212 protein-coding genes, 2 tRNA genes, 2 pseudogenes and 1 riboswitch (1 of these 217 only partly in view) are annotated in these 226,449 nt (G+C 60.9%); of the genes and pseudogenes, 127 read left to right on the top strand and 89 right to left on the bottom strand.

Features of this window, described 5'->3' with window-relative positions; translation table 11 throughout:
- The 4 genes and pseudogenes from HBR93_RS12615 to HBR93_RS12600 all read right to left on the bottom strand — a co-directional run.
- Nucleotides 1-276, bottom strand: the beginning of a protein-coding gene (locus HBR93_RS12615; protein ID WP_057439767.1) for a FecR domain-containing protein. 693 nt of this gene lie to the left of the window's left edge; 276 of the gene's 969 nt are visible here — the first part of the coding sequence; it begins with the start codon at nt 274-276; the stop codon falls past the left edge of the window.
- Nucleotides 273-811: pseudogene (locus HBR93_RS12610) on the bottom strand (RNA polymerase sigma factor). The gene HBR93_RS12615 and the pseudogene HBR93_RS12610 overlap by 4 nt, the downstream one beginning before the upstream one ends.
- 180 nt (nt 812-991) lie before the next feature.
- A complete protein-coding gene (locus HBR93_RS12605; protein ID WP_057958764.1) occupies nt 992-1,879 on the bottom strand; it encodes a dihydrodipicolinate synthase family protein in 888 nt (295 codons plus the stop codon).
- A gap of 25 nt (nt 1,880-1,904) precedes the next feature.
- On the bottom strand, nt 1,905-2,687 hold the full coding sequence (locus HBR93_RS12600) for an aldolase (protein WP_169960418.1): 783 nt from the start codon (nt 2,685-2,687) through the stop codon (nt 1,905-1,907).
- Between the two features lie 157 nt (nt 2,688-2,844).
- Here HBR93_RS12600 and HBR93_RS12595 point away from each other — a divergent pair, with 157 nt between their 5' ends.
- Complete coding sequence (locus HBR93_RS12595; RefSeq protein WP_057439764.1) at nt 2,845-3,372, top strand: XRE family transcriptional regulator; 528 nt, start codon at nt 2,845-2,847, stop codon at nt 3,370-3,372.
- Between the two features lie 122 nt (nt 3,373-3,494).
- On the opposite strand, the gene HBR93_RS12590 is transcribed toward HBR93_RS12595, so the two are convergent.
- Nucleotides 3,495-4,511 carry a DUF4917 family protein gene (locus tag HBR93_RS12590; RefSeq protein ID WP_169960417.1) on the bottom strand — a complete coding sequence of 339 codons (1,017 nt, stop codon included), beginning with the start codon at nt 4,509-4,511 and terminating at the stop codon, nt 3,495-3,497.
- Nucleotides 4,512-4,637: 126 nt separating this feature from the next.
- On the opposite strand from HBR93_RS12590, the gene yiaY reads away from it, so the two are divergent.
- Entirely contained in the window at nt 4,638-5,786 is a 1,149-nt protein-coding gene (gene yiaY, locus HBR93_RS12585; RefSeq protein ID WP_057439762.1) for an L-threonine dehydrogenase, read from the top strand.
- Here yiaY and HBR93_RS12580 read toward each other — a convergent pair.
- Complete coding sequence (locus HBR93_RS12580) at nt 5,783-6,940, bottom strand: MFS transporter (protein ID WP_169960416.1); 1,158 nt, start codon at nt 6,938-6,940, stop codon at nt 5,783-5,785. The two genes, yiaY and HBR93_RS12580, sit on opposite strands and share 4 nt — an antisense overlap.
- Before the next feature lie 99 nt (nt 6,941-7,039).
- Here HBR93_RS12580 and HBR93_RS12575 point away from each other — a divergent pair, with 99 nt between their 5' ends.
- Together HBR93_RS12575 and HBR93_RS12570 are read left to right on the top strand one after the other, a co-directional pair.
- Nucleotides 7,040-7,714: an NAD(P)H-binding protein gene (locus tag HBR93_RS12575; RefSeq protein WP_169960415.1), complete on the top strand. Its 675-nt coding sequence runs from the start codon at nt 7,040-7,042 to the stop codon at nt 7,712-7,714.
- A 21-nt stretch (nt 7,715-7,735) separates the two neighbouring features.
- Nucleotides 7,736-8,211: pseudogene (locus tag HBR93_RS12570) on the top strand (MFS transporter); the annotation flags it as partial.
- Between the two features lie 4 nt (nt 8,212-8,215).
- Here the strand turns inward: HBR93_RS12570 and HBR93_RS12565 are convergent.
- Complete coding sequence (locus HBR93_RS12565; protein ID WP_057958768.1) at nt 8,216-8,704, bottom strand: DMT family transporter; 489 nt, start codon at nt 8,702-8,704, stop codon at nt 8,216-8,218.
- A 68-nt stretch (nt 8,705-8,772) separates the two neighbouring features.
- On the opposite strand from HBR93_RS12565, the gene HBR93_RS12560 reads away from it, so the two are divergent.
- The 4 genes from HBR93_RS12560 (at nt 8,773) to HBR93_RS12545 (ending at nt 11,582) form a co-directional block, all read left to right on the top strand.
- Nucleotides 8,773-9,699, top strand: a complete 927-nt coding sequence (locus HBR93_RS12560) for a LysR family transcriptional regulator (protein WP_057439758.1) — start codon at nt 8,773-8,775, stop codon at nt 9,697-9,699.
- 63 nt (nt 9,700-9,762) lie between these two features.
- The gene (locus HBR93_RS12555) at nt 9,763-10,404 is read left to right on the top strand and encodes a LysE family translocator (RefSeq protein WP_128593594.1); all 642 of its coding nucleotides are present in this window, start codon (nt 9,763-9,765) and stop codon (nt 10,402-10,404) included.
- Between the two features lie 118 nt (nt 10,405-10,522).
- On the top strand, nt 10,523-11,050 hold the full coding sequence (locus tag HBR93_RS12550) for a DUF4142 domain-containing protein (protein ID WP_057439756.1): 528 nt from the start codon (nt 10,523-10,525) through the stop codon (nt 11,048-11,050).
- Nucleotides 11,051-11,435: 385 nt separating this feature from the next.
- Nucleotides 11,436-11,582: a hypothetical protein gene (locus tag HBR93_RS12545; RefSeq protein ID WP_162947704.1), complete on the top strand. Its 147-nt coding sequence runs from the start codon at nt 11,436-11,438 to the stop codon at nt 11,580-11,582.
- A gap of 13 nt (nt 11,583-11,595) precedes the next feature.
- On the opposite strand, the gene HBR93_RS12540 is transcribed toward HBR93_RS12545, so the two are convergent.
- The 7 genes from HBR93_RS12540 to HBR93_RS12510 all read right to left on the bottom strand — a co-directional run bounded on the left by HBR93_RS12540 (nt 11,596) and on the right by HBR93_RS12510 (nt 15,348).
- Complete coding sequence (locus tag HBR93_RS12540; protein ID WP_169960414.1) at nt 11,596-12,096, bottom strand: methylated-DNA--[protein]-cysteine S-methyltransferase; 501 nt, start codon at nt 12,094-12,096, stop codon at nt 11,596-11,598.
- Nucleotides 12,097-12,192: 96 nt separating this feature from the next.
- Complete coding sequence (locus tag HBR93_RS12535) at nt 12,193-12,603, bottom strand: type II toxin-antitoxin system HicB family antitoxin (RefSeq protein ID WP_169960413.1); 411 nt, start codon at nt 12,601-12,603, stop codon at nt 12,193-12,195.
- A gap of 22 nt (nt 12,604-12,625) precedes the next feature.
- Nucleotides 12,626-12,808, bottom strand: a complete 183-nt coding sequence (locus HBR93_RS12530) for a type II toxin-antitoxin system HicA family toxin (RefSeq protein WP_115127579.1) — start codon at nt 12,806-12,808, stop codon at nt 12,626-12,628.
- 240 nt (nt 12,809-13,048) lie between these two features.
- Nucleotides 13,049-13,122 (bottom strand) — tRNA-Gly (locus HBR93_RS12525).
- A 141-nt stretch (nt 13,123-13,263) separates the two neighbouring features.
- Complete coding sequence (locus HBR93_RS12520) at nt 13,264-14,148, bottom strand: alpha/beta hydrolase (protein ID WP_115127580.1); 885 nt, start codon at nt 14,146-14,148, stop codon at nt 13,264-13,266.
- Between the two features lie 295 nt (nt 14,149-14,443).
- Nucleotides 14,444-15,136, bottom strand: coding sequence for a pseudouridine synthase (locus HBR93_RS12515; RefSeq protein ID WP_120732098.1), 693 nt, complete (start codon nt 15,134-15,136; stop codon nt 14,444-14,446).
- Nucleotides 15,136-15,348 (bottom strand): cysteine-rich CWC family protein, encoded by a 213-nt coding sequence (locus HBR93_RS12510; protein ID WP_057439751.1) that lies wholly within the window; start codon nt 15,346-15,348, stop codon nt 15,136-15,138. Before HBR93_RS12510 ends, HBR93_RS12515 begins: the two co-directional genes overlap by 1 nt.
- A gap of 217 nt (nt 15,349-15,565) precedes the next feature.
- Between HBR93_RS12510 and HBR93_RS12505 the strand changes: the two genes are divergently transcribed.
- Both HBR93_RS12505 and HBR93_RS12500 read left to right on the top strand, forming a co-directional pair.
- Entirely contained in the window at nt 15,566-15,925 is a 360-nt protein-coding gene (locus HBR93_RS12505; RefSeq protein ID WP_169960412.1) for a hypothetical protein, read from the top strand.
- Nucleotides 15,926-16,071: 146 nt separating this feature from the next.
- Nucleotides 16,072-16,500, top strand: coding sequence for a DUF3757 domain-containing protein (locus tag HBR93_RS12500; protein ID WP_169960411.1), 429 nt, complete (start codon nt 16,072-16,074; stop codon nt 16,498-16,500).
- 22 nt (nt 16,501-16,522) lie between these two features.
- Here the strand turns inward: HBR93_RS12500 and HBR93_RS12495 are convergent, their stop codons facing one another.
- Entirely contained in the window at nt 16,523-17,635 is a 1,113-nt protein-coding gene (locus HBR93_RS12495; RefSeq protein WP_057439749.1) for an enoyl-CoA hydratase/isomerase family protein, read from the bottom strand.
- Between the two features lie 131 nt (nt 17,636-17,766).
- On the opposite strand from HBR93_RS12495, the gene ung reads away from it, so the two are divergent.
- The gene (gene ung, locus HBR93_RS12490; protein WP_162947784.1) at nt 17,767-18,462 is read left to right on the top strand and encodes a uracil-DNA glycosylase; all 696 of its coding nucleotides are present in this window, start codon (nt 17,767-17,769) and stop codon (nt 18,460-18,462) included.
- 98 nt (nt 18,463-18,560) lie between these two features.
- On the opposite strand, the gene HBR93_RS12485 is transcribed toward ung, so the two are convergent.
- From HBR93_RS12485 to HBR93_RS12465, 5 genes are read right to left on the bottom strand one after another with little or no spacing between them, the layout of a single operon-like run.
- Nucleotides 18,561-19,598 carry an AbrB family transcriptional regulator gene (locus HBR93_RS12485; RefSeq protein ID WP_169960410.1) on the bottom strand — a complete coding sequence of 346 codons (1,038 nt, stop codon included), beginning with the start codon at nt 19,596-19,598 and terminating at the stop codon, nt 18,561-18,563.
- Nucleotides 19,591-21,105 (bottom strand): tripartite tricarboxylate transporter permease, encoded by a 1,515-nt coding sequence (locus HBR93_RS12480; RefSeq protein WP_057439746.1) that lies wholly within the window; start codon nt 21,103-21,105, stop codon nt 19,591-19,593. Before HBR93_RS12480 ends, HBR93_RS12485 begins: the two co-directional genes overlap by 8 nt.
- Before the next feature lies 1 nt (nt 21,106).
- Nucleotides 21,107-21,565: a tripartite tricarboxylate transporter TctB family protein gene (locus HBR93_RS12475; protein ID WP_115127583.1), complete on the bottom strand. Its 459-nt coding sequence runs from the start codon at nt 21,563-21,565 to the stop codon at nt 21,107-21,109.
- A 60-nt stretch (nt 21,566-21,625) separates the two neighbouring features.
- Nucleotides 21,626-22,609 (bottom strand): tripartite tricarboxylate transporter substrate binding protein, encoded by a 984-nt coding sequence (locus HBR93_RS12470; RefSeq protein WP_057439744.1) that lies wholly within the window; start codon nt 22,607-22,609, stop codon nt 21,626-21,628.
- A 44-nt stretch (nt 22,610-22,653) separates the two neighbouring features.
- The gene (locus tag HBR93_RS12465; protein ID WP_115127584.1) at nt 22,654-23,946 is read right to left on the bottom strand and encodes an OprD family porin; all 1,293 of its coding nucleotides are present in this window, start codon (nt 23,944-23,946) and stop codon (nt 22,654-22,656) included.
- Between the two features lie 247 nt (nt 23,947-24,193).
- Here HBR93_RS12465 and HBR93_RS12460 point away from each other — a divergent pair, with 247 nt between their 5' ends.
- Both HBR93_RS12460 and HBR93_RS12455 read left to right on the top strand, forming a co-directional pair.
- On the top strand, nt 24,194-24,865 hold the full coding sequence (locus HBR93_RS12460; protein WP_057439742.1) for a response regulator: 672 nt from the start codon (nt 24,194-24,196) through the stop codon (nt 24,863-24,865).
- Entirely contained in the window at nt 24,858-26,243 is a 1,386-nt protein-coding gene (locus tag HBR93_RS12455) for a sensor histidine kinase (RefSeq protein WP_057439741.1), read from the top strand. The genes HBR93_RS12460 and HBR93_RS12455 overlap by 8 nt, the downstream gene beginning before the upstream one ends.
- A 24-nt stretch (nt 26,244-26,267) precedes the next feature.
- On the opposite strand, the gene HBR93_RS12450 is transcribed toward HBR93_RS12455, so the two are convergent.
- Together HBR93_RS12450 and HBR93_RS12445 are read right to left on the bottom strand one after the other, a co-directional pair.
- Entirely contained in the window at nt 26,268-27,089 is an 822-nt protein-coding gene (locus HBR93_RS12450) for an HDOD domain-containing protein (RefSeq protein ID WP_115127585.1), read from the bottom strand.
- Nucleotides 27,090-27,125: 36 nt separating this feature from the next.
- On the bottom strand, nt 27,126-28,067 hold the full coding sequence (locus HBR93_RS12445) for a folate-binding protein YgfZ (protein WP_169960409.1): 942 nt from the start codon (nt 28,065-28,067) through the stop codon (nt 27,126-27,128).
- 137 nt (nt 28,068-28,204) lie between these two features.
- Here HBR93_RS12445 and HBR93_RS12440 point away from each other — a divergent pair, with 137 nt between their 5' ends.
- Nucleotides 28,205-28,459 carry a succinate dehydrogenase assembly factor 2 gene (locus tag HBR93_RS12440; RefSeq protein ID WP_017736358.1) on the top strand — a complete coding sequence of 85 codons (255 nt, stop codon included), beginning with the start codon at nt 28,205-28,207 and terminating at the stop codon, nt 28,457-28,459.
- Nucleotides 28,443-28,895: a hypothetical protein gene (locus HBR93_RS12435; protein ID WP_057958784.1), complete on the top strand. Its 453-nt coding sequence runs from the start codon at nt 28,443-28,445 to the stop codon at nt 28,893-28,895. Before HBR93_RS12440 ends, HBR93_RS12435 begins: the two co-directional genes overlap by 17 nt.
- Here the strand turns inward: HBR93_RS12435 and nadB are convergent.
- Complete coding sequence (gene nadB, locus HBR93_RS12430; RefSeq protein WP_057958785.1) at nt 28,864-30,480, bottom strand: L-aspartate oxidase; 1,617 nt, start codon at nt 30,478-30,480, stop codon at nt 28,864-28,866. The two genes, HBR93_RS12435 and nadB, sit on opposite strands and share 32 nt — an antisense overlap.
- A gap of 468 nt (nt 30,481-30,948) precedes the next feature.
- Here nadB and rpoE point away from each other — a divergent pair, with 468 nt between their 5' ends.
- The 4 genes from rpoE to HBR93_RS12410 all read left to right on the top strand — a co-directional run bounded on the left by rpoE (nt 30,949) and on the right by HBR93_RS12410 (nt 34,800).
- Complete coding sequence (gene rpoE, locus HBR93_RS12425; protein ID WP_003172477.1) at nt 30,949-31,530, top strand: RNA polymerase sigma factor RpoE; 582 nt, start codon at nt 30,949-30,951, stop codon at nt 31,528-31,530.
- Between the two features lie 32 nt (nt 31,531-31,562).
- A complete protein-coding gene (locus HBR93_RS12420) occupies nt 31,563-32,150 on the top strand; it encodes an RseA family anti-sigma factor (protein WP_057958786.1) in 588 nt (195 codons plus the stop codon).
- A gap of 16 nt (nt 32,151-32,166) precedes the next feature.
- A complete protein-coding gene (locus HBR93_RS12415) occupies nt 32,167-33,123 on the top strand; it encodes a MucB/RseB C-terminal domain-containing protein (protein ID WP_057444333.1) in 957 nt (318 codons plus the stop codon).
- Between the two features lie 240 nt (nt 33,124-33,363).
- On the top strand, nt 33,364-34,800 hold the full coding sequence (locus HBR93_RS12410) for a DegQ family serine endoprotease (protein WP_169960408.1): 1,437 nt from the start codon (nt 33,364-33,366) through the stop codon (nt 34,798-34,800).
- Nucleotides 34,801-34,873: 73 nt separating this feature from the next.
- Here the strand turns inward: HBR93_RS12410 and HBR93_RS12405 are convergent, their stop codons facing one another.
- On the bottom strand, nt 34,874-36,307 hold the full coding sequence (locus tag HBR93_RS12405; RefSeq protein WP_029299078.1) for a M48 family metalloprotease: 1,434 nt from the start codon (nt 36,305-36,307) through the stop codon (nt 34,874-34,876).
- 95 nt (nt 36,308-36,402) lie between these two features.
- On the opposite strand from HBR93_RS12405, the gene HBR93_RS12400 reads away from it, so the two are divergent.
- Nucleotides 36,403-36,642, top strand: a complete 240-nt coding sequence (locus HBR93_RS12400) for a sulfurtransferase TusA family protein (protein WP_169960407.1) — start codon at nt 36,403-36,405, stop codon at nt 36,640-36,642.
- A 115-nt stretch (nt 36,643-36,757) separates the two neighbouring features.
- Here the strand turns inward: HBR93_RS12400 and HBR93_RS12395 are convergent, their stop codons facing one another.
- The gene (locus tag HBR93_RS12395; RefSeq protein ID WP_057441332.1) at nt 36,758-37,231 is read right to left on the bottom strand and encodes a peroxiredoxin; all 474 of its coding nucleotides are present in this window, start codon (nt 37,229-37,231) and stop codon (nt 36,758-36,760) included.
- A gap of 11 nt (nt 37,232-37,242) precedes the next feature.
- The gene (locus tag HBR93_RS12390; protein WP_029299075.1) at nt 37,243-37,803 is read right to left on the bottom strand and encodes a glycine cleavage system protein R; all 561 of its coding nucleotides are present in this window, start codon (nt 37,801-37,803) and stop codon (nt 37,243-37,245) included.
- 260 nt (nt 37,804-38,063) lie between these two features.
- Here HBR93_RS12390 and dapA point away from each other — a divergent pair, with 260 nt between their 5' ends.
- The 7 genes from dapA to HBR93_RS12355 all read left to right on the top strand — a co-directional run bounded on the left by dapA (nt 38,064) and on the right by HBR93_RS12355 (nt 42,574).
- Nucleotides 38,064-38,942 carry a 4-hydroxy-tetrahydrodipicolinate synthase gene (dapA, locus tag HBR93_RS12385; protein WP_057444335.1) on the top strand — a complete coding sequence of 293 codons (879 nt, stop codon included), beginning with the start codon at nt 38,064-38,066 and terminating at the stop codon, nt 38,940-38,942.
- A gap of 17 nt (nt 38,943-38,959) precedes the next feature.
- Entirely contained in the window at nt 38,960-40,075 is a 1,116-nt protein-coding gene (gene bamC / locus HBR93_RS12380; protein WP_057441316.1) for an outer membrane protein assembly factor BamC, read from the top strand.
- Between the two features lie 4 nt (nt 40,076-40,079).
- The gene (locus HBR93_RS12375) at nt 40,080-40,838 is read left to right on the top strand and encodes an MBL fold metallo-hydrolase (protein ID WP_057958791.1); all 759 of its coding nucleotides are present in this window, start codon (nt 40,080-40,082) and stop codon (nt 40,836-40,838) included.
- Between the two features lie 28 nt (nt 40,839-40,866).
- On the top strand, nt 40,867-41,580 hold the full coding sequence (gene purC / locus HBR93_RS12370; RefSeq protein WP_003211975.1) for a phosphoribosylaminoimidazolesuccinocarboxamide synthase: 714 nt from the start codon (nt 40,867-40,869) through the stop codon (nt 41,578-41,580).
- Nucleotides 41,581-41,663: 83 nt separating this feature from the next.
- Nucleotides 41,664-41,753, top strand: a tRNA-Ser gene (locus tag HBR93_RS12365).
- Nucleotides 41,754-41,985: 232 nt separating this feature from the next.
- Nucleotides 41,986-42,240 (top strand): hypothetical protein, encoded by a 255-nt coding sequence (locus tag HBR93_RS12360; RefSeq protein WP_169960406.1) that lies wholly within the window; start codon nt 41,986-41,988, stop codon nt 42,238-42,240.
- A 187-nt stretch (nt 42,241-42,427) separates the two neighbouring features.
- Nucleotides 42,428-42,574 carry a hypothetical protein gene (locus HBR93_RS12355; RefSeq protein ID WP_164844854.1) on the top strand — a complete coding sequence of 49 codons (147 nt, stop codon included), beginning with the start codon at nt 42,428-42,430 and terminating at the stop codon, nt 42,572-42,574.
- 30 nt (nt 42,575-42,604) lie between these two features.
- On the opposite strand, the gene HBR93_RS12350 is transcribed toward HBR93_RS12355, so the two are convergent.
- Both HBR93_RS12350 and HBR93_RS12345 read right to left on the bottom strand, forming a co-directional pair.
- Nucleotides 42,605-42,997 carry a VOC family protein gene (locus tag HBR93_RS12350; protein WP_057441310.1) on the bottom strand — a complete coding sequence of 131 codons (393 nt, stop codon included), beginning with the start codon at nt 42,995-42,997 and terminating at the stop codon, nt 42,605-42,607.
- 67 nt (nt 42,998-43,064) lie between these two features.
- The gene (locus tag HBR93_RS12345) at nt 43,065-43,262 is read right to left on the bottom strand and encodes a hypothetical protein (protein ID WP_169960365.1); all 198 of its coding nucleotides are present in this window, start codon (nt 43,260-43,262) and stop codon (nt 43,065-43,067) included.
- 108 nt (nt 43,263-43,370) lie between these two features.
- On the opposite strand from HBR93_RS12345, the gene HBR93_RS12340 reads away from it, so the two are divergent.
- Nucleotides 43,371-44,273 (top strand): LysR family transcriptional regulator, encoded by a 903-nt coding sequence (locus HBR93_RS12340; protein WP_057958792.1) that lies wholly within the window; start codon nt 43,371-43,373, stop codon nt 44,271-44,273.
- 17 nt (nt 44,274-44,290) lie between these two features.
- Here the strand turns inward: HBR93_RS12340 and HBR93_RS12335 are convergent, their stop codons facing one another.
- The 4 genes from HBR93_RS12335 to HBR93_RS12320 all read right to left on the bottom strand — a co-directional run bounded on the left by HBR93_RS12335 (nt 44,291) and on the right by HBR93_RS12320 (nt 48,248).
- Entirely contained in the window at nt 44,291-45,247 is a 957-nt protein-coding gene (locus HBR93_RS12335; RefSeq protein ID WP_169960405.1) for a LysR family transcriptional regulator, read from the bottom strand.
- A gap of 137 nt (nt 45,248-45,384) precedes the next feature.
- A complete protein-coding gene (locus HBR93_RS12330) occupies nt 45,385-46,572 on the bottom strand; it encodes a cyanate transporter (protein ID WP_169960404.1) in 1,188 nt (395 codons plus the stop codon).
- 161 nt (nt 46,573-46,733) lie between these two features.
- On the bottom strand, nt 46,734-47,348 hold the full coding sequence (locus HBR93_RS12325) for an NAD(P)-dependent oxidoreductase (protein WP_120732140.1): 615 nt from the start codon (nt 47,346-47,348) through the stop codon (nt 46,734-46,736).
- A gap of 33 nt (nt 47,349-47,381) precedes the next feature.
- Entirely contained in the window at nt 47,382-48,248 is an 867-nt protein-coding gene (locus tag HBR93_RS12320) for an MBL fold metallo-hydrolase (RefSeq protein WP_120732142.1), read from the bottom strand.
- Nucleotides 48,249-48,361: 113 nt separating this feature from the next.
- Between HBR93_RS12320 and HBR93_RS12315 the strand changes: the two genes are divergently transcribed.
- On the top strand, nt 48,362-49,276 hold the full coding sequence (locus HBR93_RS12315) for a LysR family transcriptional regulator (RefSeq protein ID WP_057441299.1): 915 nt from the start codon (nt 48,362-48,364) through the stop codon (nt 49,274-49,276).
- Between the two features lie 90 nt (nt 49,277-49,366).
- Nucleotides 49,367-49,540 (top strand): hypothetical protein, encoded by a 174-nt coding sequence (locus tag HBR93_RS12310; protein WP_162947714.1) that lies wholly within the window; start codon nt 49,367-49,369, stop codon nt 49,538-49,540.
- A gap of 215 nt (nt 49,541-49,755) precedes the next feature.
- Here HBR93_RS12310 and HBR93_RS12305 read toward each other — a convergent pair whose 3' ends face one another.
- Nucleotides 49,756-50,631: a helix-turn-helix domain-containing protein gene (locus tag HBR93_RS12305; protein ID WP_115127604.1), complete on the bottom strand. Its 876-nt coding sequence runs from the start codon at nt 50,629-50,631 to the stop codon at nt 49,756-49,758.
- 189 nt (nt 50,632-50,820) lie between these two features.
- Here HBR93_RS12305 and pobA point away from each other — a divergent pair, with 189 nt between their 5' ends.
- Nucleotides 50,821-52,005, top strand: a complete 1,185-nt coding sequence (gene pobA / locus HBR93_RS12300; RefSeq protein WP_169960425.1) for a 4-hydroxybenzoate 3-monooxygenase — start codon at nt 50,821-50,823, stop codon at nt 52,003-52,005.
- A 117-nt stretch (nt 52,006-52,122) separates the two neighbouring features.
- Entirely contained in the window at nt 52,123-53,577 is a 1,455-nt protein-coding gene (locus HBR93_RS12295; RefSeq protein ID WP_057441330.1) for an MDR family MFS transporter, read from the top strand.
- Between the two features lie 55 nt (nt 53,578-53,632).
- Here the strand turns inward: HBR93_RS12295 and HBR93_RS12290 are convergent, their stop codons facing one another.
- Genes HBR93_RS12290 through HBR93_RS12280 form a run of 3 tightly spaced genes read right to left on the bottom strand, consistent with a single transcriptional unit; the run spans nt 53,633 to nt 55,670 of the window.
- The gene (locus HBR93_RS12290; protein ID WP_057441329.1) at nt 53,633-54,475 is read right to left on the bottom strand and encodes a cache domain-containing protein; all 843 of its coding nucleotides are present in this window, start codon (nt 54,473-54,475) and stop codon (nt 53,633-53,635) included.
- 54 nt (nt 54,476-54,529) lie between these two features.
- The gene (cynS, locus tag HBR93_RS12285) at nt 54,530-55,000 is read right to left on the bottom strand and encodes a cyanase (protein WP_057958800.1); all 471 of its coding nucleotides are present in this window, start codon (nt 54,998-55,000) and stop codon (nt 54,530-54,532) included.
- A gap of 28 nt (nt 55,001-55,028) precedes the next feature.
- A complete protein-coding gene (locus HBR93_RS12280) occupies nt 55,029-55,670 on the bottom strand; it encodes a carbonic anhydrase (protein ID WP_057958801.1) in 642 nt (213 codons plus the stop codon).
- A gap of 112 nt (nt 55,671-55,782) precedes the next feature.
- Here HBR93_RS12280 and cynR point away from each other — a divergent pair, with 112 nt between their 5' ends.
- The 7 genes from cynR to HBR93_RS12245 all read left to right on the top strand — a co-directional run bounded on the left by cynR (nt 55,783) and on the right by HBR93_RS12245 (nt 65,234).
- Entirely contained in the window at nt 55,783-56,694 is a 912-nt protein-coding gene (gene cynR / locus HBR93_RS12275; RefSeq protein WP_169960403.1) for a transcriptional regulator CynR, read from the top strand.
- A gap of 286 nt (nt 56,695-56,980) precedes the next feature.
- Nucleotides 56,981-58,354, top strand: a complete 1,374-nt coding sequence (locus HBR93_RS12270; RefSeq protein ID WP_057441291.1) for a glutamine synthetase family protein — start codon at nt 56,981-56,983, stop codon at nt 58,352-58,354.
- A 98-nt stretch (nt 58,355-58,452) separates the two neighbouring features.
- A complete protein-coding gene (locus tag HBR93_RS12265) occupies nt 58,453-59,109 on the top strand; it encodes a class I SAM-dependent methyltransferase (RefSeq protein WP_057441289.1) in 657 nt (218 codons plus the stop codon).
- 122 nt (nt 59,110-59,231) lie between these two features.
- Entirely contained in the window at nt 59,232-60,365 is a 1,134-nt protein-coding gene (gene rnd, locus HBR93_RS12260) for a ribonuclease D (RefSeq protein ID WP_057958805.1), read from the top strand.
- Nucleotides 60,362-60,655: a YcgL domain-containing protein gene (locus tag HBR93_RS12255; protein WP_057441287.1), complete on the top strand. Its 294-nt coding sequence runs from the start codon at nt 60,362-60,364 to the stop codon at nt 60,653-60,655. Before rnd ends, HBR93_RS12255 begins: the two co-directional genes overlap by 4 nt.
- Nucleotides 60,656-60,768: 113 nt before the next feature.
- The gene (locus HBR93_RS12250; RefSeq protein WP_057441285.1) at nt 60,769-61,701 is read left to right on the top strand and encodes a D-2-hydroxyacid dehydrogenase; all 933 of its coding nucleotides are present in this window, start codon (nt 60,769-60,771) and stop codon (nt 61,699-61,701) included.
- 89 nt (nt 61,702-61,790) lie between these two features.
- On the top strand, nt 61,791-65,234 hold the full coding sequence (locus tag HBR93_RS12245; protein WP_169960402.1) for a hypothetical protein: 3,444 nt from the start codon (nt 61,791-61,793) through the stop codon (nt 65,232-65,234).
- Nucleotides 65,235-65,314: 80 nt separating this feature from the next.
- On the opposite strand, the gene HBR93_RS12240 is transcribed toward HBR93_RS12245, so the two are convergent.
- Nucleotides 65,315-65,908 (bottom strand): nitroreductase family protein, encoded by a 594-nt coding sequence (locus HBR93_RS12240; protein WP_169960401.1) that lies wholly within the window; start codon nt 65,906-65,908, stop codon nt 65,315-65,317.
- 153 nt (nt 65,909-66,061) lie between these two features.
- Between HBR93_RS12240 and HBR93_RS12235 the strand changes: the two genes are divergently transcribed.
- Both HBR93_RS12235 and HBR93_RS12230 read left to right on the top strand, forming a co-directional pair.
- Entirely contained in the window at nt 66,062-66,511 is a 450-nt protein-coding gene (locus HBR93_RS12235; protein ID WP_029292333.1) for a YcgN family cysteine cluster protein, read from the top strand.
- 9 nt (nt 66,512-66,520) lie between these two features.
- A complete protein-coding gene (locus HBR93_RS12230) occupies nt 66,521-67,753 on the top strand; it encodes a hypothetical protein (protein ID WP_169960400.1) in 1,233 nt (410 codons plus the stop codon).
- A gap of 555 nt (nt 67,754-68,308) precedes the next feature.
- Here HBR93_RS12230 and HBR93_RS12225 read toward each other — a convergent pair.
- The 3 genes from HBR93_RS12225 to HBR93_RS12215 all read right to left on the bottom strand — a co-directional run bounded on the left by HBR93_RS12225 (nt 68,309) and on the right by HBR93_RS12215 (nt 69,744).
- Nucleotides 68,309-68,650, bottom strand: a complete 342-nt coding sequence (locus tag HBR93_RS12225) for a DUF2892 domain-containing protein (protein ID WP_057958810.1) — start codon at nt 68,648-68,650, stop codon at nt 68,309-68,311.
- 69 nt (nt 68,651-68,719) lie between these two features.
- Nucleotides 68,720-69,187 (bottom strand): RNA methyltransferase, encoded by a 468-nt coding sequence (locus HBR93_RS12220; RefSeq protein ID WP_057441281.1) that lies wholly within the window; start codon nt 69,185-69,187, stop codon nt 68,720-68,722.
- Between the two features lie 182 nt (nt 69,188-69,369).
- Nucleotides 69,370-69,744 carry a YajD family HNH nuclease gene (locus tag HBR93_RS12215; protein WP_038448187.1) on the bottom strand — a complete coding sequence of 125 codons (375 nt, stop codon included), beginning with the start codon at nt 69,742-69,744 and terminating at the stop codon, nt 69,370-69,372.
- Between the two features lie 611 nt (nt 69,745-70,355).
- Between HBR93_RS12215 and rarD the strand changes: the two genes are divergently transcribed.
- Nucleotides 70,356-71,240 carry an EamA family transporter RarD gene (gene rarD, locus HBR93_RS12210; protein ID WP_057441280.1) on the top strand — a complete coding sequence of 295 codons (885 nt, stop codon included), beginning with the start codon at nt 70,356-70,358 and terminating at the stop codon, nt 71,238-71,240.
- Nucleotides 71,241-71,252: 12 nt separating this feature from the next.
- Here the strand turns inward: rarD and HBR93_RS12205 are convergent, their stop codons facing one another.
- The gene (locus HBR93_RS12205; protein ID WP_057441278.1) at nt 71,253-71,939 is read right to left on the bottom strand and encodes a hypothetical protein; all 687 of its coding nucleotides are present in this window, start codon (nt 71,937-71,939) and stop codon (nt 71,253-71,255) included.
- Between the two features lie 81 nt (nt 71,940-72,020).
- Here HBR93_RS12205 and HBR93_RS12200 point away from each other — a divergent pair, with 81 nt between their 5' ends.
- Entirely contained in the window at nt 72,021-72,302 is a 282-nt protein-coding gene (locus HBR93_RS12200; RefSeq protein WP_057441276.1) for a hypothetical protein, read from the top strand.
- Here HBR93_RS12200 and HBR93_RS12195 read toward each other — a convergent pair.
- Nucleotides 72,299-74,353, bottom strand: coding sequence for a S9 family peptidase (locus tag HBR93_RS12195; RefSeq protein WP_115127618.1), 2,055 nt, complete (start codon nt 74,351-74,353; stop codon nt 72,299-72,301). The two genes, HBR93_RS12200 and HBR93_RS12195, sit on opposite strands and share 4 nt — an antisense overlap.
- Before the next feature lie 90 nt (nt 74,354-74,443).
- Between HBR93_RS12195 and HBR93_RS12190 the strand changes: the two genes are divergently transcribed.
- Genes HBR93_RS12190 through HBR93_RS12180 form a run of 3 tightly spaced genes read left to right on the top strand, consistent with a single transcriptional unit; the run spans nt 74,444 to nt 76,269 of the window.
- The gene (locus tag HBR93_RS12190) at nt 74,444-74,908 is read left to right on the top strand and encodes an MFS transporter (protein WP_225923868.1); all 465 of its coding nucleotides are present in this window, start codon (nt 74,444-74,446) and stop codon (nt 74,906-74,908) included.
- 30 nt (nt 74,909-74,938) lie between these two features.
- Nucleotides 74,939-75,715: a class II glutamine amidotransferase gene (locus HBR93_RS12185; protein WP_057441274.1), complete on the top strand. Its 777-nt coding sequence runs from the start codon at nt 74,939-74,941 to the stop codon at nt 75,713-75,715.
- Nucleotides 75,716-75,726: 11 nt separating this feature from the next.
- Entirely contained in the window at nt 75,727-76,269 is a 543-nt protein-coding gene (locus HBR93_RS12180; protein ID WP_057958812.1) for a DUF2937 family protein, read from the top strand.
- Nucleotides 76,270-76,806: 537 nt separating this feature from the next.
- Here the strand turns inward: HBR93_RS12180 and HBR93_RS12175 are convergent.
- Complete coding sequence (locus HBR93_RS12175; RefSeq protein ID WP_169960399.1) at nt 76,807-77,733, bottom strand: LysR family transcriptional regulator; 927 nt, start codon at nt 77,731-77,733, stop codon at nt 76,807-76,809.
- A gap of 178 nt (nt 77,734-77,911) precedes the next feature.
- Between HBR93_RS12175 and HBR93_RS12170 the strand changes: the two genes are divergently transcribed.
- From HBR93_RS12170 to HBR93_RS12160, 3 genes are read left to right on the top strand one after another with little or no spacing between them, the layout of a single operon-like run.
- The gene (locus HBR93_RS12170; RefSeq protein ID WP_057441272.1) at nt 77,912-78,655 is read left to right on the top strand and encodes a 5-oxoprolinase subunit PxpA; all 744 of its coding nucleotides are present in this window, start codon (nt 77,912-77,914) and stop codon (nt 78,653-78,655) included.
- Entirely contained in the window at nt 78,652-79,356 is a 705-nt protein-coding gene (gene pxpB, locus HBR93_RS12165) for a 5-oxoprolinase subunit PxpB (protein WP_169960398.1), read from the top strand. Before HBR93_RS12170 ends, pxpB begins: the two co-directional genes overlap by 4 nt.
- Entirely contained in the window at nt 79,353-80,267 is a 915-nt protein-coding gene (locus HBR93_RS12160) for a biotin-dependent carboxyltransferase family protein (protein ID WP_169960397.1), read from the top strand. Before pxpB ends, HBR93_RS12160 begins: the two co-directional genes overlap by 4 nt.
- A 116-nt stretch (nt 80,268-80,383) precedes the next feature.
- On the opposite strand, the gene HBR93_RS12155 is transcribed toward HBR93_RS12160, so the two are convergent.
- Both HBR93_RS12155 and HBR93_RS12150 read right to left on the bottom strand, forming a co-directional pair.
- A complete protein-coding gene (locus tag HBR93_RS12155; RefSeq protein WP_057441266.1) occupies nt 80,384-81,562 on the bottom strand; it encodes a VWA domain-containing protein in 1,179 nt (392 codons plus the stop codon).
- Nucleotides 81,563-81,573: 11 nt separating this feature from the next.
- Nucleotides 81,574-82,419: a MoxR family ATPase gene (locus tag HBR93_RS12150; protein ID WP_029292347.1), complete on the bottom strand. Its 846-nt coding sequence runs from the start codon at nt 82,417-82,419 to the stop codon at nt 81,574-81,576.
- A gap of 255 nt (nt 82,420-82,674) precedes the next feature.
- On the opposite strand from HBR93_RS12150, the gene HBR93_RS12145 reads away from it, so the two are divergent.
- Entirely contained in the window at nt 82,675-84,135 is a 1,461-nt protein-coding gene (locus HBR93_RS12145; protein ID WP_169960396.1) for a DUF6538 domain-containing protein, read from the top strand.
- Between the two features lie 16 nt (nt 84,136-84,151).
- Here the strand turns inward: HBR93_RS12145 and HBR93_RS12140 are convergent, their stop codons facing one another.
- The 9 genes from HBR93_RS12140 to HBR93_RS12100 form a co-directional block, all read right to left on the bottom strand.
- The gene (locus HBR93_RS12140; RefSeq protein WP_169960395.1) at nt 84,152-85,126 is read right to left on the bottom strand and encodes a hypothetical protein; all 975 of its coding nucleotides are present in this window, start codon (nt 85,124-85,126) and stop codon (nt 84,152-84,154) included.
- Nucleotides 85,127-85,170: 44 nt separating this feature from the next.
- Nucleotides 85,171-85,395, bottom strand: coding sequence for a hypothetical protein (locus tag HBR93_RS12135; RefSeq protein WP_169960394.1), 225 nt, complete (start codon nt 85,393-85,395; stop codon nt 85,171-85,173).
- Nucleotides 85,392-85,730, bottom strand: a complete 339-nt coding sequence (locus HBR93_RS12130; RefSeq protein ID WP_169960393.1) for a hypothetical protein — start codon at nt 85,728-85,730, stop codon at nt 85,392-85,394. The genes HBR93_RS12135 and HBR93_RS12130 overlap by 4 nt, the downstream gene beginning before the upstream one ends.
- 104 nt (nt 85,731-85,834) lie before the next feature.
- Complete coding sequence (locus tag HBR93_RS12125; RefSeq protein WP_169960392.1) at nt 85,835-86,134, bottom strand: hypothetical protein; 300 nt, start codon at nt 86,132-86,134, stop codon at nt 85,835-85,837.
- 85 nt (nt 86,135-86,219) lie between these two features.
- Nucleotides 86,220-87,014, bottom strand: a complete 795-nt coding sequence (locus tag HBR93_RS12120; protein WP_169960391.1) for a helix-turn-helix domain-containing protein — start codon at nt 87,012-87,014, stop codon at nt 86,220-86,222.
- A 51-nt stretch (nt 87,015-87,065) separates the two neighbouring features.
- Entirely contained in the window at nt 87,066-87,461 is a 396-nt protein-coding gene (locus tag HBR93_RS12115) for a hypothetical protein (RefSeq protein WP_153839079.1), read from the bottom strand.
- A 399-nt stretch (nt 87,462-87,860) separates the two neighbouring features.
- Nucleotides 87,861-88,433: a recombinase family protein gene (locus HBR93_RS12110; RefSeq protein ID WP_169960390.1), complete on the bottom strand. Its 573-nt coding sequence runs from the start codon at nt 88,431-88,433 to the stop codon at nt 87,861-87,863.
- Nucleotides 88,434-88,999: 566 nt separating this feature from the next.
- Nucleotides 89,000-89,512: a hypothetical protein gene (locus HBR93_RS12105; protein ID WP_169960389.1), complete on the bottom strand. Its 513-nt coding sequence runs from the start codon at nt 89,510-89,512 to the stop codon at nt 89,000-89,002.
- A 539-nt stretch (nt 89,513-90,051) separates the two neighbouring features.
- Complete coding sequence (locus HBR93_RS12100) at nt 90,052-91,128, bottom strand: DUF748 domain-containing protein (protein ID WP_057958818.1); 1,077 nt, start codon at nt 91,126-91,128, stop codon at nt 90,052-90,054.
- A 125-nt stretch (nt 91,129-91,253) separates the two neighbouring features.
- Here HBR93_RS12100 and cysK point away from each other — a divergent pair, with 125 nt between their 5' ends.
- From cysK to HBR93_RS12085, 3 genes are all read left to right on the top strand, one after another.
- Complete coding sequence (gene cysK / locus HBR93_RS12095) at nt 91,254-92,228, top strand: cysteine synthase A (RefSeq protein ID WP_057958819.1); 975 nt, start codon at nt 91,254-91,256, stop codon at nt 92,226-92,228.
- Between the two features lie 205 nt (nt 92,229-92,433).
- Nucleotides 92,434-93,372 (top strand): aspartyl/asparaginyl beta-hydroxylase domain-containing protein, encoded by a 939-nt coding sequence (locus HBR93_RS12090; protein WP_057441260.1) that lies wholly within the window; start codon nt 92,434-92,436, stop codon nt 93,370-93,372.
- Nucleotides 93,373-94,061: 689 nt separating this feature from the next.
- The gene (locus HBR93_RS12085; protein WP_057958820.1) at nt 94,062-94,922 is read left to right on the top strand and encodes a DMT family transporter; all 861 of its coding nucleotides are present in this window, start codon (nt 94,062-94,064) and stop codon (nt 94,920-94,922) included.
- A gap of 30 nt (nt 94,923-94,952) precedes the next feature.
- Here the strand turns inward: HBR93_RS12085 and HBR93_RS12080 are convergent, their stop codons facing one another.
- On the bottom strand, nt 94,953-95,849 hold the full coding sequence (locus HBR93_RS12080) for a DMT family transporter (protein ID WP_120732165.1): 897 nt from the start codon (nt 95,847-95,849) through the stop codon (nt 94,953-94,955).
- A gap of 226 nt (nt 95,850-96,075) precedes the next feature.
- Between HBR93_RS12080 and aceK the strand changes: the two genes are divergently transcribed.
- The 7 genes from aceK to HBR93_RS12045 all read left to right on the top strand — a co-directional run bounded on the left by aceK (nt 96,076) and on the right by HBR93_RS12045 (nt 107,120).
- Nucleotides 96,076-97,809, top strand: a complete 1,734-nt coding sequence (gene aceK, locus HBR93_RS12075) for a bifunctional isocitrate dehydrogenase kinase/phosphatase (RefSeq protein WP_057441325.1) — start codon at nt 96,076-96,078, stop codon at nt 97,807-97,809.
- A 207-nt stretch (nt 97,810-98,016) separates the two neighbouring features.
- Entirely contained in the window at nt 98,017-101,928 is a 3,912-nt protein-coding gene (hrpA, locus tag HBR93_RS12070) for an ATP-dependent RNA helicase HrpA (RefSeq protein ID WP_057958822.1), read from the top strand.
- 225 nt (nt 101,929-102,153) lie between these two features.
- The gene (locus tag HBR93_RS12065) at nt 102,154-103,275 is read left to right on the top strand and encodes a beta-ketoacyl-ACP synthase III (RefSeq protein ID WP_057958823.1); all 1,122 of its coding nucleotides are present in this window, start codon (nt 102,154-102,156) and stop codon (nt 103,273-103,275) included.
- A gap of 43 nt (nt 103,276-103,318) precedes the next feature.
- Nucleotides 103,319-103,933, top strand: a complete 615-nt coding sequence (locus HBR93_RS12060; RefSeq protein WP_057441254.1) for an RNA polymerase sigma factor — start codon at nt 103,319-103,321, stop codon at nt 103,931-103,933.
- Nucleotides 103,927-104,160 carry a zf-HC2 domain-containing protein gene (locus tag HBR93_RS12055; protein WP_057441249.1) on the top strand — a complete coding sequence of 78 codons (234 nt, stop codon included), beginning with the start codon at nt 103,927-103,929 and terminating at the stop codon, nt 104,158-104,160. Before HBR93_RS12060 ends, HBR93_RS12055 begins: the two co-directional genes overlap by 7 nt.
- A gap of 336 nt (nt 104,161-104,496) precedes the next feature.
- Complete coding sequence (locus HBR93_RS12050) at nt 104,497-105,831, top strand: OprO/OprP family phosphate-selective porin (RefSeq protein WP_057441247.1); 1,335 nt, start codon at nt 104,497-104,499, stop codon at nt 105,829-105,831.
- A 164-nt stretch (nt 105,832-105,995) separates the two neighbouring features.
- Entirely contained in the window at nt 105,996-107,120 is a 1,125-nt protein-coding gene (locus tag HBR93_RS12045; protein ID WP_169960388.1) for a GNAT family N-acetyltransferase, read from the top strand.
- Nucleotides 107,121-107,222: 102 nt separating this feature from the next.
- Here HBR93_RS12045 and aqpZ read toward each other — a convergent pair whose 3' ends face one another.
- From aqpZ to HBR93_RS12020, 5 genes are all read right to left on the bottom strand, one after another.
- Nucleotides 107,223-107,924: an aquaporin Z gene (gene aqpZ, locus HBR93_RS12040; RefSeq protein WP_057441240.1), complete on the bottom strand. Its 702-nt coding sequence runs from the start codon at nt 107,922-107,924 to the stop codon at nt 107,223-107,225.
- A gap of 164 nt (nt 107,925-108,088) precedes the next feature.
- Nucleotides 108,089-109,921, bottom strand: coding sequence for an ABC transporter ATP-binding protein (locus tag HBR93_RS12035; RefSeq protein WP_057441238.1), 1,833 nt, complete (start codon nt 109,919-109,921; stop codon nt 108,089-108,091).
- An 83-nt stretch (nt 109,922-110,004) separates the two neighbouring features.
- Nucleotides 110,005-110,568: a peptidylprolyl isomerase gene (locus tag HBR93_RS12030; RefSeq protein ID WP_057441236.1), complete on the bottom strand. Its 564-nt coding sequence runs from the start codon at nt 110,566-110,568 to the stop codon at nt 110,005-110,007.
- A gap of 3 nt (nt 110,569-110,571) precedes the next feature.
- Nucleotides 110,572-111,375 carry an alpha/beta hydrolase gene (locus tag HBR93_RS12025; protein WP_120732172.1) on the bottom strand — a complete coding sequence of 268 codons (804 nt, stop codon included), beginning with the start codon at nt 111,373-111,375 and terminating at the stop codon, nt 110,572-110,574.
- Nucleotides 111,376-111,389: 14 nt separating this feature from the next.
- Complete coding sequence (locus HBR93_RS12020) at nt 111,390-112,313, bottom strand: LysR family transcriptional regulator (protein ID WP_057441231.1); 924 nt, start codon at nt 112,311-112,313, stop codon at nt 111,390-111,392.
- Between the two features lie 49 nt (nt 112,314-112,362).
- Here HBR93_RS12020 and HBR93_RS12015 point away from each other — a divergent pair, with 49 nt between their 5' ends.
- The 3 genes from HBR93_RS12015 (at nt 112,363) to HBR93_RS12005 (ending at nt 114,495) form a co-directional block, all read left to right on the top strand.
- On the top strand, nt 112,363-112,677 hold the full coding sequence (locus tag HBR93_RS12015) for a hypothetical protein (RefSeq protein WP_057441229.1): 315 nt from the start codon (nt 112,363-112,365) through the stop codon (nt 112,675-112,677).
- A gap of 145 nt (nt 112,678-112,822) precedes the next feature.
- Entirely contained in the window at nt 112,823-113,422 is a 600-nt protein-coding gene (locus HBR93_RS12010; RefSeq protein WP_169960387.1) for an FMN-dependent NADH-azoreductase, read from the top strand.
- Nucleotides 113,423-113,625: 203 nt separating this feature from the next.
- Nucleotides 113,626-114,495: a carboxylate/amino acid/amine transporter gene (locus HBR93_RS12005; protein ID WP_057441227.1), complete on the top strand. Its 870-nt coding sequence runs from the start codon at nt 113,626-113,628 to the stop codon at nt 114,493-114,495.
- A 121-nt stretch (nt 114,496-114,616) separates the two neighbouring features.
- Here HBR93_RS12005 and HBR93_RS12000 read toward each other — a convergent pair whose 3' ends face one another.
- The gene (locus HBR93_RS12000) at nt 114,617-115,915 is read right to left on the bottom strand and encodes a mechanosensitive ion channel family protein (RefSeq protein ID WP_057958828.1); all 1,299 of its coding nucleotides are present in this window, start codon (nt 115,913-115,915) and stop codon (nt 114,617-114,619) included.
- Nucleotides 115,916-116,108: 193 nt separating this feature from the next.
- On the opposite strand from HBR93_RS12000, the gene HBR93_RS11995 reads away from it, so the two are divergent.
- The gene (locus tag HBR93_RS11995) at nt 116,109-117,455 is read left to right on the top strand and encodes a DEAD/DEAH box helicase (protein ID WP_057441220.1); all 1,347 of its coding nucleotides are present in this window, start codon (nt 116,109-116,111) and stop codon (nt 117,453-117,455) included.
- A 48-nt stretch (nt 117,456-117,503) separates the two neighbouring features.
- Here the strand turns inward: HBR93_RS11995 and HBR93_RS11990 are convergent, their stop codons facing one another.
- Nucleotides 117,504-117,779: a hypothetical protein gene (locus HBR93_RS11990; protein ID WP_057441219.1), complete on the bottom strand. Its 276-nt coding sequence runs from the start codon at nt 117,777-117,779 to the stop codon at nt 117,504-117,506.
- A 155-nt stretch (nt 117,780-117,934) separates the two neighbouring features.
- Here HBR93_RS11990 and HBR93_RS11985 point away from each other — a divergent pair, with 155 nt between their 5' ends.
- Complete coding sequence (locus tag HBR93_RS11985) at nt 117,935-118,324, top strand: hypothetical protein (protein WP_057441218.1); 390 nt, start codon at nt 117,935-117,937, stop codon at nt 118,322-118,324.
- A gap of 166 nt (nt 118,325-118,490) precedes the next feature.
- Here the strand turns inward: HBR93_RS11985 and HBR93_RS11980 are convergent, their stop codons facing one another.
- The 3 genes from HBR93_RS11980 to HBR93_RS11970 form a co-directional block, all read right to left on the bottom strand.
- The gene (locus HBR93_RS11980) at nt 118,491-119,357 is read right to left on the bottom strand and encodes a DUF6279 family lipoprotein (RefSeq protein ID WP_169960424.1); all 867 of its coding nucleotides are present in this window, start codon (nt 119,355-119,357) and stop codon (nt 118,491-118,493) included.
- A gap of 66 nt (nt 119,358-119,423) precedes the next feature.
- The gene (locus tag HBR93_RS11975) at nt 119,424-120,146 is read right to left on the bottom strand and encodes a TorF family putative porin (protein WP_057958836.1); all 723 of its coding nucleotides are present in this window, start codon (nt 120,144-120,146) and stop codon (nt 119,424-119,426) included.
- 218 nt (nt 120,147-120,364) lie between these two features.
- Complete coding sequence (locus HBR93_RS11970) at nt 120,365-120,544, bottom strand: hypothetical protein (RefSeq protein ID WP_007946007.1); 180 nt, start codon at nt 120,542-120,544, stop codon at nt 120,365-120,367.
- A 334-nt stretch (nt 120,545-120,878) separates the two neighbouring features.
- Here HBR93_RS11970 and HBR93_RS11965 point away from each other — a divergent pair, with 334 nt between their 5' ends.
- Together HBR93_RS11965 and HBR93_RS11960 are read left to right on the top strand one after the other, a co-directional pair.
- Nucleotides 120,879-121,715: a S1-like domain-containing RNA-binding protein gene (locus HBR93_RS11965; protein WP_029292380.1), complete on the top strand. Its 837-nt coding sequence runs from the start codon at nt 120,879-120,881 to the stop codon at nt 121,713-121,715.
- 66 nt (nt 121,716-121,781) lie between these two features.
- Nucleotides 121,782-122,189, top strand: coding sequence for a DUF2177 family protein (locus HBR93_RS11960; RefSeq protein WP_169960386.1), 408 nt, complete (start codon nt 121,782-121,784; stop codon nt 122,187-122,189).
- On the opposite strand, the gene HBR93_RS11955 is transcribed toward HBR93_RS11960, so the two are convergent.
- Nucleotides 122,179-123,342, bottom strand: coding sequence for a YbfB/YjiJ family MFS transporter (locus tag HBR93_RS11955; protein WP_169960385.1), 1,164 nt, complete (start codon nt 123,340-123,342; stop codon nt 122,179-122,181). The two genes, HBR93_RS11960 and HBR93_RS11955, sit on opposite strands and share 11 nt — an antisense overlap.
- 102 nt (nt 123,343-123,444) lie before the next feature.
- On the opposite strand from HBR93_RS11955, the gene HBR93_RS11950 reads away from it, so the two are divergent.
- Together HBR93_RS11950 and HBR93_RS26965 are read left to right on the top strand one after the other, a co-directional pair.
- Nucleotides 123,445-124,338 (top strand): LysR family transcriptional regulator, encoded by an 894-nt coding sequence (locus HBR93_RS11950; RefSeq protein WP_057441212.1) that lies wholly within the window; start codon nt 123,445-123,447, stop codon nt 124,336-124,338.
- Nucleotides 124,339-124,477: 139 nt separating this feature from the next.
- Nucleotides 124,478-124,600, top strand: a complete 123-nt coding sequence (locus HBR93_RS26965; RefSeq protein ID WP_003210728.1) for a PA1414 family protein — start codon at nt 124,478-124,480, stop codon at nt 124,598-124,600.
- Nucleotides 124,601-124,825: 225 nt separating this feature from the next.
- Here the strand turns inward: HBR93_RS26965 and HBR93_RS11945 are convergent, their stop codons facing one another.
- Together HBR93_RS11945 and speB are read right to left on the bottom strand one after the other, a co-directional pair.
- Nucleotides 124,826-126,208, bottom strand: coding sequence for a sodium:solute symporter (locus HBR93_RS11945; RefSeq protein WP_169960384.1), 1,383 nt, complete (start codon nt 126,206-126,208; stop codon nt 124,826-124,828).
- A gap of 53 nt (nt 126,209-126,261) precedes the next feature.
- Nucleotides 126,262-127,212: an agmatinase gene (gene speB / locus HBR93_RS11940; protein WP_120732183.1), complete on the bottom strand. Its 951-nt coding sequence runs from the start codon at nt 127,210-127,212 to the stop codon at nt 126,262-126,264.
- Between the two features lie 176 nt (nt 127,213-127,388).
- Here speB and HBR93_RS11935 point away from each other — a divergent pair, with 176 nt between their 5' ends.
- Nucleotides 127,389-128,282, top strand: coding sequence for a LysR family transcriptional regulator (locus tag HBR93_RS11935; RefSeq protein WP_057441205.1), 894 nt, complete (start codon nt 127,389-127,391; stop codon nt 128,280-128,282).
- Nucleotides 128,283-128,284: 2 nt separating this feature from the next.
- Entirely contained in the window at nt 128,285-128,881 is a 597-nt protein-coding gene (locus HBR93_RS11930; RefSeq protein ID WP_057958842.1) for a DTW domain-containing protein, read from the top strand.
- 102 nt (nt 128,882-128,983) lie between these two features.
- Here the strand turns inward: HBR93_RS11930 and HBR93_RS11925 are convergent, their stop codons facing one another.
- The 3 genes from HBR93_RS11925 to HBR93_RS11915 are packed head-to-tail and all read right to left on the bottom strand — an operon-like array spanning nt 128,984 to nt 133,891.
- Nucleotides 128,984-130,339 carry an HlyD family type I secretion periplasmic adaptor subunit gene (locus tag HBR93_RS11925; protein WP_057441200.1) on the bottom strand — a complete coding sequence of 452 codons (1,356 nt, stop codon included), beginning with the start codon at nt 130,337-130,339 and terminating at the stop codon, nt 128,984-128,986.
- Between the two features lie 10 nt (nt 130,340-130,349).
- A complete protein-coding gene (locus tag HBR93_RS11920) occupies nt 130,350-132,509 on the bottom strand; it encodes a type I secretion system permease/ATPase (RefSeq protein WP_169960383.1) in 2,160 nt (719 codons plus the stop codon).
- Nucleotides 132,510-132,532: 23 nt separating this feature from the next.
- Nucleotides 132,533-133,891 carry a TolC family outer membrane protein gene (locus HBR93_RS11915; protein WP_115127631.1) on the bottom strand — a complete coding sequence of 453 codons (1,359 nt, stop codon included), beginning with the start codon at nt 133,889-133,891 and terminating at the stop codon, nt 132,533-132,535.
- A gap of 464 nt (nt 133,892-134,355) precedes the next feature.
- Between HBR93_RS11915 and HBR93_RS11910 the strand changes: the two genes are divergently transcribed.
- The 6 genes from HBR93_RS11910 (at nt 134,356) to HBR93_RS11885 (ending at nt 150,843) form a co-directional block, all read left to right on the top strand.
- The gene (locus HBR93_RS11910; RefSeq protein ID WP_169960382.1) at nt 134,356-144,426 is read left to right on the top strand and encodes a retention module-containing protein; all 10,071 of its coding nucleotides are present in this window, start codon (nt 134,356-134,358) and stop codon (nt 144,424-144,426) included.
- A 227-nt stretch (nt 144,427-144,653) separates the two neighbouring features.
- Nucleotides 144,654-145,556: a cysteine synthase CysM gene (gene cysM, locus HBR93_RS11905; protein ID WP_057438752.1), complete on the top strand. Its 903-nt coding sequence runs from the start codon at nt 144,654-144,656 to the stop codon at nt 145,554-145,556.
- Nucleotides 145,556-146,908 (top strand): 23S rRNA (uracil(1939)-C(5))-methyltransferase RlmD, encoded by a 1,353-nt coding sequence (gene rlmD, locus HBR93_RS11900; protein ID WP_057438753.1) that lies wholly within the window; start codon nt 145,556-145,558, stop codon nt 146,906-146,908. Before cysM ends, rlmD begins: the two co-directional genes overlap by 1 nt.
- Nucleotides 146,909-147,028: 120 nt before the next feature.
- On the top strand, nt 147,029-149,272 hold the full coding sequence (gene relA / locus HBR93_RS11895; RefSeq protein WP_038446847.1) for a GTP diphosphokinase: 2,244 nt from the start codon (nt 147,029-147,031) through the stop codon (nt 149,270-149,272).
- 166 nt (nt 149,273-149,438) lie between these two features.
- Nucleotides 149,439-150,272 (top strand): nucleoside triphosphate pyrophosphohydrolase, encoded by an 834-nt coding sequence (gene mazG, locus HBR93_RS11890; protein WP_169960381.1) that lies wholly within the window; start codon nt 149,439-149,441, stop codon nt 150,270-150,272.
- 25 nt (nt 150,273-150,297) lie between these two features.
- Nucleotides 150,298-150,843, top strand: coding sequence for a DUF2058 domain-containing protein (locus tag HBR93_RS11885; protein ID WP_057958846.1), 546 nt, complete (start codon nt 150,298-150,300; stop codon nt 150,841-150,843).
- Between the two features lie 94 nt (nt 150,844-150,937).
- Here HBR93_RS11885 and HBR93_RS11880 read toward each other — a convergent pair whose 3' ends face one another.
- From HBR93_RS11880 to purM, 4 genes are all read right to left on the bottom strand, one after another.
- Nucleotides 150,938-151,126 carry a hypothetical protein gene (locus HBR93_RS11880; protein WP_057438755.1) on the bottom strand — a complete coding sequence of 63 codons (189 nt, stop codon included), beginning with the start codon at nt 151,124-151,126 and terminating at the stop codon, nt 150,938-150,940.
- A gap of 369 nt (nt 151,127-151,495) precedes the next feature.
- Nucleotides 151,496-152,209: a DUF3108 domain-containing protein gene (locus HBR93_RS11875; protein WP_057444555.1), complete on the bottom strand. Its 714-nt coding sequence runs from the start codon at nt 152,207-152,209 to the stop codon at nt 151,496-151,498.
- Nucleotides 152,210-152,217: 8 nt separating this feature from the next.
- Entirely contained in the window at nt 152,218-152,868 is a 651-nt protein-coding gene (purN, locus tag HBR93_RS11870) for a phosphoribosylglycinamide formyltransferase (RefSeq protein ID WP_169960380.1), read from the bottom strand.
- Nucleotides 152,868-153,926: a phosphoribosylformylglycinamidine cyclo-ligase gene (purM, locus tag HBR93_RS11865; RefSeq protein WP_032857036.1), complete on the bottom strand. Its 1,059-nt coding sequence runs from the start codon at nt 153,924-153,926 to the stop codon at nt 152,868-152,870. The genes purN and purM overlap by 1 nt, the downstream gene beginning before the upstream one ends.
- 355 nt (nt 153,927-154,281) lie before the next feature.
- Here purM and HBR93_RS11860 point away from each other — a divergent pair, with 355 nt between their 5' ends.
- The 5 genes from HBR93_RS11860 to HBR93_RS11840 all read left to right on the top strand — a co-directional run bounded on the left by HBR93_RS11860 (nt 154,282) and on the right by HBR93_RS11840 (nt 158,904).
- The gene (locus HBR93_RS11860; RefSeq protein ID WP_169960379.1) at nt 154,282-155,340 is read left to right on the top strand and encodes a DUF2066 domain-containing protein; all 1,059 of its coding nucleotides are present in this window, start codon (nt 154,282-154,284) and stop codon (nt 155,338-155,340) included.
- A gap of 43 nt (nt 155,341-155,383) precedes the next feature.
- Nucleotides 155,384-156,457 (top strand): AI-2E family transporter, encoded by a 1,074-nt coding sequence (locus HBR93_RS11855; RefSeq protein ID WP_115127636.1) that lies wholly within the window; start codon nt 155,384-155,386, stop codon nt 156,455-156,457.
- 215 nt (nt 156,458-156,672) lie between these two features.
- Entirely contained in the window at nt 156,673-157,377 is a 705-nt protein-coding gene (gene hda / locus HBR93_RS11850) for a DnaA regulatory inactivator Hda (protein WP_032857040.1), read from the top strand.
- A 213-nt stretch (nt 157,378-157,590) separates the two neighbouring features.
- Nucleotides 157,591-158,220 (top strand): NlpC/P60 family protein, encoded by a 630-nt coding sequence (locus HBR93_RS11845; RefSeq protein ID WP_029292404.1) that lies wholly within the window; start codon nt 157,591-157,593, stop codon nt 158,218-158,220.
- Between the two features lie 144 nt (nt 158,221-158,364).
- Nucleotides 158,365-158,904, top strand: a complete 540-nt coding sequence (locus tag HBR93_RS11840) for a C40 family peptidase (protein WP_057444557.1) — start codon at nt 158,365-158,367, stop codon at nt 158,902-158,904.
- Nucleotides 158,905-159,037: 133 nt separating this feature from the next.
- Here HBR93_RS11840 and HBR93_RS11835 read toward each other — a convergent pair whose 3' ends face one another.
- Nucleotides 159,038-160,351 carry a sorbosone dehydrogenase family protein gene (locus tag HBR93_RS11835; protein WP_169960378.1) on the bottom strand — a complete coding sequence of 438 codons (1,314 nt, stop codon included), beginning with the start codon at nt 160,349-160,351 and terminating at the stop codon, nt 159,038-159,040.
- 99 nt (nt 160,352-160,450) lie between these two features.
- A riboswitch (cobalamin riboswitch) is annotated at nt 160,451-160,699 on the top strand.
- Nucleotides 160,700-160,778: 79 nt separating this feature from the next.
- Here HBR93_RS11835 and cobO point away from each other — a divergent pair.
- From cobO to HBR93_RS11770, 13 genes are all read left to right on the top strand, one after another.
- A complete protein-coding gene (gene cobO / locus HBR93_RS11830) occupies nt 160,779-161,390 on the top strand; it encodes a cob(I)yrinic acid a,c-diamide adenosyltransferase (protein WP_057438761.1) in 612 nt (203 codons plus the stop codon).
- Nucleotides 161,387-162,751, top strand: a complete 1,365-nt coding sequence (locus HBR93_RS11825; RefSeq protein ID WP_115127640.1) for a cobyrinate a,c-diamide synthase — start codon at nt 161,387-161,389, stop codon at nt 162,749-162,751. Before cobO ends, HBR93_RS11825 begins: the two co-directional genes overlap by 4 nt.
- The gene (gene bluB, locus HBR93_RS11820) at nt 162,748-163,398 is read left to right on the top strand and encodes a 5,6-dimethylbenzimidazole synthase (protein ID WP_057438763.1); all 651 of its coding nucleotides are present in this window, start codon (nt 162,748-162,750) and stop codon (nt 163,396-163,398) included. The genes HBR93_RS11825 and bluB overlap by 4 nt, the downstream gene beginning before the upstream one ends.
- Nucleotides 163,395-164,303, top strand: coding sequence for an adenosylcobinamide-phosphate synthase CbiB (gene cbiB / locus HBR93_RS11815; protein ID WP_057438764.1), 909 nt, complete (start codon nt 163,395-163,397; stop codon nt 164,301-164,303). Before bluB ends, cbiB begins: the two co-directional genes overlap by 4 nt.
- Entirely contained in the window at nt 164,296-165,285 is a 990-nt protein-coding gene (gene cobD, locus HBR93_RS11810; RefSeq protein ID WP_057438765.1) for a threonine-phosphate decarboxylase CobD, read from the top strand. Before cbiB ends, cobD begins: the two co-directional genes overlap by 8 nt.
- Nucleotides 165,282-166,733, top strand: coding sequence for a cobyric acid synthase (locus tag HBR93_RS11805; protein WP_169960377.1), 1,452 nt, complete (start codon nt 165,282-165,284; stop codon nt 166,731-166,733). Before cobD ends, HBR93_RS11805 begins: the two co-directional genes overlap by 4 nt.
- 10 nt (nt 166,734-166,743) lie before the next feature.
- A complete protein-coding gene (gene cobU / locus HBR93_RS11800) occupies nt 166,744-167,265 on the top strand; it encodes a bifunctional adenosylcobinamide kinase/adenosylcobinamide-phosphate guanylyltransferase (protein ID WP_169960376.1) in 522 nt (173 codons plus the stop codon).
- Complete coding sequence (cobT, locus tag HBR93_RS11795; protein ID WP_169960375.1) at nt 167,262-168,317, top strand: nicotinate-nucleotide--dimethylbenzimidazole phosphoribosyltransferase; 1,056 nt, start codon at nt 167,262-167,264, stop codon at nt 168,315-168,317. The genes cobU and cobT overlap by 4 nt, the downstream gene beginning before the upstream one ends.
- On the top strand, nt 168,314-168,889 hold the full coding sequence (cobC, locus tag HBR93_RS11790; protein ID WP_169960374.1) for an alpha-ribazole phosphatase family protein: 576 nt from the start codon (nt 168,314-168,316) through the stop codon (nt 168,887-168,889). Before cobT ends, cobC begins: the two co-directional genes overlap by 4 nt.
- Nucleotides 168,890-169,618, top strand: coding sequence for an adenosylcobinamide-GDP ribazoletransferase (locus HBR93_RS11785; RefSeq protein ID WP_169960373.1), 729 nt, complete (start codon nt 168,890-168,892; stop codon nt 169,616-169,618). It begins immediately after the preceding gene.
- 42 nt (nt 169,619-169,660) lie between these two features.
- Nucleotides 169,661-170,065, top strand: coding sequence for a MarR family transcriptional regulator (locus tag HBR93_RS11780; protein WP_057438770.1), 405 nt, complete (start codon nt 169,661-169,663; stop codon nt 170,063-170,065).
- Between the two features lie 61 nt (nt 170,066-170,126).
- The gene (locus HBR93_RS11775; protein ID WP_162947787.1) at nt 170,127-171,326 is read left to right on the top strand and encodes an MFS transporter; all 1,200 of its coding nucleotides are present in this window, start codon (nt 170,127-170,129) and stop codon (nt 171,324-171,326) included.
- Between the two features lie 150 nt (nt 171,327-171,476).
- Nucleotides 171,477-172,028, top strand: coding sequence for a redoxin domain-containing protein (locus HBR93_RS11770; protein ID WP_057438772.1), 552 nt, complete (start codon nt 171,477-171,479; stop codon nt 172,026-172,028).
- A 65-nt stretch (nt 172,029-172,093) separates the two neighbouring features.
- Here the strand turns inward: HBR93_RS11770 and HBR93_RS11765 are convergent, their stop codons facing one another.
- From HBR93_RS11765 to HBR93_RS11755, 3 genes are all read right to left on the bottom strand, one after another.
- Entirely contained in the window at nt 172,094-173,386 is a 1,293-nt protein-coding gene (locus HBR93_RS11765) for an outer membrane protein transport protein (RefSeq protein WP_057438773.1), read from the bottom strand.
- Nucleotides 173,387-173,532: 146 nt separating this feature from the next.
- Nucleotides 173,533-174,015, bottom strand: a complete 483-nt coding sequence (locus HBR93_RS11760; RefSeq protein ID WP_057438774.1) for a hypothetical protein — start codon at nt 174,013-174,015, stop codon at nt 173,533-173,535.
- 279 nt (nt 174,016-174,294) lie between these two features.
- Nucleotides 174,295-174,519, bottom strand: a complete 225-nt coding sequence (locus HBR93_RS11755) for a hypothetical protein (protein ID WP_007898912.1) — start codon at nt 174,517-174,519, stop codon at nt 174,295-174,297.
- A gap of 879 nt (nt 174,520-175,398) precedes the next feature.
- Here HBR93_RS11755 and HBR93_RS11750 point away from each other — a divergent pair.
- Both HBR93_RS11750 and rmuC read left to right on the top strand, forming a co-directional pair.
- Nucleotides 175,399-175,722 carry a sel1 repeat family protein gene (locus HBR93_RS11750; RefSeq protein ID WP_169960372.1) on the top strand — a complete coding sequence of 108 codons (324 nt, stop codon included), beginning with the start codon at nt 175,399-175,401 and terminating at the stop codon, nt 175,720-175,722.
- Nucleotides 175,723-175,897: 175 nt separating this feature from the next.
- Nucleotides 175,898-177,262 (top strand): DNA recombination protein RmuC, encoded by a 1,365-nt coding sequence (gene rmuC / locus HBR93_RS11745; RefSeq protein WP_169960423.1) that lies wholly within the window; start codon nt 175,898-175,900, stop codon nt 177,260-177,262.
- Nucleotides 177,263-177,709: 447 nt separating this feature from the next.
- Here the strand turns inward: rmuC and HBR93_RS11740 are convergent, their stop codons facing one another.
- The 3 genes from HBR93_RS11740 to HBR93_RS11730 all read right to left on the bottom strand — a co-directional run bounded on the left by HBR93_RS11740 (nt 177,710) and on the right by HBR93_RS11730 (nt 182,282).
- On the bottom strand, nt 177,710-181,180 hold the full coding sequence (locus tag HBR93_RS11740) for a PAS domain-containing hybrid sensor histidine kinase/response regulator (protein WP_115127648.1): 3,471 nt from the start codon (nt 181,178-181,180) through the stop codon (nt 177,710-177,712).
- Between the two features lie 107 nt (nt 181,181-181,287).
- Nucleotides 181,288-181,674, bottom strand: a complete 387-nt coding sequence (locus HBR93_RS11735) for a YbaN family protein (RefSeq protein ID WP_057438777.1) — start codon at nt 181,672-181,674, stop codon at nt 181,288-181,290.
- A gap of 20 nt (nt 181,675-181,694) precedes the next feature.
- Complete coding sequence (locus tag HBR93_RS11730; RefSeq protein WP_057438778.1) at nt 181,695-182,282, bottom strand: YecA family protein; 588 nt, start codon at nt 182,280-182,282, stop codon at nt 181,695-181,697.
- Between the two features lie 274 nt (nt 182,283-182,556).
- Between HBR93_RS11730 and recQ the strand changes: the two genes are divergently transcribed.
- Nucleotides 182,557-184,686: a DNA helicase RecQ gene (recQ, locus tag HBR93_RS11725; protein WP_057438779.1), complete on the top strand. Its 2,130-nt coding sequence runs from the start codon at nt 182,557-182,559 to the stop codon at nt 184,684-184,686.
- A gap of 121 nt (nt 184,687-184,807) precedes the next feature.
- Complete coding sequence (locus HBR93_RS11720; protein ID WP_057438780.1) at nt 184,808-185,242, top strand: MarR family transcriptional regulator; 435 nt, start codon at nt 184,808-184,810, stop codon at nt 185,240-185,242.
- A 145-nt stretch (nt 185,243-185,387) separates the two neighbouring features.
- Here HBR93_RS11720 and HBR93_RS11715 read toward each other — a convergent pair whose 3' ends face one another.
- A complete protein-coding gene (locus HBR93_RS11715; RefSeq protein ID WP_115127649.1) occupies nt 185,388-187,577 on the bottom strand; it encodes a patatin-like phospholipase family protein in 2,190 nt (729 codons plus the stop codon).
- Nucleotides 187,578-187,660: 83 nt separating this feature from the next.
- On the opposite strand from HBR93_RS11715, the gene HBR93_RS11710 reads away from it, so the two are divergent.
- Nucleotides 187,661-187,948 (top strand): SelT/SelW/SelH family protein, encoded by a 288-nt coding sequence (locus tag HBR93_RS11710; protein WP_057438781.1) that lies wholly within the window; start codon nt 187,661-187,663, stop codon nt 187,946-187,948.
- A gap of 38 nt (nt 187,949-187,986) precedes the next feature.
- Here HBR93_RS11710 and HBR93_RS11705 read toward each other — a convergent pair whose 3' ends face one another.
- The 3 genes from HBR93_RS11705 to HBR93_RS11695 form a co-directional block, all read right to left on the bottom strand.
- Nucleotides 187,987-188,268: a hypothetical protein gene (locus tag HBR93_RS11705; protein WP_057958864.1), complete on the bottom strand. Its 282-nt coding sequence runs from the start codon at nt 188,266-188,268 to the stop codon at nt 187,987-187,989.
- 128 nt (nt 188,269-188,396) lie between these two features.
- A complete protein-coding gene (locus HBR93_RS11700) occupies nt 188,397-189,278 on the bottom strand; it encodes an EamA family transporter (protein ID WP_169960371.1) in 882 nt (293 codons plus the stop codon).
- A 93-nt stretch (nt 189,279-189,371) separates the two neighbouring features.
- A complete protein-coding gene (locus HBR93_RS11695) occupies nt 189,372-190,130 on the bottom strand; it encodes an AraC family transcriptional regulator (RefSeq protein ID WP_115127651.1) in 759 nt (252 codons plus the stop codon).
- 134 nt (nt 190,131-190,264) lie between these two features.
- Between HBR93_RS11695 and HBR93_RS11690 the strand changes: the two genes are divergently transcribed.
- A complete protein-coding gene (locus HBR93_RS11690) occupies nt 190,265-191,074 on the top strand; it encodes a UDP-2,3-diacylglucosamine diphosphatase (RefSeq protein WP_057438785.1) in 810 nt (269 codons plus the stop codon).
- A gap of 62 nt (nt 191,075-191,136) precedes the next feature.
- On the opposite strand, the gene HBR93_RS11685 is transcribed toward HBR93_RS11690, so the two are convergent.
- From HBR93_RS11685 to phhA, 3 genes are all read right to left on the bottom strand, one after another.
- Complete coding sequence (locus HBR93_RS11685) at nt 191,137-192,333, bottom strand: amino acid aminotransferase (RefSeq protein WP_115127652.1); 1,197 nt, start codon at nt 192,331-192,333, stop codon at nt 191,137-191,139.
- Nucleotides 192,333-192,689 carry a 4a-hydroxytetrahydrobiopterin dehydratase gene (locus HBR93_RS11680; protein ID WP_115127653.1) on the bottom strand — a complete coding sequence of 119 codons (357 nt, stop codon included), beginning with the start codon at nt 192,687-192,689 and terminating at the stop codon, nt 192,333-192,335. Before HBR93_RS11680 ends, HBR93_RS11685 begins: the two co-directional genes overlap by 1 nt.
- 105 nt (nt 192,690-192,794) lie before the next feature.
- Complete coding sequence (gene phhA, locus HBR93_RS11675; RefSeq protein WP_057444562.1) at nt 192,795-193,586, bottom strand: phenylalanine 4-monooxygenase; 792 nt, start codon at nt 193,584-193,586, stop codon at nt 192,795-192,797.
- Nucleotides 193,587-193,863: 277 nt separating this feature from the next.
- Here phhA and HBR93_RS11670 point away from each other — a divergent pair, with 277 nt between their 5' ends.
- The 26 genes from HBR93_RS11670 to fliJ all read left to right on the top strand — a co-directional run bounded on the left by HBR93_RS11670 (nt 193,864) and on the right by fliJ (nt 226,164).
- Nucleotides 193,864-195,426 (top strand): sigma-54-dependent transcriptional regulator, encoded by a 1,563-nt coding sequence (locus tag HBR93_RS11670; protein ID WP_057438789.1) that lies wholly within the window; start codon nt 193,864-193,866, stop codon nt 195,424-195,426.
- Nucleotides 195,427-195,754: 328 nt separating this feature from the next.
- Nucleotides 195,755-196,495, top strand: a complete 741-nt coding sequence (locus HBR93_RS11665) for a flagellar basal body rod protein FlgF (RefSeq protein ID WP_057438904.1) — start codon at nt 195,755-195,757, stop codon at nt 196,493-196,495.
- Nucleotides 196,496-196,562: 67 nt separating this feature from the next.
- On the top strand, nt 196,563-197,348 hold the full coding sequence (gene flgG, locus HBR93_RS11660; protein ID WP_057958870.1) for a flagellar basal-body rod protein FlgG: 786 nt from the start codon (nt 196,563-196,565) through the stop codon (nt 197,346-197,348).
- A gap of 52 nt (nt 197,349-197,400) precedes the next feature.
- Nucleotides 197,401-198,096 carry a flagellar basal body L-ring protein FlgH gene (gene flgH / locus HBR93_RS11655; RefSeq protein WP_032859002.1) on the top strand — a complete coding sequence of 232 codons (696 nt, stop codon included), beginning with the start codon at nt 197,401-197,403 and terminating at the stop codon, nt 198,094-198,096.
- Nucleotides 198,097-198,123: 27 nt separating this feature from the next.
- Nucleotides 198,124-199,212, top strand: a complete 1,089-nt coding sequence (locus tag HBR93_RS11650) for a flagellar basal body P-ring protein FlgI (RefSeq protein WP_081044199.1) — start codon at nt 198,124-198,126, stop codon at nt 199,210-199,212.
- A 4-nt stretch (nt 199,213-199,216) separates the two neighbouring features.
- A complete protein-coding gene (gene flgJ, locus HBR93_RS11645) occupies nt 199,217-200,473 on the top strand; it encodes a flagellar assembly peptidoglycan hydrolase FlgJ (protein WP_169960370.1) in 1,257 nt (418 codons plus the stop codon).
- A 10-nt stretch (nt 200,474-200,483) separates the two neighbouring features.
- Nucleotides 200,484-202,508 (top strand): flagellar hook-associated protein FlgK, encoded by a 2,025-nt coding sequence (gene flgK, locus HBR93_RS11640; RefSeq protein ID WP_057438793.1) that lies wholly within the window; start codon nt 200,484-200,486, stop codon nt 202,506-202,508.
- 14 nt (nt 202,509-202,522) lie between these two features.
- On the top strand, nt 202,523-204,142 hold the full coding sequence (locus HBR93_RS11635; protein WP_169960369.1) for a flagellar hook-associated protein 3: 1,620 nt from the start codon (nt 202,523-202,525) through the stop codon (nt 204,140-204,142).
- A 268-nt stretch (nt 204,143-204,410) separates the two neighbouring features.
- The gene (locus HBR93_RS11630) at nt 204,411-205,340 is read left to right on the top strand and encodes a ketoacyl-ACP synthase III (protein ID WP_057958874.1); all 930 of its coding nucleotides are present in this window, start codon (nt 204,411-204,413) and stop codon (nt 205,338-205,340) included.
- 183 nt (nt 205,341-205,523) lie between these two features.
- Nucleotides 205,524-207,200, top strand: coding sequence for a flagellin (locus HBR93_RS11625; protein WP_169960368.1), 1,677 nt, complete (start codon nt 205,524-205,526; stop codon nt 207,198-207,200).
- A 224-nt stretch (nt 207,201-207,424) separates the two neighbouring features.
- Complete coding sequence (locus HBR93_RS11620; protein WP_169960367.1) at nt 207,425-209,092, top strand: flagellin; 1,668 nt, start codon at nt 207,425-207,427, stop codon at nt 209,090-209,092.
- Between the two features lie 221 nt (nt 209,093-209,313).
- A complete protein-coding gene (locus HBR93_RS11615) occupies nt 209,314-210,984 on the top strand; it encodes a flagellin (protein WP_169960366.1) in 1,671 nt (556 codons plus the stop codon).
- A 242-nt stretch (nt 210,985-211,226) separates the two neighbouring features.
- A complete protein-coding gene (locus HBR93_RS11610; protein WP_057960250.1) occupies nt 211,227-212,885 on the top strand; it encodes a flagellin in 1,659 nt (552 codons plus the stop codon).
- Nucleotides 212,886-213,216: 331 nt separating this feature from the next.
- Nucleotides 213,217-213,564 (top strand): flagellar protein FlaG, encoded by a 348-nt coding sequence (locus HBR93_RS11605; RefSeq protein WP_057960249.1) that lies wholly within the window; start codon nt 213,217-213,219, stop codon nt 213,562-213,564.
- An 81-nt stretch (nt 213,565-213,645) separates the two neighbouring features.
- Nucleotides 213,646-215,004, top strand: a complete 1,359-nt coding sequence (fliD, locus tag HBR93_RS11600) for a flagellar filament capping protein FliD (RefSeq protein WP_057960248.1) — start codon at nt 213,646-213,648, stop codon at nt 215,002-215,004.
- A 138-nt stretch (nt 215,005-215,142) separates the two neighbouring features.
- Nucleotides 215,143-215,541, top strand: a complete 399-nt coding sequence (fliS, locus tag HBR93_RS11595) for a flagellar export chaperone FliS (protein ID WP_057960247.1) — start codon at nt 215,143-215,145, stop codon at nt 215,539-215,541.
- Nucleotides 215,542-215,566: 25 nt separating this feature from the next.
- Nucleotides 215,567-215,863: a flagellar assembly protein FliT gene (locus tag HBR93_RS11590; protein WP_057438799.1), complete on the top strand. Its 297-nt coding sequence runs from the start codon at nt 215,567-215,569 to the stop codon at nt 215,861-215,863.
- Nucleotides 215,864-216,036: 173 nt separating this feature from the next.
- Nucleotides 216,037-217,512 carry a sigma-54 dependent transcriptional regulator gene (locus HBR93_RS11585; protein WP_057960246.1) on the top strand — a complete coding sequence of 492 codons (1,476 nt, stop codon included), beginning with the start codon at nt 216,037-216,039 and terminating at the stop codon, nt 217,510-217,512.
- A 110-nt stretch (nt 217,513-217,622) separates the two neighbouring features.
- Nucleotides 217,623-218,834 (top strand): ATP-binding protein, encoded by a 1,212-nt coding sequence (locus tag HBR93_RS11580; protein ID WP_178112122.1) that lies wholly within the window; start codon nt 217,623-217,625, stop codon nt 218,832-218,834.
- 106 nt (nt 218,835-218,940) lie between these two features.
- A complete protein-coding gene (locus HBR93_RS11575; protein WP_057438802.1) occupies nt 218,941-220,320 on the top strand; it encodes a sigma-54 dependent transcriptional regulator in 1,380 nt (459 codons plus the stop codon).
- 131 nt (nt 220,321-220,451) lie between these two features.
- Entirely contained in the window at nt 220,452-220,781 is a 330-nt protein-coding gene (gene fliE / locus HBR93_RS11570) for a flagellar hook-basal body complex protein FliE (protein ID WP_057438803.1), read from the top strand.
- A 16-nt stretch (nt 220,782-220,797) separates the two neighbouring features.
- On the top strand, nt 220,798-222,573 hold the full coding sequence (gene fliF / locus HBR93_RS11565; protein ID WP_115127660.1) for a flagellar basal-body MS-ring/collar protein FliF: 1,776 nt from the start codon (nt 220,798-220,800) through the stop codon (nt 222,571-222,573).
- Nucleotides 222,566-223,585: a flagellar motor switch protein FliG gene (fliG, locus tag HBR93_RS11560; protein WP_057438804.1), complete on the top strand. Its 1,020-nt coding sequence runs from the start codon at nt 222,566-222,568 to the stop codon at nt 223,583-223,585. Before fliF ends, fliG begins: the two co-directional genes overlap by 8 nt.
- Nucleotides 223,586-223,595: 10 nt before the next feature.
- Nucleotides 223,596-224,360: a flagellar assembly protein FliH gene (gene fliH / locus HBR93_RS11555; RefSeq protein WP_057438805.1), complete on the top strand. Its 765-nt coding sequence runs from the start codon at nt 223,596-223,598 to the stop codon at nt 224,358-224,360.
- The gene (fliI, locus tag HBR93_RS11550) at nt 224,350-225,708 is read left to right on the top strand and encodes a flagellar protein export ATPase FliI (protein ID WP_057438806.1); all 1,359 of its coding nucleotides are present in this window, start codon (nt 224,350-224,352) and stop codon (nt 225,706-225,708) included. The genes fliH and fliI overlap by 11 nt, the downstream gene beginning before the upstream one ends.
- Nucleotides 225,709-225,714: 6 nt before the next feature.
- On the top strand, nt 225,715-226,164 hold the full coding sequence (gene fliJ, locus HBR93_RS11545) for a flagellar export protein FliJ (protein WP_057444567.1): 450 nt from the start codon (nt 225,715-225,717) through the stop codon (nt 226,162-226,164).
- Nucleotides 226,165-226,449: the final 285 nt, after the last annotated feature.

The following is a 226,449-nucleotide window of genomic DNA, read 5'->3' as shown; positions in this document are numbered from 1 at the left end:
GGCTGCCACCGCCAGGGCGGGGCGCCAGGGCGCGGGTTTGCGGGTGGGCAGGGGCACGGGTTTGTTCAGTTGCTGCAACTCACCGAGGTCGGCCCACAGCTGTTCGAATTCGGCGTAGGCGCGCGCATGGGCCGGCACGGCATGCCAGGCGGCGAAGGCCTTGCGCTCCTGCGTGTTGCCTTCGTTGCGATTGCGCGCAAACCAACTGGCAGCCTGGGCATCGATGCAGTCGTGCTCATCAATGTTGTGGCTGTCGCGGTTACTCAAGCGGGTCATTCTGGCTGCTCCTTGCCCGGTCTTTTTGAAGTCGCTGCTTGCAGTGCAGCAGGGCAAAGGCGATGTGCTTTTCCACCATGCTGATCGAAATACCCATGCGTTCGGCGATCTGCGCCTGGCTCAGGCCTTCGAAGCGGTGCAGCATAAGGGCTTCTCGCCTGCGGGGCGAGAGTTCGGCGAGGACTTCTTTCAACTGTTCCAGGCGTTGGAGGCGTTGGGCGGCAGCCAGGGGATCGTTTTGCTCGTCGCTGACAGGTTCGGCATCCCGTTCGGCCTGCTCGTGATGGACGCCGTGGCGCACCTTCTGTTTGCGCCAATGGTCGCGCAACAGGTTGCGCGCCATCTGAAACAGAAAGGCCCGTGGCTGCTCGACCTTGGCTCGGTCGCGGTAGTCCAGCCATTGGGTAAAGACATCCTGGGTCATGTCCGCCGCGTCGCTGGCGTTGTCCGTGCGTTTACGCAGGTAATGCAGGATATCTGCATAAAACCCGCGAAAGGCATCGGCCGGCAGCGGGTCGGGCTTGAAACGAGGCATGGATATCCTTCTTGACGCAGCACGCTGCAGAAAAGTCGCGAATGATATCGAGAATTATTGCTATTTGTCTCCGTAAATTTAGCGATGCATGCATCCCCCTGTGGGAGCGAGCTTGCCCGCGATGGCGGTGTGTCTGGTCCACCGCTATCGCGGGCAAGCCCGCTCCTACAGGGGGATGTTTTAGCTCAATGAGGTCAGCAGCTTCTGCAACTGCGCCTGACCCGCCATGTCCAGTGGGAACACCGGTAACCGTGGATCACCCACCTCCAGCCCGGTCAGGCGTAAACCGGCCTTGATCGTCGCTGGCAAGCCGCCCTTGAGGATGAAGTCCAGCACCGGCAACTGCCGATAGAACAGCTCCCGTGCCTGGTTCAGGTCATTGGCCAGTATCGCCTGGTACAGGTCCAGGTTGAGTTGCGGGATCAGGTTCGGTGCAGCCGTGCACCAACCCTTGGCACCGGCGGCGAACGCTTCCAGGGCCAGTGGGTTGCAGCCGTTGTAGAACGGCACCTGGCCTTCGCTCTGGCGGTACAGCTGGTGCATGCGCTGGATATCGCCGGTGCTCTCCTTGACCATCGTCACGTTGTCGACGCTGTGGACGATACGCAGGATCAGCTCCACCGACATATCCGTGCCGCTGGTGGCCGGGTTGTTGTAGAGCATGATCGGCACGCCGACGCTGTCGCCGATGGCCGCGTAGTGCGCAAGGATCTGCGCCTCACTGAGCTTCCAGTACGACGTCGGCAGCACCATCACCACATCGGCGCCTTCGGCTTCGGCAAAGCGTGCGCGGCGCACGGCCTTGGCGGTGGTCAGGTCGGATACGCTGACGATGGTCGGCACGCGCTTGGCGACCTTTTGAATGCTGTAGGCGCTGACGTCGTCCCACTCGGCGTCGCTCAGGTAAGCGCCTTCACCGGTGCTGCCCAACGGGGCAATGGCGTGGACGCCGCTGTCGATCAAGCGGTCGATGGATTGGCCCAGGGCGTCGAGGTCAACGGTGCTGCCGTCGGCGCTGAACGGGGTGATGGTGTAGCCGATGATGCCGTGAATAGTAGGGCTGGACATGGAATATCTCCGGTCGAAAAAGGCTTCAGTTCAGGCAATCGGCGTGTTGACGCAGGTTCTGCCGAGCGTAGTAGTTGAACGCGGCGCCGTGGCGCTTGGGCTTGGAGATCCAGTCATGGGCCTCGCGTCCCAACTGCGGCAGGATCGGCTTGATGGTCCCGGCGGCCATGGCCAGCAATTGCAATTTGGCCGCCCGTTCGAACAATTGCGCGATCACGCAGGCCTCTTCGATGGTGCTTCCGGTGGACAGCTGCCCGTGGTGCGACAGCAGGATGGCGCGCTTGTCGCCCAGGGCTTGGGTGATGATTTCGCCTTCTTCGTTACCCACCGGCACACCCGGCCAGGCTTCGAGGAACGCGCAGTCTTCATACAGCGGGCACAGGTCCATGTGCGATACCTGCAGCGGTACTTCGAGCATCGACAGCGCGGCGATGTGGGTGGGGTGGGTGTGGATGATGCAGTTCACATCCGGCCGGCCACGGTACACCCAGCTGTGAAAACGGTTGGCCGGGTTGGGCATGCCGTGGCCTTCCAACACTTCCAGGTCTTCGTTGACCAGCAGCAGGTTGCTGGCGGTAATTTCATCGAAACCCAGGCCCAGTTGCTGGGTGTAGTAGGTGCCAGGCTGTGGGCCACGGGCAGTAATCTGCCCGGCCAGGCCCGAGTCGTGGCCGTTCTCGAACAGAATACGGCAGGTCAGGGCCAGCTTTTGCCGGTCGGTCCACGTATTATCCGCCAGGGTACTTTGCATCTGGGTCAGCGCTTGCTTGACCAGTTGTTCTTTCGGGAGTGCTAATGTCTTGGCCATATCGGTGTCCTTTGGGTGGTTCAATGGACGTCGATTTGCTGGTTCCCGCTGCTCGCAAGGTCGTTGGGTTCTGCAAATGACACTAAAGAGGCTATATGACACTTCGTGTCATTGGCAAGCAATAATCATCGCATTCTGCTTGGATTAATCGCTGCGCATGTCTATCCGTTTGAAACTATTGAGAAAAAAACTCGGCGTCACCCTGGAGGCATTGGCCGAAAAATCCGGGATGACCAAGAGTTACCTGTCCAAGGTCGAGCGCGGCTTGAACACCCCGTCGATTGCCGCCGCGCTGAAACTGGCCAAGGCGTTGAACGTCAAGGTCGAAGAACTGTTCAGCGAAGACAGCGTCAGCCTCGACAGCTACAGCCTGGTGCGCAGCCACGAGCGGCCCGAGACCGCGCCGGGTTACGCAGTACTGGCCCATCAGGTCAGCGAACGCAGCCTGCTGCCGTTCATCATTTATCCGCCGGCAGAATTCAGCGACAAGACCTTCAAGGAGCATTTGGGGGAAGAGTTTCTGTTTGTGCATGAAGGCCGGGTGGAAGTGGACTTCATGACCGAACGGGTACTGTTGGAGCGTGGCGATGCATTGCACTTCAACGCGCAAAAGCCCCATCGGATTCGCTCGGTGGGCGAGGTGCAGGCGCAGTTGCTGGTGGTGGTGCACAGCGCCGAGGAATAACGCCAACGCTGTGTTGGAACTCGGTCAATGTGGGAGCTGGCTTGCCTGCGATAACGGTGTGGCTGATACACCGCCATCGCAGGCAAGCCGGCTCCTACATTTGATCGCCTTCGTTAACCCGATCAGTGTTCGACAGGTACCGCCAGGGCCGGGTTGCCGAGCGCATGGCTGCGTGCCGCAAAGAACCTGAGCTCCACTTCCATCCCCTCAAACAGTGCGGCAAACCGGTGTTTCTGCTGTTGGATAAACCCGTCGCTGCGGCCAAACACCGAGATCGCCAGGGTCTTGATCTTCGACCGGCGAACTGCCTCCACCAAGTGCCCATCCTGTTCGCTCAGGTGATGGCCGAACAGGCACAACGCACCTTCCTGTCCGAGCAATTGCTCATAGCAGAACGACAGGTAATCCGAGCTGCGAATGCTCTTGAGCTTTTCGCTACTGGGGCCTTCGTTGATAAACAGCGGCACATCGTCGAGGGTCTTGATCGTGTTGTTGATCGCAAAGCTGCTCAGCAACGTGCTGTCGGTGGAGGCCAGTTTGCGCGCCGAACCATCCAGGTTGCGTACCAGGTGCAGGCCGCCGTGCAGGTACAGAATGCGCGTCGCGGTGGTTGCGGTATCGCGCAAGTCAAAGCGTGATTCGGCGCCGCGAAACAGGTCGTCGATACCCGGCGTATGCAGGATCGACCAGTAATTGAGCAGGTCGTAATTGCTGGTGAACACCGTCTTGTAGCTCGCCAGTTCCTGATTGATGGTCACCAGGGTCGACGGCTGTACCAGGCGCCACGGGATATGCACGGCGTGGATGGTATTGATCAGCGCTTCCTTGATCGCGTAGTAACGATTGCGCGGCGCGGCGGAGCTGACGGCCAGGGCCTTGTTGACGCGGCTGGTGGTTTTCAGGGCGCCCAGCACCTGCTCGAAGCTGCGGGTCTGCATCGCGTCAAACACGCTCAGTTCGGAAGCGCTCAAGGGCTTTTCTTCCACGGTGCGTGCGTTTTCAAACAGCGAGTCGTAGGCAAAGTCTTCCCAGACTGTGCGACTGGCGCCGTTGCCGATCAGGATGGCGTCGAAGGCGATGCTGTTGCGCAGTGCGTTCCAGTCTTCAAGGGTGGCGTCGATATCCTGGAAATCCTTCATTGCGGCGGGTCTACTCAAAAACGGCTGGGCGGTGACTTTATCACGGGCGGGCGTTGATCTTGGTCAAGATGCCGCAGGCGGGTGAGGTTGATGCTGTAGGAATCAACGCATCCCCGAGGATTCATCATGAGCAGCACGTTCTTCATTCCCGCCGTCAACATCATGGGCATCGACTGCCTCGACGAAGCCATGAACGCGATCCGTAACTATGGTTTTCGCAAGGCCCTGATTGTCACCGACGCCGGCCTGGCCAAGGCGGGCGTGGCCAGGATGATTGCCGAGAAACTGGCAATGCAGGACATCGACTCAGTGATTTACGACGGCGCCAAGCCCAACCCCAATGTGGAGAACGTCGAGAACGGCCTGGCGTTGTTGCAGCAAAGTGCCTGCGATTTCGTGGTGTCGCTGGGCGGCGGCTCGCCCCATGACTGCGCCAAGGGCATTGCCCTGTGTGCCACCAATGGCGGGCATATCGGCGACTACGAAGGTGTCGACCAATCGAGCAAGCCACAGCTGCCCCTGGTGGCGATCAACACCACCGCCGGCACCGCCAGCGAAATGACCCGTTTCTGCATCATCACCGACGAAACCCGCCACGTGAAAATGGCCATCGTCGACCGCAACGTCACACCGCTGCTGTCGGTCAACGATCCTGCGCTGATGGTCGCCATGCCCAAGGGCCTGACCGCCGCCACCGGCATGGACGCGCTGACCCACGCCATCGAAGCCTATGTGTCCACGGCCGCCAACCCGATCACCGACGCGTGCGCGATCAAGGCTATCGAGCTGATCAGCGCCAACCTGCGCCTGGCCGTGCGCGACGGCAGCGATATGGCGGCCCGGGAAAACATGGCCTACGCGCAGTTTCTCGCCGGCATGGCCTTCAACAACGCCTCCCTGGGGTTTGTCCACGCCATGGCCCACCAGTTGGGCGGCCTCTACGACTTGCCCCACGGCGTATGCAACGCGGTGCTGTTGCCCCACGTGCAAAGCTTCAACGCCAGCGTCAGCGCGGCGCGCCTGAGCGACGTCGGCCGCGCCCTTGGGGTGGATAACAAACACGCCAGCCCGGAAGAGGGCGCCCAGGCGGCCATCGCGGCGATCCGCTGCCTGTCCCAGGACGTCGATATCCCGGCCGGCCTGCGTGAGCTGGGCGCCAAGCTGCAGGATATCCCGCTGCTGGCCACCAACGCCCTCAAGGACGCGTGCGGCCTGACCAACCCACGGCGGGCGGACCAGCGTCAGATTGAGGAGATTTTCCGTAGCGCGTTTTAATCCGCCCTGGAACGGGCGACGCACCACAGTGCGCCGCCCGCCAGAGCTACACATAGCGCCGCCAATGGCCACACTTGCTGACTGACCAGCAAGCTGGCCACACCCCCTATCAGCGCCGCCAGCAACTGGTGCAAAAAGCCACTTAGGGCCATGGCGTACGAGCCGCTTATCGGAGAATGATCGTTGGCCAAGGACAGACTGATGGGGTAACTCATCGACTGCCCGAACACCGCCACGCAATATGGCAGCCACAGCAGCCAGGCCCAATCGCTGGCGAACCAGCCTGCGAGCAACATCACCGAGCTGCCGCCCATCACCAATGTCACACCCCATGTCATCATCGGCAGGCGTCCGCTGCGGGCAACCCAGCGATTGACCATCAGTGCGCCCGCCAGATAGGCCGCGCTGATCGGCCAGCCGAGCAGCCCGTACTGCGCGGCAGTCCACTCGAAGCGACCCTGCAGAATCAGCGGAGCGCAGGTGTTGAACGCGATGATCACGCCATACCCCAATCCGCCCGCCAACGCCGCTCGGAGAAACGCCGGGTGTTGCAAAATCATGCGGTAGATACGCCACGCAGAAACCTGTCCATCGGCTTTCATCCGCGCCGGGAACGCCACCCCTTGCAGTACGCCAATCAGCCCGATTGCCGCCAACGCCAGGCCATAGAAGATCGCCTCCCAACCAAACGCCACCTGCAATACCGAGCCAATGAACTGGCCGATGCCCAGGGCGATCACGAAGGTCATGCCCAGCCACGACAGCCCCTTGGCCAACAATGCACCGCTGAAACTGTCGCGCACCAACACCCGAGCCATCACCGAAACGCCACCGGCGCCCAGGCCCTGGGCAAACCGTAGCGACAGAAACGTCTCGATGTTGTGAGCCAAGGGGATGGCCGCACTGGCCACCGCATACAGGGCCAATGCCGCCAGCAATACCGGCTTCCTGCCCAGGCGCTCACCCAGGCTGCCCCATAGCAGCATGGGCAGCGCCATGCCTATCAGATACACCGCCAAGGCGAGCGAAGCTTGAGCCTCCAGGGCCTGCAGCGCTTGGGAAATGGCCGGGACTGCGGGAAGGTAAATGCTGATGCCAACCTGGGACAGGAAGGCGGTGCAGCAGGCAATGGCGAGGGTTGTGGTGCTCTTCAAGGGGGCGAGTTCCTTTCTGAACGCTAAATTTCAGGCGCAAAGCTACAAGCTGTTAGTGTATTTGTCTTTAGCTTGAAACTTGCCACTGAGGCCTCCCTGATGAGAGTTCTGCTATTCGGCGCCACCGGCATGGTCGGCCAGGGCGTGTTGCGTGAGTGTCTGCTGGCCGCTGATGTGCAGGAAGTGGTGGCGGTGGGGCGCACGGCGTTGACCCAGGAGCATGGCAAACTGCACCAGGTGTTGCATGCCGATATGTTCGACTTCCAGCCCCTGGAGCATTTGCTGCAGGGCTTTGATGCCTGTCTGTTTTGCCTGGGGGGGTCGTCGGTGGGCGTGGATGAAGCCACCTACACCCGGCAGACCTACGACCTGACCCTGGTCGCCGCCAGTACCCTGGCGCGGCTCAATCCGCAGATGACGTTTGTGTACGTGTCCGGTGCCGGCACCGACAGTTCCGAGCAGGGCAAGGTGATGTGGGCGCGGGTCAAGGGCAAGACCGAGAACGCCTTGCTGCGCCTGCCGTTCAAGGCGGTGTATCTGTTCCGGCCGGGGATCATTCAGCCGCTGCATGGCGTGCGTTCGAAAACCGCGCTCTACCAGACGATCTACAACCTGATCGGGCCGCTGCTGTCCCTGGTCCGGCGCATGCGGCCAGCCTGGGTGGTGAGTACCGAGACCGTGGGCCGGGCGATGCTCGCGGTGGTCCGGCATGGCGCTCCGCAAGCGGTGATTGAGCCTGCGCAGATCCATCGCCTGGCTGCCGAGCGTTTGTAATGCTCTCGAAAAGCCTGATCCGTCGCCTGGCGCCTGATGCCGTTGATCATGGTGTGTTATCTGTTTGCCTTTTTTGATCGCATCAATATCAGCTTCGCCAAGTTCCAGTTGCAGGCTGACCTGGGTTTGAGCAACACCGCCTACGGTTTGGGCGCGGGGCTGTTTGTGATCGGGTATGTGATCTTCGAAGTGCCGAGCAACATGATGTTGTACAAGGTCGGCGCCCGGCGTTGGATTGCCCGGATCATGGTGTCCTGGGGGCTGGCGACGGCCGCGATGGTGTTTGTGACGGCCGAGTGGCAGTTCTATGCATTGCGCTGATCAATACGTTGGGCCAACTCGGTGGCATCGTCAGCCCGGTAATGGTCGGGCGCATCAAGGACATCACGGGCAGCACGACCCCGGCGCTGTATGTGATTGGCGTGTGTGCATTGATTGCGGCGGCGCTGCTGCTGTGGGGCTTGCAGCATAAGTTGCGCACCTCCGACAAGCGCTGACGACTCAGCTCACGCCAGCCAATGCCTTGGCCGGCGCGCTGCTGAACTGAATCAACACCACCCCGCCAATCAACATCAGCACCCCAAGCAAGCGGGGGGCAGTCAGTTGCCGCTCCACCAGACCAAACAGGCCGAAGTGGTCGAGCAACAATGACGCGAGGATTTGCCCGGCCATGGCCAGGGCGATAAACCCCGAGGCCCCGAGCTTGGGCAGCAGGACCAGGGCCAGGGAGATAAAGCACACGCCGAATGCGCCGCCGGTCCACATCCATAGCGGCGCCTTGGTGATAAAACCGAGGCTTGGCAGCGGCAGCCGTAACGCCAGGATCACCGGCAATAACACCAGAATACTCACCAGCAGCGAGGCCAGGGTCGCCCACAAAGGATGCCCGAGGCCGCGCCCGAGGTTGGCGTTGATTGCGCTTTGAAACGGCACCACCGCCCCGGCAATCACCGCCAGCAGTAACAAGCCCAGCCAATGCAACGTGGTCATGATCAATCTCCAAAAGGTTTTACTGGACTCTACGGTATTCGTCGCGCAGATTTAAATTCCAAGTTCTTATGCCGAACATGCATGCCATGAATGATCTGCGCCGTGTTGACCTTAACCTACTGGTGATCCTCGACGCGTTGCTCAGCGAGCAGCATGTCACCCGCGCTGCCGAGCGCCTGCACCTGAGCCAGCCGGCGGTCAGCCATGCGCTGGGGCGCTTGCGTGATTTGTTGGGCGACCCGTTGCTGGTGCGCCAAGGCGGCGGCCTGGTCGCCACCGCTCGCGCGCTGGAACTGGCGGCGCCGCTGGCTGATGCCTTGGCCCAGGTCCAGTCGTTGCTGGCGCCGAACCGTTTTGATCCGGCGTCGGCCAGGCGCACCTTTCGCCTGGCCATGTCCGATTACGGCGCGGCTCTCTTGTTGCCCGGGCTGGTGCGGGCGCTGCGCGAGCAGGCGCCGGGGATTGACTTGGCCATCACCCACGCCAGTCGCGAAGGCATGCAGGAAGGGGTGCTCAGTGGGGAGATCGACCTGGCCGCCGGCGTGTTTCCCGACCTGCCGGCCGAGTTGCGCAGCACGCCGTTATTCGAAGAGCACTACGCCTGCCTGGTGGACCGCGACAGCTTGCCCGCCGACGGCGGGCTCGACCTGCCGACCTACCTGGCACGGCCCCATGTGCTACTGGAAATGCGCGGCAGCGGCACCCCGGAAATCGAGCGGGCGCTGACCGCGATCCGCGAGCGACGGCACGTGGCGATCAGCCTGCCGCATTGGGGCATCGCGCCGCAGTTGATCCAGGGCACCGACCTGATCCTTACCGTGTCCTCCCAAGGGCTGCTGAACATCGACTCGCGGCACTTGCTGGTGGTACCGCCGCCGTTTCATATCCCATCCTTCGGTTTTGTACTGGCCTGGCATAAACGCCGCGCGGGGGATGGCGCCTTGCAGTGGCTGATCACCCAAGTGCAAGACGTGTTGGCCAAACGTGCGGCCTAGCATTGCAGTGCCCGGTGGATTGTGCACAATCGACGCGCCCCCTCTTTTCTGAGCGTGTTACCCATGACTTCATCATTGCTGTTTGCCGTCATCGCCTCGGGCTTTATCTATGGCATCACGCCGGGCCCCGGGGTGCTGGCGGTATTTGGCATTGGTGCGGCACGCGGCCGTCGGGCCGGCGCGGGTTTTCTGTGTGGGCACCTGCTGGGCGATGTGGTGTGGTGCAGCACCGCGTTGGTGGCGATTGTTGGCGCCCGGGAGATCGGTAGCAGCGCGTTTGATGTGCTGGGTGTGCTCAGTGCCCTTTACCTGTTCTGGCTCGGCATCCGTGCCATTCGCACCCGCAACCGCAGCGGGGACGCGCCTCAGGGGGCGGCGCGCCAACCGTTCTGGCACGGCATTCTGTTTGGCCTGACCAACCCCAAGGCGTATCCGGTGGCCGTGGCCACGTTCACCGCACTCCTGTCGAGCCGGGCCGAGCTGCTGACCTGGAGCATGCTGCCGTGGTTGATTGTCCTGAGCTTTGTAGGCGGCCTGCTGGCTTACGGGATCCTCATCGGCGTCGTGGGCGCGCGGCAGGTGCGTACGGTGTATCAGCGTCATGAAGTGTTGATCACCAAGCTGTGCGGGGTGATGTTTATCGGCTTCGCGATCAATGCCCTGGCCCATGCGTTGCCGGGCTTGCTGGGCAGTAAAACGTCCTGAGTACCGACGACCGTTCGTCGCACCAGCAAGTTTTTTCTAAACCTTTGCCGCCCTGAAAATTCAGATTCAGGGCGGGGCTCGTTCCCCGGCATGTATTTATTACCTGGAGGAACCCATCATGAGCCGCATGGCTATCCGGTTACGCACCGCCACTTTCGCGATGCTGCTGGGCCTCGGCGCCAGCAATGCTTTTGCCCAAGGCCCCGCCGAATTTATCGAGCAAGCGTCGGCCAAGGGCATGGCCGATATCGAAACCAGCCGCATGGCCCACGCCAAGACCTCGTCTCAGGAAATCAAGGACTACACCATCGAGGTCATCAACGAACGCACCCTGGCCAATCAACATTTGGCGGCCATTGCGAAAAAACTCGACTTGCCGGTGGCGCCTCGCGACCAGATCGTCGACAAGGCTGAAACCTTGATGCCTGAGCTGACCGATGGCGACTCCTTTGACGCCGCCTACACGGCTCAGCAGGTCAAGGCCAACGAAGATGCAATCGCGTTGTTCAAGCAGGAAGGTGCTGCTTCGGATATCCCTGAGATAAAGGCATTGGTCGACGAAACCCTGCCCAAGCTGGAAACCCGCCTGGAAAAAGCCCGGGCGCTGGCTTCGTCCTACAGCAAGAGCCGCAACAGCGACGGTTGATCGCGGGCTTTGCCAGGAAACGGCGGTTGGAGCTGATCCAACCGCCGTTTTTTTACGCCTGGTTCAGGTCGGTCTTGCCTGGGGCCGCCGCTGTGCCGTCGCCGCCGAGGCTGACGGTATGGCGCTCGCCCAAGGTACGGTATTCGCTGCGAAGTTTTTCCAGGGCTTTGAAGTCCAGGCCATCGAGGCTTCATGGCGATGCTCCAGGTAAGTGCTGATGAAAGTACTAACCGTGGCGGCACGCTGAAAATTCTTTTTACAATTGTTGAGCTGCGTGAATTCGGTCGGGCCGTGCAACCGTTGGGCAGGTGCGGGGTGCAGGCATCGAACCCTGCTTGTGCAGGCTGGTCACTGTTTCATCACCCCGTTGAATGGAAGCGCGATCATGAGCCTCTCTCGTACTCTCTGCCTGGCCTGCTGCCTGGTGCTGTTGCAAGGCTGTTTCGACAGCTCTGACAATGAAACCCAGGACAACACCGACGGCAGCAAATCCTCGGTGCAAATGAAGGACTCCAAGGCTGATCAGCCCTAGCGTTAGGTGGTTGTCAGAACAACGACCTTGTGGCCTCGCTATCCTCGAGGGTCAGCAAGTACTGTTTGGCTTCAAGCCCGCCGGCAAACCCGGTGAGGCCGCCCGCAGCACCAATCACCCGATGGCAGGGCGCGACGATCGAAATAGGATTGCGCCCGTTCGCCGCCCCCACCGCGCGCACAGCCTTGGGGTTGCCGATCTGTTGGGCGATCTGGCTGTAGCTGCGGGTTTCACCGAAGGGAATAGTCAGCAGCGCACCCCAGACTTTTTTCTGGAACTCGGTGCCGTCAAAGTCCAGTTCCAGCTCGAAGCACTCGCGGGTGCCGGCAAAATACTCGTTCAACTGCCGCTCGGCCTCCAGCAGCACCGCGCTGTGGTTGACTTCCACCAGCTCGCCCAGGCGCACACGGTTGGCGCGCTCGGCCTCCCACAAGATGGCGGCGAGCTTGCCGTTGCGGGCAACCAGGGTCAGTTGGCCGACGGGGGAGGGCATGAGTTTGTATTCACACGGCATGAGCGGGCTCCTCGTTGAGTGGATCGTTTATCGCCTGCACTTTAGCGCTCGTCGCGGGTAGTTGAACTACGTTTCTTGCGCTCAAATTCGGCGATGTTATCGATCCTGTTGCAGCACCTTCAGCGCTGCCGATGCCAGGAACCCCGAACGACTTTTTTCTTCCGGGTGGTGCAGCACGTACTCATCAATGCGGTTGAGCAAGTAGCCAGGCAGCGTGATGTTGAGTTTTTGCGCCTTGCCCAGGTACTTGGTTACATCAATATCCACCACCGCCCAGGTACAGCCGGCGTACAGGGGGTTGGCTGCGTGCAGCGTGACCTTTTGTGCGCTGGGAATGGGCGCGCCCTCTTCGGCCAGCAGCTCAAAATGGCCTTCTATGGCTTCCCGTGCCATGGCCATGGCGTCGTCCAGGTCATCACCGGCAGAGAAGCAGCCAGGGATGTCGGGGACTTCTACGCCCCAGGCGTGGTCATCGTCGCCGGTTGAAATTGCAATCGGATACAGCATGTTCTTGTCCTCCAGGTACGCTTCAAGCGAGCAGAGCTTGTTTCAAGATGCTCTTGGCGGTCTTGTCCAACAGATGCTTCTTGGGGTGGGGAATGGTCACCAGCCCAGGCTTGGCAGGGTGTTTAAAATGATGATGGCTGCCCCTGACGCGCACCAGGTACCAGCCATCAGCCACGATATGGCCTATCAAATATCGGCTATCCACATCACCTCCTTGTGGTGTGTTGGTGGTGACTATAACTACTAAATAAAAATTATCAACACTCTACCCACCAACAAAAGAGGGCAGGCGGTGCAAGAAGTTTATGGGGGCGGGGCGAGGCTGCTGGATGAAGGTATTGCGGGGTTTTACTGATAAATCCCAGGCACAAAAAAACCGGCTTCAGGAGCCGGTTTTTTATTCATCCTCCATCAAGGTCAAGCTGATGGGGGAGGACAATCTGAGTGGAGCGGGTAGAGGGAATCGAACCCTCAACTAAAGCTTGGGAAGCTTTCGTTTTGCCACTAAACTATACCCGCTCAGAGCGGCTGACTTTGTACCAGAAGTGCGCGGCGATTTGAAGTTTTTCTTTGAAAAATGTGCAAGTTGCGAGCGTCAGCGGATGCTTTGAGCCCACCCCAGGCAGAAACGCTGCACCGTCCCTGCCCAGGGCCTTGCTTTCAAATCGCAAACGCATGCAGGGCCTGGCCCTGGTGATGCCGCAGTCGACTCACCGACTGTTCCGGTTTCAAAAAGCCCATCAATGCCTGCCGACTGTCATTGCACGCGGCCTTGTGCTCCATGTCCAGAAAGTGCCCGGTGGCCTGGATGGTGCCGAAGCTGCTGTTCGCTACATGTTGCCCAAACAGCCGGGCATCCTCGGCACTGGTGTATTCGTCCCACTCGCCATTCAAGAACAGAACCGGAATGTCGATCTGCCGTGCGGCCTTGAGGTAGCACTGGCGGTCGCTATTGAGCACCTGGCTGATGTGGTAGTGCATCTGCCCGTACTCGTGCTCGGCCAGGGTGCTGACGTGTCGATAGTTGAAGCGCTTGAACAGTGGCGGCAGGTGTTTGCCGATGGTGCTGTTGACCAGGTTGCCGACGCTGTGGCGGTCGAGGGTGCCGAGGTAGTCGACGCCACGTTCCAGATAGTCGCGCATCGGTGCGTTGATCACTGGGGAGAAGGAGCTGATCACGGCTTTCTCCACGCGCCGGGGACGCTGGGACAGGGCGACGAGCGTGGCGACACCGCCCCAGGAAAACGACAGCACATGCTCGGCGGCGAAGTGTTCGATGAGTTCCAGAAGGATCTGGCCCTCAATGTCCTTCGTCAGCATTTGCTCATGGCGGTTGTGGGCTTTGGAACGACCGGCGTAGGGCTGATCGTACAAAACCACATTGAATTGCGGATGCAGGCTTTTCACGGTCTGGGCGAACGACGCGGTGGTGGCCATGGAGCCGTTGACCAGGATGATGGTCTTTTGAGCAGCGTCCGCGCGATAGAACTCCGTGTAAACCCGATACTGACCCTGTATATCCAGCACAGCGATTTCTGGCCTCATGTCGTAAGACTCCTGGCAAGCGGGTGATGCGCGCAGATCACTCTGCACGAGCTTTGTGACAGGTAGGCATACGCCTGGAAGGGAGGCCCATGTCGGTCCGATGAGGCTGGCCGACGGCTGTTGTTATGGCGGGCAACTTGTCTGGGCCCCTACGTCAAGCGGTACGGGCCGGCAATGTGTTTCTTGGAGGTCGGGTGACTCACCAGTCAGATTGCGGCTGGCGGTTTGATTTAAGCAGGAGGCGGGCCAGGTCGCACGTTTGACCCTGGGCTTTTGCCGATCACCGGCTGAACGGTCATATCTGGCGGATTTCAGCTTCTGTCAGCGGCCGATATTGGCCGGGGGCGAGTTGTTCATCCAGCACTAGCGGGCCCATGCGTTCGCGATGCAGGCGCGTCACCTTGTTGTCGAAGTGCCCGAACATGCGCTTGACCTGGTGATAACGCCCTTCAATGATGCTCAGGCGCGCGCTTTTGGGGCTCAACACTTGCAGGTCGGCCGGTTGGGTGGTCAGGTCTTCGAAGGCGAAGTACAGGCCGGCACTGAACGTTGCGGCGTACTGCGGGCCAATCGCCTGTTCGGTCTCCACGTAGTAGACCTTGGGCAGCTTGGTCCTGGGCTGGGTCAGGCGCCGGGACCACTGGCCATCATTGGTGATCAGCAGCAGGCCGGTGGTGTTGAAGTCCAGGCGGCCGGCGATATGCAGGTCGCCCTTGTCCGGCTCATCCAGCAGGTCGAGGACGGTGGGGTGTTGGGGGTCGACGGTGGCACTGACGCAGCCTGGCGGCTTGTGCAGCATGAAGTAGCGCGCGGGTTTCCCCACCTGCAGGATCTCGCCATCACATTCCACGCGGCTGAACTCGCGCACTTCATGGTGGGGGTCGGCAACCGGCAGCCCATCGACTTGAATCCGTCGCTCCGCCAGCAGTAAGCGCACTTGCTGGCGATTGAAGCGGGGCAGGTTACTGAGGAATCGGTCGATACGCATTACCGGGGCTCGGCTGCGCGCAGTTGTGCGTCGACCTGGGCACAGCGCGGGCACAGGCAGGCCTTGTTGCGCAGCTCCATCGGCAGGGCTTCGAGCACCTTGGGATCGATGGTGACGCTGTAGCACCAGCAGGCACGGTCAGCGGTGCGCGGGTCGGCCAGGGTGCAATCGTTGCGAGCGCCGCAGGCCGGGCAAAGTGTGGGAGTGTTCATCGGTCGGTTCAGGTGTCATGGCGTCGAGGTTCCGGCGAAACCGGTGTATTTGGCACGATACAGACCTGGGCGGTTTATTGCGCCATAGATGTATCAATCTATGTCCAAGTCGCACCAGATTTGCTTTTTGCGGTCTGATCTCTTGTCATTCAGTGAAAGCTGTCTGTCGCCCCCCAGCGTCGCTGGTGTGTGCTCTTCCGCGGTCCAGGAGGCCGCCATGTATCGTCGATTGCTCATCACAGCTGTGCTCGGTTTGACCCTTTCTGCTTGCGTGCCCTATTACGATGGAGGCTCCAGCTACTATCGATCCGAAGTCTATACCGCACCCGCGCCGGTCTATTACTACGGCGGCGGTCCGTCATACCAGTACCGGCGCGGCTATTACGCACCGCCACCACGCTATTACCCGGCGCCGCGTTATTACCAGCCGGCGCCCCGTTACTATCAGGCCGGGCCAAGGGTGGGCTACCGTCCCTATCCCAGTCAGGGATGGGGGGATCATCGGGGCTACAACGGCCATGGTCGCGGCGATGGACGTGGCGGTGATCATGGCCGGGGACGTGGCGGGCATCGGTAGTCAGACTTTTCTTTGAAACGGCGCGAAACGCGCCGTTTTTTTTGTGGGCGACCGTCTGTCTGGGCTGTCATATTTAACAGCTATCTTAAGTGTTCTTCTAGGACTTTACTGGGTGGCAAGACCTCAGTAGCTCAACGGAATGACACATGATCAGCCGGGCACTTATTCTTTTTTTACTCGGTTTTTTTTCCTTCGCTCACGCCAGCGCAGAATTCAGCTGCCCCTATCCCTCGTCGATCAAGCGCAAGGCGGGCCATTTCCAAAGTGACAATGGCCACTGGAGGAGCCCTGCAGGCGGGGCCGACAGTTTTTTGGAAAGATTTGTCGGGGCGGTTTTTATTCCGGCCAATGACCAGGAGCGCAAACAAGGCTACTTGGAGTATTGCAGCTACAAGGCGGCCAACAACCAGTGGGTCAACCTCAGGTTCCAGGCGCCCGAGCCCCTGTCCGGCATGTCGCTGACCGACTCCACCCATTGGATGCCGGCCCGCGGGCCGTTTGACCAGGAAATTTTTGTGTGCACGGACAGCCAGCCCGACAACTGTTCGTTCACCCTAGATCGCCCAAAATACTAGCCCGTCGCTTGACTTGCGTCTGTCATAAATCAGACAGGTCTGCCAGCGGATGGCGGCCTTCCCAGGCCTTGTGAAAGTGCGCCTCGACCACCGCCTCGGGAATGCGCTTGATATCTGGCCAGTGCCAGTGTGGCTGCTGATCCTTGTCGATCAGGCGAGCGCGTACCCCTTCGCTGAACTCCGGATGCCGACAGCAGTTGAGGCTCAAGGTGTATTCCATCTGGAACACCTGCGACAGAGAAAGGTGCCGCGCCCGTCGGATCTGCTCCCAGACCAGGTGCGCGGTCAGCGGGCAGCCCTCGCTCAAGGTCTTGCCGGCCCGGCTGAACAGCGGGTCGGCATGCTCGCGCAGTTGGCTCAAGGCGCGCCAGGCGCAGTGCACATCACCCACATCCAACCATGCGTCGATCTGCTGGCGGCGCGGCAGCCACTGTGGTTCGGGCTGCTGGCTGGCGGCCTCCTGGGCCAGGGCCTTGAACAGGCTGTTGAGCTGCATCGCCGTCTGTTCCTGCCAGTTCAGCTGTAACAGGCCCTCAAGCATTTCGTCCTGTTGCTCATCCAGCAGGAAGCGGTCGGCCAAGCCCAGGTCCAGGGCGTCGCGCCCGTTCATATGGGCGCCGGTGAGGCCCAGGAACAGGCCGAGCTTGCCGGGCAGGCGCGAGAGGAACCAACTGGCGCCGACATCCGGGTACAGGCCGATGCTGATTTCCGGCATGGCCAGCCGGCTGCTCGGGGTGACGATGCGGATGGCGGCGCTTTGCAGCAAGCCCATGCCACCGCCCAGAACATAGCCATGGCCCCAGCAAATCAGGGGCTTGGGGTAGGTGTGCAGGTGGTAGTCCAGACGATATTCGGCAGCAAAAAACTGCGCGGCCAGGGCGGGTACTTCGCCCGGGTGCTCGCGGCAGGCCTGGGCCAGGCTGCGCACTTCACCGCCGGCGCAAAACGCCTTGGCGCCGTTGCCGCGCAGCAGCACGCAGACGATTTGCGGGTCTTTGGCCCAACTCGCCAGGCGCTCGCCCAGGGCCAGGATCATCGGCAGGGAGAGGGCATTGAGGGACTTTTCTGCGTCCAGGCTGGCGATGCCGATACGGGCGCCGTCTGTGCCAGTGAGCTCTTCGAAGTGCAGATTCATCATGACCTCAATCGGTAAATTGAACGTTGAGTATGATCCCTTCGTGGGAAAGTGCCGGTTGCGCGTCAGATCAATTGACAAGTGGGGTGGGCTTTCCTAGGGTTCGCCCATTCTTTTTACATGATGCTTTTCTGATGACTGTCGACGACCGTATCAAACTTGAACCGAGCTGGAAACACGCCCTGCGTGAGGAATTCGAGCAGCCGTACATGAGCCAATTGCGCGAGTTCCTGCGCCAGGAGCATGCGGCGGGCAAGGAAATCTACCCGCCGGGCCCGTTGATCTTCAACGCGCTCAACTCCACGCCGCTGGACAAGGTCAAGGTGGTGATCCTCGGTCAGGACCCGTATCACGGCCCGGGCCAGGCCCACGGCCTGTGCTTCTCGGTGCAACCGGGCGTGCCGGCGCCGCCATCCCTGGTCAATATCTATAAAGAGCTCAAGCGCGACCTCAATATCGACATCCCCAGCCACGGCTGCCTGCAAAGCTGGGCCGACCAGGGTGTGTTGATGCTCAATACCACCATGACCGTGGAGCGCGCCAATGCCAACGCCCATGCGGGCAAGGGCTGGCAGTTCTTCACCGACCGGGTGATCGAGATTGTCAGCGAGCATCAGCCGCACCTGGTGTTCCTGCTGTGGGGCGCCCATGCCCAGGGCAAGCAAAAGCTGATCGACGCGACCAAGCATCTGGTGCTGACCTCGGTGCATCCGTCGCCGTTGTCGGCGTATCGCGGGTTTTTGGGCTGCGGGCATTTCAGCCGGACGAATAAGTTTCTTGAGCAGAATGGCGAGACGCCGATCGAGTGGCGGTTGCCGCCGCTCTGAAGGTCAGCACAAGGTAGAAGCTGCCTGCGATGACTGACAGTCTGCCGATATCTCTGTTGGCAGACACACCGCAATCGCAGGCAAGCCAGCGCCTATATTTAAATGGTGTCCGGCTGGCGGCTCCAATGGCGGAATAACGGCTCCGCCAGGAACAGCACAAACAACAGCCGCATCACCTGCATCGCCGTTACCAACGGCACCGACAGTTGCAGGGTCTCTGCCGTCAAACTCATCTCGGCAATCCCACCGGGCATCATCCCCAGCGTCAGCGAGCGCAGATCCAACTGCGTCAATGCACTCAAACCCATCGCCGCAAAGGTCGCGATCAGCATGCTCAGCAGTGTGCCAACCACCGTGCGGCCCATGAACGACGGTGCCCGTCGGAAGAACTGCCGGTTGAAGTGGCAACCCAGGCCACTGCCGATCAACCATTGGCCGATCTGGCTGCCACCTTCGGGCAGGCCGATGTGCAAATCCCAGGTGATACTGGCGACGGCACTGACCAGTAACGGCCCGAACAACCAGGGGTTGGGTTGGCGCAAGCGTTGCCAGCCCCAGGCCACCAGCGCGCCAATGGGAAACAGCAGGGCCAGCCAGGCCCAATCCACAGGCGCCGGGTGAAACTGTGGTGCGCCGCCGCCCAGTAAATACTTGAAGATTGCCGGCACACACAGCACCACCAGCAACACCCGTAGACTCTGGCCAGCCGCCACGCGACTGAGCACCGCGCCATTGCGTGCGCCCAGGTTGACCATTTCCCCGGAACCGCCCGGCATGCTTGAGAAAAACGCAGTGGCGCGACCTTCACCGCTGCGGCGCATCAACCACACGCCGACAATGCTCGACAGGCTGGTGACCAGTGCGCCGAAGAAGATCAGGCCAAAGTGGCTCATCACCTGTTCGATCACCACCGGGGTGAAGTGCAGGCCGATACCAATGCCCACCACCCACTGCCCGCATTTGCGCCCGCCGGGAATCTCGCCCAACTGCCAGGGCGTCAGGCAGCGCACCAGGATGATCGCCAGCAACGAGCCGACCATATACGGCAAAGGCCAGCCGACCAGGCTGGCCAGGTAACCGCCGGCCAGGCCGACCAGCGGTGTTCCCCACCATTGTCTAAGGGTGACCTCAGACATCGGCTACGGCACGACGCTGCAACGCGCGCTTGCGCCAGATACGCAGCAATGGCACGAGCAGCATGATGGCGGTCAGTACCCAGACGCCCAAAGTGATCGGGCTCGACCACAGAATTTCCAGCGTGCCATTGGAAATCGACAACGCACGCCGCAGGTTCTGCTCCATCAGGCCGCCGAGGATAAAGCCCAGCAGCAGTGGCGACAGTGGGAAGTCCAGCTTGCGCAGGATGTAGCCGAAGATGCCGATGGCGATCATCAGGAACAGATCGAAGGTGGTGGCGTGTACGGCATAGACGCCAATCGCGGTGATGATCGCGATCACCGGCACCAGTGCCCAGTTCGGCACGGCAAGGATGCGGGTGAAGATGCGGATCATCGGGATGTTGAGGACCACCAGCATGATGTTGGCGATAAACAACGAAGCGATCAGGCCCCAGACAATGTCCGGTTGCTGTTGGAACAGCAGCGGGCCAGGTGTGATGTTGTACAGCGACAGGGCGCCGATCATCACCGCCGTGGTGCCCGAGCCCGGAACGCCGAGGGTCAGCATTGGCACCATGGCACCGCAGACTGATGCGCCGATGGCGGTTTCCGGGGCGGCCAGGCCGCGCATGTCGCCTTGGCCGAACTTGCCGCTGGCGCCCGCGATACGTTTTTCGGTCATGTAGGCCACGGCCGAGGCCATGGTTGCGCCAGCACCTGGCAATACGCCGATGATGAAGCCCGATACACCGCAGCGCAGGTTCACGGTCAACACCGACAAGGCTTCCTTGACGTTGAACATCATGCGCCCGGTGGCCTTCACTGCCTCCTGGCCACGGTGGGTTTTTTCCAGGAGCAGGAGGATCTCACTGATGGAGAACAGACCCAGGACCAGGACCACGAACTGGATACCATCGGTCAGATGGATGTTGTCACCGGTAAATCGGTATACACCGCTATTGGCATCGATGCCGACGCAGGCAAGGAACAGGCCGATCAACGCCGAGACAAAGGTCTTCAGCGGCTTGTCACCGGCCATGCCGCCCAGGCAGACAATCGCAAACACCATCAGTACGAAATATTCCGCAGGTCCGAAGGCAATCGCCCATTTGGCCAGCAGCGGGGCGAACAGCACCATGCCGCAGGTGGCGATAAACGCACCGATGAACGAGCTCCAGGCTGAGAGCGACAGCGCCACCCCGGCCATGCCTTTGCGGGCCATTGGGTAGCCGTCGAGGGTGGTCATCACGGTGGAGGCTTCGCCCGGGATGTTCAGCAGGATCGAGCTGATCCGGCCGCCGTATTCGCAGCCCAGGTACACGGCTGCCAACAGGATCAGTGCCGACTCGGGCGGCAGGCCCAAGGCAAATGCGATGGGGATCAACAACGCCACGCCGTTGATCGGGCCCAGGCCCGGCAACAGGCCGACGACGGTGCCGATCAGGGTGCCGCACAGTGCGGTCACCAGGTTATAGGGGCTCAGCGCGACGCCGAAACCCTGGCCCAAATAGCCAAAAGTATCCATATCAGTTCTCCAGAACGTCGAGCAGACCGAGGGGCAGCGGTACGTCCATGGCTTTATCGAAGAGCAGATAAAGACCGACGCTCATCAAGGTGATGATCACCACGCCGGGCAACCAGCGCCCTCCATACAGCCGTGCCATCGGAATACCAATCAGCATGCTGCTGAGAATGAAACCCAGAGATTCGAAAGTGCCGGCAAACACCAGCAGCAAGCTCACGCAGATCCCGATCTTAATCAGGGTCGGGCGGTCCAGCGGCGGTTCATCGTCAGTGTGTTTGGTCGGCTGCGGACGAATCAGCATGTAGGTCAGAGCCAGGCCCATCAGCCCGAGCAACAGCAGTGGGAAGGCCCGAGGCCCTACTGGCTCGTAGGAAAAGGCCGCCTGATAGGGCCAGGCCATCAGCGCCAGGCCGATACACACCAGTAACAGCACTGCGGCGAATATGCGTTGTAAGAGCATGTAGAACTCCTGGGCCACGCCCCCGGTTCAAAAGGGCGTGGCCGCGCGACAGAGGGGCGATTACTGGATCAGGCCGAACTCTTTGGCCAGCACTTTGTAGTCAGCCACCTGTTTCTTCACGTAGGTGTCCAGTTCCGGGCCGGTCAGGGCGAACGGGAACAGTTCGCGCTGGTCACGCAGCTTGGCGAACTCTTCGGAGGCCAGCAGCTTGTCGAACGCAGCCTTCCACCAGGCGTAGTCTTCATCGCTGACTTTTGGCCCGAGGTAGAAGCCCCGTACCACTGGCCAGACGATGTCGTAGCCTTGTTCTTTGGCGGTCGGAATATTCTTCATTTCCGGCTCGTCCAGGCGCTCTTCGGAGAACACTGCCAGCAGGCGCATATCGCCGCTGAGGATGTGTGGCATGGAGTCGGAGATATCGGTACTGCCTACCTGGATGTGACCACCGAGCAGGGCAGTGGCGATTTCACCGCCGCCTTCGAGGGCCACGTAACGCAGGTCACGCGGGTTGATCCCGGCAGCCTTGGCGATCAGTGCGGTCTGCATCCAGTCCTGGCTGCCGACGGTGCCGCCGGAACCAATCACCACTTTGCTCGGATCTTTCTTCAGGGCCTGTACCAGATCGTCGAGGCTCTTGTAGGGCGAATCGGCTTTCACCGCAATCGCACCATAGCTGGTGCCGACGGCGGCCAGCCATTTCACTGCGCTTTCATCAAATCGACCGAATTTGCCTTGGGCCAGGTTCAACAGCGAACCGCTGGACCAGGCCACCAGCGTGCCGGCATCGGCAGGGCGCTGTGCCACCACGGCGTTGTAGGCCACCGCACCCACGCCGCCGGGCATGTAGGTCACGCGCATCGGTTTGCTCAGCAGTTTTTCGTTGATCAGCGCGCTTTGCACCAGCTTGCAGGTCAGGTCAAAACCACCGCCGGGGGAGGCCGGTGCGATGCATTCCGGGCGCTTGGGTTCTTCGGCAGCCAGCAGTTGGCCGGCAAACAGCATGCAGCCGGCGGCCAGGGCAAATTTACGCAGGGATGAGGACATGGGGAACTCCGTCATTGTTGTTATTGGGGATATGACTTGCAGGGTTACCACAGCGCGACGCTGTAACTGACCAGCACGCGCACTTCGTCTGCGTCCCGTGCCGAATAGTTGGAGCGGTAAGTGGCGTTACGCAGGCGTACGGCCACATCCTTGAGGGTGCCGCTTTGCACCACGTATTTGATCTCGGTGTTGCGTTCCCACTCTTTGCCGGTGTCGCCGTTCTTGAGTTGGATATTGTCACCGGACAGGTAGCGGCTCATGAAGCTCAGGCCGGGGATCCCCAGCTTGGCGAAGTCGTAGTCGTAGCGAGCCTGCCAGGAGCGTTCTTCGGCGCCGGCAAAGTCGTTGATCTGCACAAAGTTGACCAGGTACGGGTCGCTGCCATCCACATACGGGAACGCGCTATCGCCGGACATGTGCTGGTAGCCGGCGCTCAGTTTATGGCCGTTGAGGGCGTAGCTGAAAAGGCCGTTGAGGGATTTGTTATCAATGCTGCCGCCGCGCGCGCTGCCGGTGTCATCACTGATGGCCAGGCGCAGGTCGGTACCGAAAGTGCCGGGGCCCATCGGAGTGGAGGCGACCACACCGAGGAAGTGCTGGCGGTACACGTCGTCCAGTTGGGCGAAGTGATAGCTGCCGGTGACCTTCTCGGCAAACTTGTAGTCCACGCCACCAAAGTTGAAGTGCTTGCCGGTGGCTCCGCCGACGAAGCGGCCGTTCTTGTTGTTGAGGGCGATGTCCTCGTAGTTGCTGTCGTCGCGGTCCTTGGCCTTGTCCAGGCGGCCGCCGGTGAACGTCAGGTGCTTGAACTCCTTGGAGGTCAGCAGGCCGCCGTTGAACGTCTGCGGCAGGATGCGTCCGTCGTTGGCCTTGAGGATTGGCAACTCAGGAATCAGCGAGCCGATTTTCAGCTCGGTAGCCGAGATTTTCACTTTGCCGGTCAGCCCCAGTTTTGAGTACTCGTCAGCGGCGCGCCCATCATCGTGGGTGGGCAGCAGGCCGCTGCCGGTGCGGTCCGGGCTGGAGTCGAGCTTGACCCCGAGCATGCCCAGCGCATCCACGCCAAAACCGACGGTACCGTCGGTGTAGCCCGATTGCAGGTTGAGCATGAAGCCCTGGGCCCATTCGTCGCGTTTGGATTGCTGGGCGCTGGTACCGTCGCGAAAGTCGCGGTTGAAGTACATGTTGCGGGTTTCCAGGGTCGCGCTACTGTCTTCGAAGAAGGCAGCCTGGCTAAGCGGCGAAAAACCGGCAAGGGCAGCGGCACTGGCGAGGGCGGTCTGGGTCAGGCGGGAAAAACGAACAGGCGGGCAAGCCTGGGGCTGTGTCGACAGCATCGTAGAGCACTCCGTTTATTGTTCTTATAGGGCGAAAACGCTTCGAGGCGTTTTTCGGGCGCTATGGGTGAAATAGCTCGGAAGGTGTAACCGTCCGTTTCTGGATGCTAATGGGCGAACCTTTCACTAACCTTTCAACGGTCTTTCAATGTTTTCGGGCTTCACAGCACAGGCGGCGGCTGTAAACTGCGCCGCGAGTCGGTAAACAGAGGGCGGCATCGGCTGCCCCTTAACGAGGTACAAATCCATGCGTGTCCTGCTCGTCGAAGACCATTTGCAGCTCGCCGAAAGTGTCGCCCAGGCGCTCAAGAGCACGGGCTTGACGGTGGATGTGCTGCACGATGGCGTGGCTGCGGACCTGGCCTTGAGCAGCGAGGAATACGCGGCAGTGATTCTCGACGTGGGCCTGCCGCGCATGGATGGTTTCGAGGTATTGGCACGCTTGCGGGCCCGTGGGAAAAATCTTCCGGTGCTGATGCTCACTGCCCGCAGTGATGTAAAGGATCGGGTGCATGGCCTTAACCTGGGCGCCGATGACTACCTGGCCAAGCCCTTTGAGCTGACCGAGCTGGAGGCCAGGGTCAAGGCGCTGTTGCGCCGCAGCGTGCTGGGTGGCGAGCGGCAGCAGACCTGTGGCGTGCTGGTGTATGACGTGGAAACCCGGCGCTTCACCCTCGGCGGTGAACTGCTGACCCTGACCTCTCGCGAGCAGGCGGTGCTCGAGGCGCTGATCGCCCGTCCCGGCCGGGTCATGAGCAAGGAGCAATTGGCGTCCCAGGTGTTTGGCCTGGATGAGGAGGCCAGCCCCGACGCCATCGAAATCTATGTGCACCGCTTGCGCAAGAAACTCGATGGCCAGCCGGTCGCCATCGTCACCTTCCGTGGCCTTGGCTACCTGCTGGAAGCCCGCGATGCGTAAGCACAGCAGCCTGCGTTGGCGCCTGCTGTGGAACCTGGCGCTGCTGTTGGTGGTGCTGATGCTGGCCAGCGGCCTGAGCGCCTACTGGAACGGTCGTGAGGCCGCAGACACTGCCTACGACCGCACCCTGCTGGCCTCGGCGCGGACCATCGCCGCCGGGCTGTCCCAGCGTGACGGCACCCTGAGTGCCGATGTGCCCTACGTGGCGCTGGACACTTTCGCCTATGACAGTGCCGGGCGGATTTACTACCAGGTCAATGATATTCACCAGAAGCTGATTTCCGGTTACGAACACCTGCCAGGCCCGCCGCCCGGGACGCCACGCACCGACGATTACCCGGCCCTGGCGCGGTTCTATAACGCCAAGTACCAGGGGCAGAATGTGCGGGTGGTGAGCCTGCTCAAGGCGGTGTCGGAGCCGAACATGAATGGCATGGCAGAAATCCGCGTCGCAGAAACCGACGAAGCCCGGGTCAGCATGGCCCGCAGCCTGATGGCCGATACCCTGCTGCGCCTGGGCATGCTGGGCGTCGGGGCCCTGCTGCTGGTGTGGTTTACCGTGAGTGCGGCGCTGCGCCCGCTGGAGCGTTTGCGCACGGCGGTAGAGGAGCGCCAGCCGGATGATCTGCGGCCGCTGCCGCTGGTTGAAGTGCAGCACGAACTCGGGCCGCTGGTGCGGGCGTTGAACCACTTCACCGAACGCCTGCGCGGGCAGTTCGAGCGCCAGGCACAGTTTATTGCCGACGCGTCCCACGAATTACGCACCCCGCTGGCCGCGCTCAAAGCCCGCCTGGAGCTGGGGCTGCGTGCCGAGGAGCCGGCGATCTGGCGCAGCACCCTGGAAACGGCGGCGCAAGGCACGGATCGCTTGACCCACCTGGCCAACCAGTTGCTGTCCCTGGCACGCATCGAAAACGGGGCGCGGGCGATTGCAGAAGGCGGCGCGCAATTGCTCGACCTCAGCCAATTGGCCCGTGAGTTGGGTATGGCCATGGCGCCTCTGGCACATGCCCGTGGGGTGGCGCTGGCGTTGGAGGCGGATGAGCCGGTGTGGCTGCGGGGCGAGCCGACCTTGTTGAACGAGCTGCTGAGCAACCTGGTGGATAACGCCCTGGCCCACACGCCGTCAGGTGGCAATGTGATCTTGCGGGTGACGGCGCCGGCAGTGCTGGAAGTGGAGGATGATGGCCCTGGGATTCCGCAGGACGAACGGGATCGGGTGTTCGAGCGATTCTATCGACGTAACCAGCAGGGCGCGGGTTCGGGCCTGGGGTTGGCGATTGTCGGGGAGATCTGCCGCGCACACCTGGCCCAGATCAGCCTGCATGATGGCGAGCTGAAAGGGCTTAAGGTGCGGGTGAGTTTTATCGCTGGGTAGGGCCGTGCTTGCCACACCGACCGGTCAATAGAACATTGAGCGCGCTTCGTCCAGCTCGGTGCGCACCGCCTCGTTGAGCGGGTCGATGCGCAGCTTCCTGAATGCCGGCAAGCTCGACAGCGCAGCGTTGGCCAGCGGGTGATCGGTATTCTTGTGGCAGTACAGCACCGCCACTTGCACCAGGTCGACGTAGTCCAGGCTCGCCGAATCGCGCTCGAGGTCCTGGTAGTGTGCGGGCACATTTACCAGCATTTCCGGGAAGTCCCAGCCCCTCAGCAGCTTGTCCCCCAGCAGCGGGTGGATGCTGTCAATCACATGGTTGAGGCTGACCGGGTCGGAGAGCAGTTCATAGTGATCTTCGGCGTAGGTCAGGATCGGCAGCACACCGATCTGGTGCACCAGCCCGCCAAGTGCCGCCTGGTCCGGCTTGAGCTGGCTGTGGTTGCGGCACAAGGCGTAGCAGACGCCTGCGACTTCCAGGCTGCGGCGCCAGACGTCACGCATCTTCTGTTCGACGACTTCTGAGCGGGCATGGAAGATTTGCTCCATCACCAGACCAATCGACAGGTTGCTGCTGTAGTTGGTGCCCAGGCGCGTGATGGCGGTGTGCAGGTCGGTGACCTCCTGGGTGGCGCGCAACAGTGGGCTGTTGACGACCTTGATCAGCCGCGCCGTCAGGGCGGTATCGCGGCTGATGACTTTGCTCAAATGACTGATGCTGACTTCGGGGTCTTCGGCGGCCTGACGAATTTTCAGGGCCACTTCCGGTAACGTGGGCAGAACCAGGTCATCGTTACCGATGGCCATCACCAACGCCTGTTGGACTTTTTCCGCCAGTTTATTCATTCATGCTCTCTAGGGTGCTGCAAAAGGGTACGGCGATTAGCGCTGGATCTCGCGATCACGGTCCAGTTGGTAAGGCAGGTCAAGTAACTTGAGGCCTGGGCCTTCCAGCGTGCCTAAATGCACGTTGCCACTGTCGGCTGCTTCGGCTTGCAGCACCGCCAGAAGTTCAATCCCTTCGTCGGCCCGGGCGGCGATGACTACCTCACCGATGGCGCTGTTATGGCTGGGGGCAAACAGTGGCGTGCCGGGCTCGGGCAGCGCATGGCTGTCGAGGCTCAGGCGATACAGGCGGCGCTTGAGTTTGCCCAGGTATTGCATGCGGGCGACGATTTCCTGGCCGGTGTAGCAGCCTTTCTTGAAGCTTACGCCGCCGACCGCTTGCAGGTTGAGCATCTGCGGGATGAACAGCTCGCGGGTCTGGGCCATGACCTGGCCGATGCCGGCACGAACCTGCCCCAGCAGCCAGGCATTGAGATCGCCTTCGGCAAGTGTGGCGGCCAGTTGGCTGCGCAGGGGCTCGGCTTGCGCGGCGGGCGCCCAGAGTTCGGCGCGGCCCGGGGAGACGCGAATGGCCAGCAGTTCTTCATGGCGCGCCACACTGTCGGTCTCGGCCGGCAAATCCAGGCCCAGGCTGGCGAGGGCCTGATCGGCATTCACCAGACCGAAGCGGGCCCAGGTAGCACTTTCGTCCGTCAGCTTGGACTTGGAAAACACAGCGTATTTCTTCAGGTCCGCCAGTTGCGGTTCCAGCAGTTCGCTGGCCATGGCCAGCAGTACACCGTCACCTTGCAGCACGATCCGGAAGCTCGACTGCATGCGCCCCTTTTGGGTGCAGCGCGCGCCGAGGCTGGCGTGGGTGTCGTCGAGGTAATTGAGGTTGCAGGTCAGTTGCCCCTGGAGGAACTTGGCCGCGTCAGCGCCGCGAACGGCCAGGACACCTTCGTGGGACAGGGAGCAGAAGAAAGCAGAGTCAGCCATGGGTCATCGCAGTTGGAGAGTCATGAGTGCATCATAGAGGGGCGCCCGGCAAATGGGTAGTTTCATAAGCCCGACCAAAGCCGACTGTTCCGAGGGGCGTGGGCCTGTATACTTGCGCCCTATTTGAGGAGCGCTCCATGGTCGAAGATGTAGAAATCAATCGCCTGTACTGGCACAGCCGTCGCGGCATGCTGGAGTTGGATGTGTTGTTGGTGCCGTTCACCAAAGAGGTGTACGCGACCCTCGATAAGGTAGACCGCGACCTCTACGTCAGGTTGCTGACCTGCGAAGACCAGGACATGTTCGGCTGGTTCATGGAACGTGCCGAATCAGAAGATCCGGAGCTGCAGCGCATGGTCCGGATGATCCTGGATCGTGTCCAGCCCAAGTAATAGCTTCGAATGCCGCTGGCAGGCCTGCGGGCTGTTGCTGGCGGCGTATCTCCTCGCACAGGTGCTTGCACTGGGTGCGCTGTGTCTGCTGGCTATACCTTTTTCGATCGCGGCACTGGGTGTGCTCGCGTGCCTGGGCCACGCCCTGTGGACGCTGCCACGCCATATTCGCTTGACCCACCGTTCGTCGGTTCGTGGCCTGCGGCGCAATGCTGACGGCTGGCAACTGTGGAGCGTAGCTCGGGGTTGGCATGCGGTGCAGTTGCGTCCCGACAGCCTGGCGTTGCCGCTGATCGTGGTGCTGCGCTACCGACTGCCGGGAGACTGGCGAGTACGCTCGGTGTGCGTACCGCGCGGTTCGCAGGCCGCCGATGTGCATCGGCGCCTGCGCGTGCGCTTGAAGTTCAGTCGCCGTAGGTGGTTGGCACCAGGATAGTGTCGAGGGCTTCTGGCAGCATCTCGGGATAATCCAGCGTGTAGTGCAGCCCCCGGCTTTCCTTGCGCGCCATGGCCGAGCGGATCATCAGTTCGGCGACCTGGGCCAGGTTGCGCAACTCGATCAGGTCGCGGCTGACCTTGTAGTTACTGTAGAACTCGTCGATTTCATCCAGCAACAACCGCACCCTATGCTGCGCCCGCGCCAAGCGCTTGTTGGTGCGCACGATCCCCACGTAGTCCCACATAAAGCGCCGCAGCTCGTCCCAGTTGTGGGCGATGATCACGTCTTCGTCCGAGTCGGTGACCTGGCTCGCATCCCAGCGGGGCAGGGCGGCCGGCACCGGGATGCGTGGCAGTTGTTCGAGGATATCGGCGGCGGCGGAACGGGCGTAGACGAAGCATTCGAGCAACGAGTTGCTGGCCATGCGGTTGGCGCCGTGCAGGCCGGTGAAACTGGTCTCGCCAATCGCGTACAGGCCGGGGACATCGGTGCGGCCTTGCTGGTCGACCATCACGCCGCCGCAGGTGTAGTGCGCCGCCGGCACCACCGGGATCGGCCCTTGGGTGATATCAATATTGAAGGTCAGGCAACGCTCGTAGACCGTCGGGAAATGGGTCTTGATGAAGTCGGCGGGCTTGTGGCTGATGTCCAGGTAGACGCAGTCGATTCCCAGGCGCTTCATCTCGTGGTCGATGGCGCGAGCCACGATGTCCCGTGGCGCCAGTTCGGCCCGTGGGTCAAAGCGCTGCATGAAGCGTTCGCCATTGGGCAGTTTGAGGTGCGCACCTTCCCCCCTGAGGGCTTCGGTGATGAGGAAGCTCTTGGCCTGGGGGTGATACAGGCAGGTGGGGTGGAACTGGTTGAATTCCAGGTTCGCCACCCGGCAGCCCGAGCGCCAGGCCATGGCGATGCCATCCCCGCAGGCGCCATCGGGGTTGCTGGTGTAGAGGTAGACTTTGGCGGCGCCACCTGAGGCCAGGATGGTGAAGCGCGCACCGTAGGTATCCACTTCGCCGCTGGCGCGGTTGAGCACGTAGGCGCCGAGGCAGCGTTCACCCGCCAGGCCCAGGCGTTTCTCGGTGATCAGGTCGACGGCGACTCGTTGCTCAAGCAGTTCGATATTCGGCCGCTGCCGGGCCTGGGCGAGCAGGGTCTTGAAGATTGCGGCGCCAGTGGCGTCGGCGGCATGGATGATGCGCCGGTGGCTGTGGCCGCCTTCACGGGTCAGGTGAAACTCGAAACCGCCGTCGTCACTGCCGGCATGCTCATCGCGTGTAAAGGGTACGCCCTGGTCGATCAGCCACTGAATGGCTTCGCGACTGTGCTCGACGGTGAAGCGCACCGCGTCTTCATTGCACAGGCCGCCGCCGGCGTTGAGGGTGTCTTCAACGTGGGATTGCACCGTGTCGGTGTCATCCAGCACGGCGGCAACCCCGCCCTGGGCCCAGAACGTCGAACCGTTAGCCAGGTCGCCCTTGCTCAGGACGGCTATGCGCAGATGGCTCGGCAGAGTCAGAGCAAGGCTCAGGCCTGCGGCGCCGCTACCAATCACCAGGACATCGTGTTGAAACTGTTGGCTCATTTATGGGATTCCGCAAAAAGCGATCCGTAGGGGTGGCGCAAACAGGACGCCTGGATCGGCGAATCAAAGGGTCACACGGCCCACTAGTATATAGAGGGGGGGATCGGCACAATAGCCGGGCATTCGTGGCATTGTGAGACTACGGTGAACGAACTGCACGGTTTGATGAGGCGGTCCGGCGTCGAGGTGGGAACTTTTGTATCCACTCCGACTCCATAACAGGATGCCCGAAAGCTGGGAAAACGTTGGTTTTACTGATTGGCCTGGAGCATGGGAGCGTCAGAAAACCGGCGACAAGATTATTCACGCAGCCGGCTATGCCCGCGCTGCGTTTTTCGTGTGTGCCAAAACAGAGCCCACCGGAAACTTGCTTGAAGGGGGAGAACTTTTGCGAAAAGTCCTAGTCTATGTTTGCAAGCCTGATCGTTTAGTTATGCAAGCCTCCTTCAAGTACAACGAGGAGTGTTCATGCTAACCCAGGAAGAGGATCAGCAGCTGGTCGAGCGCGTTCAGCGCGGTGACAAGCGTGCATTTGATCTGCTAGTGCTGAAATACCAGCACAAAATTCTCGGGTTGATCGTGCGGTTTGTGCACGACACCCATGAAGCGCAGGACGTTGCACAGGAAGCCTTTATCAAGGCCTACCGTGCACTCGGTAATTTTCGCGGTGACAGTGCGTTCTACACGTGGCTGTACCGCATCGCCATCAACACGGCGAAGAACTATCTGGTGTCTCGCGGACGCCGCCCACCCGATAGTGATGTGAGTTCGGAAGATGCAGAATTTTACGATGGTGATCACGGCCTCAAGGATCTCGAGTCGCCGGAGCGTGCATTGCTGCGCGACGAGATCGAAGGCACTGTCCATCGCACTATTCAGCAACTGCCAGAAGATTTGCGTACGGCATTAACTTTACGTGAATTCGATGGTCTGAGTTACGAGGACATTGCGAGCGTCATGCAATGTCCGGTGGGGACCGTACGCTCCCGGATTTTCCGGGCTCGGGAAGCCATTGATAAAGCCTTGCAACCGTTGTTGCAGGAAAACTAAAGACAGCGGCGACAGCCAAGAGAGGAACCGCCATGAGTCGTGATGCCCTGCAGGAATCGCTGTCCGCAGTGATGGATAACGAAGCGGATGAACTGGAACTTCGTCGAGTGCTCAATGCATTTGATGATGCCGAAACCCGTGATACCTGGTCTCGTTACCAAGTCGCTCGGGCGGTGATGCACAAAGATCTGTTAATCCCTCGTCTGGATATTGCTGCGGCCGTTTCTGCTGCGCTGGCCGATGAAGCCGTTCCGGCAAAAGCTGCTCGTGGTCCTTGGCGTAGCCTGGGTCGCCTGGCAGTCGCTGCCTCGGTGACGGTGGCCGTACTGGCTGGTGTGCGCCTGTACAACCAGGACGAGATCGCCGGTGCCGAACTGGCCCAGCAAACCCAGCAGCCGGTCATGGCCGGTCCGCAGGTCAAGGGTCCAGCTGTTCTGGCTGGCTACAAGGAAAGCTCCGACGCAACGGGTCCGATGGCCAATGGCGTGCTTCAAGGGCAATCCGGCTGGCAGGATCAGCGTCTGCCAGGCTATCTGCGCCAGCACGCTCAGGAATCGGCTGTAAAAGGCACTGAAAGCGCGCTGCCATACGCTCGCGCTGCAAGCCTGGAAAACCGCTAAACCGTTAAGGAGCCTTATGCGTGCCATACCGCTCCTTGCGCTTTTGCTCAGTGGCTGGTTTACAGTTCCCGCCCATGCCGATGAAGCCCAAGACTGGCTGAAGCGTCTTGGGCGGGCAGAGCAGCAGCAAAGCTACCAAGGTACATTTATCTACGAGCGTAACGGTAGTTTCTCTACCCATGACATCTGGCATCTAGTCCAAAATGGTCAGGTCCGCGAACGGATATTGCAGCTCGATGGATCAGCTCAGGAAGTCGTACGTGTCGATGGGCACACTCAATGTGTCAGCGGCAGCCTGGTAGCGGGTCTTGGTAACTCCCCGGGCGGTTCCGCCCATGTGCTTGATCCGCAAAAACTCAATTCTTTTTACACGCTTGCCACCATTGGCGAATCCCGTGTGGCTGGTCGTAAAGCTGTGATCGTCTCGTTGACGCCGCGCGACCAGCACCGCTACGGCTTTGAGATGCATCTGGATCGTGAAACCGCGCTGCCGCTCAAATCATTGTTGATCAATGACAAGGGGCAGTTGCTGGAGCGTTTCCAGTTCACTCAATTGAGTACCAAAGCCCCGGATGAAAGCGCTTTGCAACCCGGCAGGGACTGCAAGCCATTGTCGGTCGCCAGCAGCAAGGCCGAGGACGTGGTCGCCCCCCAGGCTTGGCATCCGAGCTGGCTGCCGCCTGGCTTCCAGTTGGCCCGTAGCGCTTCGCGTAAGGACTCCCGGACCCATGTGGTGGTAAACAGCTTGATGTACGAGGATGGGTTGGCGCGTTTTTCGGTGTTCCTGGAGCCCGTCAGTGGCGAGGCTGCGACGGAGAGCCGGGTGCAACTGGGGCCAACGGTTGCCGTATCGCGCCGCATGAATACCCCTCAAGGCGAGATCATGGTGACGGTGGTCGGGGAGATCCCCCTCGGCACCGCCGAACGGATCGCGCTGTCGGTGCGCAGTGGCACGGCGCCCGAAAAACCGTGAGCTGTTAATCCTATGCTCATCCAGATTGTTCACAGTAATGCGGGAAGTGCCTGCCCTGCTGCACAGAACATGAAATGTCTGGAGAGTATTTTCACTTGCAAAATTTCCTTATGTTTTTTATAGGTCAGAACTTCTCGGTTCTGGCCTTGTGTTGTTCACGCAATGTTGACGTCGGTAGTAGTAGTCTCCGGCGTTTAAAGAACCTTGTCGCCCAACCCTGCTCGTCGTAACGGGAGCTGTATGTCGATACCACGTTTGAAGTCTTACCTTTCCATAGTCGCCACGGTGCTGGTGCTGGGTCAGGCCGTTACCGCGCAAGCGGCGGAACTGCCTGACTTCACCCAGTTGGTAGAGCAAGCCTCGCCTGCCGTGGTGAACATCAGTACCACGCAGAAGCTGCCGGAGCGTAAAGTCTCGAACCAGCAGATGCCTGACCTTGAAGGCCTGCCGCCGATGCTGCGGGAGTTCTTCGAGCGCGGTATACCTCAGCCGCGTTCACCCCGTGGCGGCGGTGGCGGTCAACGTGAAGCCCAGTCCCTGGGGTCGGGTTTTATCATTTCGCCTGATGGCTACATCCTCACCAATAACCATGTGATCGCCGACGCCGACGAAATCCTCGTGCGCCTGGCAGATCGCAGTGAGCTCAAGGCCAAGCTGGTCGGCACCGATCCACGCTCCGACGTGGCTTTGCTGAAGATCGAAGGCAAGGACCTGCCCGTGCTGAAACTGGGTAAGTCCCAGGATCTGAAAGCCGGGCAATGGGTGGTGGCCATCGGTTCGCCGTTTGGCTTTGACCACACCGTGACCCAGGGCATCGTCAGTGCCATTGGTCGTAGCCTGCCGAACGAGAACTACGTGCCGTTCATCCAGACCGACGTGCCGATCAACCCGGGTAACTCCGGTGGCCCGCTGTTCAACCTGGCGGGCGAAGTGGTGGGGATCAACTCGCAGATCTACACCCGTTCCGGCGGTTTCATGGGCGTCTCCTTCGCCATCCCGATTGATGTGGCCATGGATGTTTCCAACCAGCTCAAAGCCGGTGGCAAGGTCAGCCGTGGCTGGTTGGGCGTAGTGATCCAGGAAGTGAATAAAGACCTGGCCGAGTCCTTTGGCCTGGACAAACCTGCTGGCGCCCTGGTCGCGCAGATTCAGGACGACGGCCCGGCGGCCAAAGGCGGCTTGCAGGTTGGCGATGTGATCCTGACCATGAACGGCCAGCCGATTGTCATGTCGGCCGACCTGCCGCACCTGGTCGGCGCACTCAAGGCTGGCAGCAAGGCCAAGCTGGAAGTGATCCGCGAAGGCAAGCGCCAGAACGTCGAGCTGACCGTGGGCGCGATCCCTGAAGAAGGCCAGGAGCTTGGCGCGCTGGGCGGTAAATCGGGTGCCGAGCGCAGCAGCAATCGCCTGGGCATCGCCGTGGTCGAGTTGACTGACGAGCAGAAGAAGAGCTTCGACCTCAAGAGTGGCGTGGTGATCAAGGAGGTCCAGGACGGCCCGGCCGCCCTGATCGGCCTGCAACCGGGTGATGTGATCACCCACTTGAACAACCAGGCGATCAACTCCACCAAGGAATTCACCGACATCGCCAAGGCGCTGCCGAAGAATCGCTCGGTGTCGATGCGCGTCCTGCGTCAAGGGCGTGCCAGCTTTATCACCTTCAAGCTGGCCGAGTAATCCGCTAGCCGTAGGTCAATAAAAAGCCCCGCTCTCGATAGTCGAGAGCGGGGCTTTTTTGTGGGCGCTGGATTTAGCTCATCATGCCTTTGACGATGCGTTCCTGTTCGATCAACTCACGCTGGCGCGCATCAATGCGTGACGACAGCGGGAAGTTGCTGCCGGCCCGGCGCTTGGCAAAGTCCAATTGCTGGATGGCCTGCTGGAAGTCGCCGACCAGCGCGAAGTACTCGGCGCGGGCTTGATGCAGGCCAATGATATTGCCGGACAGGCCGCGGGTCTCGGCCACCTGGTACCACACGTCCGGATCGTCGGAGCGCGACTTGAGCAGGCCTTCCAGGGCTTTTTCCGCGTCGGCGGTGCGGTTCTGCTTGAGCAGCAGGTCCACGCGCACCTGGTTCAGCGGGTAGTTGCTGGGGTACTGGGCCAGCATGCGGTCGGTGCGTTGCTGCGCATCGGGCATGCGATTGTTGGTGATATCCAGCTCAATCTGCGCCAGGTTGTAGGTGATGTCGTTGGGCGCCTTGGCCAGCAAAGGCTTGAGGGTCTCGCGCGCCTCGTTGAGCTGGGTGCCCTTGATCTGGGCGATGGCCAATCCATAACGTGCTACATCGCTTTTCGGGTTCTCATCCAGTTGCGCACGGAAGCGTTTGGCGGCCAGCCCGGGCGTGTCTTCGTAATACAGCTGAACTCGGGCGCGAATCAGTTGATAGCGCAGGCTGTCTTCGGTGCCGCCGGTCTTGGCCTGTTCGGCGCGGTTGCGCGTATCGGCGATCCGCGATTCGGTGACCGGGTGCGTCAGCAGGAATTCCGGAGGTTTGGCATCGAAGCGGTACTGGCGCATCAAGCGTTCGAACATGGTCGGCATCGAGCGCGGGTCGTAACCGGCCTTGACCATGTTGAGGATGCCGATGCGGTCGGCCTCTTGTTCATTCTGCCGCGAGAAGCGCCGCTGCTCCTGAATCGCTGCAGCCTGGCTGCCGGCAATCGCGGCAATCCCGGCGTCACCGGCACCGGCGGCGGCCGCGATAATCCCGCCGAGCAGCGCGGCCATCATCGGGATCTGCATCCGTTGTTGGGCTTCCACGCCACGGGCGAAGTGGCGCTGGGACAAGTGCGCCAATTCGTGGGCCATCACCGAGGCGTATTCGCCTTCGGTCTGGGCATTGAGAAACAGGCCGCCGTTGACCCCGACAATCCCACCCGGCGCGGCAAACGCGTTGAGTTGCGGGCTGTTGATCAGGATGAACTCCAGGCGCCGGTCATTGACCTGGCTGGTCTCCACCAGCTTGTAGACGCTGGTCTCGACGTAATCCTTGAGCTGCGGGTCATTGAGGACCGAGACCTGGCCGCGCAGGAACGCCAGCCATGCCCGGCCCAGTTGGTGTTCCTGTTGTGGCGAGACAATGGCAGAACTGGCGTCGCCAAGTGACGGCAGGTCGTCGGCGAAGCCTGGAGAGGCAAGCAGGCAAGCCAGCGTCAGCAGGGTAGGGCGCAAAAAAGTCATGCACAAAGCCTTTCGACAAAGACCTTACTGTAGCCGGACACTGAGCCTGGGACCAGATATTCTAAGCATCCCCTGATGCCATCCGGAGCAAAACCATGACCGCTGCTGTAAACCACGACGCTGAGCTCGATGCCAGTGGCCTCAATTGCCCGTTGCCACTGCTCAAGGCCAAGATGGAGCTCAATCGGCTGGCCAGTGGTGCGGTGCTCAAGGTGATTGCCACGGATGCCGGGTCGCAGCGGGACTTCCGCACGTTTGCCAAGCTGGCGGGGCATGTGCTGTTGCACGAAGAGGCCGATAACGGCGTCTATCGCTACTGGTTGCGCAAGTCCTGAACCTGCGGGGAGGGGGCGGATCCGGCCCCCACACTGGCCGGGTTGTCTTGCCTGGCACCGATCCAATGTGGGAGCTGGCTTGCCTGCGATAGCTATCTAACTGCCACTCGCCGCATCAAGCCTTGTGCAGTGCCTGTGCCGCGGCCAACACCGCCTCCACATGCCCCGGCACTTTCACGCCGCGCCATTCCTGGCGCAGCACGCCTTCCTTGTCGATCAGGAAGGTGCTGCGATCAACGCCCAGGTATTCCTTGCCGTATAGCTTCTTCAGCTTGATCACATCAAACAGCTGGCAAACCGCCTCATCCTTGTCGCTGATCAGCTCGAAGGGGAAGGCTTGCTTGGCCTTGAAGTTTTCATGGGACTTCACGCTGTCCCGGGACACCCCAAACACCTCGGTGTTGGCAGCCTGGAAGGCAGCATGCTGGTCGCGGAACCCCTGGCCTTCAGTGGTGCAGCCCGGGGTGCTGTCCTTCGGGTAGAAATACAGGACCACTTGCTTGCCCTTGAGCCCGGCGAGGCTGAACGTCTGCCCGCTGGTCGCCTGGGCTTCGAAATCGGCCACTGGTGTGTCGATGACTACCGCCATGAAAAACCTCCTTACATTGGATTCTGTGGGCGCCACGGTTCGATCAGTGCATCCAGGTTCAGCGCATCGGCGAAATCCAGGAACTGGTCGCGCAGCCAACTGATCTGCACGCCTGCCGGCAAGGTCACGGTAAAGGTGGCGTTGAGCATGGTGCCGCCGGTCTGGGGGGCCTGATAGGTGTCGAAGGTCAGGTTTTCCAGTTCGACGTTATGGTCGATAAAGAACTGGCACAGCTCATTGACGATGTCCGAACGGTAGGCCGAACTGACGTAGGCCACATACGGCAGCGCCTGGGGACGGTTCTCCAAGGCTGCACTGCGTACTACATTGACGGTGAAGTCGTGCTTCTTGGCCAGGGTCGGCAAGCCGGCTTCCAGGCGCGCCAGGGCGTCCCAGCTCCCGGAAATCTGCAGGACCAGCGCGCTGCACTCGCCATGGCGAGTCAGGCGTGAAGTCACAACGGCGCAGCGATTTTCATGGCTGGCGCGGCACAGGACGTTAGTCAGCTCCATGGGGTTGGCGCCAAGGGCACTGATAACAAGGAATTGTTCGCGGACTGTGGGGGTGGACATGCAGCATTCCTAAAGCGATGAGCGGTCGATACGAACGTGCGGTACCGATCAAAGGATCAAGGGTAGCGAAAAGCGCCGCCAAGGGCTAGGACGTGGCGTTTTCATTGCATATTCAGCGGCATCTGGCCGTGCTTTGGCCCAATGATGGCGTTGCTGGCAACTAAGTTGATCCAGAACGCGTCCTCAGAGGGTACTTCGCTTGTGCAAGCATCTTGGCGCCAGTACCATTACGGCTCTCTTTTTCCGGCAGGAGCGGTTGCATGATTGCGGGCAGTATGGTGGCACTGGTCACACCCATGGATGCACAAGGTAATCTCGACTGGGACAGCCTGGGCAAACTGGTGGACTTTCACCTGCAAGAAGGCACCAACGCCATTGTGGCCGTCGGCACCACAGGTGAATCGGCCACGCTTGATGTGGAAGAACACATCAAGGTGATCGAGTTTGTGGTCAAGCGCGTGGCAGGGCGTATCACGGTGATTGCCGGTACGGGCGCCAACTCGACGCGCGAAGCGATCGAACTGACCAAAAACGCCAAGAAGGCCGGCGCGGATGCCTGCCTGCTGGTGACGCCGTACTACAACAAGCCGACCCAGGAAGGCTTGTACCAGCACTTCAAGACCATCGCCGAAGCCGTCGACATCCCGCAGATCCTCTACAACGTGCCAGGTCGCACAGCGTGCGACATGCAGGCCGCGACCGTGATCCGCCTGTCCACCGTGCCGAACATCATCGGTATCAAGGAAGCCACCGGCGACCTGCAGCGCGCCAAGGACATCCTGGCCGGTGTGAGCAGCGACTTCCTGCTGTACTCCGGTGACGACGCCACGGCTGTTGAACTGATGCTGCTGGGTGGCAAGGGCAACATCTCGGTGACCGCCAATGTGGCCCCGCGTGCCATGAGCGAACTGTGTGCCGCTGCAATCGCCGGTGATGCCGTCAAGGCCCGGGCGATTCATGAGCAACTGATGCCGCTCAACAAAACCCTGTTTATCGAATCCAATCCAATCCCCGTGAAATGGGCGCTGCATGAGATGGGCCTGATGCCGGACGGTATCCGTCTGCCGCTCACCCCCCTCAGCCCCGCCTGTCACGAACCGCTGCGACAGGCCCTGCGCCAGTCCGGCGTCCTGGTTTAATTGAGGAAGCACTACGCATGAAGCGATTGGCCGGACTTTCCGCACTTGCCTTGATTATCTCCAGCACCAGTGGCTGCGGTTGGATCTGGGGCCCGGAAGGCTACTTCCGTGACCGCGGCAGCGATTACCTGGAAGCACAACAAACCGCACCGATGCAATTGCCGCCGGACGTCAATGTCGCCAAGCGCCTTGACCCGCTGTTGCCGATCCCGCGCAACGTGGCCGACGACACCGTCAAGGGCGAGTACGAAGTGCCGCGTCCACAGCCGATTTCGGCCATGGCCGATGCCAGCGACTACAGCCTGCAGAAAAGCGGCGACTCGCGCTGGATCATGGCTCAGCGCCCACCTGCCGAAGTCTGGCCGGTGGCGGTGCAGTTCTTCCAGGACAATGGCTTCCGTATCGACGAACAACGTCCGCAGACCGGTGAGTTCACCACCGCGTGGCAGCAGTCGAACGAACTGTCGGCCAATATGGCCAAGCGCCTGCAGGCCGGTGGTGTTGCCGCTGATGGCGAAAGCCGGATCCGCGTGCGCATCGAGCCAGGCGTGCAGCGCAATACCAGTGAAGTCTACGTGGTCAGCGCCGCGCGTCCTGCCGGCAGCACCGCCAACGTCGAGTTCACCAACCGTTCGGTCAACAGTGGTGTTGATGCTGCGCTGGTCGACGAGATGCTTGCCAGCATGAGCCGCATCTCCGAGAAGGGTGGTTCCGTATCCCTGCTCGCTGCCCGTGATTACGACACACCTAGCCGTGTCAGCCTCACCGAAGACGGCAGCGGCAACGTCGTGCTCAACCTGGGTGAAGACCTGGATCGTGCCTGGGCCAGCGTCGGCCGTGCCCTGGAGCAAGGCCCATGGCGCGTCGAAGACATCAACCGCAGCCTGGGCCTGTACTACATCAACGTGGCTGAAAAGGCCGAGAAGAAAGACGAAGAGCGTGGTTTCTTCAGCAAGTTGTTCGGCAGCGAGCCGACCAAGGAAGAGATCGAGACCCGCGCCGAGCGTTATCAAGTGCGCTTGAGCAAGGTTGGCGACAACGTGCAAGTCACCGTCGAGAAGAACATCAACACCGTGGCGCCAGCAGAAACGGCGCGCAAAGTGTTGGGCGTGATTCAGGACAACCTGGGCTGATCTGATGCGTTTTGCTGTTCTCGGCAGCGGTAGCCAAGGGAACGGCACGCTTGTAGCCCACGACGACACGTACGTCCTGGTGGATTGTGGTTTCTCCCTGCGGGAAACCGAGCGACGCCTGCTGCGCCTGGGGGTTCACCCGGCGCAGTTGAGCGCGATTCTAGTGACCCACGAACATGCCGACCACGTGCATGGCGTGGGTTTGCTGTCTCGGCGCTACAATCTTCCGGTGTACCTGAGTCGCGGCACCTTGCGCGGGATGCGCAAACCCGTTGAACCCGCAGGTTTCCTGGCTGGTGGCGAGCAACTGCAGGTGGGTGCCTTGAGCATCGACGTGATTGCCGTGGCCCACGATGCCCATGAGCCTACGCAATATGTATTCAGTGACGGCGAGCGCCGCTTCGGCCTGCTTACCGACCTGGGTTCCTACTGTGCCAAGGTGCTGGAAGGCTATCGGGACCTCGATGCATTGATGATCGAGTCCAATCATTGCCGGGACCTGCTGGCGCGCGGTCACTACCCGTACTTTCTCAAGCAACGGGTTGGCGGCGAGTTGGGACATTTGAACAACCACCAGGCGGCGTACCTGGTGTATGAGCTGGGCTGGCAAGACCTGCAACACCTGGTCCTGGCCCACCTGAGCAGCAAGAACAACCTGCCGCAGCTTGCCCGGCAATGTTTTGTCGACACCCTCGGGTGCGACCCGGACTGGCTGCAACTGGCCGATCAAGATTCAGGGCTCGACTGGCGACATATCGCCTAGCCCACCTACTTACCAAGCGGAGCCCATCATGGAAAAACGTGAAGAACTCTACCGCGGCAAAGCCAAGTCGGTTTACAAGACCGACGACGCCAACCGCTTGATCCTGCTGTTTCGCAACGACACCTCGGCGTTCGACGGCAAGCGCATCGAACAGCTCGACCGCAAGGGCATGGTGAACAACAAGTTCAACGCCTTCATCATGCAGAAGCTCGAAGCGGCCGGCATTCCTACCCAGTTCGACAAACTGCTGGGCGACAACGAATGCCTGGTGAAAAAACTCGACATGATCCCGGTCGAGTGCGTCGTGCGTAACTACGCTGCCGGTAGCCTGGTCAAGCGCCTGGGCGTGGAAGAGGGCCTCAAGCTCAACCCTTACACGTTCGAACTGTTCCTCAAGGACGACGCCAAGGGCGACCCGTTCATCAACGAATCCCACGTCGTGGCATTCGGCTGGGGCACCGCTGAGCAACTGGCGCGCATGAAAGAGTTGTCCCTAAAGGTCAACGACGTCCTGAGCAAACTGTTCGACGACGCCGGCCTGCTGCTGGTGGACTTCAAACTGGAATTCGGCGTATTCCACGACGGCTCCATCGTCCTGGGCGACGAATTCAGCCCGGACGGCTGCCGCCTGTGGGACAAAGACACCCGCAAGAAGATGGACAAAGACCGCTTCCGCCAGGGCCTCGGTGACGTGATCGAAGCCTACGAAGAAGTCGCCAACCGTCTCGGCGTACCGCTGTAATCGACGCAAGCATCTGATAGCACGGAAAAAAATTGCTTCGGCGCTTTGCTTCCACGAAACAGACTGTTATGATGCGCGCCGTTGGAGAGATGCCAGAGTGGCCGAATGGGACGGATTCGAAATCCGTTGTACCTTCACCGGTACCTAGGGTTCGAATCCCTATCTCTCCGCCATTACACAGAAAAAGCCCCGTAGTTGAAAAACTACGGGGCTTTTTCGTTTCCGAAACTTGCTGAAAATACCGCCTCCTACGATTCACTCCCCGTACTACACAACACACCCACCTTTCATGCAGGCTTCCAAAACGTTACGCACAGCGCCTGCGTTGCGCGCCCCTCTGTAAGTCAATATCGTTTGCCGTGTGCGAGATAGTTCTCCCATCCCAACACTGCAAAGGAATGCCTGATGAGTAAAAACACGAAAAAGACCTCCGACAAGATGGCCACGTTAGCAGCCGAAACCCTGAATAATCCAAACGCCTCAGCTATCGCCAGAAGCCTGGCTGCCTCGGCGTTGGCTCAAAGTGGTACGGATAAGCAGACCAGTGCGCAGATGGAGGAAAAAGCTGGAAAGACGCTTCAGAGCGATAAGTACAGCGAGCAGACGAAAGCGCTTGCCGCCTCTGTGCTCTCCCAATCCAATAAAGCGCGAGGAAGCTGAGAGGCGACCGTCTGCATAACGCTGGTGGTTGTTTTCATAGGTTATGGGGGAATGGGCTGCCTTACCTGAGGCTGTCCATTTCTCACAAAAAGGCTTGGCTTGCCACCATCCATCAGAAAAGCTGCCCATGGCTATCTCCAGTTCTATGCTGGGTCATAAGACCAATTCTTATGGATGGGAGGTGGGTATGAATAACGAACCCAAGCCACGCGACGACTCGGCGCAGGAGCGGGCTCGGCGGCTTCAAGAAGAAGAGAAGCCGCAGACTTGGAAGCACCCGGATGATGGGACGGAATTGTCCGAGCGCGACCAGGAGCGCCCGCTTAAGCCCTGACGTCCGACGATGAGAGCGTCCCCAGCGCTTTCATCCGGCTATCGGCGTACACAGCTCTACCAGCGTGCCATCCGGGCAGCGCACGTATGACACTACCTGGCCCCAGGGCTTGCTGCTCGGTGCCGAGAGTTCGCTGGCACCTGCGGCCAGCGCTTTGGCGTGGGCCGCCGGTACGTCTTCGGTTACAAACCCCAGCTCCATGCCCAGCGGTTGCTTCGAGGTATGGGCGGCGACGTGCCCACCCTTGAAGTTCATCTCCCCCAGCTCATGGGCGGCGAAGGACAACGTAGTGCCCCCGGTTTCCAACTCGCCATAGGTCCCTGATTCATGCAGGAAGCGTCGGCTGAAGCCAAAGGCTTTTTCGAAAAACTGCAGTGACGCGGCCACGTCCGGGACGTAGACGATGGTGTAGGCGAATTTCATGGCTAAGCGCTCCTTGCTTGAAGAAAGTGGCTAATTAGAGGGCGAGGCGCCGGGCTCGTCAATCTGCCTATACCAGCAGCGCCGCGGGAAACCCCGACGCCAGGACCAGATACGCAACGATGGCGGCCAGGCACAGCCCGACAAACACCCGCAGCAGTGTCCTGGCGGTTGGGTGGGCGATGAGTCTGATACTCCAGATACACAGCCCGGCCATCAGGATGGCCAGGGCAAGAATGACCAGCACGGGGATGTTCTCGGTTGTCATGGAAGCTGATTTATAGTCTCAAACACGTGGGTTGGATAGTCGACGCATAGACGCAGGCCCCGCAGTGTTCCTAAACTGCCGGCAGTCTTGGGCTGTAGGGCGTTTGCCATGAATCGCAATGAATTACGCAAGGCCGACATCAACCTGATGGTGGTCTTTGAAACGCTGATGCTCGAGCGCAACGTAACGCGTGTGGCAGAGAAGCTGTTTCTCGGCCAACCCACGGTCAGTTCGGCCCTCAACCGCTTGCGCACGTTGTTCAACGACCCGCTGTTTATCCGTGTCGGCCATCGTATGGAGCCCACGGCGCGGGCCGAGGAGCTTATCTTGCATCTGTCGCCGGCCCTGGACTCGCTGTCGGCGGCGTTGAGCCTTACCCATGATTTCGATCCGTCTGTCAGTACCATGACCTTTCGCATCGGCCTGTCCGATGACGTCGAGTTCGGCCTGTTGCCGCCGCTGCTGCGGGCCCTGCGTACCGAAGCGCCGCAGGTGGTGTTTGTGGTGCAGCATGTCGATTACTGGCGGATCCCGGACTTGCTGGCCTCTGGCGATATCACCGTCGGCATCACCCAGACCCGTGGCCTGCCGGCCAATGCCAAGCGCAAGTTGCTGCGCCATATCCGCCCCAGCGTGCTACGCGCCGATGCCTCGGACCAGCCGCTGACCCTCGATGAATATTGCTCACGACCCCATGTGCTGGTGTCCCACACCGCCAACGTCGCAGGGTTTGCCGATGAGTGGCTGGCGGAGATCGGTCGCAAGCGGCATGTGGTGTTATCTGTGCCGCAATACAGCTCCTTGCCGGCACTGCTGGCCGGCACCGATATGATTGCCAGCCTGCCGGATTACACGGCCCAGGCCATGGCCGCAGCGGGCAATCTGTTTTGTGAGCCGTTCCCGTTCGATACGCCGACCCTGGACTTGTCCATGGTCTGGCTCAGCCACGTTGACAGTGACCCCGCCGAACGCTGGATGCGCTCGCGGCTGGAAGCATTTATGGGGGGTTGAGAGGACTAAGCGGCACGTCATCTCTGCGCTTCTTTTGCCGCATCCTGCTTGACGCTTGCCACTGCCTTGACCACCTGCTCGCGAAACCACGCGTTGGCAGTTTCCTGCTCGCTGACGTCGTTCCACTGCATATCCAGAGTGAACCCCGGCAGGCCGTTGGGGGCTTCGCAGTGGCCGAACTGCGGCTCCAGGGCCAGCAGCTGTTGCACACGCCGGGGCAGGGTGACGATAAAGTCGGTGCCGGCAATCATCTTCAGCGCCGCGCTGTAGCTGTTGGCCCGGGCAATAACCTGGCGCTTGTGGGCCTGGCGGGCGAGCCAGCCGTCGATCATGTTGGTGTCCGAGGTCCAGGGTGTCGGGAATACATGGCGGCGGGCCACAAACGACTGCAGGCTGAACGCCGGCTCGCGTGGGGCAGCGCGCTTATCGAAGACGCAGACCAGGTCGTCCTCCAGCAGCATCTGCGTCCTGAGATCCTTGTGCTCACGGTGAAAGTGCGGGCCGAAGCAAATCACCAGGTCCAGGCGCCCGTCGCGCAGGGCCTCGACGGGAATCTCGGTTTCCAGCTTCTGCACATTGACGATCACTGGCAGGTCGGCGTGATCGAAGTGTTTCAGCAACCTGGGCAGGATCAGTTGCTCGAAGTATTCGGGCGCGCAAAGGTTGAAGGTGACGGCTTTTTGCGTGGGGTCGAACGTCTGGGCGCCCGCGTGGCAGAGGTTGATGCTTTCGAGGATTTTCTGCACATGCCCGTACATGCTGCTGGCTTTGTAGGTCGGGCGCATGCCCGCACGGGTGTTGATAAACAGATCGTCTTCGAAGCTGGTGCGCAGTTTCTTCAGGCTGTAACTGACCGTGGACTGGCTGACAAACAGGGTTTCGGACACATCGGTGACGCTGCTTTGCTCATACACAGCGACAAAAACCATCAGGTCCTGCATATCGAGCTTTCTAAGCAAGTTGCTGTTTAGCATTCGTTCCGTCCGTGAGCCTGTTGCGCGACCGCAGCGCAAACAAGGCAAAATGTTAACGGAACGCTCGTGCCAATAGAAAGGTCTGTCGGACCTTTCTATGTCTGTTGTGGGACAGATACTGTTTGGAACACGACGCCCTAGCGAATATGCCGTGCGTAGTGGCGCGGGTCGAAGCGCAGGACCATCAGCAGCATCACCCCCACCACCGCCGTGAGCGACCACCAGGCCCATTCGAAACTGCCCAGTTGGTCGCGAATCACCCCAGCGATCAGTGGCGACACGCCAGCAATCAGGTAGCCGATACCCTGCACGAAGGCTGTCAGGCCACCCGCACGGCGCGGGTTGTCCAGGTGGTCCAGGGACAGGATCAGGCTCATTGGGAACAGCCCGCCAATGCCCAGGCCCAGCAGGCATGGCCACAGGAGCGTGAGGTGCTGTGGGGAGAGGATCAGGCCACAGAAGCCGGCGATGATCAGCACCAGCAACACGGCCACCACCGCGCGCTTGTCCTGGCGCCGGTTGGCGATGGCCGGGGTGATCAGCCCGGAGACCACCTCCATGGCGGTCAGGAAACCCAGTAGCAAACCGGCACTCTGTTCGCTCCAGCCCTGCTCGACGTAGTACGGCGCCAGCCATGCCAGCACGCAGGTGTAGGAAGCGGTCCCGAGGCCGAAGAATATCGCCAGCAACCACGCGCGGCGATTACCCAAAAACGACGCCTGCGCACCGGTAGCGGCGTGGGGCAGGGGAGGCAATGCCGCGCGCTGGGCATACCAGAACAGCAGCGCCAGCACGGCGAGCACCGCCCAGATGGCCAGGCCGATCCGCCAACTGCCGGTCTGCACCTGGATAAGCGGCGAGAATGACGCCGCCAATGCCGCGCCGCCCATGATCGCGGTGACGTACAGGCCCATGAACAGTGAAACATTGTCACGAAAGCGCGACTTGATCAGCGCCGGCATCAACGCCTGGATCAGCGCAATGCCCACGCCGGCGGCGATGGCGCTGAGGATCAACTCGGCGGCGGAGTCGAGAAACAGCCGTGACAGGGTGGCGAGGCCAATCACTACCAGCGACAGCACGATGCTGCGATGTTCGCCAAAGCGTTTGCCCAGGCCCATGCCGAAGAACATCGCCAAGCCCATCGCCATCACCGGCAGCATGGTCAACAACGACGCGGTGCTGAAACTCAGCGGCATATCACCACGGATCGACGATAACAAAGGACCGACTGCTGCCATGGACGGGCGCAGGTTGAGGGCCACCAGTACAACACTGATCATCAGCCAGAGGGCGGTGGTGGGTTTGGCGTGGACGTTTTCCATGGGCGGGCCTTGAATGGACAAGGCTGCTATTAGGCGGCTGCGCAGGGCAGTGGGCAAATCAGAAAGTCGCAGGGACTATTGAAAAAACCGGCACCGGCTTGTGTGGGAACCGGGTAAGACAGTTCCCACACAAGCCAGGGCGATTTCGTCGGCAGGGTGTGTCAGTAACCCACGGTAAAGCGTTGGCGCGAATGCTTCGGTGTTTCCACTTCGTCAATCAGGGCAATGGCGAAGTCGGCAAAGCTGATCCAACTACGGCCTGCGCTGCTCACCAACAGGTCGTCCTGACCCAGGCGGAAGGTGCCGGTGCGCTCGGTCTCGACAAACTCTGCCGAGGGCGAAAGGAAGGTCCAGTCCAGTTCCTTTTCCTGACGCAAGGTGTCGAGGAATGCCGCGCCAGCACTGGCCTCGGCCTTGTATTCGGCAGGGAAACCCTGGCTGTCGATGACCCGCCCGCCGTCCGGCAACAGCAGCGAGCCTGCGCCACCCACCACCAGCAGACGCTTCACGCCCGCCTGTTTTACCGGGCCGATCACCGCAGGGGCCGGCAGGGTGGCGAAGTGCGCAGCACTGATCACCACGTCGCTGCCGCTGATGGCCTGTTGCAGGGCTGCAGCGTCCAGGGCGTCGGCCTGTTTGACGGTCAAGCCCGGGCGCGCGGCGATAGCTCCAGTGTTGCGTGCGATGGCCGTGACCGTATGGCCGCGACGCAGGGCTTCTTCCAGCAGTTGGCTACCGGCACGGCCGGTGGCACCAATGATTGCGATCTTGCTCATGACGTTCTCCAGTGCGGTAAGAGTTGGATCAATTCACCACTGCATTTCGCCCTTGGCGACTTTGGCACTCAGCTCCAGGGAGCTTTCATCGGCCAGCTTCGGGTAGCGTTTTTTCATGGCTGCGATCAGGGCGGCGGAATCCTTGGCCCTGGCGGTTTCTACATCGAAAGCCTTGATGTAGTCGGCCGTGAAGGCGACGGATTTGACCGAAGGCGTGCCCAGGTAGTGGCCCGGCACCACGGTGACCGGCTTGAGTTTTTCGATACGTTGCAGGGTGCCCAGCCAATCGGCATGGGATTGCGCACCCTGGGTGTCGGCCATCCACAAGTGGATATTGTCCGAGACCACCACGCCGCCGACCACTGCCTTGATTGATGGGATCCAGACGAAACTGCGATCCGGCTGCGGGCCGTCCAGGCCGATGACTTCCAGCGGTTGCCCTTCGAGCGTCAGGCTATGGCCTTCGAGGACCTGAGGAATGATGGTCTTGGCGGGTTTGTCGGCACCCATTTTCGGGCCCCAGTAGGCGACTTTTCCGGCAACGGTGGCCTTGATATGGTCGACCACCGGCTGCGGTGCAAGGATCTTGGCCTGTGGGAAAGCGCTGGCCAGGGTGTCGAGGCCGAAGTAGTAATCCGGGTCGCCATGGCTGATGTAGATGGTGGTCAGCTGTTTGCCACTGGCGCGGATTTTCTGCACCAGTTGCTCGGCCTGGCCCTTGCCGAACTGCGCGTCTACCAGGATCGCGTCTTTCTCGCCGCTGACCAGCACCGAGCTGACGGGGAAGATCGCCGATTCACCGGGGTTGTACACGTCGAGAGTAAGGTCGGCGGCAGCTGCGTGAGCGGCAAAGCCGAGTACGGTTGTGGCCAATACAAAGCGCTTGAGGGTGGTGAGCATGTTCAGGTCCAGGTCAGAGGTGCCTTGGCAGGCGATGGACAGAGCTTAGTTGCACTTAACGCAGCAAAAAATGCGATGCTGGAACATAGTTTGTTTCTAAAACCGGGCAAATCATGGATCGTCTTCAAGCAATGCGGGTGTTTGTCACGGTGGTCGACCTGGGCAGCCAGTCTGCGGCCGCCGATCATCTGGACCTGTCTCGCCCAGTCGTGTCGCGCTACCTGGCAGAGCTGGAGGACTGGGTGGGCGCGCGCCTGATGCACCGCACCACGCGCAAGCTCAGCCTGACCGCCGCCGGCAGCGAAACCCTGCCGCGTTGCCGGCAGATGCTGGAATTGTCCTGCGACATGCAGGCCGCCGTCAGCGAACCGGACGACACCCCTCGTGGCCTGGTGCGCCTGAGTGTCAGCACCTCGTTTGGCCAGGCGCAACTGGCGGAGGCGATGGCCGAGTACGTCAAGCGCTACCCGCAGGTGACCATTGATCTGCAAATGCTCGACCGCACGGTGAACCTGGTGGATGAGCGCATCGACCTGGCGATCCGCACCAGCAACGACCTGGACCCCAACCTGATTGCGCGGCACCTGACGGTATGCCGCTCGGTGATCTGCGCGTCGCCGGCCTATCTGCTGGAACATCCGCAACCGCAGCGGGTAGAAGAGCTGGCGGGGCACAATTGCCTGACCCACTCCTACTTCGGCAAAAGCCTGTGGCATTTCGAGGAAGATGGCGAGCCGGTGTCGGTGCCGGTACACGGCAACATCAGCGCCAATGAAGCCAGCACCTTGCTACGCGTGACCCTGGCCGGGGCGGGGGTGGCGATGTTGCCGACCTACCAGGCCGGCGACTACATCCGCAGCGGCCAGTTGATCCGCCTGCTGCCCCATGCCGAGCCACGGCAGATGAACATGTACGCGGTGTATGCCTCGCGCAAGCACATGCCCCAGGCGTTGCGCAGCCTTCTGGATTTCCTGGTGTTGAGGTTCCCGCCGCAGCCGCAATGGGATGCAGGGCTGGACGTGCGATAAGGCGCCTGAATACCCCTCAATACTGGCAACTCGCCCTGGCTGACCTATGCTTACCACAGCACCTTCTTGATCTGTCCGGAGGTCACCGCCATGACGATCAAAACCAGAAAGTACCTGATGATTTTTACCCTCTGCGCCCTGGCCACGGCCCTCTATGGCACCGCCGCCTACCGCGCCGAACAGGCCCGCATGCAACCCGGCATGGCCGCAACCTGCAACCACGGACAATGCACCTACTCGGCGACCCTGAGCGCGTTGCGCTAAGCCGGAGGGCTGTGGAGGCAATGGGGCTCCTGTGGCTTATGGGGCCTCTATGGCTCTTGTGGCGAGGGAGCTTGCTCCCGTTGGACTGCGTAGCAGTCCCATTTCAGGGCCGCTTCGCGCCCCAACGGGGGCAAGCCCCCTCGCCACAACAAGCCCCCTCAGCACAACAAACCTTCTCACCACGGTAAATCGGCCTACAGAAGGTGGGCGGTCGATCACTCTGCATTCAATTGTTCGCGAAACACCTTGGGTGAAAACCCGACGCGGCGGCGAAACAGTCGAGAAAAGTTCGTCGGATCAGAGAACCCCAGTACGTCGGACATTTCATTGATGGTCATGCTGGTGTAGGTCAGCAGGCGCTTGGCCTCCAGCAATTGGCGGTCGTGCATGATCTGCAAGGCCGGCTGCCCGCCCAGTTCGCGGCAGGTGCCGTTGAGGTGCGACACCGAGATCCCCAGCTTGTGCGCCAGGTCTTCGATCTTCGGGTGTTCGCGGTAGTGCTGCTCCACCAACTGGGTGAAGCGCCGAAAATACTCAAGGCTGCGTGGCACCCGGGTATGGCAGCGCTGGATGGCCTGGCGGCTGATCCACACCAACAGCACGCTGACCAGGGCGTGCATCATCATGTCCCGGGCCGGGAAGTTGTCGTTGTATTCATCCTGCAACCGGGCAAACAGGCTATTGAGGTAGTCACTGTCCTGGCCCGCCGGATAACTGCCCAGGGCGCTCAAGCCATCTACCGCCGAGCCCAGTTGGCCTTGCAGATGCGCCACCAGCGGCGCAGCCAGCGTCACCACAAACCCTTGCACATCCTCGGCAAACCGAAACCCATGCACGCATAACGGCGGCAGCACTTGCAGGGTCGATTCCGTCAGCGTCGTGCGCTGGCCCTCGATCTCCAACTGCGCCTGGCCTTTGTACACGTAGAGCAACTGGCACAGGTCCGCATGTCGGTGGGGCTGGATCTCCCACTGGTACTCACGGCTGCGCCGGGAGATGGTTTCACAGTGCAACAAATCCGGGGTCGGCCACTGTTGGCTTTCCCCATAGAGTTTGAACACTGGAACGGCGGGACTGGCATTTTTGGTCATGGTTTCAATCCGATACTCAGGACAGTGGTTCGGTAATCGCCCCAATTGGCGAAAAGCGCAGGCTTTGGCTCAGTTTTCACCTTCTTATGGGGCTCACTCAAGGGAAAAATGCCAGCACCAAAACCAATGACAACGCTTTCACTGAATACGTTCGGGGGAAGCAGGCGGGCCATAAAAATAATGAAAACCCTGAAAACCCAAGTCGCCATTATCGGCGCCGGCCCTTCGGGGCTGCTGCTCGGCCAGTTGCTGCACAATGCGGGAATTGAAACCCTGATTCTTGAGCGCCAGGCCCCCGACTATGTCCTCGGACGTATTCGCGCCGGTGTGCTGGAGCAGGGCATGGTCGACCTGTTGCGCCAGGCCGGGGTCAGCCAGCGAATGGACGCCGAGGGCCTGGTACATGCAGGCTTCGAGCTGGCGCTGAACGGGCGCTTGCAACATATCGACCTGAAATCCCTGACCGGCGGCAAGACCGTGATGATCTACGGCCAGACCGAAGTCACCCGCGACCTGATGGCGGCCCGCGAGCAAGCCGGTGCGATCACCCTGTATGAAGCGCGCAATGTTCAGCCCCACGACCTCAAGGGCGAACGGCCCTGGCTGACCTTCGAGCACCAGGGCCAACACGTGCGCCTGGACTGCGACTACATCGCCGGCTGCGATGGCTTCCACGGCGTGGCACGCCAGTCGATCCCCGCCGATGTGCTCCAGACCTTCGAGCGGGTCTACCCGTTCGGCTGGCTGGGTATCCTCGCCGATACCCCGCCGGTCCACGCCGAACTGGTCTACGCCAAGCACCCACGCGGCTTTGCCCTGTGCAGCATGCGTTCGCCCAGCCGTAGCCGTTATTACCTGCAGGTGCCGGCCGAGGAGTCGCTTGAGGCATGGTCCGACCAGCGCTTCTGGGATGAACTCAAGGCGCGCCTGCCCGATGAGTTGGCCGCGCAATTGGTGACCGGGCCGTCGATCGAAAAGAGCATCGCCCCGCTGCGCAGTTTCGTGGTGGAGCCGATGCAGTACGGGCGCCTGTTCCTGCTGGGGGACGCCGCCCATATCGTGCCACCCACTGGCGCCAAGGGCCTGAACCTGGCGGCCAGTGATGTCAGCACCTTGTTCACTATCTTGCGCAAGGTGTACCGGGAAGGGCGCGTGGAGTTGCTGGAGAAATACTCACAGATCTGCCTGCGGCGTATCTGGAAGGCTGAAAGGTTTTCCTGGTGGATGACCTCGATGCTGCACCAGTTTCCCGAGGCGGATGGCTTCAGCCAACGTATTGCCCAGAGCGAGCTGGAGTACTTTGTCGAGTCGCAGGCGGGGCGCAAAACCATTGCAGAAAATTACGTCGGACTTCCTTACGAGGCTATCGAGTAGCCGGCTATCGAGTAAGCTATCGGGCATTGCCACGGGGCTCTTTTCCCGTGGGCCTTGCCTACAGGTTCTGTCGTGACCCAGCCCACTCCTTCTGTACGCAGTATCCTCGCCGCCCTGATGCTGGCGATTTTCCTCGGCGCGCTGGACCAGACCATCGTCGCCGTGTCGATGCCGGCCATTTCTGCGCAGTTCAACGACGTCAACCTGCTGGCCTGGGTCATCTCCGGCTATATGGTGGCGATGACTGTGGCCGTGCCGATCTACGGCAAGCTCGGCGACCTGTATGGGCGGCGGCCGATGATGCTGATCGGCATGGGCCTGTTTACCGTCGCCTCGCTGTTTTGTGGCATGGCGCAAAGCATGGAACAGCTGGTGCTGGCGCGCATCCTCCAGGGCATTGGCGCAGGCGGGATGATTTCCGTGAGCCAGGCGATCATCGGCGACATTATCCCGCCCCGTGAGCGTGGGCGTTACCAGGGTTACTTCAGCAGCATGTACGCGGTCGCCAGCGTGGCCGGGCCGGTGTTGGGCGGCTATATGACCGAGTACCTGTCGTGGCGCTGGGTGTTTTTGATCAACCTGCCATTGGGCGCGGGCGCCTGGTGGGTGGCCCATCGCACCCTGGTGGGGCTGCCGGTGCCGCAGCGCAAGCCGGTCATTGATTACCTCGGCACGCTGCTGATGATCATTGGCTTGACGGCGTTGCTGCTGGGCATCACCGAAATCGGCCAGGGCCATCATTGGCGTGATGATCAGGTGCTGGGCCTGCTGGCGTGTGCCTTGGTGGCGCTGAGCATATTTGTCTGGCATGAGCGCCGGGCGCGGGAGCCCTTGTTGCCCATGCACCTGTTCGCCAACCGCAGCGCGGTGTTGTGCTGGTGCACGATTTTCTTCACCAGCTTCCAGGCCATCTCGCTGATCGTGCTGATGCCCCTGCGTTACCAGAGCGTCACCGGTGCCGGTGCCGACAGCGCCGCCTTGCATCTGCTGCCGCTGGCCATAGGCTTGCCGATGGGCGCGTTCTTTGCCGGGCGCATGACCTCGGTGACCGGTCGCTATAAACCGATGATCCTTGGCGGGGCGCTGCTCACGCCGATTGCGATCCTCGGCATGGCCTTTAGCGCACCCCAATCGCTGATGCTCAGCAGCCTGTTCATGGTGCTCAGCGGCATTGCCTCGGGCATGCAGTTCCCGACTTCCCTAGTGGGCACGCAAAACTCGGTGGCGCAACACGACATCGGCGTCGCCACTAGCACCACCAACCTGTTCCGCTCACTGGGTGGCGCGGTTGGGGTGGCGTGCATGTCGGCCTTGCTGTTGGCGTTGTTGCAGGATTCGAGTTTTGCCCATCTGGCCAGTGGTTCGATGATGGCCGAAGGCAGCTCCGGCAATGTGCTGCTCGATGGCCTCAACGCGGCGCCTGGCCCGGCGCAGGATGCGTTGCGGGGGGAGTTGCTGAGCACCTTCCGGCATTTACTGATGGTCAGTGCGGCGGTGTCGTTGCTGGGGTTGGCGGCGGCGATTGCGATGCCAAACCACCTGTTGCGGGGGCGCGAAGACAAGGCGCGATAGCGTAGGCGCCGGCAAGCCGGCTCCTACATGGAGTGCAACTGTGCGCGTAGCCCGCTTACGGGCTGTAGTAACCCACCGCCACCAGAAAATGCCCGCTCTTACGCAGATAGGCATGCTTGTTTTCCACCTTGCCGGTCACCGGGTTTTTCCAGCGGTATTGATATTCCCCCTGATCCTGCTCCTTCATCAGTTGCAGGATCGGCTCGCCCACGGGCTTGCCGTCCGGGTCCTTGACCTTGGCGAAGTCGGTGTTGATCAGGCGCAGGTTGGTGCCGTGGGCCACATAGCGCCCGGTATCCAGGTCGACCACAAACACATACAGGTCGTCCTGCAAAAAGCCGCCCTGCAGCGCATTGATGGCCTTCAACGCGCCGGCTTCGTTTTTCTCCAGTTCCCTGACCGCCTTGTCCCGCAGGGCCTTGGCCTGTTCGGGCGTGGCCCGGGGCAGGTAATAGCCGACGGCGAGGATGCGCTGGCCGATGCGCTGATAGAACACATGTTTGCGCTCCACCTTGCCGTCGTTCCAGTTCTGCCAGCGGTACTCGGCCTGCTGGATGCCATTGCCTTCCGGGATCTTCAGCGCTGCCTTGAACGACTGGCGCAGGTCCGGCCCGAGCACTTCGGACACGTCGCGCCCGATCAGCGCCGATGACGGACCGCCACTGGCCAGTAGCACGCCCTTGGTATCGACCACGAACACATAGCGGTCCTTGTCGACAAACTCGCCCTGGCGGCTGAAGGCGGCGAAGGCCTTGTCACCGTTGTCGTGGTAATAAGCCAGGGCCTTCTCCAGCAGCGCCTTGGCGGCCTGGGCGTCCTGTTCATTGGGGGTTGCGGCCTGGGCCTGGCTGAAACACAGCAACAGTAGCAGCCAGGTGGCGCGGAGCATTCCCTTCATTACCCGTCCCTCGTTCTTGTGAATGTCCCAAGAGCGTAGACGGTTGCCCGGGGATTAGAACGGCTGGGTCGGCAGGTATTTTCCGTCCAGGGTAATGACCGCGCGGGAGCCGCCGTCCGGGTCTTCGACCTTTTTGATGTCCAGCTTGAAGTTGATGGCGCTGATGATGCCATCGCCAAACTGCTCGTGGACCAGGGCTTTGAGGGTTGAACCATAGACCTGCAGCATTTCATAGAAACGGTACACGGTCGGGTCCGTCGGAATGCCACCGGGGATGCTGCCGCGCAGAGGCACGCTTTGCAGCAGACGGCTGGCGTCCGCGTCCAGGCCCAGTTTGGCGCACACCACATCGGCTGCGTCCTTGGGCAGCGGGTGTTGCCCGAGCAGGGCCGCGGTGACGAACGCCAGGCTCAGGCCGGTGCCGTCGCTGAGGTCCTGCCAGGACAGGTTTTTGCGGGCCTTGATATCAATCACGGTGTCAGCCAGGGCCAGGCGTGGGGTTTGGGACAATTGGGATTGCAGCATGATGACTTCCTCTTCGGTTAAATAAGGTTCAGGCGGCGTGTGCGCGGGTCTGTGGATTGTCCAGCAGGGATACAAAGCGAGCGGTGCGGCCATCCAGGGCGTTGATGCAGCCGCTTTCGATATCGTAGACCCAGCCATGCAGACTCAGCCGGCCCTGTTCCAGCGCCAGGGCGACGCTGGGATGAGTCTTGAGGTTGGCCAATTGTGCGACCACGTTTTCCCGTACCAGAGCGCTCAGTCGCTCTGCATCCGAGGCATGGGTACGTGCGGCGTTGATCACCTTGGCCGACTCGGCATGGCGCAGCCAGTTGGCCACGGCGGGCAAGTGATCCAGGCATTTGCAGGTGGAAATGGCCGTCATGGCGCCGCAGTCGGAATGGCCGCAAATCACGATATCGCTGACCCCCAGCACGGCCACCGCATATTCGACCGTGGCCGAGACCCCGCCCGGCTCCGGGCCGTAGGACGGCACGATATTGCCGGCATTGCGGATCACAAACAGATCGCCTGGTTCCTGCTGGGTCAACAGCTCCGGGACTACACGGCTGTCGGAGCAGGAAATAAACAGCGTGCTGGGGTGTTGCGTGGTTGCCAGTTGCTTGAACAGGTCACTGCGCTGGCTGAAGGCTTCGCTCTGGAACTTGCGCAAGCCGTCGATGAGATGCTGCATGGTGTTTCTCCTTGCGTCGCTGATGGGGCAAGGATGGAAGTTTTTGGTTATAGCGTCCAAGACCGGCTTATTATGGTTTCCATAAGTCATGCCTATAGTTGGAGTGTTTTGCATGCTGCTACGCCATATCCGCTACCTGCTGGCCGTCGCCGAGCACCGTAACTTCACGCGGGCTGCCGAAGCGTTGCATGTGTCGCAGCCGACATTGTCGCAACAGATCAAGCAACTCGAAGAGAGCCTGGGGGCACCGCTGCTGGATCGTTCCGGGCGCAGTGTCAACCTGACCGACGCGGGCCAGGCCTATGTGCGGTTTGCCCGCCTGGCGCTGCAGGATCTGCAGGCGGGCACCCGGGCCATGCATGACGTGCAGGACCTGAGTCGCGGCAATTTACGCCTGGCCATGACCCCGACGTTCACCGCGTACCTGATCGGGCCGCTGCTGGCCCAGTTTTATCGGCAGTATCCGGGGATCACCGTCAGCGTCGAGGAAATGCCCCAGGACCGTCTTGAGCGCGCGCTGACCGAGGATCAGCTGGATATCGGCATTGGCTTCAGCGGCGAGCACATGCCAGACATCGAATGCCAAGGGGTGTTTGTCGAGGAGTTGAGCTTAGTGGCCAGCGCCAGTCATCCAACCTTGAAGCGCAAACAGTGGCTCAAGCTGGCTGACTTCAAGCAGCAACCCCTGGTGCTGTTGAACAGCGGATTTGCGACGAGACGTTACATTGATGACTATTGCCGGACGCTGGAGATAACGCCGCAGATTGTCATGCAGGCCAATTCGATCAGTGCGGTGATTGAAATTATTCGCCATACCCAACTGGCGACGATCCTGCCCCGCGAGGTGGCCATGGCCCAGCAGGGCTTGCACGCGGTGCAACTGCGCCCGCCGTTGCCGCAGCGCACGGTGGCCCTGCTCAGTCGCAAGGGCGCTTATCGCAGCGCGGCATGCCGGGCGTTTGTCGACGTGGTGAGTGGGTGGCGAATGTTTAGTCATCCTGAAAGTGAACTCCACCAAGACTGAATTTAAGGGCTTAACCCAGCGTGTGAGGCTGGCGCTTATCTCTTCACTGTGATCCCTGCATGGACGGTTCCCCCGACACTCACCCCGAGGCCTCGCCTGGCGCCACCGCGCCCAGCCGCCCGGTGTGTCGGCTGGGCGTTGATGCACTGCCTTCTGAACTGGCTTTTTGGGCACTGTGGCACTGCCGCCATGCCCGCCCGCCGGATACCGCTCCCTTACGCTGATTGCCCCCATCACGGGTGCGCCGTCGCGCGCGCCTGCCTGACGCAAACGTAAGAGAGTTGCCATGAGTACCGTCTTTGCCAGCCTGCACGAAGCCCAATCCTTTCTTGACCAAAACCCCGATATCGAGATGTTCGAGCTATTCATCCTCGACAGCAACGGCGTGCCCCGCGGCAAGTTGCTGCACCGTGATGAACTGCTGGCGGTCTACGCCACCGGCCGGCCGCTGCCCAGTACCATTCTGGGCCTGACCCTCAATGGCGATGACGTGGAAAACTCCGGCCTGGTGTGGGAGGTGGGGGATATCGACTGCCGCGCCTACCCGATCAGCGGCAGTTTGCAGCGCATGCCGTGGCGGTTGATTCCCACGGCGGCGGTGCAGGTCAGCATGCACCCGGAGGAAGGCTTGCCGGCGACCGTGGCCGACCCCCGGCACCTGCTGGCCAAGGTCATCGACGGGCTCAAGGCCGATGGTTATTACCCGGTGATGGCCGCGGAACTGGAGTTCTACCTGCTGGACCAGAAGCCCGACAGTAACGGCCGCCCACAACCGGCGCGGGATATGGACGGCGGTCGCCCGCGCTCGACCCAGGTCTACGGCCTGCGCGAGCTGGAGCAGATCGAGCCGTTTCTGGCCGACCTGTACAGCGCCTGCAAGCTGCAAGGCATTCCCGCGCGCACGGCGATTTCCGAATACGCCCCCGGCCAGGTGGAAATCACCCTCGAGCATCGCAGCGATGCGTTGCAGGCGATGGACGAGGCGGTGCGTTACAAGCGCCTGGTCAAGGGCGTGGCCCACAAACACGGGATGACCGCCTGTTTCATGGCCAAGCCGTTCGACGACCTGGCCGGCACCGGCATGCACATGCACGTCAGCCTGGCGGACGCCGATGGCAACAATCTGTTTGCCAGCGAGGCAGCCGACGGTACGCCGCTGCTGCGCCAGGCGGTCGGCGGGATGCTCAGTACCTTGCTCGATTCCTTGCTGCTGTTCTGTCCCAACGCCAACTCTTACCGGCGTTTCCAGAGCAACAGCTATGCGCCGCTGGCGGCCACCTGGGGTGTCGACAACCGCACCGTCAGCCTGCGGGTGCCGGGTGGGCCGGCGTTTTCGCGGCATATCGAACACCGCATCTGTGGCGCCGATGCCAACCCGTACCTGGCGGCGGCGGCCATCCTTGCGGGGATCCACCGTGGCATTCGCGAGCAGCGCGATCCCGGCGCGCCGGTGACGGGCAACGGTTATGCCCAGGCCAAGGAGCTGCTGCCCACCGACTGGCTCACCACTTTGCGTGCCTTGGAAGGTTCGGCCTGGGCGCGTGAAGCGTTCGGCGAGGAATTTCTCGGCGTGTACCTGGCGGTCAAGCGGGCCGAGTACCGGCAGTTCATGGGCGAGGTGGGCGAGCAGGACTGGCGCTGGTACCTGCACCAGGCGTGATGATGAACCCTGAGTCTTTCGACCTTTTTTTCACGCGGGGGTGATTAAGCTGAAAGTCCAGTGTCCGTAGAGACCGGTTCATCTACATGAGTACCGTGATGTCGTCGCAACCCCCATCGTCCATCGAGGCTGAATTCGCCGCGCGCTGTGATCGTGACCACGCTCGCGTCTGTGGTGACCCACGGCCGCCAGGCTTATTGCGGCGCCTGTGGTTATGGCGCGACGAGCGCCTGGTGCGCCAGGCTCTGAAAGTCGCGGGGGAGCCCGGCCTGTTGCTGGACCTGGCCTGTGGGGCGGGACGCTTCTGGCCGGTGCTGGCCGAGCACAGCAATCGCGTGATCCTGGCCTCGGACTTTTCCCAGACCATGCTTGATCATGCCCAGAGCCACTATGGCGCGGCCTTTCTGCGGCGGATCAAGACGTTCCAGGGTTCGGCATTTTCCATCGGCCTGTCGGCCAACGCGGTGGACTGTATTTTTTGCCTGGAACTGTTTCGCCACGTCTCCAGTGTCGAGGCGCGACTGACGCTGTTGCGCGAGTTTCACCGGGTCAGCCGCGACACGGTGATTGTCGCGGTGGACAGCGACAGCCGCCATCGTCAGCTCCACCCGCCGGGCACAGGGCAACCCTTGTTGTCCCATCGTGTGGAGGTGGAAGCGGAGTTTCGCCAGGCGGGCTTCACGGTGCTGAACCAGCAAGAGTTCATGCCCGGCTCGGCCCTGTGGCGGGTTTATGTGCTGCGCAAAAGAGGATAACCCTCAACTGTCGGGCTATTCTTCGTCTCCTGTCAGAGTTTTCATGATGGCTGGCACACTGCGGGTGCTCGAAAGTCCCGCTGGCGATATATACTGCGCGCCATTCTTCAAGGGAGAGCCGTGTGGCCATCGATATTCACTGGATCTGCGACAACGATAGCCTCGGCCAGCATTGCGCCGAATGGCAGCAGTTGCCATTCGTCGCCCTCGACACCGAATTCATGCGGGTCGACACCTTCTATCCCATCGCCGGGTTGATCCAGATCGGGGATGGTGTACGCGCTTATCTGATCGATCCCCTGACCATTGATAACTGGCAACCCCTGGCCGCCTTGCTGGAAAACCCGGCGGTGATCAAGGTGGTGCATGCCTGCAGTGAAGACCTGGAAGTGCTGCTGCGCCTGACCGGCAGCCTGCCGGTGCCATTGTTCGACACCCAACTGGCAGCCGCCTACTTGAACCTCGGTTTCTCCATGGGCTACTCGCGCCTGGTGCAAGCGGTGCTGGACATCGAGTTGCCCAAGGGCGAGACCCGTTCGGACTGGCTGCAGCGGCCATTGTCCGAGACCCAGGTCAGTTACGCCGCTGAAGACGCGGTGCACCTGGCGGAAGTCTATACACGGCTGCGTCCGCGACTGTCGGACGAAAAATACGCCTGGGTTCTGGAAGACGGCGCCGAGCTGGTGGCCAACCTGCGCCGGGAAATCGACCCTTACGAGGTGTACCGCGACGCCAAGCTGGCCTGGAAACTGTCCCGTGCCCAGCTCGCCGTCCTGCGCGAACTGTGCGCCTGGCGCGAGCAGCAAGCCCGTGCCCGCGACCTGCCACGCAACCGCATCGTCCGCGAACACTCGCTATGGCCCCTGGCCAAGTCGCAGCCGGATAACCTCGCGGCCTTGGGCAAAATCGAAGACATGCACCCGCGTACCGTGCGCCAGGACGGCGAATTCCTGCTGGGCCTGATCAAGCGTGCCGCCAGTGTGCCGATGGACCAATGGCCGCCGGCCGTGCCTGAGCCGTTGCCGGTGGATGCCGCTGTGCTGATCAAGCAACTGCGCGCCCTCGGCCAGACCTTCGCCGAACGCCTGGACATGGCCCCGGAGCTGATGCTGCGCAAGAAAACCCTCGAGGCGCTGGTCAAGAGTGGCTACCCCGATGGGCCTTACCAATTGCCTGACTCGCTGCGTGGCTGGCGCCGCGAGTTGATGGGCCAGGCGCTGCTCGACAGCCTGGCCACTGCCGGAGAACAGCCTTGAAACATATTTGTTCCATCTACCGCAGCCCGAAACGCGCAGGCATGTACCTCTATGTGCTCAAAAGCGATGCCCTGGAACGCGTGCCCGAGGGCCTGCTGACCGTGTTCGGCAAGCCGGTACACGCGTTCAACCTGGTGCTGACGCCGGAACGCAAACTGCAGCAGGAAGATATCGTCGCGGTCCTGGACAACCTGCAAAAGCAGGGCTACCACCTGCAAATGCCACCGCCGGATGACGAGTACATCGAGCACTTGCCCGAAGAACTGCTGCGCCGTAACGACCCGATGTGATCGACCCGTGTCCCGCTCGGGACACGTTTGAATCGAATGACCTGGCGAGCCCCGAGCCCTGCAGTCAGTTTGCTGTCGGTGGCCGCCTGCACTGTTTTTGAAAGGTTTGAACCATGCGCGTTCTGATAGCAGAACAGGACCACCCGCTGTACGCCCGACTGCTGCGCGAAGCGGCGCCGGATCTTGAAGTCCTGACCAGTGGCGACTCGGCCCAATTGTCGCGCCATGCCGCCGATTGCCCGGTATGGCTGGGCCAGCCGGACCTGCTGGCAACCCTGCTGCGCCAGGGCCATCACCCGCAATGGCTGCAATCGACCTGGGCTGGCATCACGCCGCTGCTGGCCGATGGCTTGCCTCGGGATTATCGCCTGACCCGCGCGGTCGGCATTTTTGGCCAGGTGATGGCCGAGTACGTGCTCACCTACATGCTCGGTCACGAGCGTGAGGTGCTGGCGCGCCTGGTCAGCCAGGTCGAGCGCAAGTGGGACAACCGCATGGGCCAGAGCCTGGCGGGGCGCAAGGTGCTGATTGTCGGCACCGGTGATATCGGCCAGAGCGTGGCGCAATTCCTGCTGCCCTTTGGTGTGGAGTTGTACGGCATTGCCAGCCAAGCCCGGGAGCAGGCCCCGTTTATCGAGGTAGCCGGGCCGGATCAACTGGGCCGTCTGGTGGGCGAGGTGGACTATGTGGTCAACCTGCTGCCCAACACCCCCAATACCCACGATCTGTACGATGCGGCGCTGTTTAAGCAGTTCAAGCCCACCGGCCTGTTTATCAACGTCGGCCGGGGTGTGGCGGTAGTGGATGCCGATCTGGTCGAGGCCCTGAAAGAAGGGCACCTGGCCGGCGCGGTCATCGACGTTTGTCGTCAGGAACCACTGCCACAGCGCCATCCGTTCTGGACCGCCTGGGGCTTGTTGCTGACCGGCCACAGCTCGGCGCCGACCTGCCCGCGGCGCATGGTGGCACTGTTTGTCGAAAATCTGCGGGCGTACCAGGCCAAGGATTCGCTGCGTGGCGAGGTGAGTTTCGAGCGGGGATACTGAAACACCCCACATCGCGAGTAGCGCGCATCTGATTTTATCGCTGGCGGCAACGTGGGAGGCTCACTGACCTTAAGAAGGGAGGCCTCTCCATGCTTGAATCGCGCGCTGTTGCTTCGCAACCGTCTCTGGGGGCCATGCTGCCCGTATCGTTGGCTGATCCCGTCAGCCCCCCACCGACGGAATCCAACCTGGCAACTGGCGGCGAAGAGGTCCGGATCAGCCTGGTCGAGGAGAAGCCAGGCCTTGAGGCTGCACTGGGCGACAGGCAGAACCTCAAGGTACTGGGGCAAAAGCTCTACGAAGTCGCCACCCGGCTGGGGGTAAACGCCACACCCCAGGCAGTGCAGGCCGCGTTGGCGCATACCCCCCTGGACATAGACGCCGACTCCTCCTATCCCCTGGCAGACGGCAAGAGCGCCACTTTGGCGAGCGTCATCAGGCACCTGGGCCTGTTCCTGCCCCTCAGTCACTTTCATCTCACCAGCCTCGCCGATGCAGTCACTGCAAGAGCCCTGGAGCATCCGCTTGGGGATTTTGGCGGAGGGTTGTCGTGGCCGGTGCCCATGAGCCCGGATGAGCAACGCAGGCTGGGTGCGCTCGCCCAGAGCCACCTCGCAGAGCAGCCGCAGGGCGCACAAGGCCAGGGGCTGCTGGATTTTCTGAACCAGCGCCAGCCCGTTGCCACACCGGTACCGAGCAACCCCGTCAACGCCCTGGAATCCCTGGTGAGCTCCGCTGAAGGGCAGCGGCTGGGAAAGCATCTGCAAGAGCAAATGGGCGGGATAGCCACCGACCGCAGCGTCAACGACTATCTGCTGGCCGCCATCGCGGTGCAGTTGGATCCGCAGTCCATCGCCGCGCCTCATCGCAACAAGGTGGCGGGTTTCGACCTGGCCAGCGATGCGCACTGGGGTAAACCTGCCTCCTTCGTGGTGGACAGGTTGAGCAGGCACCTGAGCAGCAGTGGCAAGACCAGCCCGCAGATGGCCGGGGTAGGCGCCTATGGGTTGCTGGCCCGCAAGGCGCCTGAATTTCTGGTCAAGGACATCCCGGACCGGGTGACCTATGGCAGCCCGGCCTGGGTCAGCCTGGCAATTGCTGCGGCGACCATCGAGGCCCAGTCGCCGGGGAAAGTGCCGAACATGACCTTCGCCCAGGTCATGCAGCAGGCAGAAAGTGCGGGCACGGCCGATCCTGGTCTCACCCGCGACGCGCAGCGGGCGGCCCTGGTGGACTGGGGTGTGGTCAATGGCCTGCTCGAACGCAAGGAGGATGAGCGCTACACCGACGCAGAGCTGAACCTGCTGCAAACCACCTTCAATACCCGCCAGCGGCAAATGATCACTGCCAGCCAGTCCTTGGATAAGGACATTCCCAGTCGCAAAGCGATGGCCCTGGAGGCGCTCAAGCAACGGTTTGGCGAGCTGGGCGGGCTTGTTGAAGAGCCGTTGATCAACACTACCCATCATCCCCGTGGCGGTCCCGGAACACCGGCAACCACACTGGTCGGCCATCATTCGCTGTTGGATATCGCCATGATGGACCTGCCGTCGCCGGCGGTGTTCTATTCGGCGGACAGTCGCATTCCCCTGGCCGAATTGAATGCCAATCACCGATTTGGCATAACCGAGGCATTCAACCAGCAGTTCAATGACACGATCCGGAGTAAAAAGGCTGCGATCGCTGTCGCCATCAAACACCTGATCGCACAGCTTCCATTGGCGGATCGGAAGAAATTCGAATATGGAAAAATCACCTTCTATCAAAACCTGTCCCACACGCTAGGCCTTGGATTTACGGATAAAACCGATCATCCCAAGGGGCAGGAACTGCTGTTGAAAATTGAAGGGGAGGGTGAGCCTGCAGCATACGAAATCAACTTTGCCCAAGGTGTTATTCGATCGACTGACCTCTGGCGAGCGGATGTACGCAGCTCAAGAAAGGCCAATCTTGTCCGCGAGACCCGAGAGTTCATACCGCGCAATGACGCAGTGCAGCAGAAAAAACAAAGCGTTCCGGTAAGCAACGCGTTACTGGATAGCTTTGCTTCGGATCGCACTCGATACATCGCCGATGCATTTGTTGAACACCTTGATCTCGATGATCCCGACATAAAGGAACACGCGCGGGGGCAGACCACGTTGGACAAACAGCGGGGCAGGGCAGCAGTGGCTGAAGCGTATCTGTTGAGCCTTGTTCCGTTTTATTCGGCGATTGGCAATTTCCAGCAGGGTAATTATGGCGAAGGGGCTACTGACCTTGCGCTGGATATCTTTGGCTTGCTCAGCGCTGGCGCTGCAAACGCAGGGAAATTGGGCCGATTGGGTGGGACTGCGTTATCCGCAGCGGCGAAGGTTTTACAGGGCGCAAAGATCATTGGGGCTGCCACGATCAGTGCATTGAACCCCCTTGGCGGGTGGGGCGAGTTGGCGGTCGGCGGTGCCAGGTTGGTCGGCAAAGGCGTTTCCAAAGGGATTGAGGCGGTTAACCGGCTCAGGGGGGCTTCCGGCAGCTATGACTTGTTGAAGGCGGTCAGTAAGGACTATGGCACCGCGGCCACGGGCACGTTCAGGGTCGCAGGGCAGCGTGTCGAGGGCGGTGCGGTGCTCCAGGGCGGCAAATGGTATGCCTTCGACGCCGACAAGATGCGGCCTTATGGCGGGCCCCTTGAAGGGTTCACCGCAGAAACCAAGGCGATGGGCGGCACGCTCGCCGTGGCGCGTATTGCGCCGGGCAGTGAGCTGAGCAATCGGATGCTGCTCGAGTACAGCGTTGCACCCGCAAGCATTGCCGGGCTTTCGCGCAATAGTCAGGGGGTCTACGTCGCGGCTGATGGCCACCTGTCCCATATCCGCCACACCGACAGCGCTGGTAAGACTGCGGTCTATGAAGTCCGACAAGTCACCCGTACCGAGGATGGGGTGGTGCAGGCTCGGATCTATCACAACGGTCGGCAGACGCCGCTGCTGGTCCAGCATGTACAGGGCGATCAGTGGCAGCGCCTGCGTTTGCCCGGCGCCGCTCCGCAATCGGTGGCAGACGATCTGGGGGAGGTGATTGGACTTGGCGGCGAGGGGGGCATCTACGCAAGTCGCGACGGGAAAAGTGTCTACAAGGATCTTGGCCCTACCTCAATCAAACCTCCCGCTAAATACGTCAGCATGGAGGCGATATCGCTGAATAAATATTATGGTGAGGGGTTTGCAAGTGTGATCATCGAGGACGGTCGTAAATATATAAAGATGGGCAAAGTCGATGGCGTGGATCTCAGTAAGTTTGAGAGAAACAGTTTGCCGCCAGAAGCGCGATCATTAATGGATGATGTATTGGCGCAGATGGAGGCCAAGGATATCTATCACAATGATCTGCAATTAAAGAACTTTATGTATTCGGCCAAAGACCAGAGGATTTATCCGGTGGATATGGATTCGCAGGGTGCGGAGTTTATGGTGCCGGTGGTGATGGCGGCTTATAAGCGACAGAAGGAGGAACTGCGCAGGGCGTTTGCCAGCCTTGTCGCTAAAGCCCCTTGAGCAACTTGCGATGCCCCCTGCCGGTGTTTAACGGCAGGGGGGGGGGGGGCGACTGCCCTGGCCACAGGCGGATCCCGTGCTTAAAGGTTGAAATCCCCTTCAGCCACCAACTCGGTCAAAGGCCGGCGCGGGCTGGGAGCCTCCCGGGCCTGCAGGTAGTCCGCCAGAGTCGATTTGTCACCGAGCTTGCCCACGGCGACGGCCGCGTGCAGCGCATAACCCTCGGGGATCTTCAGTTCCTTGCGGGTCAGCTCCTGATCGAAACCGGCCATGCCGTGGGTGTGCCAGCCGCTGAGGCTGGCCTGCAGCGCCAGGTGGCCCCAGGCCGAGCCGGTGTCAAAGGTGTGCCAGAGTGCCGGGGTTTCTTCAGTGGCGCCGGGCACCGCAAAGTCGGTTTTCGAGATCACGATCACCAATGCCGACGCATGTTGTGCCCAGCCACGGTTGAACTCGTTCAGCAGGCCCAGATACCGTTGCCAATCCGGCGTATCGCGCCGCGCGTACAAAAAGCGCCAGGGCTGCGAGTTATAAGCCGAAGGTGCCCAGCGTGCGGCTTCGAAGAAACTCAGCAGGGTTTCCACCGCAATGCTCTCGCCGGTAAACGCACGCGGCGACCAACGTTCGGTGAACTGCGGATGAATCGGATAATCGGCAACGCGTGGCCCAGTGCTCATAAGCGCATCCTGATGAAAAAAACGGCCTTCAAAGCTACGTCGCCACTGCACGTCTGACAAGTCTCGCCTTACCGGCAGTCGTAAGCGCTTGGCCCCAGGGGGCTTGGGCACTAGACTGGCGACCTTTTCACCTACCGATACTGATGTAGAGCCATGGCCGCTAAAGTCGAACCTTTCTGGATACGCAAAACCCTTGAGCACCTCGACCAGGAGGAGTGGGAGTCGCTGTGCGACGGCTGTGGCCTGTGCTGCCTGCAAAAGCTTGAAGACGAAGACGACAACAGCGTCTATTACACGCGTATCGCCTGCAAACTGCTGGACCTGAAAACCTGCCAGTGCACCGACTACCCTAACCGCCGGGACTCGGTGCCCGATTGCATCCAGCTCACCCCGGGCCAGGCCGACCAGTTCAAGTGGCTGCCGCCGACCTGTGGCTATCGCCTGGTCAGTGAGCGCAAGGATTTGCCGCTCTGGCACCACCTGGTCTGCGGTGACCGCGATGCGGTGCACCACGAACGCATTTCCCAGTCCGGCCGCATGCTCAGCGAAGGCAGCGTGCCCGAGGACGATTGGGAGGATTACCTGATTTTCCGCGCAGGCTGAGGAGAGCGTATGACGGTCCAAGCCAAGCTGGCGGCGAGCCTGCTGTTGCTGGGGTTGAGCGCGTCGGCGTGGTCGGCGAAAAAGGTCGACCTCGATTATCACGTCAAACTGTTGCCCCAGAGCGATCAGGCCGAGGTGCGCCTGAGCCTGTCCCAGGGTTCGGCTGTGCGCAGCCTGAACTTCGACCTGGGTCGCGACGGTGACTACAGCGACTTCAAGGCCGATGGCCAGTGGCAGGTCACGCCCGACGCGGTGGCCAGTCGCGGCCTGTGGCAGCCGGGCGCCGACAAGGCCAGCCTGACCTACCGCGTGCGCCTGAGCCATGCGCGCAAGGCCGGCATCTACGAGTCGCGCATGACCCCCAGTTGGGCGCTGTTTCGCGGCGAGGATCTGGTGCCGGCGGCTCGCCTGGACCAGCAGGACGGCGTGGAGTTGGTGTCCCGGCTGACCTTCGAGCTGCCGCCGGGCTGGAAAAGCGTCGAGACCGCCTGGCCACGGATTGGCAAGCACAAGTTCCGTATCGACAATGTCTCCCGGCTGTTCGACCGGCCCACCGGCTGGATGGTCGCCGGCAGCCTGGGCAGCCGCCGGGTGCGCCTGGGCGAAACCGAAATCACCGTGGCCTCGCCCAAGGGCCAGGCCATGCGCCGCATGGACGTGCTGACCTTGCTGACATTTGTCTGGCCCCAGGTACAAGCGGCGTTTCCCCGGCATCCGGCCAAGCTGCTGCTGGTGGGCGCCAGTGACCCGATGCGCCGCGGCGCGTTCGCCGGGCGCGATTCGGTGTACCTCAATAGCCGTACGCCGCTGGTCAGTGAAAACGGCAGTAGCCCGTTGATCCGCGAAGTGGTGCAGGCCATTGGCCGGTTCAATGACCATCAGGGCAGTGACTGGATCAGTGAGGGCCTTGCGGAGTATTACGCCATCGAACTGCTGCGTCGCGCAGGCGGTATCAGCGATGAGCGTTATGGGGCGATACAGGCGCGCTTGAGCAAGGACGGCAAGGGCGTAACGACGTTACGCGGTGAACACGTCAACGGCGCCACAGTGGCGCGGGCAGTGGTGGTGTTGCAGGAGCTGGATCGTGAAATCCGCCTGAAAACCCACAACAAACGCTCCCTGGACGACCTGACCCAGGCACTGATGCGCCTGGACAGCTTCAGCACCAAGGAGTTTGTGCAGTTGGCCGAAAGCGTGATCGGCCAATCCTCGGTGGTGCTCGACAGCAAATTGCTGCGCTGAAGCTCAACGGTGGAAGCAGGTTTGTGTAGGAGTTGGGTCGCCGCATCGCTGCGATGGCGGTCTACCAGTGGCCAATGTGCTGACTGAGCTACCGTCATCGCAGGCAAGCCAGCTCCCACAGGAGTACGCGCACGTCTCGAAGATCAGGTCGGCTGTCAGGCCGCCTCGCTTTGCTTTTGATCTTAGGCGCCCCGTTAAACCACGCTGGCCGTCATCCGATATTGATTTGGGGGGTAACCCGGCAGGACGCCGGGTTAGCCGCGCTGGGCCATGGATGGCCCATCGCGGCGGCCCCCCAAATCAAAATCGGATGACGGGCACACCGAGCCTAGGCGAGGTGCCGAGTGGTGGGGCAAGAGCCCTTTTGGTTACTTTTGGGGCTCTTTTCCAAAAGTGACCCGCCGTAAGGGCGGAACCAATAGCCGCCGTTACCGCAGCAACGGATATGTACACAACCCCAAGAACCACTAGAGAAACTAGAGAAAAGAGTTGTGTAGATACCTATGCTGCGATGCGGCGCCCCGACTAAGCCAGCCCCCACCTTTGGCTTGTACCTCAGGGCGCGGTTTTTTCGGCAGCCACTTCAGCCCGAGTCTTGAGATTCTTCAGTTCCTCACCCGCGCGCTCGATGCGGGTGCGCACGCTATTCATATCCTGGCGGCTTTTTTCCAGCAGCGACTTGGCCGAACTATGGCCGCTGATCCCGCGCGCCAAGGCCACACCACCAATCGCCACCTGGATCAGGCCGAAAAAGCCACCGCGGCGAATGCCCTTGCCCATCATCACTACGCCACCGGCCAGTGAGCCAATGCGCTCCCAGCCCTGGACGTTCTGGGTCGGCTGGGTCTGGAACGGTGTCGATTCAATCATGGGTTTGAGGGTTTTGCTGTCGCTCATGGTCTGTCTCCAACAAAGGGCCATAGATATGTAACTGACTGCGGGCCAGAGGTGGATGTTCCCGCCAAATCAGTACTTGGGCCCCGAACGGGTGTTATTGCCCTTGGCCAGGCGATCGTAGAGCACCACGTTGACGGTGGCCGCGAGGTTCATGCAGCCGGTGGTCGGGATGTAGACCACATCTTCGCACCACTCGCGGATCTCTTTATCGAGGGAGCCATCTTCGGGGCCGAAGATATACAGCGCGCGATCAGGATGGGTGTATTCCGGCAGCGGCCGGGCACCGTCCACCAACTCCACGGCAACCGGAATGCAGCCCAGAGGCAGGATCTTTTTCAGGTCGTCGATGCCGATCAGCGGGATGTCGTGGTGGACTTTCTTGGTGTCGGTAATAAAGTCCCGGGCCCGCTCATAGCGTTTACCGGTGTAGAACACCGAAGCCACCCCATAGCAGCCAGCAGCGCGCATGACCGAACCGACGTTTTCGGGGGATTTGGGGTTATACAGACCGATGCAGCTGTAGCGTTTATTGCCCACGGGAGAGGGTGCCTTCGAGAAAAACCGCAATTATACGGGGATTGCTCGAGCAGCGGTCGCTATAGACATGGTGTGTTTGGGCGATTGTCATCGCGGGCAAGCCCGGCTCCCACAGGTGAACACATTTCAAATGTGGGAGCCGGGCTTGCCCGCGATGACGTCGCAACGTTCAGCGACGACCGTCAGTCGTCCTTCTTCATCAACCCCGCCAACGCCGCAAACGGGTTGTGCGTGGCCTTGGCGATGGTCGGGCTGCTGGTGGAGCCTTCGCCGAAATACTGTTGGTCGGTATAGCGCGAGTGCTCGTTGTCATGGCAGTACAAGCAGAGTAATTCCCAGTTGGAACCGTCCTGGGGGTTGTCGTCATGGTTGTGGTTACGGTGGTGCACAGTCAGTTCGCTGAGGCGCTTGCCGGCGAATTCACGGGCACAGCGGCCACACACATGGGGGTACATTTTCAGGGCTTTGTCGCGGTAGCCCATTTCCCGGTCGCGCTGGGCATCGGCAAGGATGCGGTCCAGCTTGGCGGTGTGGGAGGGCGGGTTGCTTGAGCTCATCATGGCTCCTGTTTTCTAGTGGATCACGGATGGCGTTGATTCTAGCTGCTCGCGGGGCAATAAGCCCTTGGCTTTTTCAGCCCGGGTGCCGGCTGGCGATGGGGTGCTGTGGAGCGGGGTAATAATGCCCGCCTATCTATTTAAAAACCGTTGGGAAGTTAAAGAGCGCAAAAGTTAGTCTGGGGCGAGAAAGTGTTGGACTAACTTTGCCAAGTTCTTTAATGTGGCGCCTCTTGGCCCACCGCCGCTGTGGTGTCGAGTATTCAATAAGCCTGGTCTTTCCGGGCGACCGTTAGTTTCCCGTGCAATCGGGTTTTCCCATCACGATATCAGCCTCCGCGGCTGGCGTTGTGGCGTTTCAAATCAGAGGCGCTCGTCCAGAGCGTGCTGCTGCCTATCACCGAAGTCGGGTAGGTTGAAGAGTCTGATGATCGTCTTTCCAATAATAAAAACGACGAATTACCCTGTGCTTATAAATTCATGACTCTGGAATTATATTCTGTGTGAGTTGTAAGTTTGTGGTGCGTGTTAATAAGTTTTGATGCTCATTTTGCTTGTATTCAACGGCTCGGTCTTCAATTCAATACATGCAATTTGTTGTAGAGGCTGTTGTGTCTAAAGGTGTTGTTCTGGCGGTTTCCGCTTCTTTCCTGTTTGGTGTGCTGTATTTCTTTACCTCTCTTCTTGAGCCTTTGGATGGCCAGCAGATATTTGCCTGGCGAATCCTTATTTCGTTGCCCTTCATGACGCTGCTGCTCGCCCTGTCCGGGGATTGGCAATGGGTGCCGCTGATCTACAAGCGCTTGCGCGAGAAACCGGCCTTGCTGCCCTGCGTGGTGCTGACCAGCGCGCTGGTGGGCGTGCAGTTATGGATCTTTATGTGGGCGCCGCTCAATGGCCACGGCCTGGACGTTTCCCTGGGTTACTTCCTGTTGCCGCTGACCATGGTCATTACCGGGCGTATCGTTTATGGCGAACGCCTTTCCCATCTGCAAAAGATTGCCGCCGTGTTGGCTGCGGTGGGGGTGGGCAATGAGTTGTACCGCACGGGTGGGTTTTCCTGGACCACCCTGGTGGTCTGCGTCGGTTACCCGCTGTATTTCGTCCTGCGCCGGCGCTGTGGCACCGACAACCTGGGCGGTTTATGGCTGGACATGATGCTGATGATCCCGGTGGCGCTGTGGTTCATCCTCGGCGGCCACCCCATCGGCGAGACGCTGGCGCAGCGCCCGGCGTTGTACTGGCTGGTGCCAGTGATGGGCCTGGTCAGTGCGGCGGCAGGTTATTGCTACATCCTCGCCAGCCGCCTGTTGCCCTTCAGCCTGTTCGGTCTGCTCAGTTACGCTGAGCCGGTGCTGCTGGTGGCGGTGTCGCTGATGCTGGGCGACAGCCTCAAGCCGGGCCAGTGGATGACCTACCTGCCCATCTGGCTGGCGGTGGTGGTGCTGGTGCTGGAAGGTTTGCGGCATCTGAATCGCCTGCGCCGCTCGATCTGACCGGCGCGCCCTTCAGCCCTTGAGTTTCTCGGCAATCCAGATGGTATGCCGGGTGCCCTTGTTGCCATGGGCAAAGACTTGCACTTCCTCGGCCTTGAAGCCGGCCTTGCGCAATTTGTCGCTGAACTGCTTGTCGGCGCTGGCCGACCACACGGCCAGCACGCCCTTGGGGCGCAGGGCCTTGGCGCAGGCGCTTAGGCCGCCGGCGGAGTACAGCCAGCTGTTGGCTTTCTGCGTCAGGCCTTCGGGGCCGTTGTCGACGTCGAGCATGATTGCATCAAAGCCCTGGGGCTCGGCCTGCAGCACCTTGGCCACGTCTTCCAGACGGATCACGGTGCGCGGGTCCTGCAGCGGGTTGCCGGATTTTTCCCCGAGCGGGCCGCGATTCCACTCCACCACGCCCGGCACCAATTCAGCCACCACCACTTCGGCCGTCTTGCCCAGGTGCTTGAGGGCCGAGGCCAGGGTGAAGCCCATGCCCAGGCCGCCAATCAATACCCGTGAGCCGGGGCGTCCGGCGACCTTGCGGCAGGGAATCTCTGCCAGGGCATCTTCGGAACCGTGCATGCGCGTGTTCATCAATTGCCCGCCGTCACCGCCCTGGATCTTGATCACAAAATCCTCGCCGTATTCGAACAGGCACAGGGCGCCGCCGTTATCGGGGATCGGGGTGGTGTCGAGCAGCACGAAACGTTTCATGGAAATCTCATTGGGAAGGGCATTCTTGCGCGGTTGGGAGTAGCCTTGGGACTGGTTAACAGTCAGGCCATGGAGCCATCGATGAAGTGCAGCATTCTAGCGGTCATTGTAGGAAGTGTGCTCACATTGGGTGCCGCACATGCCCAGCAGTTGCAACCGGTGCCGAATACGCCGGCGACCACCACCGGCGCGCCGGGCACTGCAACGCCGACCCCGTATCCGCAAATCACCCCGCCAACCGCACCCAAGCCACAAGGGGCCGGGGTGCCGTTGCCACCGATTGAAATGCCCAAGCCGCCCAAGGACCAGACCTTGCCCGGCCTGCAGCAAAACGACAGCAAGCCGAAGGCGGCGGGTTCTTAAACCAGCCCCAGGGCCTTGAACACAAAGGCGTATTCCAGGGCCACATCACGCAAACCCTGGTAACGGCCGCTCATGCCGCCATGGCCTGCGCCCAGTTCGGTCTTGAGCAGCAGCAGGTTGTCGTCGGTCTTGGTGGCCCGCAGCTTGGCCACCCATTTGGCGGCTTCCCAGTACTGCACGCGGCTGTCGTTATAGCCAGCGATCACCAGCATCGCCGGGTAGGCCTGGGCGCTGACGTTTTCGTAGGGCGCATAGGCCTTGATCCGCTCATACACCTCGGGCTCCTGTGGGTTGCCCCATTCGTCATATTCGGTGACGGTCAGTGGCAGGTCCGGGTCGAGCATGGTGTTGAGTACATCGACAAAAGGCACTTCGGCAATCGCCGCCTGGAACAGCTCCGGGCGCTGGTTGAGCACGGCACCGATCAACAGCCCGCCGGCGCTGCCGCCGCTGATAGCCAGTTGTTTGGAGGTGGTCAGGCCCTCGGCGATCAGGTGTTCGGCGCAGGCAATAAAATCGCTGAACGTGTTTTGCTTGTGCTCCTGCTTGCCGGCGCGGTACCAGGCTTCGCCCAATTCGCCGCCACCGCGCACATGGGCAATGGCAAACGCCACGCCACGGTCCAGCAGGCTCAGGCGCGCATGGGAAAACCACGGGTCGAGGCTCGAACCGTAGGCGCCGTAGCCGTACAGGTACAGCGGCGTTGGCTGGCCCACCTGGTCGCGCTTGACCACCAGGCTGATCGGCACCTGGGTACCATCGGCAGAGGTGGCCCATAGCCGCTGGCTGACATAATCGTCGGCATTGAACACGCCCAATACCGGGGTTTCCTTGAGCACTTGCTGCGCGCCGCTGGCCAGTTCCAACTGGCGGACCTGGGCCGGACGATTGAGTGCTTCATAGCGCAGGCGGATCTTGTCGCTGTCGAATTCCAGGCTGTTTTGCACGTACAGGCTGTAGGCCGCGTCTGGTAATTCCACGCGGTAAGTCGGCAGGTCTTGTGGGTGCACGTCGATTACCGGCAAGCCGCCAATGCGCAGGCTCAGGGTCATGGCCCGGGCGTTGAGGGTCACGCCATCGAGCATCACTGCGTCATCGTGGGCAATCAGGTTGTGCCACTGGTCTTCAGTGGGCACGCGGCCGTTGTCAGCCGCCTGGAACAGCGCAAAGTTGATGCCATCGCGGTTGCTGCGGATAAACCAGGTCCATTGGTCGTCCAGCTTGCCGTGGTCGACATCGTATTCATGACCTTCAACCCGTGGCGCCAGGCAGGCAAATGCCTGTTGCGGCTGCTCGGCGTCCAGGGCCCAGACTTCGCTGGTGGTCTTGCTGCCCAGCGACAGCAGCAATTGGCGCTCGGAACTGGAGCGGTAGCAATGCAGGAAAAAGCGCCCGTCGGGCTCGTGAAACACTTCTTCGGCGGCGGTGCCGTCCAGCCGATAGCGATACAGCTTGTGCGGGCGATGGGTGTCGTCCAGTTCACCGAAGAACAGCGTCAGGCTGTCGTTGGCCCAGGTCATGCTGCCGTCGCAGTCTTCGAAGGCCAGTTCACTGACCTTGCCTGAAGACAATTCCTTCACGTACAGGGTGTAGATCTCTTCGCCGTTGGTATCCAGGCTGTAGGCCAGGCGCTTGTGGTCCGGGCTGATGCTGAAGGCACCGAGGGAGAAAAAACCACCATTGGCCAGCACATTCGGGTCCAGCAGCAATTCTTCGGCGCTTTCGTCGATCTGCTGGCTGTCGTCGGCCGGGCGTGGGCAGCGGTAATGCCGCGCGTATTCGTCACCGGCAGTGGTGCGCGTGTAATACAGGTACGGGCCCCAGGGCGAGGGCAGTGACAGGTCGGTCTCGAGGATACGGCCCTTGATCTCCTGGAACAGGCTTTCGCGCAACGCGCTCTGCTCCTCAAGTTGCGCCTCTTGCCAGGCATTTTCGGCCTTGAGGTAGTCGAGCACCTCGCTGTTGTCGCGCTCCTGCAACCAGGCGTACGGGTCCTGGCCTGAATCCTGGCGGGCAATCGGGGCGGCAGCGGCGTGGGTCGATGAAGGCATGGATCACTCTCTGTCTGGGGGTGGGCCGACGGCGTTGCAGCCGTGGCACTCAAAAGCCGTTATCATACGGGCCTGTTTGCCTACCTTGCCATGGACACCATGACCGAGAACGACTATCTGACCGCTTGGGGCCTCTACGCCTTCGCCGCTTTGGGCTGCCTGCTGGTGTGGTTTCGCCTGACCCGCTGGATCTGGCGCTGGCTGCGCGAACCGCTGCGGTTGCTGATGGCGGTGCTGCTGTTGAGCCCGACCATTGTCGACCCGGTCAAGGAGCAATTCGCCCCGGCCGTGGCCATCACCGCCCTGGATCTGTTGCTCAAAGTGGGCAATAACGCCTGGCGGGCGGTGTCCGACTTGCTGATGTACGCCATGATCGCCTTTGGCCTGTACCTGGTCTTTGTGCTGATCCGCTGGCCCATCGAACGGGCCGCCAAGGCCCGGCGTGAGCAGAAAGCCGCCGCTGCGGCAGCGGTTGCGGCCGAGCCTGAGGACGACGAACCCTATGGCCGTGCGCCGGCCCCCGTCAGTGGTATGCGGGTCGAACCGCGTCTTTAACGTTGTTTGCCCAGCATCGAGAGTCCTGGCATGTGTGAATTATTGGGCATGAGTGCCAACGTACCGACCGACATCGTGTTCAGCTTCACCGGGCTGATGCAGCGCGGTGGGCGCACCGGGCCGCACCGCGATGGCTGGGGCATTGCCTTCTACGAGGGCCGTGGCTTGCGGCTGTTCCAGGACCCGGCGGCCAGCAGCGAGTCGGAAGTGGCGCTGCTGGTGCAGCGTTATCCGATCAAGAGTGAAGTGGTGATTGGCCATATCCGCCAGGCCAACGTCGGCAAGGTGAGCCTGTCCAACACCCATCCGTTCGTCCGCGAGTTGTGGGGGCGCAATTGGTGTTTCGCCCATAACGGCCAACTCGCCGACTTCACGCCCCGGGCCACGTTCTACCGCCCGGTGGGCGATACCGACAGCGAAGCCGCCTTCTGCGACCTGCTCAACCGCATCCGTGAGGCGTTTCCCGAGCCCGTGGATATCGAGCAGGTGCTGCCGGACCTGATCGCCGCCTGCGCCGAATACCGCAGCAAGGGCGTGTTCAACTGCCTGCTCAGTGATGGTGATTGGCTGTTTTGCTACTGCTCGACCAAACTGGCGCAGATCACCCGCCGCGCACCCTTTGGCCCGGCACGCCTCAAAGATGTCGACGTGATCGTCGATTTTCAGGCCGAAACCACGCCAAACGATGTGGTGACGGTGATTGCCACCGAACCCTTGACCGAAAACGAGACCTGGACCCGCTACGAACCGGGCCAGTGGAGCCTGTGGCGGCGCGGCGAATGCGTCAGCCAGGGCACAACTGCATAAGGACGTTGATTATGTTGCTCAGCTATCTGCGCCTGGTGTTGTTTGCCATTGGCTTGTTGGTCGGGGTGCAAGTCCCGGGGTTTATCAACGACTACGCCAAGCGGGTCGAGGCCCATTTGATCGAGGCCCAGACCGGCCTGCGCGGTTTTGAAAGCACTGCGCAGCAGTTCTTCAAAGGCGATTTACAGGCCCTGGTCGCCCATTACCGCGCCAGCGATGACCCGGTATTTCGCAGCGATGCCAACAGCCTCGGCAGTTTGCTCGATCGCCAGGTGGCGTTGGACAAGCAGTTCCAGGCCATGCAGGGACCGTGGTACATCCGCGCCTTGCAGGTGGCGGTGGCCGCCGACCCGGATATCCGCCGGGAAACCTGGAATGGCTACAGCTACCAGATCCTCCTGACCCCCGAGGCCATGGGCTGGGGATTGGGTGGGGCGATGCTGCTGTCGTTCGGCCTGGAGTGCCTGTTCCGTTTGATTGACTGGGTGGTGCTGGGCGGCAAGCGTCTGCGCCAGAGCCGGCCGATTGAAGAGCGGGACCTCAAAGGCCTCTGAATACGCCACAGATCTCAAGGTTGGAGCCAGCTCCCACCGGGAGGAATGCAGCTTCACGCTCTGGCTCTGCTTTTGATCCGGCTTTTGATCTGGCTTTTGATCTGGCTTTTGATCTGGCTTTTGATCTTGATCTTAGGCGCCCCGTTAAACCACGATGGCCGCAGGCAGGTATTGCGCAGTGGGCACCCCGGCATGGATGCCGGGGTAGCCGCGACACGGCCATGGATGGCCGATCGCGGCGGGCCCACGGAGCAATGCCTGACTGCGGGCATGCCGAGCCTAGGCGAGGCACCGAGTGGTGGGGCAAAAGCGCTTTGGTTACTTTCGCGCTCTTCGAAAGTGACCCGCCGTAAGGGCGGAACCAATAGCCGCCGTTACCGCAGCAATGGATATGTACACATACCCAGAGGATAGCTGTGTAGATACCCATGCTGCGATAGCGTCACCGCGATGCAACTGATGTACCGAGGTGCTCGCATCGCAGGCAAGCCAGCTCCCACACAAACCAGCTCCCACACAAGCCCGCGCCTGCTAGGTTTAATCGGGTTTCTTCTGGTTGAGCACCATGCGCTCTTCACCCACCTCCTCGGCATACCGCGCCGCTACGCTTTGGCACAGCGCGACGATTTCCTCCACCAACTCCACCCCCACCCGCCACGACACCACCACCTGCAGGTTCGGCAAGCGCTGCGCCATGGGCAGCAATATCAACTCACCCCGCGCCAACTCTTCGCTGACCAGCACCGGCGGCAACGCGCCGATACCGAAGCCGTCGCGCAGCAGGCGGGTGATGGCCGACACCGAGTTCACGCAGTTCATGCGCGGCGCCGCGACGCCATGGGCTTGCATCAGGCTCAGCACATCCTGGTGCGGATGGGAGTTTTTCGAGTAGGTGATGATCCGTTCCTGGGCCAGTTCGGCCAGGGAGGTGTAATCACGGTTGTAGATCGAATGGCTGGCGACGATCCAGCCCATGGGGTGGCTGGCCAGCTCCAGGCTGCGCACTGATTCCTGGCGCAGCAGGTCGGTTTGCAGGATCAGGTCGAGAAAGCCTTTTTGCAGCTGATCGCAGAGGTTCAGCGCTGTATCGGCGACCAGTTCGATTTCCACCAGGGGGAAATGGTTCATCAACTCGGTCACCAAGGGGCTGAGCCAGGTATGAATCACCGTGTCCATCACGCCGATACGGATGCGTCCGACCTTGCTGCTGGTGGTTTCCAGCGACTGCTTGAGCCCCTGCATGGTGATCATCATCTGCTCGGCATACTCGAGCACCTTCACCCCATCCGGGGTCAGGCTCACGCCACGCGAGTCACGCAGGAACAGTTTCACCCCCAACTCGCTTTCCAGCACCGCAATGCGGCTGGAGATCGAGGCCTGGGTGGTGAACAGCTTCTCTGCCGTGAGCCGGAAGCTCTTGAGTCGGGCCACCCAGACGAAGGTTTCGAGGAACTTCAAATTCATGGGATCAACTTTTTCTTATGCATGGATCGGTTTTTATTAGTTGGACGCAACAGGGGCTGCGCGCCAAAAATCGGGCTGTCTCACGATAAGCGTCGTCGGGGCTCAGGACAACATCGTTGCGAGATCTTGGTAAAAGATCCCACACTACAAAAAAATAAAGCCTACAGGAGTCTTCACCGTGAGCCGCCTGCTATTGAACTGCGACATCGGCGAAAGTTTTGGCGCCTGGACCATGGGTCTGGATGCCGAGGTCATGCCATTCATTGATTGCGCCAATATCGCCTGCGGCTTCCACGCCGGCGACCCGAGCATCATGCGCAAGACCGTCGCCCTGGCGTTGCAGCATGGCGTGCAGATCGGTGCGCACCCGGCGTATCAGGACCTGGCAGGTTTTGGCCGGCGCTCCATGGCCTATACACCTCAGGAAATCCAGGACCTGCTGCATTACCAGATCGGTGCCCTCGATGGTATTTGCCGGGCCCAGGGTGGCCGGGTCAGCTACGTCAAACCCCATGGTGCGATGTACAACGACATGATGGCCAAGCCTGCGCAACTGCGTGCAGTGATCCAGGCCGTGGCGGCGTATGACGCCAGCCTGCCATTGATGCTGATGGCCACCCGTGACAACAGCGCCGCCCAGGCCTTGGGGGATGAGTACGGCGTGACCCTGTGGTTCGAAGCCTTCGCCGACCGCGCCTATGACAACGCCGGGCACCTGGTCTCGCGGCAGTTGCCGGGCGCGGTGCATCACGATGCGCAGGTCATTCTCGAGCAGGCCTTGACCATTGCCCGTGGCGAAACCCTGGTTGCCAGCGATGGCAGCCCCTTGCTGTTGCAGGCCAACACCCTCTGCGTGCATGGCGATAACGCCAGCTCGGTGGCGGCGGTGCAGCGTATTCGCCAGGCGTTGACGCCAGCATGAACCCACGGATTGAAGTGGTAGCCATCGACTGCCTGATGGTGCGCCTGTTTGATGTGATCGCCGAAGACAACATGCCCTGGATGCTCGCTGCCACGCGCCGCCTGCGCGAGGGATTTGGCGCGGCGCTGGTGGACCTGGTGCCTTCCTACACGACCCTGATGGTGCATTACGACCTGCTGGCGCTGAGTCCGGCACAGGCGCGGGAACTGATCAATCAGGCCCTCACGGGCTTGCAGCCGCAGGCCCAGGGCAGCGGGCAGTGTCATATCTTGCCGGTGTGGTACGACCTCAGCGTCGGCCCTGAGCTGACCTTGCTCGCCCAGCGCAGCGGGCTTGCGGTCAACGAGGTGATTCGCCGCCACAGCCAGCATCAATACCAGGTCTTTGCCCTTGGTTTTGCCCCCGGTTTTGCCTTTATGGGGCTGGTGGAAGAGCAACTCGCGGCGCCGCGTCTGGGCACCCCGCGCAAACGGGTGGCGGCGGGCAGCGTCGGTATTGCCGAGCGTCAGACCGCAGCCTATCCGGTGGAATCCCCGGGGGGCTGGAACCTGATCGGGCGCACCCCGGCCAAATTGTTCGACCGCGAACGCGACGGCTACAGCCTGATGCAGCCGGGCGACAGTGTGCGTTTCGAAGCCATCGGGCGTGCTGAATTTATCAACCTGGGTGGCGATGACACGCCCTTGGAGGCCCAGGTATGAGCCGCTTGTTGATCGAGGCCAGCACCGCGCTGTGCTTGTTGCAGGATGCCGGGCGTTTTGGTGTGCGGCATCTGGGCGTGACCCAGGGCGGCGCGCTGGATTGGGTGTCGATGTCCTGGGCCAACTGGCTGCTGGGCAATTCGCTGGATGCGCCGGTGGTGGAAATCACCCTGGGCGGTTTTACCGTGCAGGCCGAGGAGCTTTGCGTGCTGGCCCTGGCCGGCGCGGACCTGGGCGCGTACATCGACGAGCGCGCCATCAGCCCAGGCCGCAGTTTCATTCTGCAAAAAGGCCAGCGCTTGCGCTTCACCCAACCCCACCGCGGTGCACGGGCTTACCTGGCGGCGCCAGGCGGGTTTGACGCGCCCAAGGTGCTGGGCAGTTGTGCCAGTGTCGGGCGCGAAGCCCTCGGCGGGCTGGACGGTTTTGGCCGGGCCCTGGCTGAAGGTGGGTCCCTGGTGTATTCCGGCACCGGCAGTCAGTTGCGTGAGTTGCCGGTTGAGCGGTTGCAATCCACCGCGCCCCTGGACGTGATCCTCGGCGCGCAGATCGGCCAGTTCAGTGGCCAGAGCCTGTTCGATGCCTTCAATACCGAATGGACCCTGGACAGCCGCGCCGACCGCATGGGCATGCGCCTGCTGGGCACGCCGTTGGCGTATCAGGGACCGTCGCTGATCTCCGAAGGCATCCCGTTGGGTGCGATCCAGGTACCGCCGGATGGGCAGCCGATTGTATTGCTCAATGATCGCCAGACCATTGGCGGCTACCCGCGATTGGGGGCTTTGACGCCATTGGCGTTGGCGCGCCTGGCCCAGTGTCTGCCGGGGGAGAAGGTGAGGCTGGCGCCGATGATGCAGGAGACGGCGCATCGCGAGCATCTGAGCTATTTGCAGCGATTTACGAATCGCTAAAGGCATCGCAGGCAAGCCAGCTCCCACATTTGGACTGCATTCACAAAGCAAAATATGTGAATGCATGCTGAATGTGGGAGCTGGCTTGCCTGCGATAGCGGCGGTGAATCCACCCCCTACTTGGAGAGAAACCGCATCCCCTCTTCAAGCCCGCGCAAGGTCAACGGATACATCTGGTCCTCAATCAAATCCCGCACGATATTGGTCGACGAGGTATAGCCCCAGGTGTCTTTCGGGTACGGATTAATCCAGATCAGCTTCTTGTACTTCTCCATGAACCGCTGCATCCACACATACCCCGGCTCTTCGTTCCAGTGCTCCACGCTGCCACCGGCCTGGGTGATTTCGTAGGGGGCCATGGCCGCGTCGCCGATAAAGATCACCTTATAGTCGGCGCCGTACTTGTGCAGCAGGTCCTGGGTCGAGGTGCGCTCGGAAGTGCGGCGCATGTTGTTCTTCCACACCGATTCATAAATGAAGTTGTGGAAGTAGAAGTACTCCAGGTGCTTGAACTCGGTCTTGCAGGCCGAGAACAGCTCTTCGCAAGTCTTGACGTGGGCATCCATCGAACCGCCGATGTCGAACAGCAACAGCAGCTTGACCGTGTTGCGCCGTTCCGGGCGCATCTGGATATTCAGCAGGCCGGCGTCACGGGCGGTGTGGTCGATGGTGCCGTCGATATCCAGCTCTTCGGCTGCACCCTGGCGCGCAAACTTACGCAGGCGGCGCAGGGCCACCTTGATATTGCGCGTGCCCAGCTCCACCGAGTCATCGAGGTTCTTGTACTCGCGCTGGTCCCAGACCTTGACCGCCTTGCCCTGGCGCTTGCCGGCATCGCCCACGCGAATGCCCTCGGGGTTGAAGCCGCCGGAACCGAACGGGCTGGTGCCGCCAGTACCGATCCACTTGTTGCCGCCGGCGTGGCGCTCCTTCTGTTCCTCCAGGCGTTTCTTGAACTCTTCGATCAGCTTGTCCAGGCCGCCTAGGGATTGAATCTGCGCGCGCTCTTCATCGCTCAGCGAACGCTCGAACTCCTTGCGCAACCAGTCTTCGGGAATCAATGCCTGCAAGTGGTCGTCGAGTTTCTCCAGGCCATTGAAGTAGGCGCCGAAAGCCCGATCGAACTTGTCGAAGTGGCGTTCGTCCTTCACCAGGATCGCCCGGGACAAGTAATAGAACTCGTCCATGTCAGCGAAGGTCACCCGTTGTTTCAGGGCGTTGATCAGGTCCAGCAGCTCACGTACCGAGACCGGCACCTTGGCTGCACGCATTTCATTGAACAGGTTGAGCAGCATGGCAAAAGCCCTTATCGAGTGCCGCGACGGCTCATGAACGCCAGGCGCTCAAGCAGTTGCACATCCTGCTCGTTTTTCACCAGGGCGCCGGCCAGGGGCGGGATGGCCTTGGTTGGATCACGCTCGCGCAGCACCGCCTCGCCGATGTTGTCGGCCATCAGCAGCTTGAGCCAGTCCACCAGCTCGGAGGTGGAGGGCTTTTTCTTCAGGCCGGGGACCTTGCGCACGTCGAAGAACACGTCCAGCGCTTCGCTGACCAGGTCTTTCTTGATGTCGGGGTAATGCACGTCGACGATTTTCTGCAGGGTGGTGCGGTCGGGGAAGGCGATGTAATGGAAGAAGCAGCGACGCAGGAAGGCGTCCGGCAGCTCTTTTTCGTTGTTGGAGGTAATGATGATGATCGGGCGCTTCTTGGCCTTGATGGTCTCGTCGATTTCGTAGACGTAGAACTCCATCTTGTCGAGTTCTTGCAGCAGGTCGTTGGGGAACTCGATATCGGCCTTGTCGATCTCGTCGATCAGCAGGATCACCCGCTCCTCGGACTCGAAAGCCTCCCACAGCTTGCCTTTCTTCAGGTAGTTGCGTACGTCATGGACCTTGTCCACGCCCAGTTGCGAGTCGCGCAGGCGGCTGACCGCATCGTATTCATACAGGCCCTGGTGCGCCTTGGTGGTGGACTTGATGTGCCAGGTGATCAACCGCGCGCCAAACGATTCGGCCAGTTGTTCGGCAAGCATGGTCTTGCCGGTGCCCGGCTCGCCCTTGACCAGCAGCGGACGCTCCAACGTGATGGCAGCGTTGACAGCCAGTTTCAGGTCATCGGTGGCAACGTAGGCCTGGGTGCCTTCGAACTTCATTTCTCAATCCTCGAACATGACGCCGGTAGTCAGCATGCCTGCGACTATAGCGCGCAGCCCCGGTGACTGTGAACGCAGACGGGTTATTCAGTCTCTGACTCGTTGGTACACTTTCAAACTGTCGAGTCGTCGGCAGGCCAGGTAGAATAAGGCTTGCAGCGGTTCGGTCGTGTGACACATGGCGGTGTATTCAGCGCTTGTATGTGCCCCGCGACACCACCACATGACCGTACCACGTGCCCCGGAGAATTCTGAATGTCCTATTTGTCCCGCCGTGAGGGGCGTTATCACTACCGCCGCCGCTTCCCGCTACCAGTTGCCGAACTGCTGGGCCGCTCTGAATACCGCAAAGCCCTAGGCACCGCTGACCGCGCAGAAGCCCTGCGCCTTGCCCGTCAGGTGTCAGTAGAGTTTGACCGCATCTGTAGCGAAGCTCTGTCGCCCGTGGCGAACGATCCAGTCGAGCGCAGGGCATCGGTCCCGGTTGATCCCCGCGCCGTCCTCGCAAGCCTACAGGCGGTGGTAGAACGGGTAACGCTCCGTGCCGTTACAGACATGGCGCCAGGGGCGAAGCTGGTGACGCGGAGCTGGCAGACCGAACTGGATTGGCAGAAGCGGGCGTACACGATGGCCGCGCAGGGGATGCCTCCGCCTGGGATGGAAGCCGTTCACCCACTCGAATCCATGGCCGCTGTGCGGGCGTTGGAAGCTCTGGAGCGCGGTGAGCCGCCAACCCTTGGCACTGGCATTCCTGGCTCGGTGGAGGCGCCCGTGGAGCCTGTCAGCCAGCAGGGCGATAGACGTACCGCCCAGCAGTTCGCTGTGGCTTTGGACGGCTATTGCGAGCGTGTCAGCGCAGGCCGTGTGGGTATCATGCGCAAGCTCTGCAATGACGTTCTACGTTGGCCTAGTACCCCGGCGCAGCAGGTGCAACGGATCATGGCCTACGCCGAGGGCAAGCTAGCTGGCGGTGGCAAGGCGTCGTCAGTCCACACCCAGGCGGCAGGGATGATAACGATTCTGCGGGAGGTGCCAGGATGGGAAGGGATAAGCCTGCCGAAGCAGGGCGCGGTAGCCAGGGCCATCCGTGCAGGTGGTGCACTCCAGAAGAACGCCCGCGACCCAATGCCGTTAGCCGTGGTGGCGCAGGTGCAGGCTGCCCTGGATGCCCGTGGTGATGCGGTAGACGCGGCAGCAATGCGTCTGCTTGTCCGATACGGTGTGCGGCCTCTGGAGCTGTTGAGTGAAGGCCCAGCGGCGTTGACTATGCGGGAAGACATCGTGGGTAACAGGGAGCAGGTATTCCAAGCTGGCCTATCTGGTGCCAAGAACGCAGCCAGTCGCAGGGATTTGCCTGTGGCAGCGGAGGACGTTGCTCTGTTCAATCTGGTGCTATCAGGCTTTGGTGCCGGCAGCACAGCGGAGAGAGGACGACAGCGTGTTACGCGGTTGAGTCGTGCTGTTAGTGCGGCCTTGCTCAAGATACCAAACCTCAAGGGACAGCTCAGTCTCTACAGCGCAAGACATACGGCAGCGGATTTGCTCAGGGCAGCAGGGGCGAGTGAGGCAGAGGTGGGCGGTATCCTTGGGCACACGCAGGCCGGGAACAAACACACTGGTGTTTATGGTGGAACGGCTCCACTCACACGACAGCGGGAACTGCTGGCCGGAGTCCGGGAGCGGCTCGACAAGCAAAATACCCCACAAGCCAATTAGGCAAGCGGGGTAGGGTTTAGTACGTGGTCACAGCGGACTTGCCGAAGTCACGTAGACGGCGCTCCGCAACAGTCATACCGCCGTTCTCCACGGTGCCGGTGAAGGCGTGGTCTACGGCACCCAGGCGAACGTCGATCTTCGATTGCAGTGCGGCCAAGGCTTTGCCATCAGCAGCCACAAGGGCAGTGTGCGGCAGCAGACCCGATGCGTTCGATTGGACCGCATCGCGGTAGACCACGACGCCGTCAGCATTGGCACCCAGGACGACGGAGCCGAAGCGCAGCCCAGCTTCCTGCATGGACGCGCCTTCGATAGCGTCCGGGAAGTAGCTATACAGAGCCATCGCGGCAGCCAGCTCAACGTCGCCCAGGTCCAGGGACAAGGCGTCGATATTGGCAGCTTTGAGAACCATCAGACCACGGCCAGCAGCCATAACGGGCACGCCAGCTTGAGCCGATGCGTTCAGCTTCTCGCGAACGTGCAGGTCGATACCCAGCGCCGCCATGGTCTTGTTCGGAGCAGTGGCAGCCTCGGCCATCACGTCAGCGCCAACCACCTTTGCCACACTCAGGACGGCGGTGATGTCAGAGAACCATTCGGCCACCTTGGCCGACAGTGCCTCGGTGTTCGCGTTGGCTGCTCGTGTGTATCGAGTCACGGTGTCGAGGTGCTGGTTACGATCTTGCTCAAAGGTGAACAGGTTGGGGAGGTCACTGAAGGCGAAGCCACGGTTGCTCATGGTGGTCAGCACAGACATGAACTCATGCTCGACATCGTCGCGGCTGGTCTTCTTGGAGTCAGCACGTTCATCAGATGTGAACAGCTCCGTCATCGTGGTGATGCCCTTGCGCAGCTCTTGCAGGTTGTCCGGGGCAGTCGGGTATTTAGTGGTCGGGACTTCGACCAGATTAAAGGGGACGGCAGCCTTAAGCGCATCGAACAATGCGATGGCGTTAGCGGATTTGCGGGCAGCAGCGAATTTACGAGTCATGGAATTTCTCTCTATATAAGAAGGGATTGTTTGGGGCCGGTTGGCTAAGGGACTTTGATGCCGCTGGAAGTGGGGACCACGTCCGTGTCAGTGCGGAAGTTGAGGAAGCCGGAAGCCGGTGTGCTGTCCAGGGACTGCATTGAGGCGCTGGTGGCTAGCGCGGCCAGTCGGTCCAGTCGGGCATCGTCCGTGGCCTTCGCGGCCTTTGCCTGCATGTCGGCATAGATGCGGTCGACGTTGAGCTGTGAGGTGCTGCGGTCGTCGATCACAAGCCGTACTCCGCCAACAGGTCTTCTTTGGTCGGGGCAGCCTTGGGGCGGGCGGCACGCTCAGCGGTCTTGGCATGAAAGCCAGCGACCAGCTCGGCAGTTTCTCTGTCCTTGTCGTCGTCATCGACGTGGCGCATTGTCTCCAGCAGTTTCAGCAATGAGACGTTTGCCGATACCTGGGCGGCATCGACCGGCACGTCATTCTCGGCACACCACTCCAGCTTCTTGCGGGACGCGGCCAGGGTTTCAGCCAGCAGCGCCAGCCCTTCGGCGTGGACATCCAGGGGTTTACGTTTACGGCGGCGGGTAGTTGGTGCGGTAGTTTGTTCAGACATTGGGTCATATTTCCTAAGGGCATGGTTAATCCTCCAGCGATGCCGGAAGTTGTAGAGTGCGTTTAAACGTGTGGCCCAGGATCAGGCCGGGAGTGCAGCGTTAATCAGTCCCGCAAACGGCCACGGGCCTTGCGCCCTGTGAGGTCTTGTGAGGCTCTCTCAGCCACGTTCAATCCACGCCGCTGGCCTAGGGCGGTTGCGTCACGGTAACGGGCGTTAGCGCGCAGGGCGAGCCGCTGGCCTGCCGCCCCACCATCGCCTCCATTGGCCAGGGCAACCGCTGCTTTGTACATGGCCCCAGGCTCAGCATCCAGGGCGCGGCGTGCTTCGTGGTCGTCGGTGTTGTGTTGCTCGGATGGTGGCAGCTCGCAGGCAATCAGCAGCTCGTTTAGTGTCAGTTGCATAGGGCTTCTCATTGTTTGTTATTGACCAAGGCGTGGGGTACGCGTACCCATCTGCGTACCCTTTTGCTAGAGGTATAGATACCTATCAATCTTTCTTTCTAGTCAGGTAGGAGCTGATCGTGGACTTGCTACGGCCCGTCAGTTTGGCGATAGCGCCATAGCCAGCGCCCTCACTGCGCATGCGCTCCGCTACAGCCTTCCAGGTGTCGCCTGCCTCCAGCCTTGCCAGTCGAGCGTCTTGCTGCTGCTGATGCTGTACAACGGCTGCAAGAGCGTCCTCAAGCTGGGCCACACGCTGCGCCAGGGTGAAGGCTTCGCCAATCTTCTTGATGCTGTGGGACATGGTGCCGTTGTGGATGCCAGCAACGTCGGTCCCTGCGCGGGTGATGGTTTGCATAACTGGATGATCCTCTAGTTTGGACAAGGCAGCTTTGTTCCGGGAGTCAGTCTTGCGACCACGGATAGCGGATGCCCACTGTGCGGAGCGCGGCATAAATGCACTGTGCGCATTGATCTGTTGGCTTACCGAAGGGCGGGCGCCTTGTCCGATACGGTCCAGGCTGTCGCTGTAGATGAGTTCAACTACGCGCTGTGGCAACTTGTGCGGCTCTACACCCGCCTCTTTCATTGCGGCTGTTACCGCCTTCTTGATGAGCACTCCGACATTAGTTGCCTGTGCTGGGCTCCAGCCTTCCAGGGTGCCGTGTTTCTTTTTAAATGCTTCGGCCTTATCAAGTACAGGTGTGCTTACAGCTATTCCGACAGCGCGGCACACAACACTAACGGTCATGCCGTCTTGTTGTTCCCATGCGTAGACCTTCGGTGCTGTTGTCATATCCTGCGCAGGCATAGCCCGCAATTGTTCTAACTTGCTGGTCATTGATGTTCATCCATGTAAAACGGGTGCGTTTAAGTTGCGAGTGCAGCGACCTCAGCCCTGGAGTTCCAGGTGCAGGTAATGCAGTCGGCGTTCCGCTTCGGTAGCTGATCGCAGGTCATCGGGTGGCAGCACTACGAGGCGCTGGTGATGGGCAATAGTCCCGAGGCAGTACTGGCGAATGTGTTGCTGGAATGGCTGACCCCGGGTAACAAGGCAGGCTTCGCGCTCCAGCTCCAATAGCACACGATGGACGGATGGCCGGGTCAGCGCGGGGTCTTGCTTGAGGATCATCCCAACCGGGACGAATCCGTGCGTGCTGTTAAGCGTCCTTAACGCCTGCACGACAGCCATCTTGGCCCGTGGCTTGGCACCGTTGTCGCCGTGATAGCGCTTGTATTTCTCCTGGCGATGCCAGGTTGGATCAGTCCCGAAGGTCGGTCTGGTCATTGGTAAATCTCCAAGATGAGATAGCTAATCTCAAGATGCACAGAAACCCCCGCATAGCCTTGTGGGCTGCGGGTTCTACGGGTCATTGAGGTTGCTTGTCGAGAGGATTAAGGCGGCTCAGGCAGCGCCTCACGGGCTCACAGCGTGGTTGCTGGAGCGTGTATCAGGAGTGGGGATTTGCGTCCGGGTGCGCTTGAGTCTGCGCTACGCTTCAATACTTGGAGCCTGGCTCAATGCTGGCTGCCCTGACGAAATAGAACTTCGTCGAACGGTATGCTAGTTCCTGGGTCTCCTACCCCCGAAGTATGTGACAATAAATACATCGTCGAACGTGCTGCTAACGTGCAGCTATCGTGTTTCGCGTCAGGAGGCATTGCACCTCCTACGCCCCGGCATTCGTTATGCTGCGATGTTCCAGTGACGCTTGACGGTAGCCAAGCTGATGCCTAGGTCCGCAGCTACTGCCGACTGACTTAATCCCGAGGCCTTGGCTGCCTGTACGTTCGCTGTGGTGCCGGTAGCAACTGGACGGCCTAAGACTTTGCCTTCTGCTTTAGCGCGCTCCAGGCCCGCTTGGGTGCGTTCGATCAGTAGGTCCCGCTCAAACTCTGCCACTGCCGCCAGTACCTGCATGGTCATCTTGCCCGCTGGACTGGTCAGGTCTACGCCGCCGAGGGCCAAGCAATGCACACGGATACCCTGCGCTGCTAGGTAGTCCACGGTGCTGCGCACGTCCATAGCATTACGGCCAAGGCGGTCCAGCTTAGTGACGATAAGCACATCCCCATCTTCCATCCGCTCCAGCAGCTTGGCGAAGCCCTTGCGATCTTTAGCGCAGGTGCTACCCGATACAGTCTCAGTAATCACACGCTTCGGCTCTACAGTGAAGCCAGCAGCTTGGACTTCCAGCACTTGGTTATCGGTAGTCTGGTCAGTGGTGGACACTCGGGCGTAAAGGAAGATGCGATTCATGGTCAGGACTCAGGTGTCATCAAAGGTGGTGTCATGATGATTTGGTGTCATCAAGTCGTCAAGCACATTTGTTGATACCTCGTACCGTAGGCGATGAGCGGTATCATCATACGGTCGATTGATGAGCCCTGCCTGGATAGCCTGCTGGTTCGCCTTCATCATTCTCTACGCAGGACGCGCATTGAGCGCGCCACTGTATGAAGGCAATCCCCCTGGCGATTGGTGCCACTGGCGTGCTACAGAGGGCCTACGGGGGAAAGGGACGTGATGGGATCAGAGAGACACCCGCATACGAACATGGCAATTTTAGGTTGCGTATGCACTCGTAATCCAGAACCGTAGGCCCGCTGCAATTACTTGCGTACGACCCATTGTCGTAAGGTTGAAAGAAGGCGTGTGATGGCTCGAACCAAGATAGCTAAAGCCCAAATAAGATCTATGAGGTCGGTCATTTTTTTATCTCGTGGGAAGGACACGAGACGAATGTAAAATTTTTTTGAGGTGGTGTATGGGGGGGAATATTAGAGGATAGTGCGTATGGAAATCCCCCCCTCCGTATCTCAACATTACGCAGGAGGAATAAACGTAGCTCCTATCCTCTCGTGCTGGGGCAGGCTTCGCTCCCGATCATACAATTTTGCTAAAATGGCACTTGCTTCATCGGGGTAAAAAACCTCTAAAAATCTCAATAGTGGCGTTTTTTCACCGCTATCGAACATCGCTTTAGTAGGTTTTATATTTGCATTCCAAATTAAATGACTGCACACCCCAGTGACGAAGGACTCAGCGACACTTTCAGAGCGGCGATCAAAATCAATCACATCCAGTTGATCAACAAGCAAGCAACGGATTTCATCTAAAGCACCTAGAGAGTTACGCAGTTGTTCATTTCTATGTGTGGTCCAAGCTGATGGGATTAAACGATCAATAACACTAGCTATGTCGGCAAAGCTTTTCTCAACTTTCTTTCTGGCACGACTTATATTTTTTTTATGTTCTCTATGTATTTCTTTAGCTTCTGCGGAGGTTGAGGGGAAGTGAGTCGAGTAGTCGTATGTTCCTAACGCGTCGGCGATCATTAGGTATACGCCGTCCAGTTCGCCGGAATATCGGCCGAAGTTTATCGTCTCAGTGTTAATTCTGTTTCTAAAGGTCCTGCCCATCGACTCATACGCACGATCTACAAGCTGTAGCGTTTGCTCAACGCTGATCGAAAATATTGGCTTTTCACTATAGGCATCCCTAATTTTAGACAGAGATGAGATTTCTTGCTGGGATAGAGATTTGTAACACTTACTGGATAGTGCCCCTTGTTTCATAAAAGCCTCAGTCCATTTCAATAGGGGTGAACTGCACACAATTTTGTGTAGCAGTATGTCACTTCAATAGCTCTGCGAGTGGGTACCTCAACCTAAAGAGCGCAACTCGATCAGCAGACCGCGTGAGTTGCTGAGCAACTCGTACTACAGAAGTGTTACCACCATAGCCGCAGCGTAGTGGGGCACACGCGCTGTGCGCCCGGTGTGGCCATTTGAACGGATCACCGTTGAAGTGCCTGTATTCATTGGTCCAAAACGAAATCTCTTGTCCAGTCTCTGAATGACCAGTCACGCCAGGGTCACTCCGCACTGGGTTTGGGTTGTTCATAGCGGGCGTTGAACGCCTGGACGAAACCATTGCGCAAAATCTGCAAAAACGCCTGGAACGCGCTGATATCTTGCTGGTGAACGCTGCCGCTGAGTTCCACCCGGGTGGCGAACTGGTTTTTGCTCTGGTTCTTCAGCACGGTTTCGCTGGCACCGACCACGGCTTCCCAGATCGAGCGGAAAATCCCCTTGTCCTGGTTCTCCACGTCCTGTTGCCAGTCAAACACCTCCACATCCCGCAGCAGCGGTTTGATATAGCCGGTCAATTGGGCTTTTTCAGCCTGGGCTTCAATCACCACGTCGCCGGTGCCGGCATTGAAGTCGAACTTGCCGTAGGCCGAGGCGAAGTCGTTCATGCGCTTGAGCTGGATATCACGGGCGCGCAAGCGGAACTCGAAGTCTTCAAAATTGCTCAGCGGGTCGAAGGTCGCGCTGGCTTCCAGCGGCGCATGCCCCAGTAACAGGGCCTTGCCGTCAAAGCGCGCATCGCGCTTGCCTTCGACGTCCACCACGTTGGTCAGGTTGTAGAAGCTGGCATTGACCTGGGTGGCGCCCATATTGACCGGCGGCTTGGAGCTGAAGTTGTGGAAGGCGATCTTGCCGTCGTCGATCCGCACTTCGTTGAGGGTAATGGGCAGCAGCTTGCCCAGTTGGGCGCGCCAATCGGTGCCGCGACCGGTCTGGGACGCCTGTTTGTTGGCGCCGCCGTCGACGAAGTTGAGTTCCGGCTTGACGAATTGCACTTCGGCCACCACCGCGTGGTCGTACCATAAGGAATGCCAACTGACCGACAAGTCGATCACTGGCGCCTTGACGAACGGCACGGGCACCTTGCCATCGACTTTGACGATCTGCAGGCCATTGATCCGGTACGCGCCGCGCCACAGGGCCAGGTCGACATCGGTCACCTGGCCACGGTAGTCGCCCATGTCGGCGAGTTTTTCATTGAGGTAGTTGCGCACTAGGTAGGGCAGGGCGATATCCAGTGCCACCAGCACGACCACCAGCCCGGCGACCGTCCATATCGGCCAACTGTAGCGACGCTTCATAGGTTGTTCCTCCCTGTGTATAGGCGATTGACTACACAGGCAGCGTCAACGTTCCTCGACTGGACGCCTTGGAGTACGAGGCATACCCTTGTTGCCTTCCTGAAAACCGCCTAAAGGACCCCGCCATGAGCCGCATTTTTGCAGACAACGCGCACTCCATCGGTAACACGCCCCTGGTTCAGATCAACCGTATCGCGCCCCGTGGCGTGACCATCCTGGCCAAGATCGAAGGGCGTAACCCTGGGTATTCGGTGAAGTGCCGGATCGGCGCGAACATGATCTGGGACGCGGAAAGCAGCGGCAAACTCAAGCCGGGCATGACCATCGTCGAGCCGACCTCAGGCAACACCGGGATTGGCCTGGCCTTTGTCGCCGCGGCCCGTGGCTACAAATTGTTGCTGACCATGCCCGCGTCCATGAGTATCGAACGGCGCAAGGTGCTCAAGGCCCTGGGGGCCGAACTGGTGCTGACCGAGCCGGCCAAGGGCATGAAAGGCGCCATCGAGAAAGCCAGTGAAATCCTTGCCAGCGACCCGGCGACCTATTTCATGCCGGCCCAGTTCGACAACCCGGCCAACCCGGCCATCCACGAAAAAACCACCGGCCCGGAAATCTGGAACGACACCGATGGCGCGGTGGATGTGCTGGTGGCAGGCGTTGGCACGGGCGGGACCCTCACGGGTGTATCGCGCTACATCAAGAACACTGCAGGCAAGCCGATCCTCTCGGTGGCGGTGGAGCCCATCAGCTCGCCGGTGATTACCCAGGCGCTGGCTGGCGAAGAGATCAAGCCCAGCCCCCACAAGATCCAGGGGATTGGCGCGGGTTTTGTGCCGAAGAACCTTGATCTGTCGATGGTGGACCGGGTGGAGCTGGTCAGTGACGACGAATCCAAGGCCATGGCCCTGCGGTTGATGCAGGAAGAAGGCATCCTGTGCGGGATTTCCTGTGGCGCGGCCATGGCGGTGGCGGTGCGTCTGGCCGAAAAACCGGAAATGCAGGGCAAGACCATCGTGGTGATCCTGCCGGACTCCGGTGAGCGCTACCTGTCGAGCATGCTGTTCAGCGATCTGTTCACCGATCAGGAAAACCAGGCCTGAGGTTGCGGGTGTCGGTGTACCGAAATCGGGTTGATCCATATCAGCCCGGTTTTATGCCTCATATGCATAATTGATTGCTCGCCGCGGGCCCCTTAAAACGGATTGTTGGATAACGCGGGTTTTTCCTCCGGCCCGGAGTGTTTATCATGGCCGGCTGCTATGTCTGGTTTCCCGCTGCCGGGAGGCTATTTCCAGGAGTTGCTGCATGACCTTTTCTTTGGCCGCCAAGCTGTCGGTGCTGTTGCTGTTTATCGGCAGTACGCTGTACGTGCATTTGCGCGGCAAGGCACGTTTGCCGGTGCTGCGCCAGTTCGTCAACCATTCGGCGTTGTTCGCCCCGTATAACGCCTTGATGTACATCTTCTCGGCGGTGCCGTCCAAGCCCTACCTGGACCGCAGCAAGTTCCCCGAGCTGGATGTGCTCAAGGACAACTGGGAAGTGATTCGCGACGAGGCCATGCACCTGTTCGACGAAGGCTATATCCGCGCCGCCGAGAAGAACAACGATGCCGGTTTTGGCTCGTTCTTCAAGAAAGGCTGGAAGCGCTTCTACCTCAAGTGGTACGACAAACCGCTGCCGTCGGCCGAGCTGCTGTGCCCGAAAACCGTGGCCCTGGTCAGCAGCATTCCCAACGTCAAGGGCGCCATGTTTGCGCTGTTGCCCGGTGGCAGCCACCTCAACCCCCATCGCGATCCGTTCGCCGGCTCCCTGCGCTATCACTTGGGGTTGTCGACACCCAATTCCGACGACTGCCGCATTTTCGTCGATGGCCAGATCTACGCCTGGCGTGATGGCGAAGACGTGATGTTCGACGAAACCTACGTGCACTGGGTAAAGAACGAAACCGAGAAGACCCGGGTGATTCTGTTCTGTGATATCGAGCGACCACTGAGCAACCGGCTGATGACCCGCATCAACCGTTGGGTCAGTGCCCAGCTAGGCCGTGCAACCGCGCCACAGAACCTGGATGACGAGCGTGTGGGCGGGATCAACCAGGCCTACGCCTGGAGCAAGAGCTTCAGCGATCGCTTCAGTGGGGTGGTCAAGCAGTGGAAGCGCAAGCATCCCAAAGCCTATCGCATCATGCGGCCGGTGTTGGCGGCGGTGGTGGTTGTGGCGTTGGTGTATTGGTTATTTGGCTGATGGGTTCAAAAAAACCGCTCGTATGAGCGGTTTTTTTATACGTTCTCCCATGCAGCCTCCACAATTGATCATTAATTGAACATGTTTTCGAAGCTATTCTTTCTCTACCGCTATCACAAGCCTGCCCCGTGAATCGAAGTCAAAGCCCAGGTTTTGATAGCGGGGAGATGCGTCGATGCAGTAGCAAGGCGTAAGGCTTTGGATCGGTAGAGCTGGTATCGCAAGGCGTGGCGTGTTTTTGGCATTGGCGGTCATGAGTCGAAAGTCTCCTTAAGTGGAGTGCGTTGGTTTTTCCCAAGGCTAGAGGTGGTTTCTCAACGTGTCCTTACTGGCCTTTTGGCAAAGCCATTGCAAAGCGTGTCGCCGGCTGGTTATAGTCGGCGCCAGGTGTTTCGCAGCACCTTTCATCCCTTCAAAAAAGATCAGCCCATGCCTGCATCCCCACGCATAGCGGTAGTCGATTCAGCGGTCAACGCTGCGGTCGTGCCGTGCGGGAATCAGCAGCCTGTGCAGATCAGTCATTACCCCCCACCTGTCAGTAGCACGCCGGTGTACGCAGTCGTATCACCGCCGGGCGTTGGCGTTTCGGGCTGATCAGCAAACTGCTGTTCCCCGTTGCCCGCCTGTACCGAACCTACTGAATTTCAGCCTTGGCTGAGTTGGCTTTTTGCCTGACTACAGGTGTTCTTATGTCTGTTATTTCGAAACAATCCGTGGCCGCGGCGGCCTCGACGAGCCTGTTTGTCCTGCTGTGGAGCAGCGGGGCGATTTTCTCCAAGTTGGGCCTGGCCCATGCGTCACCCTTTGCCTTCCTGTTGATTCGCTTTGCCATTGCCCTGGCGGGCCTGGTGCTGCTGGTGCCGATCCTCAAGCTGCAGTTGCCGCGCGCGGGCAAACCGCTGTGGTATGCGGCGGCCACCGGGCTGGTGCTACTGGGGGCCTATCAGATTTTTTATCTGCTGGCCCTGGACCTGAAGGTCACCCCCGGCGTGATGGCGACCATCATGGGTGTGCAACCGATCCTCACCGTGGTGCTGATGGAGCGCCAGCGTTCATGGCGCCGGATGTTCGGCCTAGCGTTGGGCCTGGCGGGCCTGATCATGGTGGTGTACCAGGGCATCGGTCTGGCCGGCATGTCCCTGGCCGGCATGCTGTTTGGTTTGCTGGCGCTGGCGAGCATGACCCTGGGCTCGATCATGCAAAAGCGCATCACCGATAACCCATTGGGCACCTTGCCGGTGCAGTACCTGGCGGGCTTGTTGCTGTGCGCAGTGTTCGTGCCGTTCCAGCCCTTTGCTTTCGAGCACAACAGCGGCTTCTACCTGCCGGTGCTGTGGATGGGGCTGGTGGTGTCTGTGTTGGCGACGCTGCTGCTGTACCGCCTGATTGCACGGGGTAACCTGGTGAATGTCACCAGCCTGTTCTACCTGGTGCCGGCAGTCACTGCGGTGATGGACTACCTGATCTTCGGCAATCGGCTGGCAGTGCTGAGCGTGCTGGGGATGGGTTTGATCATCATTGGGTTGGTATTCGTCTTCCGTAAAGCGTGATAACCCTGTGTAGGAGCCGAAAGCCGGCTCCTACACAGCTTTGATCAATTTCCCCGGCCGCAGCACCAGCCACAATGCCCCCGCGATCAACATCCCGCCATACAGGTGCGCCATGGACAATGGCTCATCCAGCAGCAGCGCCCCCCACAACACGCCGAATGGCGGAATCATGAAGGTGACCGTCATCGACTTCACTGGCCCGATGGAGGTCAGCAAACGGAAGTACAAGATGTAGGCGAACGCCGTACACAGCAGCCCCAGGCCCAGCAACGACAACCACACATTCCAGCCGCCCCAGCTGGCCGGCGGATGGCTGATGGCGTTCCAGCCAAACCAGGGTAAGAGAAACAATGTGGCGCCGAGCATGCTGCCCAGTGCTGAAAGGCGGCTGTCCAGGCCACCCTGTTGATCCAGCCAGCGGCGCGCCAGGAAGCCGGCGAAGCCGTAGCAGGTGGTGGCCAGCAGGCAGGCGAGGGCGCCCATCAGCAGTTCCAGGTCAAATGCCACCGGCCCGGCCCGCGTCAGGATGCCTACGCCGAACAGCCCCAGGCACACCCCGGCGATTTTCGAGGGGGTCAGCCGTTCATGGAAAAACAGCCCGCCAATCAACACCCCCATCAACGGCGTCGTCGCATTGAAAATCGCCGAGTAACCCGCCGGCAAGACCTGGGCCGCCACCGAATACATGGTGGCGGGGATCCCCGAGTTGATCACCCCCAGCAACAGCACGGTCTTGAACTTGCCCTGGAAGTCCCAGCGCACCCGCAGTAGGGCCAGGATCACCAGCAGGCCGGCGGCGGCTATCGAAACGCGGAAAAACGCCGTGGGCAGCGTACCGATTTCCGGTGCGATGATTCGCATGAACAAAAAGCTCGCGCCCCAGATGGCGGCCAGTACCAGCAGGTACAGGGTGTCGACAGGTCTCACGGACAACTCCTTCTTAACCAGGGCGAGAGTGTTGCCCAGGGGCCTGCCTGACACAATCTTTTACGTATCCACTGCACAATAAAGCGCGTCACCCTGCCACTGAGGTGCACGGCCAGGGTTTGAAGCCCCTCTATCCGGGACACAGCTCCCAGCAAAAATTGTACTTCTCCTGGCTGCGGACACTGGCTAATCTCAGGTCTTCCGAATGCCCGCAGAGGTCTCCGACATGCCGCAGCAAACGTCTGCCATCGACACCGCGCAGTCCATCGCCCAGATGATCCTCGATGGCTTCGACGATTACCGCGAACACTTTCGCCAGATCACCGACGGCGCCCGTGAGCGTTTTGAAAAGGCCCAGTGGCAAGAGGCGCAAACGGCCTCGGCGGCGCGGATCAACCTGTATGAAGAGAAGGTCGGCGAAGTCACCACGCGTTTGCGGGCTACCTTCGACGAGGGCGCGCTGCTGGATATCCAGTCCTGGCCCCTGGTCAAGAGTGCCTATATCAGCCTGATCGACCTGCGGTTTGACGATGAGCTGTCCGAGACCTGGTACAACTCGATCTTTTGCGGGCTGTTCAGCCACGACCTGATCAGCGACGGCTGCATGTTCATCCATACCACCCGCCCGAGCCTGCGCCGCGCCCGTGCTGCGCAAACCCGTACCTACAAGCCCCAGGGCCAACTGGCGGGCATGCTCGAGCAGATCTTCAGCGACTACCGCTTCAGCGAGCCCTACGCCGACCTGCCCGCCGACCTGCAGCGCCTGGAAGCACAACTGCGCGAGAACCTGCCGGACTGGGTGTGCAAGGATCCGGACCTCAACGTCGAGCTGTTTTCCTCGGTGCTCTATCGCAACAAGGGCGCGTACCTGGTGGGCCGCCTCTACACCCGCGATGAACAGTGGCCGCTGGTGATTCCGCTGCTGCACCGGGAAGGGCAGGGTATCCGCATCGACGCGCTGATCACCGATGAAGCCGATGTGTCGATCATCTTCTCGTTCACCCGCTCCTATTTCATGGTGGATGTGCCGGTGCCGGCGGAATTCATCGGCTTTCTCAAACGCATCCTGCCGGGCAAGCACATCGCCGAGCTGTACACCTCCATCGGCTTCTACAAACACGGCAAGTCGGAGTTCTACCGGGCGCTGATCAACCACCTGGCCAGCACCGATGACCAGTTCATCATGGCCCCGGGCGTGCGCGGGATGGTCATGAGCGTGTTCACCCTGCCGGGTTTCAACACGGTGTTCAAAATCATCAAGGACCGTTTCTCGCCATCGAAAAACGTCAACCGCGCCACGGTGATCGAGAAGTACCGCCTGGTGAAAAGTGTCGACCGGGTCGGGCGCATGGCCGATACCCAGGAGTTTGCCGACTTCCGTTTCCCCTTGAGCAAATTCGAGCCTGAATGCCTGGCCGAATTGCTGGAAGTGGCTGCCGGCACAGTCGAGGTGGAAGGCGACACGGTACTGATTCGCCACTGCTGGACCGAGCGGCGCATGACCCCGCTCAACCTCTACCTGGAGAACGCCAACGAGGCCCAGGTGCGCGAAGCCCTCGAAGACTACGGCCTGGCCATCAAGCAATTGGCGGCGGCGAATATCTTTCCCGGCGACATGCTGCTGAAAAACTTTGGCGTCACCCGTCATGGTCGCGTGGTGTTCTACGACTACGACGAGATCTGCTTCCTCACCGAAGCCAACTTCCGCCATATCCCGGCACCGCGTACCCCGGAAGATGAAATGGCCTCCGAGCCCTGGTACTCCATCGGCCCGCTGGACGTGTTCCCCGAAGAGTTCCCGCCATTTCTGTTTGCCGATGCCGGGCAACGGCGTTTGTTCGATGAGCTGCACGGCGAGTTGTACAACGCCGACTACTGGAAAGGCCTGCAGGAGGCGATTCGGGCGGGGAAGGTGATTGATGTGTTCCCGTATCGGCGCAAGGGCCTGGATAACGAATAGGGGCTAAACCCTGTGGGAGCTGTCGAGCCCCGGCGAGGCTGCGATAGCGCTGGGCCTGGCAGCATTGATGTTGGCCGTGCCGCCGTCATCGCAGCCTCGCCGGGGCTCGACAGCTCCCAGACGTGATTTACGCGGCCTTTAACGTTGTGTGCGCTTTTCTGCCACAATTGCCGGCCGTGCATAAATAGACGACCTTCAAAGTACCTGATGACTGACCAAGCGCCCGCTATCGACCAACTCCTGAAAAACCTCGATCACGCCATGCTCGCCGACCGCCACCGCTTGCGTCGGCAGTTGCTTGAGCTGCGCAAGAAGCCCGATGAGGAGAAGCTGGCGCAGTGGGTGGCGCGCATGCAGGCGTCCTGTGCCCAGGTCACTGCGCGCGCGGCCAGCGTGCCGCAGGTCCGCTATGACGACAGCCTGCCCATCGCCGCCAAGCGCGACGAGATCAAAGCGGCGTTGCTCAAACATCAGGTGCTGATCATCGCGGGCGAGACCGGTTCGGGTAAAACCACGCAGTTGCCGAAGATCTGCCTGGAAATCGGTCGCGGCCAGTACGGCTTGATCGGCCATACCCAGCCCCGGCGGATCGCCGCGCGCAGTGTGGCGAGCCGGGTTGCGGAAGAGTTGGCCACACCGCTGGGGGCGCTGGTGGGCTATCAGGTGCGGTTCGAGGACCAGAGCGACGCCAACACCCTGATCAAGCTGATGACCGACGGCATCCTGCTGGCCGAAACCCAGAACGACCGATACCTCGAGCGCTACGACACAATCATCGTCGACGAAGCCCACGAGCGCAGCCTGAACATCGACTTCCTGCTTGGTTACCTGAAGACCCTGCTGCCACGCCGCCCGGACCTGAAAGTCATCATCACCTCGGCGACCATCGACCTGGAGCGTTTTTCCAAGCACTTCGACGATGCGCCGATTGTCGAGGTCTCCGGGCGCACGTTCCCGGTGGAAACCTGGTATCGCCCGCTGACCCTGGAGCAGGACGAGGAAGGCAACCGCGTCGAAGACGACTTGACCGTGGACCAGGCAATCCTCGCCACCCTCGATGAAATCGCCGCCTTTGAACGCAGCGAGCGCAAGAGCCCAGGCGATGTGCTGGTGTTCCTGCCCGGTGAGCGCGAGATCCGCGATGCCGCCGATATGCTGCGCAAGGCCCAGCTCAAGCACACGGAAATCCTGCCGTTGTACGCGCGCCTGTCGCCGGCCGAGCAGCAGCGTATTTTCCAGTCCCATCCGGGGCGGCGCGTGGTGCTCGCAACCAACGTCGCGGAAACCTCGCTGACCGTGCCGGGCATCCGCTATGTGATCGACAGCGGCACCGCGCGCATCAGCCGCTACAGCTACCGGGCCAAGGTCCAGCGCCTGCCGATCGAGGCGATCTCCCAGGCCAGCGCCAACCAGCGCAAGGGCCGCTGCGGCAGGGTCGAGCCGGGCATTTGTGTGCGCCTGTTCAGCGAAGAAGATTTTATCGGGCGCCCGGAATTTACCGACCCGGAGATCCTGCGCACTAACCTGGCGGCGGTGATCCTGCAGATGCTGCACCTGCGCCTGGGTGAAATCACCGACTTCCCGTTTATCGAGCCGCCGGATGGCAAGGCTATCAGCGATGGCTTCAACCTGCTGCAGGAACTCTCGGCGGTGGACCGTAACAGCCAGCTGACGCCCCTGGGCCGGCAACTGGCGCGCCTGCCGGTGGATCCGCGCATGGGCCGCATGCTATTGGAAGCGGCCAAGCTCGGCAGTTTGCAGGAAGTGCTGATCGTCGCCAGTGCCATGTCGATCCAGGACCCGCGCGAGCGCCCGCCGGAGCGCCAGCAAGCGGCCGACCAGGCCCACGCGCAATGGAAGGATCCCGATTCGGACTTCGCCGGGCTGGTCAATCTGTGGCGCGGCTTTGAAGAGCAGCGCCAGGAACTGACCGCCAGCCCGCTGCGCAACTGGTGCCGCAAGAACTTCCTCAATTACCTGCGCCTGCGTGAGTGGCGCGACTCCCATCGCCAGTTGAGCCTGATCTGCCGTGATATGCAGCTGACGGTCAACAAGGAACCGGCGGACTTCGCGAAACTGCACAAGGCGGTGCTGTCCGGCCTGTTGAGCCAGATCGGCCAGAAAACCGAAGACGGCGACTACCTCGGCGCCCGCCAGCGGCGCTTCTGGATTCATCCGTCATCGGGCATCGGCAAGAAACGCCCGCAATGGTTGATGACCGCCGAACTGGTGGAGACCACCAAGCTGTATGCGCGCATGGTGGCCAAGATTGATGCCGACTGGATCGAGCCATTGGCCGGGCACCTGATCAAGAAAAACCACTTCGAACCCCATTGGGAGAAGAAGCGCGGCCAGGTCGTGGCCTTTGAACAGATCACCCTGTTCGGCCTGATAGTGGTGGGGCGCCGGCCTGTGCATTACGGGCCGGTGGACCCCGTGGTGTCCCGCGAGCTGTTTATCCGCGAAGGCCTGGTGCGTGGCGAGATCCAGTCCCGGGCCAAGTGCCTGACTGCCAATCAACAGCTGCTGGAGCAATTGGACGAACTGGAAGCCAAGGCCCGGCGCCGCGATATCCTGGCTGACGAAGAAACCCTGTACGCCTTCTACGACGCGCGCCTGCCGGCAGAGATCCACCAGACGGCGACCTTCGACAGTTGGTACAAGATCACCAGCCAGAAAGACCCGCAACTGCTGATCATGCGCGAAGAAGACGTGCTGGCCCGCGAAGCCAGTGAAGTCACCGCCGCCCATTACCCTGACACCTTGCACCTGGGCGACCTGGCCCTGGCCTTGAGTTATCACTTTGAACCCAACCACCCGCGCGACGGTGTGACCTTGCGCGTGCCCGCACCGCTGTTGCCGGCCTTGCCCGCCGAGCGCCTGGAGTGGCTGGTGCCCGGGCTGATCGAAGCCAAGTGCATTGCCCTGGTGCGCAACCTGCCCAAGGCCCTGCGCAAGAACTTCGTGCCGGTGCCGGACTTCGTCAAGGCCGCGCTGCAACGGATCGAATTTGCCCAGGGCTCGCTGCCCCAGGCGCTGGGGCGTGAGCTGTTGCGCATGACCGGCGCGCGGGTCAGCGACGAAGCCTGGAGCGAAGCCGCGCAGCAGGTGGAAAACCACCTGAAGATGAACCTGGAAGTGGTCGATGCCCAGGGCAAGTTCCTCGGTGAGGGCCGCGACCTGGCAGCGCTGACTGCGCGGTTTGTCGAAGCCAGCCAGGCCGCCCTGGCAGTGCCGCAAACTGCCAAAAGCCAGCAGCCGGTGGAGGCCAAGGTCTTCGCGGCGGTTGCCGAGACTACCCAGCAGAAGATTGCGGGCCTGTCGATGACGGTGTATCCGGCGCTGGTAGAAGAAAACGGCACGGTCAAGGAAGGACGTTTCTCCACGGCCGCCGAAGCCGAGTTCCAGCATCGCCGCGCCTTGCAGCGCTTGTTGATGCAGCAATTGGCCGAACCGGCAAAATTCCTGCGCGGCAAGCTGCCGGGCCTTACCGAGCTGGGGCTGATGTACCGCGAGCTGGGACGTATCGACGCCCTGGTGGAAGACATTTTGCTGGCCAGCCTCGACACCTGCGTGCTGGAAGGCGAGGCCAGCCTGCCCCGGGATGGCGCGGGCCTGGCAGCCCTGGCCGAGCGCAAGCGTGGTAGCTGGACCGAGCACGCTGAACGCCTGGCGCGCCTGACCCTGGAAGTATTGAAGCTGTGGCATGGCCTGCAAAAACGTTTCAAGGGCAAGATCGACCTAGCCCAGGCCGTGGCACTCAACGATATCAAGCAGCAACTAAGCAACCTGGTGTACCCGGGCTTTGTGCGCGAAACCCCGGCGCAGTGGTTCAAGGAACTGCCGCGCTATCTCAAGGCCATCGAGCTACGCCTGGAAAAACTGCCCAGCCAAGTGCAGAAGGACCGGGTCTGGAGCAGCGAGTTGAGTGGTCTGTGGAGCCAGTACCAGACGCGCCTGAACAAGCACACCCAGGAAGGCAAGCGCGATCCGCAGCTGGCGCTTTACCGCTGGTGGCTGGAGGAATACCGGGTGTCGTTGTTTGCCCAGCAGTTGGGCACCAAGGCACCGATTTCCGATAAGCGCTTGAGCAAACAGTGGAGCCAGGTCGAACCTTGACCTGTAGTGCGGGGGCGGGTGTGCGCGTGACAGGCGCCAAACCCCCCGGTTTATGGCAAACTTCGCCGCTATAAATGCCGGGATCGTCTAGATTGGCTGTATCAGCCTCGACGCGCCGGGACAAAGCGTTTCCCCGTTTGATGTCCGCGCGGCGGACTAGAGCGACTTACGGTTTGGTACGAAGGTACCAATCCCTTCTGCCTGAACAGATTTAGAGGAACGACCGTGCATAACGTCGTCATCAGCGGCACAGGCCTGTACACCCCGGCCAACAGCATCTCCAACGAAGAGCTGGTGCAGTCTTTCAATGCTTACGTTCAACAGTTCAATGCCGACAACGCCGTGGCCATCGAGCAGGGCGACGTTCAGGCGTTGACCGAATCCAGCGCCGCCTTTATCGAAAAGGCTTCGGGTATCAAGAGCCGTTTTGTCATGGACAAGGACGGCATCCTCGACCCCAAACGCATGACCCCCCGCCTGCCGGAGCGCTCCAACGACGAGTGGTCGATCCTCTGCCAGATGGCCGTGGGCGCCGCCGAGCAAGCCCTGCAGCGTGCCGGCAAGACCGCCGCCGATATCGACGGGGTGATCGTCGCCTGCTCCAACCTGCAACGCGCCTATCCAGCCATTGCCATCGAAGTCCAGGAAGCCCTGGGCATCCAGGGTTTTGGTTTTGACATGAACGTGGCGTGTTCTTCGGCGACTTTCGGTATCCAGAACGCCTGCAACAGCATCCAGCTGGGCCAGGCCCGGGCGATCCTGATGGTCAACCCGGAGATCTGCACCGGCCACCTGAACTTCCGTGACCGTGACAGCCACTTTATCTTTGGCGACGCGGCGACTGCGGTGATTCTGGAACGTGCCGACCTGGCGACGTCCGAGCACCAGTTCGACGTGGTGAGCACCAAGTTGCTGACCAAGTTTTCCAACACCATTCGCAACAATTTCGGCTTCCTCAACCGCGCGGCGGAAGAGGGGATTGGTGCACCCGACAAGCTTTTCGTGCAAGAAGGCCGCAAAGTCTTCCGTGATGTCTGCCCGATGGTTGCCGAATTGATCGGCCAGCACCTGACGGAAAACCAGTTGAGCGTTACCGATGTGAAACGCTTCTGGCTGCACCAGGCCAACCTGAGCATGAACCATCTGATCGTCAAGAAGCTGCTGGGCCGTGAAGCCGAGATCGAAGAAGCGCCGGTGATTCTCGATACCTACGCCAACACCAGTTCGGCAGGTTCGGTGATTGCGTTCCACACCTACCAGGACGACCTGCCCAAGGGCGCGCTGGCGGTACTCAGCTCGTTTGGCGCCGGGTATTCGATTGGCAGCGTGATCCTGCGCAAGCGCTAAGAACCAGGCAATTGCGGTCACGTCTTGCACAATGAGGTTTTGAATGGCAGCAGCCGACGACGCGCACCTGCTTGAACGCCTGCTCAAGGGTGAGCAGCAGGCCTACAAGGAGTTGGTCACCACCTACCAGAGCGCGATGCGTGCGGTGGCCTACGCCATCGTTGGCCAGCGCCATGCCGACGAGGTGGTGCAGGACGCCTGGCTCTCGGTGGTGCGCAGCCTTGCCCGGTTTGAGGGGCGTTCCAGCCTCAAGACCTGGCTGCTGACCATCACCGCCAACTCGGCCAAGGGGCGCTACAAGCAGAACCGTCGCGAGGTGTTGCTGGACGACCTGCCGTCGCCCCACGGCACCATCGGCGATGAGCGCTTTGCCGCCGGCGATGAGCATTGGCTGATCGCGCCCTTTGCCTGGCACCAGGACACTCCCGAGGCGCTGCTCACCGAAAACGAGCTGCGTGAGTGTCTGGAGCACACCTTACTGAGCCTTTCCGAGCTGCAAAGCAGCGTGCTGCTGTTGCGCGAGCGCCAGGGGCTGGAGCTGGAGGAGATTTGTAATCTTCTGCAGATCTCGCTCTCCAATGTGCGTGTACTGCTGCACCGGGCGCGGCTTAAAGTCTTCGCTACGGTGGAGCATTTCGAGGAAACCGGCGAATGTTGACCTGCAAAGAACAAGTGGCGCGCTCCAGCGATTTTCTCGATGGGCAACTGACCTTTCGTGAGCGCCTGTTGATGCGCCATCACCTGATGTTTTGTGCCAATTGCCGGCGCTTCATTCGCCAGATGCGCCTGATGCAGGCCACCTTGCGCCTCCTGCCCGAACCGCCGGTGAGCGATGCCGAGGCGTTGGCTGAACGCCTGGCTTCGGAGCGTAAACGCAACTCCTGACCCTAGAGCTGTCTGCGCTTCCCAAGGCCTGCGACGTCATTGTCGTGGGCTTTTTTACGTCGTTGAAAAGCCTTTCGGTGAAAAACATTGCAGGTTTGTAAGTTTTTTTCACCTTTTTTTCACCTGGCATTTCTCGTACTTTTTCTGCTCAAACCCACGCCGGCCGTAGCGTTGCGCTTATTCCCGGTGGTTGTAAGAAAGTTCCCCTGTAATAAAATATTTATCTTGCGGCAACTTGTCTGAAATATCCCCTCGCCAAGATCCCCTCCCAACACCAGCGGGCCAGAACCCGTGTGTTTTCCAACGCAAAAGACCACCAATTAGGGGAATTCTTCGATGATCCGTAAGCACTTCGCCGGTTTCGCGGCCAGCGCCCTGGCCCTGGCCGTTACCGCCCAGGCTTTCGCTGGTACTGTCACTACTGACGGCGCCGATATCGTTGTCAAAACCAAGGGCGGCCTTGAGGTTGCTACCACCGACCAGAACTTCAGCTTCAAGCTGGGTGGTCGCTTGCAAGCCGATTACGGCACATTTGACGGCTTCTACACCAAGAACGGTGACTCGGGCGACGCTGCTTACTTCCGTCGCGCCTTCCTGGAACTGGGTGGCACCGTCTACAAGGATTTCAAATACCAGCTCAACTACGACTTCTCCCACAACTCGGGTAACTCCGACGACGGTTACTTCGACGAAGCGTCCATGTCCTATGTGGGCTTCAAGCCGGTGACCATCCGCGTCGGTCGCTTTGACCCGGATTTCGGTCTGGAAAAAGCCACCAGCTCCAAGTGGATCACCGCCATGGAGCGTAACTCGGCTTACGAGGTTGCAGACTGGGTCAACACCCACGAAAACGGCATGGGCATCCAGGTCAGCGGCACTGCGGCTGATATGTTCTACGGCTCCGCCAGCCTGGCTTCCAAGGACATCAACGACGAAGACGGCAAGGGCGTGAAGCAATTCAACGGCCGTATCGTGTTGGCACCGATGAACAAAGGCGGCAACGTCCTGCACTTCGGCTTGAACTTGGCGGCACGTGACCTGAACGACGCCGCCTTCGACTCGCGGATCCGTCCGCGTCTCGGCGCCCGTGGTGTAGCAACTACCGGTGGTAACGATGCCGGCTCCAACGGCAACCGCGCGACTTTCGGCGGTGGTGTGGGCCTGAACGCCAGCAACCTGACGGCGGTTGGCGCCTACGATACCGATACGGTATTCGGGGGTGAATTTGCCTTCGCCAGCGGTCCATTCTCGGTGCAGGCTGAAGCCCTGAGCCGCAAGATGAAAGCTGACAGCAATGCCTACCAGGACGTGAAAACCAGCGGTTTCTACGGCCAACTGGCCTACACCCTGACCGGCGAATCCCGTGCCTACAAGCTCGACGGCGGCAAGTTCGACGCCATCAAGCCAGAGAACAAGCAGTACGGCGCCTGGGAAGTGTTCTACCGCTACGACAACATCAAGGTTGACGACAAAAACATCGTCGTCAGCAGCGCTACCCGCGAAACCGGCGATGCCAAGGCCAACGTCAACACCCTGGGTGTGAACTGGTACGCCAACGAAGCGGTCAAGCTGTCCCTGAACTACAGCAAGGTCAGCACCGACAAGATCACCAACGCCAATGGCGATGACAGCGGTGATTCCATCGTCGGTCGTGTGCAGTACGTGTTCTAAGCAACGGTCATACCGCTCCAACGCGCTCTTTCTTCATCCGTTAAAGCGCGATCCTCTTTTTTACCCCGCCGATTGGCGGGGTTTTTTTTGCTGCCCGCGCGGGCGGCGGGTTCTGTCAGAATGGCCTGAATATTGTGAGCGAGCGTTTACCGTCGGGGAATGGCATGCCGTTGAAACGTTTGAATAGCCTATCCGAAGTATCGCCTGATGAATGGAACGCGTTGGTCCCCGAGGATCAGCCGTTTCTGCGCCATGCCTTCCTCAGTGCGCTGGAAGACAGTGCCAGCCTTGGCCGGCATTCTGGCTGGCAGCCGGAGCACTTGCTGCATTACGAGGGAGAGCGGCTGGTGGCGGCGCTGCCCAGCTACCGCAAATGGCACTCCTATGGCGAATACGTGTTCGACCATGGCTGGGCTGACGCTTGCGCACGCGCGGGCATCGAGTACTACCCCAAACTGCTGACAGCAGTGCCTTTCAGCCCGGTCAGCGGGCCGCGCTTGCTGGTGGCCAATGGTGCGGACGGCCTGGATTTGCTCCAGAGCCTGCCTGGTTACCTGGAAATCGAAGGGCTTTCCAGTGCCCATATCAACTTCACCGATGCCCTGGCCGATGCCGCCCTGGGCCAGCAACCCGGTTGGCTTGCGCGTCTGGGTTGCCAGTTCCACTGGCAGAACCGCAGTTATCGCGACTTCCAGGACTTCCTCGACGCCCTGAGTTCGCGCAAACGCAAACAGATGCGCAAGGAGCGCGAACAGGTCGCGGGGCAGGGCATCGAGTTCGAGTGGCTGCAAGGCCATGAGCTGAGCGAGGCCCAGTGGGATTTTGTCTACGCCTGCTACGCCAACACCTACGCCGTGCGCCGGCAGTCGCCATACCTGACTCGCGCGTTTTTCAGCCTGCTGGCCGAACGCATGCCGCAGGCGATACGGGTGGTGCTGGCCAAGCAAGGGGCGCGGCCGGTGGCCATGGCGTTCAGCCTGGTCGGAGGCGACAGCCTATATGGCCGCTATTGGGGCTGCCTGGGCGAATTTGACCGGCTGCATTTCGAGACCTGCTTCTATCAAGGCATGGACTACGCGATCGCCAATGGCCTGCAGCGTTTCGACGCCGGGGCCCAGGGCGAGCACAAGTTGATTCGTGGGTTTGAGCCGGTGATTACCCATTCCTGGCACTACTTGCGCCATCCAGGCTTGAAAACCGCCGTGGCGGATTTCCTGGAACGCGAGCGGGTGGGGATTCTGGCGTATGCCGAGGAGGCGCGTTTGGCGTTGCCTTATCGACAGGTGTAGGAGCCAGCTTGCCGGCGATGACGGTGTATCTGCCCATGATGTGCTGGCAGGGAGTCCGTTATCGCCGGCAAGCCAGCGTCTACAAGGTGCATCGCGGTTGGATCAGGCCTTTTCTTCCTTGCCCAACCAACGGTAGGTGATGCCACCGATCACCGCGCCAAGGATCGGCGCCAGCCAGAACAGCCACAGTTGCTGGATTGCCCACCCGCCGACAATCAGCGCAGGGCCGGTGCTGCGGGCCGGGTTGACCGAGGTGTTGGTGACCGGAATGGAGATCAGGTGGATCAGCGTCAGCCCCAGGCCAATGGCGATGGGCGCCAGGCCAGCCGGTGCACGACGGTCGGTGGCGCCGAGGATGATCAGCACGAACATCGCGGTCATCACCAGTTCAGTGACAAACCCCGCCGCCATTGAATAGCCGCCCGGCGAATGTTCACCGTAACCATTGGATGCCAGCCCCGCCGCCAGTTCAAAACCCGGTTTGCCGCTGGCAATGAAGTACAGTAAGGCCGCTGCCACCACGCCGCCAATGACTTGCGCGACGATATACGCAGGCATCTCCTTGGCCGCAAACCTGCCGCCGACCACCAAGCCCACGGTGACTGCCGGGTTGAGGTGACAGCCGCTGATATGGCCAATGGCAAATGCCATGGTCAACACGGTAAGCCCGAAGGCCAGCGATACGCCCAACAGGCCGATTCCGACATCCGGGAAGGCTGCGGCCAGAACGGCACTCCCGCAGCCACCCAACACCAGCCAAAACGTACCCAACCCTTCCGTAACGGAACGTCTGAACAGAGACATGAACGCGTCCTTCTAAATCAACGGGTGTGATGCTTCCCTGCAGTCTGATGTCAGGGCCCTCCTGGACCCTGATTGCAGTACAGCAGGATTGTGATACACGGCCAGCAAGATAGAAAAAACTGTCAGAATTGTTCGGAATTGATAGCGCCGTTAGTAGTCCGAAATCAGTCGATACCTACGAAACCTCCGGTCTGGTGCTGCCACAATCGCGAGTACAGGCCGCCATGTGCCAGCAACTGGGCATGGCTGCCACTCTCGGCGATCTGGCCTTTTTCCAGGACCACCAACCTGTCCATTCGGGCAATCGTGGACAGGCGGTGAGCGATGGCGATCACCGTCTTGCCTTGCATCAGGGTTTCCAGGCTTTCCTGGATGGCCGCTTCCACTTCCGAGTCCAGGGCCGAGGTGGCTTCGTCCATGATCAGGATCGGTGCGTCCTTGAGCAGGACCCGGGCGATAGCGATGCGCTGGCGTTGCCCGCCGGAGAGTTTCACCCCGCGCTCACCGACGTGGGCATCCAGGCCAATCCGCCCCTCGGCGTCCGACAGCAGCGGGATAAATTCGTCGGCGCGGGCCTTGCGGATCGCGTCCCAGAGCTCTTGGTCAGTGGCATCGGGCTTGCCATACAGCAAGTTGTCGCGGATCGAGCGGTGCAGCAGCGAGGTGTCCTGGGTAATCATGCCGATGCGTTCGCGCAGGCTTTCCTGGGCCACTTCGGCGATGTTCTGGCCGTCGATCAGGATGCGTCCGCCTTGCAGGTCGTAGAGGCGCAGCAGCAGGTTGACCAGGGTCGATTTGCCGGCACCGGACGGGCCAATCAGGCCGATCTTCTCCCCTGGCTTGATGACCAGGTTCAGGCCACCGATGATGCCGCTGCTCTTGCCATAGTGGAAGTCGACCTGTTCGAAGCGCACTTCGCCGTGGGGCACGCTCAGGCGCGGGGCGTTTTCGCGGTCGATCACCGCCAGCGGCTGGGCGATGGTTTTCAGGCCGTCCTGGACCATGCCGATGTTCTCGAAAATGCCGTTGACCACCCACATGATCCAGCCGGACATGTTGACGATGCGGATCACCAGGCCGGTGGCCAGGGCAATGGCACCGACCGAGATCAGCGACTGCGTCCACAGCCACAGGGCCAGGCCGGTGGTGGTGACGATCAGCAGGCCGTTCATGGTGGTGATGACCACGTCCATGCTGGTGACCACGCGGCTGGCGAGCTGGGTTTTTTCGGTCTGCTCGATGATCGCTTCCTTGGCGTACTCCTGTTCGGACTGGGTGTGGGCGAACAGCTTCAAGGTGGTGATATTGGTGTAGCCATCAACGATGCGGCCCATCAATTTGGAGCGCGCCTCGGACGAGATGACCGAGCGTTCCTTGACCCGTGGCACGAAGTAGCGCAGCGCCAGGCTGTAGGCGATGATCCAGGTGACCAGCGGGATCATCAGGCGCCAGTCGGCTTCGGCGAACAGCACCAGGGAGCTGATGGCGTAGATTGCTACGTGCCAGATGGCATCGACGGCGGCCACGGCCGAGTCGCGCAGCGAGTTGCCGGTCTGCATGATGCGCTGGGCAATACGCCCGGCGAAATCGTTCTGGAAGAAGTTCAGGCTCTGCTTGAGTACATAGCTGTGATTCTGCCAGCGGATCAGGCTGGTCATGCCGGGGCTGATGGTCTGGTGCACCAGCAAATCGTGCAGGGCACCGAAGATCGGGCGCAGCAGCAAGGCAACCACGGCCATCCAGATCAACTCGGTGGCGTGGATCTGGAAGAAGTTGGCCGGCGGCGTGCCTTGGGCCAGGTCGATGATGCGGCTCAGGTAGCTGAACAGCGCCACTTCAATCAGCGCGCCGATCAGGCCCACCACCAACAGCGCGGCAAAACACGGCCACACCTGGCGCAGGTAATAGAGGTAGAAGGGTAGGACTTTATCCGGAGGTGCCGCGCTGGGAGCGTCGCGGAAGATGTCGATCAGTTGTTCAAAACGACGATAGAGCATTAGGTCTGACGCCCGCCGGGCGGGCTCTCCTTGTTAAAGACGCGCGCAGCTTTGTGGGCGGCGCGCGCAACTCCCTGTGAACCTTAGTCGATGCGCTTGGCCGACTTGATCAGGACAGGGTCGATAGGCACGTTTTGCATGCCTTGTTTGGTAGTGGTTTGCGAGTTGACGATGATATCGACCACGTCCATGCCCTTGACCACTTTGGCGAACACCGCGTAGCCCGCATCGCGGCCTGGGTCGAGGAAGGCGTTGTCGGCCACGTTGATAAAGAACTGGCTGGTGGCCGAGTTCGGATTGCTGGTGCGGGCCATGGACAAGGTGCCGCGCACGTTATGCAAGCCGTTGCTGGCTTCGTTCTTGATCGGCGCTTCAGTAGGCTTTTGCGACATCTGCTGGGTGAACCCGCCACCTTGCACCATAAAACCCGGGATCACCCGATGAAAAATGGTGTTGGTGTAGAAGCCCTTGTCGACGTAGGACAGGAAGTTCTCGGTACTGATCGGCGCCTTGACCGGATCCAGTTCGATTTCGATGTCGCCATTGGTGGTGGAGATCAATACGTGTGGTGCCTTGGCCGGCGTGGCCGCCATCAGGTTGGCAGCAAACAGAACAGAACCGGCAAAAACGGCGATTTTTTTCAGCATGGGTCAGTGATCCTGGGAAGTGGTTTCGACTGTCTTGAGAAAATCGAGCAGGGTTGTGTTGAAGGTTTCGGGTTGGTCCAGCGGTGTCGCGTGACGCGAATCCTCGATCACCACCAACCGCGCATCAGGCAGCAGTTTTACATAGATTTCTTTTTGCGCCACTGGGGTGTAGTCGTGGTCGGCGCTGATGACCAGGGTTGGACAGGCGATTCTGTAAAGTCGTTCCTGTACGCCCCAGCCCACAATGGCATCGAAGCTGGCGAGGTAAGCACGTTTGTCGTTTCTTGCCCAGCGTTCGCGCATTTTGCGCCGCAGGTCGGCCTGTGCGGGTTTGGGGAACAACCGGTCGCCGAGTGCCTTGCCGATGGTATTCAAGCTGAGCACGCGGGCCAGGCCCCAGCGCTTGGCCCATTGCCAATAGTCATTGGCGCTGCGCACCTTGACCTCGGGCGCGCTGTTGACGATACACAGGCTCTTGAGCAACTGCGGTTGGTCGACCGCCAGTTGAAAGGCGATCATCCCGCCCATCGACAGGCCGACCACATGGGCAGCGGGCAGTTGCAGGTGTTCGATCAACGCCACCAGGTCTGCGGTAAAGCCGGCGATGCTGTAGCGCTCCCGGGGTTTGTCAGAGCGTCCGTGACCGCGCACATCCAGCAGCACCAGGCGGTAATGTCGGGACAACACGGGGATTTGCAGTTCCCAATCCTGGCAACTGGAGCCCAGGCCGTGGATCAGGATCAGTGGCACGCCGTGGCCATATTCCTCGTAATGCAGGGTGCAACCTTCATGTTCGAAATAGGCCATGGGTGAACTCCGTGTCAGGCTTGCCGGGGAGCGGCAAAGGGTGCGTCCAGCGGTGCAGTATCGAAGGTGCGCAGCAGCTCGACCAGAATCTGCGTGGCCGGGCCCAGGGGCTTGTCCTTGTTCGAGTACAGGTAGAACGTGGGGTGGCGGCTGCCGCCTTGCTCCAGGGGTAGTTGCTTGAGCAGGCCTTCCTTTAGCTCACGCTCGATCATGTGCCGGGGCAGCCAGGCAAACCCCAGGCCGCTGCCGACGAAGGCGGCGGCGGTGGCCAGGCTGCCCACGGTCCAGCGCTGCTCGGCGCCGAGCCAGCCGACGTCCCGCGGTTGCTGGCGACCGGAGTCGCGGATCACCACCTGCATCTGGCTTTCCAGGTCCTGGAAGCTCAGTTCGCGGTTGAGCCGGTGCAACGGGTGTTCAGGGTGGGCCACGGCGACAAATTCCACGTCGCTCATTTCCGTGCCCAGGTAGCCGGGAATGCTGAAACCGCTGATCGCCAGGTCGGCCACGCCTTCAATCAGCAGCTCCTCGACACCCGACAGCACTTCTTCGCGCAGGCGCACGCGGCAGCCCCGGCTTTGCGGCATAAAGGCGGTGAGGGCGCGCACCAGGCGGGCGTTGGGGTAGGCGGCATCGACCACCAGGCGTACTTCGGCCTCCCAGCCTTGTTCCATATGATGGGCCAGGTCTTCCAACTGGCTGGCGTTTTTGACCAGTTGCCGGGAGCGGCGCAACAGCACCTCGCCGGCCTCGGTGAGCACGGCCTTGCGCCCGTCGATGCGCAACAGAGGCACGCCCAACTGGTCTTGCATGCGGGCCACGGTGTAGCTCACCGAGGATTGCGAGCGGTGCAGCACTTCGGCTGCCTGGGCGAAGCCGCCATGGTCAACCACGGCTTGCAACGTGCGCCATTGATCAAGGGTCACGCGGGGCGCTTTCAAGATGAGCTCCTCTTGTCCTAAGCTGGCGGTCCTTATTGGAGACTGCCGAATGAGAAAATTCTGTTGTGTATTGCTGGCACTGTTGCCGTTGAGCGCGTTCGCCTATCCGATCGACGTGTCAAAGTCGATCAAGGGGGTCAGCATCGACTACAACGCTTCCGATGTTGACGGTGATATCAGCTCCATCCAGCTCAGTAACTACGGCAGCAACGACGCTGCGTGTACGGTCGCGTTTACCAATGGCCCGGAGCCAGCGCGGGTGCGCAAGGTCACGGTCCCTGCCGGGAAAAGCACCAACACTACGGTCAAGTTCAGCCGCGCGATTATCAAGATGCGGATCAAACTGACCTGCGAACCCAAATAATTCGCTGCGGGGCCTTGGCCATGCCCCGCTTATAAACAACTTTATAGATGGGTTATAGCAGTTTTTTGCGCTTTTTTATCGAATTGGCTCTGTTTAACCTTCACTCCATCGACTTACAGCAATTACCGATGGAGCTTACAAAGCCATGTCTAACGTTCTGATCATCGAAAGCAGCGCCCGCCAGCAGGATTCTATTTCCCGCCAACTGACCCAACAGTTCATCAGCCAATGGCAGGCGGCCCATCCGGCCGATCAGATCACCGTGCGCGACCTGGCCGTCAACCCAGTGCCGCACCTGGACGCCAACCTGTTGGGCGGCTGGATGAAGCCGGCCGAGCAGCGCAGCGCCGATGAGCAGGCGTCCCTGGAGCGCTCCAACCACCTGACCGACGAACTGCTGGCCGCTGACGTGCTGGTGATGGCCGCGCCGATGTACAACTTTGCCATCCCCAGTACCCTCAAGGCCTGGCTTGACCATGTGTTGCGGGCCGGGGTGACTTTCAAGTACACCGCCACCGGTCCCCAGGGCCTGTTGACCGGCAAGCGCGCGTTTGTGCTGACCGCCCGTGGTGGCATCCACACCGGCGCGAGCAGCGATCATCAGGAACCGTATCTGCGCCAGGTCATGGGTTTTATCGGGATCCATGATGTGACCTTTATCCACGCCGAAGGGGTGAACCTGGGTGGCGACTTCCAGGAAAAGGGCTTGAACCACGCCAAGGCCCTGCTGGCACAGGTTGCCTGACGCGTTAATCGCCAGATAATCGCACGGTGTTTTTATAGCCCCACGCAACCCTTCAAGTACGCGTATCGAACCTCCCTTTGCACTTGTTGCTCCTGAGTGCTCCTGCCCGACTGCCGCTTTAGCGAGGTCGGGTTTTTTTTGCGCCGAGTTTCGCCCCGCCGTGAAAGACGCTAATGTCGCGCCCATTCGAATATGAGGCACACATGGGCTACTTACTGATTGTCACGCTGATCCAGGCGTTTTCCTTCAGCCTGATCGGCGAATACCTGGCGGGTCATGTCGACAGCTATTTCGCCGTGCTGGTGCGCGTGCTGCTGGCCGGGCTGGTGTTTATCCCCCTGACCCGCTGGCGCTCGGTGGAGCCTGCGTTCATGCGCGGCATGCTGCTGATCGGCGCGTTGCAGTTCGGCGTGACGTACGTGTGTCTGTATTTGAGCTTCCGCGTGTTGACGGTGCCGGAGGTGTTGCTGTTCACCATCCTCACGCCGTTGCATGTGACGTTGATCGAAGACGCGTTGAACCGGCGCTTCAACCCCTGGGCGCTGATTGCCGCGCTGGTGGCGGTGGCGGGGGCGGCGGTGATCCGCTTTGACCAGATCAACCCGGACTTCTTCATGGGCTTTTTGTTGCTGCAACTGGCCAACTTCACCTACGCCGCCGGGCAGGTGCTGTACCGGCGCCTGGTGGCACGACACCCGAGCGACCTGCCGCACTACCGGCGCTTTGGCTATTTCTACCTGGGGGCATTGGCCGTGGTGTTGCCGGCGTTCCTGCTGTTCGGCAAGGCCAACTTCCTGCCTGAAGCACCGTTGCAGTGGGGTGTGTTGCTGTTTCTGGGCCTGGTCAGCACTGCGTTGGGTCTGTACTGGTGGAACAAGGGCGCCTGCCTGGTCAACGGCGGCACCCTGGCGGTGATGAACAACCTGCATGTGCCGGTGGGGCTGCTGCTCAATCTGCTGATCTGGAACCAGCATGAGCCGCTGGGGCGCCTGTTCCTGGGCGGGGCGGTGATTGTGGCGGCGGTGTGGATCAGCCGGTTGGGGATTCGCCCGGCGCCGCTCAGCCGGCAATGATCGTTCCCAAAGGTGGGAGCGGGCTTGCCCGCGATAGCGGACGATCAGTAACAGATGTGTTGACTGACCCACCGCTATCGCGGGCAAGCCCGCTCCCACAGGGGCGCTGCTTCGCGCCTGGTTAGAGCGTAGCCTTCTCCGGCACCGGCAAATGACTGGCACCCAACACCGCCGGCAGTACTCCGGCCCGCAGGTCATTACCACTCGGCTGCTGATACAGGCTCAAACCAAACTCCGGCAGCACCGCCAGTAAGTAGTCAAAAATATCCCCCTGGATCCGCTCGTAATCCGCCCACGCCGTGGTGCGGGTAAAGCAGTAGATTTCCAGGGGCACACCCTGGGAGGTGGTCTGCATCTGGCGCACCATGCAGGTCATGTTCGGTTGGATATCCGGATGGCTCTTCAGATAAGCCAGGGCATAGGCGCGGAAGGTGCCCAGGTTGGTCATGCGCCGGCGGTTGGCCGACAACTGCGCGCTGTGGCCCTGGGCTTCGTTCCAGGCCTTCAATTCTGCCTGTTTGCGGCTGATGTAGTCGGTCAGCAGGTGGACCTGGGTCATCCGCACTTCTTCATCATCACGCAGGAAGCGCACGCCGGCCGCGTCGATAAACAGGCTGCGCTTGATCCGCCGCCCGCCCGAGGCCTGCATGCCGCGCCAGTTCTTGAACGATTCGGACATCAGGCGCCAAGTGGGGATCGAGACGATGGTCTTGTCGAAGTTCTGCACCTTGACCGTATGCAAGGTGATGTCCACCACATCGCCATCGGCGCCGACCTGGGGCATTTCGATCCAGTCGCCGACCCGCAGCATGTCGTTGCTGGTCAATTGCACACTGGCGACAAATGACAGCAGCGTGTCCTTGTACACCAACAGGATCACCGCCGACATCGCACCCAGCCCTGACAGCAGCAACAGCGGCGAGCGGTCGATCAAGGTTGCAACGATGATGATCGCGCCAAACACGAACAGCACCATTTTCGCCAGTTGCACATAGCCCTTGATCGAGCGCGTGCGGGCATGTTCGGTGCGTGCGTAGATATCCAGCAGGGCGTTGAGCAGGGCGCTCATGGCCAATACCTGGAACAGAATGGTGAACGCCAGCGCCACGTTGCCGATAAACAGCGTGCTGGTCTTGCTCAATTCCGGAACCAGGTGCAGGCCGAACTGGATCACCAGCGACGGCGTCATCTGGGCCAGGCGGTGGAAGACTTTGTTATGGCGCAGGTCATTGAGCCAATGCAGGGCAGGTTGGCGGCCGAGCAACTTGACCGCATGCAGGATCAGGTAGCGTGCCACCCGTCCGACCAGCAGGGCCACCACCAGCAGCACCAGCAAAGCCAGGCTTGAATGCAGTAGCGGATGTTGGTCCAGGGCACCCCAGAGGTCTTGGACGTTGAGCCAGAGCTGTTTGATATCCATGGTTTAACGCGATTCTTCTGTAAGACATGACGGGGCGATTAGAGCATTTTAGTGCTGCAAAGTTGTGCAGGCAGACAAATCACCTGACAAAAAACCATCTGTTTGGCCCACTTCGCGTAAAGAAACTCGGCCTGAGCGCCCGAAACCGTTACCCTATGCAGCTGATTTTTTGTATTTCTTCGAGGTAGCACCCGTGTTTTCCCAATTCGCCCTGCACGAACGCCTGCTCAAAGCCGTGGCCGAGCTTAAATTTGTCGAGCCTACGCCTGTGCAAGCAGCGGCCATCCCGCTCGCGCTCGAAGGGCGTGACCTGCGGGTGACGGCTCAAACCGGGAGTGGCAAGACCGCCGCTTTCGTCCTGCCGATCCTCAACCGTCTGATCGGCCCGGCCAAGATCCGCGTCAGCATCAAGACCCTGATCCTGCTGCCTACCCGTGAGCTGGCCCAGCAGACCTTGAAGGAAGTGGAACGCTTCTCGCAGTTCACCTTCATCAAGTCCGGCCTGATCACCGGGGGCGAAGACTTCAAGGTCCAGGCCGCCATGCTGCGCAAGGTCCCGGATATCCTGATCGGTACCCCTGGGCGGATGATCGAGCAACTGAACGCCGGCAACCTGGACCTCAAGGAAGTCGAAGTGCTGGTGCTGGACGAAGCCGACCGCATGCTCGACATGGGCTTTGCCGACGACGTGCAGCGCCTCGTCGAAGAGTGCGTCAACCGCCAGCAGACCATGCTGTTCTCTGCCACCACCGGCGGCTCGACCCTGCGCGAGATGGTCGCCAAGGTCCTGAACAACCCTGAGCACCTGCAGGTCAATAACGTCAGCGACCTGAACTCCACCACCCGTCAGCAGATCGTCACCGCTGACCACAATGTGCATAAAGAGCAGATTCTCAACTGGCTGCTGGCCAACGAGACCTATCAGAAAGCCATCGTGTTCACCAACACCCGTGCCATGGCCGACCGGATCTACGGGCGCCTGGTGGCGCAGGAGTACAAGGCGTTTGTGTTGCACGGTGAGAAGGACCAGAAGGACCGCAAGCTGGCGATCGACCGCCTCAAGCAGGGCGGCGTGAAGATTCTGGTAGCCACCGACGTCGCCGCCCGCGGCCTGGACGTGGAAGGCCTGGACATGGTGATCAACTTCGATATGCCGCGCAGCGGCGACGAATATGTGCACCGTATCGGCCGTACCGGGCGTGCCGGCAACGATGGCCTGGCCATCTCGCTGATCTGCCATGGCGACTGGAACCTGATGTCGAGCATCGAGCGCTACCTCAAGCAGTCGTTCGAGCGTCGCACCATCAAGGAAGTCAAAGGCACCTACACCGGGCCGAAGAAGGTCAAGGCTTCGGGCAAGGCCGTGGGCGTGAAGAAGAAAAAGGTCGACGCCAAGGGCGACAAGAAGAAAACCGGCGCCAAGTCGCCGACCAAGCGCAAGATCGCCAACCGGCCGAAGACCGACAACCTGTCGTTGGTCAGCAAGGACGGCATGGCGCCGCTCAAGCGCCGCAAGCCAGAAGCACCGGCTGCCGAGTAATACGCCAGCGCACTAAAAAACCGGACAATGTCCGGTTTTTTTATGCCCTCAGTTTTTCGCCTTGGCCGCCGCTTCCTTCAACTCCTTGAGTCGCGCCTCGATCAACTGGCACTTGTCGGGAAATTTCGCACTTTCGGTGTCCAGGTCCATCTGCTGCAGCTCGTCGTTGATTTCCTTGGCCTTGGTCGGGTTCTGCTGGGTGAGGGTGCTGACTTCCTTGGCCAGTTGTTCGCGTTTTTCCGTGGCTTCTTCCGGGGTACAGGCCCAGGCGGGCAGGGCGCTCAACAGGGCGGCGGCGACAGCCAGTTGCATCAGGGTTTTCATGGGGTAGACCTCCTTGGCGGTGATACCCGGTTGAGAGGGCTGGCCTGTGAAAAGTTCAGTGCAATCACGCCTGTCTACCCGGCTGAACGCCCGCAGCCCCCACAGGTCACAACTTTTGAAGGCACCCAGTCGGTGTGCCGGCAGGAGGATTCAGGATGAGCACTTACAATTGGGATCTGATCGAACGTCTGTTGCATGAAGTACAGAACGGCGAGGGCAGCTTTGCCCCGCGCAAATATGCCGAACAGGAAGCGGCCGATAAGGCCACGGCCGGCGAGTTCACTGGCGATCTGGATGCGTTGAAAAAGACCGCTGCCGATTACGAGGCGCTGTTGTTCAAGCGCGGTTTTATCGAGTCCCGGCCTGAAGACGAGGGCGGCAACGGCGAGAATTTCATTTTGACGCCCTTGGGCGCGCAGCTGCTGGCATTGATCGACAGCGCCATCCCGGGTAACGATCACCCGCGCCAAGTGCTCGACGAGCAGGCCGACGCGCTGGACCCGGCGACGTTCGAGATGGTGGCGGCCAAGGCGCAAATCGCCTGAACCGGCTGCAACTGTCAAATCGGTAATCTTGTACAGCCCCGGGCAACCGGGTGTGCTGGCGGGCATCTGTCTATCGGCCAGGCCGCAGTCAATATCACCGGTAGAGTGCCACACCGAGCTGACCTTCCTGGGCGTGTGCCTGTGCTTCTGAGGGAGGTGTAGACGTCTAGGCCGGGCTGCCCTTGAGGCACTTGAGTGCCTGGAAATCGCTGCGCACCTTAGCGATTTTCTGCACCAGCTTCTGGCGTTGTTGCACCGTGCTTTCGGCCATCACGTCCACCAGTAGACTGCGGGCTGCGGCTTCGGTCTGGGCATAGGCTTGGCGATAGTCCGCGGTCCACAGGCTTTCACGGTCCACCAGCAACTGCTCCATCTTGCGTGGGAAGTCGCTGCTGGCCCGTTGATTGACTGCGGCGATGAACTGCGCCTGCCAATGGGCGCGGTTGCCGATCCATTGCTGGTTCTGCGCGCCGAGGGCAGTGGACCAGGCCAGCACACGCTCTTGCTGGCTGGCGCTCAGTGGGCCTAGCCAGGCATCCAGGCGCTTGCTCATGCGCTCGCTACGCTCCTTGATCTGTTGCTCCAGGGGCGGCTTGAGGTATTCGTCCTGGCGTTTGCCCAGGTCCTTGGTCAGCGCGGCATCCATCTCGCGCACTTGCTGCTCATCCAGCCCGCGCAGCAACTCGATGGCTGATGGGGTGATTTGCCGGGCGACGTCGGCGATTGCTTGCTTGGCTTCAAGGGCGTGGGCTTGCAGGGCGGCGTCACTGACCTGGTGGCTGTCAACCATCTGCTGCAGGCGGTCGAGCCAGTCCAGGTAGCCAGGTAATTGGGTGGTGCAGTGCCAGGCCAGGTGTTCCTTGAGCGTTTCGTTGAACCAGCTTTTCTGCCCGGCGTTCATGTCCAGGTAGTCGTTGAGGGTCCAGGGGATGATCACGTCGAGATTGCGATAGGCCAGGCCCACGCGGTTGCAGCCGGCAAGCAGGACGCTCAGGACCAGTAAAGCAGCCAGGATTCTTAACCGACGCAGCATGGGCGAGTCCTTGCGCAGACCAGGGATGTTCATCTGAACCCGCCGGGGGCGTGACAGTTCAGCCCATCAATAAAACGACCGCTCGGCCTTTAGGGTCAACAGGCCATCACATTGCGAATTGTGTCCAGAGTAGGCTGAGCAGTCGCTGCCGTTGAGGTTGGAGTCGCTGTAGATCAGGTCCAGGTCCATGCCCATCCACGGTCGGGAGAATTTCACCGACCAGTCGCTGAAACTGCGGATCGAGCCGCCCTCCACCGAGGCCGGGGCGCCCAACTGATGAGTGGTGTACTTCATGCTCACGCCAATGCCAAACGGCTGGGTGCCGCCCAGGTCGGCAAACAGGGTGCTGTCGCGGCGGTCGGGGTCGTTGCCCAGTGACACACCAAACCGATTGCCCAGCAGGTTCAGGCCGCCGTAGAACTCCTGGCTGTCGAGGGGGCTCAGCTTGGGGTAGCTGTAGTGAATCATCCCCAGTTCATAGCCCAGGGTCTGGTCGAACGGGCGCTTGAAGCCCATGTAGGAATCGACTTCCAGTTTGCTCGCGGGCGACAGGCCCATGCTCGGAGAGAACTGGCCGAAGTACAGGCCGCTGGCGTGGCTCAGGTCGAGGCCGCCGTGAAACGAGTTGCTGCCCGGTGTGGTGGGTTTGACCAGGCCCTGGGCCATGCTGCGGCCGGGCGTGGTGCCCAGTTTCAAGTCGAAGTCGCCCAGTTCGCGCTGGAAAACCTGCGCTTCGGCGAGGGGGCTGGCAAGCAGGGCGCTGACCAGAAAAATACAGGGTTTGAGCACGCTTCACTCCATGAAAAGCGAGGAGCAGTAACGGGAGAAATCGGGCAAATACCCGTTCTAGACGTGTGCAAGCATACCGGCGAAAGTCAGGTATTGAGACCCGTTCGTCGATTGGCGTGGTTGAATGTGTGTCGGGGGGATGTTGCTGGCTCTAGTCCTAGCGCCTTGATAGGCAAGGCGCTTAGGGACCAGGTGGGCTGCGTAGGCGGCTTGCGCGCTTACTTCTTACCCAGGGTGATCTGCTTGGACGGGCCGAATGTCTGGCCGCTCACGCCCTTGGCGATCTGCTGGATTTCGCCACCGGACTTGAGGAACGCGGCGATTTGGTTGTTGATCGATTCGCTGGTTTCAACGGCGGGAGCTGGCTTTGCTTTGCTGTTGGATGCTTTTACGCGCATGGCGGCCACTAACCTGTAGAAAATTAACTTGGCCAGGCATCGTACATGAAATGCTTGACAATTGCTTGGTAAATATCTCCCAGGAATAAGCTGCGCTATTATAAAAGCCCGAAGTTGGTCTTTGGTCGAAGGCCCTAACTCGCTGTTTTAAATAGAAACCGTGGGTAAAAATAGCACCTGGCCATTGCTGCACGGCGGCAGCTTGACCTGACGAGCGGGGCAATTGTCGGCAAGTGCCCGGCAAACCCGCGATTTTTCAGGGTTGCGCGCCTGGACACGGGACCGCCGCCTTCAACTCGGGTAGAATGCCGCCCACGCAATGAGGGTATTGGAAATGGCTTTAGTCGGGCGCTACAACAGTTTGCAAGTGGTTAAACACACTAACTTTGGTTTGTATCTGGACGGTGAACAAGAGGGCGAAATCCTCTTGCCCAATCGTTATATTCCCAAAGATATTCCCAGTGAAGATGAAGACTGGCTTAACGTTTTTATTTATCTGGACAGCGATGACAAACTTATCGCGACCACTGAAAAACCAAAAGTGCAGGTGGGCGAGTTCGCCAGCCTGAAAGTGGTTGAAGTCAACAGCATCGGGGTGTTCCTCGACTGGGGCCTGCCCAAGGACCTGCTGCTGCCGTATTCCGAAGAAAAACGCCAGCTGACCGCCGGTGAATACTGTGTGGTGCACGTCTACCTCGACAAACACACCAAGCGCATCACCGCCACCGCGCGCCTGGACCGTTACCTGGACAAGACGCCGGCCAACTACACCGTGGGCCAGGAAGTCGACTTGCTGGTTGCCGAAGCCACTGATATGGGCTTCAAGGCAATCATCAATAACAAGCACTGGGGCCTGATCCACAAGAACGAAGTGTTCAAGTTCCTGCGTCCGGGCAAGGAAGAGAAGGGCTTCATCAAGGAAATCCGCGCCGACGGCAATATCAGCCTGAGCCTGCAGCCGGTCGGCGAGCAAGCGGCGTCCAGCCTGAACTCGAAGATCCTCGCCAAGTTGCGTGAAAACAACGGCAGCCTGCCGGTCAGCGACAAGAGTGACCCGACCGTGATCAGCAACTTGTTTGGCGTGAGCAAGGGCAACTTCAAGAAGGCCATTGGTGCGCTGTACAAGCAGGGGCAGATCGTAATTCACGCTGATCGTATTGAACTAAGCTGATTGCAACCTGCTCTTGTGTAGGCGTCGCTATCGCCGGTCAGCCGGCTCCTGCAGTGGGTCATCGCCATGAGCAAAAAAGTCGTGTTTGCTTACCTCGGTACGTTGTTGGCTTTTTTAGTGCTCGATGGCCTCTGGCTTGGGGTATTGATGGGGCCGACCTACAAGGGCCTGCTCGGGCCGCTGATGCTTGAGCAACCGCGATTGCTCCCGGCGGCGCTGTTCTACGGCCTTTATGTGTTCGGCTGCGTGGCCTTTGTAGTGTTGCCGGCGCTGGCCAGTGGCGGCTGGCAACGGGCTGCCCGCCTGGGTGCCTTGCTTGGGTTGGTCGCCTATGGCACCTACGACCTGAGCAACTGGGCGACCTTGCAAGGCTGGTCTGCGGGGCTGGCAGTGATGGACATGGCGTGGGGCACCTTTCTCACCGCGGCCTGCTGCTCGCTGGGATACTGGGCTGCGCGGCGCGTCAGCGGCTGACCGGCGCCCGGCAATCAACCTTTACCTGGGCGGGGCGTAGCAGTAGCGCTCCGGCCAGTATCAAGCCGCTGCCGGCTAACGTCAGTGCCGGCTGCAAGCCGCCGCTAAAATGGTTGCTCAACGACGCCAGCAGCGGGCCACTTAACTGGCCCAGGGCAAAACATGCCGTCAGCAGGCCGGTGCTCCGTTGTGCGCCGTGGGGCGCAACTTCCCGCGAACGTTGCATCACCAATTGCATGCAGGCCAGAAATGGCAGCCCACAGAGCAAGACACCCAGCACCAATCCCGCGCCATTGCCCCACAGACAGGCGAAGACGCCAATCGCTTGTATCCACAGGGTTGCCATCAACCAGTAGCGTGTGGTGTCGGGGTTGGGCTTGCGCAGACTGACCAGCAACACCCCCAGGGCCGCCGCCAAGCCAAAGCATGGCCAGAACAGGTCTGCCTGCCAGGCGCCCTTGAACTGCGCGCTGGCCATTTGCGACAGGAAGGTGGCCGGAATGATGTAGCCCAGGCCATACAGCAGGTAAATCCAGCCCAGATGCGCGATGCTGCCTTTACGCTCGGCAGGGGCGCTGCTTTGCGGCGCCCCCCTGTCCGGCTTGGGCAGGAACGGCAGGATCACCAGCAACATGCCCAGGGCGACCACGCCGTACACCAGCCACAGCGTTGCCGAATCCTCGCCCAACAGGTTGGAGGCCAGTGCCAACAATCCCGTCAGCAGGATCCCCAGTCCAGGCCCGGCAAACACCAGTGCCCCCAGCCGCGGGCGCCCTGCGGCAATCGCCAGCGGCTGGCTCAGGCCGGTAATCATCACCAGCACCCAGGCGCTGGCCACACCCGTGCCGAAGCGCAGCAACAGGTGCGACCAGAAGCCGTTGGCCCAGAACGACGCCAGGGTCAGCAGCACACACAACCACAACCCGCCGAGCAACCGTCCGCGTATGTGGTGATGACTGCGCGCGAACATCGAGTCCACGGCCCCCACGAAATAGCCCAGGTAGTTGGCCGCGGCAATCAGCCCGGCGGCGGTCAGGTCGATTTGCCCTTCGCTGAGCAAGTGCGGCATCTGCGGGGTGAGAGCAAAGCGGCCAATGCCCATGGCCATCATCAGGGCGATAAAACTGGCGAGTAAACGAATCAGGGGAGACATGGGCCAAATTCCAGGAAGAAGCGATGACCTCAGGCTAAGGTGGATTAGTGTTCAGTAAAAATGAATAATACTGAGTAACTTGTTCAGTTTAGGAGAAAGGTCGTGGAGTTCAGCCAACTGCGTATTTTCCAGGCCGTGGCCGAAGAGGGCTCCATCACCCGTGCTGCAGAGCGTCTGCACCGGGTGCCATCGAACCTCTCGACCCGCCTCAAGCAAATGGAAGAGCAACTGGGCGTCGAGCTGTTCGTGCGCGAGCGCCAGCGCCTGCAACTGTCGCCTGCCGGCAAGGTGCTGCTCGACTACAGCACGCGCCTTTTGGCCCTGCATGATGAAGCGCACGGTGCCGTGCAGGGTGGCCAACCGGCCGGGGATTTTGTGCTGGGCAGCATGTACAGTACCGCCGCGATCCATTTGCCGAAACTGCTGGCGCAATATCACAAGGCTTACCCCATGGTGAACCTGCAAGTGCAGTCGGCGCCCAGTGGTGAACTGCTCGAAGGCCTGATCACCGGGCGCCTGGATGCGGCGCTGGTGGATGGCCCGTTGACCCTGGCGACCCTGGACGGCGTACCGCTGTGTGAGGAGCGCCTGCTGCTGATCTGCGAGGCGGACCACCCACCGGTACGCGGCCCGCAGGATGTGGCCGGGCGCGCGGTGTTCACCTTCCGACGCAGTTGTTCCTATCGGGCGCGCCTGGAGGCGTGGTTTTCCCACGACCGTGTGGCCATGGGTCGCGCCATCGAGATCGAGTCCTATCAAGGCATGCTTGCATGTGTGATTGCCGGTTCCGGGGTTGCGTTGATGTCCGAGTCGATGCTCGACAGCCTGCCCGGCAAGGACAGCGTGTCGATCCACCCCCTGGCCGAGCCATTTGCCCACGCCACCACCTGGCTGATGTGGCGCAAAGGCATGCTCGGGGCTAATCTCAATGCATGGATTGACCTGCAGCAAGAGGGCAAGACGCGGCCTGTACAAGAGTCCCGGGCGATTGCCTGACCGCCCCGTCAGGATTTGTATCAATTCAGTAATGGTTCGTTGCGGTTTCAGGCAAGCATTACGTGGGACTTAGTACTACTATCTGTAGGAAGCAGCCACAGAATTCCAGCTGCTCGGCACTACCCTCAAAGGGGGCACCATGAAAGAAAAACTGCAAAACTGGCTGCACGACCTCGGCGTCGCACTCGGCTTGATCGAGCCACCGCTGCAACCGGTGCCAATCCGCACCGATGACGAACAGCGCCGCCCGCGTCGCAGGTAAGTCCCGAAAAGCGCTCAGACACAGGGTTTGAGCGCGGTTGTAGGACCACGCAACACCGCAGATTCGATGTGGGAGCGGGCTTGCTCGCGATTACGGTAAATCAGTCACTGAAAGTTTGACTGACCTACCGTAATCGCGGGCAAGCCCGCTCCCACTTTTTGTTTGGTGTTTCAGATAAAAAACGGGTGCGACAACCGACATCGCACCCGCTCAAGCCAGCTTCACTCAGGCAGCATCGGCCGCCGCCACCTCTAGCCGACGCGACAGCAGACTCACCAGCACAAAACTCACCACACTCACGCCCAGGCTGTAATAGATCGGCGTGTTTGCCTCCAAGCCATCCTTGACCATAAACACCAGTGACGTGACAAACCCCAATGCCATGGCGCTGATCGCACCCGCCGTCGTAGCGCGTTTCCAGTAAATCGCCCCGATCAATGGGATCAGCATGCCGCCGACCAGCAGGTTATAGGCCAGGGTCAGTGCGCTGATCACGTCGGTGACTATCAAGGCGATACCCAGCACGGCCATCCCAGTCAGCAGGGTGAACAAGCGGTTGATGTTCAGGCTCGACTGCTTGCCGCCGCGCAGGCGCGGCAGCAGGTCTTCGGTCAGCACGGTGGACGCGGCGAGCAGGCCGGCGCTGGCGGTGGACATCATCGCCGCCAGGGCCGCCGCGATCACCAGGCCGCGCAGGCCATCGGGCAACGACAGTTTGACGATGGCGGCGAAGGCGTTGTTGACGTTGTCCAGGTCCGGGATCAGCACATGGGCGGCCATGCCGATCAGGGCGCAGGCCAGGCCGTAGAGGATGCAGTAGAAGCCGGCGAAGGTTCCTGCGTACTGGGCGACTTTTGCGTCACGGGCGGTAAACACCCGTTGCCAGATGTCCTGGCCGATCAGGATGCCGAAAAAGTAGATCATGAAGTAGGTGATGATGGTGTCCCAGCCGATGCTGGTGAAGCTGAAACTGGCCGCCGGCAGTTTGGCCACCAGTTCATCCCAGCCGCCTACGCGGTACAGGCAGATCGGCAGCAGGATAAACATCAGGCCGACGGTCTTGATCACAAACTGCACGATATCGGTTAGCGTCAGCGACCACATGCCGCCAATGGTCGAATACACCAGCACCACGCCACCACCCAGCAGGATGGCGGCCCAGAACGGCAGGTCAAACATCACTTGCAATACGGTGCCGATCCCCAGGGTCGAGGTCACCGCCAGCATCAGCGCATAGGCCAGCATGATCAGCCCGCTGGCCTGGCGGGCCGTGGGGTTGTAGCGCTGCTCCAGGACCTGGGTCACGGTGAAGATTTTCAGCTTGAGCAAGGGTTTTGCGAGAAACAGGTTCAGCGCAATGATCCCCGTGCCCAGCGCCGCGCAGAGCCAGAACCCGGAAATACCATGCACATAACCCAGGCGCACGCTGCCCACTGTGGACGCGCCGCCCAGCACCGTTGCGGCCATGGTGCCCATGTACAGGGTCGGCCCCAGGTTGCGCCCGGCGACTAGATAGTCTTCATGGGTCTTGGCCCGGCGCATGCCGAAATAGCCGAGCACGAGCATGCCGGCGGCGTAGATAAGTACGACGAATAGATCCAGAGCCATGGTGGCGCCTCTCCAGTTATTGTTTTTATGGACTAATCAGGTGACGCGCTACATCAACGGTGCGTGACTCCAGGCAGCACGCAGAGCATTTCGTACAGCAGGTTGGCGCCCAGCAACGAGGTGTTGCCGGTGGTGTCGTAGGGCGGCGAAACCTCCACCAGATCACAACCAATCAGGTCCAGGCCCTGGCAGCCCCGGATGATCTCGATCGCCTGTATGGTGGTCAGCCCGCCGATTTCCGGGGTGCCGGTGCCGGGCGCCCAGGCCGGGTCGATGCCGTCGATGTCGAAACTCAGGTACACCGGGCCGCCGCCGACCTTTTCCCGGACTTCGGCCATCAACGGCGCGAGGGAGTGGTGCCAGCATTCTTCGGCCTGGACCACGCGGAACCCCTGTTTGCGGCTCCAATTGAAGTCTTCGGCGGTATAGCCCTGGGCGCGCAGGCCGATTTGCACCACACGGTCGCAATCGAGCAGGCCCTCTTCGACGGCCCGGCGGAAGGTGGTGCCGTGGGCGATTTTCTCGCCGAACATATGGTCGTTGACGTCGGCGTGGGCATCGATATGCACCAGCCCGACCTTGCCGTGTTTCTTGTGGATCGCCCGCAGGATCGGCAGGGTGATGGTGTGGTCGCCGCCCAGGGTCAGCGGGATTACGTTATGGCCGAGGATCTCATCGTAGGCTTCTTCGATAATGCGCACGGCGTCCAGCAGGTTGAAGGTGTTGATCGCCACGTCGCCGATGTCGGCCACCGACAGCGAGTCGAACGGCGCAGCGCCGGTGGCCATGTTGTAGGGGCGGATCATCACCGACTCAGCGCGGATTTCACGCGGCCCGAAGCGGGTGCCGGCGCGCAGCGAGGTGCCGATATCCAGGGGCACGCCGACAAATGCCGCATCCAGGCCGGCGGCGGTTTGCAGGTGGGGCAGGCGCATCATGGTGGCGATGCCGGCAAAGCGCGGCATTTCGTTGCCGCCCAGTGGTTGGTGAAAGATCTTGTCCACGGCAGTGCCTCATCGTTGTTGTGGTTATCAGAGGCCGATTCTGCGAAATGCCCGGCAACGGAAGAATCGCTGTGGGGAAATACTTAGTTCAGATTTTTCTAAACTAATGCCTGGGGTAGACTCCACCGGTTTGCGAAACCTGTTCCCTGTCCGCCGACTTTTTGCCTGGAGCGTCCATGGCCAATGCCTTGCCCGACCTGAAATTGCTGCGCATCTTCGTCAGCGTCGTGCGCCACCAGGGGTTTGCCAATGCCCAGCATGAGCTCAACCTGTCGACGTCGGCCATCAGCACCTATATGAGCCAACTGGAAGGCGCGTTGGGCCTGGTGCTGTGCCATCGCGGGCGTGGCGGGTTCAGCCTGACCAGCAAGGGCGAGTTGTTTCACCAGGAAACCTTGCGCCTGCTGGGCGAACTGGAGGGCTTCGAGCAATACGCGGCGGCGCTCAAGGGCGAACTGCGCGGCACGCTCAAACTGGGTGTGCTCGACTCCACGGTCAGCGACAAGGCCCTGCCATTTGCCGAAGTCATCGGCGCCTACAGCCTTGAGCACCCGGCGGTGCATCTGCACTTATCGGTGATGAGCCCCTACGAGCTGCAACTGGGGGTGCAGGACAATCGCCTGGACCTGGCCATCGGCGCCTTCTCCAACCGCATGAGCGGCTTGGTCTACATGCCGCTGTACCGCGAACAACACTGGCTCTATTGCAGCTCGCGGCATCCGCTGTTCAGCGAGCGACGCATTCCGGAGCAGGTGATTACCCAGCAACGCATGGTCGGGCGCGGTTACTGGAGCCAGGCGGAACTGGCGCGCCATGGCTTCAAACACAGCGCCGCCACTGTAGAAAGTATGGAGGCGCAGTTGATCCTGGTGTTGTCCGGCGCCTACATCGGCTACTTGCCCGAGCACTACGCCCAGGCCTGGGCCGACAAGGGCGACTTGCGGGTGCTGCTGCCGGCGACCTTTGGCTACCAGGCGCCGTTTTCGCTGATCATGCGCCGTGGGCGCAGCCGCGAACCGTTGATCCAGACCTTCCGCGATTTACTCAAAGCACAGCTCAATCAGGCCTGAACATGTCCAGACCCCAATGCCCCCGCTGCCTGCGGCCGACCACCCACTGCCTGTGCGCGCTGATCCCGAGCCTGCACAGCCGTACCCGGGTGTTGCTGTTGCAGCATCCCAGCGAGGTCAACCATGCGCTCAACACCGCGCGCCTCGCCGCGTTGGGCCTGGTGAATGCGCAGTTGGTAGTGGGCGAAGTATTTGAAGGCTTGCAGACCTTGCTCAATCCTCCGGGGTATCAGGCACGGCTGCTGTTTCCTGGCGAAGAGGCGCAGTCGCTGCAGACCTATGGCCCATCCGATGAGCCGTTGCTGCTGGTGGTGCCCGACGGTACCTGGCGCAAGGCGCGCAAGTTGCTGCACCTCAACCCGCTGCTGGCGGCGTTGCCACGGGTGACGCTGGCGGCGGGCGCAGTGTCCCGCTACCGGTTGCGCAAGGCACCGGGGCCGGGGGCGTTGTCGACGGTAGAGGCGATCGTGCAGGCCTTGCAGGTGCTGGAGGCGCCGCAGTCATTTGATCCGTTGTTGCGGCCGTTTGAGGCGTTGATCGACGGGCAGATTGCAGCGATGGGGGAGGAGGTGTTTCAGCGCAATCATGGGGGTGATTAGCCGGTTCACCCAGGTCCAGCTCCCCCATTGACCGCGCCGCTCAAGACATACGCGGTCGATGTAGGAGCTGGCTTGCCGGCGATGGCGCCTGCCCAAACACCGCTAACGCTCGCGCATCGCCTCCGTGCGTGCCTTCAACACCGGCTTGAGCAAGTAATCCAGCACGCTTTTCTCCCCGGTAATAATGTCCACCGTTGCCACCATCCCCGGGATGATCAGCAACGGTTTTTTATCCCCGCCCAGATGGTTCTTATCGGTGCGCACCTGGATCAGGTAGAAGCTGTTGCCCTTGTCGTCGGTAATCGTATCGGCGCCGATCAGTTCCAGTTTCGCCGCCAGTCCGCCGTAGATCGTGTAGTCATAGGCACTGAACTTGACCATCGCCTTCTGCCCCGGATGCAAGAACGCCACGTCCTGGGGCCGTACTTTGGCCTCGATCAGCAGGTTGTCTTCCAGCGGGACGATTTCCACCATGTCGCTGCCCGGCTGGACGACGCCGCCGATGGTGTTGACCTTCAATTGCTTGATCACCCCATGCACCGGGGAGACCACGGTGGTGCGGCTGACGCGGTCATCGATGGCGATGCTGGTGGCGGTGATTTTTGACAGGTCGGTGCGTTTTTCGTTGAGTTCCTTGGCCGCTTCCGAGCGGAAGGTCTGTACCGATTCGTCGATCTTGCTCTTGATCTCATTGATCGCCGATTCCGCCCGGGGGATTGCCAGGGTGGTGGCGTTCAACGAGCCGCGGATCTCCACGGCGCTGCGTTTGAGGCGCAGGATTTCCACCGGCGATACCGCGCCGGTGCCCACCAGAGGGGCCGACATGTTCATCTCTTGTTGCAGCAGCGCCAGGCTGGAGCTGAATTGGCCCTGTTTGGAGCGAAACTCCGCCAGTTCCTGGGTTTTCTGCCGCAACTGTTCACTCAAGGTCCGTTGCTCGCTGCTCAAGCGCCGCTGGCGTTGTTCAAACAGCGAGCGCTCGTCTTCAGCCACTTGCGGAGCCTTGGCGATCACTTCATCGGACAATTTGAACGGTCGCCCCTCGGCCTCGGCCGACAGGCGCTCGACCTGGGCGGTGAGGGCATACCGGTCGACTTCGCTTTCGCCCTTGTTCGAGCGGAACCGCGTGTCGTCCAGTTGCAGCAGTTTGTCGCCTTTGTCCACCATCTGCCCTTCGCGCACGTAGATCTGGGTGACGATGCCGCCTTCCAGGTTCTGGATCACTTGCACCTTGCTCGACGGGATGGCCTTGCCTTCGCCCATGGTCACTTCATCGAGAACGGCAAAGTTGGCCCACAGCAGGGCGCAGATGATCAGGCCGGCGGTCAGCCACACGATAATCCGTGAACGGCGCGGTGAGTCCTGCAGCGAAGCACCCGCCAGTTCGGGCATGAATTCGCTGTCGGCGGTTTTGCCAAAGCTCTTGAAGTAGCCCGGTGGAGCGGGAGTGGCTGACATGGTGGGGCTCCTAGACGGCGGCCGAGCCGACACGGCCCTTGCGCAGTGCATCAATCACACTTTCTTTGGGGCCGTCGGCAACGATGCGGCCGTTGTCCAGCACGATCAAACGGTCGACCAGGCTGAGCATCGAGGTACGGTGCGTGACCAACAGCAGTGTCTTGCCCTTGACCCACAGCTCCAGGCGCTGGCGCAGGGTTTCTTCGCTGCTGTTGTCCATGGCGCTGGTGGGTTCGTCCAGCAGCAGGATCGGCGGGTCGAGCAGCAACGCGCGGGCCAGCAACACCGCCTGGCGCTGGCCGCCGGACAGCAGTTGCCCGCGCTCGCCCACTGGCCGGTCGAAGCCTTGTGGGTGCTGGCGGGCCAGTTCGCTGACGCCGGTCAGTTCGGCCACTTCGAGCATCCGCGCATCGCTGATATAGCGCGCGCCCAGGGTCAGGTTATCGCGCAGGCTACCGGCCAACAGCGGCAGGTCATGGGCCACATAGCCCACTTGTTGGCGCAGGTCGGCCACATCCAGCTGGCGCAGGTCGAGGCCATCGAGCAGTAACTGGCCTTCTTCTGGCGCGTAGAAGCCCATCACCAGGCGGCCCAGGGTGCTTTTGCCCGAGCCGCTGCGGCCGATAATGCCCACGCGCTCGCCAGCCTTGAGCTGGAAACTGACCTGGCTCAGGGCCGGGGTGTTCTGCCCGGCATAGCGGAAGGTGACCTGGCTGACTTCCAGGGCGCCACTCAGTTGCGTGCGCTCCAGTGGGCGCTGCTGCGGGTCGCGCTCCTGGGGCAGGGCCATCAGCGCGTCGGTGCTGCGCATGGTCAATTGCGCCTGCTGGTAGCGGGTGATCAACCCGGCGATCTGCCCCAGCGGCGCCAATACCCGGCTGCCGAGCATGTAGGTGGCCACCAGCGCGCCGACACTGAGGCTGCCGGCGATGATGCTGTAGACCCCGGCAACAATGGTCGCCATCCCGGAAAACTGCTGGATGAACAGCGTGCCATTGGTGGCCAGCGCCGAGAGGTTGCGCGCATGGCTGTCGAGGCGGGTGAGGGCGCCGTGGGTGCTTTCCCACTGGTGCTGGCGCTCGCTTTCGGCGCTGCAGGCCTTGAGGGTTTCCAGGCCGCTGAGGGTTTCGATCAACAGCGCCTGGCGTTCGGCGCCCAGGCTCAGGCTTTTTTGCACGGTGTCGCGCAGGCGTACCTGGATCAGCATTGCAAAGCCGATGGTCAGCGGGAACGCACACAAAGGGATGATCACCAGCCAGCCGCCGAGCAGGCCGATCACCACCAGCATCAGCACGGCGAAGGGCAGGTCGATCAGGCTGGTAAGGGTCACCGCGGTGAGGAATTCGCGCAGGCCCTGGAAGTCATGGATGCTCTGGGCAAAACCGCCGATGGTGGCGGGGCGCGCCTTCATCGACATGCCGGTGATGCGCTCGAACAGGGTCGCTGACAAAATCACATCGGTCTTCTTGCCGGCGGTGTCCAGCAGATGGGCGCGCACCACCCGCAGCACCAGCTCGAACGCCGTGCCGATCAGCAGACCGATCACCAGTACCCACAAGGTCGAGGTGGCCTGGTTCGGCACCACGCGGTCGTAGGTCTGCATCACGAACAGCGGCACCATCAGGCCCAGCAGGTTGATCAGCAAACTGGCGAGAATTGCATCGCTGTACAGCCAGCGCGACAGCTTCAAGGTGTCGCGAAACCACGCCTCGACTCTTGGCACCAGCGGCGCGCGCAGGTCTTCGATTTCGTGCCGTGGCCGGGCAAACAGGGCCTGGCCGCTGTAGGCCGCGTCGAGCTCTTCGCGGCTGACCCACTGTTCGCCGCCTTCGGCTTCGCTGGGCAGGATCAGCGCCTGGCCATCCTCGCCCCAGCGCCGCAACACCGCGCAGCGGCCTTCGTTGAGCAGCAACAGCACTGGCAGGTTCAGCGCCGAGATGGCCTTCAAGTCCCGGCGCAATACCCGCGCCTGCAAGCTGGCCCGGGCCGCGGCCCGTGGCAGCAAGTCCAGGCTCAGGCGTTGTTGCGCCAAGGGCAGGCCGGCGCTCAGGCTGCTACGGCTGACGCTGCAGCCGTGCAGCTTGCAGAGGATCAGCAGGCCGTCGAGCAACGGGTCATCAAAGCTCTGGCGCGGGTCGACACCCGGGTTCAGCGGTTCCATCTGGCTCACGGCGATCTGCTCCACGTCGTTGGCTACTTCAGGTCAGGCAGGTGGGCTTCGCTTCTGACTTCCGACTGGGCAATGGCTTCGGCCGGCACCACCACGCGCTCCTTGTTCAGCAACTCGCCCATATTGGCCAGCACGCGGTACATGGAGAACTCTTCGGTGTAGCGCACTTCGGTGTAGCGCCGGTTGGCGTTGTACAGCTCGTTTTCACTGTCCAGCAGGTCCAGCAGGGTGCGTTGGCCCAGGCCGAACTGGTCCTGATAGGCCGCGCGCACGCGCTGGGTGGTTTCGGCATATTCGCGGGCGGTGGGGGTCTGGATGCGGGCGTTGTCCATGGCATGCCAGGCCAGGTTGAGGTTCTCGTTGAGCATGCGCAGGGCGTTGTTGCGGATGTCCATGGCCTGGTTGATCTTGTGCGAGTCCGACGCCAGGCGGGCTTTGTCGCTGCCGCCACGGAACAGGTTGTAGTTCATCACCACACCCACCCGCCATTCGTTGTCGTGGCCCAGGTCGCCCTGCACATTGTTATTGGCGCCCACCGCCGCCTCGGCATCGAAGCGTGGATAGAACGGCGACTTCGCCACCTCGTACTGGCTCTCGGCGGCCATCACATCGGACTGGGCCGACTTCAGATAGGGGTTGTTCTCCAGCATGCTGCGCCGGGCGCCGAGTTGGTCGCTGGGCAGCTCGCCCTTGATCGACGCCGGGCTTTCCAGTTCATCCGGCATGCGCCCAACCACGCTATAGAAGTTCGATTCGGCGTCTTGCAGGTCGACCAGTGCGGTCTGGTAGTTGTTGTCTGCCAGGGCCCGGCGGGCGGTGGACTGGTCGCGGTCGGCGGTGCTGCCGATGCCGCGCTCGGTGCGCAGGCCGATCTGGTCGGTGACGCGCAGGTGCGCCTGCAGGTTGTTCTTGGCCAATGTCAGCAGGTCGCGGCGCTTGAGCACTTCCAGGTACACCTCGACGGTGCGCAGGGCCAGGCTCTCGGCGGTGCCACGGGTGTAATAGGCGCGGGAGTTGACCACCGCCCCGGTGCGCTGCACTTCGTTGGAGGTGTTGAAACCGTCGAACAGCATCTGGCGCAGGCGCAGTTCCGACTGGGTGTAGTTGTCGGTCTCGGTGTGGTGATTGCCACCACGGGCGCGGGTGGTGCTGTTGTCGCTGTAGCCACGGCCGTAGGCGGCATTGAGGTCGAGGCTGGGGTAGAAGCCGCCTTTGGCGACTTTTACATCTTCATCGGCCGAAAGCCGGCTGTTACGGCTGGCATTCAGTTCCGGGTGAGTGTCCAGCGTGCTTTGGATCGCTTGGGTCAGCGACATTGCTTGGGTGTTGGTGCAGGCCATGGCGATCAGAATCGCGCTGCAGAGGGGGGTAAAGGCGCGCATGGGTACATCTCCCGGTGTCAGTGTTACTGGTCTGTCGCCATTTATTTGACGAATTTAGAGGGCAAACCGTCTCAGGCTTGTAACAACACAGCTAAGAACATTTGCGGGGGGACCTAAGAAGGATTTCTCATAATGTTTATGTCCAAAAAAACTTATGCGTTCTGCGCGAAGCAAGACATTGTTCAAAGCACAAGCCTTGAGTTATGTGCGCTGTGGCGTGTTTTTCGGCTCGGGGAAAGTTCAATCGCAAGTGCAAGCAGGTGATGGGGTAGCGAAAAAAGGGGCGATTTTTTGTGACGGTTTTCTGTCACTGCCTCTTTTGAAGGGCTCTCTGTAACGGGGTTGAAGCGCGGGTTGGCGGCTGATTTGAATCAGTTTTGTGCCACTTCCGGCCCCCCCGATCCACTGCACTTGTGCACGTAACCGAGGTGCCGACTACTGGGGTCGGACAGGGAGATAAGCGCATGGCCAAGTTAATCGGTGTTGTCAGCAAGGTGGTTGGGGAAGTCTTTGCCGTGGCAGGAGATGGCAGTCGCCGAAGCCTGATCGAAGGCGACCGACTGTTTGCCGGCGAGCAACTGCAGACCGGTGCGGCCGGTGCAGTCGCGGTGCAACTGACCAACGGCCAGGAGCTGACCCTGGGGCGCGACAGCAGCCTGGGCCTTTCCCCGCAATTGCTGGCTGGCCAGGCGCCGCAGATTCACGCCTCGGAAGACCTCGCACCGAGCCAGGCACAGTTGACCGATGTGCAGCAACTGCAAAAAGCCATCGCCGCCGGTGACGACCCGACCCAGACCGCTGAAGCCACGGCCGCCGGCCAAACCGGCAGCACGGCGGCAGGTGAGCTGGGCGGTGGGCACTCCTTTGTGTTGTTGACCGAAGTCGCCGGGCGGGTGGAGCCGGTCATCGGCTTTCCCACGGCAGGGTTTGGCGGGATCCCTGAGTTTCCGTTGTTCCAGGTCGCCGGCCAGCCCGATACCGGCAACGACCAGCCCGTGGTAGTGCCTCCCGACAACCCGGTGAGCCTGGGTGGGCTGGAGGTCGAGGGCGGCGAGTTGACGCTCAACGAGGCCAATCTTGCACAAGGCTCGGCCAGCAATCCGGCGGCGTTGGTGCAGACCGGTACCTTCAACGTCTCGGCGCCCGATGGCCTGCAAAGCCTGACCGTGGGCGGCATCAGCGTGGTCAGCGGCGGGGTGGCCAGCAGCTTCCCGCAAACTATCACCACCGGGCTGGGCAACACCCTGAGCATCACCGGCTACAACGCAGCCACCGGGGTGATCAGCTACAGCTACACCTTGACCGGCAATGAGGCCCATCCGTCGGGCAACGGCAGCAACAGCCTGAGTGAACAATTCGCGGTGGTCGCCACCGATAGCGATAACGACAGCGCCACCGGCTCGCTGGATATCACCCTCATCGACGACGTGCCCAAGGCGCTGGATGACAGCCATGAGGGCCGCGCTTCGGAAAGCCTGCTGACCCTCAGCGGCAACGTCCTGGATAACGACACCCAAGGTGCCGACCGCGTCGCCAGCGGCCCGATCACCGGCGGCACGTTCAGCGGTCAATACGGCACTCTGGTGCTGGCGGCTGACGGCAGCTACACCTACACGCTGAACACCGCCGACCCTGATTTTGTCGCGCTGCAGGGCGGCGGCAATGGCAGCGAAACCTTCACCTACACCCTGACCGACGCCGACGGCGACAGCAGCACCGCCAACCTGGTGCTGCAAGTGCACAACAATGATGACCCGGTGGTGATTGGCGGCATCAGCGTAAATGGCGCCGACCTGACCCTCTATGAAAAAAACCTGGTGGACGGCAGCAGCCCTGACGCTGGCGCGCTGACCCGCGCCGGCAGCCTGACCGTATCGGCCGTGGACGGCTTGCAGAACCTGTCGGTGGGCGGTATCAGCGTGGTGTCCGGCGGTGTCGCCGCCGGCTTCCCGCAATCCATCGCCACCGGCCTGGGCAATACCCTGACCATCACCGGGTTTGACCCGGCCACCGGGGTGATCAGCTACAGCTATACCCTGACGGGCACCGAGGCGCATCCGTCGGCGGGCGGGTTGAATGACCTGACCGAGAGCTTCAGCGTTATCGCCAACGACACCAACAACAGCACCGCCACCGGCACTCTGCACGTGAGTGTGGTGGACGATGTACCGACCGCTGCCGATGACGGCAATGCGCAAGTGGCCTCCGAAAGCCTGCTGACCCTGAGCGGCACGGTGTTGACCAATGACGCGCAAGGCGCCGATCGGGTCGCGTCCGGGCCGATTACGCCGGGCTCCTTCACGGGGCTTTACGGCACGTTGGAGTTGGCGGCGAATGGCACGTATGTGTACACGCTGAATACCGCCGATAGCGATTTTCTGGCATTGAATGGCGGCGGTAATGGGACTGAAACCTTTACCTATACCCTGACGGATGCCGATGGCGACACCAGCACCGCCAACCTGGTGTTGCAGGTGCATAACAATGACGACCCGGTGGTGTTGACGGGGCTTGAGGTGAATGGCGGGGAGGTTACGGTCTACGAGAAGAACCTGCCGTTGGGTAGCGCTAACGATGGGCCTGCGCTGACCCAATCCGGCACTTTCACGGTGACGGCATTGGATGGCCTGAAAAACCTGACTGTGGGCGGCATCAGCGTCGTCACCAACGGCGTCGCCGCGACCTTCCCACAATCGGAACCCACTGGCTTCGGCAACACCCTGACCATCACTGGCTACAACGCCAGCACGGGGGTGATCAGCTACAGCTACACGCTCAACGGTATCGACAGCCACCCAGCCGGCGCGGGCACAAATAGCATTAGCGAGTCGTTCGCGGTGGTTGCCACCGACAGCAACAACAGCAGTGCCAATGGTTCGCTGGACGTCAATGTGGTCGACGATGTGCCTACTGCAGTTGATGACGCCAATGCACAAGTGGCCTCGGAAAGTCTGCTGACTTTGAGCGGCAGTGTTTTGGGTAATGACGTACAAGGTGCTGACCGCATTGCCAGCGGGCCTGTCACGGCAACTACCCTCGTCGGCACCTATGGCACCTTGCAGCTGTTCGCCGATGGCAGTTATGTCTACACCCTCGACAAGACTGACCCGCAGTTCATGGCCCTGAATGGCGGTGGCAGCGGCACTGAAACCTTCACCTATCAGCTTAACGATCTCGACGGCGACACCAGCACTGCCAACCTGGTGTTGCAGGTGCATAACAACGACGACCCAGTGGTGCTGACTGGCCTGAACGTCAATGGTGGCGAAGTCACCGTCTACGAGAAAAACCTGCCGTTGGGCAGCGCTAACGATGGGCCTGCTCTGACCCAATCCGGCACTTTCACGGTGACGGCCTTGGACGGCCTGAAAAACCTGACTGTGGGCGGCATCAGCGTCGTCACCAACGGCGTCGCTGCGACCTTCCCACAATCGGAACCCACCGGCTTCGGCAACACCCTGACCATCACCGGTTACAACGCCAGCACGGGTGTGATCAGTTACAGCTACACCCTCAACGGCACCGATAGCCACCCAGCCGGCGCTGGTACTAACAGCATCAGTGAGTCGTTCGCGGTGGTTGCCACTGACACCAACAACAGCAGCGACAATGGTTCGCTGGACGTCAATGTGGTCGACGATGTGCCAAAAGCCGTCGACGACAATCCCGCAGGTATCGCCTCCGAGAGCCAGCTCATTCTTAGCGGCAGCGTGCTGGGCAATGACGTACAAGGTGCTGACCGCATAGCGACCGGGCCGGTTACGCCAACTACCATCGTGGGTACCTACGGCACTCTGCAGCTGTTCGCGGATGGCAGCTACACCTACACCCTCGACAAGACTGACCCGCAGTTCATGGCCCTGAATGGCGGCGGCAGCGGCACTGAAACCTTCACCTATCAGCTTAACGATCTCGACGGCGACACCAGCACCGCCAACCTGGTGTTGCAGGTGCATAACAACGACGACCCAGTGGTGTTGACCGGCCTGAACGTCAATGGCGGGGAAGTTACGGTTTACGAGAAAAACCTGCCGTTGGGTAGTGCTAACGATGGGCCTGCTCTGACCCAATCCGGCACCTTCACGGTGACGGCATTGGATGGCCTGAAAAACCTGACTGTGGGCGGCATCAGCGTCGTCACCAACGGCGTCGCCGCGACCTTCCCACAATCGGAACCCACTGGCTTCGGAAACACCCTGACCATCACCGGTTACAACGCCAGCACGGGTGTGATCAGTTACAGCTACACCCTCAACGGCACCGATAGCCACCCAACCGGCGCTGGTACTAACAGCATCAGTGAGTCGTTCGCGGTGGTTGCCACTGACACCAACAACAGCAGCGACAATGGTTCGCTGGACGTCAATGTGGTCGACGATGTGCCAAAAGCCGTCGACGACAATCCCGCAGGTATCGCCTCCGAGAGCCAGCTCATTCTTAGCGGCAGCGTGCTGGGCAATGACGTACAAGGTGCTGACCGCATAGCGACCGGGCCGGTTACGCCAACTACCATCGTGGGTACCTACGGCACCCTGCAACTGTTTGCCGATGGCAGTTATGTCTACACCCTCGACAAGACTGACCCGCAGTTCATGGCCCTGAATGGCGGCGGCAACGGCACCGAAACCTTCACCTATCAGCTTAACGATCTCGACGGCGACACCAGCACCGCCAACCTGGTGTTGCAGGTGCATAACAACGACGACCCAGTGGTGTTGACCGGCCTGAACGTCAATGGTGGCGAAGTCACCGTCTACGAGAAAAACCTGCCGTTGGGCAGCGCTAACGATGGGCCTGCGCTGACCCAATCCGGCACCTTCACGGTGACGGCCTTGGACGGCCTGAAAAACCTGACTGTGGGCGGGATTAGCGTCGTCACCAACGGCGTCGCCGCTACTTTTCCGCAATCGGAACCTACCGGCTTCGGCAACACCCTGACCATCACCGGCTACAACGCTAGCACCGGGGTGATCAGCTATAGCTACACCCTCAACGGTACCGATAGCCACCCAACCGGCGGGGGTACCAATAGCATTAGCGAGTCGTTCGCGGTGGTCGCCACCGACAGCAACAACAGCAGCGACAATGGTTCATTGGACGTCAATGTGGTCGACGACGTGCCAAAAGCCGTCGACGACAACCCCGCTGGTATTGCTTCTGAGAGCCAGCTCATCCTGAGCGGCAGCGTCCTCGGTAACGACGTACAAGGCGCCGACCGCATCGCCACCGGCCCGGTTACGCCCAACACCATCGTCGGTACCTACGGCACATTGCAGCTGTTCGCGGATGGCAGTTACACCTACACCCTGGACAAGACCGACCCACAATTTGCCGCCCTGAATGGCGGCGGCAACGGCACCGAAACCTTCACCTATCAGCTTAACGATCTCGACGGCGACACCAGCACCGCAAACCTGGTGTTGCAGGTGCATAACAACGACGATCCGGTGGTGTTGACCGGCCTGAACGTCAATGGTGGCGAAGTCACCGTCTACGAGAAAAACCTGCCGTTGGGCAGCGCTGACGATGGGCCAGCCTTGACTCAATCCGGCACCTTCACGGTGACCGCCTTGGACGGCCTGAAAGACCTGACTGTGGGCGGTATCAGCGTCGTCACCAACGGCGTCGCCGCGACCTTCCCACAATCGGAACCCACTGGCTTCGGAAACACCCTGACCATCACCGGTTACAACGCCAGCACCGGCGTGATCAGTTACAGCTACACCCTCAACGGCACCGATAGCCACCCAACCGGCGCTGGTACTAACAGCATCAGTGAGTCGTTCGCGGTGGTTGCCACTGACACCAACAACAGCAGCGACAATGGTTCGCTGGACGTCAATGTGGTCGACGATGTGCCTACTGCAGTTGATGACGCCAATGCACAAGTGGCCTCGGAAAGTCTGCTGACCTTGAGCGGCAGTGTTTTGGGTAATGACGTACAAGGAGCCGACCGCATCGCCACCGGCCCGGTTACGCCCAACACTATCGTCGGTACCTACGGCACATTGCAGCTGTTCGCGGATGGCAGCTACACCTACACCCTGGACAAAACTGACCCGCAATTTATCGCCCTGAATGGCGGCGGCAACGGCACCGAAACCTTCACCTATCAGCTTAACGATCTCGACGGCGACACCAGCACCGCCAACCTGGTCTTGCAGGTGCATAACAACGACGACCCAGTGGTGCTGACTGGCCTGAACGTCAATGGTGGCGAAGTCACCGTCTACGAGAAAAACCTGCCGTTGGGTAGCGCTAACGATGGGCCTGCGCTGACCCAATCCGGCACTTTCACGGTGACGGCCTTGGACGGCCTGAAAAACCTGACTGTGGGCGGCATCAGCGTCGTCACCAACGGCGTCGCTGCGACCTTCCCACAATCAGAACCCACCGGCTTCGGCAACACCCTGACCATCACTGGCTACAACGCCAGCACCGGGGTGATCAGCTACAGCTACACCCTCAACGGCACCGATAGCCACCCAGCCGGCGCGGGTGCCAATAGCATTAGCGAGTCGTTCACGGTGGTTGCCACTGACACCAACAACAGCAGCGACAATGGTTCATTGGACGTCAATGTGGTCGACGACGTGCCAAAAGCCGTCGACGACAATCCCGCAGGTATCGCCTCCGAGAGCCTGCTGACCCTGAGCGGTAGCGTGCTGGGCAACGACGTACAAGGCGCCGACCGCATCGCCACCGGCCCGGTTACGCCCAACACTATCGTCGGTACCTACGGCACATTGCAGCTGTTCGCGGATGGCAGCTACACCTACACCCTGGACAAAACTGACCCGCAATTTATCGCCCTGAATGGCGGCGGCAACGGCACCGAAACCTTCACCTATCAGCTTAATGATCTCGACGGCGACACCAGCACCGCCAACCTGGTGCTACAGGTGCATAACAACAACGACCCGGTCGTGCTCACCGGCCTGGACGTCACTGGCGGCGAGTTGACCGTCTATGAGAAAAACCTGGTTGATGGTTCCAGCCCGAACATCCCGTTGTTGACCCAGACCGGTACCTTCACGGTGACCGCCTTGGACGGCCTGAAGAACCTGACTGTGGGCGGCATCAGCGTCGTCACTAACGGCGTCGCCGCGACCTTCCCACAATCGGAACCTACCGGCTTCGGCAACACCCTGACCATCACTGGCTACAACGCCAGCACCGGGGTGGTCAGCTACCGCTACACCTTGCTCGACAATGAAGCGCACCCCAATGCCAGCGGCGATAACAGTCTGTCGGAGCAGATCACGGTCACGGCCAGCGATAACGACACCAATACTGCGACGGGTACGATCGACATCAACATCATTGATGACCTGCCCACTGCCAACCCCGACGTGCGTTCGGTGATAGAAGGCGGTGTGGTCAGCGCCAATGTGTTGGGCAATGATGTCGGCGGCGCCGATAGCCCCACATTGGCTGGCGCGGTAGTCGGGGTGCGGGCGGGCAGCAACATCGGCACCCCGGCCTCTGGCGGCCTGGGCGCTAACATCAACGGCACCTATGGTTACCTGACTCTGGATGCCAACGGCAACGCCGTGTACCACAGCAACCCCAACGCGGTGAGCCCTCCGGGGGCGGTGGACACCTTCGTCTATACCGTGCGGGATGCCGACGGTGACCTAAGCACCACCACCCTGACGATTACAGTGACCGACAGCGGCCTCAAGGCGGTGGTTGACGGCGATGTCACGGTCTACGAGAAAGCCCTGGACCTGAACCTCGACGGCCAGGACCTGGCGCCTGGCACCGTGGTCGGCAGCGACCCGACGGCCACCACGGAAACCGCCAGCGGCAACCTCGCAGATTCGGTAACCGGCGGCAGTGGTCCGCTGAGTTTCAGCCTGGTCGGCAGCGCTACCGGCACTTATGGGCAGATCCTGCTCAACCCCAACGGCACCTACACCTACACCCTGACCTCGGCACCCAAGACCTTGCCCAACAGCAACGACGGGCCGAATGTATTGACCGAGACTTTCACTTATAAGGCCACCGACCAATTGGGCAACACCACCACCAGCAGCATTGTGGTGAGCATTGTCGATGATGTGCCCAAAGTGGTGTCCAGCGCGCGTGAAGTCACGGCGACGGAGGTGGACTCCAACCTGCTGCTGATCATTGATATTTCCGGCAGCATGAACGACGCCTCGGGGGCCGGCGGCACGCGGCTTGACCTGGCCAAGGCGTCCATCACCGAGTTGCTTAACCGCTACGACGAGATGGGTGATGTGAAGGTGCAGATCGTGACCTTCAACGACAGCTCCCAGCAATTGAGCAGCCAATGGGTCAGCGTCGCCACGGCCAAGACCCTGGTCAACAACCTCACGGCGTTCAACGGCACCAACTACGACTCGGCCCTCGGCACCGCGCAGACCGCCTATGGCACCGCTGGCAAGCTGGAAGGCGCGCAGAACGTGGCGTATTTCTTCTCGGACGGTAACCCCACCACGTCCAACACCAATAATCCGAACAACCCCGGCAACGTGGTCAACCCGGAATACGGCGACGGGATCGACGCCACTGAAGAGGGCGTATGGCGGGCCTTCCTCGATGCCAACGGCATCAAGGCCTATGCCATAGGCCTGGGGGCGGGGGTCAACAGTATTTACCTGGACCCGGTGGCCTACGACGGCAGCACCCACACCAACACCAACGCGGTGGTGGTGGCCAACCTGGCGGGCCTGGATGCGGTGCTGGCCGGCACGGTACAGGGCGCGCCGGTCACCGGCAGCCTGCTGACGGACGGCTCGTTCGGCGCTGACGGTGGCTTCGTCAAAGCCCTCACGGTGGATGGCATCACCTACACCTACAATCCGGCGGCGGGGGGCTCGATGAGTGCCAACCTGCCAGGCGGCCACGGTACGTTCGACACCGTCAGCAACAGTGTCACCATCACCACCAACCAGGGCGGCACGCTGGTGGTGGACATGGACAACGGCGAGTTCCGCTACACGCCGCCGAAGCTGACCGACTCGCTGGTCACCGAAACCTTTGGCGTGACCGTCAGCGACAACGACGGCGATCTCGCGACGTCCAGCCTGGTAGTCAAGGTCAACCCGAACGTGGCGCCGGTGGCGGGTGATGACCATGTGATCACCAATATCCTGTTGAGCAATATTGTGGTGCCTGCCGAGTTGCTGCTGGCCAATGACAGCGATGCCAACCATGACAACCTGACGGCTATCCCCACCAGTTTTCCAACCGGCTGGGTGGCCAAAGGCGCGGCCTTTACCGGGACGGGGACCAGAACGCTCACCGGTACAACTGTGGGGGATGTACGTACCTCGTTTGCCGGTGATGCGGCGAACCTCACTGCAGCACTTTTGATCACCGGCAGTCTCGGCAATGTCGGTGGCGCTACGGCCGACGATCGTTTAACGGTCACGCTCAAGGCGGGTGAGACCCTCAGCCTGGATCACAACCGGCCGGTCGGCAACATCGTCATGACCTATTCGCTCAACGGTGGCAGCGAGCTCCCTCTTGCGGATGGCACGACGCTGACTGCGTTAGCGGACGGTAGCTATCAGATTCACATTACCAACACCTCCAATCCAACAGGCGGCAACCCCAATGGCACAGAAAGCTACCAGTTGGACATGAAGATCAACTACGCCGGCGCCCAGGACTACACACCGCAGTACCACGGCAACTACTCGGTCAGCGATAACCACGGCGGCAGCGACAGCGCCGCGGTAGACATCAGCTACCAGGCCGGTACGACCCTCACCGGTACCAACGGTGATGACATCATCATGGCCGGGCCCGGCAACAACACCCTCAATGGCGGCGATGGCAACGACGTGCTCACCGCCGGCACCGGCAACAACCAGATGCACGGCGGCAATGGCAATGACCTGCTGTTCAGCGGCACCGGCAATGACCTGCTCGATGGCGGGGCGGGCCTCGACACCGTCAGCTATGCCCATGCCACGGCAGGCGTGACCGTCAACCTTGGCCTGGCGACGGGGCAAATCACTGGCGGCGCCGGAACCGATACATTGATGGCTCTGGAGAACCTGGTGGGCTCCAACTTCAATGACTTCCTCACGGGCAACGGCAACAACAACCTGATCTCCGGCGGGCTGGGCAATGACACCCTCAAGGGCGAGGGGGGCGATGACATCCTGATCGGCGGCCTGGGTAACAACACCCTGACCGGTGGCCCTGGCGCCGATACCTTCCAGTACCTGACCGGCGGTAGCGGGCACGATGTCATCACCGACTTTGCGGTGGGCACCGACAAGCTCGACCTGTCGCAACTGCTGCAAGGCGAGAATGCGACGACGGCGTCCCTGGATGACTACCTGCACTTCAAGGTGGTGGGCGGTACGACCACCATCGACATCAGCGCCGTTGCAGGTGCCACGCCGAACCAGACCATCGACCTGGCCGGGGTCAACCTGGCGACCCAATACGGCGTCACGCCGGGCGCGGGCGGGTTGATTGCGGGCGGGGCGGATACGGCGACGATCATCAATGGGATGTTGAATGACCATTCGTTGAAGGTGGATACCGTGTAATCCCCTGTGGCGAGGGAGCTTGCTCCCGTTGGACTGCGTAGCAGTCCCATTCAGGGCCGCTTCGCGCCCCGACGGGAGCAAGCTCCCTCGCCACGTCTCTCGCCACAGACAGGTACTGGCCTGTGGCTTTAGCTCATTGAGTTATAAGCACCATACTTTGCGTGATATGGCCCGCCAGCGTTTGCCGGTATGATAGGCGCCCCCGCAGTCTGGATTGCGAATACGCCATGACCCTGCAATACCCAACCATCGCCGATTGCGTCGGCAACACACCTTTGGTCCGCTTGCAGCGCATGGCGGGTAACACCAGCAATACCTTGCTGCTCAAGCTCGAGGGGAATAACCCGGCGGGCTCGGTCAAGGACCGTCCGGCGCTGTCGATGATCGCCCGTGCCGAGCAGCGCGGGCAGATCAAGCCCGGCGACACCCTGATCGAAGCCACCTCCGGTAATACCGGGATTGCCCTGGCCATGGCCGCAGCGATCAAGGGCTACAAAATGATCCTGATCATGCCCGACAACGGCAGCGCCGAGCGCAAGGCCGCGATGACCGCCTATGGCGCCGAGCTGGTCCTGGTGACCCAGGAAGAGGGCATGGAAGGCGCGCGTGATCTCGCCGAGCGCATGGCCGCCGAAGGCCGTGGCCAGGTGTTGGACCAGTTCGCCAACGGTGACAACCCCGAGGCGCACTACACCAGCACCGGCCCGGAGATCTGGCGCCAGACCCAGGGCACCATCACCCATTTCGTCAGCTCCATGGGCACCACCGGCACCATCATGGGCAACTCGCGCTACCTCAAGGAGCAGAACCCGGCGATCCAGATCGTTGGCCTGCAACCGATGGAAGGCGCGGCGATCCCGGGGATCCGCCGTTGGCCCGAAGAGTACCTGCCCAAGATCTACAACGCCGCCCGCGTCGATCGCATCATCGACATGGCCCAGCGTGAAGCTGAAGACACCACCCGTCGCCTGGCCCGTGAAGAAGGCATCTTCTGCGGCGTGTCCTCCGGCGGTGCGGTTGCGGGGATGTTGCGTTTGTCTGCAGAACTGGAAAACGCGGTGATCGTCGCGATCATCTGTGACCGAGGCGACCGCTACCTGTCGACCGGCATTTTCGACGCGCCCAACTGATGGCCAAGCAAGAGCGAGGCCTGCGCTTCCAGCCCACGGGTGGCAGCCGGGCGCCCCAAGTACCGGTCGGCAAAAAGCAGCGCCTGACCATTGAGCGCCTGGCCAATGATGGCCGGGGGATCGTGTTTTTCGAAGGCCGCACCTGGTTTGTGGTGGGTGCCCTGGCCGGCGAGGAAGTCGAGGCGCGGGTGCTGGGTGCCCATGGCAAAGTGGTCGAGGCCCGCACCGAGCGGGTGTTCAAGGCCAGCGAACTGCGCCGCCCGGCGCCGTGCGTCCATGCAGGTCGTTGCGGCGGTTGCAGCCTGCAACATTTGCCCCATGGCGAACAGCTTGCCCTGAAACAGCGCATGCTCGCCGAGCAATTGTCCCGTGTCGCCGGGGTCGAGCCCCAAGAGTGGGCCGCGCCGTTGAGCGGGCCCGAGTTCGGCTATCGCCGCCGCGCCCGTGTCGCGGTGCGCTGGGACGCCAAGGCCAAGCGCCTGGACGTGGGTTTTCGCGCCGTGGCCAGCCAGGACATCGTGGCCATCGACGATTGCCCGGTGCTGGTACAGGCCTTGCAACCGATCATGCAGCGTCTGCCCAATATGTTGCGGCGCCTGAGCAAACCTCAGGCCCTGGGGCATGTCGAGTTGTTCAGCGGCTCGTCGATTGCCGTGTTGCTGCGGCATATGGCGCCGTTGTCCGACGCTGACCTGCTGGTGCTGCAGGAATTTTGCGCGTTCCATGACGCCCAGTTGTGGCTGCATGGAGAGGGCGAGCCGCAGCCGTTCGCGGCCGGGCAGGCCCTGGGCTATCGTCTGGAGCAGTGGGACCTGGAGCTGGCGTACCGGCCGGGGGATTTTGTCCAGGTCAACGCCGGGGTCAACGAAGCGATGGTGGCCCAGGCGCTGGACTGGCTGGCACCGCGCTCCGACGAACGGGTACTGGACCTGTTTTGTGGCCTGGGCAACTTTGCCTTGCCCCTGGCCCGCCAGGTGCGTGAAGTGGTGGCGGTAGAGGGCGTGCAGGCCATGGTGGACCGCGCGGCCCTCAACGCAGGCAGCAATAATTTGCATAATGTGCAGTTTTTTCAGGCCGATTTGTCCCAGCCTTTGAGTGACGCGCAATGGGCCAAAGCAGGCTTTTGTGCGGTACTCTTGGACCCACCCCGTGATGGTGCCCTGGAGGTTGTGCGCAAGCTCGCCACTCTGGGGGCTGATCGCCTGGTGTATGTGTCCTGCAATCCAGCCACGCTGGCGCGGGACACTGTCGAGTTGGTCAAGCAAGGCTACCGGCTAAAACGTGCCGGGATCCTCGATATGTTTCCGCAAACCGCGCATGTCGAGGCGATGGCGTTATTTGAAGCGAGCTAGGATGCTCGCTTAGTCCGACTGGCCTGCGTTCTCCTGGGCCTGTGACCTGCCAGGGAGTTCGCGTTACAAGGGTCAGCGATTTTGACGCGCTACAGGCGCGTCGTAGGGAAGGTAAGCAAGATGGTACAGGTGAGAGCACACCAGCCGATCAACACCGACGGCAGTATCAATCTCGAGGCATGGCTGGATCATGCCGTCAGTGTCGATCCGGCACTGGACCGTGAAGCCTTGAAAGCCGCCTGCGAGTTCGCTCGCGAGGCCGAACAGCAAGACAATGCGGCCAAGAATCTGTGGGCCGAAGGAACTTCCAGTTTCCGTACCGGGCTTGAAATCGCCGAGATCCTCGCCGACCTCAAGCTGGATCAGGACTCGCTGATCGCCGCGGTGCTCTATCGCGGCGTGCGCGAAGGGCATATTGCGTTGCCCTTGGTCAGCCAGCGTTTCGGCGCGGTGGTGGCCAAGCTGATCGACGGCGTGCTGCGCATGGCTGCGATCAGCGCCAGCCTCAGCCCGCGCCAGTCGATGGTGCTGGGCACCCAGGGCCAGGTGGAAAACCTGCGCAAGATGCTGGTGGCGATGGTCGACGACGTACGCGTGGCGCTGATCAAGCTGGCCGAACGTACCTGCGCGATCCGTGCGGTGAAAACCGCCGATGACGAAAAGCGCAACCGCGTCGCCCGCGAGGTCTTCGATATCTACGCGCCCCTGGCCCACCGCCTGGGGATCGGCCATATCAAGTGGGAGCTGGAGGACCTGTCCTTCCGCTACCTCGAACCCGATCAATACAAACAGATCGCCACCCTGCTGCATGAGCGGCGGCTGGATCGTGAGCGCTTTATCAGCGATGTGATGGGCCAGTTGCGCTCGGAGTTGCAGGCGACCGGCGTCGAAGCCGATATCAGCGGGCGCGCCAAACACATCTATTCGATCTGGCGCAAAATGCAGCGCAAGGGCCTGGCCTTCAGCCAGATCTACGACGTGCGCGCCGTACGCGTGCTGGTGCCGGAAATGCGCGATTGCTACACCGCGCTGGGCATCGTCCACACCCTGTGGCGGCATATTCCCAAGGAGTTCGACGACTACATCGCCAACCCCAAGGAAAACGGCTACCGCTCGCTGCACACGGCGGTGATCGGCCCCGAGGGCAAGGTGCTGGAAGTGCAGATCCGCACCCATGCCATGCACGAAGAAGCCGAGCTGGGGGTTTGCGCGCACTGGCGCTACAAGGGTACCGACGTCAAGGCGGGCTCCAACCAGTACGAAGAGAAAATCTCCTGGCTACGCCAAGTGCTGGAGTGGCACGAAGAACTCGGCGATATCGGCGGCCTGGCCGAACAGTTGCGGGTGGATATCGAGCCAGACCGGGTCTATATCTTCACCCCCGACGGCCACGCCATCGACCTGCCCAAGGGCGCGACACCGCTGGACTTCGCCTACCGGGTGCACACCGAGATCGGCCACAACTGCCGTGGCGCCAAGATCAACGGGCGTATCGTGCCGCTCAACTACAGCCTGCAGACCGGTGAGCAGGTCGAGATCATCACCAGCAAGCACGGCACCCCGAGCCGCGACTGGCTGAACCCGAACCTGGGCTACATCACCACGTCGCGGGCGCGGGCGAAGATTGTCCACTGGTTCAAGCTGCAGGCGCGGGACCAGAACGTCGCCGCCGGCAAGACCCTGCTCGAGCGCGAGCTGGGGCGCCTGGGCCTGCCCCAGGTGGATTTCGACAAGTTGGCCGAAAAAGCCAACATGAAGATTGCCGAAGACATGTTCGCCGCCCTCGGCGCCGGCGACCTGCGCCTGGCGCAACTGGTCAACCTGGCCCAGCAGTTGGTGGAGCCGGAGCGCGGCAGCGAACAACTGGAGCTGATTCCCCGCAAGGCCACCGGCTACAAGCCGGGCAAGCGCGGCGATATCCAGATCCAGGGCGTGGGCAACCTGATGACCCAGATGGCCGGCTGCTGCCAGCCGTTGCCGGGCGACGCGATCGTCGGCTACATCACCCAGGGCCGTGGGGTGAGCATTCACCGCCAGGATTGTGCCTCGGTGTTGCAACTGGGCGGGCGCGAGCCGGAGCGGATCATCCAGGTCAGCTGGGGCCCGGTGCCGGTGCTCACCTACCCGGTGGACATCATCATCCGCGCCTACGACCGTTCGGGGTTGCTGCGTGACGTCTCGCAAGTGCTGCTCAACGAGCGGATCAACGTACTGGCGGTCAACACCCGCTCGAACAAGGAGGACAACACCGCGTTGATGTCCCTGACCATCGAGATTCCGGGTCTGGACGCGTTGGGGCGGCTGCTGGGGCGTATCTCCCAACTGCCGAACATCATCGAGACCCGGCGTAACCGCACGCCATGAATCGCTGGATGAGTGCGGCCTGAAATGTGGGAGCGGGCTTGTGTGGGAGCTGGCTTGCCTGCGATGCAGGCGCCTCGGTCTACCCGATACCGATATGCCTGCATCGCGGGCAAGCCCGGCGCCCACATTTGCTCGGTGGTTTTCCCACTTGATCGGATAGAGAACGATGTATTCACTTGAAGACCTGCTACACCTGATGAACCGTCTGCGCGACCCGCAATACGGTTGCCCGTGGGACATCAGGCAAACCTACGCCAGTATCGTGCCTCACACCCTGGAAGAAGCCTACGAAGTCGCCGACGCCATCGAGCGTGGGGATTTTGAGCATCTGCAAGGCGAGCTGGGCGACCTGTTGTTCCAGGTGGTCTATTACAGCCAACTGGCCCGGGAAGAAGGGCGCTTCGAGTTCACCGGCGTGGTCGACAGCATCACCCGCAAGCTGATTCGCCGGCATCCCCATGTGTTCCCCACCGGCGACCTGTATGCGCCGCTGGATATCCCTCAGTTAAGCGAAGAGCAGGTCAAGGCGCGCTGGGAGCAAATCAAGGCCGAGGAGCGCGCAGAAAAATCCGCCGCCCCACAGCAACTGTCCCTGCTCGATGATGTACCCCACGCCTTGCCGTCCCTGTCCCGCGCCGCCAAATTGCAAAAGCGCGCGAGCCAGGTCGGCTTCGACTGGCCAGCGGCGCTGCCGGTGGTGGATAACGTGCGTGAAGAGCTCGATGAAGTGCTCGAAGCCATGGCCGACAACGACCCGGCAGCGATTGCCGATGAAGTCGGTGACCTGCTGTTTGCAGCGGTCAACCTGGCCCGGCACCTCAAGGTGGACCCGGAAACCGCCCTGCGCGGTGCCAATGCCAAATTCGAAAGGCGATTCCGATTTATCGAACAGGCATTGCGCGACACCCACCGTCCCATGGAAGATTGCACCCTCGAAGAGTTGGACGCCCTATGGGGCGAAGCCAAACGCCAGGAAAAGAATGTGTCCAACTGCGGTTGAGCAGTTGCCTAAGTGAGTAAGCACCATGAGCATTTCCCTTCGCGACCAGTTGCTCAAAGCAGGCCTGGTCAATCAGAAGCAGGCCAAGCAGGTCGGCAAAGACAAGCAGAAGCAGCAGCGCCTGGTTCACAAAGGCCAGGCCCAGGCCGATGACACCCAGCAGCGCCTGGCCCTGGAAGCGCAGGCCGAGAAGGTCAAGCGCGACCAGGAGCTCAACCGCCAGCAGCAGGAAAAGGTCGAGGCCAAGGCCCGTGCCGCGCAGGTCAAGCAATTGATCGAGACCTCGCGCCTGCCCAAGTTGACCACCGAGGACTACTACAACTTCGTGGACGACAAGAAGGTCAAGCGCCTGTCGGTCAACACCTTGATGCGCAACAAGCTGAGCAACGGCTCGTTGGCGATTGTCCATCACGGTGGCGGTTACGAAGTGATTCCACGGGAGGCCGCGCTGAAAATTCAGGAGCGCGCACCTGAGCGTATCGTCCAGATGAACATCCTCACCGAGACCCAGGTGCCGGATGAGGATGATCCGTACGCCGCCTATCAGATCCCTGACGACCTGATGTGGTAAGGCGTTAAAAACAACAAACCCCGCTCAAAAGGCGGGGTTTGTGTTTATAGGCACTGCGGCTGCGTGGGCCGGGTGGCTATGGGATTTCAGCGCTTCAGGCGCTTGATGCCTGGCGTCTCATTTCGAGGGTTTCGAGCTCGTTTTTATAGTTATGGGCGTCGCACTCGTTGTGAAACATACCGACCAGCAGGTCTTGTTGATGCACATCCCAGATATGAATCCCGTGGGCCAGGGCCTCGTGGGACATATGGGCATCGTCGCGTTCCGTTACTTTTACTGTCATCTGCTTGCTCCAGTCTCTGGTTGATCTGCGGCAAGGCGTCGCAGGCCTTTGTTATATATTTTGTTAGCTTGCTAAGTAAACTGACTTTGCACGCAACAATTCATTGCAGCAAACGCAACAATGCTCCAGGCCACGTAAACCGCGACATTGCGTCGCAGGGCCTGGGGTTTTATGACAAAAGCTTCATGTTCGAGTCAGGCTTTGGCCGGGTGCCAGGCCTTCCACCGCCATCCCAGGCGAGCCAGCTCCCACCTTGGAATGCACCACCTGTGGGAGCTGGCTTGCCTGCGATAACGTCAGTCGCCTCACTCCAAACGCCAGGCGAAAAAAAGCCCCGCATTTAGCGAGGCTCTTTTAAACACTCAACGATCAGCTGCCTTTCACAGCCTTGCCGTTGACCGTGCCGTCCAACAGCATGATGTTGTATTCCTTGCCGTCGGTTTCGACTTGTTGCAGGCGAACCAGCAGGTAATCCCAATCCTTGGCAAACCACATCACAGTAATGCGCTTGCTTTGCGTCGGGTCGCGCACGCGCTCAACCTTGATGGCGTCGATCTTGCCGGCCTTGGTCTCGACTTTCTCGGCACCCAGCACGCGGAAGTCATAGGTGTCGACTTCGCCGTCATCCACCACTTGGTAGCTCATGGTTTTCTTGCCGGCGGCCACGTCATGCTGCAGGGCCAACTGGTAAGTGGATTTGTCGACCATGCCACGGTTCAGCGGGATCTTCACCGCATCACCGCGATCGGTGCCGGTGACCATCTTGGCGGTCCAATCGAAGTCCAGGTCGGCTTTCTTGGCTTTACCCAGCCCACCCCGTTCAAAGTGGTAGGACTGTGGCAGCAAAGTATCCTTGTCCAGGGTCAAGGTGCTGGTTTCGGTCAGGCTGGCGATCATCATCGAGGCCTTGAAGCTGAGCTTCCAGGTACCGTCGGCGTTTTTTTCCAGGCTGCGTTCCGCAGTGCCGCTCATGGGCAACTGCTTCCAGTCGGCGGTATAGCTGGCGGAGAAAGGCTGAAGGTCTGCCGCATGCACGGCAGGCAGTGCAAACAGAGCAAAAGCGAAGAGCAGGGCGCGACGCATAAAATCTCCTAGGTACGAATCAAGTGGCCGCTGGCCGCAAGTAACTGGCCATCCAACAATGCACCCTGTTCACCGAGAACCAAGCGGCCTTCGGCAAACCAGCGAATCGCCAGCGGGTAAATCCTGTGTTCCTGGGTGTGAACCCGTTGCGCAAGGCTCTGCGCTGAGTCCGCAGACTCTACCGGAACTACTGCCTGTACGACCAGAGGCCCGCCATCGAGTTCCTCGGTGACAAAGTGCACGCTGCAGCCGTGCTCCGTATCGCCGGCCTCAAGGGCCCGTTGGTGAGTGTGTAACCCTTTGTATTTAGGCAGCAGGGAAGGGTGGATATTCAGCAGGCGCCCCTGGTAATGGCGCACGAAATCAGCGCTGAGAATGCGCATGAAACCGGCGAGGACCACGAGCTTGGGGTTGAAGGCGTCGATCAGTTCGATCAAGGCTGCATCGAAGGCCTCGCGACCGTCGAACGCCTTGTGATCCAGGGCGCGGGTGTCGATACCCGCGTCCTGGGCGCGTTGCAGGCCGTAGGCGTCGCTGCGGTTGGAAATCACCGCAGCGATGCGCACCGGGCTGTCGCCGGCGCGCGTGCTGTCGATCAGGGCCTGCAAGTTACTGCCGGTGCCGGAGAGCAGCACCACGACATCACAGGTTGCTGGCATCAGTGAGCCTTGAGGTTCTTCAGTTCAACCTGGGCAGCACCTTCGGCAGCCGTGGCGATCTGGCCGATCACCCATGGCTGCTCGCCGGCTTCACGCAGAACGTTCAGCGCGGTTTCCACGTGCTCTTGAGCCACGCAGATGACCATGCCCACGCCGCAGTTCAGCACGCGGTGCATTTCGGTCTCGTTGACGTTGCCTTTCTCTTGCAGCCAGTCGAAGACCGCCGGGCGCTGCCAGCTGGCCACGTCGACGATGGCCTGGGCGCCTTTTGGCAGTACGCGCGGGATGTTGTCCAGCAGGCCGCCACCGGTGATGTGGGCCATGGCCTTGACCGCGCCGGTGTCCTTGATCAGCTTGAGCAATGGCTTGACGTAGATGCGGGTCGGGGCCATCAGCAGGTCGGTCAGAGGCTTGCCGTCGAGCTGGGTGTTCTCGATGTCGGCGCCGGACACTTCGATGATCTTGCGGATCAGCGAGTAGCCGTTGGAGTGCGGGCCGGACGATGGCAGGGCCAGCAGGGCGTCACCGGCCGCCACCTTGGAGCCGTCGATGATCTCGGCTTTTTCCACGACGCCGACGCAGAAGCCGGCCAGGTCGTAGTCTTCGCCTTCGTACATGCCCGGCATTTCAGCGGTTTCGCCGCCGACCAGGGAGCAACCCGACAGTTCGCAGCCAGCGCCGATACCGGTGACCACTTGTGCAGCGGTCTCCACGTTGAGCTTGCCGGTGGCGTAGTAGTCGAGGAAGAACAACGGCTCGGCGCCGCATACCACCAGGTCGTTGACGCACATGGCCACCAGGTCGATGCCGATGGTGTCGTGCTTGTTCAGGTTCAGGGCCAGGCGCAGCTTGGTGCCCACGCCGTCGGTGCCGGAGACCAGCACTGGCTGCTTGTAGCCGGCCGGGATCTCGCAGAGGGCGCCGAAACCGCCCAGGCCGCCCATGACTTCGGGGCGCGCAGTGCGCTTGGCGACGCTCTTGATGCGTTCGACCAATGCTTCACCGGCGTCGATGTCTACACCGGCGTCCTTGTAGCTCAGGGAGGGTTGCTTGCTCATGATCCAGGCCTTTAGGGGGGATTCAGGGGTAACGACCGATGCGGTGGGCACAGAAGCTGAACACTTCAGGACGCCCAGCCGTTGACGGTCTGCGAAGGCGCGCGATTTTATCAGGCTTGAGGGGCAGCGGCCATCCTCGGGCCGACGGGCAGGGGCATATGGTGCTAAAAAAACCTTAATAGGCGCCGCGATCGCCTGTATTAAGGTATAGCCTTTAACCCGCTATCGTTATGACAGTACGAAAACTTACCGGGGCCTTGTGAATGTTTTGCCGGTCGCTGTGGTCACAGCCTTGCTTAACCTTCTTCACGCGGCCTGTTCCAGCCGCTTTTTTGTCGTTCGGGAATCTTTTTTCATGGGTCTGAGTAGATACTTTTTTGTTGGCTGTTTGTCGTTGGTCAGCCTGGCCAGTCATGCCGAAACCGTTAATGGTCTTTATCAAGTGCTGGAGCCGGTCAGCAGTCAGGCGCCGGAGGAGCGTGAACAAGCTACCCAGCGCGCCCTGCAGACCCTGGTAGCCCGCCTCACCGGCGACGCGAAGGCCGCCCAGGGCCCTGGCCTGGCGGCGATCCGCAAGGATCCGCAACAGATCATCAGCCAGTACGGTTACGACGCCGGCCCGCCGGAAAGCCTGCAAGTGGATTTCGATCCGGTCAGCACCGACCGCGCCCTGCGCGATGCCGGCCTGGCGTTGTGGGGCAACAATCGGCCGTCGATCCTTGGCTGGTGGCTGAGCGATTCCACTGAAGGCAGCAGCCTGGTCGGTGATGGCCAGTCGGCTGCCGAGCCGCTGCGCCGTGCGGCCCAGCATCGCGGCCTGCCTTTGCGCCTGCCGCTGGGCGATCTCGATGAGCAGATCGTCGCCACCGCACCCACTCTTGAAAGTGCCGATCCGGCCCCTCTGCGTGCGGCCTCCGAACGTTATGGCGCCGACGCCTTGCTGGCGGTGCATGCCCGTGAAGACGCGGGCCAATGGCAAGCCAAGTGGCGCCTGTGGCTGGGTGACAAAGCCGAGCAGGGCACGGTGCAGGGCGCCGATCCCGCGGCGTTGGCCGATGCCGTGCTGCTGGCAGTCAGCGAGCGCCTGGCGCCCCGTTTTGCGGTAAAGGCCGGGGTGTCCAGCGAGCAGTTGCTGCAAGTGCAGGGCATGACTCTGGAGCGCTACGCCGCCCTCGGTCATCTGCTGGAGCCGTTTGGTGCGCAGTTGCAGCGGGTGGAGGGTGACCGGATCGTCTATCGCGTCAACGGCAGCAGCGAGCAGTTGCGCAGCCAATTGAGCCTGGCCAGGTTGCAGGAAGTGCCGGCCGGTGAGGCGCTCGCGCCACAACCTGTGCCGTCGCCCGTGGCCGAAGGCGCGCAGCCGGTGGCGGTGCCGCAAGCCGAGCCTGAGCCGCAACTGCGTTTCCGTTGGTAAATGTTCTTCCTTATATAGAAGCAAATAACAGATGGAGTGGTTTATGGCGGATACGCGTCGTTGGGTGTGGCTTGGCGGGATTGTCCTGCTGTGCGTCTTGGTGTTCTTGCTGCATTCGATCCTGACGCCGTTCCTGGTCGCGTTGCTGCTGGCCTATCTGTTCGATCCCGTGGTGGATCGCCTGGAAAAGGCCGGGTTGTCGCGCACCTGGGGCGTGGTGGCGGTGTTTGCGCTGTTTACCCTGATCGTCATGGCGCTGTTGCTGGTGCTGGTGCCGATGCTGGCCAAGCAACTGTTGCGCCTGTACGAACTGGCGCCGCAAATGCTCGATTGGCTGCAGCACACGGCCATGCCCTGGGTGCAGTCCAAACTCGGCCTGGCCGATGGCTTCTGGAAGTTCGACAAGGTCAAGGCCGCGATCAGCGAGCATATGGGCCAGACCACCGATATCGTCGGGGTGATCCTCAGTCAGGCCACGGCCTCCAGCCTGGCATTGATTGGCTGGCTGACCAACCTGGTATTGATCCCGGTGGTGGCGTTCTACCTGCTGCGTGACTGGGACATCATGATGGCCAAGATCCGCAGCCTGCTGCCCCGTGATCGCGAGGAGCGCATCGTGTCCCTGGCCGGGGAGTGCCATGAGGTGCTGGGCGCCTTTGTCCGTGGGCAATTGCTGGTGATGGTGGCGCTGGGGATTATCTACGCTGGCGGGCTAATGGCGATCGGCCTGGAACTGGGCCTGTTGATCGGCATGATTGCCGGCCTCGCGGCGATTGTGCCGTACATGGGCTTTGTCATCGGGATTGGTGCGGCGCTGGTGGCTGGCCTCTTCCAGTTTGGCGGCGACTTGTACCCGATGCTGGGGATTGTCGCGGTGTTCATGGTCGGCCAGGCTCTGGAAGGCATGGTGCTGACGCCGCTGCTGGTGGGCGACCGCATCGGCCTGCATCCGGTGGCGGTGATCTTTGCGATCCTGGCGGGCGGCGAGTTGTTCGGCTTTACCGGCATCCTCCTGGCGCTGCCGGTAGCGGCGGTGATCATGGTGCTGGTGCGCCATGTGCACGATGTGTACAAGGATTCGGACGTCTATACGGGCGCCGATGACCCTCAGTTGTAAGACTGATCACAAACCCGGCTCAAGGCCGGGTTTGTTGTCTGCGGGGCTTGGCATTTAGCCATCGCGCCAAACAATCTCCAAAAAATCCAATCAGTTAACGCAAACCTTTGATTTTGCTTGTGGTCTGTTGCATTGTGCGCCCGGCGTCACGGGTATAAACTTTGCAAACTTTTCACAGAGGCCACTAACGGTTCGATTGGAGCCGTTCAGTCAGCATGAAACCGATTCAGCTGCCCCTAGGTGTGCGTCTGCGTGACGACGCTACCTTCATCAATTACTACCCAGGCGCCAATGCCGCTGCACTCGGCTATGTCGAGCGGCTCTGCGAAGCCGACGCCGGGTGGACGGAAAGCCTGATCTACCTCTGGGGCAAGGACGGCGTGGGGCGTACCCACCTGTTGCAGGCCGCCTGCCTGCGCTTTGAGCAGATGGGGGAGCCAGCGGTGTATTTGCCGTTGGCCGAGCTGCTGGACCGTGGCATCGGCATCCTCGATAACCTTGAGCAATACGAACTGGTGTGCCTGGATGACCTGCAAGCCGTTGCCGGCCGGGCGGACTGGGAAGAAGCGCTGTTCCATCTGTTCAACCGCCTGCGCGACAGCGGCCGGCGTCTGTTGATTGCCGCCTCTACCTCGCCACGAGAATTGCCGGTCAAGCTGGCAGACCTCAAGTCGCGGCTGACCCTGGCGCTGATCTTCCAGATGCGCCCACTGTCCGACGAAGACAAGCTGCGTGCCCTGCAACTGCGCGCTTCGCGTCGTGGCCTGCACCTGACCGATGAAGTCGGGCATTTCATCCTCACCCGTGGCACCCGCAGCATGAGCGCGCTGTTCGACTTGCTCGAACAACTCGATCAGGCCTCCTTGCAGGCCCAGCGCAAGCTCACCATTCCCTTCCTCAAAGAAACCCTCGGCTGGTAGCCAGCTCTTTAAAACCGGGGCTCTTGGCAAATTACAGGCGTCAGAAAACCTGCGTTTGGGCCGCTCTGGCCACGCAAAAGGGTCTAAATGGGGTTTAAGGGCTTAGATGACATAGGTCAAACAAGAAGTCACATAGATCACGATTGAATTTGCAAATCGATGTCATAGAAGGCATAGTCTCGGCTTCTTTACATATCAGCCACGGTCGTGCCCATGCTAAATCGCTTCGCACCCCTCGTGCCTCTCGCACTCGTTACCCTGTTGTTTGGTTGCGCCACCCACCCCCAGCAGGTGGTCGAGCAGCAAAAGCCACAACAACAGCATCAAGCCAAATTCGTCGCAACGCAGTCTTCTTCTGTTTATGAAGAAGAGGTGGCGACCGAAAAAGAACTGGCCCAGTTTGCCGACAGCAAGCCTTATCAGCTGCCACTGCTGGCCGACAGTATCCTCGAACGCGGCATGTCCCTGATCGGTACCCGTTACCGTTTCGGTGGTACCTCTGAAGCCGGTTTCGACTGCAGTGGCTTTATCGGCTACCTGTTTCGTGAAGAAGCCGGCATGAACCTGCCGCGCTCCACCCGCGAAATGATCAACGTGGATGCACCGTTGGTCGCACGAAACAACCTCAAGCCTGGCGATCTGCTTTTCTTCAGTACCAACGGCCGTGGTCGCGTCAGCCACGCCGGTATCTACCTGGGCGATGACCAGTTCATCCACTCCAGCAGCCGCCGTAGCGGTGGGGTGCGGGTCGATAAGCTGGGTGACAGCTACTGGAGCAAAACCTTCATCGAAGCCAAGCGCGCTTTGGCGATGGCCCCGACTACCGTTACCGCTCGCAAGTAAAGTTAAAGTGATACTTGAAGTTTGACGCGTAAGCGCTAGAATCCTGAGATATTGTTGCGAACCTGACCGCGCAAGCTTGCTTGCGCGGTCTAGTTTTCAGCGTTCGGCAGCGAAAGCCGCATCCAGATCAGGATTGTTCTGCCCATGTCGACCTCGGCCCGCCTAATTCTTGTTGTTTGCGCCGCACTGCTCAGTGCCTGCGCCAGCCGTCCTCCACCTGCGCCTGTGGCCGTCAAGCCCAAGCCGGTATTCAACTATTCCACCCAGAACTTTTCGCCAGTGGCCGAAGATGTGCTGTTTCGCGCCCTGGGCCTGGTGGGCACGCCTTACCGCTGGGGCGGCAACACCCCGGATTCGGGGTTTGATTGCAGTGGTTTGATTGGTTTTGTCTACCGCGACGCCGCGGGCATCTCGCTGCCGCGCACCACTCGCGAGCTGATCGTGATGCGGGCCCAGGACGTACGCGAAGACGCGCTGCAGACCGGCGACCTGCTGTTCTTCGCCACGGGCGGCGGCTCGCAGGTCAGCCATGCCGGCATCTACGTGGGTGAAGGGCGTTTCGTGCATGCGCCGCAAACCGGCGGTACGGTGAAGCTTGATACCTTGTCCAAGGCCTACTGGCAGAATGCCTATTTGAGCGCCAAGCGTGTGTTGCCGGCGGGGCAATTGGCGCGTAATCCCTAAGCCAAATATAAAACCCAATGTGGGAGCGGGCTTGCCCGCGATGGCGGTGTGTCAGTGGATAGATTCCTGACTGATCCACATCCATCGTGGGCAAGCCCGCTCCCACAGTTGTTTTGGGGTGTTTACAAATCATTTATTTGGCTGAAGATACCCGCCACACCTTATTCCCCACATCGTCCGCCACCAGCAACCCGCCTTGCTGGTCGATCACCACGCCCACTGGCCGGCCCATGGCTTTCTCATCACTGTTGAGAAAACCGGTCAGCACATCCACCGGCGCGCCGTTGGGTTTGCCCTCCGCAAATGGCACAAAGATCACCTTGTACCCACTGTGCGGCTTGCGATTCCACGAACCGTGCTGGCCGATAAAAGCGCCATGGGCAAATTGCGCCGGTAGGGTGTTGCCCTCGGCAAAGGTCAGGCCCAGCGACGCGGTATGGGGGCCGACGGCATAGTCTGGCGCAATGGCCTTGGCCACCAGGTCCGGGTCCTGCGGTGTGACCCGCACGTCCACATGCTGGCCGTAATAGCTGAACGGCCAGCCATAAAAGCCGCCATCCTTGACCGAGGTGATGTAGTCTGGCACTAGGTCGCTGCCGATTTCATCGCGCTCGTTGACTGCCGTCCACAGCTTGCCGCTTTGCGGCTCCCAGGCCATGCCATTGGGGTTGCGCAGCCCGGAGGCAAAAATCCGCTGCTTGCCGCTGGCCCGGTCGACTTCCCAGATCGCCGCACGCCCCTGTTCGGCTTCCAGGCCGTTTTCACCGACGTTGCTGTTGGAACCCACGCTCACATACAACGTGCTGCCGTCCTTGCTGGCCACCACGTTTTTCGTCCAGTGGTGGTTGAGCGGGCCCCCCGGCAGGTCGATGACCTTGGTGCCCTGGGCCTTGATCGCGGTTTCTCCCGGTTGATAGGGGAAGCGCAGCAGCTTGTCCGAGTTGGCCACATACAGGTCGTTGCCCACCAGGGTCATGCCAAACGGCGAGTTGAGGTTTTCCAGGAACACCGTGCGGGTTTCCGCCACGCCATCATGGTCGGCATCGCGTAGGAGGGTGATGCGGTTCGGGCTGGGTACGCCGGCACCGGCACGGCCCATGACCTTTTCCATGACCCAGCCACGAATGCCCTTGGAGTCATCCGGCTTGGGCGGCGCGTTGGTCTCGGCCACCAGCACGTCGCCATTGGGCAATACATACAGCCAGCGCGGGTGATCCAGGCCTTCGGCGAAGGCGCCAACCTGGGTGCCGGCGGCGGCCTTGGGCTTGGCCCCGGCGGGCCAGCCAATCGCCGGGGCGATGTTGACGGTGGGGATCAGGGTTTTATTCGGTTCCGGCAGCTTGGGCGACGGCCCGGTGCCATCGGATACCTGCAAGGTTGAGCTTTCGCCACAGGCAGCGAGTGCGCCTGCGGCCATGATCAGTAGGGCGAGTCGGGTCTTGTGCATGTTTTTCTCCTCAATGCCTGTAGTCATAGAGGTATGGCGCGCGGCGATGGTTCAAGTACGTGGCCGGCTTTAATTGACGCTGTACCCCCAACCCACTAACCTTCGCCGCTTGTTTCAGGTGCTCTGTGGCGTACGCGCCGACCGAGTGAAACAGGGAAGCCGGTGAGTGTGCGCACTTTTCTACAGTGTGGCCACGATCCCGGCGCTGCCCCCGCAACGGTAAATGAGTCAAGACGCTGCTTTTGCCACTGTATCGCCTGCGATATGGGAAGGCGCATCGTCGGCTTGCCCTGGTCAATCGGGCGCCACTCATGAGCCCGGAGACCGGCCTGATTCATCCAACAGCATCACGGTGGGCGATGCTTGGCTTCATTTAAGTTGTATTTTCCTGCCCGCCGTTTTTGTCCAGCCCCAACGGAGAGCTGCCATGACTGATACCCCTGATCGTGACGAACGCCACCTGGCGCGCATGCTGCGCAAAAAAGCGGTGATTGACGAGCGCATTGCCAATTCACCGAATGAATGCGGTTTGCTGCTGGTGTTGACCGGCAACGGCAAAGGCAAGAGCAGTTCGGCGTTTGGCATGCTCGCCCGGGCCATGGGGCACGGTATGCAATGTGGCGTGGTGCAGTTCATCAAGGGCCGTAACAGCACCGGTGAAGAGCTGTTCTTCCGCCGCTTCCCCGAGCAGGTGCGCTTCCATGTGATGGGCGAGGGCTTTACCTGGGAGACCCAGGACCGCCAGCGCGATATCGCCGCCGCCGAAGCGGCCTGGAAGGTCTCCCGGGAAATGTTGCAGGATCCATCCATCGGCCTGGTGGTGCTGGATGAGCTGAACATCGCGCTCAAGCACGGCTATCTGGACCTGGACCAAGTGTTGAGCGACCTGCAAGCCCGGCCTCCGATGCAGCACGTGCTGGTCACCGGCCGCGGCGCCAAACCGGAACTGATTGAAATGGCCGATACCGTCACCGAAATGGGCATGCTCAAGCACGCGTTCCAGGCGGGTATCAAGGCACAGAAAGGCATCGAACTTTGAACCAGCCGCGCCATTGCCCAGCAGTTCTGATCGCCGCGCCGGCGTCAGGCCAGGGCAAGACCACTGTCACCGCCGCGCTGGCCCGTTTGCATCGCAACCTGGGGCGCAAGGTCCGGGTGTTCAAGTGCGGCCCGGACTTTCTCGACCCGATGATCCATGAGCGCGCCAGTGGTGCGCCGGTCTATCAATTGGACATGTGGATGGTCGGCGAGCAGGAAAGTCGTCGCCTGTTGTGGGAAGCCGCGGGGGAGGCGGACCTGATCCTGATCGAGGGCGTGATGGGCCTGTTCGACGGCACACCGTCCAGCGCCGACCTGGCGCGCCACTTTGGCGTGCCGGTGCTGGCAGTGATCGACGGCACCGCCATGGCCCAAACCTTTGGCGCCCTGGCGCTGGGGTTGGCGCGTTACCAGGCGGACCTGCCGTTCGCCGGGGTCCTGGCCAACCGCGTCGGCACCGTGCGCCATGCGCAGTTGCTGGAAGGCAGCCTGACCGAAGGCCTGCGCTGGTACGGCGCGCTGTCCCGGGAAACCGGGATCGAGCTGCCCAGCCGCCACCTGGGCCTGGTGCAGGCCAGCGAGTTGAATGACCTCGACCTGCGCCTGGATGCCGCCGCCGCCGCCCTGGCCAGCAGTTGCGAGGTAGCGCTGCCACCGCCGGTGGAATTCGCTGCGCCCGAGGTGATCGAGGCCCAGCCGTTGCTGGCCGGGGTGCGGATTGCCGTGGCCCGTGACGAAGCCTTTGCCTTCACCTATGGCGCCAGCCTCGACTTACTGCGGGCGATGGGCGCGCAGTTGCACTTCTTCTCGCCGATCCATGACCGCGTGCTGCCCGACGCCGACAGCCTCTATCTGCCCGGTGGCTACCCGGAGTTGCATCATCAGGCGCTGTCGCAAAACACCGCGATGCTGCAGGCGATCCGCGCCCACCACAGCGCCGGCAAACCATTGCTGGCCGAGTGCGGCGGCATGCTCTACCTGCTCGACTCCCTGACCGATGTCGAGGGCACGCGCGCCGAACTGCTGGGGCTGCTGCAAGGCGATGCGGTCATGCAGAAACGCCTGGCGGCCCTGGCCCTGCAAACGGTCGAATTGCCGGAAGGCGAATTGCGCGGCCACACCTACCATCATTCCCTGACCAGCACGCCGTGGCAGCCGATTGCCCGTGGCCTGAGCCCCAATGGCGGGCGCGGCGCCGAGGCGGTGTATCGCCAGGGGCGGATGACGGCCTCCTATGTGCACTTTTATTTCCCGTCGAACCCGGTTGCAGTGGCCGCGCTGTTTGCGCCGGATCGAGACGCCGCCAACGCAGGCGATTGTATTGCAACGGTAGGCGCGGGCTTGCCCGCGATAGGGTCATGACCGACAACGCCTTCCCCCAGGCCGAGCGCGACGCCATCTACCGCGCCATTGCCGAACGCCGCGACATGCGCCACTTCAGTGGCGGCACCGTCGCCCCCGAGTTGTTGCACCGCCTGCTGCACGCCGCGCACCAGGCGCCCAGCGTCGGCCTGATGCAGCCCTGGCGCTTTATCCGCATCAGCGACCGCAACCTGCGCGGGCAGATCCAGCAGTTGGTGGAAGCCGAGCGTATCCGCACCGCGCAAGCCTTGGGCGAGCGCTCGGACGACTTTATGAGGCTCAAGGTCGAAGGCATCCACGACTGTGCCGAGGTGCTGGTGGCGGCGTTGATGGATGACCGTGAACGGCATATTTTCGGGCGTCGGACCTTGCCGGAAATGGACCTGGCCTCGCTGTCCTGTGCGATCCAGAATCTATGGCTGGCGTCCCGCGCCGAAGGCCTGGGCATGGGCTGGGTGTCACTGTTCGAACCCCGGGACCTGGCCGACCTGCTGGGCCTGCCACCCGGTGCCAAGCCCCTGGCCGTGCTGTGCCTGGGCCCGGTGACGGAGTTCTATCCGGCACCGATGTTGCAACTCGAAGGCTGGACCGAACCGCGTCCGCTGAGTGACATGCTGTATGAGAATTATTGGGGAGTGAGTCAATGAGTGTGGCCTTGCTGAGTGTCGCTGCCGTGGCGCTGGATGCGCTGCTGGGCGAGCCCAGGCGCTGGCATCCGCTGGTGGCGTTCGGCAATTTTGCCGGGCGCATCGAGCAACGTTTCAACTCCGCGGGGCGTGGCTGGCGCAGCCATGGCGTGAGCGCGTGGTTTATCACGGTGATACCGCTGACCTTGCTGGCCACGGCCTTGTCCTGGGCGCCTTACTTCGGCTGGGTGATCGAGATCCTCGCGTTGTACCTGGCCCTGGGCATGCGCAGCCTGGGTGAGCACGTGTTGCCGGTGGCCCAGGCCCTGCGCAGCGGCGACCTGGACGAAGCACGCACGCGCGTGAGTTACCTGGTCAGCCGGCAGACCAGTGAGCTGGACAGCACCGAAGTGGCCCGCGCAGCCACCGAGTCGGTGCTGGAAAACGGCAGCGACGCGGTGTTTGCCGCGCTGTTCTGGTTTGTCGTGGCCGGCGTGCCCGGCGTGGTGCTGTACCGCCTGAGCAATACCCTGGATGCCATGTGGGGCTATCGCAATGAACGTTTTGAACGTTTTGGCTGGGCGGCGGCGAAGATTGACGACCTGCTGAATTACATTCCTGCGCGGCTGGTCGCGTTGACCTACGCCGTGCTCGGCAAGACGCGCCTGGCGCTCACATGCTGGCGTCGCCAGGGGCCGACCTGGGACAGCCCGAATGCCGGGCCGGTGATGGCTGCGGGCGCTGGTGCCCTGGGCGTCGAGTTGGGCGGGGCAGCGATTTATCACGGTGAGTTGCACCAGCGTCCGATCCTCGGCGAAGGGCCGCCGGCCGATGCCGATTCCATCGAGCGTGGCTGGCAGTTGGTGCAGCGCGGCGTATGGCTGTGGGTGTTGATCCTGTGTGCGGGGGCGCATTTCTATGCTTGAACACGGTGGACGGCTGCGCAAGGCGGCGCTGCAGTACGGCATTGCCCAGGAAGACTGGCTGGACCTGTCCAGTGGCCTCGCGCCCTGGCCCTGGCCCATCCCGCCTATCCCGCTGCGGGCCTGGGCCCGCTTGCCAGAGACCGATGATGGCCTTGAACAAGCAGCCTGTGATTACTACGGCGCGGCCCAGGTATTACCGGTGCCGGGCTCCCAGGCGGCCATCCAGTTGCTGCCGCGCCTGCGCCGGGCGGGCAAGGTCGGCGTGTTGTCGCCGTGCTATGCCGAGCATGCCGAAGCCTGGCGCCGCGCCGGTTACATCGTGCGCGAGGTGCTGGAGCAGGAAGTCGACTTCTTCCTCGACAGCCTCGACGTGTTGGTGGTGGTCAATCCCAACAACCCCACCGGCCTGAGCCTCACGCCCCAGCGCCTGCTGGATTGGCATGCGCGCCTGGCCGAGCGCGGTGGCTGGCTGGTGGTGGATGAGGCCTTTATGGACAACACCCCGCACTTGAGCCTGGCGAGCCAGGCCAATCAAGTCGGGCTGATTGTGTTGCGCTCGTTCGGCAAGTTTTTCGGCCTGGCCGGGGTGCGCCTGGGTTTTGTGCTGGCCGAACGCAAACTGCTCAAGCTGCTGGCCGAACAGGTCGGGCCTTGGGCAGTGAGCGGGCCGACCCGGGAGTTGGGCCAGGTCTGCCTGCGCGACAGCGCCGGCCATACCTACCAGCGCCAGCGCTGCGAAGACGCCAGCCAGCGCCTGTTCCGCCTGCTGGAGCAGTATGGCCTGCGCCCGCAAGGTGGCTGCGCGCTGTTCCAGTGGCTGATCAGCGATCACGCCGAGCAGTTGCATGAATTCATGGCCCAGCGCGGCATCCTGCTGCGCCTGTTTGTCCACGACAGCAGCCTGCGTTTTGGCCTGCCCGGGACTGATGCCGATTGGCTGCGCCTTGAACAGGCCCTGACTGCCTGGAAGCAAACCTCATGACCACCCTGATGGTGCAAGGCACCACCTCCGACGCGGGCAAAAGCACTCTGGTGACCGCACTGTGCCGTTGGGTCGTGCGCCAGGGCGTGCCGGTGGTGCCCTTCAAGCCGCAGAACATGGCGCTCAACAGCGCGGTGACGGCAGAAGGTGGCGAGATCGGCCGCGCCCAGGCTGTGCAGGCCCAGGCTGCCAACCTGGCGCCGCACACCGATATGAACCCGGTGCTGCTCAAGCCCAATAGCGACACCGGCTCCCAGGTCATCATCCATGGCCGCGCCGTGACCAGCATGAATGCCGTGGCCTATCACGACTACAAGGCCATCGCCATGCAGGCGGTGCTGGCCTCCCACGCGCGTTTGAGTGCGGCCTACCCGGTGGTGATGGTCGAAGGCGCAGGCTCGCCGGCCGAGATCAACCTGCGGGCCAATGACATTGCCAATATGGGCTTCGCCGAAGCGGTGGATTGCCCTGTGTTGCTGATTGCCGATATCAATCGCGGCGGGGTATTCGCCCATCTGGTGGGCACCCTGGAGCTGTTGTCGCCGTCGGAACAGGCGCGGGTCAAGGGCTTTATCATCAACCGCTTTCGCGGCGATATCGCCCTGCTACAACCGGGCCTCGATTGGCTTGAGGCGCGCACCGGCAAGCCGGTGGTGGGGGTGCTGCCGTATGTGATGGACCTGCACCTGGAAGCCGAGGATGGCATCGACCAGCGCCAGATCGACAAGGCGGCGCAGGTGCTCAAGGTGGTGGTGCCGGTGCTGCCACGCATCAGCAACCACACCGACTTTGACCCGCTGCGCCTGCATCCCCAGGTGGATTTGCAGTTTGTCGGGCCGGGCCAGGCAATCCCCGCCGCCGACCTGATCATCCTGCCCGGCTCGAAAAGCGTGCGCAGCGACCTGGCCTATCTGCGCGCCAATGGCTGGGACACGGCCATTGCCCGGCACTTGCGTTACGGCGGCAAGGTGCTGGGCATCTGCGGTGGCCTGCAGATGCTGGGCGAGCAGGTCCACGACCCACTGGGCCTGGAAGGGCCTGAGGGCTCCAGTGATGGCCTGGGCCTCCTGGCGTTCAGCACCACCCTGGAAGCCGAGAAACAATTGCGCAATGTGCGCGGCCGGCTGGTGCTGGAAGAGGCGCCGGTCAGCGGGTATGAGATCCATGCGGGCGTGACCCGAGGTGCCGCCCTGGCGCAGCCAGCGGTACGCCTGGATGACGGCCGCAGCGACGGTGCCTGCAGCGATGACGGGCAAATCCTCGGCACGTATCTGCATGGCCTGTTCGAAACCCCGGCGGCCTGCAGCGCCGTGTTGCGCTGGGCCGGTTTGCAGGATGTGCAGGAAGTGGATTACCACGGCTTGCGCGAGCGCGATATCGAGCGCTTGGCGGACCTGGTGGAGCAGCATCTGGATACCCGATTGCTGCGCCAGTTATGTGGGATTTGAGGGCTTGACCATGTTGCAACTGATCCTCGGCGGCGCCCGCTCCGGTAAAAGCCGCCTGGCGGAAAAACTCGCCAGCGACAGCGCCTTGCCCGTCACCTATATCGCCACCAGCCAACCCCTGGACGGTGAGATGAATGCGCGCGTGGCCCTGCATCGCCAGCGCCGTCCCAGCCAGTGGGGGTTGATCGAGGAACCGCTGGAACTGGCGCGGGTTCTGCGTGAAAACGCGGCCCCTGGGCATTGCCTGCTGGTCGATTGCCTGACCCTGTGGCTCACCAACCTGTTGCTGCTGGACGACCCGCAGCGCCTGGGCGTCGAGCGTGAATCCCTGCTGGACTGCCTGGCGTCGCTGCCGGGCGAAATCATTTTTGTCAGCAACGAGACCGGTCTGGGTGTCGTGCCGCTGGGCGAATTGACTCGCCGCTATGTGGATGAAGCCGGATGGCTGCATCAAGCCTTGGCCGAGCGGTGTCAGCGTGTAGTGCTGACCGTTGCCGGCCTGCCCCTGACTTTGAAAGGTACTGCGTTATGAGCCCATCCTGGTGGCTGGACCCGTGCAAGGCGCTGGACGCTGCGGCTTATGAACAAGCCCTGGCCCGCCAGCAACAACTGACCAAGCCCGCCGGGTCCCTGGGGCAACTGGAGGCGTTGGCAGTGCAACTGGCCGGTTTGCAGGGCCGGGTCAAACCGACGGTCGAGCAGGTGTGGATCGCCATCTTTGCCGGTGATCACGGGGTGGTCGCGGAAGGGGTCTCGGCCTATCCCCAGGAAGTCACCGGGCAGATGCTGCACAACTTTGTCAGCGGTGGCGCGGCGATCAGTGTGCTGGCCCGCCAACTGGATGCACAGCTGGAAGTGGTGGATCTGGGCACCGTGAAGCCGTCGCTCGACCTGCCGGGCGTGCGCCACCTGAATATCGCCCCGGGCACGGCCAATTTTGTGCTGGGCGCGGCCATGACCGAGGCCCAGGGCCATTTGGCCCTGGCGGCGGGGCGTGACAGCGTGCAGCGCGCGATCAACGCCGGTGCGCAGCTGTTTATTGGCGGTGAGATGGGCATCGGCAACACCACTGCCGCCAGTGCGCTGGCCTGTGCCTTGCTCGATTGCCAGGTCAGCGACCTGACCGGTCCCGGCACCGGCCTGAATGCCCAGGGCGTGAGCCATAAAGTCGCGGTGATCGAGCGGGCCCTGGCATTGCATGCCGGGCAGCGGGGCGACCCGTTGCAGACCTTGTTCAATCTCGGTGGCCTGGAGATCGCCGGGTTGGTGGGGGCCTATCTGGCCTGCGCCCAGGCGGGGGTGGTGGTGCTGGTCGACGGGTTTATCTGCAGCGTCGCGGCGCTGGTCGCCACGCGCCTCAACCCGTCGTGCCGGCCATGGCTGTTGTTCGGCCATCGGGGCGCCGAGCCGGGCCATCGCCATGTGTTGCAAAGCCTTGAAGCCCAGCCGCTGCTGGAACTGGGCCTGCGCCTGGGCGAGGGCAGCGGCGCGGCGCTGGCGGTGCCGCTGTTGCGTCTGGCCTGTGCGTTACACGGGCAGATGGCGACATTTGCAGAAGCGGCCGTGGCGGACCGCCCGGCATGACCTTGCACCTGGACCTGCTACGCCATGGTGAGACCGAACTGGGCGGTGGTTTGCGCGGCAGCCTGGATGATGCCCTGACCGCCAAGGGCTGGGCGCAGATGCGTGAGGCGGTGCTGGCGCGCGGGCCGTGGGATCGTCTGGTCAGCTCGCCGCTGCAGCGCTGCGCGCGTTTTGCTGAGGAGTTGGGCGCACGCCTGAACCTGCCGGTGAGCCTGGAACAGGATCTGCAGGAACTGCACTTCGGCGCCTGGGAAGGGCAGAGCGCGGTGCAATTGATGGAAGCCGATGCCGAAGCATTGGGGCTTTTCTGGGCTGATCCGTATAGCTTTACGCCGCCGGATGGCGAGCCTGTCGAGGCGTTTTCCCAGCGTGTACGGGACGCTGTCCTACGTCTGCATCAGCTGTATGCCGGCCAACGGGTGCTGCTGATCAGCCATGGTGGCGTCATGCGTTTACTGCTGGCCCAGGCCCGCGGCTTGCCCCGTGAGCAGTTGCTGAATGTCGAGGTGGGCCACGGCGGCCTGTTCAGCCTGCGGGTCGAGGCCGACGGTGTGTTGAGCGAGGGCGCCTGAATGTTGCCATTCTGGATTGCCTTGCAGTTTCTCAGCAGCCTGCCGATTCGCCTGCCGGGCATGCCGCAACCCCAGGAACTGGGGCGCTCGCTGCTGTTTTATCCGCTGGTAGGGCTGTTGTTCGGGTTGCTGCTGTGGGGCTTGAACACGCTGTTGATGGGCACGCCCTTGCTGTTGCACGGGGCCCTGCTGCTGACGGCGTGGGTGTTGCTCAGTGGCGGCCTGCACCTGGATGGCCTGGCGGACAGCGCCGACGCCTGGCTGGGTGGCTTTGGCGACCGCGAACGCACCCTGACTATCATGAAAGACCCGCGCAGCGGCCCGATTGCTGTCGTGACCCTGGGCTTGGTGCTGCTGCTTAAATTCACCGCGCTGGTGGCGCTGATCGAGCAACACAATGGCGCCGCCTTGATCCTCGCCCCATTGATCGGTCGCAGCTCGTTGCTGGCACTGTTTCTCACCACCCGCTATGTGCGTGCCGGGGGCCTGGGCCAGGCGCTGGCTGACCATTTGCCACGGATTGTCGGGCAGCAGGTGCTGATCCTCAGTGGCCTGGCGTGTGTGTTGATCGGCGGTTTCAGCGGCGGGATTGCGGTGTTGCTGGCGGCCATCTGCTTTGTGGGCTTGCGGCAGGTGATGATCAATCGACTGGGCGGCACCACCGGTGACACGGCCGGCGCCTTGCTGGAGCTGCTCGAAGTGGCGGTGTTGATCGGTCTGGCTCTGTAACACTTTCTTGCATTTCCTTAATCGCGGGTATATACACGTTCCATGCTTGCCTCCCAATGTTTATGCACCAACCTGCGTCGTGCCGCCCGTGGCGTCAGCAGGCACTACGACGGCGCCCTCGATGGCTTCGGAATCAACGTCGCCCAGTATTCTTTGCTGTGTAACCTGCAGCGTCTGAATCAACCGAGTATTTCCAGCCTGGCCGATGCCATGGGCCTGGACCGCAGCACCCTGGGGCGTAACCTGCGGGTGCTGGAGGGCGAAGGCCTGGTGCGGTTGGTCGAAGGCGATGACCTGCGCAACCGTCTGGTGGTGCTCACGGAGCAAGGCAAACAGCGCCTGGCGGCCGCATTGCCGGCCTGGGAAGCGGCGCAGCAGAAACTGATCGATAAATTGGGCGTGCAAAAACGCGAAACCCTGTTGGCCTTGCTGGATGAACTCGCTTAAACGCGGGCTTGTTCGAATACAAGCGGGTATATACCCGTAGCGGAGAATAATAATGACCTCAATGTGGCGTACCAGTGGCTGGATTCTTGTCGGGAGTGCGCTGATCCTGGCCCTTTCCCTGGGCGTGCGGCATGGCTTTGGTTTGTTTCTGGCGCCCATGAGCGCCGAGTTCGGCTGGGGTCGTGAAACCTTTGCCTTTGCCATCGCCTTGCAAAACCTGATCTGGGGCCTGGCGCAGCCGTTTACCGGAGCCCTGGCCGACCGCTTTGGCGCGGCCAAAGTGGTGATGATCGGTGGCGTGCTGTATGCCCTGGGCCTGGTGTTCATGGGCTTGTCCGATTCGGCATGGTCGCTGTCCTTGAGTGCCGGCTTGTTGATCGGTATCGGCCTGTCCGGCACCTCATTCTCGGTGATCCTCGGCGTGGTCGGACGTGCCGTGGCCCCGGAAAAGCGCAGCATGGCCATGGGCATTGCCAGCGCCGCCGGTTCCTTTGGCCAGTTCGCCATGTTGCCGGGCACCCTCGGCCTGATTGGTTGGCTGGGCTGGTCCGCCGCCTTGTTGGTGCTGGGTCTGCTGGTGGCGCTGATCGTGCCGCTGGTGACGATGATCAAGGACCGCCCGCTGCCGGTCATGGCTGGTCAGCAAACCCTGCGCGAGGCTTTGCATGAAGCCTGTTCCCATTCCGGTTTCTGGTTGTTGGCCTTTGGTTTTTTTGTCTGCGGATTCCAAGTGGTGTTTATCGGCGTGCACTTGCCGGCCTACCTGGTGGATCAGCACCTGCCGGCGACCGTCGGCACCACGGTGTTGGCGCTGATCGGCCTGTTCAATATCTTCGGCACCTACACGGCGGGCTGGCTCGGCGGGCGGATGTCCAAACCGCGTTTGCTCACCGCGCTGTACCTGCTGCGGGCGGTGGTGATCGTGTTGTTCCTGTGGGCGCCGGTGACGCAAATGAGTGCCTACCTGTTCGGCATGGCCATGGGCTTTTTATGGCTGTCGACCGTGCCGCTGACCAACGGTACGGTGGCGACCTTATTTGGTGTGAGAAACCTGTCGATGCTGGGTGGGATCGTGTTCCTGTTCCATCAGTTGGGCTCGTTCCTCGGCGGCTGGCTGGGGGGCGTGGTCTATGATCGAACCGGTAACTACGATTTGATCTGGCAGGTGGCGATCGTCTTGAGCCTGGTCGCGGCCGCCCTTAATTGGCCCGTGCGTGAGCGGCCTGTGGCCAGGTTGCAAGCGCAGATGGGGGTAGCATGAACTCGATCGGGTATTGGGTTGGCGCAGCCGGCCTGCTGACGCTGTTGCTGCTGGCCTGGTGGGGCTGGCAGCGCAGCGGGCTGGCGTTGATGCAACTGGGTATGTCGATCTGTTAAGTTGTTTGCCTGACTTTGTCCAAGGACACCCGACATGTTAATGCGTTGGCTTGCAGTACCCGCCCTGATGATGGGCCTTGGTGGTGTCGCCATGGCCGCCGATTGCCCAACGTTGCTTGAGGGCCAGTTGCCCAAATTGCGCGCCAAGGAGTCCATCGACCTGTGCCAGCGCTTTGCCGGCAAGCCCCTGGTGATCGTCAATACCGCCAGTTTTTGTGGGTTCGCCCCGCAGTTCAAGGGACTGGAGGCGTTGTATCAGCGCTACAAAGGTGACGGCCTGGAAGTGATTGGTGTGCCCTCCGATGACTTCAAGCAAGAAGCCAAGACAGGCGAGGAAACGGCCAAGGTCTGCTATGTGAACTACGGCGTGACGTTCACCATGACCGAGCCACAGAAGGTCAGGGGCCCCGATGCGGCGCATCTGTTCAAGGTCCTGGCCGAGCAGAGCAACGCGCCGAAATGGAATTTCTACAAGTATGTGGTGGATCGCCAGGGCAAGGTGATCGCCAGCTTCTCCAGCCTGACCAAACCGGACAGCCCGGATCTGATCGAGGCCGTGGAGCAGGCATTGGCTTCCAAACCCTGATTATCGGCCACTAAAAAGCCCCGCCTCCTTTGCAGGAGAGCGGGGCTTTTTTATGCAGCGTTGGATCAGAACTTGTACGTCATGCCCAGGCCGAAACCGTTGGCGCTGTTTTCATACTTGGCGTTGTAAGTCTGGCCCAGCTTGTTGTGGCTGTTGACCTTGATGTCTTCTTCCTGCAGGTACGAGTAGGCCAGGTCGATGGTCATGTTATCCATGACCGCGTAGCCCAGGCCAACACTGAAGATGGTCCGGTCGCCGGTAGGGATACGTGGCGAACGATTAGTGTTGTTGGTAGGCGACTGGTCGAAGGTCAGGCCAGTGCGCAGGACCACTTGCTTGGTCAGCTGGTACGAGGTACCGACTGCGTAAGCCCAGGTGTCGTGCCAGTTCTGGTCTTCCTTGATGGTGCCCACCAGCTGTGGCCCTGCACCGCCGCCGTTGCCCGTAGTTACACCTTCGTTGTTGACGGTGATGTCTTTCAGGCGGCTCCAGCGTGTCCACGTCGCGCCGGCATACAGCTTCCAGGCATCGTTCATGTCCTGGGTCACCGACAGGTCCCAGGATTCAGGGGTGTCGATCTTCAGCGAAGCGTCGTAGCGGTTGCCGCGCAGCAGCTGCGGTGGAACGCCAGCGCCCGGGGACACTTCGGTGTGGCCTTCGAGTTTGTACTTCACTTTCGAGTGGTAGGTCAGGCCCACACGGGTGGTGTCGGTGGCTTGTACCAGCACGCCAACGTTAAAGCCCAGGGCGGTATCGTCACCCTTGATCTTGATGTTGTTGACGGCGTTAGGTGCTTGCGGCAACGAAACATCCGACTCCAGCGTACCGGCGATGCGGTTGAAGGTCGGACCAAAACCTACGGACACGCGGTCGTTGAAGGCATAGCTGACAGTTGGCTGGAAGGTAATGACCTTCACTTCGCTCTTGCTGCCAAAGCCACGGCCCTGGAAGCCACGTTCGTAGTCAGTGACCAGGCCGAACGGCGCATAGACGCCGAAACCGACTGCCCATTGATCATTGAGTTTGTTGGTGTAGAAACCGAACGGTACGGCAGTGAAAGGCACCATATCGCCTTTGTTGCTACCGGAAGTGTTGGTGTTGCCGCTGACCTGGCTGATATTGGTCGTGGCATCAATCGCCGCAACACCGCCCGTGACTTGCTGGCCTTCAAGGCGAGCCATACCGGCAGGGTTGCCAAAAACAGTGCTTGCATCATCGGCAGAAGAAGAACGGCCCGCGAACCCGGTACCCATCCCGCTGACGCTTTGTTCGTTGAGGGCAAAGCCGCTTGCGAACAGTTGGGAAGAGGCCATGGCAACGGCGAGGCTAAGTGTGGTCTTGAGCATTACTTTTTTCATTATTAGAACTCCGGGGTGATCACCGCTGCGGAAAGTATCAATAAAATTAACTTAGCGCTATAGGCTGTAATGCTGGAGATAGAGCGGTTTTGTAGGACAATCCGACCAAAATTGCCGCTTTTTGCCGAATCTTGCAAAGTGCCCGATCAGCACGCGACCTGATTCATTGGGTTTACACAGGTTTGCCAGGCCTGGGTGTAATCCCGTAGCCGACCCTGAGGGTGAAATATTTCTTTCCAGATACGCGCCATTGCCAGCAGATCGTCGGGTTGGGGCAGTTCGGAGCGATGTTGTTCCACCAGCAACCAGGCAATGGCGGTGGCGTAGCGCAGGTTGACCGTCAGCTCCAGCTGCGGCCCGCTGAGGAAGGCATGCTGGCTGGCGAGGCCGCGCACCAGGCTGGCACGTTCCGGGTCGAGGGCCAGGTAGCTGTCCCATAAGGCTCTGTGGCGCGATTCGGTAATGCGATACAGGCCGTGGCCGCGCCGGTCATGCAGGGCCGAGCCCAGTTCCGATTGGCTGGCGGCAACCCCCAGCAGCAGGGATTCTGCGGTTTGGCTGTGGCGACCCAGGTAAATCAGCGTGGGTCTGATCACATAACGACACAATTCGCTGGCGGCAATGCCCATAGAACCCTCGGAACCCTTGAAAATGGTCGGCGATGCCTGAGAAGGGGGGGCTTGGCAGCGGTGGATCGGATCTCAGGCTCGCCGGAGGCGGATCATGCCGCCTGAGTTGAAGTGTAGTGTCAGATTCACGACGTAAAGGTCTGTTTTTAAAATATTTCCGGTGGGGGGTTATAAGCGTTATATCTGTTTGACCTAAAGCCAACCGACAAAAAACCGAATTCCAGGCAATAAAAAACCCTGCTTTGCGGGCAGGGTTTTCGATGTTCAGCGTCGGGTCAATCAGGCAACCAGGGCCTGACGGGTACGCTCGATCACGGCCTGCAGCGGCTCTGCGCTGGAGTATTGATCGGGGTACAGGCGTTCGCTGTGACGAGCGATGCCGTGTTCGTTGACCAGGGTGAAGCTGAAGCAGCCTTTGCGAGCGGCCATGATCAGGCAGTTCATTGGAGCAAAAGCATTGGTGAGGGTGCGAATGGCATCCTGAGTATGGATTTGAGTGGACATATTATTGGTGTTCCTACAAATGACACGGATAAGAACCGTGCAACGTTAAAACGTTCCAGTGACGCTGATCACCATTGATCATGCGAAGAACCCGACTGGAACAAAGCAGCCAGTTTGAAGCGCTGAATAATTTGGCGCGCTTGGGCTGGCAGGTAGGTACTTAGGAGGGCAGGCAACACAACAGGGGCAAAGGTTCTGGGCCCAGGGTGAAGATCCTGATCAATTTGCAGGTTGGTTCGGTCAGAGTATGGAAACTTCGCGACACCCTTTGCATTGTTCAAAGGCAGTGTCGTCTCAAGTGATACCTGGAAACCATCGAGGTGGTCGATCCCATCAAGATTGACAAAACTTCTCTTTAGGGAAGCTACGTCGCGGGGATTTGTTCGACCAGAATTGACTTTCAGCTTGGTACTAACGCTGTGGATAGTAATGGCTTGAAACCGGTAAAGCAAGTGTGTTAGCAAAAATACCTTACTTGGGCCCCTGGTACAGCCCACGCTTGTGTGTCACCCCTGTAACGTTTTGGGCCACAAAGCGGCGGCGATATAACCACCAGGCAGGTAGTTGTGCACATTGGTTGCGCAGTGTGTCACCCGGAAGGCGCATGGTCGGATTAGCCCACGAATGCCTGCAACGAAAATTTAAGTCAATGAAAAATCTGGCTTTTTTTTATTGGTGAAAAAATCGTCAGTTTAAGCGCGGCCCCCGTTCCATGGGCCTTTGCGCGAGTTAAAGCACGGTTGTCCACTGAGTTATCCACAGCTTCTGTGGATTGTCCCAAGCGCTTGCTCTAGAACGGGCGTGCCGGGTTTTTTCAGCTTTACCCGTACGAAAAAAGGAGTAGAGTGGCGCGCCTTCCGTTCTGCCCTACAGTGCTTTATGAAGTTTCGCTCAGTATCACCCGCTGTTACCGACAACCCTCCGAGTGTTACCCCGCCCAAGCGTTTCTCTTTGAAAGTCGCGCTGTGGCTGCTGGATAACCCGCGCATTGGCGATAACCCCAATATCAAGCACTTCGCCGGGCGTTTGCTCAAGCAGCCCGCCCGTGAAGGGGTGGTCGTGGCGCAGAGTCGCCTGGGCCTGTTGATGTTCCGTGAGTGCGGCAATGCCCGGGACCGCCGCATCGGCCACGACCTGCTGCGCCAGGCCGCCCGTGCCGGCGACCCTGGCGCTCAGCGTGAACTGGGTCAGATCAAAGACTGAGCTGTCCACGAAGCGCCTGCTTGGTTAACCTTCCTCTTTTACCGTAATGGCAGGAATGGCTATGGCTTTTGACTGGACCAGTGTGGCACTGGGCCTCGCCGCTGCGGCGTTGCCTCTGATGGTCCTGTGCTGGCAGATCCAGCGTCGCCTGAACGCTCGCAGCGCCGGTTGGGAACTGTTGGAGGAGCGCCTGGCCACTGCGCAGATGGCCCAGGAAGGGCTGGCCGCACAATTGGATGCCAGCCGTGATGAGATCAGCGACCTGAGCCAGGCCAATGCGGCCAAACAGGCCGACCTGGCGGCGGTACGCCGGGAAGTCGAGCTGCTGCAGATCGACCGCGACAACGCCCGCGATGCGGCCCACGCCTGGAACCTCGAGCGCTCCGCCAAGGAAGGCGAGCTGCGCCGCCTGGACGCCTTGTCGGCCTCCCTGCGTGCCGAACTGCGCGAGCAGCAGGACAGCCATCAACAACGCCTCAACGACCTGCAAGGCTCGCGGGATGAGCTGCGCGCGCAGTTCGCCGAGTTGGCCGGGAAGATCTTCGACGAGCGCGAGCAGCGATTTGCCGAAACCAGCCAGCAACGCCTCGGGCAATTGCTTGACCCGCTGAAGGAGCGCATCCAGTCGTTCGAAAAACGCGTGGAAGAAAGCTATCAGAACGAGGCGCGGGAGCGATTTTCCCTGGGCAAGGAGCTGGAGCGCCTACAGCAATTGAACCTGCGCCTGTCGGACGAAGCCACCAACCTCACCCGCGCCCTCAAGGGGCAGAAGACCCAAGGCAACTGGGGTGAGTTGATTCTGGAGCGGGTGCTGGAACATGCCGGCCTGGAGAAGGGCCGCGAGTACCAGACCCAGGTCAGCCTCAAGGGCCCCGATGGCGAGCGTTTCCAGCCGGACGTGCTGATCATGTTGCCGGGCGACAAGCAGGTAGTGGTGGACTCCAAGGTCAGCCTGACTGCGTATCAGCAGTACGTGGCGGCCGATGACGAGGTGATCGGCCAAGCCGCCCTCAAGCAGCACGTGCTGTCGCTGCGCAATCATGTCAAAGGCTTGGCCGGCAAGGACTACAAGCGTCTTGAAGGCTTGCACAGCCTGGATTTCGTGTTGTTGTTCGTGCCCATCGAGGCCGCGTTTTCGGCTGCGTTGCAGGCCGAGCCGAACCTGTTCCAGGAAGCCTTCGACCGCCATATCGTAATCGTCAGCCCGACCACCTTGCTGGCGACCCTGCGGGTGATCGACAGCCTGTGGAAGCAGGAGCGGCAAAGCCAGAACGCCCGGGAAATTGCCGAGCGCGCCGGCTGGCTGTACGACAAGTTCGTATTGTTTATCCAGGACCTGGATGAAGTGGGTAATCGCCTACAACAGCTGGATAAGGCTTACAGTGCAGCGCGCAACAAGCTCACAGATGGTCGCGGCAATCTGGTCAGCCGGGTGGAACAATTGAAGCTGCTCGGCGCGCGCGCCAGTAAAGGTCTGCCTGCGGATCTGTTGGAAAAAGCGATGACCGACGAAGATGGCGTCGCCCAGCTACCTGACTAGACGCAGAACCGAAATGCGGGAGTGGGCTTTTGTGGGAGCCGGAGGACGCGCACGCTTCAATGATCAGGTCGGCTCTAAGGCCGCCTCGCTTTGCTTGTGATTTTGATCTCAGGCGCCCCGTTAAACCACGCTGGCCGTCATCCGATATTGATTTGGGGGGTAACCCGGCAGGACGCCGGGTTAGCCGCGCTGGGCCATGGATGGCCCATCGCGGCGGCCCCCCAAATCAATGTCGGATGACGGGCACACCGAGCCTAGGCGAGGTGCCGAGTGGTGGGGCAGGAGCCCTTTTGGTTACTTTTGGGGCTCTTTTCCAAAAGTGACCCGCCGTAAGGGCGGAACCAATAGCCGCCGTGACCGTAGCAATGGATCTGTACACAACCCCAAGAACCACGAAAGAGTCGTGTAGATACCGTTGACCATCGCAGGCAAACCAACTCCCACACGTTACAACGGCAAATGCCGATTCAGCAGCGCCCGCAACGCCGCCGGTTTCACCGGTTTGGCCAGGTAATCCAACCCCGCCGCATGCACCTCGGCCACCATTTCCGGCCGGCCATCGGCGCTGATCACCACCCCCGGAATCGGTTCCGCCAGTTGTGCGCGCAGCCAACCCATCAATTCGGTACCCGTCTCGCCGTGGTCCAGGTGGTAATCCACCAGGGCCAATTGCGGGCGCATGCCTTCTGCCAGCAACACGGCGCATTGCGCCTGGTCGCGTGCGGTCCAGACCTGGCAGCCCCAGCGGCTCAACAGGCTGCGCATGCCAATCAGGATGCTGTCCTCGTTGTCCACGCACAGCACCTGGGCGCCGCTCAACGGCAGGCCCTTTTCCGGTGTGGCTTGTACCTGCACGCTGGTCTGCGCCTTGGCCAGCGGCACGCTGACGCTGAACACGCTGCCTTTGCCTGGCCATGAGCGCACGCGCAAGCGGTGGCCGAGCACTCGGCACAGGCCGTCAGCAATGGCCAGGCCAAGGCCCAGGCCTTTCTCGGCACGGGTCTGGTGGCTGTCCAGGCGCTTGAACTCTTCGAAGATGACTTTCTGTTTATCCAGCGGAATGCCCGGGCCACGGTCCCACACTTCCAGGCGCAGTTCGCCACGCCGCCGTCGTACACCCAGCAGCACCGGGCCGTGGGCATAGCGGAAGGCGTTGGTCAGGAAATTCTGCAGGATCCGCCGCAGCAGTTTGATATCACTGTCGACGCGCAAGCGACTGCCGCGCAGGCGGAAACGCAAGCCTTGCTCCTGGGCCAGCACCTTGAACTCCGCGCCCAGGGCGTCGAACAGTTCACTCAAGGCAAATGGCTGACGCTGAGGGTTGATCTTGCCGTTTTCCAGGCGGGAGATATCCAGCAAGTCGCTGATCAGGTCTTCGGCCGAGCGCAACGAACTGTCCAGGTGCTGCACCAGTTGCCGGGCTTCGCCGGACAAACCTTCGCTCTGGTGGGAGAGGGCGGCCGAGAACAGTCGCGCAGCGTTCAGCGGTTGCATCAGGTCATGACTGACCGCGGCGAGGAAGCGGGTTTTCGACTGGTTGGCCGACTCGGCCACACCTTTGGCATCGGTCAGGGCCACGTTCAGTTGCGACAGTTCATGGGTACGCTCGGTGACCCGCTGCTCCAGACCCTCGTTGGCCTCGGTCAGGGCCTGCTCGGCCTCGCGGAAGGCAGTAATGTCAGTAAAACTCATGACGAACCCGCCACCCGGCATCGGGTTGCCGATCAGCTCGATCACCCGGCCATTGGGAAACAGTCGTTCCGAAGTATGGGCCCGGCCCTGGCGCATCCAGTGCAGGCGCCGTGCCACGTGGACTTCGGCCTCGCCCGGGCCGCATAGCCCGCGCTCGGCGTTGTAGCGAATAATGTCGGCAATCGGCCGGCCGACGCTGATCAGGCCCTCGGGATAGTTGAACAGCTCCAGGTAACGACGGTTCCAGGCCACCAGCTTGAGGGACTGATCCACCACGCTGATGCCCTGGGTGATGTTCTCGATCGCGCCCTGCAACAGCGCCCGGTTGAACTGCAGCACTTCGGAGGCTTCGTCAGCGATACGGACTACGTCCTCCAGCTGCATTTCGCGGCCTTCAATCGCTGCTTTCACCACCGCCCGCGTCGATGATGCACCCAGTACGCCAGCCAGCAGCCGTTCAGTGTGGGCGATCCAGTCGTTGTCGGCATTCTGGTTGGGGTTAAAGCCCTTGCCTTGGCGGTAGGCGAAGCGGATGAAGCTCTGTTGCGCCCGTTCTTCGCCGACAAAACGCGCGGCCAGGCTCAACAGGTCATTGATCTGCACCGAGAGCATGGAGCGGGCGCTGGCGCGCTGGCTGGTTTCCTGGCCGATGAACCGCCCGGCCTGCCAATGCTCCGAGACCCGTGTGCGCGACAGCACCGAGACCCAGGCGAACAGGGTGAAGTTACCCGCCAAAGACAGCACCACGCCCTGGGTCAGTGGGGTGATCGGCAGCCCCAGTGGGTTGCCATGCAACCAGGCCAGGCCCGGGAAGATATTCAGCGACCAGCCCAGGCTATGGGCGGCAATTGGCAACACCAGGGTGTAGAACCACAGGAAAGTGCCCGCCGCCAGGCCGGCAAACACGCCGCGCCGGTTGGCTTGCTTCCAGTACAGCGCGCCGAGCATCGCCGGTGCCAGCTGGGTCACGGCGGCAAACGCAATCTGGCCGATGGTCGCCAGGCTGGCGGTGGAGCCGAGCAGGCGGTAGCTGACATAGGCCAGCAGCAGAATGATCACGATACTGACCCGGCGTACCGAGAGCATCCAGTGACGGAAGACTTCGAACGGGCGCTCGGCGTTGGTCCGGCGCAGCAGCCACGGCAGCAACATATCGTTGGAGACCATAGTCGACAGCGCCACACTCGCCACAATGACCATGCCGGTCGCCGCCGAAGCACCGCCGATAAACGCCAGCAGTGCCAGGGCCGGATGGGCTTCGGCCAGAGGCAGGCTGATCACGTAGGAGTCCGGCAGTACCGAGCTGGGCAGCAGCATCTTGCCGCCCAGGGCAATCGGCACTACAAACAGTGCGGCCAGCACCAGATACGCCGGGAACACCCACTTGGCCAGGCGCAGGTCCTGGGGCTCGATGTTCTCCACTACAGTGACGTGGAACTGGCGGGGTAGACAGATGATCGCCATCATCGCCACGCCGGTCTGCACCACCATCGAGGGCCAGTTGACGGTCTCTTTCCAGTATTCCTCCAGCCTCGGCGCAAGCATTGCCTGGCTGAACAGATCGTTGAAACCGTCGTACAGGCCGTAGGTCACAAACGCACCCACGGCGAGAAACGCGAACAGCTTGACCAGAGACTCGAAGGCAATCGCCAGCACCATGCCACGGTGGTGCTCCGTCGCGTCGAGGTTGCGCGTGCCGAACACGATGGTGAACAGCGCCAGCACCAGGGACACGATCAGGGCGGTGTCTTGGGCCCGCGTGCCGGTGGCATCGGCGCCGGCGCCAATCAGCAGGTTGACCCCCAGCACGATGCCTTTGAGTTGCAGGGCAATATAAGGCAGCACGCCCACCAGGCAGATCAGCGCCACGACCACGGCCAGGGACTGGGATTTGCCATAGCGCGCGGCGATAAAGTCGGCGATGGAGGTGATGTTTTCCTGCTTGCTGATCAGAATCATCTTTTGCAGGACCCAGGGCGCCAGCACCAGCAGCAGGACGGGGCCCAGGTAGATCGGTAAAAATGCCCACAACTGTTCGGCGGCCTGACCTACAGCGCCGAAGAAGGTCCAACTGGTGCAGTACACCGCCAGCGACAGGCTATACACCCACGCACGCACCCGCGGCGGCAGGGGCGCACGGCGGCGGTCACCGTAGAAGGCGATGGCAAACATAATGGCCATATAGGCCAGGGCAACGGCGGCGATCAGCCCGCTGGACAGCGTCATGAATACTCCGGACATAAAAACGCCCAGGCATTCCAGGCCCGGGACGACAGTCTCGCATGATGGCCGGGGTTAGTCAGTGCCGACGAAGGTCGGGTAGGGGGCAGTTCCTACGATCGTGGCGGCAGGGTCTTCTGGCGCAGGATGTAGATTGTCACCAACACCGCACTGGTCAACATAAAACCCCGTGCCCAGGGCAATGGCACCAGGTAGCAAGAGATGCCGATGCTCAGCCACATCAGGCCGATTGCATAGACTTTGCCCTTGAGTGGGATGCCGTTGCCATCGAGGTAATCCCGAATCCAAGGGCCCAGGCGCGGATGGTTGACCAGCCAGTCGTAGAAGCGCGGTGAACTACGGGCAAAGCAGCCGGCGGCCAATAGCAGGAAGGGGGTGGTCGGCAAGACCGGCAGGAAGATTCCGATCACCCCGAGCACTACGCTCAACCAGCCAATGGCCAGCAGCACGTAGCGCACAATCGGGGAGCGGTTGCCCATGGGCGCCACGGGCGGGGGACTCAGTGATGGCGAGGCTTGAGGATCGCCGGTTTTTCGTCGGGGGCGTTGCACAGCAGGTACAGGGCGGTCAGTGCTTCCGGGATCTGTACGATCATGTCGTCCATCAGATTGGCATCGCTGGCGATGTCGGCGAACTCAGGCTGGTCGTCGAACAGGCCGGAACCGACCATGATCGGCAGCAGCATTTCGCTGACTTCTTCCTCGGCGGTTTCGAACCAGGCGGCTTCACGCAGGAACACACCTTCCATGAAACCAATGCACCAGCCGCGCAGGTCGGAGTCGTCCGGCTCTTCGCCGAGGTCGAGCTCGCAGGGCAGCTCGAACTCTTCATCGGAGGCCAGTTGGCGGGAGATGTGGGCCTTGAGCTGGATCAGGGTTTCTTCGATCTCGCTGCGCTGGGCCTCATCCTTGTAGTGCGGCTCTTCGGCGAACAGGGCGTCGATCCATTCACGATCAGGAACCGGTTCGGAGCAGATCGACAGCGCAGTCAGGTAGCCATGGGCGGCCACGTAGTCCAGCGCCTCGTCATGCAGCTCATCGGCATCGAGGAAGGCTTGCAGGCGGTTTAGTTGCTCAGCGAAGGACATTGAAAGACTACCTTGGGAATATACGATGCTGAATTCTAGGCTTTCTTGAGCGTGCAGGCCAGCCGCACGGCATATTTGCAAGGTTTTCAGATGGGCCGCTATTCGTCAGCGGCGCCCTTTGCCGGGGAGTGCTCGGGTATACTGCCGCGTTTTGTGATGCCCCTGCAGGCCGGATGCGGTTGCGGGAAAAGTTCGCTTACGGATTATTTTCCGGCCAGGCGTGCTTTTTCAGCCAGCCTGTACAGAGGGATTTCGGTGGAATTTGGAGTTTTTCATGCTTGAACAGGCTCAACGCGTCCTCAAGGACATCTTCGGCTACGACAGCTTTCGTGGCCGCCAGGGTGCGATCATTGAGCGCGTGGCTAGCGGCGGTGATGCCCTGGTCCTGATGCCTACCGGCGGCGGTAAGTCGTTGTGCTTCCAAGTGCCGGCATTGTTGCGCGAAGGGCTGGCGGTGGTGGTCTCGCCGTTGATCGCGCTGATGGACGATCAAGTGGCCACCCTGGAAGAACTGGGCGTCGCCGCCGCCGCGTTGAACTCTACCCTGAGCGCCGAGCAGCAGCGCGACCTGGCGGCGCGGATCCGCCGCGGCGAAGTGAAAATGCTGTATCTGGCGCCCGAGCGTCTGGTCCAGCCGCGGATGCTGGCGTTCCTGCAGAGCCTGGAAATCTCCCTGTTCGCAATCGACGAGGCCCACTGTGTATCCCAGTGGGGCCACGATTTCCGCCGTGAATACCTGCAATTGGGGCAACTGGCCGAACTGTTCCCCAACGTGCCGCGCATCGCCCTGACCGCCACGGCCGACAAGCGCACCCGCGAAGAGATCGTCGAGCGCCTGCACCTGCAGAACGCCGAACGTTTTCTCTCCAGCTTCGACCGTCCGAATATCTTTTACCGCATCGTGCCCAAGGAACAGCCGCGCAAGCAGTTGCTGGCGTTCCTTTCGGAGCGGCGCAGCGATGCCGGGATTGTCTACTGCCTGTCACGCAAGAAGGTCGATGAAGTGGCGGCGTTCCTGTGCGAGCAGGGCTACCCCGCGCTGCCTTACCACGCTGGCCTGCCCAACGAACTGCGGGCCTACCACCAGAAGCGCTTCCTCAACGAGGAAGGCCTGATCATGGTCGCGACCATTGCGTTTGGCATGGGCATCGACAAGTCCAACGTGCGCTTCGTGGCCCATATGGACTTGCCCAAATCCCTGGAAGCGTACTACCAGGAAACCGGGCGGGCCGGGCGTGATGGCCTGCCGGCGGATGCCTGGATGGTCTACGGCCTGCAGGATGTGGTGATGCTCAAGCAGATGCTGCAGAACTCCGAGGGCGATGAGCGCCACAAGCGCCTGGAGCAGCACAAGCTCGACGCCATGCTGTCGCTGTGCGAAGAAACCCGCTGCCGTCGCCAGACCTTGCTCGCCTATTTCGACGAAGACATGCCCCAGCCCTGCGGGCATTGCGACAACTGTGTAGATGGTGTGCAGACCTGGGATGCCACTGAGCCAGCACGTCAGGGCCTGTCGGCGATCTTCCGTACCGGCCAGCGTTATGGCGTCGGCCATCTGGTGGATGTGCTGCTGGGCAAGGACAACGAAAAAATTCGCAGCTTTGGTCACCAGCACCTGTCGGTGTATGGCGTGGGCAAGGCGCGGGCTGAAGGCGAATGGCGCTCGCTGTTCCGCCAGATGGTGGCCCGTGGCCTGGTGGATATCGACCTGGAAGGCTACGGCGGCCTGCGCTTGAACGACAGTTGCCGGCCACTGCTCAAAGGCGAGGTCAGCCTGGAGCTGCGCCGCGACCTCAAGCCGCAGACCACTGCCAAATCCAGCAGCACCAGCCAGGCCAGCCAACTGGTGCGTGGCGAAGAGCGCGAGCAGTGGGAAGCCCTGCGTGCCTTGCGCCGCAAGCTGGCGCAAGAGCACAGCGTGCCGCCCTACGTCATCTTCCCCGACTCCACCTTGCTGGAAATGTTGCGTGAGCAGCCCACCACCATGGCCGAAATGGCCCGGGTCAGTGGCGTCGGTGCGCGCAAGCTGGAGCGTTATGGCCAGGCCTTCCTGGAAGTCCTGGGCGGCCAGGCCGAGGCGCCGAAGGAAGTCGCCGATATCCGCCACGAACTGATCAGCCTGGCCCGCGCCGGCATGACCCCGATCCAGATCGCCGGGCAGTTGCAGTGCTCGGAAAAGAACGTCTACACCTTGCTGGCTGAGTCCATTGGCAAGCAACAGCTGTCATTGGAGCAGGCCCTTGATCTGCCGGAAGACTTGCTGGGTGAAATCCAGGATGCGTTTCTCGATGGTGAAGGCGAGTTGCCACCTGTTTCCGATATAGCACCGCTGTTCACCGGGCGGGTGCCTGAGGGTGTTTTGTACTGTGTGCGGGCCGCTTTGCAGTCGGAATTCGAGATTTGATGCGTCAATTACGACAATGTAACGAATCAGTACATTGCAAGCCTTGCCTACTGTCATAGGTCATGCTTAGCTGACTAATAATTAGCCACACTTTATTTTCAGTCTAACCCATGAGTTTTTTATGCCGTTAACCGATCAACACCGTTTTGGCATGCAGTTGGCGCAAATGTCCCGTGGCTGGCGCGCCGAGTTGGATCGCCGTCTGGCAGGGCTTGGGCTGTCCCAGGCCCGCTGGCTGGTGCTGCTGCATCTGGCCCGCTTTGAAGAAGCGCCGACCCAGCGTGAGCTGGCCCAGAGCGTCGGGGTGGAAGGGCCCACATTGGCGCGTCTGCTCGACAGCCTGGAAAGCCAGGGTCTGGTGCAACGCCAGGCTGTGCTAGAAGACCGGCGCGCCAAGCGCATTGTGTTGTGTGATCCGGCAAGGCCGCTGATTGATCAGATCGAGACTATTGCCACGGCTTTGCGCCAGGAGCTTTTTGTGGGGGTCGATGAGGAGGATATGCGGGTGTGCATGCGGGTGCATGGGCATATCCTGGCGAACCTGGAAAAGACCTGATCCGATTACGCCGCTGATCAAAATGTGGGGGGCGGGCTTGCTCGCGATGGCGTCGGGTCAGTTACTGGATATTTGGCTGACACTCCGTCATCGCGAGCAAGCCCGCTCCCACACAAGCCTGCTCCAGCTCGGCTAAGTGTTTTTCTTAGAACGTCTGCCCAAGATTCAGATACACCGCCTTCTGATTGTCATCATTGAACCCATAACTGAAATTCAACGGCCCCAGCGGTGTATCAAACCCGAGGAAGATGCTCGCGGCATTGATATAGCCACTGTCGAATTCATTGTCGTTGTTCCACGCCCGCCCCCGTTCCAGGGAGGCGCCCAGGTACAGTGGGAAGTCCAGCGGCAGGTACGAGCGTGGGGTCAGGCGGCGGTAGTAGACGGCGCGCATCAGGCTGATGTTCTGCCCGGAAATCGCATCCTGGCGGAACCCTGACAGCTGCCGCGCACCGCCCAGCAGGAAGCTGGAAATCACCACGTCTGAATTGTCCAGAGTGCGCCCGTAGCGACCGCCCAATACCAGGGTGTCCGGGCCGTGGCTCATGGCCTTGTCCAGCTTGAACTCCCATTGCCGGTAGCGCTGGTCGGAGCCGAGGCCGGGTTCGAATTCGCGGTAGGCCAGGCCAATGTCTTCGCCGGTATGGGGGAAGTACACGTTATCCAGGGAGTCGAACGAGTACTTCAGTTCGTAGAAGCCCTCGCTGAAGCTCACGCTTGGTAGGTCGCGGTCGCCAATGCGCACATCGGCCTTGCCCCAGGCCTCGCCGACACCGAAGCGGATTTCGCCGCTGTTGCCGATCTGCCGGCCGACGTTCAAGCCAAAACCATAGCGCTCCAGGCGGTACTCGGAGATCGGGTCGTTATCCAGGATCAGTTCGACGTTTTGCGCCTGGGCGCTGATATAGGGGGCGACGAAATAGCGGGAGCCGGTATCCATCGGCTGATAGAACTCGCTGTACAGCTCCTGGCGATCACCGATCTGCACCCGGGTCAGCCATTCGGCGCCGAGGCGGTTGATGCCGTTGATGCGGTAGCTGGCGCCGAGGTTGAAGGCGCTGTCGCCGCGCATGTCATCGGACAGGTTGAGCCCCAGGCGCAGGTAGTCGGTGCCGCTGCGTTTGCCGCGCGCGCTGATGACCAGGGTGTTGTCCGGGCCTTTTTTCACCACGCGGTATTGCACCTGTTCGAAGTAATCCAGGCCGTACAGGGTGCCCATATCCGATTGCAGGCGCGCCAGGTTCAGGGGCTCGCCAATGGGTTGGCGGATGTAGTAGCGGATCACGTCGTCGCCGACTTTCGAGTCGTTCTCCACCTTGATCGCGGTAATCGTCGGGTTGCGCTGGCCCGGCGTGCGGGCGGCGGTCAGTTCGGCGTCCACGGACCCGGTTGGGCGCAGGCGTGCCAGGCGGGTATCCAGCGCGCGGGTGGCGCGGTAGCCGGCGTCGATCATGTCTTTGGCGCGGCCAAAATCGGTCACGCCATACGCGGCCAATGGTGGCTGGATCAGCACATCGCCTGCGTGCAGGGCCTTGAGTTGTTCTTCGGAATTTCGGCGGGTCATCAGGGTGATGGACTGGTTGAGCACATCCACCACCGTCGTCAATTGCTTGCGGCTGCGCAAGGGCGTGCCGATATCCACCACAATGGCGATATCGACCCCCATCTCACGCGCCACATCCAGGGGGATGTTGTCGGTCATGCCGCCATCCACCAGCAGCCGGCCGTCCAGCTCCACCGGGGCGAACACTGCGGGGATCGACATGCTGGCGCGAATCACCTGGGGCAGATGGCCCTTGCGAAACACCACTTTTTCGCCGCTGGTGATGTCAGTGGCCACGGCGCGGAATGGAATCGGCAGCTTGTCGAAGTCGCGGGTGTTGCTGCTGTGGGCGAACATGCTCTCCAGCAGCAGCGCCAGGTTCTGGCCCTGGATCACGCCCAGGGGCAGGCCCAGGCTGCCGTCATCGCGAAAACTCAGTTTCTGCTTGATCAGGAAGTCCCGGTCATCCTGTTTGCGCCGGAACGGCACATCTTCCCTGGGCGGGGCATCGGACAGCGCCAACTGCCAGTCGATGCTCAGGGCGAGCTTTTCCAGTTCGTCGATCTTGTAGCCTGATGCGTACAGCCCGCCAATCACCGCGCCCATGCTGGTGCCGGCAATCGCGTCGATGTGGATGCCTTGCTCTTCCAGGGCCTTGAGCACGCCGATGTGGGCCAGGCCGCGGGCAGCGCCGCCGGAGAGCACCAGGCCGATTTTCGGGCGCGGGGCTTCCACGGCGTGGACAAAGACAGGGAGTAAGCACAGCAACAGGCAGGACAACAGGCGGCGCATCATCAATCTCGGGGCTGGACGATAAAGGCCGGTATTATAGCCATCCGATTCACCTGTCCCGTCATGCAGGAGTCTGTCATTTCATGTCCACTGCCAAGCCTGAGATTGTCATCACCTATTGCACCCAATGCCAGTGGCTGCTGCGCGCTGCGTGGCTGGCCCAGGAACTGTTGAGCACCTTTGCCGATGACCTCGGCAAAGTGGCGCTGGAGCCGGCGACCGGCGGGGCGTTTCGCATTACGTGCGACGGTGTACAGATCTGGGAGCGCAAGGCCGATGGCGGGTTCCCGGAGGCCAAGGTGCTCAAGCAGCGGGTGCGCGACCAGATTGATCCGCAGCGAGACCTGGGGCACAACGACCGCGCCTCGTAAACGGCACTGCCGGCGCTTGGCCGGCAGTGTCGGGTGCTTTACTTGGCGGCCATTTTATTCTTGATCCAGCCGACGACAAACGTCAGCACCAAGCCGCCCACACCACCGCCAACGATATTGCTGCCCACCGCCGCAACATCCAGGGCTCCGCCCGCCGGCATGCCGCTGATGGCCGAGACGATCTGCCCCAGCACCAGGCCGCCGACGCCGCCGACCAGGGTGTTGAGCCCGGAACCCAGGCCTTGCTTGCTCAGGCCGGCGATATTGCCGCCGACCGCGCCGCTGATGATCTGAATGATCAGGGTGATAAACATGTCCATGGTGAAACTCCTGCAGAGCGTTAGGGGAGTGACCACTCGCATGCAGCAACTTCAAGGACCACGGCTGTCGTCGAGGAGTCTGTATCCGTTGAACGACAGCTGACTGTTGCGGATACAAAAAGTATAGATCAGGCCGCGGCCGTCGGTTGCCTGGCCTTGACAGGGCGGCTCATCAAGCCTGAGACGACTATGGCGGCAATAATCAGCACACCGCCCAGCAGCATGCGCAGGGTCGGGGTTTCGCTGAACAGCAGCCAGGCCACGGTGATGCCATACACCGGCTCCATGGCGAATACCACAGCAGCGGTGCGCGCCTTGAGCACCTTGAGGCTGCCGACAAACAAACTGTGGGCCAGGCCGGTACAGAACACCCCCAACAGGCCGATCCACAACCAGTCCAGGGCGCGTACTTCTGCGAGGCCTGGGGCCGCGACAGGTAGCAGGCACAGGGCGACTACCACGTTCTGGCACAAGGCCGCCTGCACGGGCGGGATGCTGGCGCTGGCCCGGTTGTTCAATGACAGCAGCGAGAACAGCAGGCCCGAGACCACGGCCCAGACCAGGCCGCTGGTGGCCTGGCTGGCGAGATCGAAGTCCGGGGTGACCAGCACCAGGCCGACGCTGACCAGCACCACCAGCACCATTTCATTGGCGCGGATCCGCTCGCGAAAGATCAGCCCTTCGAGGATCACCGTAAACGCCGGGAAGGTGGTGAAACCCAGCGTCGCAATCGCCACGCCGGCCACTTTCACCGCAATAAAGAAACTCACCCAGTGCCCGGCCAGCAGCAAGCCGCTGAGCAGCAGGCGCCGCAGGTCGGCGCTGTACAGCTTGTGCCAGGGTGTGTTGCTGGCGAAGCGGGCGAACAATGCCAGGGCTAGCACGGCGAAGGCGGCGCGGCCAAACACGATAATGCTCGGCGAGGCGGCGGCGAGTTTGCCGAAGACGCCGGTGAGGCCAAACATTAATGCACCAATGTGCAGGGCGCCGAGGGCTGTGCGCGGGGTCATGACAATCCTTAAAACAGTGGGCAGGCAGGCATCCAGTCTAGAGCGCCTGGCGCCTGGGTGTCTGTCGTGGGAATCGCCGGTTTTATCGCAGGACTAGCGCCGCTTGTCGAGTCGGCGCAAAGCTCCGGGCGAGCTGCCGAACTCGCGCAACACGGCGGCGGCAAACGCACTTTGCGAGGCATAGCCAACCCGCGCGGCGATCTCGCCAATCGGCAGGAGGCTGTCGCGCAGCAAGCCACGGGCCATTTGCAGGCGACGATTGCGGATGTAGTCCATGGGAGTCAGCCCGCATTCGGTGACAAAGCGTGCGTGCAGGCGGGCGACGGACATATCCGCCAGCCGTGCCAGATCCGCGACCTGCAGCGGGTAGGCCGCATGCTGGTCGATATGGGCATTGAAGGCGCCATAGGGCAGGCGTCGTGCGCCGGTGTGCGCAGGTGGTTGGCCATTGAGCGTGGCCAGTAGCAGCACCGCACCTTGTTGGGCGATCAAGGGGTCATCCAGTGCGCCGCTCGCCAGCCAGTTGACCAACTGGCCCTGGCGGCTATCCAGGCTCACCCGCGCCGGCCGATCCAGCAGGCGGCGACTGGCATCCGCGTGCTCGCCCAAGGATTGCACCATCCACTGTTCGTCGGGCACATCCAGTACCAGGCAGTGGCTGCCCTGGGGGCTGCCGCAGGCGTGATGGGTGGAGAAGGGCAGGACCATCACCCCTTGCGGGCAAACTTCGCCGCCGATGCCTTCCACCTCGAAATCCAGGCGGCCGGCCAGGCCGAACACCAGTTGCGCATGGTCATGGCTATGGGCAATCAGGTCGTGGGTGTAATGGCGCAGCGTGAGGGTCGGTCTCATCGCAATCTCCCGGGCAGGCCGGCAGTTTACACCGCCCGACGGGCGGCGGGCGCTGTCATCTGACTGACGCAAGACTGTCATGGGCTATTAATTGCCCGGGCGCAAGCTGGCGAAAACACCCCTGAGGTATGCCCATGACCAGCGCCGAGCTCGCCAAACCCAGCCGCAAGCAACGGGTTCGTACCCTGTGGATCTCCGACGTGCACCTGGGCACCCGGGACTGCCAGGCCGAACATCTGTCGCAGTTCCTCAAGGGCTACCACGCCGACAAGGTGTACCTGGTGGGCGATATCATCGACGGCTGGAAACTGCGCAGCGGCATGTACTGGCCCCAGGCCCACACCAACGTGATCCGCCGCCTGCTGACCATGAGCAAGCGTGGCACCGAGGTGATCTACGTCACCGGCAACCACGACGAGTTCCTGCGCCGCTATTCCAAGCTGATCCTGGGCAATATCCAACTGGTGGACGAAGCGGTGCATGTGACTGCCGATGGCCGGCATCTGCTGGTGATCCACGGCGACCAGTTCGACGTGATCACCCGTTACCACCGTTGGCTGGCGTTTCTTGGCGATTCGGCCTACGAGTTCACCCTGACCCTCAACCGCTGGCTGAACCACTGGCGGGCGCGTTATGGCTATGGCTACTGGTCGCTGTCGGCGTACCTCAAGCATAAGGTGAAGACAGCGGTGAGCTTTATCAGCGATTTCGAGGAAGCCATCGCCCATGAAGTGACCAAACGCGAGCTGCACGGCGTGGTGTGCGGGCATATCCACCATGCGGAGATTCGCAAGGTGGGAGAGGTGGACTACCTCAATTGCGGGGATTGGGTGGAGTCGTGCACGGCATTGATCGAGCACTGGGATGGGCATATCGAGTTGTATCGGTTGGCGGATGCCCAGGCCAAGGAGGCGCAGGTCAAGGCCGAGATGGTTGCTGGCTGAAGATCGCCTCGGTCAAAAAATGTGGGAGCGGGCTTGCTCCCACATTTGGATAGCGTTTTGTCTTAGGGTTTACATACGTGCGCAATGGCATCGGCAAGCAACCCCAGGCGCGTCTCATCAATCCCGGCCACGTTGGCCCGCCCGGAACTGACCATGTACACGCTGTGTTTTTCCCGCAGCTGTTTCACCTGTTCGGCGCTCAGGCCGGTATAGGAAAACATCCCGCGCTGCACGCCGACATGGGCAAAACGCTCAGACAGCCCATGGGGCGCCAGCGCTTCGACCAGGCCTGAACGCAATTGCGCGATACGCGAGCGCATGCCTTCGACTTCGCTGCTCCACAGCTGTTTGAGCTCCCTATCACCGAGGATGGTCGCGACTACGGCAGCGCCATGATCCGGCGGTGTCGACCACAGGTTGCGCGCGATAAACGCCAGCTGGCTGCGCACATCCAGCAGTTTCTCGGCATCGTTGGCACACACAATCAGCGCGCCGACGCGGTCGCTGTACAAGCCGAAATTCTTCGAGCAGGAGCTGGTGATCAGCACCTCAGGCAGTTCATCGGCAAACAAGCGCACCGCCCACGCGTCCTGTTCCAGGCCATCGCCAAAACCCTGATAGGCGAAGTCGATCAGCGGCAGCAGTTGGCGCTCGCGCACGATCTGCAGGACCTGGCGCCAGTCGTCCTGGGACAGGTCGAAACCGGTGGGGTTGTGGCAGCAGGCGTGCAGCAGCACCACGTCGCCCTCGGGCACCGTGGCCAGGGTGGCGAGCATGGCTGGTACGTCGAGGCGGTTGTCACTGCCCACATAGGGGTAGTGGCTGACCTTGAGCCCGGCCTTGGCGAAGATGGTTTCGTGGATCGGCCACGTCGGGTTGCTCAGCCACACGCCACGGCCTGGCAGGCAGTGGGCGATAAAATCGGCGCTCAGGCGCAGGGCGCCGGTGCCACCTGGGGTTTGCGTGGCGCCGGCGCGTTGTGCCTTGAGCAGCGCGGAATCGGCGCCCAGCACCAATTCACTGATCAGGCGGCCGAAAGTCGGGTCGCCATGCCCGCCGATGTAAGTCTTGGTGGTTTGCTGGTCGACCAGGCGCTGCTCGGCGCGTTTGACCGCCTGCAGGATCGGGGTCAAGCCCTGGGCATCTTTATAGACGCCCACGCCCAGGTCGAACTTTTGCGGGTTGGTGTCCTTGGCATAGGACTCCATCAGCCCCAGGATCGGATCACCGGGCACCCGGCCAATCGCGGCGAAATGCATTACTTGCGGCCCTCGGCGTCCTTGGCCACTTCGTCAGTGCGAGCGGCCATGATGAAGTCGTTGCGGTGCAGGCCCTTGATGGAGTGGCTCCACCAGGTCACGGTGACTTTGCCCCATTCGGTCAGCAGGCCAGGGTGATGACCTTCAGCCTCGGAGATTTCGCCCATGGCGTTGGTAAAGGCCAGGGCGAATTTGAAGTTCTTGAACAGGAATACTTTTTCCAGTTGCATCACGCCGTCGCGCACTTCGATGTTCCAGTCGGGGATCTGCTTGATCAGCGCCGGCAGTTCTGCGTCGCTGACTTGTGGGGCATCGGCGCGGCAGGCTTCGCAATGGGCTTGGTTCAAGGTGGTCATAACGGTGTTCCTGAAATCGAGTATGTGGAATTCGGTTGCCAGTCGCGTCACCCTAAAGCAACGCGCGGCCAGGGAACAGACTCACCTGGCCTTTAAAGCATCAGTTCAAGCCGCCTTGGGCTTGGGGGGAAACTTTGGTGCATGCAACCCCAGCTGCATGCCGCGTTCGACCATGCCCATGATGTCTTCCTGCGCCACTTCGAACAGGCGCTTGAGGTTGGGCAGGGCGAAATACAGCGGCTGCAGGATGTCGATGCGATACGGCGTGCGCATGGCTTCCAGCGGGTCGAAGGCCTGATGCTCGGGCTCATCCGACAGGCAGTACACCGTCTCTTTCGGTGACGACAAAATACCGCCACCGTAGATGCGCCGGCCTTGGGGGGTGTCCACCAGGCCAAACTCGATGGTCATCCAGTACAGGCGCGCCAGGTACACGCGCTGCTCCTTGGTGGCCGCCAGGCCGAGCTTGCCGTAGGTGTGGGTGAATTCGGCGAACCAGGGGTTGGTCAGCAGTGGGCAGTGGCCGAAAATCTCGTGGAAAATATCCGGCTCTTGCAGGTAATCCAGCTCTTCGCGGGTACGAATAAAGGTCGCCACCGGAAACTGCTTGTTGGCGAGCAATTCAAAGAAGGTCTGGAAGGGGATCAGCGCCGGCACCCGCGCCACTTGCCAGCCGGTGGTTTCGGCCAGCACTTTGTTGATTTCGGCGAGTTGCGGAATACGGTCATGGGGCAGGCCGAGCTTGTCGATGCCGTCCAGGTATTCCTGGCAGGCGCGACCCTCGATCACTTTCAGTTGACGGGTGATCAGGGTGTTCCACACCGCGTGTTCTTCGGGCGGGTAGTGGATAAAACCTTGCGCATCGGGCTCGCGGGCCACGTAGTGCGTCTGTTTCATACGGCTCTCCTGCTAGGCATTCGTTCTTGTTATGTCCTGCTATGGGCTTATTGATACTCCGCCTGGCCGTGGATTCCACCCGCTGTTAAGGGAAGCCTGTAGGAAAAGTCGGTGTCTTTTGTAAAGTATTCGTTACGATTTTGCCGTCGAGCACGCTGCATTGCGTTTTGCTGGTTTGAAAAGGGCGCTGGCTGTCACATAATCTTGACGACTATCTGCGTCCGGTGACAAAAAGACGCAGCCCGATCAGCCCTCCTACAACAAACCGGGCCTTTACATGCGTATCAAAGTGCATTGCCAGAACCGCATCGGCATCCTGCGGGACATCCTCAACCTGCTGGTGGAGTACGGGGTCAACGTGGCCAAGGGCGAGGTTGGCGGCGAACATGGCAATGCCATCTACCTGTACTGCCCGAACCTGGTGAATATGCAATTCCAGGCCCTGCGCCCGCAGTTCGAGGCGATTGCCGGGGTGTTTGGCGTCAAGCGGGTAGGGCTGATGCCCAGCGAGCGTCGGCACATGGAACTCAACGCCTTGCTGGGGGCGTTGGAGTTCCCGGTGCTGTCCATCGACATGGGCGGCTCGATTGTCGCGGCCAACCGCGCGGCGGCGCAGTTGCTCGGGGTGCGGGTGGACGAAGTGCCGGGGATTCCCCTGTCACGCTACGCCGAGGACTTCGACCTGCCGGAGCTGGTGCGTGCCAGCAAGTCGCGGATCAATGGCCTGCGGGTCAAGGTCAAGGGCGACGTGTTTCTCGCCGACATCGCCCCGCTGCAATCCTCCGAACATGACGACAGCGAAGCCATGGCCGGCGCCGTACTGACTCTGCACCGCGCCGACCGGGTCGGTGAGCGCATCTACAATGTGCGCAAGCAGGAGCTGCGAGGCTTCGACAGCATTTTCCAGAGCTCTAAAGTGATGGCGGCGGTGGTGCGTGAAGCCCGGCGCATGGCGCCCCTCGATGCACCCCTATTAATAGAAGGCGAAACCGGCACCGGTAAAGAATTGTTGGCGCGCGCCTGTCACCTGGCCAGCCCGCGTGGGCAGTCGCCGTTGATGGCACTCAATTGCGCGGGGTTGCCGGAGTCGATGGCCGAGACCGAGCTGTTCGGCTACGGCCCTGGCGCGTTTGAAGGGGCACGGGCAGAGGGCAAGTTGGGGCTGTTGGAACTGACGGCGGGCGGTACGTTGTTTCTGGATGGCGTGGGTGAAATGAGCGCGCGATTGCAGGTGAAATTGCTGCGCTTTCTGCAGGACGGCTGCTTCCGGCGCGTGGGCAGTGATGAAGAGGTTTACCTGGATGTGCGAGTGATTTGCGCGACCCAGGTGGACTTATCGGAATTGTGTGCCCGTGGCGAGTTTCGCCAGGACCTGTATCACCGGCTCAATGTGTTGTCGTTGCATATCCCGCCGCTGCGCGAATGCCTCGACGGTTTACCGCCGCTGGTCGAGCACTTTATCGACCAGGCCAGCCGCCTGATTGGCTGCCCGCTGCCCAAGCTGGCGCCGGCGGCCATGGAGCGCCTCAGCCACTACCATTGGCCGGGCAATGTGCGGCAGTTGGAAAACGTGCTGTTCCAGGCGGTGTCGCTGTGTGAGGGCGGCACGATCAAGGCTGAACATATTCGCTTGCCGGACTACGGCGTGCGTCAGCCGCTTGGCGACTTTTCCCTGGAGGGTGGCTTGGAGGAGATCGTCGGGCGGTTTGAAAAGGCCGTGCTCGAAAGCCTGTATGCCGAGCACCCCAGCAGCCGGTTGCTGGGTAAGCGCCTAGGCGTGTCCCACACCACCATCGCCAATAAATTGCGCGATTACGAAGTGCTCAAGGCCGACAAATAAGCCCCTGACACAACGGGATAAAAATGTGGGAGCGGGCTTGCTCGCGAAGGCAGTGGATCAGTCAATACAGGTACCGACCGATCCACCGCCTTCGCGAGCAAGCCCGCTCCCACAATGGATCTGTGTTAATGCCAAGACCGGTGTTTGCCGCAACCGGCAGAACTCCGCCGTTTTTCCGACTCGTCCTGCCCCTCCAATAATCCTTGATACGCCCCAACCCCTTGCCCCGCGTGCCTTTCCCCGACTTTTAAAAAGTTGGTGCGCAAATTGCTAAAGACTCCTCAGTACATCGGTGGGCGGCAAACGTCCGTCAGTAAGAGGAATGAGCGTGGACAAGTACCTTTATGTGGCAATGACCGGCGCCAGCCAGAATGCTCTGGCGCAAAAGGCCCATGCCAACAACCTGGCGAACATTTCCACCAACGGTTTTCAGCGTGACCTGGAGCAGGCCCGTTCGATGCCGGTGTTTGGTGACAGCTTTCCGGCGCGGGCGTTTGCCCTGACCGAGCGTCCTGGTACCGATTTTTCTCCGGGTTCGATGGTCGAGACCGGCCGTGACCTGGACGTTGCCGTCGGCGGCGATGGCTGGATCGCCGTGCAAACCCCCGATGGCGGCGAAGCCTACGTGCGCACCGCGAGCATGAATATCGACGCACTGGGCGTGCTGCGGGCCGGCAACGGCATGCCGATCATGGGCAATGGCGGGCCGATTTCGGTGCCACCCGAGCAGAAGGTCGAAGTCGGCGAAGACGGCACCATCAGCATCCGCGCCATGGGCGAAGGCCCACGGGTGATGGCAGAGGTGGACCGTATCAAGCTGGTCAAGCCGGACCTGGCCAATATGACCAAGGGCCTGGATGGCGCGATCCACACCAAGGACGGCCAGCCGGCGGTGGCCGATGCCAGCGTCAAGGTGAATTCGGGCTTCCTGCAGTCGAGCAACGTCAATGCCGTCGAAGAAATGACGGCGGTGCTGGCCCTGTCCAAGCAGTTCGAATTGCACGTGAAAATGATGAACAGCGCCAAAGAAGACGACCAGGCCATGACTCGCGTCATGCAGATGAGCTGATTGCAGCGCCACTGACTACTAATTTTGTAACGCGGCGCCAACAAACAGGCGCACGAAGGAGAACAGCATGCTTCCGGCTCTATGGGTTGCCAAAACCGGTCTGTCCGCCCAGGACACCAACCTGACCGTTATTTCCAACAACCTGGCGAACGTTTCGACCACGGGCTTCAAACGTGATCGCGCCGAGTTCCAGGACCTGCTCTATCAGATCAAGCGCCAGCCGGGTGCGCAGTCGACCCAGGACAGCGAATTGCCGTCGGGCCTGCAAGTGGGTACCGGTGTGTCCATCGTCGGCACCCAGAAGAACTTCACCGCCGGCAACCTGCAGCAAACCGGGCAGCCGCTGGACATGGCGATCAATGGCCGTGGCTTCTTCCAGATCCTGCAGCCGGATGGCACTACCTCCTACACCCGTGACGGCACCTTCCACCTGGACTCCAACGGCCAGGTCGTGACCGCCAACGGTTTTGCCCTGGAGCCGGCGATTGTCGTGCCCAACGATGCCCAGACCTTCACGGTCGGCGCCGACGGCACCGTGTCCGTCACCATCGCCGGCAACCCGGCGTCGCAAGTGATCGGCAACCTGCAGACCGCCGACTTCATCAACCCGGCCGGCCTGCAAGCCACCGGGAACAACCTGTTCCTGGAAACCGCTGCCAGCGGCGCGCCGCAAGTCGGCACGCCGGGCCTCAACGGGTTTGGCACCACCCTGCAAAGCACCCTGGAAACCTCCAACGTCAGCACCGTGGAAGAGATGGTCAACATGATCACCACCCAGCGTGCCTACGAGATGAACTCCAAGGTGATTTCCACCGCCGACCAGATGCTTTCGTTCGTTACGCAGAATCTGTAATCCAGTCTATGGGGCGCTCATAAGGCGCCTGCAACACCGTGAGGTAAGGGTCATGAGTCGCTTTGTTTCTGTTCTGGCATTGAGTGGGATTGCCGTGCTCGCGGGCTGTGTCGCCCCGACGCCAAAACCCAATGACCCGTACTACGCGCCGGTGTTGCCGCGCACGCCACTGCCAGCCGCTGCCAACAATGGCTCGATCTACCAGGCCGGTTTTGAGCAGAACCTGTACAGCGACCGCAAGGCGTTCCGTGTTGGCGACATCATCACCATCACCCTCAACGAGCGCACCACGGCGAGCAAGAACGCCAACTCTCAGGTGGCCAAGAACAGCAAGACCGGCATCGGCCTGACCTCGCTGTTTGGCGGTGGCTTGAACACCAACAACCCCCTGGGCAGTGGTGACTTGAGCCTGGACGTGGGCTACAGCGGCGACCGCGCCACCAACGGCAGCAGCAAGGCCGGGCAGGGCAACAGCCTGGTAGGTTCGATCACCGTGACCGTGGCCGACGTGCTGCCCAACGGCATCATTGCCGTGCGCGGCGAGAAGTGGATGACCCTCAACACCGGTGACGAACTGGTGCGCATCGCCGGCATGGTGCGCGCGGACGATATCGCCACCGACAACACCGTGCCGTCCACACGGATTGCCGATGCACGCATTACCTATTCGGGTACGGGTTCGTTTGCCGACGCCAGTCAGCCGGGTTGGTTCGACCGTTTCTTCCTTAGCCCGCTGTTCCCTTTCTAGGTGATCACTTTGAATCTCAAACAGCTGATGGCAGCGGTGTTGTTGCTCTCCCTGAGCGTTGCTGCCCAGGCCGAACGCCTGAAGGACATCGCCAGTATTTCCGGGGTGCGCAGCAACCAGTTGATCGGCTACGGCCTGGTGGTGGGGCTCAACGGCACGGGCGACCAGACTACCCAGACCCCGTTCACCCTGCAGACCTTCAACAACATGCTCTCGCAGTTCGGGATCAAGGTGCCGCCAGGTTCGGGCAACGTGCAGTTGAAGAACGTCGCGGCGGTGTCGATCAGTGCGGATCTGCCGGCGTTCTCCAAGCCGGGGCAGGTGGTGGACATCACCGTATCCTCTATCGGTAACTCGAAAAGCCTGCGTGGCGGCACCTTGCTGATGACGCCGCTCAAAGGTATCGACGGCAACGTCTACGCCATCGCCCAGGGCAACCTGGTGGTGGGCGGGTTTGATGCCGAAGGGCGTGACGGTTCGAAGATCACCGTCAACGTGCCATCGGCCGGGCGGATTCCTGGCGGCGCCACGGTGGAACGTACCGTGCCCAGCGGTTTCAACCAGGGCAACAGCCTGACCCTGAACCTCAACCGTTCGGACTTCACCACCGCCAAGCGTGTGGTCGACAAGATCAACGACATGCTCGGCCCAGGCGTGGCCCAGGCCATTGACGGCGGCTCGATCCGCGTGACTGCGCCGCTGGACCCAAGCCAGCGTGTGGACTACCTGTCGATCCTGGAAAACCTTGAGGTCGATCCGGGCCAGGCGGTGGCCAAGGTCATCATCAACTCGCGTACCGGCACTATCGTGATCGGCCAGAACGTCAAGGTGTCGCCAGCGGCCGTGACCCACGGCAGCCTGACCGTGACCATTACCGAAGACCCGATTGTCAGCCAGCCCGGGCCGTTGTCCGGTGGCCAGACCGCCGTGGTCCCACGCTCCCGGGTCAATGCCCAGCAAGAAGCCAAGCCGATGTTCAAGTTCGGTCCCGGCACCACCCTGGACGAGATTGTCCGTGCGGTGAACCAGGTGGGCGCGGCGCCCGGCGACTTGATGGCAATCCTCGAAGCCCTGAAACAGGCCGGCGCCTTGCAAGCCGACCTGATCGTGATTTGAGGCCATGGACATGCGCAAGAGCGGTATCGCCAGCACGGCAGACTCGGGGTCCTACTCCGACCTGAACCGGCTTAACCAGCTCAAGTTCGGCGACAAGAACAGCGACGGCAACATGCGCAAAGTGGCGCAGGAGTTCGAGTCGCTGTTTCTCAACGAGATGCTCAAATCCATGCGCTCGGCCACCGATGCCCTGGGCAAGGACAACCCGCTGAATACTCCGGCGGCCAAGCAGTATCAGGAAATGTACGACCAGCAACTGGCGGTCTCGCTGTCTCGCGAGGGCGGCGGTATAGGCCTGGCGGACGTTTTGCTGCGCCAGATGCAAAAGAACAAGCCGGTGGAAGGGCAGGCCTCGACCCTGCAGGGCCCGGACGCGGCAGAGAAGAAAGTCGACGTGCCGACCCCGATTGCCGCCGGCACCCAGGCGGATGGCCCGTTGGGTCGTTCCAATGGCCAGCGTGCGCTGTGGGCGGCGCGGGTCGAAGTGGCGCCGCGGGCCGATGAAGGCACCCTGCGCAATGACATGGCGCTGATGAATCAGCGCCGCATCGCCCTGCCGAGCAAGCTCACCGATCGCCTGCTGGCCGGTATCGTGCCGGGCGTCGAGGCGGCGGGCGCCGCCAAGGCTGCGCCACTGCGCAACAGTGCCGCCGAAGATGGCGTGATCAACGGTGCTGCGCGCACCTTTGCCGCCCGCGATTCGCGCATGCAGATTTACGGCCGCGCCGTGGCCCAGCCACCGCTGGCCCCGGCGAAAAAAGCCTTCAGTTCGCAAGACGAGTTTGTCGCCACCATGCTGCCCATGGCCAAGCAGGCGGCCGAGCGCATCGGCATCGACCCGCGCTACCTGGTGGCCCAGGCTGCCCTGGAAACCGGCTGGGGCAAATCGGTAATGCGCCAGCAAGACGGCAGCAGCAGCCACAACCTGTTTGGCATCAAGGCCGGGCAGAGCTGGCAGGGCGCCCAGGCGCGGGCGATCACTAGTGAGTTTCGCAATGGCGAGATGGTCAAGGAGACGGCGCAGTTCCGTTCCTACGACTCGTATCAGGACAGCTTTCACGACCTCGTGACTTTGTTGCAAAGCAATGAAAGATATAAAGAAGTCTTGAAGTCGGCCGATAACCCGGAACAGTTTGTACGCGAGTTGCAAAAAGCCGGGTATGCAACGGATCCGGCGTACGCCAGCAAGATTTCGCAGATCGCCAAAACCATGAACAGCTACCAAAACTACGCTGCCGCTGGCGCATCCACTCATTTATAAGGTTTGAACCATGGGTTTGCTCAATATCGGGATGTCAGGACTCAATGCGGCTCAGGGATCGCTTGCGACCTTGAGTAACAACATTGCCAACGCCAAGACCCCTGGATACTCGCGTCAGCAGACCATGCAGACCGCCAATGGCATGTCCGCGGCCGGTGGGGTGTTCGTCGGCACCGGCACTACGCTGTCGGATGTACGCCGGGTGTATAACCAGTTCCTCGATACCCAGTTGCAGACCACCACGTCGCTGAATTTTGATGCCAAGGCCTACCTGGACCAGATCGGTTCGGTGGACAAGCTGCTGTCCGACAAGTCCACCGGTGTCGGTGCGGCTTTGAACAGCTTCTTCGCCGCGTTGCAGACGTCTTCGGCCAACCCCAGTGACAACTCCGCGCGCCAGTTGGTCTTGACCATTGCCCAGACCTTGGGCAACCGTTTCAACTCGATTGCGACCGAACTGAACAAACAGAAAGAAGGCATCAACAGCCAGTTGGAGACCATTACCGGCCAGGTCAATCAGTTGACCTCCTCGATTGCCTCCCTCAACCAGCAGATCTTCCAGGCCAAAGGCCAGGGCAACGGCGAGCCGGCGAACCTGCTGGATGCACGCAACGAAGCGGTGCGTTCGCTCAACGAACTGGTAGGGGTCAAGGTCACTGAGTCGGACGGCCATTTCAATGTCTCCCTGGGTACCGGGCAGACCCTGGTCGCGGACGGTGTGTCGAACAAGCTGTCGGCGGTGCCGAGCAAGGACGACAAGAGCCAGTACTCGGTGGTGTTGACCACCAGCGGGCAACCCATGGACGTCAGCTCGGTGATCAGCGGTGGCTCCATCGGTGGCTTGCTGCGTTATCGCCAGGACGTGCTGATGCCGGCCATCAACGACCTGGGGCGTACCGCCATGGTGGTCGGCGAGGCCATCAATACCCAGCTGGGGCAGGGCCTGGACGCCAACGGGCAGTTCGGCGCCGCGCTGTTCAATGACATCAACAGCGTATTTGCCATTGGCCAGCGCAGTGTTGGCGGCTCGAATAACAGTGCCGGCTCCGGCAACCTGAACGTCACGATCAAAGACACCAGCAAACTGAGCACCTTTGACTACAAGGTGACCTTCAGTGACGACAAGAATTACACCGTGCTGCGTTCGGACGGTAAGTCCATGGGCACCTTCGACATCACCCAAACGCCACCGGAAATCGACGGCTTCACCCTGGCCCTGGATGGCAAGGGCCCGGTGGCTGCTGGCGATACGTTCAAGGTCAGCCCGACCGCCGGTGGCGCGATGGACCTCAAGGTGGTGATGACCGATCCCAACAAGCTGGCGTTTTCTGCGCCGCTGTTGGCCGAGGGCAACAAGAACAACAGTGGTACTGGCGTGTTCGAACCGCCGACGCTGAGCTTGCCCCTGGATATCCATGGCGGTGCCGGCACCGCACAGCTGGAAGCGGCGATCAAGGGCGCGATGCCGGTCAAGATGACGTTTGGCGAGCGTGCCGCCGATGGCACCCAGAGCTATGTGATCAATAACGCCCAAGGCCAGCCCATTGGCACCGGCACCATCGTGCCGGGCCAGGACAACAAGCTGACGATCAACGTGCCGTACGTAGACGGTAATGGCGACCCACAGACATTCGGGGTCGACACGGTCATCCGTGGTGAGCCAAAGCCGAACGATAGCTACACCGTGTCGTTCAACAGTGGCGGCAAACTGGACAACCGCAATGCCTTGCAACTGCTCGACCTGCAAACCCGCAAGACCGTGGGCGCCACCGATGGCAATGCCGGCGTGAGCATGAGCACCGCGTACAGCCAGTTGGTCTCGTCCGTGGGCGGCAAGGCCAGCCAGGCCAACGTCGATAACAATGCGACCGGGGCCATGCTCGCGGCCGCCACGTCCAATCGCAGCTCCGTGTCCCAGGTCAACCTGGACGAGGAGGCCGGCGATATGATCCGTTTCCAGCAGTACTACACCGCGTCGTCGCAGATCATTAAAGCTGCGCAAGAAACCTTCAGCACGCTGATCAACAGTCTTTAAGGGAGTTTGAGACGATGCGAATCTCGACCGAACAGTATTTCAATACCACGACTGCGCGTTATACCAACAACTTCTCCAACGTCACCAAGACCCAGCAGCAGATCGACTCCGGCGTGCGCATCCAGACGGCGGCAGATGATCCGGTGGGCGCGGCGCGTTTGCTGCTGCTGCAGCAGCAGCAGGATATGTTGGGGCAGTACGCGGGCAATATCAGCAGCATGAAGAACTCGCTTAACAGCGAGGAAAGCGTGCTTGAGGGTATCAACACGGCCCTTCAACGTGCCGGCGAACTAGCTCTGCAGGTTGGTGGCAAGGGCGGCGGCGGCATTAGCGATGCGGAGCGAAAGGCGGTAGCCGCTGAAATTGGTGAAATCGAGAAGCAGGTCCTGAGTCTGCTCAACAGCAAGGACTCGTCCGGCCACTACCTGTTTGCCGGCGGTAAGAGCGACACGCCTCCCTACGCTCGTAACAGTGACGGCACCTACAGCTACCAGGGTGATGAAACACCCCTGAGCCTGAAGGTTTCGGACACCTTGTCAATGGTGGTCAATGACACCGGTAAATCGATTCTTGAAAGTACGGTCAATGCCGGCCGTACTCAGGCGACAGCCACCGTCAACGATGGCAAGGTGCTGGTCTCGGGCGGTATCGTGACGTCGCCGTCTACATATGACAGCAGCTTCACTGGCGGCCAGCCGTACAAGCTGACCTTTATCAGCAGCACCGAGTACACCGTATCTGATGCGGCGGGTAACGACATCACCTCGCAAACCCCGGGTAATGGCAAGTTCGACGCGACCAAGGAAGGAAGTGCGTCGGTCACTGTGCATGGTGTGACCTTTGATATCAGCCAGAAACTAGGGGATACGAAGCCCGGCGTCGAAGCTGATGCGGTGTACAAGGACCGGGAATTTACCCTGCAAAGCAAACCGGACAGCTTCAGTATCTCGCGTACACCGAGCAATACGTCCTCTGCGCAACTGGCGGGAGGTACTATCACCAGCCAGGCCGACTACGGTAGCACCTTCCCGAACAAGGGCGCGGTGATCAAATTTACCTCGACCACCGCGTACGAGGTGTATGCCCGACCGATCACGACCGACAGCAAGCCGGTCTCCAGTGGTACTGTGGTGGCTGGCACGCCAGCACAGCCGGGGCCGCCACCTGTGCCCGCGACGCCAGACAGCATCACGGCAGCAGGGGTGAAGTTCGACCTCTCCGGTACGCCAAGTACTGGTGACCAGTTCGCTGTGGGGTCCAATACCCACAAGACGCAAAATGCGCTGGATACCCTAAGCCAGCTGCGCCAGGCCCTCGAAACGCCTTCCGATGGCGACCCGATTGCTCAGGCCATGGTGACTGACGTGGTCAACTCGGCTATCACCAATATCAAGACCTCCATGGCTCAAGTTGACAGTGTGCGGGGTTCCATTGGTGCTCGATTGAACTCGCTGGCGATTCAGGAGACTGAGAACACCAGCATGGTGTTGGCCAACAAATCGACGACCGCGGCCATTGGTGACACCGACATGGCTACGGCCTCCGTCGATCTGGCGTTCCAGAAGGCAATGCTGGAGGCTTCGCAGTTGGCCTTTGTGAAAATCTCTCAATTAAGCCTGTTCAGCAAGATGTAATTGTCCCGAAAATCCCCGACGGCCCACCCTGGAAACAGGGTGGGCCGTTGTCGTTTCTGGCGCAGGCTTTTAAACAAAGCGCACAAAAATGAGTGACCTATGAGTCATAAAGCGCATCTTCACTGTATCGTGTGAAAAGGCCAAGCCATCTTTCAGGCCCAGGTCAAGGCGACTTCGATGGTTTTTTGCGGGGTTATCCCCTTTATTGTCAGCGCCCCTGAAGGATTTTCAGGGGTGTTCTCCAGCTATTTTGTATTGGGAAGCCACAATGATTGGCATAAAAAGCATCGCCAGCTACGTGCCGGCAGAAGGGCTGGACAACTACGCCCAGGGTGCCAAATTCGCCAAGGATGAAGAGTTCATCATTGGCAAGATCGGCTCGGCATTCCTGCCGCGCAAGGATGTTGCACAGGAAACCTCGGATTTGTGCGTCGAGGCGGTCAATGCCTTGTTTGCCAACAACCCCGAGCTCAAGCGTGAGTCGATTGACGCGCTGATCGTTGTGACCCAGAACGGCGACGAAGAAGGGCTGCCGCACACCGCCGCCATCGTCCAGGATAAGCTGGGCCTGCCGACCCACGTCGCGGCTTTCGATATTTCCCTGGGCTGTTCCGGGTATGTCTACGGCATCTACGCGATGAAAGGTTTCATGGAAGCCGCCGGCCTGAAAAACGGCCTGCTGGTGACCGCCGACCCGTACTCGAAGATCGTCGATCCGGAAGACCGCAACACCACCATGCTGTTCGGCGACGCCGCCACCGCCACCTGGATGGGCGAAGACGCCCCCTGGCAGTTGGGCAAGGCCAAGTTCGGCACCGACGGCTCCGGCGCACCGCACTTGAAGGTCAGCGATGGCGTGTTCTTCATGAACGGCCGCCAGGTTTTCAACTTTGCCCTGCTGAAGGTGCCAGCGCACCTGCACGAGTTGCTCAAAGAGTCGGACCTTGTGGCTGATGATATTGACGCGTTCTGCATCCACCAGGGCAGCGCGGCAATTGTCGACGCCGTGGCGCGGCGTTTTGAAGATGCACCGGTGGAGAAATTCATCAAGGATATGGTCGAGACCGGCAACACCGTGTCGTCGAGCATTCCGCTGCTGCTGGAAAAGCACGTGATGGACGCAGAGTGGAAGCGAGTGGCCCTGAGTGGGTTTGGTGTTGGTCTGTCCTGGGGCTCGGCGATTATCTATCGGCTGTAATATAGAGTTTTGCTTGGTTTTTCAAACGCCCAAGGTCAATGGCCTTGGGCGTTTTCATTATTCTGTAGGAAATTTCTCAAGAAATTATCAGGCGTGACGATAAGTATGACGAAGGTTTTCTAGGTCGACCCAGGCGCTCGCCCCGGCCGGAAGCCCTAGCACCCAATCCACGAGGGACTCGTCATGGCTTTATCCGTAAACACCAACATCACGTCCTTGGGCGTTCAGAAGAACCTGAACAAGGCTTCCGACGCACTGAGCACCTCGATGAGCCGCTTGTCTTCCGGCCTGAAAATCAACAGCGCCAAAGACGATGCTGCCGGCATGCAGATCGCTAACCGTTTGACCAGTCAGGTCAAGGGTTTGACTGTTGCAGTGGCCAACGCCAACAACGGCGTGTCGATTGCCCAGACTGCTGAAGGCGCGATGCAAGAATCGACCAACATTCTGCAGCGTATGCGTGAACTGGCCCTGCAGTCGGCGAACGGTTCGAACAGCGATGACGACCGTACGTCCCTGCAGCAGGAATTCACAGCGTTGACTGGTGAGTTGACCCGTATTTCCCAAACCACCAACTTCGGTGGCCGCAAGCTTCTGGACGGTTCGTTCGACAACGTAGGCTTCCAGATCGGCGCCAACGCCAATGAAACCATCTCGTTCGGTATGACTGATATCAGTGCTACAGGCTTGAAAGGTTCCTACGGCGAAGCCAAAGCCGCTGGTGTTGCGACCGACCTGTCGGCCAAAGTGACCGGTGGTGAAGGTAGCTTCGCCAGTGGCTTCGCTACCTCCACCGCTTACACCACCACTACTGCTGCTCGTGTTCTGACGGTCAATGGTACCGCGATTAACATTGGTACTGGTGTTGACCGTGCTGCTGCTATTGGTCTGATCAATGGTCAGACCGGTACTACCGGTGTCAAGGCTGAAGCCGATGGCGCTGGCAACATCAAAATGACCTCCACCACAGCGTTTGCGATTCAGGGTGACAACGCAGAAGTAGCGCCGACCACGGCTACTAACGCAGCAGCGTTCACTGGCCTGTCTCAAGCAGCTGAAATCAATATCAACGGTACCACTGTGACCATCGCTGCCGGACAGACGTTGGCTCAGGCGATTACTACCATCAATACTCCAGCCACCGTAACAGCTACAGGTGTAACTGCTTCCCAGCAGGATGGTCGTTTGGTTCTGACTTCCACCGATGGCAAGGCGATTAAGCTTGACAACGGTGCTGGCGCTGCCAATGGCCCAGGTGCCCTGGCTCGCTTGGGTCTGCAGTCGGGCACCACTCAGGCCAAACTGACCGCCGATACTTCAGTCGTCCTCAACGGCGTTGAAGTGAAGTTCAAAAAGGGCGATACCGCAGACGCGATCGTTTCTTCGATCAACAGCGCAAGTACCGGTGTGACGGCTAGCAAGAATGCTGACAACACTCTGGCACTGTTCTCCAACAAAACCTTCAGCGTGGCCAACGGCAGTGCTGGTACCGGCCTGGCTCAACTGGGTCTATCGGCGGGTACTTCGACGGCGGTCACTGTGGAAACTACCGTTTCTAACCTGAGCATCCAGGATGCCGCTTCGTCGCAGCGTTCGGTTCAGGCGCTGAACGATGCGATCCAGCAGATTGACAGCCAGCGTTCCCAGTTGGGTGCGGTGCAAAACCGTTTCACCAGCACTGTTGCCAACTTGCAAAGCATTTCGGAAAACTCCACCGCCGCCCGTAGCCGTGTGCAGGACGCCGATTTTGCTTCGGAAACCGCCGAACTGACCAAGCAGCAAACCCTCCAACAGGCTTCGACTGCCATCCTTTCGCAGGCTAACCAGTTGCCATCTTCGGTACTAAAACTGCTTCAGTAATTGCTTAAGGCTGGTCAAAGACGGAAGGGCGCCTGGTGCGCCCTTCCGTCTTTTTGGGGCTTGATCTCCGTAGATTCTGCAGGCGTCATGAATATTCCTACAAATAAATCAGAAAGATCTCAAGAAGCCGGCATGGCTGACGATAACCACTATGAAGGTTTTCAAACCATGCCAGGCGGTTGCCCGGCCGGAAGCCGCAACACCCCATTTACGAGGATTTCGTCATGGCTTTATCCGTAAACACCAACATCACGTCCTTGGGCGTTCAGAAGAACCTGAACAAGGCTTCCGACGCACTGAGCACCTCGATGAGCCGCTTGTCTTCCGGCCTGAAAATCAACAGCGCCAAAGACGATGCTGCCGGCATGCAGATCGCTAACCGTTTGACCAGTCAGGTCAAGGGTTTGACTGTTGCAGTGGCCAACGCCAACAACGGCGTGTCGATTGCCCAGACTGCTGAAGGCGCGATGCAAGAATCGACCAACATTCTGCAGCGTATGCGTGAACTGGCCCTGCAGTCGGCGAACGGTTCGAACAGCGATGACGACCGTACGTCCCTGCAGCAGGAATTCACAGCGTTGACTGGTGAGTTGACCCGTATTTCCCAAACCACCAACTTCGGTGGCCGCAAGCTTCTGGACGGTTCGTTCGACAACGTAGGCTTCCAGATCGGCGCCAACGCCAATGAAACTATCTCGTTCGGTATGACTGATATCAGTGCTACAGGCTTGAAAGGTTCCTACGGCGAAGCCAAGGCTGCTGGTGCGGCGACTGACCTGGCTGCGACTGCGGTAGGCGGCGAAGCCGAGATCGGCCAGTTCTCTACAGTCAACGCTTTCACTCCGACCGACGGTACCTTGACGCTCAACGGTACTTCGATCGCGCTGCTGGCTGCCGATACCCTTGCGCAGTCGATTACTAAAATCAACGACCAAAGTGCTGTTACTGGCGTCAAGGCTCAAGCTGTTGGCGCGACGCTGCAGTTGACGTCGGCTTCTAGCTTTACTGCAGCCGGTTCTGCTGCGGGCATTCTTCCTGCAGCGGCAGTTGTTGCCAAAACAACGACCACCAACAGTGCCGCGCAAATCAGCATCAATGGCACTGAAATCACCATTGCAGCGGGTCGTACACTGGCTCAGGTTGCTGCTGACATTAATGGCACTGCTGGTGCAAACACCACTCTGACCGGTGTTACCGCGACAGCTGCCGACGGTCGTCTGACCCTGACTTCGGCTGACGGTAAAGCTATCAAGCTGGATAACGGTTCTAATACCACCGACGGTCCAGGGGCTCTGGCCAAGCTGGGTCTGCAAGCAGGTACGTCCCAGGCCAAGCTGACTACCGATACTTCGGTGGTTCTGAATGGTGTGGAGGTGAAGTTTAAGAAGGGTGATACTGCTGACGCGATCGTTTCCGCGATCAACAGTGCAAGCACCGGCGTAACGGCCAGCAAAAATGCTGACAATACTCTGGCGCTGTTCTCCAACAAGACCTTCACGGTTGCCAACGGTAGCGCTGGCACTGGTCTGGCTCAACTGGGTCTGACAGCTGCCACGTCGACAGCAGTTACCGTGGAAACTACCGTTTCTAACCTGAGCATCCAGGACGCGGCGTCTTCCCAGCGTTCGGTTCAGGCGCTGAATGATGCGATCCAGCAGATCGACAGTCAGCGTTCTCAGTTGGGTGCGGTGCAAAACCGTTTCACCAGCACCGTTGCCAACCTGCAAAGCATTTCGGAAAACTCCACTGCCGCCCGTAGTCGTGTGCAGGACGCCGACTTTGCTTCGGAAACTGCCGAGTTGACCAAGCAGCAAACCCTGCAACAGGCTTCGACTGCCATCCTGTCGCAAGCTAACCAACTGCCGTCGTCGGTACTGAAACTGCTTCAGTAATCGCTTAAGGCTGGTTAAAGACGGAAGGGTGTCTAGTGGCCCTTCCGTTTTTTTTTGCTTGATTACCGTAGCTTCTGTAGATCGCTGAATACTCCTACAAATAAATCAGAAAGCTCTCAAGAAGCCAGCATGGCTGACGATAACCACTGTGAAGGTTTTCAAACCATGCTAGGCGGTTGCCCGGCCGGAAGCCGCAGTACCCCATTTACGAGGATTTCGTCATGGCTTTATCCGTAAACACCAACATCACGTCCTTGGGCGTTCAGAAGAACCTGAACAAGGCTTCCGACGCGCTGAGCACCTCGATGAGCCGCTTGTCTTCCGGCTTGAAAATCAACAGCGCCAAAGACGATGCTGCCGGCATGCAGATCGCTAACCGCCTGACCAGCCAGGTCAAGGGCCTGACTGTCGCTGTGGCTAACGCCAACAACGGCGTTTCGATTGCCCAGACCGCTGAAGGCGCAATGCAAGAGTCGACCAACATTCTGCAGCGTATGCGTGAACTGGCACTGCAATCGGCGAACGGTTCGAACAGTGATGACGACCGTACGTCTTTGCAGCAGGAATTCACGGCGCTGACCGGTGAATTGACCCGTATTTCCCAGACTACCAACTTCGGCGGCCGTAAACTTCTGGACGGTTCGTTCGACAACGTAGGCTTCCAGATCGGCGCTAACGCCAATGAAACCATCTCGTTCGGTATGACTGATATCAGTGCTACAGGCCTGAAAGGCTCCTACGGCGAAGCCAAGGCTGCTGGTGCGGTGACTGATCTGTCTGCCAAAGTTACGGGGGCCGAAGGCCAATTTGCGGGCTTTGGTACCACCAACGCTTTCACTACCACCACAGCCGCTCGAGTTTTGACTGTCAACGGTACTGACATTGCAATGGGTACGGGCACTACCCTGGCTCAGGCGGTTGATCTGGTTAACCAGCAGTCGAGCAAAACCGGCGTGACCGCAGTAGTTGATGGTGCCCAGTTGAAAATGACTTCGGCAACCGCCTTTAGTGTCCAGGGCAGCAATACCGAAGTTGGTCCGGCGGTGGCTACCCCTGCTGCTGCGTTCACTGGCCTGGTCAGTGGCGCTGAAATCAACATTAATGGCACTGCAGTGACTATCGCTGCTGGCCAGACCCTGACCCAGGCGATCGGTACCATTAATGCCACTGCTACAGTAGCCGCTACTGGTGTGACTGCTTCCCAGCAGGACGGCCGTTTGGTTCTGACTTCTGCTGACGGTAAAGCTATCAAGCTGGATAACGGTACTAACGCTACTACCGGTCCAGGCGCACTGTCCAAGTTGGGCCTGCAATCGGGTGCTACCCAAGCCAAGCTGACCGCCGATACTTCGGTGGTCCTGAACGGAGTAGAAGTGAAGTTCAAGAAAGGTGACACTGCTGACGCGATAGTTTCCTCGATCAACAGTGCAAGTACCGGCGTAACGGCCAGCAAAAATGCTGACAATACCCTGGCGCTCTTCTCCAACAAGACCTTCACCGTTGCCAACGGCAGTGCTGGCACTGGTCTGGCTCAACTGGGTCTGACAGCTGCCACATCGACGGCAGTTACTGTGGAAACTACCGTTTCCAACCTGAGCATCCAGGATGCCGCTTCGTCGCAGCGTTCTGTTCAGGCACTGAACGATGCGATCCAGCAGATCGACAGCCAGCGTTCCCAGTTGGGTGCAGTGCAAAACCGTTTCACCAGCACCGTTGCCAACCTGCAAAGCATTTCGGAAAACTCCACTGCCGCCCGTAGCCGTGTGCAGGACGCCGATTTTGCTTCGGAAACTGCCGAACTGACCAAGCAGCAAACCCTGCAACAGGCTTCCACTGCCATCTTGTCGCAGGCTAACCAACTGCCATCGTCGGTACTGAAACTGCTTCAGTAATCGCTTAAGGTTGGTTAAAGACGGAAGGGTGCCTATGGCGCCCTTTTTTTTGTCTGGAATCAAGCTGGAAACACTCTCCTTCAGCAAGATTCAGTGCTATTTGCAAGTGGAAAAAGCGTCGAATCGCAAAAAAATCTAAAGAAGCTGGCGATGTCGACGATAACTCTTGTGTAAGGTTTTCACTATCAAGCCAGGCGGTTGCCCGGTCGGAAGCCGCTAATACCATTTACGAGGACTTTGTCATGGCTTTATCTGTTAATACCAACATCACTTCTCTGGGCGTTCAGAAGAATCTGAACAAGGCTTCCGACGCGTTGAGCACCTCGATGAGCCGCCTTTCTTCAGGCTTGAAAATCAACAGCGCCAAAGACGATGCTGCCGGCATGCAGATCGCCAACCGTCTGACCAGCCAGGTCAAGGGTTTGACCGTTGCAGTGGCCAACGCCAACAACGGCGTATCGATTGCCCAGACTGCTGAAGGTGCGATGCAAGAATCGACCAACATTCTGCAGCGTATGCGTGAACTGGCCCTGCAATCGGCGAACGGTTCTAACAGCGATGACGACCGCACGTCCCTGCAGCAGGAGTTCACAGCGTTGACTGGTGAGTTGACCCGTATTTCCCAAACCACCAACTTCGGTGGCCGTAAGCTTTTGGACGGCTCGTTCGACAACGTAGGCTTCCAGATCGGCGCCAACGCCAATGAAACTATCTCGTTCGGTATGACTGATATCAGTGCTACAGGCCTGAAAGGTTCTTTCGGCGAAGCCAAGGCTGCAGGTGCGGCGACTGACCTGTCTGCTTCGGTGGTTGGAAGCTCATCGCTGCCGTTTGCGGCGCAAGGTGCTGCGGCATACACCACGGCAACAGCCAATAACACCCTGAAACTCAATGACACTACTATTGATCTGGCGACGGGCACTACTGCCGGTCAGGCCGTGGCGCTGATCAATGCCAAAACGTCCTCCACCGGCGTCACCGCCTCGCTGAGTGCGACGAATGAGTTGGTGCTTCAGTCCGATAGTGCCTTCACTGCCACAAGTAACAGTGCAGAAGCGGGCTTTGGAACTGCGACCGCAGCTGCGCGCACGCTAGTTGGTGATACCGACATCAGCGTCAATGGTACGCTGGTCAATCTCACGAATGGCATGGACCTGGCTGCTGTCGCTGGTGCCATTGAGGCCGAAAAAGCCACTACTGGTGTGGGTGCTAGCGTTGCAAACGGTCGTCTGTTGTTGACCTCTGAAGATGGCAAGGCTATCAAGTTGGATAACGGTGGCACTGCCAACGGCCCGGGCGCTTTGGCCAAAATTGGTCTGCAAGCAGGTACGTCCCAAGCTAAGCTGACCGCCGACACTTCGGTGGTCCTGAACGGAGTAGAAGTGAAGTTCAAGAAGGGTGACACTGCTGACGCGATAGTTTCCTCGATCAACAGTGCAAGTACCGGCGTAACGGCCAGCAAAAATGCTGACAATACCCTGGCGCTCTTCTCCAACAAGACCTTCACCGTTGCCAACGGCAGTGCTGGCACTGGTCTGGCTCAACTGGGTCTGACAGCTGCCACATCGACGGCAGTTACTGTGGAAACTACCGTTTCCAACCTGAGCATCCAGGATGCCGCTTCGTCGCAGCGTTCTGTTCAGGCACTGAACGATGCGATCCAGCAGATCGACAGCCAGCGTTCCCAGTTGGGTGCAGTGCAAAACCGTTTCACCAGCACCGTTGCCAACCTGCAAAGCATTTCGGAAAACTCCACTGCCGCCCGTAGCCGTGTGCAGGACGCCGATTTTGCTTCGGAAACTGCCGAACTGACCAAGCAGCAAACCCTGCAACAGGCTTCCACTGCCATCTTGTCGCAGGCTAACCAACTGCCATCGTCGGTACTGAAACTGCTTCAGTAATCGCTTAAGGTTGGTTAAAGACGGAAGGGTGCCCAGTGCGCCCTTCCGTTTTTTCTGGCTCCGTTTGCGGGCGATGTCGATATGATTGAAAACACGGCCTACAGTCGTGTTTAGGAAAATAATCCGCAAAAAATTCTCAAGCTAGACGTTTTTGGGTCGATACACCTTACGAGGCTTTATAAATCACCTCAGGCAGTTGCTAGGTCGACAGGACAATTTTGCAAAACGGTCTGCCCTAAAGTCAAAGCTTGAGTAGGGTGGTACGGCAATTGGCTGGGGCACACTGTGGCGTAGCCTTCTATTTTTTCACTTGAATAATTAGGTGGCACAGATGGATATGAGCGTGAAGCTGAACTTATCCTACACGACGGCTGCAGCGGCCCAAGTCGTGAAGACGCCCGAGATCGTCAATCAGCCTAAAGTCGAGGTGACGGCCCAAGCCGCCCGCGAGCCCAGGCGGGACGATTTGGAGAAAGCGGTGACAGATATTCGAGAGTTCGTACAGGCAGCACGGCGGGAGCTGGATTTTTCCATCGATGACTCTACAGGGAAGGTGGTGGTCAAAGTCATTGCTACCGACAGTGGGGAGGTAATTCGACAAATTCCCTCGGAAACCGCATTGAAACTGGCACAGAGTTTGACCGATGCCAGCAGCCTGCTGTTTGATATGAAAGCCTGAATTGGCATGAAAATTCTTTGTGTCTGCGCTTGAAGGGGCTTTTGTCAAGAAAGCAGCAGCCACCGGTTAAGGAGCAAAAAGATGGCGAGTTCAACGATCAGTGGCGTGGGATCTGGCGTCGATACACAGGCAATCGTCAAGGCTTTGGTAGCGGCTGAAAAGGCACCAAAGCAAGCGCAGATTACCGCCCAGCAAAAGACCACGACTACCCAGTTGTCCGCTGTCGGCAGTGTTAAGTCTGCGATGGATGCTTATCGTGCAGCCATCGCCAAGCTGAATACGGCCTCCTCATTCACGGGCCTAGCCGCCACGTCCTCTGAAGAGAAGTTCGCCAAGGTGACCTTGGGTGACTCCGCCTCCAGTGGCAGCTATGCGCTGCATGTAGAGAAACTCGCTACTGCATCTAAAACCCAATCGGCAGTGTTTGCTGATGGTACTTCGACGGTCGTTAACACCGGTTCGGAGGCTCAGATACTTACGATTTCCCAATCTGATAGCGACCATAGGGTATCGATCCCGGCGGGTGCCACGCTGCAACAGACGCGTGATCTGATCAATACCCAGCTACAGTCTAAAGGCCTTAGTGCAAATATTCTGACTGACGCCAATGGTTCGCGCTTGGTGATGACTTCGCAAACCACTGGCAAGGGCAGCGATATTACCGTTGCTTCTGGTGCGCTTGGCCTGGGCACTTTCACGAGAGTGGGTGAGCTTGCACAAAATGCGGAGTACACCATTGATGGTATTGCAATGGAGTCCACTAGCAACAAGGTTACGTCGGCGATCAGTGGCGTGAATCTGGAGTTGGTCGCCAAGGGTGACAGCTCCATCAAGGTGGCGAGCAATACCGATACCCTCAAGACCTCGGTGCAGTCGTTTGTTACGGCCTACAATGCTTTGATTGGTTCGATCAACAGCCAGACCAAGGTAACTGCCACTGGAGAAACTGCGACTACTACGGCGGGTGCTCTGACTGGTGACGCGACTATGCGTCAGTTGGTTTCGACCTTGCGTGGTGAACTGCTTAACGGCTCGGGTTCGGGCGCCCTGGCCAGCCTATCGCAGATTGGCCTAAACACTGACCAGAAGACTGGCCTGCTGTCCCTTGACAATAAAAAGTGGGACAAGGCTGTAGCCACCGGCGGGGCGGATGTCGCGGGTTTGTTTACTGGCGATAAGGGGTTGATCACCCGCATGACTAAAGCTACTGACAGCTATGTGGGTACTACTGGGGTTCTGGCGTCGCGAACCAGTAGCCTGGACGCTAAACTAACGGATCTGGACACTGAGCAGAAAGCCCTTGACCGTCGAATCGAGAGTCTGCAGTTGTCCCTAAGCGCAAAGTACAATGCCATGGACTCCCTGGTGGCTAAGCTCCGGGCCAGCAGTAGTAGTATTATGACTACTCTCAACTCATTGAATAATCCCAAGACGACCTGATTCCCGCTTGGCTCTTTGGGCTTGGATCAATTGTGTTTTTTACCCGGGCCTATGCGCTAGCTTTTAAAGTTTTTTGTCGCGCGGTCGACATAATAGTTAGAGCAGTTTTTCAGCTACTTAAGGTAGGGAGTTAGAGATATGAACCCCATGAGAGCCCTTCGTCAGTATCAGAAGGTCAATTCCCACGCGCAGATTTCCGAGGCTAGTCCGCACCGTCTTGTGCAGATGCTGATGGAGGGTGGGTTGGATCGTATGGCGCAGGCAAAAGGCGCTATGAGCCGTGGCGATGTGGCACAGAAAGGGTTGATGCTCGGTAAGGCGATTGAAATCATTTCAGGGTTGCGCGAAGGTCTGGATCCGGAAAAGGTTGAAGATCCGACGTCAATCAAGCGTCTGGATGAGCTTTATGCCTATATGACATCTCGTTTGGTTGAGGCCAACAGTGGCAACGACGCTCAGATGATTGATGAGGTTGCAGGCCTGCTGATCACTGTTAAAAGCGGTTGGGATGCCATTGCTGCCGAGGCGGCCAATTAAGGCCGTCGGCCTTGAGGAACACAGCATGAGCCACGCACTGCAACGGATCGACGAAACCCGCGACGCCTTGGTTGGCGCGCTGGCAGAGCGCAATTGGGATGCGATCAGCGAATTGGACATGGGCTGCCGTGTCTGGATCGACGAGGTGCTCAGCGAAGCGCCGGTGGACGAGGACGCGCTGCGGGAGAAGCTGGAGAGCCTGTTAGCGGTCTACCAGCAGTTGCTGGAGGTGACGACCGGCGAGCGCCAGGCGATATTTGAAGAGATGTCGCAGATCAACCAAGCGAAAAATGCGTCAAAGGTTTACCATCTGTTCGGCTGATCTGGCTCAGTTAATCCGAACATGGCGCGTCATAAATTTGACTGTTCGCATAATTTTGACTTAACTAGTGCTATTTTCAGACGTCAGGTATCCGTAGCGCAGAAAACGCCTACAGCTATCTAGATTGCCCCGATTCGAGGGCATTAGAGTTTTACTAGGGAAGTTGCTATTGCATGTGGCGTGAAACCAAAATTCTGCTGATCGATGACGATAGCGTTCGCCGCCGCGACTTGGCGGTGATTTTGAATTTTCTTGGCGAAGAAAATTTGCCCTGCGGCAGCCATGATTGGCAGCAGGCTGTCAGCTCTTTGTCGTCGAGCCGTGAAGTCATCTGTGTGCTGATCGGGACGGTAAACGCTCCTGGTGCAGTTCTGGGCCTGTTAAAGACACTCTCAACCTGGGATGAGTTCCTTCCGGTGTTGCTGATGGGCGATATTTCTTCCGTGGATTTGCCGGAAGACCAGCGCCGCCGTGTACTTTCCACCCTGGAAATGCCCCCCAGCTACAGCAAATTGCTCGACTCCCTGCACCGTGCCCAGGTCTATCGCGAGATGTACGACCAGGCCCGCGAGCGCGGACGTCACCGCGAACCCAACCTGTTCCGCAGCCTGGTCGGCACCAGTCGTGCGATTCAGCACGTGCGCCAGATGATGCAGCAAGTGGCCGATACCGACGCCAGCGTGCTGATCCTCGGCGAGTCAGGCACCGGCAAAGAAGTGGTCGCGCGTAACCTGCATTACCACTCCAAGCGCCGCGACGGACCTTTTGTGCCAGTCAACTGCGGGGCGATCCCGGCAGAACTGCTCGAAAGCGAACTGTTCGGCCACGAGAAGGGCGCCTTTACCGGGGCGATCACCAGCCGTGCCGGACGTTTTGAGCTGGCCAACGGCGGCACCCTGTTCCTCGACGAAATCGGCGATATGCCATTGCCGATGCAGGTCAAGCTGCTGCGCGTGTTGCAGGAGCGCACCTTCGAGCGCGTGGGCAGCAACAAGACCCAGAGCGTCGATGTGCGCATCATTGCCGCGACGCACAAGAACCTCGAGAGCATGATCGAGGTCGGCAGCTTCCGCGAAGACCTGTACTACCGCCTCAACGTATTCCCCATCGAGATGGCCCCGCTGCGCGAGCGTGTGGAGGACATCCCGTTGCTGATGAACGAACTGATCTCGCGCATGGAACACGAAAAGCGCGGCTCGATCCGTTTCAACTCCGCCGCGATCATGTCCCTGTGCCGCCACGGCTGGCCGGGCAACGTGCGCGAGCTGGCCAACCTGGTGGAGCGCATGGCAATCATGCATCCATACGGGGTGATCGGCGTGGTCGAGCTGCCCAAGAAGTTCCGCTACGTCGATGACGAAGACGAACAGCTGGTGGACAGCTTGCGCAGTGATCTCGAGGAACGGGTGGCGATCAATGGCCATACCCCGAACTTCGGCGCCACCGCCATGCTGCCGCCCGAAGGCCTGGACCTGAAGGACTACCTCGGCAGCCTCGAACAAGGGCTGATCCAGCAAGCCCTGGACGACGCCAACGGCATCGTTGCCCGCGCCGCCGAGCGCCTGCGCATTCGCCGCACCACGCTGGTGGAGAAGATGCGTAAGTACGGCATGAGTCGTCGTGAGGGTGATGAACAGGCGGATGATTGACGCCTGTTTTTTAACCTGCTGAAAAATAAGGATATTTTTTCCGGCACGGGTATTGCTATAGCACTCGCAACGTTCCGTTTAACTGACGGTCAGCCAAGCGAGAGAGCACGATGCCCCACGCCGCCCACCTTTCTTCAGTCCCTGACTCCCAGGGACTTGTCCCGTCCGTAGAGCAGATCAGCCGGCAAGGGCTTGAGCAGGCGTTTTCGCTGTTCAGCCAGATGTCCAGCCAGTTGACGGACTCCTACAGCCTGCTGGAAGCCCGGGTTTCGGAGCTCAAGGGCGAGTTGGCGGTGGTCAGTGCCCAGCGCATGCAAGAGCTGGCCGAGAAAGAGCGCCTGGCCAACCGTCTGCAAAACCTCCTCGACCTGTTGCCCGGTGGCGTGATTGTGATCGACGACCAGGGCCGCGTACGCGAAGCCAACCCCGCGGCCTGCGACCTGCTGGGTCTGCCGCTGGAAGGTGAGCTGTGGCGCCATGTCATCACGCGCTGCTTTGCCCCCCGTGAAGACGACGGCCACGAAATTTCCCTCAAGGATGGGCGCCGCCTGTCCATCGCCACCCGTTCCCTGGACGCTGAGCCCGGCCAGTTGGTGCTGCTCAACGACCTGACGGAAACCCGGCACCTCCAAGACCAATTGGCGCGCCATGAGCGCCTGTCGTCCCTGGGGCGGATGGTTGCTTCTTTGGCGCATCAGATTCGCACACCGCTGTCCGCCGCGTTGATCTACGCCAGTCATTTGACTGATGAGCAATTGCCGGCTGCCACCCATCAGCGGTTTGCCGGACGGCTCAAGGAGCGCCTGCATGAGTTGGAGCATCAGGTACGCGACATGCTGGTCTTCGCCCGGGGCGAGTTGCCGCTGACCGACCGGGTCACGCCCGCCGCCTTGCTGCAGGCGCTGCAGGCTGCCGCTGCCACCCATGTCCAGGAAGCCTCGGTGCGCTGGCAGTGCGACAGTCATTGGGGCGAGTTGCTGTGCAACCGCGACACCCTGGTGGGCGCGCTGCTCAACCTGATCGAAAACGCCAGCCAGGCCAGCGGCCCGGGGGCGCGCCTCAAAGTGCACCTGTACAGCCGCGAGCAAACCCTGCGCCTGTGCATCAGCGACAGCGGCAGTGGGATTGATCCGGCGGTGTTGCAGCGCCTGGGTGAACCCTTTTTTACCACCAAGACCAATGGCACCGGCCTCGGGCTGACCGTGGTCAAGGCAGTGGCCCGTGCCCATCAGGGAGAATTGCACTTGCGTTCCCGTGTGGGGCGCGGCACCTGTGCATTGATAACGCTGCCGCTGTTTTCCGGCGCGGCCAGCGCGGAGTAAAGAACACGCATACGACCTGTGGTGAGGGGGCTTGCCCCCCCTCACCACGGGGCACCAAATGCAGCTGCCTTTTCAAAAACCTTGGAAAGGATGGGAGTAAGGATAAATGGCTATCAAGGTTTTACTGGTTGAAGACGATCGCGCCCTGCGTGAAGCACTGGCTGACACGCTGCTGTTGGCGGGCCATGACTATCGGGCGGTCGGTTCGGCCGAGGAAGCCTTGCAGGCCGTGGAGCAAGAGTCCTTCAGCCTGGTGGTCAGCGACGTCAACATGCCCGGCATGGACGGCCACCAGTTGCTCGGCCTGCTGCGCGCACGCCAGCCGCAACTGCCGGTGCTGCTGATGACCGCCCACGGCGCGGTGGAGCGCGCCGTCGATGCCATGCGCCAGGGCGCGGCGGACTACCTGGTCAAGCCCTTCGAGCCCAAGGCCCTGATTGAGCTGGTGGCGCGCCATGCGCTTGGCGTCGTGGGGGTGGCAGACGGCGAGGGCCCGATTGCTTTCGAACCGGCCAGTGCGCAATTGCTGGAGCTGGCGGCCAAGGTCGCCCGCAGTGATTCCACGGTGCTGATCTCCGGTGAGTCCGGCACCGGCAAGGAGGTGTTGGCGCGCTACATCCACCAGCAATCTCACCGCGCCAGCCAGCCGTTTATCGCGATCAACTGCGCGGCGATCCCCGACAACATGCTCGAAGCCACCTTGTTCGGCCATGAAAAAGGCTCGTTCACCGGCGCCATCGCCGCCCAGGCCGGCAAGTTCGAGCAGGCCGATGGCGGCACGATCCTGCTTGACGAAATCTCCGAAATGCCCCTGGGCCTGCAAGCCAAGCTGCTGCGCGTGCTGCAAGAGCGCGAAGTGGAGCGGGTAGGTGCGCGCAAGCCGATCCAGCTGGATATCCGCGTGGTCGCCACCACCAACCGCGACCTTGCTGGCGAAGTGGCAGCAGGGCGCTTCCGGGAAGATCTGTTCTATCGGCTCTCGGTGTTCCCGTTGGCCTGGCGCCCGCTGCGTGAACGCCCGGCCGATATCGTGCCGCTGGCCGAGCGCCTGTTGAGCAAGCACGTCAATAAAATGAAGCACGCCCAGGCGCGCCTGTCGGCTGAAGCCCAGGCTTGTCTGATCAGTTACCCATGGCCCGGCAACGTGCGCGAACTGGACAACGCAATCCAGCGCGCGCTGATTTTGCAGCAGGGCGGTCTGATCCAGCCCCAGGACTTCTGCCTGGCCGTCGGCGCCGGCAGCGCTCCAATGCCGAGCCTGGCCCCGGCCCCGCAGGAAAGCGCCCCGGCCGAGGCCGCTGGCGGTCTTGGCGACGACCTGCGTCGCCGTGAATTCCAGATGATCATCGACACCTTGCGCGCCGAGCGTGGCCGCCGCAAAGAAGCGGCCGAGCGCCTGGGCATCAGCCCGCGCACCCTGCGCTACAAGCTGGCGCAAATGCGCGATGCCGGGATGGATGTGGAAGCATTCCTTTTCGCGAGCTGAGATACACATCAGCTGACAAGGTTTGTCGGCTTTTCTTACGAGTTGCCAAGGAGCTGGCACCCTTGTTGCTACTACCCGTACTAACCGCTGCGTAGTGTCAAAAAATTGCGGGTCGTCGGAGAGAGAAGTTCATGAGCCAAGGTGTTGAGTTCAATCGGTTGATGTTGGATATGCGATCCATGCAAATGGACGCCATGTCCCAGCCGAAATCCGTCGCACAAGCGCCGGAATTGGGCCAAAGCAGCTTTGCCGATATGCTCGGTCAAGCCATCAACAAAGTCAGCGATACCCAGCAGGCCTCCAGCCAACTGTCGACGGCCTTTGAAATCGGCAAGAGCGGCGTGGACCTCACCGACGTGATGATCGCTTCGCAGAAAGCCAGCGTTTCCTTCCAGGCCTTGACCCAGGTGCGTAACAAGCTGGTTCAGGCTTATCAAGACATCATGCAGATGCCGGTTTAAGGACGAGATTTAAGTCATGGCAGAAGCAGTCGTGGATAACGTACCCGCCAAGACAGACGGCAAACCGCCGCTGTTTGGCCTGTCGTTCCTGGAAAACCTCTCCGAAATGACCATGTTGCGTCAGGTGGGCCTGATGGTCGGCCTGGCTGCCAGCGTGGCAATTGGTTTTGCCGTGGTGTTGTGGTCCCAGCAGCCTGATTACCGGCCGCTCTATGGCAGCCTGGCGGGGATGGACGCCAAGCAGGTCATGGAAACCCTGGCCGCCTCCGATATTGCCTACACCGTCGAGCCCAACTCCGGCGCCTTGCTGGTCAAGGCCGACGACGTCGCCCGTGCCCGCTTGAAGCTGGCCGGCGCGGGCGTGGCGCCGACCGATGGCAACATCGGCTTTGAGATCCTCGACAAAGACCAGGGCCTGGGTACCAGCCAGTTCATGGAAGCCACCCGCTACCGTCGTGGCCTGGAAGGCGAACTGGCGCGCACCATCGCCAGCCTGAATAACGTCAAGGGTGCCCGTGTGCACCTGGCCATCCCGAAAAGCTCGGTATTCGTACGCGATGAGCGCAAGCCCAGCGCCTCGGTACTGGTCGAGCTGTTTGCCGGGCGCTCCCTGGAGCCGGGCCAGGTCCTGGCCATCGTCAATCTGGTGGCGACCAGCGTTCCCGAGTTGAGCAAATCGCAGATCACCGTGGTCGACCAGAAAGGCAACCTGCTTTCCGACCAGGCGGAAAACTCCGCGCTGACCATGGCCGGCAAGCAGTTCGACTACAGCCGCCGCATGGAAAGCATGCTCACCCAGCGCGTGCACAACATCCTGCAGCCGGTACTGGGTAACGACCGCTACAAGGCCGAAGTGTCTGCCGACGTGGACTTCAGCGCTGTCGAGTCGACCTCCGAGCAGTTCAACCCCGACCAGCCGGCCCTGCGCAGCGAGCAATCGACCAGCGAACAGCGCACTGCCGCCAATGGTCCTCCGCAAGGCGTACCCGGCGCCCTGAGCAATCAACCGCCAGCCCCGGCCAGTGCCCCGCAAACCACCGGTGGCGCCGCCGCGACCGCCAGCGCGATCCAGCCCGGCCAGCCGCTGTTGGACGCCAACGGCCAGCAAATCATGGACCCGGCCACCGGCCAGCCAATGCTCGCGCCATACCCGGCCGACAAGCGTCAGCAGTCCACCAAGAACTTCGAGCTGGACCGTTCCATCAGCCACACCAAGCAACAGCAAGGGCGCTTGAACCGCCTGTCGGTGTCGGTGGTGGTGGATGACCAGGTCAAGATCAACGCCGCCAACGGCGAAACCACCCGCGCGCCGTGGACCGCCGATGAATTGGCGCGCTTCACGCGCCTGGTGCAGGACGCCGTGGGCTTCGATGCCAGCCGTGGCGACAGTGTCAGCGTGATCAACATGCCGTTCTCCCTGGAGCGCGCTGAGGTGATCGCCGATATTCCGTTCTACTCTCAACCCTGGTTCTGGGACATCGTCAAACAAGTGCTGGGGGTGTTGTTCATCCTGGTGCTGGTGTTCGGCGTGCTGCGCCCTGTGCTCAACAACATCACCGGCCACGGCAAGAAGCAGCTGGCGCCGTTCGGCGATGTCGAGTTGGGTGGCATGGGCGGCCTGGATGGCGAACTGGCCAACGATCGCGTCAGCCTCGGCGGGCCGCAGAGCATTCTGCTGCCAAGCCCGAGTGAAGGGTATGACGCGCAGTTGAATGCAATCAAAAGTCTGGTGGCAGAAGACCCGGGTCGTGTGGCCCAGGTCGTGAAAGAGTGGATCAACGCAGATGAGTGAGAATCGAGCCTCTGTTGCCAAGCTGACCCGGGTCGACAAAGCCGCCGTGCTGCTGCTGTCCCTGGGTGAGACCGACGCTGCCCAAGTGCTGCGCCATATGGGCCCCAAGGAAGTGCAACGGGTCGGTGTGGCCATGGCGCAGATGCGCAATGTGCACCGCGAGCAAGTCGAGCAGGTGATGAGCGAGTTCGTCGAGATCGTCGGCGACCAGACCAGCCTGGGTGTCGGCTCCGACAGCTACATCCGCAAGATGCTCACCTCGGCCCTGGGCGAAGACAAAGCCAACGGCCTGATCGACCGCATCCTGCTGGGCGGCAACACCAGCGGCCTCGACAGCCTCAAGTGGATGGAACCGCGGGCGGTGGCGGACGTGATCCGTTACGAGCACCCGCAGATCCAGGCGATCGTCGTGGCCTACCTGGACCCGGACCAGGCCGGCGAAGTGCTCGGCCATTTCGATCACAAGGTGCGCCTGGACATCATCCTGCGCGTCTCGTCGTTGAATACCGTGCAACCGGCGGCCTTGAAAGAACTGAACACCATTCTGGAGAAGCAGTTCTCCGGCAACTCCAACGCGGCCCGTACCACCCTGGGTGGTATCAAGCGCGCGGCCGACATCATGAACTTCCTCGACAGCTCGGTGGAAGGCCAGTTGATGGACTCGATCCGCGAGATCGACGACACCCTGTCGGTGCAGATCGAAGACCTCATGTTCGTGTTCAACAACCTGTCCGATGTCGACGACCGTGGCATCCAGGCGTTGCTGCGTGAAGTGTCCTCCGATGTGCTGGTGCTGGCCCTCAAGGGCTCGGACGAGGGCGTCAAGGAAAAGATCTTCAAGAACATGTCCAAGCGTGCCTCGGAACTGTTGCGCGACGACCTCGAAGCCAAGGGTCCGGTGCGCGTCAGCGACGTGGAAACCGCACAGAAAGAAATCCTCACCATTGCCCGCCGTATGGCCGAAGCCGGAGAAATCGTTCTCGGCGGGAAGGGCGGCGAAGAAATGATTTAAGGCGCAGCGCATGTCGAACAATGATGAGACGCCCAGCGATCTGATTCGCGCCCGGGACGTCGGCGGGTTCGACGTCTGGTCGCTGCCCAGCTTCGACCCGCATAAGCCTGAGCCCGAGCCTGAGCCGGTCGAAGAAGTGCCGGTGGAGATGGAAGAAGTGCCCCTGGACGAAGTCCAGCCACTGACCCTCGAAGAACTCGAAAGCATCCGCCAGGAGGCTTACAACGAAGGCTTTGCCACCGGCGAGAAAGAAGGGTTTCACAGCACCACGCTCAAGGTTCGCCAGGAAGCTGACGCGGCCCTGAGTGCCAAGCTGGCCAGCCTGGAACGCCTGATGGGCAGCCTGTTCGCGCCGATTGCCGAGCAGGATTCGCAGTTGGAAAAGTCCATGGTGGGCCTGGTGGAACACATCTCCCGCCAGGTTATCCAGCGTGAGTTGGTGCTGGACTCCAGCCAGATTGAAAGCGTGATGCGCGAAGCCCTCAAGTTGCTGCCCCTGGGCGTTGGCAATGTGCGGCTGTACATCAACCCTCAGGATTTCGAGCAGGTCAAAGCCCTGCGCGAGCGCCATGAGGAGACTTGGCGGATTGTCGAGGATGCCGCGTTGCAGCCTGGCGGTTGCCGGGTCGAGACCGAGCACAGTCGTATCGACGCTACGGTCGAGACGCGCATTGCGCAGATCATGGCCAAGCTGTTCGACCAGTTGCACGAGCAGGTGCTGCATCCGGCGGCGCCCGACCTGAGCATCGACCTGGACGCCCCGGATGCGCCTTGACCGCACCAGCTTCGCCAAACGCCTGGGCGCTTATGCCGAAGCCACCGAGTTGCCCGGCCAACCGATCCTTGAGGGCCGCCTGCTGCGCATGGTCGGCCTGACCCTCGAAGCCGAGGGCCTGCGCGCCGCCATGGGCAGCCGCTGCCTGGTGATCAACGATGACAGCTACCACCCGGTGCAGGTGGAAGCGGAAGTCATGGGCTTTTCCGGCAGCAAGATATTCCTGATGCCGGTGGGCAGTCTCGCCGGTATCGCACCGGGGGCGCGGGTCGTGCCACTGGCGGATACCGGGCGCCTGCCGATGGGCATGAGCATGCTCGGCCGGGTGCTCGACGGCGCCGGCCGCGCCCTCGACGGCAAGGGCGGGATGAAGGCCGAAGACTGGGTGCCGATGGATGGCCCGACCATCAACCCGCTCAAGCGCAACCCCATCAGCCAGCCACTGGACGTGGGTATTCGTTGTATCAACGGTTTATTGACGGTTGGTCGCGGCCAGCGCCTGGGCCTGTTCGCCGGTACCGGTGTGGGCAAGAGTGTGCTGCTGGGCATGATGACGCGCTTTACCGAGGCCGACATTATCGTGGTCGGCCTGATCGGCGAGCGGGGCCGTGAGGTCAAGGAGTTCATCGAGCATATCCTCGGTGAAGAGGGCCTCAAGCGCTCGGTCGTGGTGGCCTCGCCGGCGGACGATGCGCCGCTGATGCGTCTGCGTGCGGCTATGTACTGCACGCGGATTGCCGAATATTTTCGCGACAAGGGCAAGAATGTCCTGTTGCTGATGGACTCCCTCACCCGTTTCGCCCAGGCCCAGCGGGAAATCGCCCTGGCCATTGGCGAGCCGCCGGCAACCAAGGGCTATCCGCCATCGGTATTTGCCAAGCTGCCCAAGCTGGTGGAGCGGGCGGGTAATGCCGAGGCCGGTGGTGGCTCGATCACGGCGTTCTACACCGTACTCTCTGAAGGCGATGACCAGCAGGACCCGATTGCCGACTCGGCGCGGGGTGTGCTCGACGGGCATATCGTGCTGTCCCGGCGCCTGGCCGAGGAAGGGCACTACCCGGCAATTGATATCGAAGCGTCCATCAGCCGGGTGATGCCGTCGGTGGTCAGCGCCGAGCATATGACCCGCGCCCAGCAGTTCAAGCAGTTGTGGTCGCGCTACCAACAGAGCCGCGACCTGATCAGCGTGGGGGCCTATGTGGCCGGTGGCGACCGTGAGACCGACCTGGCGATTGCCCTGCAACCGCAACTGGTGACCTACCTGCGCCAGGGCCTGAACGACAATATCAGCATGGCCGAAAGCGAAGCGCACCTGGCGTCGGTGTTCGCCCCTGCGCCTGGCGGTTAACCGGCCATGGCAACCAGTCGCGCCGCGCGCCTTGCTCCCGTGGTGGAGATGGCCGAAAGCGCCGAACGTACCGCCGCCCAGCGCCTGGGGCATTTCCAGGGCCAGGTGCGCCTGGCCGAGAGCAAGCTCGGTGACCTGGAGCGCTTTCGCGGCGAATACCAGCAGCAGTGGATTGACCGCGGCAGCAAGGGTGTTTCCGGGCAGTGGCTGATGAACTATCAGCACTTTCTCAACCAGTTGGAAAGCGCCGTCGGCCAGCAGCGCCAGAGCCTGGCCTGGCACCAGAACAACCTCGACAAAGCCCGCGAAGGCTGGCAACAGGCCTACGCCCGGGTCGAGGGCTTGCGCAAGCTGGTGCAGCGTTACATCGATGAGGCGCGGGCCCTGGAGGACAAGCGCGAGCAGAAGTTGCTCGATGAACTGTCCCAGCGCCTGCCGCGCCAGGATCAGTACTAGCCGCGTCGGTAGGCAAAAATTGCGATAGCTATGAGTGTCTACACAACTGCTCTTTTTTGGTTGTTGGGGATGTGTGCATATCCATTGCTGCGGTCACGGCAGCTTAGGGTTCCGCCCTTACGGCGGCTCACTTTGGAGAAGCGCCAAAGTAAGCAAAACGCTCTTGCCGGTATGACTCACCCACATGGGTTACAAATCAGTTCACGCACATAGGTAACAGTTATTAACTGGCAGGGTCGATTTTGTGAGGATCTGACCATGCCCTGGGAAGAGCTGAAACCTATG

It is taken from the genome of Pseudomonas sp. WS 5411, assembly GCF_012985595.1.
GTDB classification, from domain to species: Bacteria; Pseudomonadota; Gammaproteobacteria; order Pseudomonadales; family Pseudomonadaceae; genus Aquipseudomonas; species Aquipseudomonas shahriarae.
The sequence above is the reverse complement of the archived record's forward strand: the minus strand, read 5'-3'. Positions and strand labels throughout refer to the sequence as shown.

What these genes read in the sequence shown, in the direction of transcription:
- HBR93_RS12520 (WP_115127580.1), bottom strand. Translation starts at nt 14,148, where the DNA reads ATGAGGCCAGAAATCGCTGTGCTGGATATACAGGGTCAGTATCGGGTT.
- HBR93_RS11710 (WP_057438781.1), top strand. Translation starts at nt 187,661, where the DNA reads ATGTCCACTGCCAAGCCTGAGATTGTCATCACCTATTGCACCCAATGC.
- fliD (WP_057960248.1), top strand. Translation starts at nt 213,646, where the DNA reads ATGGCGAGTTCAACGATCAGTGGCGTGGGATCTGGCGTCGATACACAG.
- HBR93_RS11775 (WP_162947787.1), top strand. Translation starts at nt 170,127, where the DNA reads ATGTGGCGTACCAGTGGCTGGATTCTTGTCGGGAGTGCGCTGATCCTG.
- HBR93_RS12205 (WP_057441278.1), bottom strand. Translation starts at nt 71,939, where the DNA reads ATGAAACGTTTCGTGCTGCTCGACACCACCCCGATCCCCGATAACGGC.
- HBR93_RS11885 (WP_057958846.1), top strand. Translation starts at nt 150,298, where the DNA reads ATGAGCATTTCCCTTCGCGACCAGTTGCTCAAAGCAGGCCTGGTCAAT.
- HBR93_RS11875 (WP_057444555.1), bottom strand. Translation starts at nt 152,209, where the DNA reads ATGCGTCGCGCCCTGCTCTTCGCTTTTGCTCTGTTTGCACTGCCTGCC.
- relA (WP_038446847.1), top strand. Translation starts at nt 147,029, where the DNA reads ATGGTACAGGTGAGAGCACACCAGCCGATCAACACCGACGGCAGTATC.
- HBR93_RS12485 (WP_169960410.1), bottom strand. Translation starts at nt 19,598, where the DNA reads ATGTCTGAGGTCACCCTTAGACAATGGTGGGGAACACCGCTGGTCGGC.
- HBR93_RS11670 (WP_057438789.1), top strand. Translation starts at nt 193,864, where the DNA reads ATGCGTATCAAAGTGCATTGCCAGAACCGCATCGGCATCCTGCGGGAC.
- HBR93_RS11750 (WP_169960372.1), top strand. Translation starts at nt 175,399, where the DNA reads ATGAAGTTTCGCTCAGTATCACCCGCTGTTACCGACAACCCTCCGAGT.
- HBR93_RS11630 (WP_057958874.1), top strand. Translation starts at nt 204,411, where the DNA reads ATGATTGGCATAAAAAGCATCGCCAGCTACGTGCCGGCAGAAGGGCTG.
- HBR93_RS12200 (WP_057441276.1), top strand. Translation starts at nt 72,021, where the DNA reads ATGAAGTGCAGCATTCTAGCGGTCATTGTAGGAAGTGTGCTCACATTG.
- HBR93_RS11765 (WP_057438773.1), bottom strand. Translation starts at nt 173,386, where the DNA reads ATGAAAAAAGTAATGCTCAAGACCACACTTAGCCTCGCCGTTGCCATG.
- mazG (WP_169960381.1), top strand. Translation starts at nt 149,439, where the DNA reads ATGTATTCACTTGAAGACCTGCTACACCTGATGAACCGTCTGCGCGAC.
- HBR93_RS11935 (WP_057441205.1), top strand. Translation starts at nt 127,389, where the DNA reads ATGGCCAATGCCTTGCCCGACCTGAAATTGCTGCGCATCTTCGTCAGC.
- HBR93_RS12395 (WP_057441332.1), bottom strand. Translation starts at nt 37,231, where the DNA reads ATGGCGGTAGTCATCGACACACCAGTGGCCGATTTCGAAGCCCAGGCG.
- cobC (WP_169960374.1), top strand. Translation starts at nt 168,314, where the DNA reads ATGACCTTGCACCTGGACCTGCTACGCCATGGTGAGACCGAACTGGGC.
- HBR93_RS12060 (WP_057441254.1), top strand. Translation starts at nt 103,319, where the DNA reads ATGGCAGCAGCCGACGACGCGCACCTGCTTGAACGCCTGCTCAAGGGT.
- HBR93_RS11780 (WP_057438770.1), top strand. Translation starts at nt 169,661, where the DNA reads ATGCTTGCCTCCCAATGTTTATGCACCAACCTGCGTCGTGCCGCCCGT.
- HBR93_RS11705 (WP_057958864.1), bottom strand. Translation starts at nt 188,268, where the DNA reads ATGGACATGTTTATCACCCTGATCATTCAGATCATCAGCGGCGCGGTC.
- HBR93_RS12140 (WP_169960395.1), bottom strand. Translation starts at nt 85,126, where the DNA reads ATGACTCGTAAATTCGCTGCTGCCCGCAAATCCGCTAACGCCATCGCA.
- HBR93_RS12350 (WP_057441310.1), bottom strand. Translation starts at nt 42,997, where the DNA reads ATGAAATTCGCCTACACCATCGTCTACGTCCCGGACGTGGCCGCGTCA.
- HBR93_RS12575 (WP_169960415.1), top strand. Translation starts at nt 7,040, where the DNA reads ATGAGAGTTCTGCTATTCGGCGCCACCGGCATGGTCGGCCAGGGCGTG.
- nadB (WP_057958785.1), bottom strand. Translation starts at nt 30,480, where the DNA reads ATGAGCCAACAGTTTCAACACGATGTCCTGGTGATTGGTAGCGGCGCC.
- HBR93_RS12465 (WP_115127584.1), bottom strand. Translation starts at nt 23,946, where the DNA reads ATGCTGTCGACACAGCCCCAGGCTTGCCCGCCTGTTCGTTTTTCCCGC.
- HBR93_RS11990 (WP_057441219.1), bottom strand. Translation starts at nt 117,779, where the DNA reads ATGAAAACCCTGATGCAACTGGCTGTCGCCGCCGCCCTGTTGAGCGCC.
- recQ (WP_057438779.1), top strand. Translation starts at nt 182,557, where the DNA reads ATGCTTGAACAGGCTCAACGCGTCCTCAAGGACATCTTCGGCTACGAC.
- HBR93_RS11785 (WP_169960373.1), top strand. Translation starts at nt 168,890, where the DNA reads ATGTTGCCATTCTGGATTGCCTTGCAGTTTCTCAGCAGCCTGCCGATT.
- HBR93_RS12240 (WP_169960401.1), bottom strand. Translation starts at nt 65,908, where the DNA reads ATGAGCACTGGGCCACGCGTTGCCGATTATCCGATTCATCCGCAGTTC.
- HBR93_RS12050 (WP_057441247.1), top strand. Translation starts at nt 104,497, where the DNA reads ATGATCCGTAAGCACTTCGCCGGTTTCGCGGCCAGCGCCCTGGCCCTG.
- fliH (WP_057438805.1), top strand. Translation starts at nt 223,596, where the DNA reads ATGTCGAACAATGATGAGACGCCCAGCGATCTGATTCGCGCCCGGGAC.
- HBR93_RS11635 (WP_169960369.1), top strand. Translation starts at nt 202,523, where the DNA reads ATGCGAATCTCGACCGAACAGTATTTCAATACCACGACTGCGCGTTAT.
- HBR93_RS11575 (WP_057438802.1), top strand. Translation starts at nt 218,941, where the DNA reads ATGGCTATCAAGGTTTTACTGGTTGAAGACGATCGCGCCCTGCGTGAA.
- HBR93_RS12015 (WP_057441229.1), top strand. Translation starts at nt 112,363, where the DNA reads ATGAGAAAATTCTGTTGTGTATTGCTGGCACTGTTGCCGTTGAGCGCG.
- HBR93_RS12360 (WP_169960406.1), top strand. Translation starts at nt 41,986, where the DNA reads ATGAGTAAAAACACGAAAAAGACCTCCGACAAGATGGCCACGTTAGCA.
- HBR93_RS12335 (WP_169960405.1), bottom strand. Translation starts at nt 45,247, where the DNA reads ATGCTAAACAGCAACTTGCTTAGAAAGCTCGATATGCAGGACCTGATG.
- aqpZ (WP_057441240.1), bottom strand. Translation starts at nt 107,924, where the DNA reads ATGTCTCTGTTCAGACGTTCCGTTACGGAAGGGTTGGGTACGTTTTGG.
- HBR93_RS12145 (WP_169960396.1), top strand. Translation starts at nt 82,675, where the DNA reads ATGTCCTATTTGTCCCGCCGTGAGGGGCGTTATCACTACCGCCGCCGC.
- HBR93_RS11805 (WP_169960377.1), top strand. Translation starts at nt 165,282, where the DNA reads ATGACCACCCTGATGGTGCAAGGCACCACCTCCGACGCGGGCAAAAGC.
- HBR93_RS12190 (WP_225923868.1), top strand. Translation starts at nt 74,444, where the DNA reads ATGGACACCATGACCGAGAACGACTATCTGACCGCTTGGGGCCTCTAC.
- HBR93_RS12250 (WP_057441285.1), top strand. Translation starts at nt 60,769, where the DNA reads ATGCGCGTTCTGATAGCAGAACAGGACCACCCGCTGTACGCCCGACTG.
- HBR93_RS11715 (WP_115127649.1), bottom strand. Translation starts at nt 187,577, where the DNA reads ATGCGCCGCCTGTTGTCCTGCCTGTTGCTGTGCTTACTCCCTGTCTTT.
- HBR93_RS12330 (WP_169960404.1), bottom strand. Translation starts at nt 46,572, where the DNA reads ATGGAAAACGTCCACGCCAAACCCACCACCGCCCTCTGGCTGATGATC.
- bluB (WP_057438763.1), top strand. Translation starts at nt 162,748, where the DNA reads ATGACCGACAACGCCTTCCCCCAGGCCGAGCGCGACGCCATCTACCGC.
- fliF (WP_115127660.1), top strand. Translation starts at nt 220,798, where the DNA reads ATGGCAGAAGCAGTCGTGGATAACGTACCCGCCAAGACAGACGGCAAA.
- HBR93_RS12565 (WP_057958768.1), bottom strand. Translation starts at nt 8,704, where the DNA reads ATGACCACGTTGCATTGGCTGGGCTTGTTACTGCTGGCGGTGATTGCC.
- cobU (WP_169960376.1), top strand. Translation starts at nt 166,744, where the DNA reads ATGTTGCAACTGATCCTCGGCGGCGCCCGCTCCGGTAAAAGCCGCCTG.
- HBR93_RS12030 (WP_057441236.1), bottom strand. Translation starts at nt 110,568, where the DNA reads ATGCTGAAAAAAATCGCCGTTTTTGCCGGTTCTGTTCTGTTTGCTGCC.
- aceK (WP_057441325.1), top strand. Translation starts at nt 96,076, where the DNA reads ATGCCGCAGCAAACGTCTGCCATCGACACCGCGCAGTCCATCGCCCAG.
- HBR93_RS12460 (WP_057439742.1), top strand. Translation starts at nt 24,194, where the DNA reads ATGCGTGTCCTGCTCGTCGAAGACCATTTGCAGCTCGCCGAAAGTGTC.
- HBR93_RS12295 (WP_057441330.1), top strand. Translation starts at nt 52,123, where the DNA reads ATGCTGGCGATTTTCCTCGGCGCGCTGGACCAGACCATCGTCGCCGTG.
- HBR93_RS12310 (WP_162947714.1), top strand. Translation starts at nt 49,367, where the DNA reads ATGACGATCAAAACCAGAAAGTACCTGATGATTTTTACCCTCTGCGCC.
- HBR93_RS11855 (WP_115127636.1), top strand. Translation starts at nt 155,384, where the DNA reads ATGGCGGATACGCGTCGTTGGGTGTGGCTTGGCGGGATTGTCCTGCTG.
- HBR93_RS12105 (WP_169960389.1), bottom strand. Translation starts at nt 89,512, where the DNA reads ATGATCGCCGACGCGTTAGGAACATACGACTACTCGACTCACTTCCCC.
- dapA (WP_057444335.1), top strand. Translation starts at nt 38,064, where the DNA reads ATGATTGCGGGCAGTATGGTGGCACTGGTCACACCCATGGATGCACAA.
- fliI (WP_057438806.1), top strand. Translation starts at nt 224,350, where the DNA reads ATGCGCCTTGACCGCACCAGCTTCGCCAAACGCCTGGGCGCTTATGCC.
- HBR93_RS12055 (WP_057441249.1), top strand. Translation starts at nt 103,927, where the DNA reads ATGTTGACCTGCAAAGAACAAGTGGCGCGCTCCAGCGATTTTCTCGAT.
- fliE (WP_057438803.1), top strand. Translation starts at nt 220,452, where the DNA reads ATGAGCCAAGGTGTTGAGTTCAATCGGTTGATGTTGGATATGCGATCC.
- HBR93_RS11610 (WP_057960250.1), top strand. Translation starts at nt 211,227, where the DNA reads ATGGCTTTATCTGTTAATACCAACATCACTTCTCTGGGCGTTCAGAAG.
- flgH (WP_032859002.1), top strand. Translation starts at nt 197,401, where the DNA reads ATGAGTCGCTTTGTTTCTGTTCTGGCATTGAGTGGGATTGCCGTGCTC.
- rpoE (WP_003172477.1), top strand. Translation starts at nt 30,949, where the DNA reads ATGCTAACCCAGGAAGAGGATCAGCAGCTGGTCGAGCGCGTTCAGCGC.
- HBR93_RS12355 (WP_164844854.1), top strand. Translation starts at nt 42,428, where the DNA reads ATGAATAACGAACCCAAGCCACGCGACGACTCGGCGCAGGAGCGGGCT.
- HBR93_RS11910 (WP_169960382.1), top strand. Translation starts at nt 134,356, where the DNA reads ATGGCCAAGTTAATCGGTGTTGTCAGCAAGGTGGTTGGGGAAGTCTTT.
- HBR93_RS11605 (WP_057960249.1), top strand. Translation starts at nt 213,217, where the DNA reads ATGGATATGAGCGTGAAGCTGAACTTATCCTACACGACGGCTGCAGCG.
- pxpB (WP_169960398.1), top strand. Translation starts at nt 78,652, where the DNA reads ATGAACCCACGGATTGAAGTGGTAGCCATCGACTGCCTGATGGTGCGC.
- HBR93_RS12600 (WP_169960418.1), bottom strand. Translation starts at nt 2,687, where the DNA reads ATGGCCAAGACATTAGCACTCCCGAAAGAACAACTGGTCAAGCAAGCG.
- HBR93_RS12315 (WP_057441299.1), top strand. Translation starts at nt 48,362, where the DNA reads ATGGATCGTCTTCAAGCAATGCGGGTGTTTGTCACGGTGGTCGACCTG.
- HBR93_RS12185 (WP_057441274.1), top strand. Translation starts at nt 74,939, where the DNA reads ATGTGTGAATTATTGGGCATGAGTGCCAACGTACCGACCGACATCGTG.
- cbiB (WP_057438764.1), top strand. Translation starts at nt 163,395, where the DNA reads ATGAGTGTGGCCTTGCTGAGTGTCGCTGCCGTGGCGCTGGATGCGCTG.
- cobD (WP_057438765.1), top strand. Translation starts at nt 164,296, where the DNA reads ATGCTTGAACACGGTGGACGGCTGCGCAAGGCGGCGCTGCAGTACGGC.
- HBR93_RS12270 (WP_057441291.1), top strand. Translation starts at nt 56,981, where the DNA reads ATGAGTACCGTCTTTGCCAGCCTGCACGAAGCCCAATCCTTTCTTGAC.
- HBR93_RS12495 (WP_057439749.1), bottom strand. Translation starts at nt 17,635, where the DNA reads ATGAATCTGCACTTCGAAGAGCTCACTGGCACAGACGGCGCCCGTATC.
- HBR93_RS12035 (WP_057441238.1), bottom strand. Translation starts at nt 109,921, where the DNA reads ATGCTCTATCGTCGTTTTGAACAACTGATCGACATCTTCCGCGACGCT.
- HBR93_RS11845 (WP_029292404.1), top strand. Translation starts at nt 157,591, where the DNA reads ATGCTAAATCGCTTCGCACCCCTCGTGCCTCTCGCACTCGTTACCCTG.
- HBR93_RS12245 (WP_169960402.1), top strand. Translation starts at nt 61,791, where the DNA reads ATGCTTGAATCGCGCGCTGTTGCTTCGCAACCGTCTCTGGGGGCCATG.
- HBR93_RS12090 (WP_057441260.1), top strand. Translation starts at nt 92,434, where the DNA reads ATGACCTTTTCTTTGGCCGCCAAGCTGTCGGTGCTGTTGCTGTTTATC.
- HBR93_RS12515 (WP_120732098.1), bottom strand. Translation starts at nt 15,136, where the DNA reads ATGCGTATCGACCGATTCCTCAGTAACCTGCCCCGCTTCAATCGCCAG.
- HBR93_RS12010 (WP_169960387.1), top strand. Translation starts at nt 112,823, where the DNA reads ATGTCTAACGTTCTGATCATCGAAAGCAGCGCCCGCCAGCAGGATTCT.
- HBR93_RS11735 (WP_057438777.1), bottom strand. Translation starts at nt 181,674, where the DNA reads ATGGGCAACCGCTCCCCGATTGTGCGCTACGTGCTGCTGGCCATTGGC.
- HBR93_RS12390 (WP_029299075.1), bottom strand. Translation starts at nt 37,803, where the DNA reads ATGTCCACCCCCACAGTCCGCGAACAATTCCTTGTTATCAGTGCCCTT.
- HBR93_RS12540 (WP_169960414.1), bottom strand. Translation starts at nt 12,096, where the DNA reads ATGCCGTGTGAATACAAACTCATGCCCTCCCCCGTCGGCCAACTGACC.
- cobT (WP_169960375.1), top strand. Translation starts at nt 167,262, where the DNA reads ATGAGCCCATCCTGGTGGCTGGACCCGTGCAAGGCGCTGGACGCTGCG.
- HBR93_RS12180 (WP_057958812.1), top strand. Translation starts at nt 75,727, where the DNA reads ATGTTGCTCAGCTATCTGCGCCTGGTGTTGTTTGCCATTGGCTTGTTG.
- HBR93_RS12535 (WP_169960413.1), bottom strand. Translation starts at nt 12,603, where the DNA reads ATGCTGTATCCGATTGCAATTTCAACCGGCGACGATGACCACGCCTGG.
- cynR (WP_169960403.1), top strand. Translation starts at nt 55,783, where the DNA reads ATGCTGCTACGCCATATCCGCTACCTGCTGGCCGTCGCCGAGCACCGT.
- HBR93_RS11625 (WP_169960368.1), top strand. Translation starts at nt 205,524, where the DNA reads ATGGCTTTATCCGTAAACACCAACATCACGTCCTTGGGCGTTCAGAAG.
- HBR93_RS12265 (WP_057441289.1), top strand. Translation starts at nt 58,453, where the DNA reads ATGTCGTCGCAACCCCCATCGTCCATCGAGGCTGAATTCGCCGCGCGC.
- HBR93_RS12320 (WP_120732142.1), bottom strand. Translation starts at nt 48,248, where the DNA reads ATGCTCACCACCCTCAAGCGCTTTGTATTGGCCACAACCGTACTCGGC.
- purM (WP_032857036.1), bottom strand. Translation starts at nt 153,926, where the DNA reads ATGAGCAAGCAACCCTCCCTGAGCTACAAGGACGCCGGTGTAGACATC.
- HBR93_RS12110 (WP_169960390.1), bottom strand. Translation starts at nt 88,433, where the DNA reads ATGAATCGCATCTTCCTTTACGCCCGAGTGTCCACCACTGACCAGACT.
- HBR93_RS11965 (WP_029292380.1), top strand. Translation starts at nt 120,879, where the DNA reads ATGGCTTTAGTCGGGCGCTACAACAGTTTGCAAGTGGTTAAACACACT.
- HBR93_RS12545 (WP_162947704.1), top strand. Translation starts at nt 11,436, where the DNA reads ATGAGCCTCTCTCGTACTCTCTGCCTGGCCTGCTGCCTGGTGCTGTTG.
- HBR93_RS11580 (WP_178112122.1), top strand. Translation starts at nt 217,623, where the DNA reads ATGCCCCACGCCGCCCACCTTTCTTCAGTCCCTGACTCCCAGGGACTT.
- HBR93_RS12305 (WP_115127604.1), bottom strand. Translation starts at nt 50,631, where the DNA reads ATGACCAAAAATGCCAGTCCCGCCGTTCCAGTGTTCAAACTCTATGGG.
- HBR93_RS11730 (WP_057438778.1), bottom strand. Translation starts at nt 182,282, where the DNA reads ATGTCCTTCGCTGAGCAACTAAACCGCCTGCAAGCCTTCCTCGATGCC.
- HBR93_RS12405 (WP_029299078.1), bottom strand. Translation starts at nt 36,307, where the DNA reads ATGACTTTTTTGCGCCCTACCCTGCTGACGCTGGCTTGCCTGCTTGCC.
- HBR93_RS12410 (WP_169960408.1), top strand. Translation starts at nt 33,364, where the DNA reads ATGTCGATACCACGTTTGAAGTCTTACCTTTCCATAGTCGCCACGGTG.
- HBR93_RS12400 (WP_169960407.1), top strand. Translation starts at nt 36,403, where the DNA reads ATGACCGCTGCTGTAAACCACGACGCTGAGCTCGATGCCAGTGGCCTC.
- HBR93_RS12475 (WP_115127583.1), bottom strand. Translation starts at nt 21,565, where the DNA reads ATGCTCTTACAACGCATATTCGCCGCAGTGCTGTTACTGGTGTGTATC.
- HBR93_RS11945 (WP_169960384.1), bottom strand. Translation starts at nt 126,208, where the DNA reads ATGGCTCTGGATCTATTCGTCGTACTTATCTACGCCGCCGGCATGCTC.
- HBR93_RS12605 (WP_057958764.1), bottom strand. Translation starts at nt 1,879, where the DNA reads ATGTCCAGCCCTACTATTCACGGCATCATCGGCTACACCATCACCCCG.
- HBR93_RS12555 (WP_128593594.1), top strand. Translation starts at nt 9,763, where the DNA reads ATGACTTCATCATTGCTGTTTGCCGTCATCGCCTCGGGCTTTATCTAT.
- HBR93_RS12450 (WP_115127585.1), bottom strand. Translation starts at nt 27,089, where the DNA reads ATGAATAAACTGGCGGAAAAAGTCCAACAGGCGTTGGTGATGGCCATC.
- HBR93_RS11955 (WP_169960385.1), bottom strand. Translation starts at nt 123,342, where the DNA reads ATGTCTCCCCTGATTCGTTTACTCGCCAGTTTTATCGCCCTGATGATG.
- HBR93_RS11840 (WP_057444557.1), top strand. Translation starts at nt 158,365, where the DNA reads ATGTCGACCTCGGCCCGCCTAATTCTTGTTGTTTGCGCCGCACTGCTC.
- cobO (WP_057438761.1), top strand. Translation starts at nt 160,779, where the DNA reads ATGACTGATACCCCTGATCGTGACGAACGCCACCTGGCGCGCATGCTG.
- HBR93_RS11970 (WP_007946007.1), bottom strand. Translation starts at nt 120,544, where the DNA reads ATGCGCGTAAAAGCATCCAACAGCAAAGCAAAGCCAGCTCCCGCCGTT.
- HBR93_RS12000 (WP_057958828.1), bottom strand. Translation starts at nt 115,915, where the DNA reads ATGGATATCAAACAGCTCTGGCTCAACGTCCAAGACCTCTGGGGTGCC.
- HBR93_RS11880 (WP_057438755.1), bottom strand. Translation starts at nt 151,126, where the DNA reads ATGACAGTAAAAGTAACGGAACGCGACGATGCCCATATGTCCCACGAG.
- HBR93_RS12290 (WP_057441329.1), bottom strand. Translation starts at nt 54,475, where the DNA reads ATGAAGGGAATGCTCCGCGCCACCTGGCTGCTACTGTTGCTGTGTTTC.
- HBR93_RS12280 (WP_057958801.1), bottom strand. Translation starts at nt 55,670, where the DNA reads ATGCAGCATCTCATCGACGGCTTGCGCAAGTTCCAGAGCGAAGCCTTC.
- HBR93_RS11860 (WP_169960379.1), top strand. Translation starts at nt 154,282, where the DNA reads ATGGGTCTGAGTAGATACTTTTTTGTTGGCTGTTTGTCGTTGGTCAGC.
- HBR93_RS11700 (WP_169960371.1), bottom strand. Translation starts at nt 189,278, where the DNA reads ATGACCCCGCGCACAGCCCTCGGCGCCCTGCACATTGGTGCATTAATG.
- HBR93_RS11915 (WP_115127631.1), bottom strand. Translation starts at nt 133,891, where the DNA reads ATGCGCGCCTTTACCCCCCTCTGCAGCGCGATTCTGATCGCCATGGCC.
- HBR93_RS12155 (WP_057441266.1), bottom strand. Translation starts at nt 81,562, where the DNA reads ATGCTGCTCAACCTGTTCAATGAAATGCGTGCAGCCAAGGTGCCGGTC.
- HBR93_RS12120 (WP_169960391.1), bottom strand. Translation starts at nt 87,014, where the DNA reads ATGACCAGCAAGTTAGAACAATTGCGGGCTATGCCTGCGCAGGATATG.
- HBR93_RS11690 (WP_057438785.1), top strand. Translation starts at nt 190,265, where the DNA reads ATGACCAGCGCCGAGCTCGCCAAACCCAGCCGCAAGCAACGGGTTCGT.
- HBR93_RS11835 (WP_169960378.1), bottom strand. Translation starts at nt 160,351, where the DNA reads ATGCACAAGACCCGACTCGCCCTACTGATCATGGCCGCAGGCGCACTC.
- HBR93_RS11720 (WP_057438780.1), top strand. Translation starts at nt 184,808, where the DNA reads ATGCCGTTAACCGATCAACACCGTTTTGGCATGCAGTTGGCGCAAATG.
- HBR93_RS11770 (WP_057438772.1), top strand. Translation starts at nt 171,477, where the DNA reads ATGTTAATGCGTTGGCTTGCAGTACCCGCCCTGATGATGGGCCTTGGT.
- HBR93_RS11980 (WP_169960424.1), bottom strand. Translation starts at nt 119,357, where the DNA reads ATGCTGCGTCGGTTAAGAATCCTGGCTGCTTTACTGGTCCTGAGCGTC.
- purC (WP_003211975.1), top strand. Translation starts at nt 40,867, where the DNA reads ATGGAAAAACGTGAAGAACTCTACCGCGGCAAAGCCAAGTCGGTTTAC.
- HBR93_RS12480 (WP_057439746.1), bottom strand. Translation starts at nt 21,105, where the DNA reads ATGGATACTTTTGGCTATTTGGGCCAGGGTTTCGGCGTCGCGCTGAGC.
- yiaY (WP_057439762.1), top strand. Translation starts at nt 4,638, where the DNA reads ATGAGCAGCACGTTCTTCATTCCCGCCGTCAACATCATGGGCATCGAC.
- cysM (WP_057438752.1), top strand. Translation starts at nt 144,654, where the DNA reads ATGACCCTGCAATACCCAACCATCGCCGATTGCGTCGGCAACACACCT.
- HBR93_RS11650 (WP_081044199.1), top strand. Translation starts at nt 198,124, where the DNA reads ATGGCAGCGGTGTTGTTGCTCTCCCTGAGCGTTGCTGCCCAGGCCGAA.
- HBR93_RS12325 (WP_120732140.1), bottom strand. Translation starts at nt 47,348, where the DNA reads ATGAGCAAGATCGCAATCATTGGTGCCACCGGCCGTGCCGGTAGCCAA.
- flgK (WP_057438793.1), top strand. Translation starts at nt 200,484, where the DNA reads ATGGGTTTGCTCAATATCGGGATGTCAGGACTCAATGCGGCTCAGGGA.
- HBR93_RS12500 (WP_169960411.1), top strand. Translation starts at nt 16,072, where the DNA reads ATGATCAGCCGGGCACTTATTCTTTTTTTACTCGGTTTTTTTTCCTTC.
- HBR93_RS12160 (WP_169960397.1), top strand. Translation starts at nt 79,353, where the DNA reads ATGAGCCGCTTGTTGATCGAGGCCAGCACCGCGCTGTGCTTGTTGCAG.
- HBR93_RS12235 (WP_029292333.1), top strand. Translation starts at nt 66,062, where the DNA reads ATGGCCGCTAAAGTCGAACCTTTCTGGATACGCAAAACCCTTGAGCAC.
- hda (WP_032857040.1), top strand. Translation starts at nt 156,673, where the DNA reads ATGAAACCGATTCAGCTGCCCCTAGGTGTGCGTCTGCGTGACGACGCT.
- HBR93_RS12420 (WP_057958786.1), top strand. Translation starts at nt 31,563, where the DNA reads ATGAGTCGTGATGCCCTGCAGGAATCGCTGTCCGCAGTGATGGATAAC.
- fliJ (WP_057444567.1), top strand. Translation starts at nt 225,715, where the DNA reads ATGGCAACCAGTCGCGCCGCGCGCCTTGCTCCCGTGGTGGAGATGGCC.
- HBR93_RS12045 (WP_169960388.1), top strand. Translation starts at nt 105,996, where the DNA reads ATGCCGTTGAAACGTTTGAATAGCCTATCCGAAGTATCGCCTGATGAA.
- HBR93_RS12590 (WP_169960417.1), bottom strand. Translation starts at nt 4,511, where the DNA reads ATGAAGGATTTCCAGGATATCGACGCCACCCTTGAAGACTGGAACGCA.
- HBR93_RS11695 (WP_115127651.1), bottom strand. Translation starts at nt 190,130, where the DNA reads ATGAGACCGACCCTCACGCTGCGCCATTACACCCACGACCTGATTGCC.
- HBR93_RS12175 (WP_169960399.1), bottom strand. Translation starts at nt 77,733, where the DNA reads ATGAATTTGAAGTTCCTCGAAACCTTCGTCTGGGTGGCCCGACTCAAG.
- HBR93_RS12560 (WP_057439758.1), top strand. Translation starts at nt 8,773, where the DNA reads ATGCCGAACATGCATGCCATGAATGATCTGCGCCGTGTTGACCTTAAC.
- fliG (WP_057438804.1), top strand. Translation starts at nt 222,566, where the DNA reads ATGAGTGAGAATCGAGCCTCTGTTGCCAAGCTGACCCGGGTCGACAAA.
- HBR93_RS11680 (WP_115127653.1), bottom strand. Translation starts at nt 192,689, where the DNA reads ATGACCACCTTGAACCAAGCCCATTGCGAAGCCTGCCGCGCCGATGCC.
- HBR93_RS12510 (WP_057439751.1), bottom strand. Translation starts at nt 15,348, where the DNA reads ATGAACACTCCCACACTTTGCCCGGCCTGCGGCGCTCGCAACGATTGC.
- HBR93_RS12415 (WP_057444333.1), top strand. Translation starts at nt 32,167, where the DNA reads ATGCGTGCCATACCGCTCCTTGCGCTTTTGCTCAGTGGCTGGTTTACA.
- HBR93_RS11620 (WP_169960367.1), top strand. Translation starts at nt 207,425, where the DNA reads ATGGCTTTATCCGTAAACACCAACATCACGTCCTTGGGCGTTCAGAAG.
- HBR93_RS11755 (WP_007898912.1), bottom strand. Translation starts at nt 174,519, where the DNA reads ATGTCCACTCAAATCCATACTCAGGATGCCATTCGCACCCTCACCAAT.
- HBR93_RS12130 (WP_169960393.1), bottom strand. Translation starts at nt 85,730, where the DNA reads ATGTCTGAACAAACTACCGCACCAACTACCCGCCGCCGTAAACGTAAA.
- HBR93_RS12025 (WP_120732172.1), bottom strand. Translation starts at nt 111,375, where the DNA reads ATGGCCTATTTCGAACATGAAGGTTGCACCCTGCATTACGAGGAATAT.
- HBR93_RS12150 (WP_029292347.1), bottom strand. Translation starts at nt 82,419, where the DNA reads ATGAAGTTCGAAGGCACCCAGGCCTACGTTGCCACCGATGACCTGAAA.
- HBR93_RS12440 (WP_017736358.1), top strand. Translation starts at nt 28,205, where the DNA reads ATGGTCGAAGATGTAGAAATCAATCGCCTGTACTGGCACAGCCGTCGC.
- HBR93_RS11585 (WP_057960246.1), top strand. Translation starts at nt 216,037, where the DNA reads ATGTGGCGTGAAACCAAAATTCTGCTGATCGATGACGATAGCGTTCGC.
- HBR93_RS12085 (WP_057958820.1), top strand. Translation starts at nt 94,062, where the DNA reads ATGTCTGTTATTTCGAAACAATCCGTGGCCGCGGCGGCCTCGACGAGC.
- HBR93_RS11760 (WP_057438774.1), bottom strand. Translation starts at nt 174,015, where the DNA reads ATGGGCATTGCCGCCAGCGAATTGTGTCGTTATGTGATCAGACCCACG.
- cysK (WP_057958819.1), top strand. Translation starts at nt 91,254, where the DNA reads ATGAGCCGCATTTTTGCAGACAACGCGCACTCCATCGGTAACACGCCC.
- cynS (WP_057958800.1), bottom strand. Translation starts at nt 55,000, where the DNA reads ATGCTGCAATCCCAATTGTCCCAAACCCCACGCCTGGCCCTGGCTGAC.
- HBR93_RS12505 (WP_169960412.1), top strand. Translation starts at nt 15,566, where the DNA reads ATGTATCGTCGATTGCTCATCACAGCTGTGCTCGGTTTGACCCTTTCT.
- HBR93_RS12230 (WP_169960400.1), top strand. Translation starts at nt 66,521, where the DNA reads ATGACGGTCCAAGCCAAGCTGGCGGCGAGCCTGCTGTTGCTGGGGTTG.
- HBR93_RS12340 (WP_057958792.1), top strand. Translation starts at nt 43,371, where the DNA reads ATGAATCGCAATGAATTACGCAAGGCCGACATCAACCTGATGGTGGTC.
- phhA (WP_057444562.1), bottom strand. Translation starts at nt 193,586, where the DNA reads ATGAAACAGACGCACTACGTGGCCCGCGAGCCCGATGCGCAAGGTTTT.
- HBR93_RS12375 (WP_057958791.1), top strand. Translation starts at nt 40,080, where the DNA reads ATGCGTTTTGCTGTTCTCGGCAGCGGTAGCCAAGGGAACGGCACGCTT.
- HBR93_RS12550 (WP_057439756.1), top strand. Translation starts at nt 10,523, where the DNA reads ATGAGCCGCATGGCTATCCGGTTACGCACCGCCACTTTCGCGATGCTG.
- HBR93_RS11960 (WP_169960386.1), top strand. Translation starts at nt 121,782, where the DNA reads ATGAGCAAAAAAGTCGTGTTTGCTTACCTCGGTACGTTGTTGGCTTTT.
- HBR93_RS11925 (WP_057441200.1), bottom strand. Translation starts at nt 130,339, where the DNA reads ATGTCAGCCACTCCCGCTCCACCGGGCTACTTCAAGAGCTTTGGCAAA.
- HBR93_RS11590 (WP_057438799.1), top strand. Translation starts at nt 215,567, where the DNA reads ATGAGCCACGCACTGCAACGGATCGACGAAACCCGCGACGCCTTGGTT.
- HBR93_RS11930 (WP_057958842.1), top strand. Translation starts at nt 128,285, where the DNA reads ATGTCCAGACCCCAATGCCCCCGCTGCCTGCGGCCGACCACCCACTGC.
- hrpA (WP_057958822.1), top strand. Translation starts at nt 98,017, where the DNA reads ATGACTGACCAAGCGCCCGCTATCGACCAACTCCTGAAAAACCTCGAT.
- HBR93_RS12595 (WP_057439764.1), top strand. Translation starts at nt 2,845, where the DNA reads ATGTCTATCCGTTTGAAACTATTGAGAAAAAAACTCGGCGTCACCCTG.
- rlmD (WP_057438753.1), top strand. Translation starts at nt 145,556, where the DNA reads ATGGCCAAGCAAGAGCGAGGCCTGCGCTTCCAGCCCACGGGTGGCAGC.
- HBR93_RS12005 (WP_057441227.1), top strand. Translation starts at nt 113,626, where the DNA reads ATGGGCTACTTACTGATTGTCACGCTGATCCAGGCGTTTTCCTTCAGC.
- HBR93_RS12215 (WP_038448187.1), bottom strand. Translation starts at nt 69,744, where the DNA reads ATGAGCTCAAGCAACCCGCCCTCCCACACCGCCAAGCTGGACCGCATC.
- HBR93_RS12455 (WP_057439741.1), top strand. Translation starts at nt 24,858, where the DNA reads ATGCGTAAGCACAGCAGCCTGCGTTGGCGCCTGCTGTGGAACCTGGCG.
- fliS (WP_057960247.1), top strand. Translation starts at nt 215,143, where the DNA reads ATGAACCCCATGAGAGCCCTTCGTCAGTATCAGAAGGTCAATTCCCAC.
- purN (WP_169960380.1), bottom strand. Translation starts at nt 152,868, where the DNA reads ATGCCAGCAACCTGTGATGTCGTGGTGCTGCTCTCCGGCACCGGCAGT.
- HBR93_RS12100 (WP_057958818.1), bottom strand. Translation starts at nt 91,128, where the DNA reads ATGAAGCGTCGCTACAGTTGGCCGATATGGACGGTCGCCGGGCTGGTG.
- HBR93_RS11685 (WP_115127652.1), bottom strand. Translation starts at nt 192,333, where the DNA reads ATGCATTTCGCCGCGATTGGCCGGGTGCCCGGTGATCCGATCCTGGGG.
- HBR93_RS12195 (WP_115127618.1), bottom strand. Translation starts at nt 74,353, where the DNA reads ATGCCTTCATCGACCCACGCCGCTGCCGCCCCGATTGCCCGCCAGGAT.
- flgJ (WP_169960370.1), top strand. Translation starts at nt 199,217, where the DNA reads ATGGACATGCGCAAGAGCGGTATCGCCAGCACGGCAGACTCGGGGTCC.
- HBR93_RS12225 (WP_057958810.1), bottom strand. Translation starts at nt 68,650, where the DNA reads ATGAGCGACAGCAAAACCCTCAAACCCATGATTGAATCGACACCGTTC.
- bamC (WP_057441316.1), top strand. Translation starts at nt 38,960, where the DNA reads ATGAAGCGATTGGCCGGACTTTCCGCACTTGCCTTGATTATCTCCAGC.
- HBR93_RS12470 (WP_057439744.1), bottom strand. Translation starts at nt 22,609, where the DNA reads ATGTCCTCATCCCTGCGTAAATTTGCCCTGGCCGCCGGCTGCATGCTG.
- HBR93_RS12445 (WP_169960409.1), bottom strand. Translation starts at nt 28,067, where the DNA reads ATGGCTGACTCTGCTTTCTTCTGCTCCCTGTCCCACGAAGGTGTCCTG.
- HBR93_RS11985 (WP_057441218.1), top strand. Translation starts at nt 117,935, where the DNA reads ATGAGCACTTACAATTGGGATCTGATCGAACGTCTGTTGCATGAAGTA.
- HBR93_RS11740 (WP_115127648.1), bottom strand. Translation starts at nt 181,180, where the DNA reads ATGACGCTGTCCAGCGGGCTGATCGCCGCCGTTGCCCTGGCCTATATG.
- HBR93_RS12115 (WP_153839079.1), bottom strand. Translation starts at nt 87,461, where the DNA reads ATGACCAGACCGACCTTCGGGACTGATCCAACCTGGCATCGCCAGGAG.
- HBR93_RS11615 (WP_169960366.1), top strand. Translation starts at nt 209,314, where the DNA reads ATGGCTTTATCCGTAAACACCAACATCACGTCCTTGGGCGTTCAGAAG.
- flgG (WP_057958870.1), top strand. Translation starts at nt 196,563, where the DNA reads ATGCTTCCGGCTCTATGGGTTGCCAAAACCGGTCTGTCCGCCCAGGAC.
- HBR93_RS26965 (WP_003210728.1), top strand. Translation starts at nt 124,478, where the DNA reads ATGAAAGAAAAACTGCAAAACTGGCTGCACGACCTCGGCGTCGCACTC.
- HBR93_RS12125 (WP_169960392.1), bottom strand. Translation starts at nt 86,134, where the DNA reads ATGCAACTGACACTAAACGAGCTGCTGATTGCCTGCGAGCTGCCACCA.
- HBR93_RS12345 (WP_169960365.1), bottom strand. Translation starts at nt 43,262, where the DNA reads ATGACAACCGAGAACATCCCCGTGCTGGTCATTCTTGCCCTGGCCATC.